A 223,379-nucleotide genomic window follows, 5' to 3' on the forward strand; every position below is an offset into this window, starting at 1 on the left:
AAAGCGTGCGCAGGCGCTGGGGGGCGCCAAGAACCACATGATCGTCATGCCCGACGCCGACATGGATCAGGCGGTGGACGCGCTGATGGGGGCGGCCTACGGCTCGGCCGGCGAGCGCTGCATGGCGATCTCGGTGGTCGTGCCGGTGGGCGAGGCCACCGCCGACGCCCTGGTCGCCAAGCTGATCCCGAAGGTGCGCGCCCTCAAGGTCGGCCCCGGCACCGACCCGGAGGCCGAGATGGGCCCCCTCGTCACCAAGGTCCACCGCGACAAGGTCAGCGGCTACATCGATGCGGGCGTGGCCGAGGGCGCCGCGTTGCTGGTGGACGGGCGCGGCCTCAAGCTCCAGGGCTACGAGAACGGCTACTTCCTCGGCGGCTCGCTGTTCGACCGGGTCACGCCGGAGATGTCGATCTACAAGGAGGAGATCTTCGGGCCCGTGCTCGCGGTCACGCGGGCGCCCGACTACGCCACGGCCGCCCGGCTCATCAACGCGCACGAGTTCGGCAACGGCACCGCGATCTTCACCCGCGACGGCGATGCGGCCCGCGAGTTCGCGCACGGGATCGAGGTCGGCATGGTGGGCATCAACGTGCCGATCCCGGTGCCGATGGCGTTCCACTCCTTCGGCGGCTGGAAGGCCTCGCTGTTCGGCGATCACCACATGCACGGCCCCGAGGGCGTGCGCTTCTACACCCGCCTCAAGACCATCACCACCCGCTGGCCCACCGGCATCCGCGCCGGCGCCGACTTCGTCATGCCGACCATGGAGTAAGCCTCCCTCAAGCCGCGCGGGCGCTCCCTTAACCGGAGCGTCTCGCGGCAGCGCCCCTCAGCCGGGCTGCGCGCGGCCCTGGGCGTCGCCCTCGAGGCGGGCGCGGCTGGACATGAAGGAGCCGACCGGCTTGCGGATCGGCGCGAAGGTGCCGAAGCCGGTGCGCTCCGGCAGCCCGACATAGATCGCCTCGAATCCGCCGCGGGCCCGGTAGGTCTCGTGCCAGAAGCCGCAATTGCGCGAGTCCTTGAGGAACGACGACCACCAGGCCGCATGCGGATTCTGGCGCGTGAATCCCTCGAGGCTGTCCAGATCGCGCCAGTACTGGCGGATGCCGACGTGATTCCAGCCGAACAGACAGGACTGGTTCGCCAGGAGACCGTCCGGCGGGTCGCGCTGGATCGCCGCCAGGCCGCGGCCGACGTCGCGCAGGGCCAGCAGGGCGCGCGGGCTCCTGACCTTGAACCCGAGGAGCACGACGATCAGGTCGGGGAAACCCGACAGGTCGACGGTCTCCCGCTCAGGCTTGCGTTGCATCGCATACTCCCAATGGCTTACAGTGTAAGCGTAGTTGCTTTTGTGTACGTTGTAAACGGAAAGTACGGCACGCATGGTGCGCGAACGGGCCGATCTTCGTGAGGCGCTGATCCGCGAAGCGATCGTCCTGCTCGGCGCGGGCGAGACGGACCTCAGCCTGCGCAGCGTCGCGCGGGCGGCCGGTGTCTCGGCGATGGCACCGTACCGGCATTTCTCCGACAAGGCCGCCTTGCTGGGCGCGGTGGCCGCGCAGGGTTTCGCCGAGTTGCGCCAGGACCTGGAACGCGCGGATGCGGGGGCGGACGCGGCTGACGCGCTCGTGGACCAGGGGCTCGCCTACATCGCATTCGCGCAGCGCCGGCCCAGCCTGTTCCGCCTGATGTTCGCAAGCGCGGACCTGGCCTGCATCCCCCACGAAGCGGGTCGCGGGGCTTACGAGATCCTGGCGCGGCGGGTCGCGGGCGTCGCGCCGCATCTCGGCGACCTCGGGTCGCTCGCCTGCTGGGGGATGGTGCACGGGCTCGCGACATTGCGGCTCGACCGGAGGATCGACGCCGAGCCCGAAGACCTCCGCGCCGCGCTGGTGCTTCTGACGCAGGCCTTTGCGAAGCGCTGATCCGGCCGGCTGCGATCTTTGAGGCTGCGATCCGGCTGCTCGCTTCGGGGCCGCGCCTCCAGCGCGGTGTCTCCGGATCCCGGGCTCCGCTGCGCGGCCCCGGAGTGACGGGGTGCTGCAAGTGGGTTTTCAACCAGCAGGTCCGTCTCGGCGATCGTCCTCGTCCGAACGAGAGGGAGCCCCGAATCCGTCGTCTCGGCCTTGCGATCCCGTCAAGCAGAAGCTGAACGAAGCGGCGATTCCTGTGTCTGGCCCAGCGCCCATGCGGCTTCCTCGACCGCCGCGGTGCGCATGGCGAAGCGAGCGTCATCCGCGCGCTGCCCGCTGGATCGATCGAGGCCCTTTGCAGCCTGGAGGCCCGATGCTTGGATGGAGCGGGGCGCGGAATCGGCGCCCGCGCGGACGCCGCCCGCTCGTCGGCGGCGTCGGAGGGAGAGACGCCATGGTCGCCAGGAACACCATCTGCCTCTGGTACGAGACGGACGCCGAGGCGGCCGCCCGCTTCTACGTCGCGACATTCCCCGACAGCGCGATGGGGGCCGTCCATCGGGCGCCGGCCGATTACCCGTCCGGAAAGGCGGGCGACGTGCTGACCGTCGCCTTCACGGTCGCGGGCATCCCCTGCATCGGCCTGAACGGCGGCCCCGCCTTCCGGCACAGCGAGGCCTTCTCGTTCCAGATCGCGACGGATGATCAGGCGGAGACGGACCGCCTGTGGGACGCGATCGTCGGCCATGGCGGGCAGGAAAGCGCCTGCGGCTGGTGCAAGGATCGCTGGGGCCTCTCGTGGCAGATCACGCCGCGGGCGCTCACCGACGCGCTGGCGGCCGGGGGCGCGGAGGCGCAACGCGCCTTCACGGCCATGATGACCATGCGCAAGATCGACATCGCAGCCATCGAGGCGGCCCGTCGCGGGTGATGCGCGGATGGGCCGGCGCCGGCTGAACCGCCCGTCCCTGCGAAAGGGAGGGCTGATGCCGGATTCGATCGCTTCGGGGCCGCGCCCGCAGCGCGCTCCCTCTGCTTCGGGAGACGCGTGAGGCGCGTGACCTCTCCGGAGATGGACCACACCTCACCCCAACCCTCTCCCGAAGGAGAGGGAGCGCGGTCGTGCTTCACGACCGAGCCGAGATGGTCGTCTCCCGGAAGGTTCTCGCCGCTCCACCTCTGGAGAAACCCGCGGGTCCCCTCTCCTTCGGGAGAGGGACAGGGTGAGGTGCGTGACCTCTCCGGAAATGGACCACACCTCACCCCAACCCTCTCCTTTCAGGAGAGGGAGCGCGGTCGTGCTTCACGACCGAGCCGAGATGGTCGTCTCCCGGAAGGTTCTCGTCGCCAGAGCTTTCGAGGAACCCGCGGGTCCCCTCTCCTGGCAGGAGAGGGACAGGGTGAGGTGCGTGACCTCCCCGGCGATGAACCGCACCTCAACCCAACGCACTTCCGAAGGAGACAGGCGTGCCGTCCTTCGACCGATCTCCGGCGACGCGACCGCCGGAGGGTTTCGCGTCAGTGCGATCAGATGTGGATCGCGCGCTTGCCCACCGCCAGCGCGGCTTCCTTGACCGCCTCGGTGAGCGTCGGGTGCGCATGGCAGGTGCGGGCGACGTCCTCGGCGCTGGCCCCGAACTCCATCGCCACCGCGACTTCGGCGATGAGGTTGCCCGCATCCGCCCCGACGATGTGCACGCCGAGGACCCGGTCGGTCTTGGCATCGGCCAGGATCTTCACGAAGCCGTCGGTGGTGTGGTTGACCTTGGCGCGGCCGTTGGCGGTGAAGGGGAATTTCCCGGAATTGTAGGTGATCCCGTCCTTCTTCAGCTCCTCCTCGGTCTTTCCGACCGAGGCGACCTCCGGGTAGGTGTAGACCACGTTCGGGATCACGCCGTAATTCACGTGGCCCGACTGGCCGGCCAGCAGTTCGGCCACCGCCACGCCCTCGTCCTCGGCCTTGTGGGCCAGCATCGGCCCGGCGATGACGTCGCCGATGGCGTAGATGCCGGTGACGTTGGTGGCGTAGTGGCTGTCCGTCTGGATGCGGCCCTTGTTGTCGAGGCCGACGCCCACCGTCTCAAGCCCGAGACCTTCGGTGTAGGGCACCCGGCCAATGGCCACGAGCACCACGTCGGCGGACAGCGTCTCGGCCTCGCCCCCGGCGGCGGGTTCGACCGTGACGGTGGCGGCGCCGTCCTTGACCTCGACGCCCGTGACCTTGGACGAGAGCTTGAACTGGACGCCCTGCTTGCCGAGGATGCGCTGGAACTGCTTACCGACCTCGCCGTCCATGCCCGGCAGGATCCGGTCGAGATACTCGACCACGGTGACCTCGGAGCCGAGGCGGCGCCAGACCGAGCCGAGTTCGAGGCCGATGACGCCGGCACCGATGATGAGGAGCTTGCCCGGCACCTTCTCCAATGCGAGGGCGCCCGTGGAGGAGACCACGATGGTCTCGTCGATGGTGACGCCGGGAAGCTTGGTGACGTCCGAGCCCGTGGCGATGACGACGTTCTTCGTCTCCAGGAGCTGGTTGCCGCCGTCCTCCGACAGCACCTCGACCCGGCCGGCGCCCGCCAGCCGCGCGGTGCCGCGATACGCGTCGATGCCGTTCTTCTTGAGCAGGAACTCGACGCCCTTGGTGTTGCCGTCGACGCCGTCCTGCTTGAACGTCATCATCTTCTTGAGGTCGAGTTCGGGCGCGTTCACGATCACGCCCATGTCGGCGAAGTGCTTGCCCGCCTCCTCGAAGGCCTCGGACGCGTGCAGCAGCGCCTTCGAGGGAATACAGCCGACATTGAGGCAGGTGCCCCCATGGGTCGCCCGCTTCTCCACCACGGCGGTCTTCAGGCCGAGCTGGGCGGCGCGGATGGCGCAGACATAGCCGCCGGGGCCGGTGCCGATGACGACGAGATCGTAGGACATGGAAATCTGACTCGCTGAATTGGGCGGCGGGTCATGCCCCACCATCGATGGACGAAGCGCGCGGAAGCGTCCGGCCGCGCGGGTCGCGGCCGGCGGACGGCAGCTGCCGGGCCTTAGAGGTCGAGCACGAGGCGTGCCGGATCCTCCAGCGCCTCCTTGACGCGCACCAGGAAGGTCACGGCCTCCTTCCCGTCGACGATGCGGTGATCGTAGGACAGGGCGAGGTACATCATCGGCCGCGCCTCGATCTTGCCGGCACGGACGACCGGGCGCTCCTCGATGCGGTGCATGCCGAGGATGCCCGATTGCGGCGCGTTGAGGATCGGGGTCGACATCAGCGACCCGTAGATGCCCCCGTTGGTGATGGTGAAGGTGCCGCCCTGCATCTCGTCGATGGAGAGCTTGCCGTCGCGCGCCTTCTTGCCGAAGCCCGCGATGGTCTTCTCGATGCCGGCGATCGAGAGGTCGTCGGCGTTGCGCACCACCGGGACCACGAGGCCCTTATCGGTCCCGACCGCGATGCCGATGTGGTAGTAGTTCTTGTAGACGAGGTCCTGCCCGTCGATCTCGGCGTTCACCGCCGGCACGTCCTTGAGGGCGCCGATCACCGCCTTGGTGAAGAAGCCCATGAAGCCGAGCTTGGTGCCGTGCTTCTTCTCGAAGATGTCCTTGTACTGGCTGCGCATCGCCATCACGGCCGACATGTCGACGTCGTTGAACGTCGTCAGCATCGCGGCGGTGTCCTGCGCGTCCTTGAGACGGCGGGCGATGGTCTGGCGCAGCTTGGTCATGCGCACGCGCTCCTCGCGCGCCGCGTCGTCGGGCTTCGAGGGCGCGCGCGGGGCGGCGGGCTTCGCCTCCTTCGCGGGGGCCGGCGCCGGGGCGGGCCCCTTGGCGGTCGCCTCCAGCATGTCGCCCTTAGTCACGCGGCCGTCCTTGCCGCTGCCGTTGAGGCTCGACGGATCGATGCCGGATTCCCGCGCCATCTTGGCGACCGCCGGGCCGTGATCGCCGGATTCGCGCGCCTGCGGGGGCGCGGCGTCGCCGTGGTTGCCGTAGCCGGCGGAGGATTCCTGGGCCGGCGCCTCGGCCGCTTTCCTGCTCTCCTCGGCGGGCGCCTCGGCCTTCTTCGGCGCCGCCTTGGCGCCCCCCGAGGCCTCGACGATCGAGCCCAGCAGCGCGCCGGGCTCCACGGTCTCGCCGTCCTTGGCCAGGATCTCGCCGAGCTCGCCCGCCGCCGGGGCGTTCACCTCGAGGGTGACCTTGTCGGTCTCGAGTTCCACCAGCGGCTCGTCGGCCGCCACGGTGTCACCCGGCTTCTTGAACCAGCGACCGATGGTGGCCTCGCTCACGGATTCGCCAAGGGTCGGGACGACGATATCGGTTGCCATGGTTCAGTGTCCGTCCGGGGGTTCGGGGCGCCGGTGCGCGGCGCCCTCGCGAGCGAGAAACGTGCGGAGGGTGCCGGCGGTCAGACCGCCAGCGCCTCGTTGAGGAAGGCCTGGAGCTGGGCCTGGTGCTTCGAGAGCATGCCCACCGCCGTGGAGGCGGAGGCGGGACGGCCGACGTAGCGGGCGCGCTTCACCGGGGACTGGGCCTGGCCCAGCACCCATTCGAGGTAAGGCTCGACGAAGGCCCAGGAGCCCATGTTCTTCGGCTCCTCCTGGCACCACACCACCTCGGCGTTGCGGAAGCGGCCCATCTCGTTGGCGAGCGCCTTGAGGGGGAAGGGATAGAGCTGCTCGACGCGCATCAGGTAGACGTCGTTGACGCCGCGCTTCTCGCGCTCGTCGTAGAGGTCGTAATAGACCTTGCCCGAGCACAGCACGACACGGCGGACCTTGTCGTCTTTTACGAGCTTGATGCCGTCCTCGTCGCGCTCGGCATCGTCCCAGAGCACGCGGTGGAAGCTCGAGCCCTCCGCCATCGCCTCGATGGGCGAGACCGCCTTCTTGTGGCGCAGGAGCGACTTCGGGGTCATCAGGATCAGCGGCTTGCGGAACTCGCGGTGCAGCTGGCGGCGCAGGATGTGGAAGTAGTTCGAGGGCGTGGTGCAGTTGGCGACCTGCATGTTGTCCTCGGCGCACATCTGCAGGAAGCGCTCCAGGCGGGCGGAGGAGTGCTCAGGCCCCTGGCCCTCGTAGCCGTGCGGCAGCAGCAGGGTCAGGCCCGACATGCGCAGCCACTTGCGCTCGCCCGACGAGATGAACTGGTCGATGACCACCTGGGCGCCGTTGGCGAAGTCGCCGAACTGCGCCTCCCACAGCACCAGGGCGTTCGGCTCGGCCGCCGAGTAGCCGTACTCGAAGCCGAGCACCGCCTCCTCGGAGAGCATCGAGTTGATGACCTCCAGGCTCGCCTGGCCCTCGCGGATCGAGTTGAGGGCGGTGTAGCGCTGCTCGTTCTCCTGGTCGATCACCACGGCGTGGCGCTGCGAGAAGGTGCCGCGCTCGACGTCCTGGCCCGAGAGGCGGACCCGGTGGCCCTCGATGAGCAGCGAGCCGAAGGCCAGGGCCTCGGCGGTCGCCCAATCGATGCCCTTGCCGGATTCGACCGCCTTGGCGCGGTTGTCGAAGAAGCGCTGGATCGTGCGGTGCAGGTGGAAGCCGGGCGGCGGCGTGGTGATCTTCTGGGCGATCTCGCGCAGGGTCTCGGCGGGCACGCCGGTCTTGCCGCGACGCGGATCGTCCACATCCTCGCGCACGGCCTTGAAGCCGGCCCAGCGGCCGTCGAGCCAGTCGGCCTTGTTGGCCTTGTAGTTGCCGGCGACCTCGAGCTCGGAATCCAGGATGGCGCGGAACTCGGCCTTGCGGGTGTCGAGCTGCTCCTGGGTCACGACGCCCTCGGCGACGAGCTTCTTGCCGTAGGTCTCCAGCGCGGTCGGGTGCTTGCGGATGCGCTGGTACATCTTCGGCTGGGTGAAGGCCGGCTCGTCGCCCTCGTTGTGGCCGAAGCGGCGGTAGCAGAGCATGTCGATGACGACGGGCTTGCCGAACTTCTGGCGGTACTCGATCGCGATCTTGGCCGCGAAGGTCACGACCTCCGGGTCGTCGCCGTTGCAGTGGAAGATCGGCGCCTCGACCATCTTCGCGACATCGGACGGGTAAGGCGAGGATCGCGAAAAACGCGGATCGGTGGTGAAGCCGATCTGGTTGTTGATGATGAAGTGGATCGAGCCGCCGGTGCGGTGGCCCTTCAGGCCGGACAGGCCGAGGCACTCGGCCACCACGCCCTGGCCGGCGAAGGCGGCGTCGCCGTGGATCAGCAGCGGCACCACGCGGGTGCGCTCCACCGTGGGCTTGGCCCGCTGGTCCTGCTTGGCGCGCACCTTACCCAGCACCACCGGATCGACGATCTCGAGGTGGGACGGATTTGCGGTGAGCGAGAGGTGGACGTTGTTGCCGTCGAAGGCGCGGTCCGACGAGGCACCGAGATGGTACTTCACGTCGCCGGAGCCCTCGACCTCGGCGGGGTTCGCCGAGCCGCCCTTGAACTCGTTGAAGACCGCCCGGAAGGGCTTGGCCATCACGTTGGTGAGCACGTTGAGGCGGCCGCGATGGGCCATGCCCACGACGATCTCCTCGGCGCCGAGCGCGCCGCCGCGCTTGATGATCTGCTCCAGGGCCGGGATCATCGCCTCGGAGCCGTCGAGGCCGAAGCGCTTGGTACCGGTGTACTTGAGGTCGAGGAACTTCTCGAAGCCCTCGGCCTCGATCAGCTTGTTGAGGATCGCGCGACGGCCCTCGGGCGTGAAGGTGATCTCCTTGCCCTTGCCCTCGATGCGCTCCTGGATCCACGCCTTCTCCTCCGGGTTGGAGATGTGCATGAACTCGACGCCGAGGGTGTTGCAGTAGGTGCGCTCCAGGATCTCGACGATCTCGCGGATGGTCGAGAATTCGAGGCCGAGCACGTTGTCGAGGAAGATCGGGCGGTCCCAATCCTTCTCCTCGAAGCCGTAATGCTGCGGGTGCAGTTCCTCGTGGTCGCCGCGCGGGGCGAGGCCGAGGGGGTCGAGCTTGGCGTGCAGGTGGCCGCGCATGCGGTAGGCGCGGATCAGCATGATCGCGCGGACCGAATCCTTCGTGGCCTGCTCCACCGAGATGCCGGGGGCGGAGGCGATGACGGCGCCCTTGGCGGGCTCCTTCGCCGTGTCGGACTTGGCGCGGATCTTCTCGCCCATCGCCTTCTCGACGGTGGCCCAGTTGCCGTCGAGTGCCGAGACGATCTCGCCGTTGGCATGGATCGGCCAGTTCGGGCGCTCCCAGGAGGCGCCGGCGGCGTTCTTCTCCGCCAGTCCCTTGTCCTCGTTCAGGGACTTGAAGAACGTCTGCCACTCGGGATCGACCGCGTTCGGATCGCGGGCATAGGCCGCCTGCAATTCCTCGATGTAGGCGGCGTTGCCGCCGTAGAGGAACGAGGTTTCGAGCGCGTCCTGGCGTGCCATCGTCTGGGTCATCCTGCCGCTTCGCGGGGCCCGCGCTTCCAGGGGGCCCTGCCCGATCGGTCCCGCGCGGGGCGCGGTCGCGGATCGGAGGTGTCGGGAAAGACGCGGGGCCCGGGCCGCGCGTCGCTCGTTGATAGATGGGGGCGCGGACCTGAACGTCGGGGCAACGCTGGCCTGCGCCCCCCGCGTGTCAGCCGCGCAGGACCTCGACCAGGGTGCTGCCGAGGCGCGCCGGCGAGGGCGAGACCCGGATGCCGGCCGCTTCCATGGCGGCGATCTTGTCCTCGGCGCCGCCCTTGCCGCCCGAGATGATGGCGCCCGCGTGGCCCATGCGGCGGCCCGGAGGCGCCGTGCGGCCGGCGATGAAGCCGACCATGGGCTTCTTGCGGCCGCGCTTGGCCTCGTCGGCGAGGAACTGCGCCGCTTCCTCTTCGGCCGAGCCGCCGATCTCGCCGATCATCACGATCGACGTGGTCTTCTCGTCGGCGAGGAACAGCTCGAGCATGGAGATGAACTCCGTGCCCTTCACCGGGTCGCCGCCGATGCCGACCGCCGTGGTCTGGCCGAGACCCGCGTTGGTGGTCTGGAACACGGCCTCGTAGGTCAGCGTGCCGGAGCGGGAGACGATGCCCACCGAGCCCGGCTTGAAGATGTTGGCCGGCATGATGCCGATCTTGCACTGGCCCGCCGTGACGATGCCGGGGCAGTTCGGGCCCACCAGCCGGGACTTCGAACCCTCGAGGGCGCGCTTGACCCGCACCATGTCGAGCACCGGAATGCCCTCGGTGATGCAGACGATGAGCGGGATCTCGGCCTGGATCGCCTCGCAGATCGCATCCGCCGCGCCCGGCGGCGGCACGTAGACCACGGAGGCGTCGGCGCCGGTGGCCTCGCGCGCCTCCGCCACCGTGTCGAAGACCGGCAGGTTGAGGTGCTTGGAGCCGCCCTTACCGGGCGAGGTGCCGCCGACCATCTTGGTGCCGTAGGCGATGGCCTGCTCGGAGTGGAAGGTCCCGTTCTTGCCGGTGAAGCCCTGGCAGATGACCTTGGTGTTCGCGTCGATCAGGATGGACATGGGTACTCTCAGCCCTTCTTCACGGCGGCGACGATCTTCTGCGCGGCATCATCGAGGTCATCGGCCGGGATCACGTTGAGACCGGAATTCCGGATGATCTCCTTGCCCTTCTCGACGTTGGTGCCCTCGAGGCGCACCACCAGCGGAACCTGCAGGCCCACCGCCTTCACCGCCGCGATCACGCCGTTGGCGATCACGTCGCACTTCATGATCCCGCCGAAGATGTTGACGAGGATGCCCTTCACCTGCGGATCGGCGGTGATGATCTTGAAGGCCGCGGTGACCTTCTCTTCCGAGGCGCCGCCGCCGACATCGAGGAAGTTCGCCGGCTCCTCGCCGTAGAGCTTGATGATGTCGAGGGTCGCCATGGCGAGGCCCGCGCCGTTGACCATGCAGCCGATCGTGCCGTCGAGCGCGATGTAGGCCAGGTCGTACTTGGAGGCCTCGATCTCCTTGGCGTCCTCCTCGGTCTCGTCGCGGAGCGCGACGATGTCGGGGTGGCGGTAGAGGGCGTTCGAGTCGAAGGAGATCTTGGCGTCGAGGCACTTGAGGTGGCCGTCGCCGGTGAGCACCAGCGGGTTGATCTCCAGCATGCTCATGTCCTTGGCGGTGAACGCCTCGTAGAGCTTGGTGGTGAGGTCGCCGGCTTCCTTGGCCTGGGCGCCCGAGAGGCCGAGCGTCTTGGCGACGAGGCGGCCGTGATGGGGCATCACGCCGGTGGCGGGATCCACCGAGAAGGTGACGATCTTCTCGGGCGTCTCGTGGGCCACCGTCTCGATGTCCATGCCGCCCTCGGTGGAGACCACGAACGCGACCCGGCCGGTCTCGCGGTCCACCAGCATCGAGAGGTAGAACTCCGCCTCGATCTGGGCGCCCTCCTCGATGTAGAGGCGGTTGACCTGCTTGCCGGCCTCGCCGGTCTGGATCGTCACCAGGGTCTGGCCGAGCATCTCGCCGGCGAACTGCTTGACCTCGTCGAGGGACTTCGTGACCCGCACGCCGCCCTTGGCGCCGGCGGGCGCGCCCTTGAAGGTGCCCTTGCCGCGGCCGCCCGCGTGGATCTGCGACTTCACCACCCAGACCGGGCCGCCGAGTTCCTTGGCGGCGGCCTCGGCCTCCTCGGGCTTGAAGATCGGCACGCCGCGCGAGACGGGCAGGCCGAACGCCTTCAGCACCGCCTTGGCCTGGTACTCGTGAATGTTCATGGACGTTTCTCCGCCTCATCCCGGCGCCGGGCGCGGGAGCTCAGGACACCGTCACCGTCGCACCGAGCCGCCGGGCGGCTCGGTGCGCGGCGCTTCTTGCGAGGGTTTTCAGGCCAGCGCGGGGTTCACGCCCTTGCAGGCCTCGATCAGGGTCTTCACGGCGCCGACCGACTTGTCGAACATCGCCTTCTCGTCGCCGTTGAACTCCACTTCGAGCACGCGTTCGACGCCGTTGGCGCCGATCACGATCGGCACGCCGACATACATGTCGGAGACGCCGTACTCGCCGTTGAGGTAGGCGGCGCAGGGGAGCACGCGGCGCTTGTCGCGCAAGTAGCTCTCGGCCATGGCGATGGCGGAGGCGGCGGGCGCGTAGAAGGCCGAGCCGGTCTTGAGCAGGTTGACGATCTCGCCGCCGCCCTTGCGGGTGCGCTCGACCATGGCGTCGAGCTTCTCCTGGGTGGTCCAGCCGAGCTTGACCAGATCGGTCAGCGGCACGCCGGCGACCGTGGAGTAGCGCACCAGCGGCACCATGTCGTCGCCGTGGCCGCCGAGCACGAAGGCGGTGACGTCCTCCACCGAGACCTTGAATTCGTCGGCCAGGAAGTGGCGGAAGCGGGCGGAATCGAGCACGCCGGCCATGCCGACCACCTTGTGGGTGGGCAGGCCCGAGAATTTCTGCAGGGCCCAGACCATCGCGTCGAGGGGGTTGGTGATGCAGATCACGAAGGCGTCCGGCGCGTGCTCCTTGATGCCGGTGCCGACGGCCTCCATCACCTTGAGGTTGATGCCGATGAGGTCGTCGCGGCTCATGCCGGGCTTGCGCGGCACGCCGGCGGTGACGATCACCACGTCGGCCCCGGCGATCGCGGCATAGTCGCTGGCGCCCGTATAGGTGGCGTCGAAGCCGTCGACGGGGGCGGATTCCGCGATGTCGAGGCCCTTGCCCTGGGGCACGCCGTCCGCGATGTCGAACAGCACGACGTCGCCGAGTTCCTTCAGGCCCGCCAGATGCGCGAGGGTTCCACCGATCTGTCCGGCGCCGATGAGCGCGATCTTGCTGCGTGCCATGGGGGAAACGAACCTCCGCTCTTGAATGGACCGGCCGCGACGCTCTGGGGGCTTTGGGCCGCCGCCGCGTGACTGCCGCGGTGTGTGGCGGAAAAGGCCCAGGGCTTCAACCGAGGCACGCAGGGCAATGCAGGGTTCGAGCCAAGCTTCCCGGAGGCACGGGCGCCCGGCGCTTCGAAAAAGCCAAGACTTGCAAACAGCTTACGGGAAACGGGCGCCGCGAAGTTCGGCGGCAAAGCTCAAGTGACAGACACAAAACTCTGTCACGGCGCCTTAGAGCGTGCCCGTCCGAAGCACCTTCTGGATGGCCAGGATCACGGCGCCGAGGCGCGCTTCCACGAGGTCGCGCGGCAGGTCCGCGTCGTGCTGGATCGCGAGCGGATGGGTGAAGCGGTAGCTCGCGTCGAAGATGTGGGCGATGGCCCGCTCGCGGTCGCGGGCGACGAAGGCGCCGGCCCCGATCCCCTCCTCCACCACGCGCTCCACCAGGCTGCGCAGGCGCACCCGGTGGCGGCGGGCGATCGGACGGGCGGCCACCGCCGCGTCGAGGTGGACCGCGAACAGGTTCGGCTCGTGGACCAGGGTCTCGCGCTGCACGCTGGCGAGCGCCGTGAGCAGGCGCTCGATCTTGTCGTCGGCCGGGTCGGGCGCATCGGCGATGCGGGCGAGCTCCGCCTCGACGTCGCGCAGCCAGCGCCCCGCCACCGCGTCGAGGAGCGCGTCCTTGGACGGGAAGTAGCGGTAGACGTTGGCGTGGGTCATGCCGGCCTCGGCGGCCACCGCCACCACCGTGACGCGCTTGGGGCCGAGGCGGCGCAGGTGCTCGGTGGCGACCGCGAGGAGGCGCGCGTCGACGGCGAGGGGCGCGGCCGCCCGGGGCGCCGGCCGGGCCACGCGCGGAACCGTGATGCGGACGGGGCTATCCCTCCCCATGGTTTCGTCAGAGGATTCGGACCCCTGGTTGTGGCTGAGGTCGATCTCGTGCCCGAAGGCGAAGGGCGGGCCGGGCGGCTGCATCGAAAGGGACACCGGGGCTCGTGGAGGGAAGGAACGACGGGCCTCCCGGACAGGTCCGCCTTGCCGAAGCGGACCTCAATGGCCGGGATATCCAGAATACGGGCGCCAATGACAGCACCCGCCACGCTGTAACGCCCCTTTAGCGGGTCATGACCGGTTCTTCCAGGCCCTCAATGCCGTAAAGACAACCGAGGCGTGGCTGCCGGGTGGGAGATTCACCGCCTGAGCGAGGTCCGGCTCGCCGGCGCGCAGGAACGGATTGGTCGCCCGCTCCGCCGCCATGGTGCTCGGAATCAGGAAGCGGCCCTCGGCCCGGGCGCGCTCGGCCTCCGCCGCGCGGGCGGCGAGCGCCGCGTTGCCGGGCTCGGCGGCCAGGGCGAAGCGGGCATTGCCCAGCACGTAGTCGTGGCCGCTATAGACCGCCGTCTCATCGGGCAGGGCCAGGAACCGCTCCAGCGAGGTCCAGAGGGTGGCGGGCTCGGCCTCCATCACCCGGCCGCAGCCGAGGGTGAACAGGGTGTCGCCGGCAAACACCACCCCGGCCTGCCGGAACCAGTAGGTGACGTGGTCGGCGCAGTGCCCCGGCGTCTCCCAGACCTGCGCGGCGAGATCGCCGACCCGGACCACGTCGCCCTCCGCGACCCAAACATCGACCTCGGGCACCGCGTCGCCCGCCTTGCGGGGGGCGGTGACCCGGGCGCCCGTGCGGGCCTTCACCGCTGGGATGCCCTCCACGTGGTCGGCGTGCCGGTGGGTGACGAGGATGTCGGTGAGCGTCCAGCCCGCCTCGTCGAGCGCCGCCAGGACGGGACCGGCTTCCGGCACGTCGATGGCCGCGCAGGCGCCGGTGGCGGGGTCGCGGATCAGCACGCCGATGTTGTCGCTGCGGCAGAGGAAGGTGCGGATCTCGGGCATCGGGGCTGCCGTGGGTGTTCCTTGCATGGGCGTTCCTCGCATGGGCGTTCCTTGCATGGGCATTCGTCGCATCGCTGGTCCTCGCGCGCTCGGCGGCCGTTGGGCGAGGGCATGGAACTGGGACCTGGGACAGGGAGATGGGGCGGCAGGCATGCGGGTCCAGGCATGCGGGTCCAGGCGGTTTCCCCCGCTCCGTGGCCGTGCCGGGCCGCTGCGGGCTTGTCGCGCGGGGCCCCTGCCCCCATTGATGCCCTGCACCCTTCCCCGTGCCCCGTGTCCCGTGGCCGCCTGAACCTCGCCCCATGCGCCTCGACGTCACCGACCTGCGCGCCTTCTACGCGAGCCCCCTCGGGGCCGTGACGCACCGCATCGTCGCGCGCACCCTCCACGGCTTCCTCGGCTCGGTCTCCGGCCTGCGGGTGCTCGGGCTCGGCTACGCCACGCCCTATCTCGGCCCCGTCCACGTCATCGCCGAGCGGACCCTGGCCTTCATGCCGGCCACCCAAGGGGTGGTGAACTGGCCCGGCAGCGGCCGCTCCTGCTCGGCGCTCGCGGACCCCACGATGATGCCCCTGCCCGAGGCGGCGGTGGACCGGGTGATCCTCGTCCACGCCCTCGAATCGGTGGAGAGCCCCACCGAGCTGCTGCAGGACGTCTGGCGGGTGCTGACCCCGGGGGGCCGCATGATCCTGGTGGTGCCGAACCGGCGCGGCGTCTGGGCCCGGCGCGACGCCACGCCCTTCGGCCACGGCCAGCCCTACAGCCGCTCGCAGCTCGCCCGGCTGATGCGCGCGACCCAGTTCTCTCCCGAGGGCTGGGCCGAGGCGCTCTACATGCCCCCGGTGGAGAACCGCCTGCTGCTGCAGACGGCGAGCGCCTGGGAGCGGATGGGCACCAGCCTGTCCCTGCCCTTCGCGGGGCTGCACGTGGTGGACGCCACCAAGCAGCTCTACCGTCCCGTCACCGTGCGCCGGGTGCGCCGGGTGACCCGCCTCGCCCCGGCCCGCGCGCTGGTGCCGGCCCCCTCCCCCGGTTGAGCGGATGCTGAGCCTCATCGCGCCGGAAGCGGCCCTGCAGAGCTTCGTGCTCGCTTTCTCGGCCCTGTTCTCCATCGTGAATCCGGTGGGTTCGTCGCTGATCTTCGCGCAGGTGGCGGCGATGCACTCGCATGCCGAGCGCCTGGAGCTGGCCCGACGCATCGGCTTCTACGCCGCCCTGATCATGCTCTCCGCCCTCTGGGCCGGGGCGCCGATCCTCAACTTCTTCGGCGTCTCCCTGGCCGCGCTGCGTATCGCCGGCGGCCTCGTGGTGGCGGCCTCGGCCTGGACGCTGCTGACGGCGCCGGAGGCGCGCGAGGCCCGCAAGCAGGCGGAGGCGACCCGCGAGCCCGCCGGCAACCTCGCCGAGATCGCCTTCTTTCCCCTCACCCTGCCCTTCACCACCGGCCCCGGCACCATCGCGGTGGCGATCGCGCTCGGCTCCAATCGGCCGGCCCCCGGCCCCGAGCGGATCGGCTTCTACGTGGGCATGTCGCTGGCGGCGCTCGCCATCGCCGTGCTGGTGCGCTTCACCTACGGCTCGGCGGACCGGGTGGTGACCTGGATCGGCCCCGTGGGCGCGCGGGTGCTGGGCCGCCTCTTCGCCTTCCTGCTCCTCTGCGTCGGCACCCAGATCACCGTCAACGGCATCACCGACGTGCTCGGGCCGCTCCTGGCGCAGGCGGGGCGCTGATCCTCGCTCCCGCGGACACCCGATCCGCGCGGAGGCGGCACCGCGGCGACCGGACCGTGCCGAACGGTCGTGCCCGCAGAACGGCAGGACTGGGCCCGTAAAACCGGGCCGCCAAGCTGATGGCGGCCGGACAACCATCCGCCGCGCAGGTCGGGCACGACGGGGCGCGATCGGCTCCTCCCAACCCTCTGGCGCCTTTTCGATCATCGCCACGTCTTCCCTGAAGCGATCATTCGGACGGCCGCAAGGAATTCCGCTTTTTCCACCTCCGTCTGGTCATTCCCGGGAAGGGAACTCGGGAACAGGTTCCGGGAATGGAACGGCCTCGAATCGGGCTGTTTCTGCCCGGATGTCACACTTGGCCAAGCGACCTTGTCATGCCTCCGACTGCATTCACAAACGAGGGCATGATGCACATCATTGAGGAAGACGGTCGTCGCAACACCCGGACGGAACACAGTATCCGCGTCGCGATCGTCTATCATAGCGGCTATGGACACACCGCCCGACAGGCCGAGGCTGTGGCGGACGGCGTGCGGCAGGTGGGCGGTTCCAGCCCTCTCCTCCTGGCCGTCGAAGAAGCGCAGCAGCGCTTGGATGACCTTCATGCCGCGCACGCGATCATTTTCGGTGCGCCGACGTACATGGGCGCGGCCTCGGCGTCGTTCAAAGCCTTCCAGGAAGCGACCTCACAAGTGATGATGGCTGGGGGGTATCAGTGGAGAGACAAAATCGCCGCCGGATTCACCAATTCCGGGGCACGGGCTGGCGACAAATTGTCGACGCTGCTCCAGATGGTTCTGTTCGCCGCGCAACACGGAATGCACTGGGTCAGTCTCGATCTGCCACCTGCCAATAACTCCAGGTCCGGCTCGGAATCAGACATGAACCGGCTGGGCTTCTGGATTGGCGCCGCTGCGCAATCGAACACCGACGAAGGCCCGGACACGGCGCCCCCAGAAGCCGACCTCGCCACCGCCCGGCATCTCGGAGCACGAGTCGCACGGGTCACTCGCGACTTCGTTCGCGGCCGGGACTTACCATGCGCGTAGTCCGCGAATGACCGCCGATTCAGATCCCCACCTGCAGGAACTTCGCCCGGGCCTGATCCGGCTTGCCTACCGAATGCTCGGGTCGGTCGCAGACGCGGAGGACATCGTGCAGGACGCCTATGCACGCTGGCTCGCGGTAGATCCCGCTTCGGTGCGTGGCCCGGCCGCGTTTCTGCGTGTCATTGTCACGCGCCTTTGCCTCAATCAGTTGAAGTCGGCCCGTCGCCGCCGCGAAACCTATGTCGGCCCATGGTTGCCGGAACCAGTCTTCGATCCCGAGGATGCCGATTCACCCGATGACATCACTCTGCCGCTGATGATCGCTCTGGAACGGCTGTCGCCGCTGGAGCGAGCCGCTTTCCTACTGCACGACGTGTTCGGCATGGATTTCCCGGACGTGGCACAAGCCATCGACCGGACTCCCGCCGCTTGTCGTCAACTCGCCAGCCGGGCACGGACTCATCTTCTGCAGAAGCGCCCGCGCTTTGTCGTGAGCAAAGAGCATGGTCTCAAGATTGCTTCGGCTTTCTTCGCGGCATCGCGCAACGGCGATATGAGTACTCTCCGCACCATGCTGGCGGAGGATGTGATCGCCTACGCTGACGGTGGCGGCAAGGTTCCGGCAACATTGACGCCACTTATCGGCATCGACGCAGTGCTGGGGCGCCATGCAGAAATGGCGAGCGATTTCGCGCGTTCTTCATCGCAACTCCTGCGATATGTGAGCATTGATGGCTTACCAGGCTTCCTTACTGTAGAGATGGGCGGCATCGTGCAGACGACAGCGCTGCACATTCAAGACAAAAAGATCAGAACCATCTATGTAACACGCAACCCAGATAAGCTGAAACGCGTTTCAAGAAATATATCTTCTTAAAAACCTAAAACATATTGTTCTTATTTGAAAAACTTTAATGCACATCGATTGAGCAGGAACGGAGTCAGCATCTACAAGCAGTCAGATTTCTGAAACTCGTCGCTTTTGGAAAGCCGCCAACGCACTGCCAAGGGCAAACTCTCTTGGATCGTGGCCGATCCGCGGGAGCCTTCGGACTATGGCTCGCCAGACGTAGTTCGGAAGAACGGTTGCGAGACTCGGCCCATTGCCTCTTACTCCCGACCTGCGAGTGAAGCAGACGACGTTGGGGTTCTCCCTGACGGCCGCGGGGCGGCACCGTCCCACGCACTCAGATCCTTGACGTGTTCGGGTTTCGTGGGGCTGTCCCATGCCCGTCACACGCTGGAGGCGTTCGCCTTGAAGTCCCTTCGGCTCCTTCTCGGATATCTCTGCTTTCACATCGGCAACGCCATTCCGGGCTTTGCCTTTCTCGGTCGTTCGAAGATCGTCTTCTACCGATTGTCGGGCATCAAAATCGGAGCGGATGCCCTCGTGGTCGGCCCGCTCAAGGTCGATTACAGCCTCTCCGACGACGTGCTTTCGTCGATCGAGATCGGCGCGGGGACGTATATCGGGAGGGATTTCCGCGTTTCGACGTTCAAGGGCACGGTGACGATCGGACAGAACTGCCAGATCGCCTCGGATGTGAGCCTGGAGACCAATACCCATCGGTTGAATGCGTGGACAGGCCCGTTCCGGATACGGTTCCAGAAGCCGATCATCATCCGCGATGGCGTCTGGATCGGCGCGAAGGCGCTCATCCTGCCGGGCGTGACGATCGGCGAGAACGCGGTCGTCGCTGGCGGCTCGGTGGTGACGAAGGATGTTCCGGCCAACACGCTGTGGGGCGGATCGCCCGCCAAGCTCATCCGGGACCTTCAGCCGGCCGTCACCAGCAGTTCCGTCTGGCTCGCCGGGCTCTGCGCGTAGACGGGGCGGCAAGCCCTGTCGGCACATCGCTGATCTAATACCAAATCTCAGTGAGCCTGACCCATAGGTCAGTCTCGCTGAGGTCCGGCGGACGACCGCCGCCGCGCCGTCGCGCGGGCAGATCTCGATGAGTCAAGCTCATCGAGATCTGGTATAAGCCTCGATCCGCGTCGCCCACCGAAAGGCCCGTGGGGTGCCCAGCGCCCGCTTCGGACACGGATCGCGAGCGGCCACGCCGAGCGCGCGCATGGGCCCTGTCCCGCGAGCGAGGCTGACCGCCGAACGCACGATCCGACGCACGCCGTGGGCCGACCCGATCCAACCGGTCGGACATCGGAGCATCGAGCCGCGCGCGCTTCGAAAGCCCGCCTCCGGAGGACCGGAGCGTGCACCGGGACGCGCCCCGCCCGGCCCGATCCTTGTCCCGCGCGGCCGGAGGCTGTACCGCAACCTCCGGATTCGACGGGCCAGCGGTGAGGCCGGACATGGTGAGGCCGGACATGGTGGGGCCAGACATGGTGAGGCCGGACATGCGGCTCGTGGTGGTCGGCGCCGACGGGCGCATGGGGCGGATGCTGATCCGCGCAGTGGCGGAGGCCGAGGGCTGCACCCTGTCGGGCGCCATCGAGCGCGAGGGCTCGCCGGCCCTGGGGCAGGATGCCGGCACGCTCGCGGGCCTCGGGGCGCTCGGCGTCACCGTGACGGACGATCCGCTCCCGGTCTTCGCGGCGGCGGAAGGCGTGCTCGACTTCACCGCGCCGGCCGCCACCACGTTCTTTGCCGAACTCGCGGCCCAGGCCCGGATCGTCCACGTGGTCGGCACCACGGGGATGCAGGAGGCGGACCTCGCCCGGCTCGCAGCAGCCGCCCACCACGCCCGCATCGTGCGCTCCGGCAACATGTCGCTCGGCGTCAACCTCGTCGCCGGCCTCGTGCGCCGGATGGCGGCGGCGCTCGGCGAGGATTTCGACATCGAGATCCTGGAGATGCATCACCGCATGAAGGTCGATGCGCCCTCCGGCACGGCCCTCCTCCTCGGCGAGGCGGCGGCGCAGGGGCGCGACGTGGCGCTCGCCGACGCCCGCGTCTCCACCCGCGACGGGCATACCGGCGCGCGCCGGCCCGGCGACATCGGCTTCGCCACCCTGCGGGGCGGCTCGGTGGTGGGCGACCACAGCGTGATCTTCGCCGGCCCCGGCGAGCGCATCACGGTCAGCCACCACGCCGAGGACCGGGCGGTCTTCGCGCGCGGCGCGGTGCGGGCCGCCCTCTGGGCCTTCGCCAAGCCGCCGGGGCTCTACGGGATGGACGACGTGCTCGGGCTCTGAAGCCGGGGCCCGTCATCCCCCGTTCACAGGCGCGGGCGCATGAGCCCGCGCGACGCGGTTTCGCTGCGTTGCAACATGTGGCAAAGACCAGCCGGTCTTCCGATCAACGTTCTTTTCCAAGACCAAGAGGATCGTCCCCCGATGGAGCGCCTTCTCGTCCTCGCTCGCCACGGCCAGAGCGAATGGAACCTTCAGAAGCTGTTCACGGGCTGGCGTGATCCCGAGCTCACGACGCTCGGCGTCGAGGAGGCGCGCAATGCCGGGCGCTGGCTCAAGGAGCAGGGCTACGGCTTCGACGTGGCCTTCACCTCGAACCTCAAGCGGGCCCAGCGCACCTGCGCGCTGATCCTGGAGGAGATGGGCCTGGAGGGGATCGAGACGATCCGCAACGAGGCCCTGAACGAGCGCGACTACGGCGACCTCTCCGGCCTCAACAAGGACGATGCCCGCGAGCGCTGGGGCGACGCCCAGGTGCACCAGTGGCGCCGCTCCTACGACGTGCCGCCCCCCGGCGGCGAGAGCCTGAAGGACACCGCCGCCCGGGTGCTGCCCTACTATATCCAGTTCATCCTGCCCCGCGTGATGGCGGGCGAGCGGGTGCTGGTGGCGGCTCACGGCAACTCGCTGCGCGCCCTCGTGATGGTGCTCGACGGCATGACCACGAAGACCATCGCCAGCCTCGAGATCGCCACCGGCATCCCCCTCGTCTACGCGCTCAAGGCCGACACCACGGTGGAGAGCAAGACGGTGCTGGAGCACGACATCGACCACAAGGCCTGAGCGGGGCCCCGTGTCGCCGGAACGTCCGGCCGGGATCGTCCTCGTTCCCGGCCTGATCCACGTGCCGGGCTACCTCGACGGTGCGGGCCGGGCCCGCCTCGCCGCCGAACTCGCGGCGGCGCTCGCCCTCGCCCCCGCCTATACCCCGCGCATGCCGCGCACCGACCGGCCCTTCTCGGTGCGGATGTCGAATTGCGGCGCCCTCGGCTGGGTCTCGGACCGGGCGGGCTACCGCTACCAGCCGCACCACCCCGAAACGGGCGCGCCCTGGCCGGCCATTCCCGTGACCGCGCTCGCCGCCTGGGCCGCGCTGTCGGGCTATCCCGCCCCGCCGGAGGCCTGCCTCGTCAACCTCTACGCGGCCGGGGCCCGGATGGGGCTGCACCAGGACCGGGACGAGGAAGCCCTCGACGCGCCGGTGGTCTCGCTGTCGCTCGGCGCCACCGCCCTGTTCCGCTACGGCGGCCTCGCGCGCTCGGACCCGACCCGCTCGCTGCGCCTGCGGGCCGGTGACGCCCTCGTGATCGGGGGTGCGGCCCGCCTGATCCACCACGGCATCGACCGGCTCATCCCCGAGGCGCCCAACCTGCTCGGGGGCCCCGACGCGCCGGTGCCGATGGATTTCCTGCCCCCCGACGGGCGCTGCAACCTGACCCTGCGCCGCGTGACGCGGCCGCCGGGCGCTTGACAGCGGCGGGGTGTTAAGCCGACCCATCGCCTCAGCATGAAACGACGCCCCGCCGGCCGAGCCTTCCGGCACGGGACCGGGGTCCCCGCGGAGAACCGATCCGATGCGTCTGCGTAACCTCGTCCGTCCCGCCCCGCTCCTCGCCCTCGTCTTCGGGCTGGGGCTGGCGGGTCAGGCCCTCGCGGCGGACCCGGTGTTTCCGCCGAGCTCGCGCTTCGGCTTCGACCCGCCCTCCGACATGGTCTCCTCGAAGCGCTTCTCCGGCCTGGAGCGGCTGGAGGGCGGGGCGACGGTCTCGGTGGTGGAACTGCCGGCCAACGCCTTCGCGGATCTGGAGACCAACTTCACCGACGAGAACCTGAAGGCGCAGGGCTTCATCGTCTCGAGCCGGCAGGCCATCAAGGTCGCGGGCGGCGTCGACGCGGTGCTGTTCACCGGCGACCAGCCGGCGGTGGAGGCCGCCGGCACCCCGGCGATCAAGAAGTGGATGCTGCTGGTGGGCGATCCCACCGTCACCGGCATCATCATCGCGCAGGCGACCCCGGACGCCGAGACCGAGGAGACCATGAAGCGCCTGCTGACCGGCATCCACATCCGGCCGGCCCTGAGCCTGGAGCAGCAGGTCGCCGCGCTGCCCTTCCGCATCGGCACCGACGCGGGCTTCCGTCCCGTGCGGGTGCTCGCCGGCAACTCGGTGCTGCTGACGCAGGGGCCCAAGGACGAGATGCTGGGCCTGGAGCAGCCGATCCTCGTGCTGGCGCAGGCCGTGCAGCCCCCGCCGGCCACGGAGCAGCGCGACGCCTTCGCCCGCGCGGCGCTCTACTCGAACCAGACCATGAAGGACTTCGTGATCGAGCGGTCCCAGAGCTACCGCCAGAACGGCGTCGACTGGCACGAGATCGTGGCCCGCGCCCTGGACACCGCCTCCGGCACGCCGGTGGTCATCTCGCAGACCATCCGCTTCGCGCCGGACGGCTACCTGCGCGCGGTGGGCGTGGTGAAGGCCGAGAAGCGCGAGGGCGTGCTCGCCCGCTTCCGCGAGGTCGTGGACAGCGTGCAGCTGCGCTAGGGCCTCGCGTCCCCACCCGCGCGCGGGTGGGGATGATCGCCTCTGCGAAGCGTCTCACTGGACGCCCACTCGCAGCACCGCCTCATCCCGGGCTCGCCGGCGGCATCCCGGAATGGCGGCGTGGTGACGTCCGCCGTCCCCCTCCCTGGACGGTTAGGGGTGGTGTCGCGCGTCGCGCCGCCGGCTCAGGCGGCGTCGGCCGGGGCGGCGGTCGGCTTCGGGCCGCCCTTGGCGACGCCAACGAGCGCCGGGCGTAGGACGCGGTCGCCGATGACGTAGCCGGCCTGCATGACCTGCACCACCGTGCCGGCGGGAACCTCCGGGTCGGGCACCTCGAACATCGCCTGGTGGCGGTTGGGGTCGAAGCGCTGGCCCTTGGGCTCGATCAGCTTGACGCCGTGGCGCTCCAGGGTCTTGGCGAGGTCCCGCTCGGTGAGTTCGATGCCGTCGATCAGCGCCTTGAAGGCGCCGTCGGCCGCCGTCCGGTCCGCGTCCGGGATGCTCTCCAGGGCGCGGCGGATGTTGTCGGCGGAGTTCAGGAGGTCGCGGGCGAAGTTCGTGACCGCGTAGGCGCGGGCATCGGCCACCTCGCGCTCGGTGCGCCGGCGCAGGTTCTCCATCTCGGCCAGCGTGCGCAGGACGCGGTCCTTCAGCTCGTCGCGCTCGGCCACCAGGGGGGCGAGGGCGTCGGCCTGGGCCTCGCCGGAATGGTCCGCCTGCGCGGCCCCTTCAGTCTCCTCGACCGCCTGGGCCGGGTCGCGCCGCTCGTCGTGCATGTCGTTCGCCATCTTGGATTTTCGTCGGGAAGGGGGTGTCGGGATTGGCGCTGATATCAGGCGGTGACGCCGTGAAATCAAGCGCGCGCGGCCTCGGACCCGCCGCGCGGGCTCAGGCCTCCCGGGGCGGCGGCGAGTCGATCAGCGCGTGGAGCCCCTCGGCGCGCAGGGCCGCCACGTCGCTGGCGAAGACCTCCATCACCGCCGCGCGGATCGCCACCTGGCGGTCGGGCTGCGTCACCCGGGTGCCGGTCAGGTCCGTCACGTAGAACACGTCCACCGCCCGCTCGCCGAAGGTCGCCACATGGGCCGAGGTGATGTTGAGGCTGAGCCGGCTCAGCGCCGTGGTCAGCTCGTAGAGCAGGCCGGGCCGGTCGAGGCCGGTGATCTCGATCACGGTCTCGCGGCTCGAGAGGGCGTTGTCGATGGCCATGTCGGGCGGCACCAGGAAGGTCGGCGCGCGCTCGCTCGGCGGATGCCGGTCGGCCACGAGGTCGGCGATGCGGATCTCGCCGCGCAGGGCCTTCTCGATGGCGGCGGTGATGCGCCCGGCCCGGCGCAGTTCGTCCTCGTCGCGCTCGAAGGCCCGCGAGACGAAGATCGAATCGAGGGCGAAGCCGTCCGTGGTGGTGAAGATCTGCGCGTCGACGATGTTGCCCCCCAGGGCCGCGCAGGCCCCGGTGACGATGGCGAGCAGGCGCGGATGGTCGGGCGAGTAGATCGTCAGTTCGGTGACGCCGCGCACGGGATCGGTCTCGGCGGCGGTGGCCACCGTGCGCCCCTCCGCCGTCAGTGTGCGGATGAAGCCGGCGTGCTTGAACTGGCGCGTGGTGTCCACCTTGAGCCAGTAGGCCTGGTTGTGGCGGGCCGCGTAGGCGTCGAAGGCGTCCGAGTCCCAGCCGGTGAGCTGCTCGCGCAGGGCCATCTGGATCAGCCGCACCCGGTCGGTGCGGGCGATTTCGGAATGGCCGCCGGAGAGCACCACCTCGGTCTCGTCGTAGAGGGTGCGGATCAGGGTGCCCTTCCAGGCGGTCCAGACGCCGGGCCCCACGGCCTTGATGTCGGCCACCGTCAGGATGGTGAGGAGCTTCAGGCGCTCCAGGGTCTGGACCACGCCGGCGAACTTCTCGATGGTTTTCGGGTCGGAGAGGTCGCGGCTCTGGGCCGTCATCGACATGAGCAGGTGGTGCTCCACCAGCCAGGCCACCATCTCGGTCTCGGCCGGGGTGAGGCCGAAGCGCGGCCCGAGCTTCTCGGCGATCGCCGCGCCCGCGATGGAATGGTCCTCCGGGCGCCCCTTGGCGATGTCGTGCAGGAGCACCGTGACGTAGAGCGCGCGCCGGTGGCTGATCGTGTCGATGAGCCGGCTCGCCAGCGGATGCTCCTCCTCCGTGCGGCCCGATTCGATGCTCGTGAGCACGCCGATGGCGCGCAGCAGGTGCTCGTCCACCGTGAAGTGGTGGTACATGTTGAACTGCATCATCGCGACGATGCGGCCGAAATCCGGGATGAAGCGGCCGAGCACCCCGGCCTCGTTCATCAGCCGCAGGATGGTCTCGGGCGAGTTCTTCGAGGTCAGGATGTCGAGGAAGAGCCGGTTGGCCTCCGCGTCCGCCCGCAGCGACGGGCCGACGAGGCGCAAGGACCGGTTGGCGGCCCGGGTGGCGTCGGGGTGGATCGGCAGGTTGTGGCGGTCGGCGAGCCAGAACAGCCGGATCAGGTTCACGGGGTCGCGGCTGAAGGCGTCGCTGCCGCGCAGGTTGATCCGGCCGTGGTCGTCCACGAAATCCTCCGCCTCGATGGCGGTGGCGCGGAAGCGGTCGCGAAAGCGCCCGATCCAGCGGTCGAGCACCGGCGTGCGCTTGGCGTGGCGGGCCTCCAGCGCCGCGCAGACGATGGCGGTGAGGTCGCCGACCTCCTTGGCGATGAGGAAGTACGCCTTCATGAAGCGCTCGACGCCCGACAGGCCCCCGCGCGGCTCGTAGCCGAAACGCTCGGCGATGCGCGGCTGCAGCCCGAAGGACAGGCGCTCCTCGGCCCGGCCAGTGACGAAGTGCATGTGGCAGCGCACCCGCCACAGGAGTTCGTCGCAGCGCTCGAACACCCGGTACTCCTCCGGGGTGAACAGGCCGGCGGCCACGAGTTCGGTCTGGTCGCGCACCCGGTAGGTGTATTTCGCGATCCAGAACAGGGTGTTGAGGTCGCGCAGCCCCCCCTTGCCGTCCTTGACGTTGGGCTCCACGAGGTAGCGCGAGGCCCCCGCCTTGGAGACCCGCGCGTCGCGCTCGCGCAGCTTCGCCTCCACGAATTCGGGCGCGGTCCACATCACGAGTTCGGTGTCGAAGCGGGTGACGAGCTCCTCGAACAGCGCGCGGGTGCCGAACAGGTAGCGCGCCTCGAGGAGCGAGGTGCGGATGGTCATGTCGGCGCGGCCCTCGCGCAGGCACTCCTCCACCGAGCGGGTGGCGTGGCCGACCTTCAGCTTGAGGTCCCACAGCACGTAGAGCATCGCCTCGACGACGCTCTCCGACCAGGCGGTCTGCTTGTAGGGCAGCAGGAACAGGAGATCGATGTCCGAGCCCGGCGCCATCGTGCCCCGGCCGTAGCCGCCGGTGGCCACCACGGCGAGCTGCTCGCCGGTGGAGGGATTGTCGTTGGGGTAGAGCCGCCAGACCACCGCGTCGTGGATGGCGCGGATCACCGCGTCGGTGAGCTCGCTCAGGCGCCGGGCGCAGGCGATGCCGTCGCGCTCCTCCAGCAGGCGCGCCTCCGCGTCGGCGCGCCCGAGTTCGATGACGCGCCTCAGTTCCGGCACCAGCACGGCCCGCAGCCGCGTCGCCTCCCGGGCGTCGCGATCGAGGTTCTTCAGGATGTCGTTCAGGGCGGCGACGGCGTCGAACATGATCCATCCCGTTAGCATGTTGGCGAGGCGACGCCAGCGGGATCACGGAACGCGGGGACGCAGGGCCGCCGGAACCGCTCCGGTTTCGCGCGCCCGCCCCTGGTCGTGCCGCGCGCGCTGGTGACGGGACGGCGGCGGATCCCGGAGTCCGGGCCACGGTTGCGCCGCAAGGGAGGGCTAGCCCTGCCCCGGGACCCCGTCGGTCCCGCCACACCCAGCCCCCGAGCGAAGGCCCGAGATGCGTCCGTCCCTGCGTTCCCTCCTGTCGAGATCCTCCCGCCCGAGCCGGGCCGCACTGGCGGCGGCGGGCTTCCTCGCGGCCCTCGGCGGGCCGGCGCTGTCGGCCGCCTTCGAGTTCGTGCCGGCGCCCCAGATCGACCTCAACCGGGTCTATCGGGTCGACACCGTGACGGGCGAGGTCACCTCCTGCCAGTACGGCCTGCGCGAGGGCGCGGTGGGCAGCGTCGGCCTCACCGTCTGCTACGGCGCGGGCGAGGGCGCGAGCGCCCAGGCGCCCTCCACCTACGGCCTCGTCGCCTCGCGCCACACCCGCGAGGCGGGCGTGTTCCGGGTCAATTACCGCACGGGCGAGATGAGCATCTGCTACGTCCAGCTCCAGAAGGAGGCGGTGGTCTGCACCGCGCAGGCGGGCCCGGGCGCCGAGGAGGCCGCCGCTCCGGGCCGCGCCGTGCCGAGCGCCACGCCGCCCCAGGGCGGGCGGCCCTGAGCGGGCCTCGCGGGAACGGTCGCCGCGCCCGGGACGAGGCGCTTCCCCCCTCGGGCTCCGGCGCCGGGCGGGGCTCCTTCAGTCCGCGTTGACGCCTCGGCGGTAGGATGGCGCGTCACCGGGGCCGTCCGCATGCCGCCAACCGAACTTACGCCGACCCGGCCGCCCGATCCCGATCGCCGCGTGATCGCCCTCGACGGCCTGCGCGGCCTGATGACGATCTTCGTCGTCATCTCGCATTACTTCGGCGAAGTGCCGAGCGGCCTGTCCGTCTTCATGGTCGGCTGGGTCGCCGTGGACATGTTCTTCGTGCTGAGCGGCTACCTCGTCGGCAAGCTGATCCTCGACAAGCGCCACGCCGCGAACTTCCTGACGGTCTTCTACGTGCGCCGGGCCTGCCGGACGCTGCCGATCTACGGGTTGTGCGTCCTCGCGATCTTCGGCCTCGTCGGCGCGATCGATCGGCCCTGGGCCCGCGCGGAGACGAACTTTCCGCTCTGGTCCTACCTCACCTTCAGCCAGAACGTCTTCATGGCGGCCCGGAATGCCGCCGGACATGCGTGGCTGAGCCCGACCTGGACCATGGGACTCGAGGAGCACTTCTACCTCGCGCTGCCGCTCCTGTTCCTGTTCGTCCCGCGTCGCCGCCTCGCCGCCACCCTCTGCGCCATCATGCTCGCGGCGGTATTCCTGCGGGCGGGAATCCTCCTCCTCGCGCCGGATTGGTGGATGACGACCCTCGTTTTCCTGCCCACCCGGGCGGATGTCCTCGTCTGCGGCGTACTCGGCGCGCTCCTGCTCGCGTCGCCACGGGCCGCGGGGCCGCGCCTGGACCTGTCCCTGCGGCTCGCCGCGCCGCTGCTGCTCGTGGCGACGTGCCTCCTGAAGCTGCTCGACGGCGAGCCGGGCATCGTCTTCCGCGCCCTCGGGCCGCTGGCCGTCTCGCTCGGATGCACGGCCTTCGTGCTGACGCTGGTGCGCGGCGCGCCCGAGGCGATCCGCTTTCGCGCGCCGAGCCTGCGCTTCTTCGGGACGACCTCCTACGCGGTCTACCTGACGCACATGCCCGTGCTCGGCCTGATGCACGGGCTCGTTCTCGGCACGAAACCCGATATCGGAACCCCGGCCCAATGGGGCGTCACCGTCGCGGCCCTGCCGGTCTGCGTCGCGGTGGGCTGGCTGCTGACGCGGCTCGTCGAGGCGCCGGTCAGCGCCTACGGGCGCACATGGCGGTGGCAAGACCCGCGGTGGCAAGATCGGGAGTGGGCCCCGGCGTCCGCGGCCCCGCGGCGGGCTTTCGAACCGGCCCCGGAGCCGGCTCGGGGGTGATGCGCGTTGGACGGACCGGCCCGGCGTGTTAGGGGCTCGGCCGGGCCTGCGGTCACTGCCGGCCACGTGTCCCGGTCCCTCCTTCCTCCGCCGAGCCGTCCCATGCCGAACGCCCTCTCCTCCCCGGCCCTCGGAGCCTCAGCGTGAGCGGGCCGGACCTGCGTCGGGCGGCGGCCGAGGTCGCCGTCGAGCTGGTGACGCCCGGCATGCGCCTCGGGATCGGCACCGGATCCACCGCCAACGTCTTCGTCGAATTGCTGGGCGCGCGCGTGCGGGCCGGGCTCGACGTCGTCGGCGTGCCGACCTCGGAGGCGACCCGGGTCGCGGCGGAGGCCGCCGGCATCCGCCTCGCCACGCTGGAGGCGATGCCCGAGCTCGACCTCACCATCGACGGGGCCGACGAGATCGACGGCAGCATGCGCCTCGTGAAGGGCGGCGGCGCCGCCCTGCTTCGTGAAAAGATCGTGGCCTTCGCCAGCCGGCGGATGGTGGTGATCGCGGATGCCGCCAAGCGGGTCGAGACCCTGGGCGCCTTTCCCCTGCCGATCGAGGTCAACGCCTTCGGGCTCGGCGCCACCCGGCGCGGCGTCGCGGCGGCCCTGAGCGCCAGCGGCTGCACGGGCGAACTCGTCCTGCGCCTGGCGGACGGCGCGCCCCTCGTCACCGATGGCGGCCACCACATCCTCGATGCCCGGCTCGGGCGAATCCCCGATCCGGAGGCGCTCTCGGCCGCCCTCTGGGCGGTGCCGGGGGTGGTGGAGCACGGCCTGTTCCTGGGCCTCGCCACCGGCGCCATCCTGGCCGAGGCGCGGGACGGCCGGGCGGTGGTGACCCGGCTCGGCACCGTCTGACAGCCTTCCTCGACGCCCCCTCGCGAACCCGCCCCCCGAACATTCCCGAACCTTTCGGAGCCTCCGCCATGTCACGCCGCTTCGTTGCCCCTCTGGCCGCCCTCGTCCTGATGGGCGCCGCCCCGGCCGCCCTGGCCCAGGCGCCCGCACAGAAGCCGCCCGCCGCCAAGCCCGGCGCCAAGCCGGTCACGCCCGCCGCCGGCCCCACCGCGACCGCGCCGGCCGCGCCCGCCTACACGGCCAACCACCTGTCCCTCGCCCGGGAGGTGATGCTGAGCTCGGGCATCGCCCGCTCGTTCGATTCGGTCATCCCGGCCTTCGGCGAGCGCATCCGCCAGGGCGCCGTGACCCGGCCGGAGCTGACCAAGGACCTCGAGACCGTGCTGACGGCCCTGGAGCCGGAGATGGAGCTGCAGAAGCAGTCGATGATCGACACCGCTTCGCGGATCTACGCCAGCCGCCTGAGCGAGGCCGAGCTCACCGAGATCGCGGCCTTCTTCCGCTCGCCGGCCGGCAAGCGCTACGTCGAGACCCAGCCGCAGGTGCTCGACGACCTCGTCGGGGCCATGCAGAACTGGACCCAGGAGGTCTCGGAATACGTCATGGTCCGCGTGCGCGCCGAGATGGCCAAGAAGGGCCACCAGCTCCAGTAGCGGATCCCGGGAGCCCGGCCGGGGCGCGCCCTCAGGCGGCGGCCGCCTCGACGCGGTTGCGGCCCGTGCTCTTGGCCCGGTAGAGGGCGAGGTCGGCCCGCTTGAGCATGTCGGCCGGCCCGAGATCGTCCGGGCGGCGCCAGGCGACGCCGATGGACACCGTCACGGCGACGGTGCCGGTGTCGCGATGGATCGCGAAGGGCACGGCCTCGATCCGCTCCCGGATGCGCTCGGCGATCCCGTAGGCGCCCTCCGCCTCGGCGTCGGGCAGGATGATGACGATCTCCTCGCCGCCGTAGCGGGCGACGATGTCGATGCCGCGCGTGTGCGTGCGGACGCGGTCGGCGAACGCCCTGAGCACCTCGTCGCCGGCCTCGTGGCCGTAGGTGTCGTTGATCGACTTGAACCGGTCGATGTCGAGCATCAGGGCGGCCACGGGACGGTTGCGCAGGGTCGCCTCGCCGAACAGCGCGCCGAGATGGCTGTCGAGGTAGCGCCGGTTGTGCAGCCCCGTGAGTCCGTCGGTGATCGCGAGCTCCATCGAGGCCTGCACGGCGCCGCGCAGGGTCTCGGAGAAGCGGCGGCGGCGCACCTGCGTGCGCACCCGCGCCACGAGCTCGTTCCGGTCGACGGGGCGCATCAGGTAGTCGTGCACGCCGAAATCGAGGCCCCGGATCACCCGGGCCCGGTCGTGGGCCTCGGCGATCATCATCACCGGCATGGACCGGGTGCGGTCGAGGGAGCGGAGCTGGCTGCACAGGCGCAGGCCGTCGAAGTCGGCCAGGTCGAGGCTGACGAGGGCGAGGTCGAACGCGCCCTCCGTGGCCAGCGTCAGGGCCCTGTGCGGGTCGGCCTCCACCGTGAGGACGTGGTGCTGGCCGAGCGCCGCCGCGAGGCGGTCGGCGGAGCCGGCGCGGTCCTCCACCAGGAGGATGGCGGCGTTCTGGCCGGTCTCCGCGGCGGCGAGCGCCAGGGGGTCGCCCATGCCGAAGCTGCGCGAGGCCATGGCGCGTGTGCGCAACTCGTCCGTCACCGCCTTGAGGCGCACGAGGCTGCGCACGCGGGTGAACAGGGCGGTGTCGTCGATGGGCTTCGTGAGGAAGTCGTCGGCGCCCGCGTCGAGGCCGCGCAGGCGGTCGGAGGGCTGGTCGAGGGCGGTGACCATCACCACCGGCAGGTGGGCGGTGTTCGGATTACTCTTGAGGCGCCGGCAGACCTCGAACCCGTCCATGCCCGGCATCATCACGTCCAGGAGGACGAGGTCGCAGAGGCCCTTCTCGCAGATCGCCAGGGCATCGGGCCCGTTCATCGCGGCGAGCACGTCGAAGTATTCGAGCGAGAGCTTCGTCTCCAGGAGCTTCACGTTCGGAAAGAGATCATCGACGATCAGGATGCGGGCCGACATCGTTCCTCGCGGGGGGTCGTTGAGAGGGCCACACGAAGCGCCCATCCGCCGGATGGTGTCGCCCTGACGCGGGCGGCGTGTCGTGGGAGGCCGGGCAGGTCGTCGGGTGACGCGGTTGTCGGATGACGAAGACGTGCGAGGGAGCCGGGCGGCCCTAGGCGGGGCGGCTGTCGCCGAGGTACTGCCGCACGGTGGCGAGGAACTTCGCCACCGAGATCGGTTTCGAGAGGTAGGCCTCGCAGCCGCCCTCGCGGATGCGCTCCTCGTCGCCCTTCATGGCGAAGGCCGTGATCGCGATGACGGGGATGTCCTTGAGGTCGTCGTCCTCCTTCAGCCACTTCGTGACCTCGAGGCCGGAGACCTCGGGAAGCTGGATGTCCATGAGGATGAGGTCGGGATGGTGGGCGCGGGCGAGCTCGATCGCCTCGATGCCGTTGGCCGTCTTCAGGGTCGCGTAGCCATGGCCCTCCAACAGGTCGTTGAAGAGCTTCATATTCAGCTCGTTATCCTCGACGATGAGCACGGTCTTCTTCATGGCCCGTTGTTCCCGGTGCGTGGACGGCCCATTGTCGTTCGACGCATGCCCCGCGAAGGAGAGTTAGCGGATACATGTTGACGAAACGCAAATCCGACGGAGCGAGCGCCTCCGCCGAGGGCCTCGCCCTGGCCGCGCTCGCCTGGATGGCCACCGACGACGAACGTCTGTTCCCCTTCCTCAACGCCACCGGCGCGACGCCCGAGACCCTGCGGGCGAGCGCCCAGGATCCCGGCTTCCTCGCCGGTATCCTCGATCATATCATGGGCGACGAGGCGACGCTGCTGGCCTGTGCCGAGGCCCTCGACGTGAAGCCGGAGCGCATCGCCGCAGCCTGGCGCACCCTCGGCCCGCCGGACTTCGACCCCGATCTGTAACAAACCGCACCCCGTTCCCGGGGGCGGGGCTCCCCGCGCACCACACGCCAGGGTATGCAAGCGGGGCACTTCACGACCCCCGGAGAACCGACCCCATGACCCTCGCCGCCGTCTCGACCGCCTGGGCGCCCCGCCTGCTCAGCGTCCTGCGCATCGTGTCGGGCCTGCTGTTCCTGGAGCACGGCACCCAGAAGCTGTTCAGCTTTCCCACGCGGATGGGTGGCGGCCCCGCCCCCGACCTGCTCTCGCTGCCGGGCATCGCCGGGTCCCTCGAACTGGTGGGCGGCACGCTGATCATCCTCGGGCTCTTCACCCGGCCCACCGCCTTCGTGCTGTCCGGCCAGATGGCCTTCGCCTACTTCCTGGCGCATGCCCCGAAGAGCCCGTTCCCGGCGCTCAACGGCGGCGATGCCGCGATCCTGTTCTGCTTCGTGTTCCTCTACCTCGCCGCCGCCGGCGCCGGCCCGTGGAGCCTCGACGCGCAGCGGCGCGGCCGGATCTGAGGGCGCCTCACCCCCTGAACCGCCAGACGCTGCTGCGCTTGATCTCAGCGTCCTCCAGGGCCCGGCTCACCGGCACGGTGTAGCTGGCGATCGGGTCGAGCCGGTCGCGGGGCAGGTAGGAGCGGCCGGGATCGCCCAGCAGCACCGTGGCGCCGCCCGCGTGCAGGCCGGAGAGCCAGTCGATGACGCGCCCGGCCAGGTCCCGCTCGTAGAAGATGTCGGCGGCGAGCACGACGGCGCTGCCGGGGTCGGTGCCGATGAGGTCGCGCGACACGGCCGTGATCCGGTCCGCGACGCCGTTGGCCGCCGCGTTGAGGCCGATGGCGGGGATCGCGAAGGGGTCGAGGTCGCTCGCCGTGACGTGGAGCGCCCCGGCCTTGGCCGCCGCGATGGCGACGAGGCCGGAGCCCGAGGCGAAGTCGAGCACCCGGCGCCCCGCCACCGCCTCCGGATGGTCGAGGATGTAGCGGGCCAGCGCCTGCCCGCCCGCCCAGGCGAAGGCCCAGAAGGGCGGCGGCAGGCCGATGGCCGCCAGCTCCTCCTCGGTCTTCTGCCAGAGCTCCGTCGCCTCGTCGGCGACGTGCAGGAGGATCTCGGGGGCGTACGGCACCGGGCGAAGCGCCGTGTTGGCCCGGATGAAGGGCACGGGCTCGAAGGCGGGCGGTTCGAAGGCGGGCGGTTCGGCGGAGACGCTCATGCCCGCGCCAGCTCCGCGTAGAGGGTTCCGGCGGCGGCCGCGAGCCCGTCCGCGCCCACCAGGGCGAGCCCGGTATCCGCCGGGTCGAGCCCGAGGGCGGCGGCGTCGGCGGGGGTCTCGCAGAGATAGCGCGTGGTCCGGGTGGCGAGCGCCCCCCGGATCACGCCGCGCAGCGCCAGGCGCGACAGGCGCCCGGCGGCATCCCCCCGCGCCGCCAGGGCCGCGAGGTCGTCCGGCTGATAGATCCGCGCCGCGACCCCCGCCATCGCGGCGGCGGTGCCGCCGACCACGATGGCGCGCAGGCCGAGGGCATGCAGGAGGTCGGCCTCCAGCGCCTTGAGGATGCCGGCGAGCTGGCCCGCCTCGTAGCCCGCCGCCATCGGATTGCGGTTCGAGGCTCCCAGCGCGAACGGCACCACCCGGGCCCCCGCCGCCTCGATCGCCGCGCGCTGGTCCGTGACCCGCGTCACCACGGTCACCGACAGCCCGGCGCCGAGGGCCGCCGGGACCAGGGGCAGGAAGCGGGCCGCGAAGGCCGCGTCGTCGGGGCTCAGGAGGACGAGGCGCCGGGGCGCGGGGGCGGGAGCGGAGGGATCCATCGCACGGGCTTTAGCACGCACCGCCCGGAACCCGGCATCCGGAACAGGCGAGCGCGCGGCCCCGTTGACGGCAAACCAGAAACGCCAGGGACGGAACCAGCATGGGCACGGCGCGCGAGGAAGAGGGCACGGTCGCCGACCCGCGCGACGCCGCCGAGGAGGCGGGCCTGCGCTACGTCGATGATACGATGCCGGGGCTCACCCGCCGGAAGAGCGGCACGGGCTTCGCCTATCGCGACGCGAAGGGCCAGCCCGTGCGGGACCCCAAGACCCTGGCGCGCATCCGGTCGCTCGCGATCCCGCCGGCCTACACGGATGTCTGGATCTGCCGCCACGCCAACGGCCACATCCAGGCCACGGGCCGCGACGCCAAGGGGCGCAAGCAGTACCGCTACCATCCCGATTTCCGCGCCGCCCGCGACCTGACGAAGTTCGAGCACGTCATGGCCTTCGCCGATGCGCTGCCGGCCATCCGCGCCCGGGTCGACGCCGATATGGGCCGCCCCGGCCTGCCCCGCGAAAAGGTGCTGGCCACCGTGGTCCACCTCCTGGAGACCACCCTGATCCGCGTCGGCAACGACGATTACGCCCGCACCAACAACAGCTTCGGCCTCACCACCCTGCGCGACCGGCACGCGCGCATCGCGGGTTCGGAGCTGACCTTCCGCTTCAAGGGCAAGAGCGGCAAGACCTGGGATCTCGGCCTCAAGGACCGGCGCGTGGCCAAGATCGTGAAGGCCTGCCAGGACCTGCCCGGCCAGGAGCTGTTCCAGTACCGCGACGGGGACGGCGCCGTGCGCGACGTGACCTCGGCGGACGTGAACGCGTACCTGCGCGAGATCACCGGCCAGGACATCACCGCCAAGGATTTCCGGACTTGGGCCGGCACGGTGCTGGCCGCCCTGGCGCTCCAGGAGTTCGAGGCCTTCGACAGCGAGGCCAAGGCCAAGAAGAACCTGCGCACCGCCATCGAGGGCGTCGCCGCGCGGCTCGGCAACACACCGACCATCTGCCGCAAGTGCTACATCCACCCCCAGGTGCTCGACTGCTACCTCGAGGGCGCCCTCCTCCTGCAGATCAAGGACGCGGTGGAGGACGAACTGCGCGAGGACCTCGACGGCCTGAAGCCCGAGGAGGCGGCGGTGCTCGGCCTGCTCCAGGCGCGGCTGGCAGAGGTGAAGGACGGCCGGGGCCGGGACCTCTCGGACCGGGGGGCTGGCAAGGCGACGCGCAAACGCGTCGGGAAAGTGGCGAAGGCGCGTGCGATGGCACCCAGTTCCCGCCAAGGCCAAGCCGCGTGATGCCAAGCCCGGGCGAGACACTCGGCAATTCCGAACATACCCAGGAGACGTCTCGGAACGCGCATAACCCTACCGCTTCTGGGGGCAGGGCGATCGCGTAGGCCGGCCTGCATGCCGAAAAGGCTCATGGAGCACACCCTCGTCCCGGGGCCGCACAGCGGAGCCCCGGTTCGCAGGCTCCCTCACTCGCAGCGGTTCTCGGATTCCCGAGGGAAATCGAGCCGGCCTCGGTCAGAAACCGTGTGACGAGGATCGGTCCACGGCGGACCTGAGGCACCAACCGGCTCCCTCTCCTGGAAGGAGAGGGAACCCGCGCAGTCCGCCAGATTTAGGGGGGACGTCAGCGTAGAAGGCACGGGAAGACGCTCAGGCGGCATCCGCGTCGAAACACGAGCCCCGTGTCGTTTGGGCACGCGCGTCCATCGGCAACGGCCTGCCCCCGAACCCGTTGGCGCAGGCTGTCGCTGAACGGGAATGTGAACATCATGAAGGTCGCGGTCGTCACCGGTGGAACCTCCGGAATCGGGCTCGCCACCGCCCACCTGTTCGCCCGGCGCGGATGGGCCGTGGCGGTGATCGCCCGCGATGCGGAGCGCCTGCGGGAGACGGAGGCCGAGCTCGTGGCCTATGGCCGTCCCGTCCTGGGGATCTCGGCCGACGTGGCCGATGCGCGGGCCGTGGATGCCGCCGCCGAGCGGATCGAGCGGACGTTCGGACCGATCCGGGCCTGGGTCAACAACGCGATGGCGACCATCGTGAACCCGGCCGACCAGATCACCCCGGACGAGTACCGGCGCGTCACCGAGGTCACCTATCTCAGCCAGGTCTACGGCACGCTGGCGGCCCTGCGCCACATGAAGCCGCGCAACCGGGGCGCCATCGTGCAGGTCTCGTCGGGGCTCGGCATCCGGGCCGCCCCCCTCCAGGCGCCCTATTGCGCGGCGAAGTTCGCCGTCTCCGGCTTCACCGACGCCCTGCGCTCCGAGCTGATCCACGACAAGGTCGACGTGTCCCTCAGCGTGGTCTACCTGCCCGCCGTCAACACCCCGCAGTTCAACTGGGCCCGCAACCGCACCGGCCACGGGCAATACGCCCCGGACCCGGTCTACGATCCGCGCCTGTGCGCGCAGGCCATCGTGGCGGCGGCCGAGACCCCGAGCCGCGAGGTCTGGGTCGGGCACAGCACCGTGATGATGGCGGCCGCCCAGGCGCTGATGCCGGGCTATGCCGACGCCAAGGCCGCCACGATGTGGTCGGCCCAGCTCACCGACGAACCCGCGCCCGACAAGGCCGGCAACCTGTTCGAGCCCGTGCCCGGCTGGGTCGGGATGGACGGGCGCTTCCGCGACCGCACCAAGGCCACGCGCAGCGCCTACTGGACGAGCCGCGACCGCGACCTGCTGGTGGCCGGGCTCACGGGCGTGGTGGCGCTCGGCCTGTTCGGGGTGGTGGCCCTGGCCCGCGCCCCGCGCCGCCTCCTGTCGCGGCGCTGAGCCCCGCCGCGCGGCCCGACCGGCAATAGGGCCGCATCCGGCGAACCGGATGCGGCTTTCGTGTCTTCACGCTATAGCTGTTCCAAGGTTTCCGCCTCCCGGAGACCGGACGTCGCCTGAGGATTCGCCATGGACGTCGACGCGCTGCTGCTCTCGCGCATCCAGTTCGGCTTCACCATGGCCTTCCACATCATCTTCCCCGCCTTCACCATCGGGCTCGCGAGCTTCCTCGCCCGGCTGGAGGGGCAGTGGCTCTGGACCGGCAACCCGATGTACCGGAACCTCTACCGGTTCTGGGTGAAGGTGTTCGCGGTCTCGTTCGGGCTCGGCGTCGTCTCCGGCATCGTGATGAGCTACCAGCTCGGCACCAACTGGTCGCGCTATTCCGACTTCACCGGCAACGTGCTGGGGCCGCTGATCCAGTACGAGGTCATCACCGCGTTCTTCCTGGAGGCGGGCTTCCTCGGGATCATGCTGTTCGGCTGGGACCGGGTCGGCGACCGGCTGCACTTCGTCTCCACCTGCATGGTGGCGATCGGCACGCTGATCTCGGCCTTCTGGATCCTGTCCGCCAATTCCTGGATGCAGACCCCGGACGGCTTCGTGGTCGAGAACGGGCGGGCGGTGGCCACCGATTGGTGGAAGGTGATCTTCAACCCGTCCTTCCCGATCCGCTACGCGCACATGGTGCTGGGCTGCTTCCTCACCACGGCCTTCGCGGTGGCGGGCATGTCCGCCTGGATGATCCTGCGCGGGCGCAAGGAGCCGCCGGCCAAGGTCGCGGGGGCCCGGATCTCGCTCTCGATGGCCCTGTGGTTCGCGGTGATCTTCACGCCGATCCAGATCTTCGTGGGCGACAGCCACGGCCTCGCGGTGCTCAAGCTGCAGCCGACCAAGCTCGCGGCGATCGAGGCGAACTGGGACCGGCAGGCCAACATGCCCCTGCTGCTCTTCGCGATCCCCAACATGGAAGCGGAGAAGAACGACTTCGAGATCGGCATCCCGCGGCTCGGCAGCTTCATCCTCACCCACGATTTCTCCGGGGTGGTTCCGGGCCTGAAGGACGTGCCGCGCGACCAGCGCCCGCCGGTCTGGCCGGTGTTCTATTCCTTCCGCATCATGGTCGCGATCGGCATGGCCATGCTGGGCCTGAGCCTGTGGAGCCTCGTCCTGCGCTGGCGCGGCACGCTCTACACCAACCGCTGGTTCCTCAACGCGGCGATGCTGATGACGCCCTCCGGCTTCGGCGCGGTGCTGTTCGGCTGGTTCACCGCCGAGATCGGACGCCAGCCCTACATCGTCTACGGGCAGCTGCGCACGGCGGACGCGCATTCGCCCCTGACGGTCAACGCGGTGACGACCTCGCTGATCGCCTTCCTGATCGCCTACGCGTTCATCTTCGGCTTCGGCAGCTACTACCTCGCCAAGCTCCTGCGCAAAGGCCCGGAACCCCTCGAGGAAGCCCTGCGCGGCGGCGGCGGTCAGCAGGGGGACGGCACGCAAGGCGGCGATTCACGGGGCGGCGATCTGGCTCAGCAGCCGAAGCGTCCCCTCTCGGCGGTCAAGGACGGTCTCAAGCCCGCCTGAGGACGGGACGGGCCCGCGTTCAGGGGAGCTTGCCGGCCCGGCTCAGTGCCGGGCCAGCATCTCGTTTCCCACCACGCGCCCGGCACGGGCACGCGGGCCGCCCTCGGCGCGGGCGGTCCCGGCATCGACCACGGGGCTGAGCCCGAGGTGGCGCGCCAGGGCGACGAGGTCCTTCAGACGTCCGGTCTGGGTCTTGCGGCGCAGGTTGAGCCTGTGGGTCTCGACGGTGCGCACGCTGAGGTTCAGGCGGCGGGCGACCTCCTTGTTGCTGAAGCCGGCGCTGAGGAAGCGCAGGATCTCGGCCTCGCGGGGGGTGAGGCCATCGGTGGCGGGAGCGTCGGCGACGGCGGGCTCCTGGGCCGGGCTGGCGGCCAGTCCCAGGATGGCGGCGCACACGTCGCGCGGGCTGGCGCTGCGGGCCACGAAGGCGTCGGCCCCCGCCTGGACCAGCCGGCTCAGCAGGTCGGCGCGCAGGCTCTCGAAGGCGACGAGGACGGCGAGACCGGGGTGACGCTCCTTGAGCGTCGCGAGGCGCGCGAGGCTCGCGGCGCCATCCGTCCCGAGGAAGACGAGGGCGACGCTGTTGGCCGGCGCGCCCTGCCCGCGCGAGACATCCGCCTCGCTCACGGTCTGCAGGCGCGGATCGTGTTCCAACTCGGCCCGAAAGGTCGCGTCGAGCCCGCACGGCTCATCGACGATCAAGACTCCGACGGCCTGGTCCATCCCGAAACTCCCCCAACTGTCCCGCCGCGAGACACCGCGCCGTTCTCTGGAGGGATCAGATCAAGTTTCGTTCCAAGGCTCAGCGCGCCGACATTCCGGCTGGATTGGGCTGGATTCAGGGTCTCAGTAGTCGAGCCGCGCCGGATCGCGCGATCATTTCACCGAACTTGCCGGATGTGGGACGAAGGCCCGTTCCACCACGGCACAGGTTGGCCGGCCGGTGAACCCTCGAATCGGGACGCCCCCGGACGCCGCGACCCCGTCGTCGCGCGCATCGGTCCGGGCTTCAGCCGGCGCGGGCCAGGACGAGGTCGGAGGCCGCGCTCACCACGCGGTTGCGCCCGGTGGTCTTGGCCTCGTAGAGGGCGATGTCGGCACGCTTGAGCAGGCCCTCGACGGTGTCGCCCTCCGTCCACTCGCTCACGCCGAAGCTGCAGGTGAGGCGGATCGGCACGCGGCCACCCCGGATGCGCAGGGCTTCCGTGGCGCGGCGCAGGCGGGTCGCCACCCCCTCGGCATCGGCGCCGGTCCGGTGCGGCAGCACGATCCCGAACTCCTCGCCCCCGAGGCGGCCGACGATGCCCTCCACGACGAGCTCGCGACAGACCGCCTGGATGGCGGCATCGCCAACATCGTGGCCGTACTCGTCGTTGATGCCCTTGAAGTGATCGATGTCGATGAGGATGGCCGACATGCGCCCGTGATCGCCGACGCGGTCGGCGGCGTCGCGGGATTTCTGGAGAAAGGCGCGCCGGTTGAGCAGCCCGGTGAGGGAATCCGTCTCGGCGAGGCGGATCAGTTCGCCCTGCATCGTGGTCAGGCGCTCGGCCGCCCGCAGGCGGGCATGCAGCTCCTCCGGTCCCGGCGGCTTCTCGATGAAGTCGTCGGCGCCGCTGTCGAGGGCCTCGGCGAGGTTTCGGGCATTGCGGGCGGAGGACATGGTGATGACGTAGAGGGGGCGGTTGGCTTCCGCCAGCAGCCGGGCCGACCAGCACAACTCGAGGCCGCCCAGGGGCCGGACCTCGAGGCTCGTGATCAGAACCCGGACCGAGGCGGTGTTCTCGACATAGTCGAGGGCCTCGGCCGAGTCGGTGAAGGCCGTCACCGTGTGACCGTTCGGCTCGAGCAGCGCCGCGATCATCTTGAGAACGACGCGGCTGGTGTCGACGAGAACGATATGCATGGACCGCCCGAGCAGTTTTAACCTTCACGTCGGACGAAAATCGCACCAACAGATTAAGGGCGTCTCAAGACGGCGCGGGCCGTGCCTCAGCGCAGGGTCGCCTGGCGCTGGGGAACCCCGACCCTGACGACGCGGGCGCCGCCGGCCTGCTCCGAGAGGACGCGGGCGCCGCCCGCCTGCGCCGGGGCCGCCGGGGCGGCCTCGCGTGCGCGCGACCAGCGCACGTCGCGGCTCCGGGACAGGATGCGTGGTCGCGCCAGACGACGTGCGGGAGCGAGCGTCCGGGTCGCGCGCGCCGGCGGGGTCTCGATGACGTAGACCGTCGGGATGCCGGCCGGGGCGCTGCGGATACCCGCCACCGTCGGGATGCCGTAGGTGCCGTAGCCCCAGGCGCTCGGAACCAGTTCGCTGGGCCGGGGCACGCGCGTGAAGGGCGCGCCGACATACGCGCCGTGGATCAGGGGGCCCGCATAGCCGTCGGCGTCGCCCTCGAAGACGGGCTGCGCCTGGGCCGCCCCGGCGAGGCCCGCGATCAGGGCGAGGCTCAGGGCGACGCAGCCGCGGAGCGGATGCGAGGCACGAAACGATCTTGTCGCGGGAAAGGCCATGCGGGGCTGAACTCCGGCTGGGGTCGAACCCTGTGAACCGGGGCTCGGCTCCGTCGTTCCAGAAACCGCGCCGGATTCCAGCGTCGAAGACTGCTTAGGGCCGTTCGGGCATCCACCTCGGCGGGCCCTGCGCCGCCTGCACTTGGCGGAAGCCACACATGACAAACCCTGCCTCGCGGCAGGGTCGGTCGACCTTGTTCGGGTCTTGAAGGTGCACCCGCGCCTCAGCGGCAGGTGGTGACCCGGCGCACGATCCAGCCTTCGCCCTCGACCCAGAGCCGCCGGCGCGCACGGCTGCAAGTGGTCGCGTCGTCCTCGGCTTCCGTCACCGCCGCCACCGGCGTCACCGCCGGGGTCGGCTCGGACACCTTGCCGGGAGCCGGAGCCGCCTCGGCGCCGCCGAGGCCGATCAGAAGAAAGGCGCCCGCGAGCGCGGACGCGTGACGTGCTTTCGCCATCTGAAACAAGTTCCCGCTCGCACATCCGTCGCCGGACGTGCCCTCAACGTTGTCTGGATTGCGCAACGGCGAGCGTTGCTGTCTGGACAGTTAAGTCGCGGGACGCGCGAAGGGTTGCAGGTCGGGTGCCCGCAACATCAGAAAACCTTGCACAAAACCTTGATGGTGGCGGGACCGCGCTGCGCCCCGACCTCAGGGGGTCGCGGTGACGCTGAGCATCGGCAGCGTCACCGCCATCTGCATCACCGCCGGCTGAGGCGCCGCACGGTCGGAGAACACGAAGGCCCCGAGCCCGAGGGCGAGGCTGAACGCGAGCAGGGACGTCTCGATGCCGCGATAGAACCCGTCCATCTCATCACTCCCGGCCCGGTGGACGCGGCCGGTCCTGCGGCGCGCGTCCTCATGATCCGCCCGGGAGTGTGAGGGAATCGTAACCGCCGGCGCGCGTTTCAGGCGCTGCCGAGGACCGCCATCCGGGCGAGGTCCGGCTCGGGCGGCTGCATCAGGGCGGCGGCCAGGTTGGCCTCCAGCACGATGAGGTCGCAATCGGGATCCGGCTCCCAGCCGCAGCGGCAGCCGTTGGGCCCCTCATGCGCCTGGGCCACCTGCCGGTAGAGGGACCCGACCACGCGGGCGGCCACCTCCAGCGCCGCCATGGCCGGCAGCGGCGCCCGGTTCAGGCTCTGCCAGAAGGCCCGGCGCAGGGCCTCGTCGAGCTGGCCCTCGGGGGAGGACGTCTCGTGGCAGGAGGGGGTGGAATGCGCGGCGGAAGCGTCGCGGCGGTCGTGGATGCTCATGCCCGCTCTCCAGCCCGGTCGCCCGGGCCCGCGCCCAGGCGCTCACGCCAATGGGCGGGAACGAGGGACGGTTCGGCCTCCGGCATGCCGGCCAGCGCGTCGATGAAATCCGTCAGCCGGTGCAGGCGCAGGTCGACGGCGGAGCCGTCCCACCATGCGATCCGCACGCAACCGCGCACCCAATCCAGCGTGCGTTCCATCATGCCGCCCTCCGAAAACCGTCCCTCGGCCCCGTGAGGAGAGTGTTTGAAAGGTTATCCCCTGCTTGGCAAGCAGTATCCGAAACATTGGAACAGATGTAATTTCGCGTTCTGGCAGAAACGCGCTGCATTCGATTTGGAAGAATTCCACTGTTGTCGAAAAAGACCAGGATCCGGGCCGGGTTATCGCCGGGCCTCAGCCCGCGGGCGGGCGCTCGGGCGCGATCGGGGTCGCCGAGAGGGCCGCGGTCAGGATCCCGAATCCCGGCCCTCCCCCGGCGGACGTCAGAGGACGATCCGCATCAGCATCAGACCCATGAGCAGGCCGGCGAGCCCCAGCACCACCGAGCCGAGGATGTAGATCAGCGCCGCTCCGACCTCGCCCCGCTCGAGGAGGAGGACGCCCTCGAGGGCGTAGGACGAGAAGGTGGTGAAGCCCCCGAGCAGGCCGGTGGCGAGGAACAGGCGCACGGGCTGGCTTCCGCCGCGCATGGCGTACCAGCCGGCGAGCACGCCCATCAGGATCGATCCGAGGATGTTGATGCCCATCGTGCCGTAGGGAAAGGTCGCGCCGTAGCGCAGGGCCGCGAGCCCGACGCCGTGCCGGGCCATGCCGCCGAGCCCGGCCCCGAGGAAGACGATGAGGAATCCCATCCCGCGACGTTCTCCCTGCCCCCGATACGGCGAGCGCTGACGCCCGAAACCCACAGGGGTTCGCCCGGCGGGAAAGACCATCCGCCGTGCCAGACCCCGGGGCCGTGGCAATCCGGGTATTACCGGGATGGTTGGAGGGTTTGTCAAAAAGATGCGGCGCGATTTAGCGGGAATTAACCAAGTTCAGGCTGAATCAGGGAAGTTAAGGTTGACGTTCTCTTAACGGGCACCTTCGGCCATTCGGAGCCTGCGCTTCACCTCTCCTTGAGGCGCGTGCAACCGGACCGGTGCCTGGGCGGGAACCGCGTATCCGAGTACCGCCCGCATGAACGACGCCGTGTTCCCATCCGGTCGCCGCCTCCGCCGCCGTCGCCCGCCGCGCGGGCAGGTTCTGCTCCGGACCTCCGCCGTGGCGCTCCTCTGCGCCGTCTTCCCGCAGCTGGCCGGGCCGGACGGGACCGTCCCCGGCGGACCGGGCCACGCCATCCGGGCTGCGGCCGTGCCCGGCCCCCAAGTTCCGGCCACGCCCGGCCCCCAGCTTCCGGCCGCGCCCGGCCCCCATGCCTGGATGCTCGACCCGACCCCGGCTCTCGGCACGGCGGCGCGCGGGCTCGGACAGGCCGTGCCGCTCAGCGCCGCCCTGGTACGTCCCCTGGCGCCCGCCATCACCCCGCCGACGACCCTGGCCGTCGTCACACCGCCGCGCGCCGAGCCGGGCCCGCGCATGACCGTCCCGGAGCGGGTCGCCCAGCGCATCCCCCTGCCCGTCCCGCGCCCGGCCGGCCTCGTGGCCCAGGCCGAGTCGCCGCGCCTCGCCCTGCGCGCGGCCCCGGCCCTGCGCTCGCTGGCGGCGCGGCGCACGCAGACGGCCCGGGTCGAGGCCGCGGCGGAGGCCGAGCGTTCCTTCTTCGACACGGTGTTCGGCGCACGCCCCGAGCCGGAGCCGGCGGCCCCGCGCACCACCCTCGCCTACGCCTCGGCGGATCCGAGCCTCGATCCGGGCCCGCGCCGGGCGCTGGAGCGCGCGCCGGCCGTGGGCGCCGGAACGGCCGTCTACGACATCACCGCCCAGACCGTGACCCTGCCGAGCGGCGAGCGCCTCGAAGCCCATTCCGGGCTCGGCGAGGCCCAGGACAATCCGCGCCACGTCCACCGCCGGATGCGCGGAGCGACGCCGCCGGGCACCTACGACCTGACCGAGCGCGAGGCCCTGTTCCACGGGGTGCGGGCGATCCGGCTCAACCCGGTGGGCGGCAGCGCCGCGATCCACGGCCGCGACGGCATCCTGGCGCACACCTACATGCTCGGCCCGAGCGGCGCCTCGAACGGCTGCGTGGTGTTCAGGGAGTATCCCCGCTTCCTGCAGGCGTTCCTGCGCGGGGAGGTCCGGCGCCTCGTCGTCGTGGCGGGCGGGCGCGGCGATGCCGGCCCGAGCTTCGCCGAGAACCTGTTCGGCCGCGCCACGCGCTGAGGGACGAACGCACGAGAGCCGCGCGCCCGGGGCGCGCGGCTCTCGCATGTCGAAGGTCAGAGCGTCGAACTCAGCCGATGATTTTGTCGATGGTGATCGGCAGGTCGCGGATGCGCTTGCCGGTGGCGTGGAAGACCGCGTTGGCCACCGCCGCCGCCGTGCCGACGATGCCGATCTCGCCCAGGCCCTTCACGCCCATCGGATTGGCCTTGTCCTCCTCGTCCACGAAGATCACCTCGATGTCGTGGATGTCGGCATGCACGGGCACGTGATACTCGCCGAGATTGTGGTTCATGAACCGGCCGATGGTGTGGTCGAGCATCGACTCCTCCTCCAGGGCCGAGCCGATGCCCATCACGACGCCGCCGAGGATCTGGCTGCGGGCCGTCTTGGTGTTGAGGATCTTGCCCGCCGCGATCGCCGAGACGATGCGGGTGACGCGCACCACCCCGAGTTCCTCGTCGACCTTCACCTCGGCGAAGATCGCCGAATGCGTGTAGCCGGCAAACTCCTGGGAGTGGTTGGAATCGGGTCCGGCCGAGCCCGTGGCCTCGATCCGGTCCATCCCGGCCTTCTGCATCACCTCGGAGATGGCGATGCTGCGGGCGGAGTCGCCCGCCACCGAGATGCGGCCTTGCCCGAACACCGCGCGCTCGAAATCCACGTTGGCGAGGGGCGAATCGTCGAGGCCGCGCGCCAGGGTGAAGACCTGCGCGGCGATCTCGCGGCACGCCTTCATCACCGCCGTGCCGGAGGAGGCCGCCGTCCACGAGCCGCCGGCGATGGGCGCGTCGGCGAGCTTCGAGTCGCCGAGCTTCGTCGTCACGTCCTCGATCCTGAGGCCCAGGGCATCCGCCGCGATCTGCGTCAGGATGGTGTAGGTGCCGGTGCCGATGTCGCCGGTCTGGTTGCCGACCAAGAGCTTGCCGTCGGCGGTGAGCGTCGCCTGGGCGCTCGACTGCTGCATCAGGGCCTCCCAGATGCCGGTGGCCATGCCCCAGCCGACGAGTTCGCGGCCTTGCCTCATGGAGCGCGGCTCCGGGTTGCGGGCCGACCAGCCGAAGCGCTCGGCCCCCTGCGAGTAGGCGGCCCGCAGGGACTTGGAGCTGAACGGCTTGTCCTGCGTCAGGTCCTTCTCGGCGTAGTTCTTCAGGCGCAGGTCGATCGGGTCCTGCCCGGTCGCGTGGGCGAGTTCGTCCATCGCGATCTCGAGGGCGAACACGCCCGTGACCGCGCCGGGGGCCCGCATGTCGGAGGGCGTGTAGGTGTCGATCTTGGCGAGCCGGTAATCGAGCGCGACGTTCGGGCAGTCGTAGAGGATGCCCGACCAGTTCACGACGACCTCCTGGTAATCCTCGAAATGCGAGGTTCCGGAGATCGCCTCGTGGCGGACGGAGTGCAGGTCGCCGTCCGGGCCGGCACCCAGCGCGATGGTCTGGTGCACGTCGGGGCGGTAGCCGAAGGTGAACATCTGGTCGCGGGTCAGGGTCACCCGCACCGAGCGCTCCAGCTCGCGCGCCGCCATCACGGCGAGGAAGAGCTGGTATTGCGGGCGCAGCCCCGAGCCGAAGCCGCCGCCGAGATACGGGTTGAGGACGTGGACGTCGTCTTTCTTCATCCCGAACACGCCGGTGATGTAGCCGAGGCTGTTCGAGACGCCCTGGATCTTGTCGTAGACCGTGAGCTTGCCGCCACCTTCCCAGACCACGGTCGAGGCGTGGGGCTCCATCGGGTTATGGTGCTCGGCCGCCATGTGGTAGCGGTTGGTGAGCTGGACCGGGGCGGCCGCGTAGGCGCCGGCGGCATCGCCCCAGGGCTCCGGCGGAGGCTTGATGCCGGCGCGCTTCTTCGGCGGCACGTATGCCGTGTCCTCCAGGGTCCGCACATCGGTGGTCGGCGCATCGGCCTCGTAGGTCAGCTTGACCAGGGAGGCGGCGTGGCGCGCCGTGTCGAAATCCTCCGCCACCACCAGGGCCACGGGCTGGCCGCTGTAATGGATCCGGTCGTCGTAGAGCGGCCGGAAGGGCGAGCCGGGGGGCGCGACCTGATCCTGGTAATTGTAGTCGAGCCAGGCCGTGCGCGGCCGGTTCTCGTGGGTGAAGACCTTGAGGACGCCCGGCACCGCCTCGGCGGCCGCCGTGTCGATCGACAGGATGCGCCCGCGCGCGATGCCGCTCGAGACCACGTAGCCGTGGGTCAGGTCGGGGGCGGCGAACTCGCCCGCGTACTTCGCCTGGCCCGTGACCTTGGCGGGGCCGTCGACGCGGCTCAGCGCCGTGCCCACGTAGGTGTCGGTGCCCGAGAGACTGATGGTGTTGGCCATGGGGGTTCCTTCAGGCGATGCGCTTGTCGGTCTGCGACTGGGGCGTGCCAGCGGCAGCCTGGGCGAGGCCGCGGATGATGGCGCGCCGCGCGAGCTCGATCTTGAAGCCGTTCTCGGACTGGGGTTGTGCCTCGGCCACGACGATATCGGCGGCCGCCGCGAAGGTCTCCCGCGTGGCGGGCTTGCCGACGAGGAAGGCCTCGGCCTGCGCATTGCGCCAGGGCTTGTGGGCGACGCCGCCGAGCGCGAAGCGGGCGGTCCGGATGGTGTCGCCGTCGAGCCGCATCACCGCCGCCACCGAGACCAGCGCGAAGGCATAGGAGAGCCGGTCGCGCAGCTTCAGGTAGGTGTTGTGCGCGCCGAAATCCTCGTCGGGCAGATCGACCGAGAGTACGATCTCGTCGGGGCTCAGGGTGGTGTCCCGCTCGGGCGCATCGCCCGGCAGCCGGTGGAAGTCGGCGAACGGGATGGCGCGCTCGCCCGCCGGACCCGTGACGCGGACCGTCGCCTCCAGGGCGGCGAGCGCCACGCACATGTCGGACGGGTGGGTGGCGATGCAGGACGGGCTCGTCCCGAAGATCGCGTGGATGCGGTTGACCCCGCCGATGGCGGCGCAGCCGGAGCCGGGCTCGCGCTTGTTGCAGGGCGTGGCGTCGTCGTAGAAATAGTAGCAGCGGGTGCGCTGGAGCAGGTTGCCGCCGGTGGTGGCGGCGTTGCGCAGTTGCCCCGAGGCCCCGGCCAGGATCGCACTCGACAGGAGCGGATAGCGCGCCGTCACCCGCGCGTCGTAGGCCACCGTGGAATTCGTCACCAGGGCGCCGAGGCTGAGGCCGCCGTCGCGTTCCTCGATCCGGTCGAGGGGCAGGCGGGTGATGTCGACGAGGCGCTCGGGGCGCTCGACATTGTACTTCATCAGGTCGACGAGGTTGGTGCCGCCCGCGATGAAGCGGGCGTTGGCGCCCGAGGCGACGGCGCGCACGGCCTCGTCCACGGTGGTCGGGCGGACGTAGTCGAAGCGGTTCATCGGCCGGCTCCCGCGTGCATCACGTCCTCGATGGCGTCGACGATGTTGGTGTAGGCGCCGCAGCGGCAGATGTTGCCGCTCATCGCCTCGCGGATCTCTTCCCGCGAATGGGCGTGGCCCTCGGACAGCATGCCGACCGCCGAGCAGATCTGGCCTGGGGTGCAGTAGCCGCACTGGAAGGCGTCGTGCTCCACGAAGGCGGCCTGGAGCGGGTGCATGCCATCCGCGCCGGCCAGCCCCTCGACGGTGGTGATGCTGGCCCCGTCCTTCATCACCGCGAGCGTCAGGCAGGAATTGATGCGGGTGCCGTTCACCAGCACCGTGCAGGCGCCGCACTGGCCGTGGTCGCAGCCCTTCTTGGTGCCGGTGAGGTCGAGGTCCTCACGCAGCAGGTCGAGGAGCGTGGTCCAGGGCGCGACCTGGAGCGCACGGGTCTCGCCATTGATGGTCAGGCTGATGCCGATGGTGTTCGCCGCATCCGGCGAACCGCTTTCGATGAGCATGGCGGTATCCGTGGCTTTCCGGGTCGCGCGCGGCGCGACGGCGTTGGTTTTCGAGGCGGGGCGCAAGGGGCGTGGCGGGGAAAAACTTCCGCCCCCGGCCGGTCCACTCGATAACAGTTCCAAAAAGCTGGTGTTCCCGCTGAGGGTGCAGGCACCGGAACACGAGGCCGTTCGCGGATGCACGCGGCGGGACCCGCGCGCCGTCCCGGTTCCTGGCCGGGCGATGCCTCTCGGGCAGGCGGTTGCTTGCCAACGCTGGCTTGCGGACGGTTGCTTGCCGCCCGGCGCTTGCGCTAACCCGATACGCCCGCCCTCACCCAGGACGCCCGATGACCGCGCTCGCCCCCGTTCTCAACGACATCGACCGCGACCTCGACAACGCCCTGGAGCGGCTCTTCGCCTTCCTGCGCATCCCCTCGATCTCGACCGATCCGGCCTTCGCGCCCCAGTGCCGCGTGGCCGCCGAATGGCTGGAGGGCACCCTGACGGCGCTCGGTTTCGAGACGGCGATCCACGAGACCTCGCTGCACCCGGTGGTGCTGGCCCATGCCCCCAAGCCCGGCACCCCGCACGTGCTGTTCTACGGGCATTACGACGTGCAGCCGGTGGACCCGCTGAATCTCTGGGAGACGCCGCCCTTCGAGCCGCGCCTCGCGCTGAACGCCAAGGGCGAGCGGAAGATTGTCGGGCGCGGCGCCTCGGACGACAAGGGCCAGGTGATGACCTTCATCGAGGCCTGCCGGGCCTTCAAGGCGATGGAGGGCGAATTGCCCTGCGGCGTCACCATCCTGATCGAGGGGGCGGAGGAGAACGGCTCGCAGGGGCTGCCCGAATGGGTCGCGGCCAACCGCGAGAAACTCGCCGCCAACATCGTGCTCGTCTGCGACACCAGCATGTGGAACCCGACCACCCCGGCGATCACCACCTCGCTGCGGGGGCTGGCCTATTTCGAGGTCAAGGTGACCTGCGCCGACCGCGACCTGCATTCGGGCTTCTTCGGCGGTGCCGCGCGCAACCCGATCCACGTCCTGTCGAAGATCATCGCCGACCTGCACGATGCCGACGGCCGGGTGGCGCTGCCGGGCTTCTACGAGGGCGTGCGCGAGACGCCGCCGGAGGTGCTGGAGCAGTGGCGCGGCCTCGACTTCACGGCGGAGACGTTCCTCGGTCCCATCGGCCTGTCGGAGCCGGCCGGCGAGCGCGGCCGCATGCTCATCGAGCTGATCCAGTCGCGCCCCGCCTGCGACGTCAACGGCATCATCGGCGGCTATACCGGCGAGGGCACCAAGACGGTGATCGCCGGCCAGGCCAGCGCCAAGGTCTCGTTCCGCCTCGTGGACGATCAGGACCCCGAGCAGCTCGCAAAGACCTTCGAGGCCTTCGTGCGCGAAAGAATCCCCGCCGACTGCTCGGTGGAGGTGATCTGCTACAAGGGCAGCCGCGCCATCAGCCTGCCCTTCGACATGCCGGAACTCGAGACCGCCCGCGCGGCGCTGGCCGAGGAATGGGGCGTGCCGGCCGTGACCATCGGGGCCGGTGGCTCGATCCCGATCGTCGGTGACTTCAAACGGCTCCTCGACCGCAACACGCTCCTCATCGGCTTCGGCCTCGACGATGACCGCATCCATTCGCCCAACGAGAAGTACGACCTCACGAGCTTCCACAAGGGCACCCGCTCCTGGGCCCGCATCCTGGCGGCGTTCGGGGCGCAGCGGGCCGGCTGACCGCCCCTCGTCCCACGCGGTCCCGTGAGCGGGGCCGCCCCGACCGCCCGTCCCCGCGCCAAGACAGTCCCCGCGCCAAGCTCGTCCCCGCGCAAAGGCCGTATGACAGACATCCCTGAAGCGCACGCTCCGATCGCGGCCCGCCTGTTCGCGGCCGGCCACGGCGTGCTGGTCTGCCGCTATCCGGTGGCCAGCGACCTGCCGATCCCCCTGGGGATCGCCGCGCCGGGCGGCGTGCGCCTGCTGACCTGGGCGTTCACCGGCTTCGGGGCGGCCGATCCCGACCCCGCCGGCCTCCTCGTCCTGCACGATCCCGAGGATCGCCTCGCGCAGGGCGGGACGCTGATCCTGGAGACGCATTTTCGCGATTCCGCCCTGGCCTGCCCCCGCCCCCGCCCCGTCGTAGACCTGACGGCGCCGGAGCGCGCCGCCCTCGGGGGCGCGGTGCTGGCGGCGGTGACGCCCGGCACCCTCGATGCCCTGGCGACGCTGTTCCCCCTGCTGGCCCCGCCGATCGCGGAGGCGCCGGTGCCGGACTCGGCCCCGCGCCTCACCCTGGCGCGGGACAGCGACGCCCAGGCCACCCTCACCGGATCCACGGTGCCGAACTACCTGCTGGTGCGGGCCGGGACCACCTGGAGCTGCACCCGCGTGGCGCGGGCCGAGCTGCGCTTCGGTCCGGCGCCGGAGATGACCCTCGCCCTGGCGCCCGCCTGGGGCCGCCCGCGCGACGGTGCCGTGCACGCCGCCCTCCTCCTCGAGACCGGCGGCCTTCGCGCTTCCGCCCTGCGCGCGGGGACCCGCCGATGAGCCGGCCCGCGATCCTCGTGGTCGCGCCGATGCCGGCCTTCCCCACCAGCGCCGGCAATCGCCGCCGGCTGCTCGCCACCTGCGCCGCCCTCCAGCGCGGGGGCTTCGCGGTCGATCTCGCCACCTACGCGCACGAGGACCAGATCTACCGGCGCCACGGCCAGCACCCGCCCGTTGACGAGGCCGCGGCGGCGGCCCTGTTCCGCCACACCTTCCGGATCGAGCCGCCCGCCGCCATCCCGCTCACCACCCCGGCCCGCTGCTTCGGCATCGACGACTGGTGCCCGGACGCGGTGGGGGATTTCGTCGCCTGGTACGGGCGCGCCTACCCCGAGACCCGCGCGATCCTGGTGAACTACGTGTTCCTGTCGCGCGCCCTCGACGCGGCGCCGCCCGGCACCCTGAAGCTCATCGACACCCACGACCGCTTCGCCGACCGGCAGCACCAGTACCGCCCGTTCCGGGCCGCGCCGAACTTCTTCTACACCGACCGGGCCGGCGAGGCGGCGGGTCTCGCCCGGGCCGACATCGTCCTGGCGATCCAGTCGGAGGAGGCGGCGTATTTCCGCGGCCTCACCGACCGACGCGTCCACCTGCTGCCGCCGCGCTTTCCCGCGCATCGCCCCTTCGCGGCCCCGGCGCGGCTCGCCCGCATCGGCTTCATCGGCCACGGCAACGACCCGAACCGGGTCTCGATCACCCGGTTCGCCGCCGCCTGGGCCGAGGACTGGACGCCGGACCGGCCCGAACTCGTGATCGCGGGCGAGCTCTGCGCCAGCCTCGGGAACGCGGCCGGCCCGGGCGTCAGGCTCGCCGGCTACCTGCCCCGGCTGGAGGACTTCTACGACGGGGTCGATCTCGTGGTCGCGCCGATGCTGATGGGCAGCGGCCTGAAGATGAAGGTCGCCGAGGCGCTGTCCTTCGGAAAGCCGGTGGTGGGCACGGCGCTGGGCTTCGAGGGGTTCGACCCCGTCGTCCCGGCCCATCGCGCCGCCACGGTCACGCAGGTGAAGGCGCAGGTGCTGGCCCTCGCGGCCGATCCCGAGGCCCTCGCGCGCCTGACCCGGGCCTGCGCCGACCTCTTCTCCGCCTACGACGCGCGGGCCGAGGCCGCGGATGCCGACCTGCTCGCGCTGATCCGCGCGCGGACCGGAGATCCCGCGTCCGCCGATCCCCGCGCCGAGGCGGCCCCGCCCGCCGAAATCTCCTCGGACACCATCACCCTCGCGGGCGGCACCCTGACCTGCGAGACCTCGCTGCTCTCGAACCTGAGCGCGGATCCCGATCTCGGCCGCCTCGTCGCGACGGAGCGCGGGCCACCGCCGGGCGCCGGACCCTATTCGCCCCTGCGGCGGCGCTGGTTCGCCAAGGCCGGTCGCGGCCGAAGCGGGACGCTCCCCGAGACGGGCCTGGCCGGGCTTGATCTGGCGCTCGCGCCCGAATGGGTGCGCGACCCGCGCCTGTCCGCCGCCTTCCGCGCCGAACTGGCGACGCACCTGTCCGGCATCGCGGCGGATTGGGAGGCGCGGGCGCACCGTGTCGGGTTCACCGGGACCGGGGCGATCCTCGCCCTGTCGCTGCCGCGCCATCTCGCGACGGGGCGGCATCCGTGCGCCGCCTTCCTCGCCGGGCCGCCGGGCCGGGCGCTCACCCTGGAGCGGGTCGCGCTCCTGAACGCCGCCCCGGCCCTGGCCTACGCGACCCGGCGTGCCGACCTGCCCGCCGCCCCGGCCTGCCTCACGCTCGCGGGCCTCGGCGCGCAGGACGGGCCGGCCACGATCCTGCTCCTGCACGACGACCTCGTCGGCCGGATCACGCTGGCCCCCGAGGCGCCGCCGTGGAAGGACCACCTGCCATGAACCGCCTGCCATGAACTACCTGCCATGAGCCAGCTGCCATGATGGCCGCCCCCGACATCCTCGACGCTCCCTCCGGCCGCAAAGCGGCCCTGGTCGAGGCTGCGCTGATCTGGAACGCGCTGTTCCTCAACGATGTCCGCATCGCGTTCCGCCCGGAGGCCGAGCCGGCGGTCTCCGTCGTGATGGTCGCGCGCGGCGCGCGCCACCTCCTCGCCTGGACCCTGACCAAGCTCGCCGCGCAGCAGGCCTTCGCGGGCGCGACCTTCGAGCTGATCCTGGTCGACAACGCCTCCGACCCGGAGACCGCGACGCTGTTCGACCGGATCGACGGGGCGCGCATCCTGCGCAACGCGGAGAATGCGGGCTTCGGCCCGGCCTGCAACCAGGGCGCGGCCGAGGCGCGCGGGCGCCACATCCTGTTCCTCAACCCCGACGTGGACCTGATGCCCGGGGCGCTCGGCGCCCTGGTGGCGCCCTTCGCGGAGGCGGATGTCGGGATCGCGGGCGCGCGCCTCGTGTTTCCCGGCGGCATCCTGCAGGAGGCGGGCGCCGGCTTCCAGGACGACCCGCAGCTCACCCATCCCCACGGCCGGGGCGGGCTCGACCCCTTCGCGCCGGAAGCCTCCTACGCCCGCGACGTCGGCTACGTCTCCGGGGCGGTGCTGATGATCGAGGCCGGGCTGTTCCGGGACCTCGGCGGCTTCGACGACCTCTTCGCGCCGGCCTATTTCGAGGATACCGACCTCTGCCTGCGCTGCCAGCAGGCCGGGCGGCGGGTGGTCTACCAGCCCCGCGCCCTCGCGATCCACGTGGAGAACGCCACCAGCGTCCGGCGCGCCGACGTGGAGGTGCTGCTCGACCGCAACCGGGCGCGCTTCCGCGAGCGGCACGGGGCGTGGCTGTTCGCGCAGGGGCCGGCGCGCACGGGGTTCGCCCCCCGCGACGACGCCCCCTTCGCGCTGCGGGTGCTCTACGTGGACGACCGCGCGCCGCACCAGGACCTCGGCGCGGGGCTGCCGCGCGCCAACACGATCCTCAACGCCATGGCGGAGCTCGGCTACGCGGTGACGCTCTGCTCCGTCTACGGCGAGCGCGAGGAGCCGGCGGCCACCTACCGCGACCTCTCGAGCCGGATCGAGGTGGTCGAACCCTGCGGGCGGGAGGGGTTCCGCCGCCTCGTCACCGAGCGGGCCGGGTTCTACGACGTGCTCTGGGTCAGCCGCCCGCCGCATATCCGCATGGTCTGCGAGGTGCTGCGCGACCTCGGCCTGAGCCCCCGCGACGTGGGCCGCTCCCGCGTGGTGTTCGATTCGGAATCCCTCTGGGGCCTGCGCGACTTCGTGGTCGACGCCCTGACGGGCCGGCCGGCGCCGGGGCCGGCCCTCGCCCGGGCGACCGCGCCGGAAGTGGAACTGGTGGCAGGAGCGGACCACGTGGTCTGCGTCTCGCAGGCCGATGCCCGCCTGCTGCGCCGGGCCGGGGTGGCGGACCCCGTGGTGCTCGGCCACGTCCAGGCCGTCCAGGCCGACCCGCCGGGCTTCCGGAGCCGCCGGGGCTTCGTCTTCATCGGCTCGCTCGCCCGCGAGGGGGAGCCCAACATCGATTCCCTCGACTGGTTCTTCGAGGAGGCCTGGGAGGCCTTGCGCGCCGCCCTGCCCGACGCGCACCTGACCGTGATCGGCACGGTCGCGCCCTCCATCGCCGAGCGGCTGGCCCGGCCCGGCGTCTCGGTGCTCGGCCGGGTGGACGACGTCGGGCCCGCCCTCGACGGCGCCCGCGTCGCCCTCGCCCCGACGCGCTTCGCCGCCGGCATCCCGCACAAGGTGCTCGAGACCGTCACGCGGGGCGTGCCGGGCGTGGTCACGCCGATCCTGGCCGGGCAGATGGGCTGGCCCGACGGCACCGGCTACCGGATCCATGATTGGCGCGACCCGCACGGCTTCGCGCAGGCCCTGGCAGGGCTCCACGCGGACGAGGCAGCCTGGACGCGGGTGCAGCGTGCCGGCCTCGCCGCGGTCGCCCGCGAATGCGACGCGGACGCCTACCGCGCGGTCCTGCGCGGGCTCTGCGAGGCCCCGATGTTCTCATGACGAACCCGCTCCTCACCCGGGCCGTGCGCCTGGCCAGCTCCGCCTATCGCCGGCTCACCCTCGGCCGCGTGCCCCGCCTGTTCGATGCCGCCTATTACGAGGCGGCCGAGCCGGAGGTGGCCCGCTCGGGGCTCGATCCGTTCCTGCACTATGTCCGGCGCGGGGCGGCGCAGGGCCGCGACCCGAGCGCCGATTTCGACACCGCCTTCTACCGGCGCCAGAGCGGCCCGACCCGCCTCGACCCGGTACGCCACTACCTGCGGGTGGGGGCCAGGGCCGGGCTCGACCCCCATCCCGGGTTCAGCACCCGGATGTATCTCGCCCGCTACCCGGATATCGGTGTCGCCGGGGTGAACCCGCTGCTGCATTACCGCGTGGACGGGCGGGCGGAGGGCCGGATCGCGGTTCCCTCCAGCGCCGAACCGGCGGAATGGGTGCCCCTGCAGGGGGTGCGCGAGGCCCATCGCTGGGCCTGCCCGGCGGAGGGCTCCACCCGCTTCGGCCTGACCCTGCGGCGCGACGTGTCCGTGGCCGCCTGCCCGACCCACGTGCCCCGGCTCTGTCTCCTCCTCGCCCTCGACGGCGGCGAGATCGAGGCCCTGGTCCGGGCCTTCGCGACCTTCCCCGAGATGGCCGCCGACGCCGTCACCCTGGCGATCGACGCGGGCCTTCGCCCGCACCCGCCCCGTCCGACCCTGGTGCTCGCCCTGGAGCAGTGCTTCCACGGGCCCGGCCCCGACGGCACGGTGCTGCTGCGCTACGCCGAGGCGCGGATCTGGGACGTGCTGCCCGAGCGCCCGCACGTGCTGCACATCGCTCCGGCGGGCGAACTCGCACTGCGGACGGCCTGAAGCGCCCTCACTCGATCCGCACCCGGACGCTGTCGCTGGCGCCCGTCGCGTCCATCACGGAGATGCGGGCGAAGCCGGCCCCTTCCGGCGCCCAGGCCGATTGCCGGCGGGGGCTGTCGGCCACCGGCAGGCCGTCCACCATCCAGGTCAGGGGCGGCACGCCGCCGAGCGCCTTGAGGGCGAGGCTCGCGGCGGGCACCGGCTCCGCGTCCGAGAGGCCGAGATCGATGCGGGCGCCGTCCGGCGGGTAGGCGATCCGCAGGGGGGCCCCGAGCGCCGCCGACAGGGTCTTCGGAATGTCGCGGCGGATGTGGCGCAAGGGGGGCGGCAGGCCGGCGGTGGTGGTCACCAGCGCCTCGCGGGGCATCGGCACGGGGTCGGGCTCGCCCCCGAAGCGCGCGAAGGCGTCGAACAGGATGGGGGCGGCGACCACCCGGCCGACGAGGCCCGGCACCGCGTTGCCGTCCGGCCGCCCGACCCAGACCGCGATTGTGACGCGCCGGTCGAACCCTACCGCCAGGGCGTCCCGGTAGCCGTAGGAGGTGCCGGTCTTGTAGGCGATCCGGCCGGCGAGGGCGTTGTCCGGCGGGGGCGCGCCCCGCAGGGTGTCGGCGACGTACCAGGCGGCGACGGCCTCCGTGACGCGGGCCTCCGGCGCGGCCCCGGGCTGCGGCCCGTCACCGATGCGACGCGTCAGGCTCGGCACGAGCCCCTGCCGGGCCAGCCCCGCGAACAGGCGGGCGAGGTCGGTGAGCGTGATGCCGAGGCCGCCGAGCGCCACCGGCAGGCCCGGGGCGGTGTCGCGGGGCAGGTCGATGCGCGCGCCCGCCGCCCGCAGGCGCGCGATGAAGCGGGCCGCTCCCACCGACTCCAGCAGGTCCACCGCCGGCACGTTGAGCGAGAGCTGCAGCGCGCGCCGCGCCGTCACCGTGCCCTGGTAGCCGAGGTCGAAGTTCTCGGGCGCGTAGCCGGGGAAGCGCACTGGCCGGTCGTCGAGCTGGGTCTCGGGATGGGCGAGCCCCGTCTCGAAGGCCAGCGCGTAGATGAAGGGCTTGAGCGCGGAGCCCGGCGAGCGGATCGCGCCGGTCATGTCGATGGCCCCCGCGCGGGTCGCATCGAGGTAGCCGGGGCTGCCGACCTGGGCCAGGACCGCGCCGGTGCGGTTGTCGAGCGCCAGGATCGCCGCCGAGATGCCGGGCCCCAGCGCGGCGGCGCGCTCCGTGGCCAGGGCCTCCAGGCTCGCCTGCAGGCGCCCGTCGAGGGTGAGGCGGATGACCTGCGCGGTCGGGTCGGCGGCGTGTGCGGCCTCGGCCGCATGGGCGGCCAGCATCGGGAAGGGCTTTCGCCGGGTCGGCACCGGCTCGGCGCGGGCGGCCTCGGCCTCCGCCGCCGTGATCACGCCCTGCGCCGCCGCGATGGCGAGGACCCGGTCGCGGGCGCGCCGTGCCGCCTGGGGGAAGCGGTCCGGACGCCGCGCCTCGGGCGCCTGCGGCAGGGCGACGAGGAGCGCGCTCTCGGCGAAGGAGAGCCGGGCGGGTTCGCGCCCGAAATAGGCGAGGCTCGCCGCCCGCACCCCCTCCACCGGGCCGCCATAGGGCGCGAGGGCGAGGTAGAGGTCGAGCACCCCGTCCTTGCCAAGGCGCCGCTCCAGCTGCACCGCCCGCACCATCTGGCGCAGCTTGGCGGCGAGCGAGCGCTCGGCCCGGGGCTCCACGAGGCGGGCCACCTGCATCGACAGGGTCGAGCCGCCCGACACGATGCGCCCGGCCGCCAGCCATTGCCCGGCGGCCCGCAGGCTGGCGGCCGGGTCGATGCCCGGATGATCGGCAAAGCGCCGGTCCTCGTAGGCCGTGAGCATGGCGCGGAAGCGCGGATCGACCTGGGCGCCCGCGACCGGCAGGCGCCAGCGCCCGTCGGCGGTGGCGAAGGGGCGCAGCAGCCGCGCCTCCCGGTCTAGCACCACGGTGGAGCGGAGCCCGGCCTGGGTCAGGTCGAGGGGCGGGAGGGTCGCGACGAAGCGCCAGAGGGCGAAGCCACCGAGACCGACGACCGCCAGCGCCACGAACGTGAGGCGCCGAAGACCGTCCCCGCCTCGGTGGCGTATCGGACGTCCCGTTTCCGGACCGGAGTGGTCTCGCGTGCAGGATCGCGTGCCGGCGGCATCCGAGCGTGGACGTGAAGCACCACCGAGCTCCCTTTCCTGCAAGGAGAGGGCTGGGGTGAGGTGTGGTCCATCTCCGGAGAAGCCACGCACCTCACCCTGTCCCTCTCCGTCCAGGCAGGGCGATGGCGGAGACGGATCCGCTGGTTGAAACCCGCCTTTCAGCACCCCGTCATCCCGGGGCCGCGCAGCGGCACCCGGGCATGACGGCGTGGTGATATCTGCGATCACCGTGCCTTCCGGGAGAGGGGACCCGCGGGTCCTGCGATGCGTGCGAAGCCGATACCTCACGGTGGAGGGCGGGGCGATGCGCACCTCAGCCACGGCCCACCGCCTCCGCACGGGCCTACTTCGCGCTCACCGTCATCGCGCCGAACCCCGTGCGCCCGAACCGCTCCGGCCGGTACATGTCCTCGATGGTGGCGGCCGGGTGGACGTAGGTGCCGGGCGAGACCGCTCGCACGGTGTAGGCCACCCGGAAGAAGGCCGATTGCTCGGGGCTGCGCTCGTAGGCCGCCACGAAGCGGTCGTCGCGGAACTCCGTATGGACCGGGGCCACGTCCGACTTGGCGAAGGCCAGCCCCGTGAGCGCGTCGGCGTCGAGGAGCTTCGGGTTGTCGATCTCCAGGCCGGCGGGCAGGCGGTCCACGAGGAGGAGACGGCCGGCGCTGGCCTTGGCTTCCGTCACGGTGAGCACCACCACGAGGCGGTCGTTCTGGCGGATCCCCTGCGCGAGGTCGACCGGCGAGCCGTCGAGGCGGTGATAGCGCCGCTCGATCGTGTAGCCCCGGGCCTCCGCCGGCTCCGGCGCGATGGGGTTGCCGCTCACGCTGACCACCGCCTGCACGGGCTGGGCGCCGGCATTCGCGAGCGTCACCGGCCGGTCCGCGAGGGCGGCGGCGCGGTAGCTGCGGGCCAGGGCGCCTTGCTCCGGCTTGCCGTCGAGGGTGAAGCGCAGGGCGTCGGATTCGGCGCTCAACCCCTCGGCGGCGAGCACCATCCAGGCGTCCTCCTGGGTGCTGGTCGGCCGTCCGGCGGCGCGCTCGGCCGCGATGAGGGCGGCGAGCGGCTGTACGCTGTCGCGGGCGAGCCCGGTCTCGGCGGCGAGGGCCAGGAGGCCGGCCCCGTCGCGCAGGCGCGAGCCGTAATCCGCCCGGTAGGCCGGCGTGGTGGAGGCCGCCTCCCGGAAGCCCGCCATCGCGGAGGCGAAGGCCTTCGCCGCCCGGCCCCGGTCGCCGAGCAGGGCGAGGGCCGCCGCGATCTGCCCGCGCGCCAGCGGGGTCGCGAAGGCCGCGAGCTTGGTGTCGGCGAGGTAGCGCAGGTCGCCCATCACCGGGCGGCCGTTGCGGGCCAGCACATAGGCCGCGTAGGCGATGTCCATGCCGCCCTCCCCGACCTCGGTGGTGTTGGCCACCGCGTTGCGCAGGCGGTCGAGGGCGCTGGCGAAGGCGGTCTGGGGCACGGCGAACCCGCGCTCGCGGGCGCGGGTGAGGAAATCGGCCACGTAGGCGTTGAGCCAGGTGTCGCTCTGCCCGTCCGTGGACCAGAGGCCGAAATCGCCGGCCGAATTCTGGCGGGCGAGCACGCGCTCGATGGCCTGGCGCACGCGCTCGTCGGGCTTCTCGTCGAGGCCGAGCGCGTCGAGCCCCGACTTACCGAATCCGGGCTGACCGCGCGCCGCGAGGCGGTCGACGTAGAGGAGCGGCAGCGCCCGGCTGACCGTCTGCTCGGTGCAGCCGTAGGGGTAGCGGTCCAGCGCCTGGAGCAGGGCCGGCACGTCGATGCCGGCCAGATTCGAGGCGGAGAGCGAGACCGTGCCGGTGCCGGGCAGGATGTCGGCCAGGAGTTCGCCCGACAGCGTCAGGCCGGCGCCGGGCTCGAGGGTCTGCACGGAGCGGCGCGCCAGAGCGCCGGTGCCGGGCGCGATGGTCAGGGCGAAGCTCTGGCCGACGCCCTCGGGCAGGCCGGGTCCGCTCAGGGTCAGGTCGATCCGCGTCGGGCCCGGCCCGGCGGCGGTGATGGGGATGACGAGGGAGCCCTTGGCGCCCGCCTCCAGCCGCAGGGTCCTGTGCACGGCCTCGGCGCCGACGAGGACCGGCCCCTTGAGGTCGAGGTCCACCGTGTAGTCGCCGGCCTGCCCCTCGACGTTGTCGATGGCGACGTGGAAGCGCGAGCGGTCCCCGACATTGAGGAAGCGCGGCAGGGTGCCGGTCAGCACCACGGGATCGCGGATGACCACGTCCGCCTGGGCCGCGCCCACCTTCGCCCGGCTCCAGGCGGTGACCATGACCCGCCCCGTGCCGTTGAAGGCCGGAAGCGGGAAGCTCACGCTGGCCCGGCCGTCCGGCCCGACCGTGACCGGTCCCGAATAGAGCGCCAGCGGCGCCTGGGTCGGGGGCGAATCGGCAAGCTCCGCCGCGCCCCCGTCGCCGCCGGAGCGGATGGCCCCGAGCGTGCCCTGCATCCCGTCGATGAGGTATCCGTAGAGGTCGCGGATCTCGGGGCCGAGCGCCTTCTGCCCGAAGAAGTAGCCGAAGGGGTTCGGCGCCTCGTAGCGGGTGAGATTGAGGATGCCGACATCCACCAGCGCCACGCTGACCCGCGCCTCCTCGCCGGAGGTCAGGCCGGCGAGGCGGATCGGCAGGGTCAGGGTCTCGCGCGGGCGGACCTTGGCCGGCGCCTCCAGCGTCACGCCGAGGGTGCGGCTGTCCCGGTCGATGCCGAACCAGGCGAGCCCGAGGGCGCGGCCGGGCAAGCGCTTGGCGGCCTGGTCGAGGGGCCGGTAGGCGGTGGCCACGAGGTAGGCGCCCGAGCCCCATTCCGCCTTGACGGGGATCTCCACGGTGGTGCCGGCCGCCGGCACGTCCACGGTGAGCAGGGTGTGCAGCTTGTCGCTGACCACGGCGAGCGTCGCCTGCCCCTTGAAGCGCGGTTGCAGGCGGGCCCGCAGGGTCTCGCCGGCGGCGTAGGCCCCCTTGTCGAGGCGCAGGTCCAGCAGGTCCGGCACGTCCGCCGTCTCGGCTCCGCCCCAGCCCACCGTGAAGGTCACGCTCGCGCTGGCGGCCGGGCGGCCGGGCAGGCTCGCCTCCAGCCGGTAGGTGCCGTAGCTCACCGTGGCGCTGACGCGGCCGGGGGCCTCGGGGGTGAGGTCGAGGCGGCCGTCGGCGACCCGGCGGGTGCTCGTCACCGGCTCGAAGGACCAGCGCCCGCCCTCGCGGTACCATTGATAGGTCTTCTCGACGCGCTGGAGCGTCCAGCCGACGCCCCCTTGCGCGAGGCGCTGCCCGTCGGGGGCCGCCATCACCACGTCGAAGCCGGCCACGCCGCCCTCCGTGAGGTCGCCGGCAAAGCCCTTGCGGATGGCGAGCACGGGGGCGTCCGGCAGGATCGGCAGGGTGAGGCTGCGGCTGAGCGCCCGCCCGCCGGGTTCGCCGACCTGCAGGGTGATCTTCGCTTCGGTGGGGCGCGGCGCGCTGAGGGCCTGAACCGGCACCACGAGCCTGGCCTTGCCGGCCGCATCGGTGGTGGCCCGGGCCTCGATCTCCGTCGAGGAGGCCTCCACGCGCTCGTCGTCGAGGCCGATGGAGAAGCCCTCCAGGCCCTTGATGCCGCTGCCGGCGGCCTGCTGCACCAGCACGGTCCCGGAGACCTCCAGCCCGGCGCCCGGCGCGCCGTAAAGGTAGCGCGCGGCGACGTCGATCGTGGCGGGCGCGCCCTTCGTCAGCGTCGGCGCGGCGCTCGACAGGGTGACGTCGAGGCGCTCGGGGACGTAATCCTCCACGAGGAAGCTCGCCTCGCCGATGGCGGGGGCCTTCGGGTCGGTATGGGCCGCGACGCGCCAGGTGCCGTGGGGGGCGCCCGGCATCAGGGGCAGCGCGAGGGCGCGCCCGCCGAGCCCCGCATCGGGGACCTGCGCCCGGCGGTACTCGACGCCGTCGGGGCGCCGGACCACGAGGGTGAGCGGCACATCCGGCACCGCGATCCCGGCCGCGTCGCGGACCAGACCCGTGAGGTTCACGGTCTCGCCCGAACGGTAGACCCCGCGCTCGGGGAACAGGTAGGCCTCCACGGCGCCGGGCTGGGGCCGGCCCTTCACGCCGCGATCGGTGAGGTCGAAGGCCGACTGGTTGAGGTCGAGGAAGCCGTAATCGTCGCCCGCCTGCGCCACCACGAGGCCGGGGGCCGCCCCGCCCTCCCCGCGCGCGAGGCCGGGCGCGAAGGCGACGTGACCCTGGCGGTCCGTCCTGGCGGTCGCCAGCACCTCGTTGTTGCGCGCCACCAGCCGGATCTCGGCGCCGCTCACCACCTCGGCCGAGGCGAGCGACCGGGCGAAGACGTGGACCCCGTCGCGGCCCTTGAAGGCGGTGAGCCCGAGGTCCGAGACCACGAACCATTGCGTGGCCCGGGCCTCGTAGCCGCCCTCCTCGTCCGGGGATGCGGGGGCGCCACCGGGCTGGGCCATCATGATGTAGAGGCCGGGCTCCAGCTTGCCCACGGCCTGGAGCACGGGGAAGGCGGTCACCGCCTCCTGGTTCAGCTCGGCCTTGGCCGTCTCGAGCACGCCCTTCCAGACGCGGATGCCCTTCTGGTCCGCGAGGGTGCGGGCGGTGGCGCCGTTGAGCTGGGACAGGAACTCCTCGCTGCGCAGGGCCGGCAGCAGCCCCCGGTCGCCGACGCGCAGGACCTCCACGTCGAGCTGGGCCGCGTTCACCGAGACGAGGGGCACGCCGGCCTGTCCGGTGCGGGGCAGGACGTAGTTGCGGCCCGTGAAGCGCACCTGGGGGGAGCGGTCGCGGACATAGACCTCGTAATCGGCGGCCTTGAGGAGGGTCTCCCCGGCGGCGGACGGCAGCCCGGAGCGCACCACGAAGGCGTAGCGCTCCCCGTGCTTCAGGCCGTCGACGCAGACCTGCTGGCCGCTGGCCGTGACGGCGGCGTTGGCCGCGCCCGAGACCGCGATGAAGGGCGTGAAGTCGGTCCGGGCCGCGACCCCTTCCGAGAACTGGAAGCAGAGGCGCGGCGCGGCGGCATCGGAATCGACGGTGTAGTTGAGGATGCGGAAGCCGTGCTCGGCGCGCAGGGACTCGTAGGTTTCGCGGACTTCCGCGTCGTCGGAGAGCGCGAGGCTGGCACGGTAGGCCTCCAGCGCCGGGCGCCATTCGGATTCGGCGGCGTAGACCGCGCCGAGGCCGGCGAGCGCCCCCGCCTCGGCGGCGGCCCCGCTCGCCCGCAGGTAGCCCTGGTAGGCGGCGGCCCGCGCGTTGCGGCGCAGGCGAAGGCGGCCCGCATAGTCACCCGCCTGGCCGTCGTTGCCGACCGCGCTCGCCGCGCGGGCATAGGCGAGCCAGTTCGCGGGCTCGGCGGGCTCGGCCGCCACCGCGAGGGCGAGGGGCTTGAGGGCCTCGGCCGGCTTCTCGGCCGCGATCAGGGCCTCGCCCTCGGCCCGCGCCTTGGCGGCGGGTCTGGTGGCGGCCGCACCCGCCTCGCCCTTCAGGGCGGCTTCGAGGCGCACGCCGTCGCTGGCGAGATCCTCGCGCTGGAAGCTCTTCGGGGCCACAGCCGGATTGGCCTTGAGGGCGGCCTTCTGCGCGGCACGCGGGGGCGGTGTCTGGGCCCCGGCCGGCAGCGCCAGCAGCGCCGTGACGGCGAGGGCGTGCAGCACGCCGGTCCAGCGCGCGGCCGATCGGGGCAGGCGCCCGTGTCCGGTCGATCCCGACATGCTGTTCCCCCCGGCCGTCGCGTCGATATCGGCGGGACCGTAGCACTTCGCGCCTGCGCCGCAACGGCCTGGAAATCGGGGGCGGCCTCTGCCACACCGGGGCGGTTCTCGCGGGGGAGACGCAACATGGCGCGCAACGGGCGGATCATCCGGGCCGTGTCCGGGTTCGTGATGCTGGCGACGGCCGGCACCGCCCTGGCGCAGGCGCCCCCCGCCCTCCCCCGACCCGCCCCGGCCAAGCCCCCCGCGCCCGCGAAACCCGTCGATCCCGCCTTCGAGGCGGCGCGGACGGCGTTCGAGGCCCTGCCCGAATCCGAGCGCAAGGCGCTCCAGGACGCCCTGGTCTGGACCGGCGACTACAACAGCGTGATCAGCGGCACCTTCGCACGGCGCAGCTACGAGGCGCTGCAGGCCTATGCCGGGCGCCGGGGCGGGAGCGGGCTGCCCGACGCGGCCGGCCGCGCCGCCCTTCTGCGGGAGGGTGCGGCGGCCCGCACGGCCGCCCGCTTCACCGTGAAGCCGGACCCCGCCAGCGGCGTGGTGCTCGGCGTGCCCGAGCAGGTGCTGCCGAAGCGCACGCCCCAGCCGGGCGGCACCCGCTGGCAGAGCGGGGACGGGCGCATCACCCTGGAGACGAAATCCTATCCGCCCGGCGAGACCGAGCTGGAGGCGGTCTTCGCCCGCATCACGGCGCCGACCCCGGAGCGGCGGGTGACCTACAAGCTCCTGCGGCCGGACTTCCTCGTGGTCACGGCGGAGACCCAGGCGGGCAAGTCCTACATCCGCTACGCGGCCGGCGAGGCGGGCCTGCGCGGCATCACCCTCGGCTACGACAAGGCGCTCGCCGGGGAGGTCGACCGCCTCGCCATCGCCATCGCCAACAGCTTCGTGCCCTTCCCCGACGCGACCCCGGCCCCGGTCGCCGCGGCGGCCTCGGCCCCGAGCGCGCAGCCCCCGGCCCCGGCCCTGCCGACGCGCAGACTTGCGCCCATCGCCACCGGCCTCCTGGTAGCGCCCGGACGGGTGCTCACGAGTGCGGCGGCGCTCGCCGGCTGCCGGACGCCCCTCATCGCCGGCACGCCGGCGCGGGTTGGAGCGGGGGCGCGGGCGGACCTCGTGCTCCTGGAGACCGGGGCGCTCGCAGGCCATGCCCCGGTCCAGCCGGCGATCCGGACGGATGCGCCCGTCGAGGACGCGGCGATGCTGGCCTTGAGTGCGGATGCGGAAGGCGGCGTCGTGGCGGCTCCCGGGCAATCCGGAGCGGCGGGGGCGCGGCTCACGGCGCCGCTCCAGCCCGGGGCGGGGGGCGCCCCGGTCCTCGACCGTTCAGGCGCGCTCGCCGGCCTCGTCACGCTGTTTCCGGCCGCTCCCCGCCTCGTGGCGGGGGTGGTGCCGCCGGCGAGCTACGGGCTCGTCCCGGCCGCCGCCATCGCGGCGATCCTGGCGGAGGCGGGCGTGCGCACGCCCCCGCCGCAGCGGGCCGGCACCCTCGGCGCGGCCGTCGCATCCCTGTCGGGCGCGGTCGTCGCCGTGACGTGCCAGCCCTGAGACCGTCAGATCCGCCCGGTGACGAGCAGCACGATCAGGATGATGACGAGGAGACCGCCCAGACCGAAGCTCGGACCCCGGTAGGCGCCGCCGCCGAGGAAGTTGCCGCCGCCGAGCACGGCCAGGATCAGGATGATGAGGAGGATGGTGGTCAGGGTCATGGGTGGGAACTCCGTCGGGCGCCCAACCAAGATTGCTTGAGCTTGACCGTACAAACGTCGCGCGGGCGATTCCGTTCAACGGGCCGTGCGGCATAATCCCGGTGAATCGTGCTTTTCGTCCGGGCGCCCGCGCTCGGGTCAAGCCCGCCAGTCGGGCAACGGATCGGACGCCGCCCCGAGCCAGTCGGGGACGGGCAGGCCGCGCTCCGTCAGGAAGCCGGGGTTGAACAGCTTCGAGGCGTAGCGGGCCGCGCCGTCGCACAGGATCGTCACGATGGTGTGGCCGGGTCCGAGGTCCCGGGCCAGCCGGATCGCCCCGGCGACGTTGATGCCGGACGAGCCGCCCAGGCTCAGGCCCTCCTCGCGCATCAGCCCGAAGACGATGGCGAGCGCCTCCGCGTCCGGGATGCGATAGGCGTGGTCCGGCGCGAACCCCTCGAGGTTGCGGGTGATCCGGCCCTGGCCGATCCCTTCCGTGATGGAGGAGCCCTCCGCCTTGAGGGTGCCGGTGGTGTAATGCGCGTAGAGGGCGGAGCCCTCCGGGTCCGCGAGCCCGATCCGCACCGTCGGGTTGGCCGCGCGCAGGGCCTGCGCGGTGCCGGCGAGCGTGCCGCCGGTACCGGCGGCGCAGATGAAGCCGTCGACCGCACCGCCCGTGTCCCGGAGGATCTCCGGCCCCGTGGTCTCCACGTGGGCCCGACGGTTGGCGACGTTGTCGAACTGGTCCGCGAAGAAGGCCCCGCCCGGCTCGGTCCCGGCGAGATGCGTCGCCAGGCGGCGGGCGGCGTGGACGTAGTTGTTCGGGTTCGCGAAGGGGACCGCCGGCACCTCCACGAGGCGGGCGCCCGCGAGCCGCAGGGTCTCCTTCTTCTCCGCCGACTGGGTCTCCGGGATGACGATGACCGTGCGGTAGCCCCGCACCGCCGCCACCAGGGCCAGCCCGATGCCCGTGTTGCCCGCCGTTCCCTCCACGATGGTGCCGCCGGGGCGGATGGCGCCGCGGGCTTCCGCGTCGCGCACGATGGAGAGGGCCGCCCGGTCCTTCACCGACAGGCCGGGATTGAGGAACTCCGCCTTGCCGAGGATGGTGCAGCCGGTCTCCTGCGAGGCGCGCGCCAGGCGGATCAGCGGCGTGCCGCCGACCGCCGAGAGGAGGTCGGTGTGGACATTCATGCGGCGGCTCCGGAATCGGTGCGGCGGATCGCGGACGGCTCAGGCAGCGAGCGCCCGGTTCACCGTGGACCGCAGGTCGGCCAGGGAGAAGGGTTTCGTCAGCACGTCGGTGACGATGGCATCGAGGCCGCGCGCGCGCTCGCGCTGATCGGCAAAGCCCGTCATCAGCAGGATGGTGAGATCGGGAAAGTCGCGCTTGGCCGCCAGCGCCAGGGCGATGCCGTCCATCAGCGGCATGCGGATGTCGGTCAGCATGAGGTCGAACGCCCCGTCCGCCTCGGTCAGCCGGTCGAGCCCGTCGCTGCCGTCGGTGGCGGTGACCACGGCGTGGCCGTCGATCTCGAGACCCCGCTTCAGGAAGCCCCGGACCGTCTCTTCGTCATCCACGAGGAGGATGCGGGCCATCGCGCGTCTGTGTCTCTCTCGGATCGGGTCGTCAGTCACGCAAGGGCCGGTGCGCCCTGTCAAGGCACCGCCGGTCCCGGCGGCCGCCTCGGCGCTCGTTTTGTGGTGGCGTGTTGCGCGTGCGACGCAACATGCGCCTCAGGTGCCGCCGAACAGGTCGGGCTCGCGGCTGTCGTAATCGACCAGCCCGACGAAGGGCAACTGCCGGTAGGCATGCGCCACGTCCATGCCGTAGCCCACCACGAACACGTCCGGACAGGTGAAGCCGACGAAATCCGCCTCGATGGTCACGGCGCGCTTACCGGGCTTCTCCAGGAGCACGGCGGTGAGGACCCGCTTGGCGCCGCGCGCCATCAGCAGGTCCTTGGCGAACACGATGGTGCGCCCGGATTCCAGGATGTCGTCGATGAGGAGCACGTCGCGCCCGCGCACCTCGCTCTCCACGTCGCGCAGGATCTCGACCTGCCCCGACGAGACCGTGGCGGTGCGGTAGCTCGACAGGTGGACGAACTCCGCCTGCGGCTCTAGCCCGACCCGGTGCAGGGCACGCAGGAGGTCGGCGGCGAACATGAAGCTGCCCTTGAGCACCGCGACGACGAGCAGGTTCTCGGGGTTGGCGGCGGCGATGGCGGAAGCCAACTCCTCGGTGCGCCGGGCGATCGCGGTTTCGTCGAAGAGGACGCGGACGCGTCGGGAAGGATTCGTCATGAGGGGAAGTATATCACGGGCGCCGCGCGCTGGCATCGTCCTTCGCGCCCGCCTCGGCGGTCGCGGCGGCGAAATGCACGCGCACGGAGCGCCCCTGCGCGGGCGGCGCCGACAGGCTGGCGCGGAAGCGCGCGGTCTCGCCCTTCTCCAGGGCGGGACGCGGGGGCGGGATATGCCAGCGGTAGAGCGGCTGGTCGCGCCCGTCGCGCACCTCGACCTCGATGGGCGGGACCTCGGCCCCGGCGGCCGCGACGCCGAGGAGGTCGCCCTCCACCACCAGCTGCCCCTGCGCGCCCTCGCCGGGGACCTGGAAGGCCACGACGTCGCGCAGGCTCAGGCCGCGCAGGTTCACCGGCAGGCCGATGCGGGCGTAGAGGTCGGCGCTCTGGGGCATCATCCGCACCACCGTGCTGCGCGCGAGAATCGCCAGACCGAGCCCGGCCACCAGGGCGAAGGCGACGAGCGCGGTGGGTGAGGCCAGGACGGAGGGCCGCCGCTTCGGCTTGGCGGGCCTTGCCTTCGGCCTCGCCTTCGGGCGCGGCTCCGCTTCCGGCTCCGCCTCGCCGGAGAGGGCCGCCTCCCAGGCGTCGAGATCCGCCTGGGCCGAGGCGCGGCTCTCCGCCGCGCCCGGCCCGGTCTCGGAGGCCGCCAGCATGGCGGCGGTCATCTCGGCCTCCATGGCGGCCGCGACCTCGTCGGGGGAGATGAACCAGGTCTCGCGGCAGGCGGCGCAGCGCACCGAGCGCCCCTCGGCCCCGACGCGATCCAGGTCGATCTGGTATTCGCTGGCGCAGGCGGGGCAGACGATCAGCATGGCGAATCGGCGCCTCGGGTCGCGATCGGCAGTTGCCGGTTCGGGGAAAAAGACTCACACGGTTCTCGGGCAAGGCGGTTAACCGTTCGTGAAGCGGACGTCCCCGACCGGGATGGCCCCTTGGGCAGGCAGTAGGAGGGAGTGTGGCGGACCGGGTGAACACGCAGTCGCTCCTCACCGGGGCCGAGGAGCCGGTGGTCCAGTTCGAGAGCGTCGGCATGCGCTACGGCCTCGGGCCGGAGGTGCTGAGCGACGTCAGCTTCCAGATCGCGCCGCGCTCCTTCCAGTTCCTCACCGGGCCGTCGGGGGCGGGCAAGACCACGCTCCTGCGCCTGATCCTGCTCTCGGTGCGGCCCACGCGCGGCCTCGTCTCGGTCTTCGGCGAGGAGGTGAGCGGCATCTCCAGCGAGGCCCTGACGAACCTGCGCCGGCGCATGGGCGTGGTCTTCCAGGATTTCCGCCTGCTCGACCACCTCACCACCTACGAGAACGTGGCGCTGCCCCTGCGCGTCCAGGGCCGCTCGGAGACGAGCTACCGGGCGGAGGTCGTGGAACTGCTGCGCTGGGTCGGTCTGGGCGAGCGCATGCACGTGCTGCCGCCCCTGCTGTCGGGCGGCGAGAAGCAGCGCGCGGCCATCGCCCGCGCCCTCATCGCGCGGCCCGAACTGCTGCTGGCCGACGAGCCCACCGGCAACGTCGATCCGGGCCTCGGCCGGCGCCTGCTGCGCCTGTTCATCGAGCTCAACCGGCTGGGCACCTCCGTGCTCATCGCCACCCACGATTTCGCCCTGATGGACCTGGTCGATGCCCGACGCTTCATCCTCGGCGACGGCCGCCTGACGGTCGAGGCGTGACGGTGGGCGAGACCCGCGCGCCGTCCGCCCCGCAGGCCGCCGCGACGGCGCAGGCCGGCGACCGGCCGCCGGTGAAGCCGCCGGCGCCCCCCGAATCGCGCGGGGCGCCGCTGCCCTCGACCCTGCGCCGCAACGCGCCCCTGGTGCCGACCGATTCGGCCGCGAGCCGGGCGCTCGCCGCCGTCATCGCGATCCTCACCTTCCTGGCCGCCCTCTGCGCGGGGGCGGCCGAGATCGTGGCCTCCAGCGCCGACCAGTGGCAGGGCACGGTGGCGCAGGAGGTGACGATCCAGGTGCGTCCGAGCCCCGGACGCGACATCGACGCGGACGTGGCCCGCGCCGAGGGGCTGGCCCGCGCCACCCCCGGGATCAGCGCCGTGCGGGTGTTCTCGAAAGCGGAAGCCGAGCGCCTGCTCGAACCCTGGCTCGGCAGCGGCCTCGACCTCTCGGACCTGCCGGTGCCGCGCCTCGTCACCCTGAAGCTCGCCGAGGCGACGCCGGACCTCAAGCCCCTGCGCGGTGCCCTCACCGAAGCCCTGCCGGGCGTCGCGAGCCTGGACGACCACGCCCTCTGGCTGCGCCGCCTCTCCACGGCGGCCAACACCTTCGTGGGCGTCGGCGTCGGCATCGTCCTGCTGGTGCTGGTGGCCACCGGCCTCGCGGTGGTGTTCGCCACGCGGGGCGCGATGGCGGGCAACCGGGAGGTGGTGGAGGTGCTGCATTTCGTGGGCGCCAACGACGACTTCATCGCCCGGGCCTTCCAACGAAGGTTCTTCGGCCTCGGCCTGCGCGGCGGCATCATCGGCTCGGGGGCCGCCATCGCGGCCTTCGCGCTGGCGGGGCTGGTGGCGCGCAACTGGCGCTCGGGGCCGGCGGGGGAGGAGATCGAGGCCCTGTTCGGCGCCTTCCACATCGGTTGGCGCGGCTATGCCGCCGTGCTCCTCATCGGCGTCATCGCCTCGGTGGTCACCGGCATCGTCTCGCGCCTCACCGTGCGGCGCTTCCTCGCCTGACCCGGACAGCGGCGCCCGATCCCGTCAAGCGTCGCGATCCCGTTAACGCTTCGTGAACCTTTCAGGGCCGAGATACTTGCCTCGCGAAGGCCCCAATCGGGGCTATCTTACGGGGGAATGACGAGGCGGATGTCAGCCAGCGGCACCATGAGGCCCTCCGAGGCTTTCGGATGGGCCTGGACCGACGCCGCCTCCCGCGTGGCCGCCGAGCCGCAGGAGCGGCACGCGTCCCACCCGGGTTCGCCCGAGACGGCGTCGCTCGGTCCGACGGCCAGGGCGACGCTCGGCCTCGCCGTGACCGGGGCCGCCGCCCTGTTCTGTGGCTTCCTCGCCTTCGTGGCCTGCCTGGAGCGGGACGAGCGCGTGCCGAGCGGCCGGGCCGACGGGATCGTCGCGCTCACCGGGGGCGCCCAGCGCATCGGCGACGCCATCGACCTCCTGGCCAACGGCTACGGTCGGCGCCTGCTCATCACCGGCGTCAACGAGCGCACCAGCCGCGACGAGATCGCCCGCCTCAACCCGACCCAGCGCCACTGGATCGCCTGCTGCGTCGACCTCGACTACCGGGCGCGCAACACGATCGGCAACGCCATCGAGACCCGGCGCTGGATGCGCCAGCACCGCTTCAGCACGGTCACGGTGGTGACCTCGAACTATCACATGCCGCGCACCCTGGTGGAGCTCGACCACGCGCTGATGGGGGATGACCGCATCGTGCCCCATCCGGTGATCGCCGAGGGGTTCGATCCGGACGGCTGGTGGCACCACCCGGCCTCAGCCCGGCTGCTCGCCTCCGAGTACCTGAAGTTCCTGGTGGCCTGGCTGCGCACCCGCTTCGAGAGCGATCCCGAGCGCTCCCGCGCGGCGATCCTCATCGGGCGCGGCAAGCCGATCAAGATGGTGGCCGAGCCGCTGCTGCTGCGCGGGCAGGAATAGGGCCCCACAAGGAATAGGGCCCCGCGAGGAATCGGACCTCGAGGCCCGTCCGGCGGACCTGATCCGGCCTTGGGCTACAGCCCCTTGCACTGCTTCCGGATCATCCCCGAAAAATCCCGCTCGGAGGTCTGCACCTGCGCGAGGCGCTCGGTGCGCTCGGCGCCCGACAGGCAGCGGCCGTAGACGCTCGCCACCCGACGCATGGTCTCCACGTGGCGGCGCCAGACGCGGCACTGGTCGGCCGCCTCGTTGCCGGCCTGTTCGAGCTGGTCGATGGCCTGGCGCTGCATCGAACTCGCCACCAGGACGTCGCGGGCACAGGCCGTGTCCCCGACGCCGCGGGGTTCGGCGCGGGCGGGGCCGGCGGCGAGCAGGCAGCCGGCCACCAGAAGTGCGAAGCGATGCGAGACGCGCATGATCAGGCGGCCTGCGAAGCCGAGGTGTGGGTGAGGAGCGCGTAGAGGGCGCTGGCGTCGCGGGCGGCGCGGATGCGCTCCAGGATGCCGGGCTCGCGCAGGAGGCGGGCCACCTGGGCGAGCGCCTTGAGGTGGTCGGCCCCGGCGCCCTCGGGGGCGAGGAGCAGGAAGGCGATGTCCACGGGCTGGCCGTCCAGGGCGTCGAAATCCACCGGCTTCTCGAGGCGGGCCACGAGGCCGAACAGCCGGTCGAGGCCCGGCAGCTTGCCGTGGGGGATCGCGACGCCGTCGCCGATGCCCGTGGAGCCGAGGCGCTCGCGCTGCAACAGGGTCTCGAAGACCTCGCGCTCGTCCAAGGCCGGCAGTTGGCGCGCCGCGTAGCCGCTCAGTTCCTGCAGCATCGTCTTCTTGGCGCGGGCGCGCAGCGACGGCACCACGGAATCCGGAGACAGGAATTCCAGCACTGGCATGAAGGACCGTCGCCCCGTCGGCGGCGGCCCATCGGGCCACCGCTCCATGAAAGGTCGGGTCACCCGCGCGACCCGTGGAAATCAATCGACCGGGTTCAGGTTCTGTTCCCGACCGGTACTAGGGGGCCGCCTCCGCCGGATCGACCCAGCCGATTGCCCCATCCGTGCGGCGGTATACGACGTTGATGCGTCCGGTGCCAGCGTGAACGAACACGAGGACCGGGGCGCCGGTGAGGTCGAGGGCGGTCACTGCCTCGCTGACCGAGTGGCGCTTGAGGGTCTTGGTGCTCTCGGCCACGACCGGCGGATGGGAGGCCTCCCCGTCGACGGGCTCGTCGTCGAGATCGAAATCGCCGGCCTCCGCCTCGCTCGGCGCCGCGAACACCGCGTAGGCCGCCTGGACCGTCGCGCCCTCGTGTCCGGCCGCGCCGTGGTCCTTCAGCTTGTGCTTGTAGCGGCGCAGGCGCTTCTCCAGGCGATCGGCGGTCTGCTCGAAGCTCGCATGGGCGTCGTGGGCGGCGCCGGAGGCCTCCAGGGTCAGGCCGGAGACGAGGTGGAGCACGCAATCGGTGCGGTAGGCCGTCCCGTCCCGCCGCAGGGTGACATGGCCGGAGCAGGTTCCGCTCATGTGGCTGTCGAGGTACTTCGCGAGGGTGGCCGCCATTCGCTCCTCGACGCGTCCCCGCAGGGCTTCGCCCAGGTCCAGGCCGTGGCCCGTCACGCGCAATGACCCCATGATCCCTCCGATTTTCGTTGTGGTCGGCCCGTGAGTTAAGGAGCCTCATCGGGAGAAGTCAACGCGCGGGCCGGGCCCGCCCTGACACCCGGACCGAATCCCCGCAGGCCGGGATCGGATCGCTCGGTCCCCGCCGTCACCACCGTCGAGGGCCCGATCGGGATGCGCGAAGGAATGCGCTCCGGTGCGGCGCCGAAGTCCTCCGTCGTCACACCGACCGGCGCCGGGCGACCGTGAAGGCGGGGTCAGGTCAAGGAGACGGGCGTGCGACGGCCGCCGGCGTCCTCACCGTCCGGCATAGGCGAAGCGCTCGCGCCGCCGTTCGATCGAGGACGGGATGCGCAGGGATTCCCGGTACTTCGCGACGGTGCGGCGGGCGATGTCGATGCCCTCGTCGCGCAGGCGCTGCACCAGGGCGTCGTCGGAGAGCACGTCGCTGGGGGCTTCGCCATCCACGAGCTGCTTGATGCGGTGGCGCACCGCCTCGGAGGAATGCGCGGCGGTGCCGGCGGCCCCCGGGATCGCGGCGGTGAAGAAGTACTTCATCTCCAGCGTGCCCCGGCTGGTCCCGATCGACTTGTTGGAGGTCACCCGCGAGACGGTGGATTCGTGCATGCCGATGGCTTCCGCCACCGTTTTCAGGTTGAGGGGGCGCAGGTGCGCGACCCCGTGCAGGAAGAACGCGTCCTGCTGGCGCACGATCTCGGAGGCCACTTTCAGGATGGTGCGGGCGCGCTGCTCGAGGCTGCGGGTGAGCCAGTTCGCCGTCTGCAGGCATTCCGACAGGAAGGCCTTGTCGCCCTCGGCCGCCGCGCCCCGCGAGACGCGGGCATAGTAGCTCTGGTTCACCAGCACCCGCGGCAGGGCCTCGGCGTTGAGTTCCACCAGCCAGGAGCCGTCGGGGGCGGCGCGCACGAACACGTCGGGGATCAGCACCTCGACGGCGCGGGCCCCGAAGGCGCGGCCGGGCTTCGGGTCGAGCCGGCGCAGTTCGGCCAGCATCTCGATCAGGTCCTCGTCGTCGACCCCGCAGAGGCGACGCAGGGCCGCGAGGTCACGCTTGGCCACGAGGTCGAGGCGCGAGACGAGGGCCTGCATGGCGGGGTCGAAGCGGTCGCGGTCGCGCAGCTGGAGGGCGAGGCACTCGGCGAGATCCCGGGCGGCGATGCCGGCGGGCTCGAAACCCTGCACGAGCTTCAGCACGCGGGCGACCCGGTCCAGGGAGGCGCCGAGGCGCTCGGCCACCGCGTCGATGGACTCGCGCAGGTAGCCGGCATCGTCCACGGCATCGATGAGGAAGCTGCCGATCAGGCGGTCCATGGGATCGCGGGTGGCGAGATCGAGCTGGGCGCCGAGGTGCTCGCGCAGGGAGACCTCGGAGGTCAGGGTCGCCTCGAAGTCCGGGGCCTCGCCGTCGAAGCTGCCGCCCGTGTTGCCGTAGGGCGCCGGCGTCAGGGAGAGCATGTCGCCGCAGGCCGCCTCCCGGGCATGGGTGGGGTTCTCGTCGGCGAAGACGTTGTCGAGGCGGGTATCGAGGGCGCTCTCCATGTCGGCGCCGCTGGCGGTGAGGGTGGTGGCGATCCAGGGCTCGTCGCCGCCGTCGTAATCACCGCCCTCGCCGTCCCCCTCGCGGTCGACGGCGGATTCGGAGGGCACCTCGGCGAGCGGGCGCTCGCCCTCGGCCTCGCCCTCGACCCGCTCCAGCAGGGGGTTGCGCTCCAGCTCGGCGTCGACGTAGGCGGCGAGATCGAGCTGGGAGAGCTGCAGGAGCTTGATCGCCTGGAGGAGCTGAGGCGTCATCACCAGGGCTTGCCCCTGGCGCATTTCCAGCCGTTGCAGCAGACTCATGGTGTCGCCCCGATGCCGAGTCCCGCCTCGGCCCGGCAGCGCACGTCGCCGTGGGCCGGACTTCGGCACAAATCTTGCTTCTCTTTTGCTGTTCCCAGGTCTAGCGCCATCCGGAGCGCGCGTCAAAGCGTGTGGACGGTCGCTTGCACAAAAATCAGGCACGTCACGCGCCTGTCGCCGTCGCGGACGACCTCCCGCGTGAGAGAGTCTCCCACGTGGCGTCCTAACAAAAGCCTGTGCGATCAGGGAATTCGGTGCGCGGCCACCACCACAGGCTGTGCGCGGCGGCGTTCCGGTGCAACCGAAATTTTTCTGCGGATCGGGGTCCGGGGGCCGGCTACAGCCGGAAATCCTCGCCGAGATAGAGGCGCCGCGCCTCCGGATCGGCCACGATCTCCTCCGGCGTCCCCTCGGTGAGGATGCGTCCCGAATGGGCGATGTAGGCGCGGTCGATCAGCCCGAGGGTCTCGCGCACGTTGTGATCGGTGATGAGCACCCCGATCCCGCGCTGCTTGAGGTGCTTCACGAGATCCTGGATGTCCCCCACCGCGATGGGGTCGATGCCCGCGAAGGGCTCGTCGAGGAGCATGAAGCTCGGCGAGGAGGCCAGCGCCCGGGCGATCTCGCAGCGCCGCCGCTCGCCGCCCGACAGGGCGATGGACGGCGACTTGCGCAGGCGGGCGATGTCGAATTCCTCGAGCAGGGATTCGAGCTTGTGCGCCCGCGCCTTGCGGTCGGGCTCGGCCACCTCGAGCACCGCCCGGATGTTGTCCTCCACCGTGAGGCCCCGGAAGATCGAGGCCTCCTGGGGCAGGTAGCCGATGCCGAGGCGGGCGCGCTGGTACATCGGCAGCCGGGTGATCGGCAGGCCGTCGAGGGTGATGGTCCCGCGATCCGCCGTGACGAGGCCGGTGATCATGTAGAAGATCGTGGTCTTGCCGGCGCCGTTGGGACCGAGCAGGCCCACCGCCTCGCCGTTGCGCACGGTGAGGCCAGCCTCATGCACGACGGTCCGGGCGCCGTAGCTCTTGCGCAGGCCGCGCACGCAGAGGATGCCGGGGCCGCCCCCCGCCTCCGCGACGGCGGCCGCCTCGGCCTCGCGCCGTCGGCGGGCACCCCCGAACAGGCGCCCCAGGAGGGAGGGCGCCCGCGCGGGACCGGCACTGTCGGAGGAGCGCTCCGCCAGGGCGGGCGCCAGGGGCGCGGCGCTCAATTCGCCTGGGCCCGGCTCTTGGCTTCCGCAGGCTTGTCGGAGGCCGGCCGCACGGCGGCGGGCGGCGGCGCGCAGCCCTTGCCCTTGGCCCCGTCCTCCTTCTGCGGCACGAACAGGGCCGAGACGCGCCCGCCCGCCACCGGGTCCATGTTCGCCCGGCCGCTGTTCATGTCGTAGACGAGGCGCGACCCGCGCGTCACGTTCTGGCACTGGCTCAGCACCACGTTGCCGGTGACCACGATGCGCTTGGCCTCCTGGTCGAACACGGCGTTGTCGCCGGTGGCGACCTGGTCCTTCTGCACCACGGTGACGGGGCCGGCGCATTCGACGCGCTGGATGCCGTTCTCGCTCAGGCCGGCGGCGCGCTCGGCCTGGCTGGCGGATTCGGCGCCGCCCTCCCCGGGCTCCTTCTTCTCCTTGCCGCGCTTGTAGCGCACGGTCATGCTGGAACAGCGGATGGTGCTGTCGCCCTGCACGGCCACGACGTTGCCGGCGAAGATCGCCTTGTTCTCGCGGTCGAACACATCGAGCCGGTCGGCGTCGATCTTGATCGGCTCCTTGCCGCCGCCGCCGAGATTGCCGAGGGCCGAGGCCGCCTTCTCCTTGCGCGGCGCGGCGGTCTGGGCCTCGGCCACGGGATTCAGGGCGGTCAGCGCGAGGGCGGCGAGGCCCCAGCGCGCACGCGTCGCGAAACGGCTCACCGACGGCGCTCCCCGTCATCCGGTTCGGCGGAGGTGGTGCGGATGCGGGCCGGCCTGTCGGCGAGGGCCGCGGCCGGCTGCGCCTCTCCCCCGATCTCCGACTTGTCCTGCTGGTGCAGGACCGTGTGGACGTTGCCGACGAAGGAGATGACGTGGCCGCTGTCGACCACCTCGAGGGTGTCGGCCACGATGGTGCCGCTCGGGACCGTGACGGTGACGGTTTCGCTCGACCGGACGCTGCCGGCCTTGAAATCGACCGCCGCCGATTTCAGGCGGATCTCCTCGTCCTTGTCGGTCCAGAGTCGGATATCGCGCTCCAGGGTCAGGGATTCGCGGCTCGAATCGAACACGCCGGCCGCGGCTTCGAGGTGGATGAGGCCGCCCTTGTCGTCGGTGTTCAGGTGGCCCTTCATGGCCTGCAATTCGATCACGCTCGGCTTGCGCACGTCCTGGAAGGCGGCGTTGGCGGTGACCTCGTAGCCCCGGTCGCCCTTGCGGAAGCCGGACAGGCGCGGATTCTCCATCTTCACCTTGCTGCCCGACAGGCTCACGGGCCCCATCGACACGTCCGGAATACTGGCCGCGAACGGGTTGAACAGGGTGACGGCGAGGAGCGCCAGCACCGCCGAGCCGGCGGCGACGGGAATCACGCGGCGCAGGGTGCGGACATGGGCGCTGTGGCTGCGCGCCCGCGCATGCGCCCGGGCCCGGGTCGCGTCGACGCGGCCTTCGCTCATCTGCCCCGTCCCGACGGCCGCGCCCACGTGCATGACATTCCCAACACCGCGTCCCGTCCGCGGCAGGCACGCCACGGCAGGGTCGACCGCCGGATGCCCGGGGGCAATGGCGAAGTTATGACGGCAAGCCCGGGACCGCAGCAAGCGTTGGGTTCCATCGCCGGCCTCGATGATCCCTCCGGCGCGGGCGCGATGTGCGCCGGCACACGACCGCATCCGCGACGCGACGTCCTCAGGAATGCGAAAAGATGTCGGTCTCGGGCCAGCCCGCGAGGTCGAGGCGGGCCCGGGTCGGCAGGAAGTCGAAGCAGGCCTGCGCGATCTCGGTGCGGCCCTCCCGCGCCAGCATGGCGTCGAGGCGATCGCGCGCCGCGTGCAGGTAGAGGACGTCGGAGGCCGCGTAATCGACCTGGGCCTGACTCAGGGAGGTGGCCCCCCAGTCGGAGGATTGCTGCTGCTTGGACAGGTCGACGCCCACGAGCTCGCGCACCACGTCCTTGAGGCCGTGGCGGTCGGTGTAGGTGCGGGCCAGCTTCGAGGCGACCTTGGTGCAGTAGACCGGCGCGGGCATGACCCCGAGGCCGTGGAACAGCACCGCGAGATCGAAGCGCGCGAAGTGGAAGATCTTCAGGGTGGCGGGATCGGCCAGCACCCGCATCAGCGTCTTGGGCGCGGGCCCGCCGGGCACGATCTGCACCACGTCGGCGCTACCGTCGCCGCGCGAGATCTGCACCACGCAGAGCCGGTCCCGGTGCGGGTTCAGCCCCAGGGTCTCGGTGTCGATGGCGAGGGCGGGGCCGGCGACGTAATCGGCCGGCAGGTCGCCGCGATGCAGGCGGATGGCGGGATGGGGTGGCATGGACGGGGTTCTGCGCTGTGGTCCCCGGCGCCTAGCACCCGTCCCGCGCCGCCACAAGAGAAGCGATGCCGCCCGCCGGCGCGCGGCATACGCTGCGACACGGGAGGCGCTGCCGCGCGCCGGGGCGCGGCATACGTTGCGACAAGGGAAGCGCTGCCGCGCGCTGGGGCGCGGCAGCCGGGGGCTATTTCTGCTTGGCGATCACCTTGTCCTTGATGCCGTCATAGGCATTCTGCGGGATGATCTTCTTCGCGATCAGCTCGTCCTTGCCCCGGTAGGGACGGCCCTTGATGATGGCGGCGGCCCGGGCCGCGCCGATGCCCGGCAGCGCGTCGAGTTCGGCGGCGGTGGCACTGTTGATGTCGATCAGGGCGCCCTTGTGCGCGGCGGGCGCTTCGACGGTGGGCGCCGTCACGGTGGGGGCCTTGGGCGGCGTCGGGCTGCTCGGGGCCGGCGTCGCGGGGGTGGGCGCGGGAACCGGCTTGGTGGTGGGCGTCGCGGGGCTCGGGGCCTGGGCCAGGGCGGGGACGGCCGCGAGGCAGGTCAGCACGGCCATCGTGCGCATCAGGGAAGACATCATGGGAAACTCCCGGGGTCGATGACAGGGCGGTGGCACCGCGCCAGCCGTCGAAACCTGGAGCACAACGCTTGAACCGCTGCTTAACATCGCGTTGTGCTGTCGATCATCCGGCCGAGGACCTCAGGGGCGGGCCGCAGCGCGGCGAATGCCCCGGCGACCCCGCCCCCCTTGGACCCCTCCGGGAAGCCGGCGGCATTTTTCGGCGGCCCCTAGCCAGGGCAGCGTCGCGGGGCTATAAGGCCGGCCTCGAATCTCCGTTTGAACACGGTGCCGAGGCGATCCCTCCGAGAGGGGGGAGCCGCCCAGGCGCCCTTTTTGCCATCGACAGGATCCTCCCATGGCCGTTCCGAAGCGAAAGACCTCCCCCTCGCGTCGCGGCATGCGCCGCTCCGCCGACGCCCTCAAGGCCCCGACCTACGTCACCGACAAGGATTCGGGCGAGCTCCGCCGTCCCCACCACATCGATCTGAAGACCGGCATGTACCGCGGTCGCCAGGTCCTGAAGGTGAAGTCGGCCGAGGCCTGAGCCTCACGGGGTGCGGCACGCCCGCCCCTGCGACGACCCGTCGATGCAATCGAGCCGAGGCCCGCACCCGCGAGCCCGGCTTTTTTCTTGCGCGGATGCCCTCGTGCCTCACCGAGGCCGGCCGAATCAGGCGCGGCGGCCCGCTTCGGCGTAGCGTGCGGCGGCCGAGCGCGTGCGCTCGTGGCGCGACGGCCGGAGCGCCGGCTCGGCACTGACGATCAGCTGCGCGAGGAAGCCCGCCAGGGGACGCCGCGGCACGGCGCGCAGGCCGTCGGAGCGGGTCTCGGCGCCGCCGGCGATCACGACGAGAGCCCGGGTAGGGTCCTGCCGCGCAGGACCCGCGAGATTCGCAGGATCCGTCTCATCCGTCCGGTCCGCCTCGGGGCGCCCCATCGCATCCATCCCGGCGCCCGTGATGGCGCATGGGGACAGAATTGGCTCGCGTTAACGGAACGTCAACCTTTCGTCCGGAGTGCCCACCGGAGAGATCGCGGCGAGCGGCTTATTTCTTCGCGAGATCTTCCAGCCGCGACTGCATCTCCGCCATCTGCCGCTTGAGGTCGTCGAGGTCGCTGCCGGCCTGCGGCGCCGGGGACGGGACCGGAAGGCCCGCGCCGGACTTTCCGGCGGAGGAGGGATGGGTTCCCATGGCGGAGAGCGGGCCGGTGCCGAAGGTGGTGAACATCTTCATGGCGTCGCCGAAGAAGCTCATGTTGGCGCGGACCTGCTCTTCCATCGCGCTCTGGAAGGCGGTGGGCGCGAAGCTCTGGGTCATCTTCTCGCGCAGGCCCTCCTGGTCGCGGGCGAAGTTCGCCATCGAGAATTCCAGGAAACTCGGGACCATGGTGCGCATGCTGTCGCCGTAGAAGCGAATCAACTGGCGCAGGAAGGCCACCGGGAGCAAGTTGTCGTCGCCGGCCTTGTTCTCCTGCTCGAAGATGATCTGCGTCAGCACCGAGCGGGTGATGTCGTCGCCCGAGCGTGCATCGTAGACGAGGAAATCCTCGCCGTTCTGCACCATCGTCGCCAAGTCCTCGAGGGTGACGTAGGTCGACGTCCCGGTGTGATAGAGGCGCCGGTTGGCGTATTTCTTGATGACGGTGTGATTGGACTTACCGTTATCCGCCATCTCTGGAGGCCTCTCCCGACACGTTTCCACGCACGCGCAATCTCTTCCCAGACATCCGAGACCATTGCCCGATCTCGCGGCGCACAAGTTCATCTTAAGGCGTTCGCGTGCCGACGAAAACAGCAATTTATCGCCCATCCCGTAGAATACCACGCACGGACGTGGCCGCTGTCACGGGAGGAGCCTCGAACAACCGCAGGATGCCTTGACTTCGCAGGGGTGACGGCTTTCATCCGGAGGAACGGCACAAAGGCGCCCACGCTCGTCGATCCGATGAGCGTCAACGGAGCGCCATGCCGCCTTGAGGAGAACGTCACCATGGCAGCAGAAGACATCGTCATCGTTGGTGCGGCGCGCACCGCCGTGGGCTCGTTCGGCGGAGCGTTCAACACCGTCCCCGCGCACGAACTCGGTGCCGTGGCGATCAAGGCCGCCCTCGAGCGGGCCGGCGTGTCCGCCGACGACGTGGACGAGGTGATCTTCGGCCAGGTGCTCACCGCCGGCGCCGGCCAGAACCCCGCCCGCCAGGCCGCGATCAAGGCCGGCATCCCGGAGAAGGCCACGGCCTGGGGCGTCAACCAGGTCTGCGGCTCGGGCCTGCGCACGGTCGCCCTCGGCATGCAGCAGATCGCCAACGGCGACGCCACCGTCATCGTGGCCGGCGGCCAGGAATCCATGTCGCTGAGCCCGCACGCGCAGTACCTGCGCGGCGGCCAGAAGATGGGCGACGTGCAGCTCGTCGACACCATGATCAAGGACGGCCTCTGGGACGCCTTCAACGGCTACCACATGGGCACCACCGCCGAGAACGTGGCCCAGGCCTTCCAGCTCACCCGCGAGGAGCAGGACGCGTTCGCCACGAAGTCCCAGAACAAGGCCGAGGCCGCCCGCAAGGAAGGCCGCTTCAAGGACGAGATCGTCCCCGTCACCGTGTCGAGCCGCAAGGGCGACACCATCGTCGACACCGACGAGTACATCCGCGACGGCGCCACCGTGGAGGCGATGGCCAAGCTCAGGCCCGCCTTCTCGAAGGACGGCACCGTGACGGCCGCCAACGCCTCGGGCCTCAATGACGGCGCCGCCGCCCTCGTGCTGATGTCGGCCTCGGAAGCCGAGCGCCGGGGCATCAAGCCGCTCGCCCGGATCGTGTCCTGGGCCACCGCCGGCGTCGACCCGAAGGTGATGGGCACCGGCCCGATCCCGGCCTCGCGCAAGGCCCTCGACAAGGCCGGCTGGAAGCCCTCCGACCTCGACCTGATCGAGGCCAACGAGGCCTTCGCCGCCCAGGCGCTGGCGGTGAACAAGGACATGGGCTGGGACACCGATAAGGTGAACGTCAATGGCGGCGCCATCGCCATCGGCCACCCCATCGGGGCCTCCGGCGCCCGCGTCCTCGTCACCCTGCTGCACGAGCTGAAGCGCCGCGACGCCAAGAAGGGTCTGGCCACCCTCTGCATCGGCGGCGGCATGGGCGTCGCCCTCTGCGTCGAGCGCGTCTGAGCCAGACTTGAGCGGCGCTCCATGAATTGTTGAGGGCGCCGCAAATTTAAATCGGTCGCGCGGAGGCGGGGACGCCCCTAAAGCCGCGCGACCCACAACAATCACAAGAAACCAGACTTTCGGAGGAAATCATGGCTCAGGAACGCGTCGCACTCGTCACCGGCGGCACCCGCGGCATCGGCGCCGCCATCTCGCAGGGCCTCAAGGCCAAGGGCTACAAGGTCGCGGCCAATTACGGCGGCAACGACGAGGCCGCCAGCGCCTTCAAGGCCGAGACCGGCATCCCGGTCTTCAAGTTCGATGTGGGCGACTACGCCGCCTGCGAGGCCGGCATCAAGGCCGTGGAGGCCGAGGTCGGTCCCGTCGACGTGCTGGTCAACAACGCCGGCATCACCCGCGACGGCCTGTTCCACAAGATGAGCTTCGAGAAGTGGCAGGCGGTCATCAAGACCAACCTCGACTCGGCCTTCACGGTCACGCGCCCCGTCATCGAGGGCATGCGCAACCGGGGCTTCGGCCGCATCATCCTGATCTCGTCGATCAACGGCCAGAAGGGCCAGATCGGCCAGACCAACTACTCGGCCGCCAAGGCCGGCGTGATCGGCTTCGCCAAGGCGCTCGCCCAGGAGAGCGCCTCGAAGGGCATCACCGTCAACGTGATCGCGCCGGGCTACATCGCCACCGACATGGTCATGGCGGTGCCGGAGGACGTGCGCAACAAGATCATCTCCACGATCCCGGTCGGCCGCCTCGGCGAGGCCGAGGAGATCGCCCGCGCGGTGGAGTACCTCGCGGCCGAGGATTCGGGCTTCATCACCGGCTCGACCCTGACGATCAACGGCGCCCAGTACATCGCCTGATCCGATGCCCGCGCGGCCCCGTCCGGGGGCCGCGCGGACCGATGCGCCGCTCTCCGGTCCGGTCGACCGGCGCCCGACCCAGTCGATCCCCGTCCGTCAGTCGATCCCCATCCGTCATTCGATCGCCATGCAATTGGCGTAGAACGTCGTGGTCGCGGGCCAGTCCGAGAACACGCCCGCCACGCCGACATCCCGGTACAGCACGTCGAGGAGGGTGAGCACGTCGCCGTCCCGATCGATCAGCGGCCGGATCGACTTGTAGTAATATCCGCCCCCAGTCTTCAGCGGCCCCGAGCGCTCCAGCGACCAGGCCACGAGGTCGAGGCCGGCGGCCCGCGCCGCGCGCGCATAGGCCGAGGGCTCGATCGTCCCGTTCGCCCCGACCCGGACCAGCATCCAGAGTGGCGGCGCCAGGGTGCGCAGGCCGAGCGCCGACAACTCCGCCATGCCCGGCGTCCAGCTCCCGGGCTTCTCCGGGTCGAAGCCCGGGTCGGTCTCGTCGCGGTTGTCGAGCCAGAGCGCCTGCCGGCCGAACTCCGGCTCCGCCTTCAGCCAGTACAGGATGTCCCGGAGCTGGAAGCTCTGCGGCCGCACCTCGGAGGCCGGGATCCCCGCCTGCTTGTAGGCGTCGATCATCGCCTGGGCGTACTGGTCCTGGGTGTAGCCCGCGAAGGGCATGGCCACCTCGGGCGCCTTGAGTTCGGGCGTGAACCGGCGGCCCAGGGACTTCACCAGGGCGATATACGCGTCATGCGTCATCAGGGTGCCGGTGGTGGCGTAGAGGTCCGTGCGCCAGCGCGGCGTCGCGTTCATGTAGGCGGCCCGCGTGGTGGCGTCCGGGTCGCCGGCATCCATCTTGCCGTTCAGGGTCTCGAACTCGGCGCGCGTCAGGTCGCTGGTGCAGCAGCGCGCGCTGGCCTTGCGCCCCGTGGCGGGGTCGGCCGGCTGGAAATCCTGGGTGCATTTGGCCGCAAGGTCGGGCCGGGCCAGGATGTCGGTGGTGGTGTGGAGGTCGCACTGGGCGTGCCGGCAGACGAGCTGCCGGTCCCGCGTGAAGGCGACGTCGCACTCGATCACCCCGGCCCCCATGCGGGCGGCTGCGAGCACGCCCTCCCGCGTGTGCTCGGGAAACTGCAGGGGCGCGCCCCGGTGCGCGATCGAGAACCGGCGCGCCGTGTAGGCCCGGTCGGTGCCGCAGGCCTGGAGCCGGTCCTTCAGGGGGCCGGGCTTCAGGCTGTCCACGAGGTAGAACGGGCGCGGCCCGATCTGCGCGGCCTCGCCGGCCCGAAGGGGCGCCGCGCACAGCCCGGTCAGGAGGGCGGCCGCCACGATGATCGCACGCATGGGCCTGATCCTCCCGACCGTCTCGCATTCCCGGTCGAGGGTTAGCGCCGCCGCATGACCGGCCCGTGAAGGCCAAGGGCTCCGTTGCAACCGGAGGCCCGCGCATGGGACATAGGCGGGCCTTCCCCTCTCTCCCCCCTCCCCCCGCTCCGGTCCCCCATGTCCCGCGCGACCCTGCTCGGCTTCGGCGCGATCCTGCTGTGGTCGCTGCTGGCGCTGCTCACTGCCCTCTCCGGCGCGGTGCCGCCGTTCCAGCTCGCCGCGATGACCTTCGCCATCGGGGGGCTGGTCGGCTGCGCCAGCTGGATCGCGCGGCCGGCGGGATTGCGGGCCCTGCGCCAGCCCTGGCCGGTCTGGCTCCTCGGGGTCGGCGGCCTGTTCGGCTATCACGCCCTCTACTTCGCGGCGCTCCGCCTCGCACCGCCGGCCGAGGCCGGCCTCATCAACTATCTCTGGCCGCTGCTCATCGTGCTCCTGTCGGCGCAGCTTCCGGGGGCCGCCGGCCTGCGCGCCGGGCATCTCGGCGGCGCGGCCCTCGGCCTGGCGGGGGTGGCCGCCCTGTTTGCCGGGCGCAGCGGGCTCGACCTGCAGCCCGGGGCGCTGCCCGGCTACCTCGCGGCCCTGGCCGCCGCCTTCGTCTGGTCGGGCTATTCCGTCCTCTCGGCCCGGGTCGGCGCGGTGCCGACCGATGCGGTGGCGGGCTTCTGCCTCGTCACCGCCGCCCTGAGCCTCGCCTGCCACCGCGCCTTCGAGGCGACCCTGTGGCCGGAGGGCGCCGTGCAATGGGGCGCGATCCTCGCCCTCGGCCTCGGCCCGGTGGGCGCCGCCTTCTACCTCTGGGACATCGGCGTGAAGCGGGGCGACCTGCGGCTCCTCGGGGTCGCCGCCTATGCCGCCCCCGTCCTCTCGACCCTGACCCTGGTGGCGACGGGCCATGCCCGCCCCAGCCCGGCCCTCGGCCTCGCCTGCGTGCTCATCGTCCTCGGCGCCGGAGTGGCGGTCCGCGCCTCGCGCGCCGGGACGCCCTCGCGGCCGAAACCCGGGGCTTGATGCTGGGGCCGGACATCCGTGAGGGGTGGATTTTTGCCGCTCCGCTTCCGGGAAGAGGCCAGTAGATCAGACGTCGTCGACCATAGATTTGGCAATTCGGGCGTCCCAGCCAGCCATCGCGATATCGGCGACCGCGTCCAACTCTTCCCGGCTCGCGCCATCACGGGCCAGGATCGACATGCCGTTCTGAACGGTCTGCACGAAGCGGGAAAGAGCGCGAACGTTGGTGGAGGCCGGGAGCTCGCCCGCACCCATAGCCCTCTCCAGGCACGCCTGCAGGCTCTCAAGCGTACCGGCGCGTGCCGAGCGCACGAGATCCCCGAGTTCGGCGTGGCCCTCATTACCGACCGAGGACAGCGTCACCATGCAGCCGCGCGGAATGTCGGTGACCGACCCCGTCAAGGCCGTGGCGGAGTCCTTCAGAAAAGCCTCGACAGCCTCGCGGGCCGTCCTCGCCGTCCGGAACCGACCCCATACGAGCGCCTCGTAGGTGTGGACGTAGTGGCTTAGCGCCTCGGCATAGAGCGCTTCCTTCGAACCAAAGGCGGCGTAGAGGCTCGGCGATCCGATCCCCATCGCCTCCGTGAGTTCGGTGATGGACGTTGCTTCGTAGCCCTTGCACCAGAACAGACGCGTCGCCTGGGTCAACGCCGCCTCACGGTCGAACGCACGAGGGCGTCCGCGACCTCGTACCTGTTGTGCTCCGGGGGTCGCTGGTTTCTGATCCGGTTTTTGCATCGTTCGTTATATAAAACGCTTGACCCCAATCGCCAACATGCCTAGCCATTTATGTGTCGAACGATACAGAAAGGTTCAGCGATGCAGGAACTGGTTGGGAAGCGCGCCCTCGTCACGGGTGCCTCGCGCGGGATAGGCGCTGCCATTGCGGTCGCGCTCGCCGAGAAGGGCGCAGACGTGGCGATCACCTACGAGCGTTCGGCAGACCGTGCCGCGGAAGTCGTCAAATCGATCGAAAGCAAGGGCCGCAGGGCGGCTGCCATTCAAGCGGATTTTGCAGATCCTTCGGCGGTCAAACGGGCGGTGGCGGAAGCTGTCCAGGCGCTGGGAGGCTTGGACATTCTCGTCAACAATGCTGGGATCGCTCTCTACTCGACGTTCGCGGATGTCAGCGTCGAGACGATCGATGCCCTGTTCGACGTCAACGTGCGGGGGCCCCTACTCGCGGCGCAGGCCGCCATTCCTCATCTCCCCGCAGGTGGGCGCATCGTGACGATCGGCTCCGCGGGTGCCGAACGCATCGTCGGCGACACGGGTGCGATCTACTTCATGACGAAATCCGCCCTGCACTCCTTCACGCGCGGCCTCGCGCGCGAACTTGGATCGCGCGACATCACGGTCAATCTGGTCCAACCCGGATCCACCGATACAGACATGAACCCGGCAAACGGCGAGTTCTCCGACTTTCAGCGTAGCCTCAGTCCGCTCGGCCGGTATGGAACGCCAGAGGACGTCGCCGCCGCCGTCACCTTCCTGGCGAGTCCTTCAGCCCGACATGTCACCGGGGCCATCCTGAATGTGGACGGTGGACAGACGACGTAAGAGCGGGATTTCGGCGTAATCCTGAGGTGGAGTGCCGTCGGTGTCGATCGCTCCACCTCATCGACCACCAACCTGCCAACAACGGCCGCTTTCGGAATGTCCCGGCAATTCTCTGTACGGCTCGTATGAGTCGAAACCAGCCGGCACCCGGCGTCGGATCGCGGCCGCTAGACCCGCGGCGTCGGGCGCCAGTCCGGCGGGGCCATCTCGAAGCCGGCGAAGTCGAAGGCGGGTGAGACCGTGCAGCCCACCAGGGTCCAGGCGCCCAGGCTGGTGGCGGTCTGCCAATGGCCGGCCGGGACGACGATCTGCGGCTGCTGTCCCCGCATCAGGTCGGGGCCGAGATAGGCCGCGCTCGCGTCGTGGCCGTTTGGACTGACGGTGAGAACCAGGGGCGCGCCCGCGTGCCAGTGCCAGATCTCGGCGGCATCCACCCGGTGCCATTCGGAGACCTCGCCGAGGTCGAGCAGGTAGTAGATCGCGCTGCCCACCGAGCGCCCGTCCACGGTCCGGGGATCGCGAAACGTCTCGCGGTAATGGCCGCCCTCCGGGTGCGGCGCCAGCCCCAGGCGCGCGATCACCTCGGCGGCACTCGGGCCCTGTCCCTGGAATCCGGCCCCCGCGAATCCGGCACTCATCGGCAAACTCCCTTGCACCGCGTCACTCGATGGCCCCCTGCGGCAGGTTGAGGCCCGGCGGTGTCCTGACGCTGGAATCCCGGGTGCCCGGGGCGGCCCCGGCGCGGGCCTTGGTCCGCTCCTTGGCCCGCTCCTTGGACTTCGCCTTGTCCTTGGCGGCGACCGGCGGGGCTTTCACGGCCGGCGCCTCGCCGCATTCCCGGAACCCGAGCTGGGCCAGGCTCTGGCCCGTCTCGGAAACGATGTTGAGGGTGTCCGGCAGGGCGGTCGGCGTGCCGTCCCAGCGGATCGGCGCGCCGAGCATCGCCTCGAGGCCGCCCGGGCTGCCGCCCCGGCGCAGGGCGTACAGGTCCGGCCCGTAGGCGGTGGCAGCCTTGCCGGCGATGACGACCTGGAGCACCCGCGTCGTCTCCGGGGTGAGCGGGCGCAGCGGGTTCTCGACGACGATGAGGCCCGTGCGCGTGACCCAGAGCGTGAAATCCTTCGGCCCCTCGTAGAGCGCGGCCCGGGCCTCGCACTGCACCGTCAGGCCCGGCAGGTTGGCGGCCGGCATCGGCGCGGGGGCCGGGGCGGGGGGGACGGCCGCCGGAGCGGGGGCCGGGGGCACGGGCGCCGCCTCCGCCGCGGGCGCCGGCTTCGGCTTCGGCTTGCGCGGCGGCGGGGGGCGCTTCTTGGGCGGGGCGGCGGCGGGCGCCTCGGCCGGGGGCGGTTCCGGGGCCGGCTCGGAGGTCTGGCCGAAGCCAGACGCGGTCGGGAGCAGCAGGGCAGCCGGAATCAGGATGGACCACAGGCGCGTGCGCAGGCGCACCATCAGCGCGTCTCCTCGTCGGGGTTCCGGCCGTCGGGGGCGTGCCCACGGGGCAGGCGCCGGGGCTCCGGGATGGTTGCGGGCTGGATCTCGAGGATCGGCGCCGACCGGTCGATGGGGCTGGCCTGCGGCGGCTGCACGCTGCGGATCAGGGCCTCCTCGTCGTCGGCCTCGTCGATGAGATCCGTCTCGCGCGACATGCGCAGCTCGGGCCGCTGCCCCCGCGCCAGCACCGAGGCGACGAGGAGGCCGCAGAACAGGAGAGCCCCCACGGCGCTCAGGATCAGAATGGTTTCCATGCCGCGCCCAGCGTTAGCCCAGGACGGGCCGCGTTGCATCCTCCCCGGCGGAGGGACCGCACCGGCGGATAACCCGGAACGGTCCTTGCGTCTTCGTCGGCGGATGTCAGAAGCAGGTGTGCCGGACCGGCGCGACGACGGCGGTGGGACACGCGCGGCGCTGACGCCCAAACGTCGTCCCCGTCGGGTATCACACGGCCATCCGCCTTCCGCCCACGAACTTCAAGGTCGATCCATGCGCCTGCATGACCTCACGCCAGCCGATGCCTCTTCGGATGCGGATCGCCGGCCCGGCGGGGCGGCGGGGCTGGAACAGGACCTCCTGCGCCTCATCGAGGAATCCCGCGAGCAGGCGGCGGAGGACCCGTTCCGCAACCCCGTCCTCGCGGTGACGCTGGCGATCACCCGGCGCTTCGACCGGGGGGAGATCGGCGAGGACGACCTCGATGCCCTGTTCCCCCGCCTGCGCGCGCAGTCCCTGGCCACCCGCGCCGAGCGCCTGCGCGCCTATGTGGGGCTCGACCGGGACGCGAAGGCGGCGCCCGACACCCGGATGGCGGCCCGCCTCGTCGCCGCGGTTCCGGAGCGCCAGGGCGATTTCGAGACGTTTCGCGATCTCGTGGGCCGCACGGGCTTCGCGGTGGTGTTCACGGCGCATCCGACCTTCGGCATGCCGCGCGCCGTCGCCGCCCTGATCGCCGAGGCCGCGAGCACGGCGGAGGGCGCCGCCCGCGAGCCGCTGATCGCGCGGGCCGCCGGCCTCTCCACCCGGCCCGACCCGAAGATCAGCCTCGACGACGAGTTCGACCAGGCCTGCGTCGCAGCCAATCACGGCCGCACGGCGCTCGATGCCTTCAATGCCGCCCTGCTCGATGCCGCCCGCGCGCGCTGGCCCGACCGCTGGACCGAACTGGTGCCCAAGCCCTTCGCCATCGCGAGCTGGGTCGGCTGCGACACCGACGGGCGCACCGATATCGGCTGGTGGGACACCCTGCGCTACCGCCTCGAATCGAAGCGGATGCAGCTCGACCGGGTGATGCGCGAGTTGCCCCAGGTGCCCGCCACGCAGGTGGTGCGCGACCTGACGGGCAACGCGCTCGCCGCGGTGAACCGCCAGCTCGCGGTGGCGCCCCGCCTCGGCACCAAGCCGTCCCTGGAGGCGGTGCACCGCTTCGCCCTGGCCCTCATCATCGAGCGCGAGCGCGCGCAGACCGATTCCAGCGCGATCCTGGCCGGGCTCGCCGGCGCCCTCGGGGGGCTCGAGACGGACGCGGACCGGCGCGGGGTGGCGCTGCTGCGCTCGGGCATCGCCACCCACGGCCTCTCGAACGCCCTGCCGCATTTCCGGCTCAACGCCAGCCAGATCCACAACGCGGTGCGCCGCGTGACCGACCTCGAGGGGGAGCCCACCGACGCCGCGCAGCGCCGCTCGCACCTCGCCACCATCCACGCCCTCCTCAACGACGTGCAGGCGGTGGACGTGGATTTCGGAGCGCTCGCCGCCGAGCGCGCCTCGGCCGCCCGGCTGATGATGACGATCACCCAGATCCTCAAGCACGTGGACGGCACGCATCCCGTGCGCTTTCTCATCGCCGAGACCGAGACCGGCTACACCCTGCTCGCCGCCCTCTGGCTGGCGCGGCATTACGGGATCAGCGACAAGGTCGAGATCACGCCCCTGTTCGAGACCGCGAGCGCCCTCGAACAGGGCGTACGCGTCCTCGACGATGCCCTGCGCAACCCGCACTGGCGCGCCTACCTCAAGCGCATCGGCCGCCTGACGGTGCAGTTCGGCTACTCGGATTCCGGGCGCTATGTCGGCCAGCTCGCCGCGAGCTTCTGGATCGAGCGCCTGCGCCTGCGCATCACCGAACTCATGGTGCAGAACGACCTGACCGGGGTCGAACTCGCGATCTTCGACACCCACGGCGAATCCATCGGCCGGGGCGCGCACCCGACCTCCCTGCGCGACCGCCTCGCCTACCTCGCTCCCGAGGATGCACGCCGCCGCAACCGGGCGGCGGGCCTTCGGGTCCGGCTCGAATCGAGCTTCCAGGGCTCGGACGGCTACCTGATGTTCGGCACCCTGCCGCTGGCGCAGGCGACGGTGGAGCGCATCGCCGAGCACGTCTTCGCCCTCGACGTCGCCGACGACGATTCATTTGCCGACTACGTCCTGTCCGATCCGGCGAGCGGGGCCGACGAGGCCGACGACCCGATCTACGCCGAGCCCGATTTCGCCGCCGAGTTCTTCACGGTGGTGCGCCAGGACATGGAATCCCTGGTGGACGACCCGGGCTACGCCGCCCTGCTCGGCACCTTCGGCCCGAGCCTCCTCGACCGCACCGGCTCGCGCCCCGTGGCCCGCCAGACCGATGGCGGCGGCCCCAGCATGATCACCCATCCGCGCCAGATGCGGGCGATCCCCAACAACGCGATCCTGCAGCAGCTCGGCTTCCTCGCGAACTCGCTGCACGGCGTGGGCCGCGCCGCCGGGCGGGCGCCGGACCTGTTCCGGGACATGCGCCGGGATTCCGTGCGCTTCTCCCGCTCCTTCCGCCTCGCCCAGCACGCCGCCGCCGTCAGCGACCTCGACGTGCTGCGGGCCTATATCGACACCCTCGACCCGGCGGTGTGGCTGGAGCGGGCCCGGCGCACGCAGCGCGACGGCCGGCGCGACGAACTCGTGGTCATCGCCAACGCCCTCGACCGCCTGCGGCTCGCACCCGATCTCCGCCACCTGTTCGGCCGCCTCACCTGCGACTGGCTGAGCCTGCAGGCGGCCGCCCCAGACCTCGGGCGGATGTCGGTGCGCCTGACCCTGCTGCACGCGATCCGCCTCGCCCTGATCCACCGGATCTGGTTCCTGGCCGTGCACATCCCGGGCTTCCGCCCGCAATCGGGGGTGAGCCGCGAGGCCCTGATCGAGCGCTTCCTGCGCCTCGACATCGACGGCTGCCTCACGCTGCTGGAGGACATCTTCCCCATCACGCCGGACCCGACGCTCGGCCTGAACTTCGGCGAGCCCGCAGGCCCGCGCGACGTCGGCACCTACGAGGCCGAGCACCGGACGCTGTTCGAGCCGATCCGGCGCAGCTTCCAGCGCGTGCGCGAGATCTCGGGCATGATCCAGCACGAGGTCGGGGCGTTCGGGTAGGGCTCGGGGCTTCGCGGCACGGTTTTCAGGGCTCGCGGCGCGGTTTTAAGGCTCGCGGCGCGGTTTCAGGGCTCGCGGCGCGTGACCGCCGCCTCGGGCCGCGCGGCCAGTTCGGCGAACAGGGCCGCGAGCAGCGCGAGTGGGATGGACCGGACGGTGTGGCTCCGCCCCGTCACGTCGTTCCACATGAGCCAAGCGCTGGGAGGGGCGCCCAACTGGGCGGTGATGCGATATCCGGCCGCCGGCAGCACGCTCCCGATGAGCCGCACGGCGTCATCGATCGATTCGGTGTAGCGCCGGCAATGGATGAAGCTCGTCGACACGTAGAACCGCTTCGGTCCGACCGGGCGGTGCGCCCGGTCATAATCCTGGACGTCGTCCCAGCAGGGCACGCCGATCGTGCGGTCCTTGATCCGGGCGCAGAACAGGGCGCGCAAGATCGCCAGGTCAGCGCCTTCCCCGGACCAGCCGCTCTGCCCGAACAGGTCGCGCAGCTGGGCCGCCTTGACGGGATCGATCACGCGCGGGTCGGGCGGCGGCTCCGCATGGTGCGGCCCGGCCCGCCCGGTCGACGGCCACCACGTCTCGTGTGCATCGACGGCCAACGGGGTCCTCCTCGCAAGCGGTTGGCGTTGGAGATGATCTGGCGGGCGATGCGGTCGTTCAGGCCGGCGTCGGGGGCCTCTCAGACATCACCACGGTGAGCAGCGTGCCCTCCACCCCCGTCACCCGCACCCGCGCGCCCAGCGGCGCATCCGGTCCGGTGACGCGCCAGACCGTGTCGTTGACGCGGATGTGACCCTCGCCGGCCACGATGGGGGCCGAGAGGGGGTAGTCGCGACCCACCAGCCCCTGAGCGCCCTGGTTCAGGGTGTTCGCCGCCCGGGTCCGGCGGCTCGCCACCACCGCGAAGGCGACCGACAGGCCGCCGAACAGCAGGACCTGTCCCTGCCAGGGCATCGGCACGAGGAGGAGTTGGAGCCCCGTGAACAGCGCGGCGAGGCCGAGCCAGAGCAGGAACACCCCCGAGGCGACGAGTTCGGTTCCCATCAGCACGAGGCCGATCAGGACCCAGGTCCAGGCGGGGCCGATCGCCTCGACGAACGACGCGATCACCGGGTGCCTCCGCCGACATTCGGCGGCAGGCCGCCACTCTTGCGGGCCTGGGCCCCTTCGCCGAAGACGCTGCGGGTGATCTCGGCGATGCCGCCGAGCGTACCGGCGAGCGCGGCCGCCTCGATCGGCACCACCACCACGCGCTGGTTCGGCGCCGTGGCGATGGCCTTGATCGCCTCCACGTACTTCTCGGCGACCAGGAAATTCGCCGCCGCGAGGTCGCCCTGGGCGATGGCCTCGCTGACGAGCCGGGTCGCCTGCGCCTCGGCCTCCGCCCCGCGCTCGCGGGCCTCCGCATCGCGGAAGGCGGCTTCCTTGCGCCCCTCGGCCTCCAGGATGGCCGATTGCTTGCGCCCTTCCGCGCGCAGGATCTCCGCCTGCCGGTGGCCTTCCGCCTCCAGGACCGAGGCACGCTTCTCGCGCTCGGCCTTCATCTGCCGGGCCATCGCACCGGCGAGATCGGCGGGGGGCACGATGTCCTTGATCTCGATGCGGGTCATCTTCACGCCCCAGGGCGAGGCCGCCGCATCCATCACCCGCAGCAGGCGCTCGTTGATCTCGTCGCGGTGTGAGAGGAGCTGGTCGAGATCCATGGAGCCGACCACGGTGCGGATGTTCGTCATGGTCAGGGTCATCACCGCGACCTCGAGATTCGAGACCTCGTAGGAGGCGCGGGCCGCATCGAGCACCTGATAGAACACCACCGCGTCGATCCGCACCCCGGCATTGTCGCGGGTGAAGGCCTCCTGGCTCGGCACGTCGATGACCTGCTCCATCACGTTCACGCGCCGGCCGATGCGCTCGATATAGGGCGCGATCAGCCCCAGCCCGGACTCCAGGCTGCGATGGTACTTGCCGAACCGCTCCACGGTGTAGACGTGGCCCTGGGGCACGATGTTGATGCCGATGCCCAGCGTCACCACCACGAGCACCACCAGCACCACTGCTGCGATGCTCACACCTGCGGAAAAGTCCATGCCTGCCCCCGACATCCCGCGGCATTGAGACCGGCGGAATGGGGTGATGCAAGTCCTGTCGGTGCAAGTCCTGTCGACGCGAGTCCTGTCGACGCGAGTCCTGTCGACGCGAGTCCTGTCGACGCGAGTCCTGTCGACGCGAGTCCTGTCGACGCGAGTCCTGTCGACGCGAGTCCTGTCGAGGAATTTCGTCCGAGCGGTCCTTCGACCTCAGCGCGCCCAGACGCCGAGGCGCTCGGCGCGCGCGCGGTCCTCGGCCGCGACGAGGTCGGGTGTCGCCTCCGGCGAGGCGCGGCCGCCGCCGTTGAACAGCACCACCTCCGACAGGTCCCGCCCGTCCACCGAGCAGAGCCGGGCCTCGCTGCCCGCGACGGGCTGGCAGGTGACGTTGCGCCCGGAGAGATACCGGGTGAGTTCGTCGGCCTGTCCGCCGCGCACCCACTCCACCCCGAACAAGCGCACGAGCTTGCCGCCCACCCGCAGGGTGGCGGTGTCGATGACCTCCACGGGTCCGCTGATCTCGTTGGCCCGGGCGGGCTTGGGCGGGCTCTCATCGGGGGGCGCCGGGCTCATGTCCGGCGCGCTCGGCGGGGCTGTCGCGGCGGGCGGCTGAGCCTGGGCCTGGCTTCGGGTCTCGGCCGGCGCCGGCTCCTCCTCGTTGCCGCTCCGACCGGTGAGGATCGCCAGCAGGGCGACGAGGGCCACGGCTCCGAGCCCCAGCGTCACGGCGGGGCGGGAGATGGCGTCGCGCAGGGTGTTGCGGTCGCGGGTGACCTCGCGCAGGCGGGACACGGTGTCGGCGATCCGGCCCCGGGCGTAGCCGGTGGCGCCGCGCGCGCCTTCGCGCAGGCGGCCGGGGACGCCCCGGGACGGTCCCGCCCCGTCCCCCGGAGCCGGCTCGGTGGCGGCCGGGCGCGGGCGCAGGGCGGCCGCGCGCTCGGAGATCGTGGCGGCGAAGGCGCGTCCGCGCTCGGTCGTGCGTGACACCAGGGAGCGGGCCAGGACCGACTGCGCCCCGACGAAGCGGGCGGTGGCGGCCCGGAAATCCTCGGTCGGTTCGGGCGGTGGCTCGGGCACCGGCTCCGGCTCGGGAGGCGGCGGCAGGAACAGGGCGGGGTGCCGCGCGCGCAGTTCGGCGAACAGGGCCGCGAGGTCCATCGGCACCGGTCCGCCCTCGGCTCCGGTCACGAAGCGCAGAGATCCCGCCCGGTCGACCACGCGGTAACCTGGTTCCCCCGGGGTGGGGACGAGTGCCGCCTCCGCCAACAGGGCGAGCGTCCGTTGAGCGACGGGGTAGACGCCCTGGCGCCCGACTTCCTCGGCGACGCGCGCGCGGAGGGCTTCCTGGTCCGGTGTCGGCGCGGCCCGTCGCGCCTCGGCGGGCGGGGGTGGATTCCGTTCATCCAAGACGCAGGCTACTCCGGACAGGACGCGAGGCGCGGGGGGCGGGCTTTCAGGCGCCGCGTCGGCCACCCGCTATAGCGCTCAGCGGCCCGGCGCCATAGCGGCGCAGGACGCGGCTCGATTCGGAGACGATGAGCGGACGGGGACCGGCGAAGCTGATGGTGAGGCTGAGTTCGGAGACACCCTGCGAGCGGGCGCCATGGGCCGGGTTGTCGGCCCGGAAATCGAACGTCGTGCGGACGATGCAGGTGGCGGTGGCCGCGTTGCAGGCGGTGCGGGTGGCGCCGCCCTGGGCCTCGTAGCGCCGCTCCGGCCAGCGCCGGACGAAGCGGCGCTTCTCGGCGACGAGGGCGGCCAGCGAGAGCGTGCGTCCGTGGAACTGGACCCGCTCGGCGTAGAAGCGGGGCGTCGCCGCCACCATGGCCTCGCCCGAACCCGAGACGCTGTCGAGGTACTGGTCCGTCAGGCGCTCGGAGGCGATCGCCCATTCTTGAAAGCGTGCCTCGCTCGGAGCGGCGGACGGCGGGGCCAGCATCGCGGGCGTCCGCGCGATGCGCGGGCGGACCCGCAGGCGCTCGGAGGCGGCCTCCTCGCGCGGGGCGGCGCGACGGGTCTCGCGGACCGGCTCGGCCGTGCGCCGGCGGTGCGCGGCCGGCGAGGGGCGCTCGGGCGTGGCCGGCGGCGTCTCCGCGAGCGACTTCGGGGGAGCCGGATTGCCAGCGGCCGGAGCCTCGGCGGCCGGTGCTTCCACGGTGGGCCGTGCGGATGCCGGCGACTCGGCCTGGCCCGGCTGGCGGGCCGGAGGATCGACCCAGCCCGGGCGGGTCTGAGCCTGCGCCGCACCCGCCATCAGCGCCGCTGCGACCAGGGCGGTCGAGCACAGGAGGCGGACACCGTCGAAGGTCGAGCCGTGGCGCATGGCACATCACCGGGGTCGCGGCCGTGGTTGCGGAGAAGGCGGGATGTCGGACCGAACGACCGAGGGAAACGTCGCCTGGGCCCGCTAAGTTTCCCTGAATCCGTGCCGAAGGCGCGCGGATGTGGATGGCAGCGGGAATAGCGGGCGGTGTGGCCCGTATGGCCTCGCCCACGCGGCCGCACGCGTCTCGGCATACGCGGCCCGGCTCTCGTCCGAGGCGAAGCCCGGCCCTTGTCTCGCGCGAAGCCCGGCCCTTGTCTCACGCGAAGCCCGGCCCTTGTCTCACGCGAAGCCCGGCCCTTGTCTCACGCGAAGCCCGGCCCTTGTCTCACGCGAAGCCCGGCCCTTGTCTCACGCGAAGCCCTTGTCATTGCCAAGCCTGAGCCCACCTTGTGCTTCGGGTCCGGGCCCCTCTGGCGGTCGAGGCGTTGACCGTGATGTCGGACCCTTCCTTGCCTTTGCGCTGACGCGGCGCGAACGCACCGGAGGGCTACGACCCCATGGTTTCCCCTTGCATCCCGCTCCGCCCGGCTCCGTCCGGGGCACCACGATGAGCGCCTCGTCCCAGCAGGGGCCGCGCAAGGCGCTGCTCCTCGTCAACCCGAACGCCCGGAACGGGAGCTTCTCCCTGGATGAGGTCCGCGACGTCTTGCGCCAGGGCGGCATCGAGCCCTTCGAGCCGAAGGGCGAGGCCGACTGCACCGCCGTGATCAAGCGCCACGCCGAGGGATGCGACCTCGTCATCCTGGGTGGGGGCGACGGCACCCTGAACGCGGCGGCGCCCGCCCTCGTCGAGACGGGCCTGCCCCTCGGCATCCTGCCGCTCGGCACCGCCAACGACCTCGCCCGCTCGCTGGGCCTGCCCGTGGACCCGGTCGAGGCCGCCCGCCTCATCACCACCGAGGAGGCGCGGCCCGCCGACCTCGGCTGCGTCAACGGACACTTCTACTTCAACGTCGCCAGCATCGGCTTCTCGGCGGATCTGGCCGGCGACCTCACCGCCGAATCGAAGAAGACCTGGGGCACCCTCGGCTACGGCATCGCGGCGATCCGGGTGCTGCGGCGGATGCGGCCCTTCACCGTCTATATCGAGCATGACGGGCAGACCGAGACGGTGCGCACCATCCAGGTCTCGGTGGGCAACGGACGGCACTACGGCGGCGGCATGACGGTGGAGGAGACCGCCACGGTCGATGACGGCAAGCTCGATTTCTACAGCCTGGAGGTTGCCCACTGGTGGCGCCTGCTGATGCTGCTGCCGGCCCTGCGCCGGGGCACCCAGGGCAAGGCGGCGGATGTGCGGGCCTTCAGCACCACCGAGATCGTTGTGAAGACGAAGAAGCCGCGCCCGGTGAACACCGATGGGGAACTCTCCACCTACACCCCGGCGCACTTCAAGGTGCTGCCCAAGGCGGTGCGGATCTTCAGCCCCGCCCCCGGCGATCGACCCGGCGTCGCGGCCGGCGTTCAGGCGCCGGCAGCCTGAGCACCCAGCGCCGCCCCCCTCGGGGCGGCACCTCCTCCTGATCCCTCCCGGACCTGTGCACGCCGCCGAACGCGCGGGGCGCGGGTCCCGATTTCTCGAACGAGGCCCACGTGGACAGCCTGATTCAACTCGCTAGCGACCCGACAGCCTGGGTGGCCCTCGCCACCCTGGTGGTGATGGAGGTCGTGCTCGGCATCGACAACCTCATCTTCATCTCGATCCTCACCAACAAGCTGCCGCCCGAGCACCAGCAGAAGGCCCGCCGCATCGGCATCGGCCTCGCCCTCGTCCTGCGCCTCGGGCTGCTCGCCACCATCGCGTACATCGTCGCCCTGACGCAGCCGGTCTTCGAGGTCTTCGGCAAGGGCTTCTCCTGGCGCGACCTCATCCTCATCGCCGGTGGCCTCTTCCTGCTGTGGAAGGCCACCAAGGAGATCCACCACAGCGTCGACCCCGACCCGCAGGACACGGTTCCGGGGAGCGGCAAGGTCAGCCTCGGCTTCGCCGCGGCGATCGGTCAGATCCTCGTCCTCGACCTCGTGTTCTCCATCGACAGCATCATCACCGCGGTGGGCATGACGGAACACGTGCCGATCATGGTCATCGCCGTGATCGCGGCGGTCTCCGTGATGCTGCTGGCCGCCGACCCGCTCTCGCGCTTCATCGCCGCCAACCCGACCGTGGTGATGCTGGCGCTCGGCTTTCTCATCATGATCGGCATGACGCTGATCGCGGAGGGCTTCGGGGCGCATGTGCCGAAGGGCTACATCTACACCGCCATGGCCTTCTCGGCGGGCGTCGAGGGGCTGAACATGGTGGCTCGTCGGCGCAAGCGAGCCCAGTCTGGGACGATGACCAAACCGTGAAACGACGTGGTTAATGTTTCACGGGAAAACCGGGGTGCGGCTGGGAGACCGGCCGCACCTTGAGCTTTCGCAGGTTACGGGGACGGCATGTCGGTTCGAGCTGCTCCCAACGCCGAGTTCGGCAACCGGCGCGACAACCCAAACCCCCTCGTTCGGCGAGCGGGAACAGCCAGCGCTTCATCGGACGCGCGGAAACCCCGAGCCACAGAGTGGGATGGTGCGCTCCTGCCTTGAGGACGGGGGCGCCCCCGTCCACCGGTTGACGGAAACCGGAACCTACAGGATCGGCTCGCGGGCCGCGGCCTCCTCGCGTGCGCAGACGGCGCGGTCGGGCTGCGCACCGCCGGCGGAGATCAGCTTGCCGAGTTCGGTGCGGGCCTTCTCCAGATCGCTTCGAAATCCCGGATCGCCCTGGAGGGTGGCGTAGACCGCGCTCGCCGTGGTGCGCCCGGCCTCGATGTCGCTCAGCCAGTGGAGGCCGCAGACGACGCGGCTCTCGCCATAGGAGCGGGCTCGGACGAAGAACTGCGTCGCCTTCTCGGGCATCAGCGTGGCCATGATCGAAGCGTAGGTCCAGGCCTGGGTCGCGTGGCTGGAGGGGAAGCTGAAGGCGTTGCTGAGTTCCGAGGTGCGGATCACGCAGATCTCCGCCTCGTTGCCCACGAAGGGACGCAGGCGGCGGTAATGCAGCTTCGGCGCGCGGGTCGCCCGGGCGATGTCGAGGCGCGTGCGCTCCAGCAGCGTCATCAGCGCCGGCGCCCGGGACTGGTCGATGCGCTGACCGATCACGCAGGCGAAATCATCGAGGATCGCCGAGGCCCCGTCCGCCACGTCCGTGGTGGCCAGCGCCCAGCGGGGGCTGCCCTTGAGCGATCGGGTGGCGTTGAAGGCGGCCTTGTCGGCAGCCTCGGAGGCCGAGTGCCCACGCGGCGGGGCTGCGAGGATCGCCACGGTATCGGGGGCCTGCGCGTCGGTGAGGTAGGGCGCGCGCGCGGGCTTGTCCGGCGTCAGGGGCGCCGTGCCCACGGAGGGGGCGGAGGCCGGTTTCTGCGGCGCGTCCTGGGCCTGTGCCGCCGAGGGCAAGGCCAGCAGAGGCGCGGCGGCGGCGAGGAGGGTCAGGACGAAGGGCAGGCGGGCCATCGGCGTCTCGGGATCAGAAGTGACAAAGAGCAAGTGTCTCGGGAGATTAGGGTTCCCATGCAACAGGCATATGGCATTCCTAACCTGAACGCCGCCCGTTCCGACCTCGCACTTGCCTGAACCATCCCCTCGATCCGGTGCCGACCCGGCGCCTCGTGTCAGAGCTTCTCGGCCTCGTGCCCCGCGAGACGGCGCGCCGCGTTCGTGAGTCCGACCTGATCGCGGCCGCCGCTGAGCGCGTAGGCCGTGCGGGCGGCGGTCCAGTAGGCGGTCTCCCCGTCGCCGGGGCTCGCGATCACGCTCGGCGCCACGTTGGCGTCGGGCCCGCGCGTGGCGAAGAGCGAGACCTCGCCGAGCGTGCCGGCATCGATCATCACCTCGACACCCGTTCCGGTGCGGGCGGGCACGATCTGCACGTCACGCACGGTCCACTCCGCCGGCAGGTCTGGCAGGGCGATGCCGGTGGCCGCCCGGATTCCGTCGCGATCGTAGGAGCCCGCCAGGGCACGCTGCGAGGCGATCCGGAAGCGCACCTGCGCCGCCTCGCGGGCGTGGCGGGCATCGGCCACCAGGGCGGGGTCGACGGGCGAGGCGAAGGTGTCGGGCACGCCGAAGAAGGGACCGTCCGAATGTGCGAGCCATCCCGTCCCGACCAGCAGGGCGATGACGGCGGCGCGGCGCAGGCGGTCGCCGAACCGGCGCCAGGCCAGGGTGCGGTCGAGACGCCGGGCGGCGGCCCGGTTGCGCTCGGGGCCGGCGCCCGGCAGGGCGGCGAAGGCCTGACACAGGGCGTCGCGATCGTGCAGATCGGCCATGATCAGCGCGGCGGTCTCGGGATTGCGCGCGAGGTAGGCTTCGACATCGAGGCGGCGCAGCCCGTCGAGCTGCCCGTCCACGTAGGCGGTGAGGTCGTTCTCGGTGATCGGGTCGATCATCGCGGTCGGTTCCATGGCGTCGGCTCCGGTCGAATACAGGGTGCGCGTCCCCGGACAAGGAGTCCCGGCCACGCTTCGGGAGAGACCGGCCCCTCGGCGCCGATCCTCCCCGGGGTCATGAAAATCAGGTGTCGCCGACGGCCCGGCCGGGCCGTGACGGAAACGCGCTTTCGGCGTCGTCCTGCGCCACGAGACGCAGGCGGGGACGCTCGGTGGCGAGGCGCTGGCGGCGCTCGGCGACGCTGCCGCCCGGTCGCTCGGGGGTGCGCTCGCCCTCCTCGAAGGCCCGCAACGCGGCGCGGCCCCGGCCGAGGCGCGACATCAGCGTGCCGATGGGAATGCCGAGCACGGCCGCCGCATCCGCGTAGGCCATGCCCTCGAGAGTCACGAGGTGAAGGGCGGCGCGCTGCTCCTCCGGCAGGGTAAGGAAGGCGCGGCGGATCTGGCCGAGGCGGACCTGCGCCTCCTGCGAGGGCGGCGTCACCTCGTCGCTCATCTGGACCAGCGTGTCGGCGTGGCGGGCCTCGACCCGCTTGCGGCGCTGCTCGTCGATGAAGACGTTGTGCAGGACCGTCATCATCCAGGTGCGCAGGTTGGTGTTCGGCCGTGCCGCCTGCCCCGACTCGAGGGCCCGCACCAGGGCGTCGTGGACGAGGTCGTCGGCTCGGAGGGTGTCGCGGGTCAGCGCGCGGGCGTAGCGCCGCAGCGGCACGAGCAGGTCGACGATGGAGGTGGGGCCGGGCCGGCTGGGTTCTGTCGTCATAGGAACATCAACGCTTCACCCGCATGGTTTAATCCGCCGCCGGGGCGGCGGACCCGTCCGTCGGGTCATGCCTTTGGGTCATGTCGTCGGACCCTGCCGGATCAGCGGTCGGTGGCCTCCCTCAACGATAGGTCGCTTCGAGGTCGAGGGTACAGGCGCGGCCGATCCCCTCATAGTTGTCCGCGAGCCAGGCCCGGGCGGCGCCGCGCCCCTTGTCGCGCAGGCGCTCGAACACCCGCCAGCGGGCGTCGAGGCGCGAGGAGGCCTGGTAGTCGTCGAGGGCGCCGGTCCCGTCGATCCGGTGGACGTATTGCGACTTGTATTCGCCCCGTCCCAGCACCCCCTCCTCGATGAGGTGATCGACGAAGTCGATGGCGCGCAATTCGCGCATGAGGTTGGCGTTGAAGGTGATTTCGTTGAGGCGGTCCTGGATCTCCTGCGGGGTGCGCGGCGTCTCGCGGCGCTCCACCGGGTTGATCTGAACGAGGACGATGTCGCGGGTCTCGGCGCCGCGATAGAGCGGGTAGAGGGGCGGGTTGCCGAGGTAGCCGCCATCCCAGTACGGCACGCCGTCGATCTCCACCGCCTGGAACACGGTGGGCAGGCAGGCCGAGGCCATGAGGTGGTCGACGTTGAGCGCCTCGCGCTCGAACACCGCGAGCTTGCCCGTCCACACATTGGTGGCGGAGACGAACACGCCCGCCGTGTCGGCCGCGCGCAGGCGCTCGAAATCCACCTGCGCGGCCAGGACCTTGCGCAGGGGATTGTAGTTCAGCGGGTTCGACGCGTAGGGGCTGGTCCGGAACGCCCGGCTCCAGAACTCCACCACGGGATTGTTCGCCCAGAACTCGAACACGCCGCTCAGGGCCTTGCGTTGCGAGGGCCAGAGGTCGCCGTCGAGGCTGACCTCGCGCCAGAACCGCCCGAGGGCCCGGCGCGCGCCCTCGGGACCGTCCTCCAGCCAGCCATCCACCATCACGACGGCGTTCATGGCGCCCGCACTCGCCCCCGTGATCGCCTCGAAGCCGAGGCGCCCGTCCTCGATCAGCGCGTCGAGGACGCCCCAGGTGAAGGCGCCGTGCGCGCCGCCGCCCTGGAGGGCCAGCGCCACCGTCTTCTCCGCGCGCGGCCCCGCCATGACGCGCGTGTTGGCGGAGGGGCGCATCGGCAGGTCGTGCTCGACCGGAACGTCGATGAGGGAATCGACCGGCGGTTCCTGATCCGGATCGAGCATGCTGGTCTCCTGGGCTCTATGCTGCACCGCAATATATGGTGCCGCAAGGCCACAAACAGGCGGGAAGATGCAGCGGTTCCCTGCCCCCTGCGCAGCCCTGCCCCCCGGAGGCCCCCGGAAACTCGACATCGCGGCTGAGATGGGACATGGGAGGAGCCGAATACGATCCCGGCACTCGCTGCGCCCTCCGGCCCGTCCGGTGACGCAGCGGGCTTGACGCCCGCCCGCCGTCATCTCAGCTAAATGATCGAGGGCGTATTGTTTGCGGCATCGGAACGCCGCCACCCGGCCCGGACCGGCCGGGGCGCTGGCATCCGGTCGCCGATGGACGTTCCTCGGAGCGCACGGTCAACGATGGACATCATGGACGCCACTCCCGTCAACCCGATCGCCGGCACCGGACCCGAGATCGCAGGCCCGAGCCCCCGGCACCGCACCGTCGGCGTCACCATCGGGTCGGGCGAGGGTGCCGTGACCGTGGGCGGCGGCGCGCCGATCGTCGTCCAGTCGATGACCAACACCGACACCGCCGACATCGACGGCACGGTGGCGCAGGTGGCCCAGCTCGCCCGCGCCGGCTCCGAGCTCGTGCGCATCACCGTCGACCGCGACGAGGCGGCGGCCGCCGTCCCCAAGATCCGCGAGCGCCTGGACCGCATCGGCGTGCACGTGCCGCTGGTGGGCGACTTCCACTACATCGGCCACAAGCTCCTTTCCGACCATCCGGCCTGCGCCGAGGCGCTGGCCAAGTACCGGATCAACCCGGGCAACGTCGGCTTCAAGGAGAAGAAGGACACCCAGTTCTCCACCATCATCGAGCAGGCGGTCCGCTACGGGAAGACCGTGCGCATCGGGGCGAACTGGGGTTCGCTGGACGAGGCGCTCCTCACCCACCTCATGGACGAGAACGCCCGCTCGCCCCGGCCCATCGATGCCCGCGCGGTGATGCGCGAGGCCATGGTGCAGTCGGCCCTGACCTCGGCCGAGCGCGCCGTGGAACTCGGCCTGCCGAAGGACCGGATCATCCTCTCCGCCAAGGTCTCGGCGGTGCAGGACCTCATCGCGGTCTATCGCGAGGTGGCGCGCCGCTCGGACTTCGCCATCCACCTCGGCCTCACGGAAGCCGGCATGGGTTCGAAGGGCCTGGTGGCGGCATCGGCCGCCATCGGCGTGCTGCTGCAGGAAGGCATCGGCGACACGATCCGCTACTCGCTCACCCCCGAGCCCGGCGGCGACCGCACCGTCGAGGTGAAGGCGAGCCAGGAACTCCTCCAGACCATGGGGTTCCGGACCTTCGTGCCCCTCGTCGCCGCCTGCCCGGGCTGCGGCCGCACCACCTCGACCACGTTCCAGGAACTCGCCCGCGACATCCAGAACTGGATCGTCAACTCGATGCCCGAGTGGAAGAAGGCCTATCCCGGCGTCGAGGGCCTCAATGTCGCGGTGATGGGCTGCATCGTGAACGGCCCCGGCGAATCGAAGCATGCCGATATCGGCATCTCCCTTCCCGGCACGGGTGAGACCCCGACCGCCCCGGTCTTCATCGACGGCAAGAAGGCCATGACCCTGCGCGGGCCGACGCTGGCCAAGGATTTCGAGACCGTGGTGACCGACTACATCGAGCGTCGCTTCGGCTCGGGTGCCCGCACCGCCGCCGAATAAGCAGCGACGACCGGCGCACCACCTGTGATGGAACGGCGGCCCCGGCGGGGTTGCCGTTCTCGCATGCTGCGCCGCATGATAGCGTGAACGCAACCGTCCCCCGCCGCCCGACACCGTCGGGACCGGCCCCGGCGTTCCCGCGCGCGGTCTGACACCGCGCCGCGAGGCGTTGGGCTCGCTAAGAGCCTCGATCGAGCCGAATGACGCAAACCGCCACTTCGAGCGCGCAACCCCCCAAATCCGAGGGTGCCGGCGCGCCACCGCCGGTCGAGGGCCAGGGCGAGACCGCCCGCGCCCACGCGCCCGCGAGCCTGTGGACCCTGGTTCTCGGCTCCATCGGCGTCGTCTACGGCGATATCGGGACGAGCCCCCTCTACGCCTTCCGCGAGGCCCTGGTCTCGGCCCGGGCCGACGGCATCCTGCTGCGCGAGGAGGTGCTCGGCGTCGCCTCGCTGATCCTGTGGGCCCTCGTCCTCATCGTCACCATCAAGTACGTCGTCATCCTGATGCGGATGGACAACAACGGCGAGGGCGGCATCCTCTCGCTGATGGCGCTCGCCCGCTCAGCGCTCGGCGGCTCGCGCATCGTGTTCATGTTCGGGCTCGTCGGCGCCTCGCTGTTCTACGGCGACGCCATCATCACCCCGGCGATCTCGGTGCTCTCGGCCGTGGAGGGCCTGAAGCTCGTCACGCCGGCCCTCGAATCCTACGTGCTGCCGATCACCATCGCGATCATCGTGCCGCTGTTCCTGATCCAGAACCGGGGCACCGGGAAGGTCGCGACCTTCTTCGGGCCGATCATGGCGGCCTGGTTCGGCGCGATGGCGCTCGCCGCCCTGCCCCACATCGCCGCCAACACCGACGTCTTCTGGGCCCTGAACCCCTATTACGCCGTCCATTACCTCCTGGGGCACGGTACCGGCGCCCTGGTGGCGCTGGGCGCGGTCTTCCTGGCGGTGACGGGCGCCGAGGCCCTGTTCGCCGATCTCGGGCATTTCGGCCGCCGGCCGATCCAGATCGCCTGGCTCTGCCTCGCCGGCCCCTGCCTCGTCCTGAACTATTTCGGGCAGGCGGCCCTCGTCCTGTCGAAACCCGACACCACCGATCCGTTCTTCCAGCTCGTGCCCGAATGGGGCCTGCTGCCCATGGTGTTGCTCGCCACCGCCGCCACCGTCACGGCGAGCCAGGCCGTGATCACGGGGGCCTTCTCGCTGTCGCGCCAAGCGATCCAGCTCGGCCTGCTGCCGCGCCTGGAGATCCGCCACACCTCGGAATCCCATTCGGGGCAGATCTACCTGCCGCAGATCAACGCGCTGCTCCTGGTCGGCGTGGTGATCCTGGCGGTGCTGTTCCGCTCGTCCGGCGCCCTCGCCTCGGCCTACGGCATCGCCGTCACCGGCACGATGCTGATCACCGCGAGCCTCGCCTTCCTGGTGCTGTGGAAGACCTGGAAGTGGTCGCCCTGGGCCGCCGGCCTCGCGATCCTGCCCTTCGCGGCGGTCGAGTTCCTGTTCCTGCTCTCGAACATGCTCAAGGTGTTCGAGGGCGGCTACGTGCCCCTGCTGTTCGCGGGCGCCCTGGTCGTGATGATGTGGACCTGGGTCCGCGGCGTCGGCATCCTCATCAATAAGACCCGCAAGACCGACGTGCCGCTGATCGAACTCGTCGGCATGCTGGAGAAGAGCCCGCCCCACCACGTACGCGGCACGGCGGTGTTCCTGACGAGCGACCCCACCATCGCCCCCGCCGCCCTGCTGCACAACCTCAAGCACAACAAGGTGCTGCACGAGAAGAACGTGGTGCTCACCGTGGAGACGGTGGACACCCCCCGCGCCGCCGAGGCCGACCGCATCCGCATCGAGCCCATCGGCCCGCATTTCCACAAGGTGGTGATGAAGTTCGGCTACATGGAGACGCCGAACATCCCCAAGACCCTGACCCTCCTGCGGAAACAGGGCTTCAAGTTCGACATCATGGCGACCTCGTTCTTCCTGTCGCGCCGCTCGATCCGCCCCGCCGCCCATTCGGGCATGCCGCTCTGGCAGGACCGGATCTTCATCACGCTCGCCAAGAACGCCAACGACGCCACGGACTTCTTCCAGATCCCGACCGGGCGGGTCGTGGAGGTGGGCACGCAGGTGACGGTCTGAGGGGGCGTCTGCTTGATCAAAGCGGACGCCGTATCGGATCAGCCCGCGCGGCGCCTGAGCGAAGCCCAAATCCGTCATCCCGAAGGGATCAATCGGATTTGGTCTGAGGGGCGGACCTCGGAGACGGCTGATACCGGCCCCGACCCAGGGCCGGGGAAGCCAGATCCTACAGGCCGAACTCGGTCTTCAGCGTCCGGAGATCGTCGAGGAACTGCCCGCGCATCTCGGTGGTGTAGACGCGCGTGATCCGGCCGTCGTTCTGCCGCTCGACGATGCGGGCCATGTCCGATTGCCGGGCCTTCCAGGTGATGCCGTCGGTGACGACGAGCAGGGCGGCGTCGCGTCTCTTGGCCTCGATGATATGGTCCAGGTCTCCGATGACGTCGCTCATCTTGGAGCCGGTCGCGCCATAGGCCTTGCTCTCGATCAGAATGCGCGGCTCGCCTTTGTCGGGGATGGCCACGTCGCATTTCGCGATCCGGCCGGACACGCCCGTGAAGGTGACGCGCATCTCGTACCCGCCCTCGCCGAACACCTCCCGCACCACGGCTTCGACGACGTTCTCGAGACCGAGCCCTCTCTTCTGACCCGAGATCGCGCTTCCGCGGCCGGACCTCAGCCGCTCGACCAGCACATCGCTCCAGACCGCCCGGTGGTTCACCGCCACGCTCATGGCATCGAGGAGGCCGAGCCCTTCCAGCGCGGCCAGGAAGTTCTCGCCATCCCGGACGTAGCGGGTCACGCCGATCCCGCCCGGCCCGAGCGCGGCCCTCAGGGCGGCCTCGCACTGGTCCTTGGACAGGGCTAGGAACAGGCGGCAACAGAGCAGGCCGGTCTGGAAGTCCGCATCGAGGAGCGCGGCGACGTCCGCCCGCGCGTAAGCGTCCTTGGCCGGCAGCGCGGTGAGGGCCGCGATGGCGTCGGCGGCCTGCTCGTCCATCCAGTCGACCGGCAACGGGCTCAGCGCCGCGACGAGTTCGCCGACCGTCTGCCTCAGGACGCGCATCCGGAGCCTCTCACCGCCCGACGATCAGATATTCTTCGACCACCGCGCGCTTGACCGTCCCGTGCGTGCCGAAGTGATAGCGGTGGGGACGCGTGAAGGTCTCCACCCGGCGTTTGTGCTTCTGCATCAGGCCGAGGAGAACATCCAGGTCCGGATAGCCGTTCGAGGAATAGCTCAGCACGATCGTCTGCTTGCGAAACCGCTCGAACATGCGCGCGAACGCCTCGGTCGCTTCAGAGCGATAGCTGAAGGGCGTATAGCGCTTGGCGAACTTCTTGACCTTCGTTCGCTCCATGATCTCGAGGTCGCGCCAATAGCACGAGAGCCCCTCGATAAAGTGATACCGCTTCACGTAGCAGTTGTCGTCCGCGCGGGGAACATAGGGCGGATCCAGGTAGACCAGATCGATGCCACGCAGATCTCCCTCGAAGACGTCGCGCTTGTAGGCCTTGTTCTTGCGGCCGTTCGAAAAGACGGCCTTGTTCATCACCGCGACCTGCTCGTGGAAATGCTCTTCGATCGACAGCCGGAGGTCGCGCCGGCCGTCGTCGTAATGGGAGACATCCCCCGCGATGGTGAATACGCCCCGAGGCTGCCGCTTCAGGCAGGAGCGGGCGAGCGCCGCCGTGGCGAGGGCGCGCTGGTGAGCGTCGTCGAGCCGTGCCAGGTTCGCGCTGACGCGATCGAGGAAGACGAGGTCCTCGGGGGTGTAGAAGACGCCCGTGAAGGTTCGCGCGATGAAGTCGGGCGCCCCGGGCGCCTCCGCGACCAGCGTCCCGACCGCCGCCTCGTCGAGCACGGCCGAATCGTTCTCGATCAGGGCACTGGCGATGGTGGCCGAGACGTTCAGGAAGTCGGTGGCGGTCACCCGACGTCCCATGGTCTTCATCAGGTAGCCGACCGCGCCGCTGCCGCTGAAGGGATCGAGGGCGGTCTCGAAATCGAGGTCCTGGAGCACCCCGTGAATCCACGGCAACAGCCGCTTCTTCGAGCCCATGTAGCGCCATTCGGGGAACCGCGCGGCCGCCTCCGGAAGCGCCTCGTCCGTCCGGACGGAAGGGGCGGCACGCCTCGGAGCCGGGATGACGACGTTCATGGGGCTCACATATCCGGCAACGAACCGACACCCTAATACCCTGTCGGACAGGATGTCGTTAATGCGCTCCCGCGGCGCACAGCGACCTGCGGCCCCGCGACCCGACTCGTGCCGCGCTCCGGAGCGGAACCGCGTTCGATCAGGGGCGCGGCAGGTTGAGGACCGGCGGCGGGGGCGGCTCGGGGGCCAGGGCGGCGGGCGTCAGGGCGAGACGGCTCCGCGAGGGCTTCGCCGGCGCGGTGGCGACGGGCTTCGGCTCGGCGGGGGCCCGCGCGAGGCGAACGGGTGCCGTGGCGCGGACCGGTGCCGATGCGGCCGGCGTCGCAGCAACGGGCGCGGCCGCCTGCGGGGTCGAAGCCGCCGGAATCGCGGACGCCGCCGGCATCACGGGCGGAGGGACGGCGGCGAAGGCGAGCGCGGTCGGCGGAGGTGCGGCCGGTTCCCCGGCGCCGGGCTTGCGCTTCTCGTAGAAGGCGTTGCCGCCGGCCACCGCCACGTAGTGCATGTTGTTGTAGGGGAAGCGCAGGCCGGCGGTGTGGAAGTGCATCGTCCGGCCGAGCTTGGGATGGCGCTGACCGTCGAGCACCGCGTCGGTCACCTCGGCGACCTTCTCGAGTTCCTTGCCCTCCATCTTGCGCGTCAGCACGCCGGGCGCGAACTGGCGGGGCTGCCCGACCACGGCGCAGATCCCGCCGTTGGGGAAGGCGGCGGCCTCCAGGCGGTTCATCACCACCGTTCCCACGGCGAGCAGCCCTTCGGGGTCGCTGCGGTTGGATTCGAAGTACATCGCCCGGCCGAGACAGTCGCGCTCCTCGTCGGTGACGGAGATCGGCTTCGCGGCGAGCGTCGAGCCCGTACCCCCGGTCGTCGGCGCATAGGTGTTGCACCCGCCCAGGCCGGGAAGCCCCAGGATGAGGCCGAGAAGAGGCAGCGTCGTCGCCGATCGGAATTCCTGCATGCCGTTCCGCTCATCCCTCAAGCTTGTCCATGAGGCTTGGCGGCGAAATGGGTTCGTTTTCGGGCAGGCGGGAAACTTCGGCGCGGCCGGATCAGGTCTCGCGGTCGTAGCGGAAGGCGTCCGCCACGCGGGGCATGCCGATATGGTCGTAGAAGGTGATGGCATCGGGAGCCGCGGTCAGCAGCAGCGAAGCCTGGGGGCCGACCGCCGCGCGGGTGGCGGCGATCAGGCCCTGGCCGACTTTCAACCCCTGCGCCGAGCGGCAGACCGCGAGGTCCGAGAGGTAGGCGCAGAACACGAAGTCGGTGAGCGTGCGCGCCACCCCCACCAGCTCGCCGTCGCGGCGGGCCGTCACCACGAGGTCGGCTTGCCGCAGCATCCGATCGAGGCGAGGCAGGTCGTCGGCGGGCCGGCGCGGGGCGAGACCCGACTCGACCAGCACGCGGCGGAACTCCGCCGCGTCGAGGTCCGGCTCGATGCCGTAGACGACGGAAGGCATCAGGCCGTCAGCGTGCCGTGGCAGTGCTTGTACTTCTTGCCCGAGCCGCAGGGGCACGGCTCGTTGCGCCCGACCCGGCCCCAGGTGCTCGCATCCCGGGGATCGCGCTCCAGCACGGCGGTGTCGCTGGCCACCTCGCGGGCGGCATAGCCGTAGGCGGGGCCGGCGCCCCCGTCGCTGCCGGTGCCGAACCCGCCCATCTCGTTCTCGCCGGTGACGGGATCGAGGTGCTGGGCGAACATCGGGGGCAGGCCGGGTTGCGCGAAGGGATCGCTCGGCCCCTCGGTAGCCGGCTCGTCGTACATGATCTCGATGCGCGAGAGCTGCTGCGTCACCTGCTCGCGCAGGGACGCCACGAGGCTGTTGAAGAGGTCGAAGGCCTCCGACTTGTACTCGTTGAGGGGGTCGCGCTGGGCGACGCCGCGCCAGCCCACCACCTGCCGGAGGTGGTCGAGGGTGACGAGGTGCTCGCGCCAGAGATGGTCGAGGGTCTGCAGGAGCACCTGCTTCTCCACGTAGGTCATCACCTCGGGCGTGTTCTTCTCGACCCGGCCGGCATAGGCCTCGTCGGCGGCGTTGCGCAGGCGGTCGCGCATCTCCTCGTCGGCGATGCCCTCCTCCTTGGCCCAATCCTCCACCGGCACGTCGAGGTTGAGCACGGTCTGCACCCGCTCGCGCAGGCCCTCGATGTCCCACTGCTCGGCATAGGCGTTCTCGGGCACGTGCACCGCCACGAGGTCGTCGACCACGCCGTGGCGCATCTCGTCGACGGTCTCGCGCACGCTCTCCTGGCCCATGAAGTCGCGGCGCTGCTCGAACACGACCTTGCGCTGGTCGTTCATGACGTTGTCGTACTTGAGCACGTTCTTGCGCATGTCGAAGTTGCGCGCCTCGACCTTCTGCTGCGCCTTCTCGATGGCCTTGTTGATCCAGGGGTGGATGATCGCCTCGCCCTGCTCCAGGCCCAGGCGGGTCAGCATGCCGTCCATGCGGTCGGAGCCGAAGATCCGCATCAGGTCGTCCTGGAGCGACAGGTAGAACTTCGAGCGGCCAGGATCGCCCTGGCGGCCGGAGCGACCGCGCAGCTGGTTGTCGATGCGGCGCGACTCGTGGCGCTCGGTGCCGATGATGTAGAGACCGCCCGGCAGGGCCTTCTTGCGGCCGGCGGCCGGGTCGGCCGGCTCGCCCGACGCCAGCACCTTGGCGCGGTTCTCCTCGATCTCGGCCTTGATCGCCGCGATGGCCGCCTCGCGCTCGGGCCCCTCGGGGACGCCCGCGAGCTCCTTCTCCACGCGCATCTCGACGTTGCCGCCGAGCTTGATGTCGGTGCCGCGCCCGGCCATGTTCGTCGCGATGGTGATGGCGCCGGGCACGCCGGCTTCGGCCACGATGTAGGCCTCCTGCTCGTGGAAGCGGGCATTGAGCACGGCGAAGCGCTTGGTCACCCGGCCCTCGCGGGCCGCGGCGTAGACGTCGGTGAGCGCGTTGGGATCCGAGTAGTCGAGCTGCTTGAAGCCGGACTTCACCAGCATTTCGGCCAGGTGCTGCGACTTCTCGATGGAGCCGGTGCCGACGAGGATCGGCTGGTGGCGGGCATGCGCCTTCTCGAGTTCGGCGATGATGCCGACGTACTTCTCGTCCACCGTGCGGTAGACCTCGTCGTCCTCGTCGACGCGCTCGACCTCCTTGTTGGTGGGGATGTCCACCACTTCGAGCTTGTAGATCTCGGCGAACTCGTCGGCTTCCGTCGAGGCCGTGCCGGTCATGCCGGCGAGCTTGGTGTAGAGGCGGAAGTAGTTCTGGAAGGTGATCGAGGCCAGCGTCTGGTTCTCGGGCTGGATGGTGACCCGCTCCTTGGCCTCGAGCGCCTGGTGGAGCCCTTCCGAGTAGCGCCGGCCCTGCATCATGCGGCCGGTGAACTCGTCGATGATCACCACCTCGTCGTTCTTGACGATGTAGTCCTTGTCCAGGGTGAACAGCGTGTGGGCGCGCAGCGCCAGGTTCACGTGGTGGACGAGGCTGACGTTGTGGGCGTCGTAGAGGTCGCCCTCCTTCAAGAGGTCCGCGCCGCGCAGGAGGTCCTCGACGAACTCGTTGCCGCTCTCGGTGAGCGAGACCGTGCGCTGCTTCTCGTCGAGGTCGTAATGCTCGCGCTCCAGATGCGGCATCAGGGCGTCGACGGAGACGTAGAGCTCGGAGCGGTCGTCCACCGGGCCGGAGATGATGAGCGGGGTGCGGGCCTCGTCGATGAGGATCGAGTCGACCTCGTCGACGATCGCGTAGTTGTGGCCCCGCTGGGAGAGCTGGCCGAGCTCGTACTTCATGTTGTCGCGAAGGTAGTCGAAGCCGAACTCGTTGTTGGTGCCGTAGGTGATGTCGCAGGCGTAGGCGTCCTTGCGCTGCCCGTCGTCGAGGCCGTGCACGATGGTGCCCACGGTCAGCCCGAGGAAGCGGTAGACCCGGCCCATCCACTCCGCGTCGCGGGCGGCGAGGTAGTCGTTCACCGTGACCACGTGGACGCCGAGGCCCGAGAGCGCGTTCAGGTAGACCGGCAGGGTCGCCACCAGGGTCTTGCCCTCGCCGGTGCGCATCTCGGCGATGCCGCTCTCGTGCAGCACCATGCCGCCGATCATCTGCACGTCGAAGTGGCGCTGCCCGAGCACGCGCTTGGCCGCCTCGCGCACGGTGGCGAAGGCGGGCACCAGGATGTCGTCGAGGGTCTTGCCCGCGGCGAGCTCGGCCTTCAGCATCTCGGTGCGGGCCCGCAGGTCCGTGTCCGAGAGCGCGGCGATCTGCGGCTCCAGGGCGTTGATCTCGGCCACACGGGGACGATAGCCCTTCACGCGCCGGTCGTTGGACGAACCGAAAATCTTCTTGGCGAGGGCACCGAGCATCGTGAACCTACGGTCGATCGAATAAGGCTGAAGGCGAATGTTGGCCGGGCTTATAGAGGTAAATATCCGGATACGCATCAGACAAGGGGCGCCGCCGCCGGTGCTCGGCGTACCGTGCCCGCGCCCATCACGTTTCGGCGCGATGGCCCTTATACCGGACGGTGCGGGCCCTAGAGCGCCAGCGACGACCGCCGGTTCTCGATGATGCGGACCAGGGCGAGAGCCGTCAGTTCCGAGGATTTCGGGTTCTCGGCCAGGGGCCGGTTCTCGATGCTCACGTCGAGCGTCCCGAAGGCGCCAACCGCCCGCAGCCGATGTCCGTTGCCCGTCGCGGCCGGGTCGGCCACGAGTTCGATCCGGGTCCGGTCGAGGCCGATGCCCGCCAGCGCCGTGATCACGGCGACGTTGGCATTCGCCGGGAAGCGCCGCGCCGCCTCCCGCGCCGACCCCTCGAAGAACACCGTGGGCTGGGTCAGCGCATCGAGATCGATCAGCGTCTCGGCCGGCGTATCGACCCATGCGACCGGTGGCTTGACGATGCGGTGCGTGACCGTCTCGAGCGGCAGGACGGCCGCCGCAGCCAGGGCATCGACGGCCGCGAGCGCACCGGTCGGAACCAGGATCTGACTTCCGTGCGTGTCGGCGACCGATACGAGCCGATCGAGCAGACCGGGCTCGCAGAAGGCGCTCGTCGACGACACCGCGAAGCTCTGCGCCTGCCGAAGCGCGACGGTCCCCCAGGGCTCGACGGCCGCGCGGCTGGCGGCCTCGACCACCATGTCCAATCCCAGGTCCGTCAAAGCCCGGGGCTCGGGCATCCAGACGGTTCCGGCGGGAAGCGCAGCGCCTCCGGTCGGCTTCTCCCGTGTCCCGACACCGACGAGGACGACGTCGCTCGCCCGCGCCGCGAGTAGCTGGATCGTCCGCCGCGCGATGGCGCCCCAGCCCACGAAAGCGAGGCGCAGAGGAGGCCTGGACCCCGATTGCGTCCTCGGCGTCCCCCGGGGTTCCTGCATGACCGATGCGTGTCCCGAACGATGAGCCGAAATCGGGTCCTGCGTACAGAATCCGAGGGCGGCCGGCACCATCACGGTCACGCTTTCGGCGACCTTTCCCAAGAAAGCTCACCGTAGAAAGCGCACCGTGCCGTCGCCGCGCCGGATTCGGCGGAGGGGCTCGGAACCGGCCGCTCAGTTGATGACGCAGAACCCGGTGCCGGTGCCGACCACACGCCGGTTGGAGCACCACGGCTCGGCGGCCCGGACCTCGCGCTGGAGCGGGGCCGGCGCGGTCACGGGACCGACGGGGCGCAGGCGGGGCTCGCGCGCGGCCTGATCCGAGCCGGAACGGGGGGAGGCCGCCACGGCGGCGGCACTTCCCGTGGAGACCAGCACGACGCCGCCCCGCGATCCTCCGCGTCCGCCCCGTCCCCGCGCCTCGGCATCGTCGGCCGCGCCGAGCGCCAGGACGAGCAGGGCCGCGCCGATGACCTGACCCCTCCGCATCGCTACCTCCCGAGAATGAGCGCCTCGAGCCTAGTCGCGGGGGCGTTAACGGCCCCTGCGGGGAACGGATCGCAATTGCGCGAAATCGGTGATCCGGCCGGATGGCCGCGCTTGCCTTCGCCACGCCCGCACGCCACCTGATGTCGCGGCCGGACCAGCGACGGCTGCCGGCCGCGCATCCCTCTCGACCGCCCCATGCGAACACCTTCGGCCGGGCCGACGGGCGGCGCTCCCAAGGACGCCTCGATGACGATGACCAAGCTTCCCTCGCGTTCAGGTCTCCTGCGCTCACATCTCCTGCGCTCACGTCTGCTGCGCACGGGCGCCGTCGCCCTGGCCCTGGGGCTGCCCCTGGCCTCCGCCGCACGCGCCCAGGCGCCCGCCGCGACGCCGGCGGCCCCCGCCGCCGCGCCCGTGGCGCCCGAGACCGTGGTCGCGAAGGTGAACGGTGCGGCGATCACCGCCGGCGACCTCGCCATCGCGGGTGAGGATCCCGCCCTCTCGCTGCCGGGGGTGGACGACGCGCAGAAGAAGAACCTGCTCGTCGACTACATGATCGACCTCAAGGTCGGGGCCCAGGCGGCGGACGCGGCCAAGATCGGCGATTCGCCCGACTTCCAGCGCAAGCTCGCCTACTTCAAGGACAAGCTCCTCCTCGACGAGTACCTGGAGCGCGAGGCCAAGAAGGCCGCGACCCCGGAGGCGGCCAAGGCCCTCTACGAACAGACCGTCAAGGCGATGAAGCCCGAGGAGGAGGTGCATGCCCGCCACATCCTCGTGGAGAGCGAGGACGAGGCCCGGAAGATCGCGGCGCGCATCAAGGACGGCGAGGATTTCGCCAAGGTCGCGGCCGAGGTCTCGAAGGATCCGGGCTCGAAGACCGAGGGCGGCGACCTCGGCTGGTTCACCAAGGAGCGCATGGTCGCCCCCTTCGCCGAGGCCGCCTTCAAGATGAATGCCGGCCAGGTCTCGGATCCGGTCAAGACCCAGTTCGGCTGGCACGTGATCAAGCTCGAGGAGAAGCGCACCAAGCCGGTGCCGACCTTCGACGAGATGCGGGAGCAGGTGGACCAGTACATCACCCGCAAGGCGCAGCAGGACCTGATCCTGAAGCTGCGCGAGGGCGCCAAGATCGAGCGCACGGCCGCGGCGCCCGCCGTGGCTCCGGCCCCCAAGGCCCCGTAAGCGCGCCCCGGGCGGGGTACGGGCCGGGGTGAAGGGTCGGCGCCCTCACGCCACCCGGCGCACCGGCGGGGCGGACTCGCTGCGTCCCCGCCCGGTCCGCTTGGCGCGGTAGAGCGCGGCATCGGCGAGGCTGAGCAGCGCATCGAGGCTGCGGGCCGCCGGCGCCAGCCGGCCCTCGGTGCTCGCCAGCCCGATGCTGACACTCACGGTGAGGCGCGACAGTTCCGGCACGGCGATCCGCGCCACGGCCCGGCGCAGGAACTCCGCCTGGGCCAGGGCTTCGTCCGGAGTCGGACCCTCCAGGAGACAGGCGAACTCCTCGCCGCCCATCCGGCCGAAGACCGCCCCCTCCGGCAGCAGATGCGCCACCGTGTGGCAGAACCCGACGAGGACGCCGTCGCCCACGGCATGGCCGTGCACGTCGTTGATGCGCTTGAAATGGTCGAGGTCGAACAGCAGCAGGGTGACGGCCGATCCCCCGTGCGCGAGGACGGCCTCCGCCCGGGACACGAAGGCCCGGCGGCTGAGGACGCCGGTGAGCGCGTCGGTGTCGGCGGCTCGCCGCTGCAGGTGCTCCGCGCGCTCCTTCGTCAGCGACATGAACACGAAGGCGATGGCCAGGGTGAACAGCATGCCGACGAGGCACAGGATCGTCAGCCAGGGGCTCTGGAGCGAGTTCGGCCCGGTTTGCGGCGGCGATACGAGGGCGAGGGGCACGCGGATCCAGTAGGCGGCCGCGTAGAGGAGCAGCAGGGCGATCCCGGGATAACGCGACATCAGCGGTTCGGCCCGCGCGCGCCAGAACTCCCGCGCGGCCAGGAGGCAGAAGCCCCCGGCGAGCCCGGAGGCCAGGATCACCCGGGCGGGCAGCGACGCGTAGAAAGCGGGGATGAAGCAGGCGACGCACCAGAGCGCGACCGCCACCGCCACCACGGCGGGACGCGCCCCACGGCCCTCGAAGGCCCGGGTGCCCGCCCAGATCAAGCCGTAGGCGCCGATCATCACGCCGTTGGCGACGCCGATCGAGACCCAGTCGGGGATGACGCCGCGCAGGGCGAGCAGGGCGGAGGCCAGGGCGCCCGTGATGTGGGCGACGCCCCAGATCGCCAGGGCATGGACGTGCCGCGCCTGACTCCAGGACAGCAGGAACAGGCTCCCGACCATGAAGGTCAGCAGCATCGTCACCAGCAGCAGGGTCGAGGCGTCAAGCAGCATCGATCGGTTCCGCTCCCCCGCCCGCAGGTTGATCGAGGGGCAGCCCACCGCTCGGGCCGGCACCCGACGCCTGCGGTTCTACACCGGCGAGGCGACCGGGGTCGAGGCGGCTCGGGGCTCGACCCCGGTCGCCCGTCGCCTGCGCAGGCCTGGCGCCGCCGCGGACCCTGCGCCGGCGCCCGGATGCGGAGGCGCGGACGCTTCCTCAGCTGTCCGCGATCAGCTCCCGGATCCGCGACGCCAGCGCCTCCATCACGAAGGGCTTCGTGAGCACCTGCATGCCGGGCTCCAGGTAGCCGTTGCCCAGCACCGCGTTCTCGGCATAGCCCGTGATGAACAGCACCTTCAGGCCCGGCCGGAGGACGCGGCCGGCATCCGCCATCTGGCGGCCGTTCATGCCGCCGGGCAGGCCCACATCGGTGACGAGGAGGTCGAGGCGCACGTCCGACTCCATCACCTTGAGGCCGGCCGGCCCGTCGGCGGCCTCGATGGCGGTGTAGCCGAGGTCCTCCAGCACCTCCGTCACCAGCATGCGCACGGTGGGCTCGTCGTCGACGATGAGCACCGTCTGGCCCTGCTCGGCGCGGGGTGCGCGGCCGAGGTCCGCCTGCCCCTCCCGTTCCTCCGCCTGCCCGTAATGGCGCGGCAGGTAGAGGCAGACCGTCGTGCCCTGGCCGACCTCGGAGTAGATCCGCACCTGACCGCCGGACTGGCGCGCGAAGCCGTAGATCATGGACAGGCCCAGGCCCGTGCCCTCCCCCATGGGCTTCGTGGTGAAGAACGGATCGAAGGCGCGGGCGATCACCTCCGGGGTCATGCCGGTGCCGGTGTCGGTGACGCAGAGCGAGAGGTACTGGCCGGGCTCCAGGTCGCGCTCCCGGGCGGCACGGGCATCGAGCCACTTGTTGGCGGTCTCGATGGTGATGCGGCCGCCCTCCGGCATGGCGTCGCGGGCATTGATGCAGAGGTTCAGGAGGGCGTTCTCGAGCTGGTTGGGGTCGACCAGGGCGGACCACAGGCCGGCCGCCCCCACCACCTCGATGGCGATGGCGGGGCCCACCGTCCGGCGCACCAGCTCCTCCATGCCGCCGATGAGGCCGTTCACGTTGGTGGGCTTCGGGTCGAGGGTCTGGCGCCGGGAGAAGGCGAGCAGGCGGTGGGTGAGCGCGGCGGCGCGCTTGGCCGCGCCCTGGGCCGCGTTGATGTAGCGGTCGAGGTCGGTCAGCCGGCCCTGCGCCATCCGGGTCTGGAGCAGTTCGAGGCCGCCCGAGATGCCGGTGAGCAGGTTGTTGAAGTCGTGGGCGAGGCCGCCGGTGAGCTGGCCCACCGCCTCCATCTTCTGGGATTGCCGCAGGGCTTCCTCGGTGCGGCGCTGCTCGGTGATGTCGCGCCCGATGATGGTGAAGATCTCGCCGTCGGGCTCGGCCGTCCACATCACGATGCGCTGGCTGCCATCCCGGGCGAGGAGGCGGTCGACGAACCCGGTCACGGTCTCGCCCCGCCCCAGGCGCGCGACCACCTCCGCCGTCTCGGCGTGATCGCCCGGGTCGATCAGCACGGCGAAGGGCTGGCCGAGCAGGGTGTCCTCGTCCCAGCCCAGGGTCCGCGTCCAGGCCGGGTTGATGGCCTTCAGGTAGCCGTCGAGCCCGGCGGTGCCCATCAGATCGGTGGTGGTCTCCCAGATCCGGTCGCGCTCGCGGGTGCGGTGCGCGACCTGTCGCGCCAGGCCCGCGTTGAGGCGCGCGAGTTCGGTGGCCGCCGCCTTGCGGTCCTCGATGTCGGTGTTCGTGCCGACCCAGCGCAGGATGGCGCCGTCATCGGCCCGGATCGGCTCGGCCCGGACCAGGAACCAGCGGTGGTCGCCATCGCCGCGCCGGATGCGAATCTCGACCTCGTAGGAATGTCCGCCGGCCAGCGCCTCGCCCCAACTCCGGATCACCGTCGCGCGGTCGTCGGGGTGGACGAGATCGGCCCAGGCCGCGCCGTCGAGGGTGCCCGGCGCGGCGCCGCTATAGGCGTAGACCTGCTCGTTGAACCAATCGAGGGCGCCCTCCGCCGAGGCGGCCCAGACATGGATGGGGATCGCCTGCGCGAAGGCGTGGAACTGCGCTTCGCTGGCCCTGCGCGCGGCCGTGGCGCGGCTGCGCTCGGTGGCCGCGCGCACGCGCTCGGCGACGTTGCGCATGAAAGCGAGTTCCTCCGACGACCAGGACCGCGCGGTGGCGTGGTTGAGGTACAGGAGGGCCACGAAGCCGCCATGCTCGGTGAGCGGCATGTTGACGAAGGATTGCGCGCTGATCGCCTTCAGGGCCTCGGCGCCGGAGGCGGTACGCGCATCTTCGGTCGCATCGGCGCAGATCACGGTCTCGCCGCGCTTCAGATCCTCGATATACGAGCCGTAATCGCGGAAATGCAGGGTTCCGGCGAGACTCCGGATGCCGGGCGCGTTCCAGTCGCGCTCGATCAGGATCGTCTCGGCCACGGGATCAATGGTGCCGTAGCCGGCCCGGCTGACCCCGAGGGTGGTGCCGAGGATCTCGGAGGCCGCGAAGGCGATCTCGGCGGTGTCGTCGAGGTCGCGCAGGCGGTCGCCGAGCTCGGCCACCGCGATCCGACGGCTTTCCGCCGCCCGGCGCTCGTCCACGTCGATGGCGAGCACGAAGAAGCCCTCCACCGTCCCGGCCGCGTCCCGGCGCGGGATGTACTGGATGGCGCAGGCCCGCAGCCGGCCGTCGCGGTCCGGCAGGACGCCGTCGACGGCGACGGTCTCGCCGGCCAGGGCCTGCTCCATGAAGGGCTGGCGCTGCGCGAAGACATCGGGGCCGAGCACCGCGCGCACGTGGAGGCCGGTCAGGGCCTCGACGCCCTGCCCGAACCAGGTCTCGTAGTGGCGATTGTTGAAGCGGTAGCGATAGTCCCGGTCGACATAGGCCACGAGGATGGGCAGCGCGTCGGTGATGAGGCGCAGCTCCGCCTCGCGCGTTCCCTGCCCCGCCGGCTGCGCGCGCAGGTGCGCGACCTCGGCCTCCAGCGCGGCCACGCGGCGGCGCAGGGTCTCGATCTCGGATTCGCTCACGGATACCTTCGATCCCGGCAAGGATGCCGCGCCTGGGAAGCCTGCCGATTCCGGGAGATCTGCGGGCCGACGCTCACGCGGCGCTCAGTTCATCGTTCAGGAAGGCACGGACCTCCGCCCGATCGATGCCGGGGGCGATGAAGCTCAGCCCGATGCCGCGGGCCAGGATGAAGGTGAGCGCGCCGTCGCGGACCTTCTTGTCCTGGGCCATGGCCTCCACCAGGGCCTCGGCGTCGCCGCAGCCGCCCGGCACCGCCTGGAGCCGGGTCGGCAGGCCGGCCAGCGCGAGGTGGTTGGCGACGCGGCCCGCATCCTGGCCCGGGCAGAGGCCGAGGCGGGCGGAGAAGCGGAAGGCGAGCGCCAGCCCGATCGCCACCGCCTCGCCGTGAACGAGGCGCGCGGACTCGTAGGCCGTCAGGCGCTCCAGGGCATGGGCGAAGGTGTGGCCGAGGTTGAGGAGGGCCCGCTCGCCGTCCTCGCGCTCGTCGCGCACGACCACCCCGGCCTTGGCGCGGCAGCAGATCGCCACCGCCTCGTCGCGCTCGGGCCCGCCGGCGAAGATGCCGGCCCAGTGGGCCTCGCACCAGTCGAAGAAGGCCGCATCGTTGATGAGGCCGTACTTGGCCACCTCCGCGTAGCCCGCGCGCATCTCGCGCTCCGACAGGGTGTCGAGGGTGGCCGTGTCGGCGAGCACGAGCCGGGGCTGGTGGAAGGCGCCGATGAGGTTCTTGCCGTGGGGCGAGTTGATGCCGGTCTTGCCGCCCACCGAGGAATCGACCTGGGCCAGCAGACTCGTCGGCGCCTGCACGAAGCGCACCCCGCGCCGCAGGGTGGCGGCCGCGAAGCCGGCGAGATCGCCGACGACGCCGCCGCCGAGCGCCACCACGAGGTCGTTGCGCTCGACCTTCTGGGCGAGGAGCCCGTCGCAGACCTGCGCGTAGGTGGCGTAGGCCTTCGAGGCCTCGCCCGGCGCCACGGTGACGAGGCCCGAGCGCAGGCCCGCCGCCTCCAGGCTCGCGCGCAGGCGGTCGGCATAGAGCGCGGCCACGTTGGTGTCCGAGACGATGACCGCCGCCCTGGCCCCGAGGGCGGCGACGTGCCGGCCGGCCTCGTCGAGGAGGCCGCGTCCGATCAGGATGTCGTAGGCGCGCCCCTGGTCGAGGGGCACGGCCACGGTGAGGCGGTCGGTCACTGGGCGGCGATTCCTGGCTTCAGGGCATTCAGGTAGGCGTCGAGGGCTTCCATGACGTCCTGCACCACCCGGTCATGGGCGACGTCGCGGGAGATCACCTCCACGTCGGCGGTGGCGTAGACGGGATGGCGCTGGGCCATGAGCTGGCGCAGGGTCTCCTCCGGATCCTCGGTCTGGAGGAGCGGGCGCCCGCCGCGCTTGCGCACCCGGCGCATCAGCACGTCGAGCTCGGCCTTGAGCCAGATCGAGACGCCGCCCTCGGCGATGCGCGCGCGCGTGGTCTCGCGCATGAAGGCGCCGCCGCCGGTGGCGAGCACCAGGGGCCCCTCGCGCATCAGCCGGGCGATCACCCGCTCCTCGCCATCGCGAAAACTCGGCTCGCCGTAGATCGCGAAGATGTCGGGGATCGTGAGCTTGGCCGCCGTCTCGATCTCGTTGTCGGCATCCTTGAACATGAGGCCGAGGCGCGTGGCGAGGCGCTTGCCCACGGTGCTCTTGCCCGCGCCCATGAGGCCGACGAGCACGATCGAGCGGTGCCCGAGGGCACGGCGCAGTCGCAATTCGATCGGCGGGTCACCGGGGGGCGGGTCGCCGCCCGCAGGAGGGACTACGGTCATCACGGGCATCTACACATTGTCGGGCGGGTCTTAGCGCGTTTTCCGGTGCGGGCGAAGCGTCCGGACGGCCACCCGCGCCGGAATGCGGCGGCGCCTGTGGCCATGAAGTCATTGCCATTCATGCCCGCGCGTGATGCAACCCCAAGCTTGCCGTCAGCCCCGCTGTCCCTGAAGCCATCTGGCCCCCGAGGCGCACTCCGTCACCAGCGCCGCACGATCGAGGTTCGTCCGAGTGCCGACCCTGTTCCGTTTCCTCGCCACCCTCGCCATCCTGGGCGGCCTCGCCTTCGCGGGGATGTTCGCGCTGGCGACCCTGGTGGTGCCGACCCCGCGCGAGATGAGCGTGACCATTCCCGCCGCGAAGCTCCAGCCGCAGAACCGGTGACGGAGGCCGGCGCACCGCCCGCCCCGACGCCCCCCCTCGAACCGGGCGAGGCGCTGATCCGGGACTACCTCGACATGCTCGCCGCCGAGCGGGGCGCGGCCCTCAACACCCTGGCCGCCTACCGGCGCGACCTCGCGGATTACCTCGGCGCCCTGGCGCGGGGCGGGCACGACCCCGTGGCGATGGAGGCGGCCCCCTTGCGCGCCTACCTCGCCGACCTCGAGACGCGCGGCCTCTCGGCGGCCTCCGCGGCGCGGCGGCTCTCCTGCATCCGGGGCTTCCACCGCTTCCTCTACGCGGAAGGACTCGCCGAGGACGACCCGAGCGCGCCGATCGGGGGCCCGCGCCGGGTGCGGGCGCTGCCCAAGGTGCTCTCGGTGGCCGAGGTCGACCGGCTGCTGGCCACGGCGCGCGACAGGGCGGCGGGAAACGGCGCGGCCAGAGATGGCGCGGCAAGGGACGGCGAGAGCGGGAACGCGGCAAAGGTCGACGCGCGGGGCACGCGCATGCTCTGCCTGATCGAACTCCTCTACGCGACGGGCCTGCGCGTCTCCGAACTCATCGCCCTGCCCCGCGCGGCGGCCTCCACGCGGGAGCGCTACCTCGTGGTCAAGGGCAAGGGCGGGCGCGAGCGGCTGGTGCCCCTCACCGAGGTGGCGCGGGGCGCCATGCGCGACCACCTCGCCAACCTGACCACGGATGGCCCCTGGCTGTTTCCGGCCGACAGCGAGAGCGGGCATCTGACCCGGCAATCCTTCGCCCGCGACCTCAAGGGCATGGCAGCGGCCGCGGGCCTCAGGGCCGACCGGGTGAGCCCGCACGTGCTGCGCCACGCCTTCGCCAGCCACCTCCTGCAGAACGGCGCGGACCTGCGCATCGTCCAGGAACTGCTCGGCCACGCGGACATCTCGACGACGCAGATCTACACCCACGTCCTCGACGAGCGCCTCAAGACCATGGTCCGCGACCTGCACCCGCTGATGGACGAGTGAGGGGCGGCCTTCACCCCTCCGCCTCCTCGTGCAGGGTGTCCTCGATGTAGAGCTGGGCCAGCAGCACCTTCGCCACCGCCATCAGCGGCAGGGCGAGCGCGATGCCCCAGAGCCCGAAGATCACGCCGAGCACGAGCTGGCCCGCGAAGATCGTGGCCGGGGGAATGTCGAGGGCCCGCTTCTGGATGAAGGGCGTCAGCCCGTAGCTCTCGAGGGTCTGCACCGCGAGATAGACGCCGAGTGCCCCGAGGAGCGCCGTGGTGCCGGAGGCGAGGGACGCCAGCACGATCACCACGCCGGCGATCAGGGGGCCGATGGTGGGAATGAAGGCGAGGAGCCCGGCCTGGAGCCCGAGAATGAGGGCGCCGCCGATCCCCAGGAAGGCGAGGCCGGCCCAGGTGCACAGGAAGATCACCGCCATGGTGATGAGCTGGCCGAACAGCCAGTGCCGCAGGGTCTCGCCCATGCCGTCCAGAAGGGCCGTGGCGCGGTCCCGGTGCTTCGGGGGCACGAAGCGCACGAGGCCGTCGCGGTAGGCGCCCGGGTCGGCGGCCACCGACAGCCCCAGGAAGACGATGACGAGGGTGTTGCCGAGCGCGTTGAACAGGCCGATGACCACGGTGGCCGCGGGTCCGAGCACGCTGCCGGCATCCGAGAGGAGCGAGCCCGGGCTCTTCATCGCGCCGGAGGCGAGGCCCGCGAGGCCGCCGCGCTTCTGGTCGGACGCACCGGACGCGTCGGCCGGTTTGTCGCCCGAATCCGTGTCCCCGTGGGCTTTGGGTTCGGCATCCTGCCCCTCGCCGCCCTTCGGCGCCGCGATCTCGGGCACGTCGATGCCGTAAGCCTTGAGCTTGTCGCGCACGGTGCCGGCCTGGGCCGCCACCGTCTGCCCGAGGTCGCGCCCCTGCTGCACGATCGTGGCGCCCCCGAAGGCGATGAGGCCGAGGGTGAGGCCGGCGAGCACGAGGCTGACGAGGCTGAGCCGCAGGCCCCGGCTCGCGGGCATCACCTGGCCGAGCAGCCGGGTCAGCCCGTCGAGGAAGACCCCGAGCAGGATGCCGGCGAAGACGAGGAGCAGGGTCGAGGCTGCCATCCAGGCCATGGCCAGCAGAGCGATGAAGGCCACGACGGCGATGCCGGAGACGGCGTGCGACCAGCCGCGCGGGCGCGGGCCGGCGGCGTCGGGGCTCTGGAAGGGGGCGGGCATGGGCGGATTCGGCTCCTGGCGGCGTCCCGCGCATGCGGGAGCCTGTCCCTCGTGCGCGGCGTCTTGAAGGGGTCTGGAGCGCGGCGCAGCCGGCTCGTCCCGGGTGGGGGATGTCTCCAGCCACGCTTGGGTTCCCATGTCGGTCCGGCGGCCCGCGCCGAGGGTGAAGATTCGGTCGCGCCCGCCATGGTCTCCGTTGGTGTTCGGACCCGGACCGGGACCACGGTGTCCGAGCTGGGCAAGATGATCGACGTGCATTCGATCGTGGTCGCCTCCACCGCGACGCAATGGTATGGCGGCGCGGCGAAGGTCCTGCGCTATGTCTTCTTCCACGCGATCGTGCTCGGCCGGCCTCGTCGGCATGCGGGTGATGCTCCAGGCCCAGGTGCCGCTCTTCGCGGCCATGGTCCCGGCGCTCACCCGCGAGGGCGTCGCCCACCGAAGCGGATGCCGGTTCGGTGTGAGCGCGCGCGTCAGGACACCGGTTCGGAGCCGCTTCCCGTCGCGATGCGACGGGGAACGATTGCCGCCCGGCAAGCCGGGGGCGCTTCGGCGTCCCCGTTCCCCCCTTCATTCGGCGATGGCGCCACGCGCCCGCGGAGACGCACGATGCGCCTGAGGAACTGCCACAGCTTTCACGATTTCCGCCGCATGGCGCAGTCCCGCCTGCCGGGGCCGATCTTCGATTACATCGACGGCGCCGCCGATGACGAGGTGACCTACCGGCGCAACACCACCGCCTTCGAGACCTGCCAGCTCGTGCCGAACGTCCTGCGGGGCGTACGCGAGATCGACATGTCGGTGACGGTGATGGGCCAGAGGCTCGCCATGCCGGTCTACTGCTCGCCGACCGCCCTGCAGCGGCTGTTCCACCACCAGGGCGAGCGGGCCGTCGCCGCTGCGGCCGGCAAGTTCGGAACGATGTTCGGCGTCTCGTCCCTCGGGACGGTGAGCCTCGAGGAGGCGCGCCGGATCAGCAGCGGTCCGCAGGTCTACCAGTTCTACTTCCACAAGGACCGCGGCCTGAACCGCGCGATGATGGCGCGCGCCAAGCAGGCCGGCATCCAGGTGATGATGCTGACGGTCGACAGCATCACGGGCGGCAACCGCGAGCGCGACAAGCGGACGGGCTTCTCCATCCCGTTCCGCCTGACCATGGCGGGCATGCTGCAATTCGCGATGAAGCCCGCCTGGGCGATCAACTACCTCACCCACGAGGGATTCAAGCTGCCGCAGCTCGACGGTCACGTCGACATGGGCGGCGGCGCCCTCTCGATCAGCCGCTACTTCACCGAGATGCTCGATCCCAGCATGTCCTGGGACGACGTGGCCGCCATGGTCCGGGAATGGGGCGGCCAGTTCTGCCTGAAGGGCGTGATGTCGGTGGAGGATGCCAAGCGCGCGGTCGAGATCGGCTGCACCGGCATCGTGCTGTCGAACCACGGCGGACGCCAGCTCGACGGCTCGCGCACGGGCTTCGACCAGCTCGCGGAGATCGTGGATGCGGTCGGAGACCGGATCGACGTAATCATGGATGGGGGCGTTCAGCGCGGCACGCACGTCCTGAAGGCGCTGTCGCTCGGGGCGAAGGCGGTCGGCCTGGGTCGCTACTACCTGTTCCCCCTCGCCGCCGCCGGGCAACCCGGCGTCGAGCGTGCGCTCGACCTGATGCGATCCGAAATCGAGCGCGACATGCGGTTGATGGGCTGCGCGTCCGTCAGCCAGCTGACGCGCAGCAACCTGCGATACGTCTGACGCGGCGTCCGGATGAGTGACTCACGCGGTCGAGACGACTGACGCGGGTTCTTGGGGAGAGGGGGCGGCGGAAGCCTCCCGCAAGAACGAGGGGGGGCCGACCGACAACCCCGGTTCGATCGTGGAGCGCGTTGCGGGCGCGGCCCCGCAGCGATCAACCGGATCCGGTCTGCTCCACGAACCCTCGATCCCGCTCACCCCGTGGCGACGGCCATCCGGTTCGCGCAGGCGCCCGGCGCGTCGGGCCGGCCTTCGCGAACGTCGCGTCTCAGGCCCAGCGCGCGGCGGCCGCGTCGTCGGCCTCCGTCGCCTCGACCCAGCCGCCGGTGGTGCCGTCGGCGAGGTGCTCGCGCTTCCAGAAGGGCGCCCGCGTCTTCAGGTAGTCCATGAGGAAGCTCGCGGCCTCGAAGGCCGCGACCCGGTGGCTCGACGCGGTGACCACGAGGACGATGCCGTCGCCCGGCGCCACGAGTCCGTGGCGGTGGATCACGCGCACCCCCTGGAGCGGCCAGCGCGCCCGCGCCGTCTCGACCACGCGCGCGATCTCGGCCTCCGCCATCCCGGGGTAATGCTCGAGTTCGAGGCCGTTGAGCCGTCCGCCCTCGTCGCGGCACAGGCCCGTGAAGGTGACGATGGCCCCCGCCCGGCCCCCGAGTTCGCGGGTGAGGGCGGCGATCTCGGCGCTCGCGTCGAAGGGGGCGCTCTGGATGCGGATATCGGGCATGCTCTCCCCCTTCGAACCGGCGCCCGCGCGGCTCCGCGCCCGGGCGATAAACGCTTGACCGGGCCGGAAAACCTTGACGGGGTTCCCCGAACCTGCCCACTCGGGCGCTCTATGCCCCCGAACGCCCGGCGACGCCACCGGGCTGCGAAGGACGTGTCCGCCGTGACGCCAGAGCTGATCCTGCCCCATGACGGCGTCCTGCCCGTCTTCTCGGCCCGCCCGGTCTGGTGCGGTCGCGCGAGCACGGTGATCGGCGACGCCACCCTCGGGGCGCAGGCCTGGCTCGGCGACCACAGCGTGATCCGCGCCGACGGGAACCGCGTGACCATCGGCGAGCGCTTCTGGCTCGGGCACCGCTCCACCGTGCACATCGCCACCCACACCTACCCCACGGAGGTCGGCGACCGGGTGACGGTGGGCCGCAACGCCGTGGTGCATGCCTGCACCGTCGGCTCGGACGTGGTGATCGAGGACGACGTCATCGTGCTCGACGGCGCGCGCGTGGAGGACGGCGTGCTGATCGAGGCCGGCGCCACGGTGTTTCCCCGGGCGCATCTGGCCACCGGCTTCGCCTATGCGGGGAGCCCCGCCAAACCCGTGCGCCCGGTCTCCGGGCCGGAGATCGCCGAGCGGGCCGAACGCCTGCGGGAGGCCTCCGGCGACCTGCCGCCCGCACCGCCCGCCGACGAACCGCTGCCGGAGCCGAGCGTCTTCGTCGCCCGCACCGCGCGCCTGCGCGGCCGCATCGCCCTCGGGGCCGGGTCGACGATCCTGTTCTCCTGCGACCTGCAGGCGGAGGTCGGCCCCATCGTGGTCGGCGCCAACACCAACATCCAGGACAACAGCGTCATCCGCACGCGGGGCGAGGGCGTCGTCCTCGGGCGCGACACCACCATCGGGCACAATGTCCGGCTCTCCGATTGCCGCATCGGCGCCCGCAGCCTCATCGGGATCGGCTGCGTCGTCGCCCCCGGCACCGTGGTGGCCGACGACGTGCTGCTCGCGGCCGGCGCCACCACCGATCCGGGTCAGCTCCTGGAGGGGGGCCATCTCTGGGGCGGGCGCCCCGCCCGCATCCTCGGGCCCCTCGACGCGGACAAGCGCACGATGATGGCCCGGGTGGTCGAGGGCTACGTGGCGCATGGCCGTGCCTACCGAGAGGCGCAGGACGCCGCGCCGTAATTCCTGCCGAAAGTCGTTCCTTCTGGGATGTCATTACTGCCGGGATCAGGTGGCGCGGCGCGAAGCAACCACCCGGCGAACGACGCTTGTTCGCCACCGGCCGAAAGATCGTCCCGGTCTCGTCGCACTGCGATCCCGCGTGCTTTCAGACCACGCAGCCATCCCGCCGCGCGCATCCGGCCGGGAACGCTTGCCGCCGGGCGCACGTTGTTGGGCCCCGCATGCCGTGGTGCAAGGAGTTCTTCATGAAAGCCGTCACACTCGCCGTCGCCGCTACGCTCGCCCTCAGCACGGCCGCCCTCGCCGCCGGCGCGGGACCGGGCTCGGCCAACAACGCGCCGGTCCAGGAGACGCAGCAGAACGGGTCTCAGTACGGCACCACCGGTGCCTCCGGACACGCACCGGGCCACGAGATGGGCGCCACGACGGGCTCGACCGGCCGCTCCGGCACCGCGAACAGCACGGGCGCGAACGATGCCGGTTCGGGCTCCTCGCCGGGCGCGGCCGGCATGAAGTCCGGCGCCGGCAGCCGCTGATCGCCGGGGGCCGACCCCGATCCGCAGGCTCGGCCTATCCTGAAACGAGAGGGCCCGGTGATCCGGGCCCCGTCTCGCGGTTCGGGCGGACCCGTCGCCGCGCGACTCCGACGCCGGAGGGGATCGGCGCAGTTGCGCACATGGTGTTCACGGGTTCGTGAGGGCCCCGGGGCCATGATTGTGCGATGCACACCGATCCGCTCTCAGTCCGGAATGTCGCTTGTGCCTTCGCCCTCTACGGCCTCGGCACGTTGATGCTCGCGCCCGAGCCGAGTTGGCACACGGTCGGGATCGGGCTCGCCTGCCTCGTGGCCTTCGGCATCCTGGCGCTCGTTCCCTCCCGTAAGCCGGCGGCGCGACGCGCGAGGCCCGGACAGGCCGCGCGCAAGATCGCGCGGGTGGCCGAGATCCCGCCGCCCCCTTCCTTCCCGGCCCTCGAAGCCCCCGTTCCGCAGGGGCTCAACGACCCCCATCCCGCCGTCTTCCGCGGCCTGCGCACCCGGCGGAGCGCGCCCCCCGGCTGATCAGTCCGGCTCCCCCGCTCCGAGGAACCGGCCCACAAGGAGTCGCGCGAGGTCGCGGGGCGATTCCGGCGTCAGCACGGCGAGCTTGCGCGAGGTGGAGAGGGAGGCGAGCCCGTGCAGGCCCGCCCACAGGGTCGCCACCGCCTGCCGGCGCTCGTCGGGATCCGGGATCATCGGCCGGAGCACCGCGTCGACGAGGTCGGTGGCGCGGGCCAGGGCGCCCGCATACCAGTCCGGGAAGACCGCGTCGGGCGCGATCTGGTGCTCGAAGACGAGGCTCCAAACCTGCGGATCCGCCGCGACGAAGGCGAGGTAGGCATCGGCCACGGCGAGCGCGTTGGCCCGGGGCGATGCCTCCGGCCGCACCGCCGCCGTGAGGGTCGCGTGCAGCCGCTCCAGAGTACGGGCATTGACCCGCAGGACCACCGCGTCGAGATCCCCCACCGCGTTGTAGATCGAGTTCGGCGCGTAGCCGATCGTGCTGGCGAGCCGGCGCATGCCGAGGCCCCGCAGGCCCTCGTGCCGGACCAAGCCCTCGGCCGCGCGGGTCACCAGGGCCAGGAACTCGTCCCGGTTGTGCTCGCTGCGCGGGCCGGTACCCCGCTTTTCGGTCCGCGCCATCGTTCCCGATCCTTCCCCCGTGCGGCCCCGCACGCTCGATTGCACGCTGTGCAATAGCACTGTTGCGGCCGCTCCGCTCCAGGCCTAGATTTTGAACAACGTACAAATGACGGGTGCTTCAGCATTTGACGCTATCGCGTCGGGCGGGCAGTCATGCGTCGTGCGAGGAGATCCCCATGTTTCGGACCTTGATGACGACCCGCCGGTTCGCCCCCCTGTTCTGGTGCCAGTTCTTCTCCGCCTTCAACGACAATTTCCTCAAGAACGCCCTGGTGTTCCTGATCCTGTTCAAGGTCGGCGGTGAGGGCGGCGGCTCGCCGATGCTGGTGACGCTGGCGGGCGCCGTGTTCATCGGCCCGTTCTTCATCCTCTCCGGCCTCGGCGGCCAGATGGCCGACCGCTACGACAAGGCCCTCATCGCCAAGCGGCTGAAATTCGCCGAGATCTTCGGCGCGGCCGCGGCGGCAATCGGCTTCTGGATGCATTCCGTGCCGGTGCTGTTCGTGGCGCTCGGCCTGTTCGGCACCATCGCGGCCCTGTTCGGGCCGATCAAGTACGGCATCTTGCCCGACCACCTGCGCCGGGACGAACTCACCGCCGGCAACGCGCTCGTCGAGGCCGCGACCTTCCTCGCCATCCTGCTCGGCACCATCGTGGCGGGCCTGGCCACGGCGATGGGCGGCGGCGCGCTGGCCTTCAGCACGATGATCATGGCGTTCGCCGTGCTGTGCTGGCTCTCGGCCCGGGCGATCCCCGCCACCGGCGAGGCCGCGCCGACGCTGCGCATCGACCCGAACGTCGCCCGCTCCACGGGCGCCCTCCTGCGCGACCTCTGGCGCGATACGCGCCTGTGGCGCGGCTCGCTCATCGTGAGCTGGTTCTGGCTGGTCGGCGCCGTGATCCTGTCGCTGCTCCCCGTCCTCGTGCGCCAGAGCCTCAACGGCTCCGAGACCGTGGTGACCACCCTGCTCGCGGTGTTCTCCATCGGGATCGCGGTGGGCTCGGGGCTGGCCTCCTGGCTCGCCAGCGGCCGCATCGTGCTGCTGCCCACCCCCATCGGCGCCCTGCTCATGGGTGCTTTCGGCCTCGACCTGGCCTGGACCGTGGCGCATCTGCCGCCCGTCTCCGGCGAGCCCCTCGGGGCCTTCGACTTCCTGACCACCGGCACGGGCCTGCGCGTCACCTTCGACCTGTTCGCCCTCGCGGTGGCGGGGGGGCTCTACATCGTGCCGCCCTTCGCCGCCGTGCAGGCCTGGACCGACAAGGACAAGCGCGCCCGCGTCATCGGCGCCGTCAACGTGCTCACCGCCGCCTTCATGGTGACGGGCGCCCTCGGGCTGGCCGTGCTGCAGGGCGCCGGCTGGTCGATGGCCGCCCTCCTCGCCTTGCTGGGGGTGCTCAACCTCGTGGCGGGCGTCGTCATCCTGGCCGTGCTGCCCACGAGCCCGTTCCGCGACTTCCTCTCGATCCTGTTCCGGGCCTTCTACCGCCTGGAGGTGCGCGGTCTGGAGAACGTCGAGAAGGCCGGCCCGAACGCCATCATCGCCCTCAACCACGTCTCCTTCCTCGATGCGCCCCTGGCCCTCTCGCTCCTCGACCAGGAGCCCGTCTTCGCCGTCGATCACGGCATCGCGCAGCGCTGGTGGGTGAAGCCGTTCCTGGCGATGACGAAGGCGATGCCGCTGGACCCGACCCGGCCGCTCGCCACCCGCACGCTGATCAACGCGGTGAAGAGCGGCGAGACCCTGATCATCTTCCCCGAGGGGCGCCTCACCGTCACGGGGAGCCTGATGAAGGTCTATGACGGGGCCGGCCTCATCGCCGACAAGTCCGGCGCCATGGTGGTACCGGTGAAGATCGAGGGCCTGGAGAAGACGGTGTTCTCGCGCCTCTCGAAGGCCCAGGTGAAGCGGCGCTGGTGGCCCAAGGTCACCGTCACGATCCTGTCTCCGGTGGCGCTTAACGTCGATCAGGCCCTCCGGGGCAAGGCCCGCCGGCAGGCGGCGGGCGCCGCGCTGTACGGGATCATGTCCGACCTCGTCTTCCGCACCTCCGGAATCGACCGCGGCCTGATGCAGGCCCTCATCGACGCGGGCGACCGCCATGGCTGGCGCCGCACGGCGGTCGAGGACCCCACCGGCACCCTGAGCTATTCCCGGCTCGTCATGGGCGCCAACATCCTGGGGCGAAAGCTCCAGGGGCTGGGCGCCCCGGGCAAGCCCCTCGGCGTGATGCTGCCCAACGCCAACGGCGCGGCCGTGACCCTGTTCGCCCTGGCCTCGGCCGGACGGGTGCCGGCGATGATCAACTTCTCGGCGGGCGCCGCCAACATCCTGTCCGCCTGCAGGACGGCGCAAGTCGACACCATCCTGACCTCCCGCGCCTTCATCGAGAAGGGCCGCCTCGGACTCCTGGTCGAGACGATCGGGGAGGCCGTCACCCTCGTCTACCTCGAGGACATCCGCGCCGGCATCACGACGGGCGACAAGCTGCGCGGCTTCCTGAGCCGACGCGCGCCCCTGGTCACCCGCGGCGGCGACGACCCGGCCGCGATCCTGTTCACCTCCGGCTCGGAGGGCACGCCGAAGGGCGTGGTGCTCGCCAGCCGCAACATGCTCGCCAACACCGCGCAGGTCGCCGCCCGGATCGACTTCGGGCCGAGCGACAAGGTCTTCAACGTGCTCCCCGTCTTCCACGCCTTCGGGCTGACGGCGGGGCTGGTGCTGCCCCTGGTCTCGGGCGTTCCGGTCTACCTCTATCCATCGCCGCTGCATTACCGGATCGTGCCGGAGCTCATCTACGGCTCCAACGCCACCGTCCTGTTCGGCACCGACACCTTCCTCGCCGGCTACGCCAAGACCGCGCATTCCTACGACCTGCGTTCGCTGCGCTACGTCGTGGCCGGGGCCGAGGCGGTGAAGGAGGCCACCCGCAAGACCTGGGGCGAGAAGTTCGGCCTGCGCATCCTGGAGGGCTACGGCGTCACCGAGTGCGGCCCGGTGGTCGCCCTGAACACGCCGATGTTCAACCGCTTCGGCACGGTGGGACGCCTGCTGCCCGGCCAGGAGTGGCGCCTGGAACCCGTGCCCGGCATCGAGGAGGGCGGGCGCTTGGTCCTGCGCGGCCCCAACATCATGCTGGGCTACCTGCGGCCCGAGCGGCCCGGCAGCATCGAGGCACCCCCGGAAGGCTGGCACGACACCGGCGACATCGTCGTCATCGACGCCCAGGGCTTCGTCACCATCAAGGGCCGGGCCAAGCGCTTCGCCAAGATCGCCGGCGAGATGGTGTCGCTGGCCAGCGTCGAGGCCCTCGCGGCCGAGCTCTGGCCGGATACCCCGAGCGCGGTCGCCGCCGTACCGGATGCCCGCAAGGGCGAGCGGCTGGTGCTGTTCACGGAGCGCACGGACGCGACGCGATCCGCCTACCAGACCTTCGCCAAGGGCAAGGGCGCCCCGGACATCGCGATCCCCGCCGAGGTGGTGGTGCTCGACCGGGTGCCCATGCTCGGGACCGGCAAGGTCGACCAGGTCAGCGTGGTCAAGCTGGCCCGCGAGCGCGCGGCGGGCGAGGCGCACGCCGCGTGACGGCCGCGCCCCCGCTCGAAATTCGGGCGGGACGCGCGGGTTTGGGACACCAGGACAAGAGTTCTGGACTCACGGACCAAGCCTCGGCCTCACTCGGCTGAGGTAATCCTTTATGGTGGCGCACGAATCCAGGGCTTTGCGAAAAGCTCGGGTGGGGGCGAGGTCGCCTGTCCGCGTCGCGGGCAGCGCTGGATCTCGACAACCAGCGATGTGCATGATGACCGCGGAAACACGCAAGATCCGACTCTACGACGTCGTCGCCGACGACGAAGCAACCGATATGGGTAAAACCGATACCGGGTCGGCGTCCCTCGGCGGCGCGGCCACGCCCTTCAACGACAATGCGCGGGGGATCTCGGCGCGGCCGCTTCCGCAGGAGGGGGAATCCGACGGCGAGGGGTTCACCGCCTCCGCGCCCGAGGGCACCGGCCCGGCGGCCGATGGCTCTGTCCACGTCCGGCGGCGCGGCCCCCTCGTCACGCGCTGGATCGGTTTCGCCGCCCAGCGCCGGCGGGCACAGGCCCGGGTGAGCCGCATGCGGGACCGGCAAGCCTGATCCCGCACCGGCCGGACGGTCCGTCGCGACGTCGGACCGGGCGCGGCCTCACGGCTCGACCCGCAGTGCCTCCCCGATCCCGAGACTGACGAGGGCCTCGGCGAGGGCATCGACCTGGTCCACCGAATGGGCCGCCGAGAACGCCACCCGCAGCCGCGCGGTCCCGGCCGGGACCGTGGGCGGGCGGATCGCCACGACGAGGAAGCCGCGCGCTTCCAGGGCGGCCGAGAGCGCCAGGGCCGTCTCCGCCTCCCCCACCAGCACGGGTACGATCGGACTCGCGGCCTCGGGCAGGCCGAGGCGGGCGGCGAAGCGGCGCGCCAGGGCCAGGGGCCGGGCCGCCCGCTCGGGCTCCGCCTCGACGATCTCCAGGGCCCGCAGCGCCGCCGCCGCCGAGGCCGGCGGCAGGCCGGTGGTGTAGACGAAGCTCCGCGCCCGGCTCGTCATCAGGTCGATCACGGCCCGCGAGGCGCAGAGATAGCCGCCATAGGATCCCAGGGTCTTCGAGAGCGTGCCCATCTCGAGGGGTGCGCGCACGCCCGCCTCCACCACGCCGAGGCCGTGGGCATCGTCCACCAGCGTCCAGGCATCGTGTTCGGCCGCGACGCGGAGGATCGCCTCGACGGGGGCCCGGTCCCCGTCCATGCTGAACACCCGCTCGGTGAGGATCAGCGCCCGTTCGTGCCGGCCGCGCCGGGCGCTCAGGAGCGCGCGCAGGTGCGCGACGTCGTTGTGGCGGAACCGCAGCATCGTCGCGCCCGCGACCTGCGCGCCCGCGAACAGGCAGGAATGTCCGAGCGCATCGACGAGGACGAGGTCCTTCGGCCCCGCCAGCGCCGAAACGATGCCGAGATTCGCCATGTACCCGCTGCCGAAGACGAGGGCCGCTTCCGTGCCCTTGTGTGCGGCCAGCCGCGCCTCCAGGGCCGCCAGCACCGGGTGGTTGCCGGTGACCAGGCGCGAGGCGCCCGCCCCCGCGCCGTAGCGCGCCAGCGCCTCCTGGCCCGCCGCGACGACGCGCGGATCGTCGGAGAGGCCGAGATAGTCGTTGCAGGAGAACGACACCAGGCTGCGCCCCCCCCGCCGGGCCGCCGGGCCGGGCCCCCGCGCGGTTTCGACGAGCCGCCTGCGCAGGGCGCGGGCATCGAGGTCGGCCAGGGTCGCGCGGGCGAAGGCGTCGAGGCTCGACGCCCCGGGGGCGGTCTCGGACGGGCGTTCGGGCGTTGCGGTCACGGAAGACATGCCGTCCGAAGGGGGCGACCGGTCCCGGCTTGTCAAGGCGCGGACGCCGTATCGGTCCCGCCGGACCCCGCCGGCGCGCAGTTAACTGCTTCGCAATGCAATGCGGCGTAGTTTCAATTGCAAGGGGCGCACGAAACCTTGGCGCTCCGGCCCTTTTCCAGGGGCGCCGTGCCCGAGGCATCGGCCCTCACCCGACGGAGCTCACCGACTCATGGCCCTCGATCTCGGCATGCCGATCCTCGTCGTCGACGATTATCAGACGATGGTCCGTATCATCCGCAACCTCCTGAAGCAGCTCGGCTTCGAGGAGGTCGACGACGCCTCCGACGGCACCGCCGCCCTGGCACGCCTGAAGAACCGCAAGTACGGCCTCGTCATCTCCGATTGGAACATGGAGCCGATGACGGGCTACGAGCTGCTGCGCCACGTGCGCGCCGACGAAGCCCTGCGCACCACCCCGTTCATCATGGTCACCGCCGAGTCGAAGACCGAGAACGTCATCGCGGCCAAGAAGGCCGGCGTGAACAACTACATCGTCAAGCCCTTCAACGCCGCCACGCTGAAGAGCAAGATCGAAGCCGTCTGCGGCGCCTGAGCGGGCCCGTTTCGGCCGCTGTGAAAGAACGAGATCGGGGAGCCGGAACCGATGCACATGGCCAAGCAGGCGCGGAAGTCCAGCCCCGCGCCGGAACAGCCTTCGTTGATCCGTGAACTGGTGGAGATCGCGGACTACATCGCTCACCTGCGCAACGAGATCGCCGCGCTGCGCGCCAACGAGCTCACCCGCGATCGCCTGCCGATGGCCCACGAGGAACTCGGCAGCGTGGTGGCCGCCACCGCCGGCGCCACCAACGCCATCATGAACACGGCCGAGGAGATTCTCGGCCTGCCGAACGACAAGAACTACCGCGCCGCCGTCGAGGCGCGGATGAACGACATCTTCGAGGCCTGCACCTTCCAGGACATCACCGGCCAGCGCATCGCCAAGGTGGTGGAGGCCCTGCGCCAGCTCGAGAGTCGGCTCTCGCGTTTCGCCAGCGCCGTGAAGGCCCGCGACGAAGGTGGGATCGACCCGGAGGAGGTGGAGCGCCGGGTCCGCAAGGAACTCCTCATCCTCAACGGCCCGCAGCTCAACGGCCCGGCCGTCGCCCAGGACGAGATCGACGCGCTGTTCGCCTGATTACCAGGTGAGGCGCTCGATCACCGCATCCGGCCGCACCGCCTGGGCGTCGAGCCATCCGGCGATGTCGCCGAGGGTCGCGTGCGCGGCCGAGACCCCGAGCTCCTCGGCATGGATGCCGCGCGCCACCAGCAGGCTGGGAATGCCGAAGGCCGACGCGCCCGCGATGTCGGTGCGCAGGGCGTCACCCACCGCGAGGGTTCGGGCGGGATCCGGCGCCTCGCGCCCGTCGAGGGTGCCCGCCAGGGCGAGGGCGGCCTCGTAGACCGGACGGTGCGGCTTGCCCGCATAGGTCACGCCGCCGCCGAGGGCCTCATAGGCCTCGGCGACGAGCCCGGCGCAGGGGATCAGCAGACCGGCGCGCTCCACCACGAGGTCGGGATTGGCGCAGAGCATGGGCACGTCGCGCGCCCGCAGGCCCTCCAGCGTCGCGCGGTAATCCTCGGCCGTCTCGCGTGTGTCGTCGAACAGCCCCGTGCAGACCACGCGGTCCGCCGCCTCGGCCGGGACCAGCGTCACGTCGAGGCCCGCGAAGATCGTGGCGTCGCGCTCCGGGCCGAGATGGTGGATGCGCTCCCCGGGATGCGCCGAGATCAGCTTGCGGGTGAGGTCGCCCGAGGTCAGGATCGCGTCGTAGGCCTCGCGCGGGATGCCGAACCCGTCGAGGATCGTCTGCACCCCGGCCCAGGGGCGGGGCGCGTTGGAGACCAGCACCACCCGGCGCGGGCGGCCCGCCCCCGGCAGGGCGCGAAAGCGCATCAGCGCGTCGCTGGCGCCCCGGTGCGCGGCGGTGCCGTCGTGCAGGACGCCCCAGACATCGCACAGGATGAGGTCGTAGCCCTCGGCGATCCCGGAAATTCCCCCGAGGGTCGGGACGTGGGCCCGCGCGGGCAGGCCCGGCACGGGGGAGCGATCGGACGTTTGGGTCATGCGGCGGCCCTGAACCTGGAAGCGGAGGGGATCGGCGTCCGGTTAGGCGGGGCGTCCGCGAAAATCAAACGCCTTCCCCGCCTCAGCCGGCGCGGCGCAGGAAATCCCGGAAGGGACGGCGCTGCGGCGGCTCGGGAGCCTCGTTCGGCGTCGGGACGGGCTCCGGCGCCTCGGGCGGCGGGGCGTTCAGCACCTCGGAGCGCACCACGCGGGCCGGCGCGAAGACGCTGCCCTGCGCCAGGGGGACGTCGAGTTCGATGAGGTCGGGCACGTCGGTCTCGCGCTCGACCCCGTCCGCCACGAGGCGGATGCCGGCCCGCGCGAACGCCGCCACGAGGTCCTCGAGGGCGATGTCGGACAGGGTCTGATACGAGCCGGGACGCAGCAGGAGGTCGGCGGGCACCTTCACCTGCGCCACGCCACGGTCGGCGAGCGCCAGGGGATCGAGGCGCAGGTCGAGGGGCCGGTCGAGGATGAACCCGATGCGCCCCCGCAGGTCGGCCAGGGCCCCGGCCTGCTCGGCGTCGAGGCTGCGCCAGCTCGCCTGCGGCAGGGCGAGCATCACCCGTCCCGACAGGTCCGGCTCACCCTCCACGAGGCGCCCGAGCGAGCGCAGGAAGCCCGGCTCGAACAGGGAGCGCGGCGACAGGCCGTAGGCCACCGCCGCCTGGCTGCCGCGCCCGGCGAGATGGCGCGCGATGGTGGCGACGCGCTGAAGCATGCGCCGGTCGAGGTCGGTGGTCCGTCCGTGGCGCTCCAGCACGGGGACGAAGATTTCCGGCGACAGGATCTCGCCCGCCACGCGCAGGCGCGCCAGGGCCTCATAGGAAACCACCTTGCGCTGGGGCAGCGACACGACGGGCTGCAGGTGGACCTCCAGCCCTTGTTCGTCGAAGGCCTCGAGCAGCGCCGCGTCGCGCTCCGGATCGCGGATCGCGGGCGTGGACCGGCCCGGGGCGCGGGGTGTCCAGGGCGGGATGGGGGGAGCCGTGGGCTCCGGACGCCGGGGCGGCGCGACCTGGAGGGAGCGCGGCTCCGGTCGCGCCTCGGCACGGACCACCGCGCGGGCGGGCGGCGGCGGGGGCGCGGCCTTCAGTCCGGCGATCTCGCCGTCCTGCGCCGCGACTACGGCGGCGAGTTCGCGCACGATGCCGCTGAGAAGGCCGATCTCGGCCGTGACCTCCTCGATCCCGGCGCTCAAGCTGCTGGTGTCCGGCGCGGCCTCCGGGCGATCCGCCGGGAGGCCGGCATCGGCGGCCCGCACCTGCTGCTCGGCGATGGCCCGCGCCACCGTCTCGATGCGCAGGAGGCGCTGCGACAGCACGTCGACCTCGCCCGACAGCTTGTCGCAGCGCGCCGCGAGGCGGTTCGCCCGCAATTGGGCGACGAGCCCCAGGATCAGGCCGGCGGCGGCCAGCGCGAGGCTCGCCCCGAGGGGCGTGAAGACCGCCAGGGGCCCGATGAGGCAGAGTCCAAGAAGGCTCGTGGCCCAGAGACTCGTACGCCGGCCGACGATCCGGGCCATCGAAATACGCGATCCTCGCACGCGGGAAACCAGGGACGGGCGCAGACCGCACCGATCCCGTCTTTTGTTACCGAGACGTTTCCCGCCCACAAGGGAGCGGGAGACACGGTGAACGGATTTTCGCGACCTGTGTCCCGCGCCGCGCGCCGCTTCGGCCACGCCGGATGGGCCCTGGTCGGACGGCTCCGCTTGCATCCCGGGGACCCGACGCCAAGATGGAGCGCTGGAACGAGAGCCCGGAGCGGACCTCATGGACGCGATGCCATCGGACCTCCTCATGCAGGTGGAGGGCATGACCTGCGACGGCTGCGCGGCGGCGGTACGCCGGGCGATCCAGCGCGTCGACCCCGAAGCCCGGGTCGCGGTGGACCTCGACCATGGCCGCGTCGCCGTGACCACCACCGCCCAGGCCCTGACCATCGCGGAGGCCCTGAACGATGCCGGATACACGGCCAGCGCCATGACGGGGTGACAGGCGTCTGATCCCGAACAAAATTTTGCTTGCGAATTCAAAATTTCCGACGCGCTTTTGCTTGTTCGTTCGCGCAAACTGGTGTGATCGATAGCGCGTGGCCGTTCGGCCGGTCCGCACGGCCCAACGCCGGCGGATCCGGAACCGGCGGCCGCCGACAAACGCCAGCGGATGTGTTCGGCCCCGCGCCGGGCGCCGCCGCATAAGAAATATCCGGGAGAGACGAAGAATGCCGTCAGATATCGAGATCGCGCGCGCGGCGACACTTCAGCCGATCACCGAGGTTGCCGCCCGCATCGGCATCCCGGACGACGCGTTGCATCATTACGGCCGGCACATCGCCAAGATCGACCACGGCTTCATCAAGGGCCTGGAGGGCAGGCCCGAGGGCAAGCTCGTCCTCGTGACCGCGATCAGCCCGACCCCGGCCGGCGAGGGCAAGACCACCACGACGGTCGGCCTCGGCGACGCGCTCAACCGCATCGGCCAGAAGACCGTGATGTGCCTGCGCGAGCCCTCGCTCGGCCCCTGCTTCGGCATGAAGGGCGGGGCGGCCGGCGGCGGCAAGGCCCAGGTCGTGCCGATGGAGCAGATCAACCTGCACTTCACCGGCGACTTCCACGCCATCACCTCGGCGCACTCGCTCGCGGCGGCGCTGATCGACAATCACGTCTACTGGGCCAACGAGCTCAACATCGACGTGCGCCGCATCCACTGGCGCCGGGTGGTCGACATGAACGACCGGGCGCTGCGCGCCATCACCCAGTCGCTGGGCGGCGTCGCCAACGGCTTCCCGCGCGAGGACGGCTTCGACATCACCGTGGCCTCCGAGGTTATGGCGGTGTTCTGCCTCGCGCGTGACCTCGACGACCTCGAGGCGCGGCTGGGCCGCATCGTCATCGCCGAGACCCGCGACCGCAAGCCGGTGACGCTCAAGGACGTCAAGGCCACGGGCGCCATGACGGTGCTCCTGAAGGACGCGCTGCAGCCCAACCTGGTGCAGACCCTGGAGGGCAACCCCGCCCTCATCCATGGCGGCCCCTTCGCCAACATCGCGCATGGCTGCAACTCGGTGATCGCCACCCGCGCGGGCCTCAAGCTCGGCGACTTCGTGGTCACCGAAGCGGGCTTCGGCGCCGATCTCGGCGCGGAGAAGTTCATCGACATCAAGTGCCGGCAGGCCGGGCTGAAGCCCTCCGCGGTGGTCATCGTCGCCACCGTGCGCGCCCTCAAGATGCATGGCGGCGTCTCGAAGAAGGAACTCGGCAGCGAGAACCTCGACGCCCTCGAGAAGGGCTTCGCGAATCTGGCCCGCCACGTCGCCAACGTGCGCAGCTTCGGCCTGCCGGTGGTGGTCGGCGTCAACCACTTCTACGCGGACACCGATGCCGAGCACGCCCGGCTGAAGGAACTCTGCCGGGACAAGCTCCAGGTCGAAGCGATCACCTGCAAGCACTGGGCGGACGGCGGCGCGGGCGCCGAGGACCTCGCGCATGCGGTGGTCAAGCTCGCGAACGGCGAGCAGAAGCCCCTCAGCTTCGCCTACGAGACCGAGACCAAGCTCACGGACAAGATCCTCGCCATCGCGACCAAGCTCTACGGCGCCGGCGACATCCAGGTGGAATCGAAGGCCGCCACCAAGCTCGCCCAGTTCGAGAAGGACGGCTACGGCCACCTGCCCGTCTGCATGGCCAAGACGCAGTACTCGTTCTCCACCGACCCGAACCTGATGGGCGCGCCCTCGGGCCACCTCATCGCGGTGCGCGACGTGCGCCTGTCGGCGGGCGCGGGCTTCGTCGTGGTGATCTGCGGTGAGATCATGACCATGCCGGGTCTGCCCAAGGTCCCGGCCTCGGAGGGCATCCACCTCGACGCCAACGGGCAGATCGAGGGGCTGTTCTAGCCTGCGCCAAGCGTCGATACAGCCGGCGCGTTTCCCTCTCCCCTCTGGGGGATAGGGTCGATCCCGCGCATCCCAGCGTGATCCGGCACGCGAGCCGTGCTAGCCCGGGCCCATGATCGTCCCGCGTCCCGAGCCCCGACCGTGATCCCCTGGGTCGTCCTCGACACAGCCCCGATTCCGGGCGGGTCCGAATCCCTGCGTCTCCTTCAGCGCGGCACCGAGTTCTCGATCCAGCTCGGGCACAACGAGCTGATGAACAGCCGGCTCAGCGGTTCGGAGGAGGCGCTGGCGACGCTGAGCGCCGCCCGCGTCGGGGCGCGGCGGAACGCGTGCTGGCTGATCGGCGGCTACGGCATGGGCTTCACCCTGCGGGCGGCCCTCGATGCGCTCGCGGACGATGCCCGCATCGTGCTGGCCGAACTCGTGCCGGCGGTGCTGGATTGGGGGCGCGGCCCCCTCGCGGGAATCGCGTCGGATGCGCTCCTCGATCCCCGGGTCGCGGCACGGGTGGCCGATGTCGCGGAGGTGATCCGCGCCGGGCGCAGCACCTACGATGCCATTCTGCTCGACGTGGACAACGGCCCCGACGGGCTCACGCGCAGCGCCAACGACCGGCTCTACGACCCGGCGGGCCTCGCGGCGGCCCGCGCGGCCCTGCGCCCCGGCGGGGTGCTCGCGGTGTGGTCGGCCCATCCCGACGCGGCCTTCACCCAGCGCCTGTCGCGCAGCGGCTTCCGGGTGGAGGAAGTGGGCGTCAGGGCCGGCCGGTCTCGGGGGGCGCGCCACACCATCTGGCTCGCCGCGCGGCCGGATCGGTGAGCCGTCAGGCGCCGGCGCCGCTGCGCTCGCGCCGACGGCTGAGGCGGGTGGCGCCGTAGATTTCGGCGAGCTGGCGCCGGGCAGCCTTGACCGGCGGTTCGTTCCGCTCCGCGCAGGCCGCCGCGATGATGCGCAGGGCGTCCTCCACCGAGCGCTCGAGGCGCACCGCGTCGGCGGGACTCAGGGCCCGTGCGCACGCGTCCGCCGCGCGATCCTGAAACGTGCCGGTCCTGTCCATGCCTCGATCCCTCGTGCGCTCGGATCGTCCTCTGACGGGACGGTTCCAGGCCGGCAGCATCGGGACGGGTCGGGGCGGCAACAAGGCAGCTTGGCCGTGCGGGCTCCGACCATCGCGGACCTTGGCAGAGCGGACCTTGGCAGGGCGGACCTTGGCAGGAACGGGCGGACGCCGCGGTCGCGTCCGCCAGGCTCAGTCGCGCCCCTGGCCCTCGTTGAACTTGTCCCGGCACGTGTACCCGACGAAGCAGGTCGGGTCGTCGCGGGTGCGTTCCCAGGCCGGCTGCGTCGTCTCCGGCAACGGGCAGAAGCCGCCGTCGCGGACGAAGCGCGCGTAGGTCGTCGGCCCGGTGCTCATCACGATGGCGCCGGCCTGCGTCACCAGGGCCGAGGCTTCGGCGCAGGTCAGGGACGGGGTCGCGGGACGCGCCTGCGCGGAGACGGGAAGCAGGGCGGCGCAGACGAGGAAGGTGGGCAGGCTCCACCGGGAAGCGTCCGTCATCTTGCGAGATCTCCACAAGCATCCGGTGCAGGGCACCCGCACCCACGCCCGTCGCGGACGTTCGCGGTCACCATAGCGCCGAGCTCAGGTCCGGCAAAGCCGGCCTCACGCCGCCGTCAGCGCCAGGGTGAAGTCGACGGCCTCGGTGACGCCCTCCTGCCACAGGGAGACCGGGGTGGGGCGGGGGAGATGGACCGCGCCGTCCGCTTCGCCGCCGACGATGCGCAGGTCCGCCCCGACCTTGACCGCCAGTTCGCGCATCGGCCGGTTCCAGGGCAGGCAGCGCACGTGCAGGTCGCGCACGCCGCGATTGCGCGCGGCGGCGGCTATGCGGCGGAACAGGGCCTGGCCGAGCCCCTTGCGGCGATACGCCTTCTCCACGGCGAAGGCCGCTTCGGCCTGCACGCCGAGACGGAAGCCGGTCAGCGGCGCGCTCGCGGGGCGCAACTCGCCGAGCCCCCGCAGGACGCCGTCCACGAAACCACCGAACATCAGGCCCTCCGCGCGCATCGCGCCGTGGGCATAGGTCAGGGCGGCGGCATCGCTCAGGGCGCCCATGAAGCGGTTGGCCCGCGTCTCCGGGTCGAGGCGCAGGAAATAGGCCTCCACCGCCGGACCATCGTTGGGCCACAGGCGACGGATGACGGGATGCAGGGTCGGATGCGTGTCGGGCATCGGGTGCCGGTCTCCGGAAAAAGGGGCGCGCAGGGCGCGCCGGGTCCGGGCGTAGCCTCCCTCAAGGCCCGCATGATGTGGCATCCCTCGAACGCTTGTGCAATGCAGCATGCCGATTCTCGCCGCTCCGCCTGTGCCGGTGTGCGGGTCGTCCGGGGTTGATCCGGGGCGGCGCCCGCGTCAGACCGGGAAGGCCGGCGCGCCCCATCCGGCTCGTTTCCGCCCACCACAGGTCGCCCCGCCGTGAACGCCCCCTCCCCTCAGGGTTCCGCATCCCAGGGTGCCGCACCGTCGAGCCATGCGGTGGCCGGGGCGGTGTCCCCCGGTCCGGTCTTCGAGCGCTACGAGGCCCTCGTCGGGTCCGGCGCCATCGAGCGCGATCCGGCGCAGGTTCTCCTCGTGCGCGCCCTCGACCGGCTGGTGCAGGAGCTCGGCCGGCGCAAGCGTGCCCGCAAGGGCAGCGCGCTCGGCTGGCTGTTCGGTCGCCGGGACGACGCGGCGACACCGCCGAAGGGGCTCTACATCTGGGGGTCGGTGGGGCGTGGCAAGACCATGCTGATGGACCTGTTCCACGAGGCCGCCCCCGAGCCGAAGCGACGGGTGCACTTCCACGGCTTCCTCGCCGACGCGCACGAGCGCATCCATGCCCACCGCCAGGCCCTCAAGGCCGGCACCGCCAAGGGGGACGATCCCATCCCGGTGGTGGCGGACGCGCTGGCCGACGAGGCGACCCTGCTCTGCTTCGACGAATTCACCGTCACCGACATCGCCGACGCGATGATTCTCGGGCGCCTGTTCGCGGCGTTGTTCAAGCGCGGCGTCATCGTGGTGGCGACCTCGAACGTCGAGCCCGCCCGGCTCTACGAGGGCGGGTTGAACCGCGCCCTGTTCCTGCCCTTCGTCGCCGAGCTCCAGGAGCGCGTCGAGGTGCTGCGCCTCGATTCGCGGACGGATTTCCGCCTGGAGAAGCTCGGCGGCGCCTCGGTCTACCACGTGCCGGCGGATCCGGACGCGGACGCGGCGCTCGCCCGCGCCTTCAAGGCACTGACCGGAAAGGCGAAGGGCCGGCCGGCCGTCCTCCGGGTGAAGGGCCGCGACGTCGCCGTGCCGGAGGAGACCGGCGGCGTGGCCCACTTCAGCTTCGCGGATCTCTGCGCCCAGCCGCTCGGCGCCTCCGACTACATGGCGGTGGCCCGCGCCTTCCACACCGTGATCGTCGCCGACATTCCGGTGATGGGGCCCGACAACCGCAACGAGGCCAAGCGCTTCATCACCCTGGTGGACACCCTCTACGACGCCCACGTGAAGCTCATCGCCTCGGCGGCGGCCGAGCCGCAGGGCCTCTACACCGCCACCGAGGGGCGCGAGGCCTTCGAGTTCGACCGCACGGTCTCGCGCCTGATCGAGATGCGCTCGTCGGAATACCTCGCCCTGCCGCACGGTGCCGGGGATTCCGAAGCAAGCGGATCGAGCAGCGGCCTCGTCGAGACGTAGAACCTCCGGTAGCCGCGCCTGCTGCCGGGAATCGCGAAGATCTTCTCTCCCCCGGGAAGAGCCGGGAATAGCAACGCGCGAGCGAGCCCTTCGGATCGGCGGTTTTCATCCACCTCGTGCGCAACGGCACATCGAGGCCGGATCGGCGAAACCGTGACGGATGACGGCACCGGTGTCCGGTTGCGCTGCAGCGGCGCCAGCGTTATAAGTGTATTCATTCCGAGGTACGGGGCGTGGGGGCTTCGTGCGCTGCGACGGCACTCCTCTGCGAGATGCCGGATCCGCCGCCGTGCTTCAGGACATCCCAACGCGGCACGGCGATCCCCGTCGCGCGCGCCCGACGCCCGACATGTGACCCCGACGGCCCGATCGCCGGTTGATGGATTGGCGTGATGCCGATCCCGACCGGCCCGTGGCCTGATCCATGACAGGATACACCGATGATCAAACTGACCGTGAACGGAGCTGAACGCAGCTTCGACGGCGACCCCGACATGCCGCTGCTCTGGTACCTGCGCGACGAGGTCGGACTCACCGGAACCAAGTTCGGATGCGGGCAGGCGCTGTGCGGCGCCTGTACCATCCATGTGGGCGGCTCGGCCGTGCGCGGCTGCGTCACCCCCGTCTCGGCGGCCGAGGGGCAGGCCGTCGTCACCATCGAGGGCCTGTCCCCCGACGGCAACCATCCGGTCCAGGTGGCCTGGCGCGACCTCAACGTGTCGCAATGCGGCTACTGCCAGTGCGGGCAGATGATGCAGGCCGCTTCCCTCCTCACCGACACCCCGAAGCCCACCGACGCGCAGATCGACGAGGCGATGAGCGGGAACCTGTGCCGCTGCGGCACCTACCCGCGCATCCGCGCCGCGATCCACCAGGCCGCGGGTCAAGCACCTGCCGCGAATAAGGGAGAGCGCCTGTGATCCACGAAGCTCAGACCATGGCGGACCGCGCCACCGCGCCGGCCGTCGCCGACGTCACCCCCACCGAGGCGACCGCCTCCAGCGCCCTCGCCAATGTCAGCCGCCGCGCCATGCTCGGCGGCATGGGCGCCCTGGTGCTGGCCCTGTCCTGGCGTGACCCGGCCCGGGCCGAGGACAAGAAGGACGAGCCGAAGAAGTACGGCGCCGATGCCATGCCGCATGGCTGGCAGGACGACCCGAAGGTGTTCGTCGCGATTCAGCCCGACGGCACCGTGACGGTGACCTGCCACCGCTCCGAGATGGGCCAGGGTGTGCGCACCTCCGTCGCCCTGGTGGTCGCCGACGAGCTCGAGGCCGACTGGTCCAAGGTGAAGGTCGCCCAGGCCTGGGGAGACGAAGCCCGCTTCGGCAACCAGGACACCGACGGCTCGCGCTCGCTCCGCCACTTCTTCCCGCACCTGCGCCACGCGGGCGCCGCCGCCCGGGCCATGCTGGTCCAGGCCGCCGCCAAGCAGTGGGGCGTGCCGGTCGGCGAGGTGAAGGCCGAGAACCACGTGCTCACCCACGCCAAGTCGAAGCGGACCCTCGGCTACGGCGAGATCGCGGCGGCCGCCGCCGAATTGCCGGTGCCGGCCCGCGAGAGCGTGGTGCTCAAGAAGCAGGAGGCCTTCCGCTACATCGGCAAGGGCAAGATCGGCCTCATCGACAACCACGACTTCACCACCGGCCGCGCGATGTACGGCATCGACACCCGTCTCGACGGGATGCTGTACGCCCTGGTCGCCCGCCCGCCGGTCTACGGCGGCAAGGTGGTGAGCTTCGACGATTCCGAGGCCAAGAAGGTCGCCGGCGTCGTGAAGATCTTCAAGATCGACACGCCCGAGATCCCTTCCGAGTTCCAGCCGGTCGGCGGCGTCGCCGTGGTGGCCAAGAACACCTGGGCGGCGATGAAGGCCCGCGACGCCCTGAAGATCACCTGGGACGACGGCCCGAACGCCGGCTACGATTCCGTCGCCTTCCGGGGCGAACTGGAGAAGGCGGCCCGCGCCCCCGGCAAGGTCGTGCGCGACCAGGGCGACGTCGCCGGTGCGATGGCCAAGGCCAAGAAGAGGGTCGAGGCCGAGTACTTCGTGCCCCATCTCGTCCAGGCCCCGCTCGAGCCGCCGGCCGCCACCGTGCGGATCAAGGACGGGTTCTGCGAAGCCTGGGCCTGCACGCAGGCTCCCCAGGCCACGCATGACCGGCTCGCCAAGAAGCTGAACCTGCCCGCCGACAAGGTGCGGGTGAACGTGACGCTGCTCGGCGGCGGCTTCGGCCGCAAGTCGAAGCCCGACTACGTGCTGGAGGCGGCCCTCTGCAGCCAGGCCGTGGACGGCGCCCCGGTCAAGCTGATCTGGACCCGCGAGGACGACCTCCATCACGGCTACTACCACACCATCTCGGTGGAGCGGCTGGAGGCCGGGCTCGACGACAAGGGCATGCCGGTCGCCTGGCTGCACCGCTCGGCGGCGCCCACCATCGGCTCGATCTTCGCGCCCGACCCCAAGCACGAGCTGCCCTTCGAGCTCGGCATGGGCCTGACCAACACGCCGCTCAACATCCCCAACATCCGCCTCGAGAACCCGGGCGCGGATGCCCATGTGCGCATCGGCTGGTTCCGCTCGGTCTCGAACATCCCGCACGCCTTCGCGATCCAGTCCTTCGTGGCGGAACTCGCGCATGCGGCGGGAAAGGACCCGAAGGACTACCTGCTCGCGCTCCTCGGCCCCGACCGGGTCATCGACCCGACCAGCATCAGCGACGTCTGGAACTACGGCGAGGATCCGGCCCGCTACCCGATCGACACGGGGCGCCTGCGCCGGACCATCGAGGCGGCGGCCAAGGGCATCGGCTGGGGCCGCAAGATGGAGAAGGGCACCGGCCTCGGCATCGCCGGCCACTACAGCTTCGTCACCCACACGGCGGTGGCGGCGGAGGTGGCGGTCGGCCCGAAGGGCGAGGTGCAGGTCAAGCGCGTCGACATCGCCGTCGATTGCGGGCCGCAGGTCAACCCGGAGCGGATCCGTTCGCAGATGGAGGGCGCGGTGGTCATGGGCATGGGCCTCGCGCTCTCGGCCGAGATCACCTTCAAGGACGGGCGTGCGCAGCAGAACAACTTCGACGGCTACGAGATCACCCGCATCGACGCGGCGCCGAAGGAGATCCACGTCCACCTGCTGCCGAACCCGAACTTCGACGCTCCGCTGGGTGGCGTCGGTGAGCCCGGCGTGCCGCCCGTGGCCCCGGCGATCGCCAACGCGATCTTCGCCGCCACCGGTCGCCGCATCCGGCAATTGCCGATCCGCGATCAGCTGAGCGCCTGATCCCGAATCGCATCGCGACGACGGCACGGCCCCGGGCCTCTAGCCCGGGTCCGTGTCCGTGCATCCTCGGCCCTGCCGGGTCGGGTGAGCGAATCGGATGCACGGACGGGTTTTCCGGAACCCGGGGGGAGCCACGCCCCGATTCGCACGGTTGACCTTCGATCGGGGACGGCCCGGTTCGGGCCGTCCCCTCCCGACACATTCAAGGACAGTGATCGATGACGCGTTTCGTGTGGCCAGTCGCCGGGTTTCTCGCCGCCGGTCTCCTCGCCGCGAGCACGGCTTCCGCCCTCGCCTCCCCGTGCGGGGATCGAATCGCCAAGCTCGAAGGACCGGTGAAGGATCTGGCCAAGGAGGCGATCTCGGCCAACACCAGCGGCAAGGCCGCGGCCAGTGCCCGCGGCGGTCAGGGCATCACGGGAAGCGGCGGCGGCGCGTCGGCGGAGGCGGCGCCCCCCGAGAAATCGGCGGAGGCCGGACAGGGCGGCGACAAGGCGTTGCAGGCGAAGGTGGCCCTCGACGAGGCGCGTACGGCGGACCAGAAGGGTGACGCCAAGGCCTGCGGCGAAGCGGTCGACCGGGCACAGAAGCAGGTCGACAGCGCGCCCTGAGTCGCGCGGGACCCTGGCGGTCCGAGGGGCGGGGACGGAGATGTCCCCGCGTCCCGGCGTGGACCGGGCTTGAGGATCGTCCGGGCAGCGCTCCGTCCGGCCGTCGCGAGGGAGCACCCGCGAACGCCCATCGGATCGCTGCACGAGGCGGCTTCGCGGAGCGGCGTTCCGTCTTCCGCGTGCGCCGCGCGGGCTTCTCGATCTCGTCCCCGGCCGGATCGACCGGAGCCGGTCTCAGGCCGTGGCGACCGCCGACAGGGCGTGATTGTTGCCGTTCAGGCCGGCACAGAGATCGTCGATCTCTGCAATATCCAGAGCCTCGCCGGACTCGCTGGCGATAGCGTCGATCAGGTGATCCTGATGCGGGCTAAAAGGATGTCCCTGCAGCCGGTAAAATTGGTAGTAGCGCAGTGCAGCCAATACAGCATCGCGCTCCCGGTCGGTGATGGTAATATTCTGCATGCCGGTGATATGTCCCGTAATTGGTTGCGGGAGGCTGGAAAACAACCACTCTGTGGCGCCGTGAGCTTGTGCTTTGTAAGCGCGTTCGGACGGATTCGTCCACAACCGGAAACGCTTCGTTAGCCCTTCCAGTGCAAGCGGAACGCCATCGCGCCGCCCCAAGTCGTTGGCCGGACGCCTTTTCCGGATCGGGGCCGGTCCGAGGTTTTTTTTAATCGCCTGCGGGCATGAAATCGGATTGACAACGTTTGATAGTCGGCAACCGGGCGGGCCCCAGTCCACCCGCCCGGGGCCGTTTGCATCAAATTGTTCTTAACCTCCCCGTGGCATCCTGAGTCCCTCAGTCGGTCGCCCTGCCCTGGCAGCACGCGATCCGGCGCGGCCGGGGTCCGCTTCATGTCCAAGACCCGCAGCTCCAACATCTGCAGCGATGGCGCATCCGTCCCGAGTGGCCCCCGTCCGGGGCCGCCGCCCCTCAATGCGGGTATCCGGCGTCACCTGGGCCTCAGCCTCCGGAGCTTCTACGCCGCGTTCCTGACCGAGCCGCCCGGCACGCGCATCGAGGCTCTGTTGAGCCGCCTGGGCAAATCCAAGCCGTAGGGGGTTCGCCTTCGCTCGGTGGCAGATCACCCGGCTGTGATCCGTTTACCGCGTTGCCGAAGGTTCGGCGGGAGGGCGCCGGAATTCACTGACGATTCAGGCTGGAAACGCTACGAGACAGGCCTGCCTTCGGCGTGCATCCCGCCGCGCCCCCTCGCGAAGAACCCCATGCTCGTGCTCGCCCTCGTCGTCGCCGGCAACATCCTGCTGGCGTCTCTGTTCTCGCTCATCGCCGTCGCGGCGGACTGAGCGGACGGCCCCCTCGCGCCGTCCATCCGGGCGGAACGCGCACGCGTCGCGGGAACGGACCCGCTCCCGCGGTCACAACCGAATCACCCCTGTCGCGGCGGGTGCCCAGCGTGGCCGGAACGTGTCACCGACCTGATTCGGCGGGCGCGCGGCATATCCACAGCACCCGTCCGACCGCCCCGCCCGTACCAGGGCCTGACCGTGCGTCACCGGACCTCCCGATCAGCCCTCGATCCCGCCTCAGCGTCCCCTCCGTGCTGGAGACCGCAGCGGCCTGACGGACCCGGCGATTCCGGCCGCGCGTCGTGCCGGCCGAACCCATCTCCATCCGTCCGCCGAGATCCGACGCGCGAAGACCGCAGCCGCTGGGAATGTTCTTTCTAAAGAACCGGGTCCCACGCATGTTTTGTTCTCTCACCGCACCACTCGGGAGCATTGCGTTCTCCCTCGGAGCAGATCCGCCCTGTGGTTCGCGTGCCAGGAGGAACAAAGCTCCTGCCTGACGGTCGGGGCAGCGCAGCCCGTGCTTGACAATGTTCTTTAAAAAGAACGAAACCCGGGCATCGATCGGGGCGCGGAGCCCCCGGTCGCGACGTGCCAACAGATGCTCGGAGACGCTCGTGAGCGAGAACTCATCCAGGACCACCGGACGCACCCGCACGCGCCGCCACGCGGTGCTGCTCGGGGCGACGCTTGCCGTCTCGCTCCTCGCTCCATCCCTCGCCTGCGCCCAGACCGAGCTCCTGAACGTCTCCTACGATCCGACGCGTGAACTCTATCGCGAGATCAACGCGGCCTTCACCGAGGAGTGGAAGGCCAAGACCGGCGAGACCGTCACCGTGCGCGTCGCCCATGGCGGCTCCGGCTCGCAGGCGCGGACCGTGATCGACGGCATTCCGGCCGACGTGGTGACCCTCGGCATCCCCTCCGACATCGACGCGATCAGCCGCATCTCGAAGAAGATCGTGCCGGACTGGCGCACCAAGCTGCCGAACGAGGGCCTGCCCTACACCTCCACGGTGGTCTTCCTCGTGCGCAAGGGCAACCCGAAGGGCGTGAAGGACTGGGGCGACCTCGTCAAACCCGACATCAAGGTCATCACCCCGAACCCGAAGACCTCGGCCGGCGGGCGCTGGAACTTCCTCGCCGCCTGGGGCTACGCCTACGAGCAGCAGGGCAAGGACGCCGAGAAGGCCAATGCCTTCGTGGGCGAGGTCTACAAGAACGTGCCCGTGCTCGACACCGGCGCGCGCGGCTCCACCGTGACCTTCGCGCAGAGGGGCCTGGGCGACGTGCTGCCCACCTGGGAGAACGAGGCCTACCTCACCCTCGAGGAGTTCGGTCGCGACAAGTTCGACGTGGTGGTGCCGCCGACCTCGATCTACGCCGAGCCCCCCGTCGCCCTCGTCGACGCCAACGTCGACAAGAAGGGAACCCGCAAGCAGGCCGAGGCTTATCTTCAGTTCCTCTATTCGGACCGGGCGCAGGCCATCTTCGCCAAGCACCATTACCGCCCGATCAAGCGCGCGGCGGCCAAGCCCGAGGATCTGGCGCAGATCCCCGAGCTGAAGCTGTTCAAGATCGAGGACCTGCAGGGCGACTGGGACGCGATCCAGAAGAAGAACTTCGACAACGGGGGCCTGTTCGACCAGCTGAGCAAGGCGGGACGCTGAGTCCACGCCCCCGTCTCCCCCGCCCCGCCTCGGGATGGGGGACCGCGACCTGAGCAGGATACCACCATGGCCCCGCCCGCCCGCGCCAGACGGCGCTTTCGCCAACCGAGCGTGATCCCGGGTTTCGGGCTCACCTTCGGCTACACCCTGACCTGCCTCGGGCTGATCGTGCTGCTGCCGCTCGCAGCCCTGGTCACCCGCGCCTCGGGACTCGGGCTCTCGGGGATCTGGGAGGTCGCCACCGATCCGCGCGTGGCGAGCGCCCTGCGCGTCAGCTTCGGCGTGTCCCTCCTCGCGGCGCTCACGGCCTCGGTGTTCGGCTTCCTCATCGCCTGGGTGCTGACGCGCTACACCTTCCCGGGACGCAAGATCGTCGATGCGGTGGTCGACCTGCCCTTCGCGCTGCCGACCGCCGTCGCCGGCATCGCCCTGGCCTCGCTCTACGCCCCCAACGGCCTCGTCGGCGCGCAGCTCGCCCGCCTCGGAATCCAGGCGGCCTACACGCCGGTGGGCATCTACATCGCCATGGTGTTCATCGGCCTGCCCTTCGCGGTGCGGACCGTGCAGCCGCTCATCGCCGAGATCGACAAGGAGGTCGAGGAGGCCTCCGCCACCCTGGGTGCGGGCCGCGCCCACACCCTGGTGCGGGTGGTGCTGCCGCCGCTGATCCCGGCGGTGCTGACCGGCTTCGCCCTCGCCTTCGCGCGTGGGGTCGGCGAGTACGGCTCGATCATCTTCATCGCGGGCAACCTGCCCTACGTCTCCGAGATCGCGCCGCTCCTCATCGTCATCAAGCTGTCCGAGTTCGATTACGGCGGCGCCTGCGCCATCGCCACGATCATGCTCGGCATCTCCTTCCTCACCCTGCTCGCCATCAACCTGATCCAGGCCTGGAGCCGGCGGAGATTCGGCTATGTCTGAGACCTTCGCACCCGTCGCCCTGAGCGAGGCGCGCCCCGCGAGCGTCGTCACCGAGGGACGCTGGATCCGCGTGGTGCTGATCGCGACCGCGATCGTGTTCCTCGCGCTGTTCCTGGTCCTGCCGCTGCTCACCGTGTTCGCCCAGGCCTTCGCCAAGGGGGTCGACGCGTATCTGGCCGCCTTCACGGAGACCGACGCCCACGCGGCGATCCGGCTGACCCTGCTGACCGCGGCCATCGCGGTGCCGTTCAACCTCGTCTTCGGGATCATGGCCTCCTGGGCCATCGCCAAGTTCGAGTTCTGGGGCAAGAACCTGCTCGTCACCCTGATCGACCTGCCGTTCTCGGTCTCGCCGGTTGTCTCGGGGCTGATCTACGTGCTGGTCTTCGGGGCACAGGGACTGCTCGGGCCCTGGCTCCTGTCCCACGACGTCCAGGTCATCTTCGCGGTGCCGGGCATCGTGCTCGCCACCATCTTCGTGACCTTCCCGTTCGTCGCCCGCCAGCTCATCCCGCTGATGCAGGAGCAGGGCACGGCGGAAGAGGAGGCGGCCCTGACGCTCGGCGCCTCCGGCTGGCACGCCTTCCGAACGGTGACGCTGCCCAACATCCGCTGGGGCCTCCTCTACAGCGTGCTCCTCTGCAATGCCCGCGCGATGGGCGAGTTCGGCGCGGTCTCGGTGGTCTCCGGCCATATCCGGGGGCTCACCAACACCCTGCCGCTCCACGTGGAGATCCTCTACAATGAGTACAACTTCGTTGCCTCTTTCGCCGTCGCCAGCCTCCTTGCCGGGCTCGCCCTCGTCACCCTCCTCGTCAAGTCGCTCCTCGAATGGCGCTACGCCGACGAGATCGCGGCCGGTGCACGCCGCCACTGACGGGGCCGCCGGCTCCACCGCCATCCGCGTCGAGAACCTGTCGAAGACCTTCGACACGGCGGCCGTGCTGCACGACTTCTCCCTGGACGTGCGGGCGGGCGAGCTGCTGGCGCTGCTCGGGCCCTCGGGTTCGGGCAAGACCACGCTGCTGCGCATCATCGCCGGCCTCGATTTTCCCGATGACGGCCGCATCGTGTTCGGGGCCGAGGACGCGACGAAACTCCCCGTGCAGCAGCGCGCGGTGGGCTTCGTGTTCCAGCACTACGCCCTGTTCAAGCACATGAGCGTGGCCGACAACATTGCCTACGGCCTCAACGCCCGGAAGCGCTCCGAGCGCCCGGCCAAGGCCGAGATCAAGCGCCGGGTCGGCGACCTCCTCGACCTCATCAAGCTGTCGGGCTTCGCCGACCGCTACCCGAGCCAGCTCTCCGGAGGCCAGCGCCAGCGCATCGCGCTCGCCCGCGCGCTGGCGGTGGAACCCCGCGTCCTGCTGCTGGACGAGCCCTTCGGCGCCCTCGACGCCCAGGTCCGGAAAGACCTGCGCCGCTGGCTGCGCGAGATCCACGACCGCACCGGCCAGACCACGATCTTCGTCACCCACGACCAGGACGAGGCCCTGGAACTCTCCGACCGCGTCGCGGTGCTCGACAAGGGCCGCCTCGAGCAGGTCGGTACGCCGGACGAGGTGCAGGAAGCCCCGGTCTCCGCCACCGTGCTGAAGTTCCTCGGCGACACCATCGAGGTCGAGGCGATCGCGCAGGGCCGTGAGGTCCGCGTCGACGGCCGCCTGACCCCCGTGCGGGCGCCGGACGGCCTCGTGGGCCCGGTCAAGCTCTACGCCCGGCCCTGGCAGCTCCAGTTCGCCGACGGCGATCAGGCCCATCTCCGGGGCGTCGTGCGCTCCTCCTACCGGACGCAGGGGCGCCAGCGCATCGAGGTCGACCGGCCCGAGGGCAGGACCGTGGTGGTGGAGGCCGCCGACACCAACCGCTTCGCCGCCGGCAGCCCCGTCGGCCTGCGGATCATCGGCGGTCACGTCTTCCCGAACTGACGGGAATCACCTTGCACTCGCCCACGTGATCGGGTGTGACTGCCGCCGTCGAATCAGTCAGGGGGCAGCATGTCGGGTGGTCACGGGGCGGGCGGAAGTTCGAACAAGCGCGTCGCGCTGCTGATCTCGGTGCTGGCGCTGTTCCTGGCCCTGGCCGAGACCCTGGCCAAGGGCGCGCAGACGGACGCGCTCGGCGCCAACGTCGAGGCCTCCAACCAATGGGCCTATTTCCAGGCTCGCACCATCCGGGGCACGATCCTCAAGACCGCCGACGAGACGCTGGCCCTGCTGCCGGCGGACGCCGCCAATGCCGAAGCGGTGAAGGCCAAGCGCGCCGAATGGGCCAAGACCATGGCCCGCTGGGACAGCGAGCCCGCCACCGGCGAGGGCCGCAAGGAACTGGCGGAGAAGGCGCGCCGCTCCGGGGAGGTGCGCGACCTCGCCCTCCACCGCTACCATCACTACGAGATCGCCTCGGCGGCCTTCCAGATCGGCATCGTGCTGGCCTCGGCCGAGGTCATCACGGGCATCTTCGCGCTGGTGGTCGGGGGCGGGCTGCTTGGGGTGGCCGGGTTGGCGCTGCTGGCCTTCGGACATTACGCGCCGCACGCGCTGCCGTTCTTTCATTAAGGCGCTATCAATCACACAAATTACGCATCAAGTTTAGGTCCGGATTGGTTTCTGACCCTGAGCCCCGCCGAACCTGTTCAAGACGATATTCAGAGAAAATTTCATGATTATTGATAGAATACTATCTTGCGAGGAAATTATTTCCGGTGACTCTGCAGAGAATTCGGCGAGTGTAGTATCTGAACTATTACCGGAACATCAATATACCAGGGAACAACCATTTTACATTGATATTACAAAAGTAAATTCAGAAGTTCGCGCTAGTCTTGAACAAACATTTTCTCAAAAAGTATCAGCGTTGAGGAAAATTCACCTTTTTAGCTTCCGTCAGGGAGTTGTGTTTGGACAAGGTTCAGTCGTAACAGCAAACTCCGCGCTGATCAGGGACAGCGTCGCAGAATTCATCAATCATAACCTAGCTCCAGAGGGAAGTACTGCATCAGGCACATCCTTCAAGATCGACAATTTTGACAACCTGCGCTGCCTCCATGGCACTTCTGTTTTGGTGAAGAGGCCGTGGTATCGGAATTATGGTCATTGGCTGGTCGATCTGATGCCTATCCTTCCATTACTGGAAAAAGGAAATTTCGTCGTCAACAACATCATCTTCGGGGATGTGCCGGAGGGTAATCTTAAGTTGATGATGGAGAAGTCTGCAGCCTTACTGTATCCTACCGCAAATGTCGTCTTTGCCGGCGACCATGAAGTCCTCAAATGCGAGCAGCTTTATTACGTCAGGCCGGTACATGTCCCGCCCCTTTTCAAACACCCCGATGCGATAACACAGAGCGTCGAACTTTCACGGAAACTCTTCCCGTCGAGCTCATCAATCAAACATAAGAGAGTATACATCAGCCGAAACAAAACGAACACACGTCGCATTGTGAATGAAGAAGAATTAACCAGCGTCTTATCTGCGAACGGATTTGTGACAATCTACCCAGAATCAATGAACATTTCCGAGCAAATCGCTATCTTTGAGAATTCTGAGGTGACTATTGGAGTAAAAGGAGCCGCATTTACAAATTCTATATTTTGCAACAAAAATTGCCATATTGTCCTGTTGAGTCCCCCAAGATTTACTGACCCCTTTTTCTGGGATCTTATTTCCCAGAGAGGTATAAAGTTTTCCGAAATCTATTGCAGGGAACCAGATAATCAGACAAGTACTGATATATCCAATACCGATCTCCATGTAAACATGGAGAGCATTAGCGCATTGATGAAGTTGCTATAGGACATCAAGTGGGGCAGGAGACAAATGACAGGCTTCCTGCCCCTGTCAGACCTTGTATTACTTAGGGACCAACAAACAAGGAAGCATCAAATCCGTACAATATCGCTTCTGCTGAAGTAATTTTGTACTCTTTATAGAATTTCTGGAAAGACTCATCATTCATATCAATATTTATATATTCATCGACAATTTTGTAGTAATTGTCGGACAATACATCCGACCCGGGATCAAGATTTGTGATACATATATTACCGGTCGGGCTGGTATCAACCGGCGTAACGCGTAAATCAGGCCGATATTCTTTCAATATTGGAAGTAGTTTCCAAACATCTCCAGTCCACCATGTTGCCAAGTCGCGATCTACGCGTGCATCCACTTGATGATACCGCTCTGTCATCTCTGCATTGGCTGGCAAACAATCATCCAGCATGATCAACCCATTACGATGACTGATTTTTTCACTGTTGATAAAATCCCGCAAAAGAAATTCGAACTGGTGAAGACCATCCAGAAAGACAACATCAATCATACTATTCAGAATTTTTGACAGATCGTGTTCACGGAAAAACTGGTCACTCGTCATCTGAAATAGGTGTAATTTTGACTTATTACCGATTACATTTGTATTGATCTGAAAGTTTGGATCGACTCCAATACTCGGACAATCTATCATTGCTAATGTTGCGCCATCTCGCACCCCGACTTCAAGATACCCTCTCGCACTCTTCTTTTTTATTATGCCGCTGATAAAGTCACGGAACAAAGGACCAGAGTGCATATGCCTGGACGTCATCTGGTTTAACTCCATTACCACAGTACCAAAATGAATTTGTGATATACCGGCCTGGTTTTTTGTTCAAGAGATCGATTAAATATTGTTTATTAAATCGCTTATGCTTGTGTTTTTATTTTTTCTCACCGCAGAATTGAAGGCCTCGGGCGTAGAGCTATTCGGAACAGGGATATTTCTATCCCGACCGCTTTTTGTTGAGAGTAACGTTTTTCGAAGTGCGACACTGTCGCCCCCCCCCCGACTTCATGTTCCGCGCGATGCGCTTGCGCCCCGCATCCACCTCCACCACGCGCACCTGCACCACGTCCCCCGGCTTCACCACGTCGCGCGGGTCCTTCACGAAGCGGTTCCGTGACGGTGGGCAGGCCGAAGGTGTCGTCGGTGAAGCGCGCTTCGGGTCGAGGCCGCGCAGGGCCCCCGTATTGCCGATCAGCGCCAGCTTACCGGGCGGTCACGGACTTGATCGTCGCAATGACCTTGTCGACTGGAATTTCCCACTGCTGAGCGTGGAAATCCCCGCCCGGCAATCTCCATTCGCCGATTGCTTGACCCAGCACGCAATCGTATCGAAGTTTCCGAACCGTCGCGATCCGGCGATAGCACCAGTTCAGATAAGCATCCATCATCAGTTCAATGATGACGGTGCCCGGCGTCGAAAAGCAGAGATTCGTCAACCCGGCTCCATGTGGTGAGACAACCAGTTGGGCGTTCTGGAAAAGCGTGATCTGTTCCAACTGGCTTAAATTCTCTAGCCGGACGATGACAAACCCCAATTGCTCCACAGCGGACACAACGGCGTCCTCATTCACCAACTTCCTCAGGCTCGATCCCCGCCGATCGACATAGACATGCGTCGGGCTGCCGGAAACGGCCGGCGTCCGCGCCAGAATCCGATCGAAAAAAGCATTCATCTGCGGATGGAAGTCGAACACGCCGTGGAGCGTCCAGGGAAAAACCAGTTCGTCGACCAGAAACGTATCACGCGACGTGACGTAGCGGACCGAGACCGTTGCCGGCAGGCCATGAAGGCGGATCAACTCCGACTGCCCGACTCCGCCTTCCGGCAGAAGAAGGTGATTGATGCCGTCGAGGGAGGCTTCAGGAAGGAGCGCGAGGCGTGCGACGCCATCGATGACGGAATGAAAATAATTCTTCGCGATGCCAAGCAATGATAAAGTCCGGCCCTGCAAACGGTACGGAATCCTATCGGGTATCGTAATGCAGTCATCGACCCACAAATAATTGTGAACTTCCGGTATGGTGTGCCACAATGTTTCAGATACGACGCAGCCTGAGAAGCAAATAATTCCGACTTGACTATGTAAAATCACGTCGCGTAATTTATAAATCCCGGCTGGAAAAGCTCTGTACTCTCTCTGATCCCATGCGATGTGACTTTCAAGCTCGCGTGTCTTTTGGTTTTTGAATTCACCTTGCGCGATCTCACCAAGGGGATCGATGGTCACAACGCTTTGGGGCAGATCTGTCATGCCAAATACCTGACCCTTCACGGACAGGTGCGGCCAATAGACGGATTCTTTGACATGGCCTGTTCCATGACGATTCTCGTTCAAGATATCGCCGAGGCTTGCTGGGCGGAAGGTGTTTGAGTTGACCATCAGATGAACGCCCTTTAGCCCCGCTCAACTAAAAAAATAGCTTGTTCGTATCTGGGTTCCTAGCGTTTCCCAGTTACAGGATGTGGAATTGTGGCGTCCCAGGCCTTTGGTCCTGATCAACAGCTTACGTCGTTGTCCCGAGCCCTCAGCGCTTCAGGACCGTTTCGATGCCGCAGCGCGCAGCAGTGCATCGGCCAGAGCACCTTGAGGTGACGCGTCCGTCGCCGGCAGCGGGTGTGATGGCGACAGTCTCGAAATCGGAGGCTTCGGCATTTCCCGGCCCGGTGCACGCCCAGCCTCCCCCGACTTCATGCTCAGCGCGATGCGCTTGCGCCCCGCATCCACCTCCACCACGCGCACCTGCACGACGTCCCCCGGCTTCACCACGTCCCGCGGGTCCTTCACGAAGCGGTCGGCCAGCATCGAGATGTGCACCAGGCCGTCCTGGTGGACGCCGATGTCGACGAAGGCGCCGAAGGCCGCGACGTTGGTGACGACGCCCTCCAGGCGCATGCCCGGCTTGAGGTCGGTGATCTTCTCGACGCCCTCCTGGAAGGTCGCGGTCCGGAAGGCCGGGCGCGGGTCGCGGCCGGGCTTTTCCAGCTCGGCGAGGATGTCGGTGACGGTGGGCAGGCCGAAGGTGTCGTCGGTGAAGCGCTTCGGGTCGAGGCCGCGCAGGGCCCCCGTATTGCCGATCAGCGCCTGGATCGGCTGGCCCGTGGCGGCGAGAATGCGGCGCACCACCGGGTAGGCCTCCGGGTGCACCCCCGAGGCGTCGAGGGGGTCGGCCCCGTCGCGGATGCGCAGGAAGCCGGCGGCGAGTTCGTAGGCCTTGGGGCCCAGCCCCGCCACCTTCTTGAGGCTGGCCCGGCTGCGGAACGGGCCGTGGGCATCGCGGTGGACGACGATGTTGCCGGCGACCCGGGCGGTGAGGCCCGAGACCCGGGCCAGGAGCGGGACCGACGCCATGTTCACGTCGACGCCGACGCCGTTCACGCAATCCTCCACCACCGCGTCGAGGGAGCGCGAGAGCTTCCCCTCGGCCAGATCGTGCTGGTACTGCCCGACGCCGATGGCCTTGGGCTCGATCTTCACGAGTTCGGCCAGCGGGTCCTGCAGGCGCCGGGCGATGGAGACGGCGCCGCGGATCGAGACGTCGAGGTCGGGTAGCTCCGCGCTGGCATAGGCCGAGGCCGAGTAGACCGAGGCGCCGGCCTCCGAGACCATGACCTTGGTCAGCGTCAGCTCCGGCTGCTTGGCGATGAGCTCGGCCGCCAGCCGGTCGGTCTCGCGCGACGCCGTGCCGTTGCCGATGGCGACGAGTTCGACCCCGTGCGCCCGGCAGAGCCTGGCCAGCGCGATCAGGGCCCCGTTCCAGTCCCGGCGCGGCTCGTGCGGATAGATCGTGTCGGTCGCCACCACCTTGCCGGTGGCATCCACCACCGCGACCTTCACGCCGGTGCGGAAGCCCGGATCGAGCCCGAGGGTCGGCCGCGCCCCGGCCGGTGCGGCGAGGAGCAGGTCGCGCAGGTTGCCGGCGAACACCGTGACCGCGCCGGCCTCGGCCACCGCCCAAAGGCGCGCGCGCAGGTCCGTGTCGGTGGCGGGTTTCAGGCGCGTGCGCCAGGCGCGGCGCACCGTCTCCAGGAGGAAGCCGTCGCCCGGCCGACCCTGGTCGCGGATGCCGAAGGTTTTCGCGATGCGCAGTTCCTGCGATCCGGGCTGGCCCTTGGCCGGCTCGTCCGCCACCGCGTCGGCGATGGAGAGATCCAGCACCTCCTCCTTCTCGCCCCGGAACAGCGCCAGGATGCGGTGCGAGGGCAGCTTCACCAGGGCTTCCGAGAAGTCGAAGTAGTCCGAGAACTTCTCGCCGGAGGCCGCCTTGCCGGCCTTCACCGTGGCGACCATGCGGCCGCGCTGCCAGCCGGTCTCGCGCAGGGATCCCACCAGTTCCGGGTCCTCGCTGAAGCGCTCGATGAGGATCGCGCGGGCGCCCTCCAGGGCGGCCTCGGCGTCGGCGACGCCCTTGCCGGCATCGACGTAGGCTCCGGCCGCCGCCTCCGGCCGCTGGTCCGGCCGGGCGAGCAGGGCCTCGGCCAGCGGCGCGAGTCCGGCTTCGCGGGCCACCTGCGCCTTCGTCCGGCGCTTGACCTTGAAGGGGAGATAGAGGTCCTCCAGCCGGGCCTTGGTGTCGGCCGCCAGGATACGCGCCTTCAGTCCGGCCTCGAGCTTGCCCTGCGCCTCGATCGCCTCCAGCACCGCCGCCCGGCGCGCCTCGAGGTCCCGCAGGTACGCGAGGCGCTCCTCCAGGGTGCGCAACTGGGTGTCGTCGAGGGTGCCGGTGACCTCCTTGCGGTAGCGCGCGATGAACGGCACCGTCGCGCCCCCGTCGAGCAGGTCGATGGCGGCTCTCACCTGCCAATCCGCCACGCCGAGTTCGGCGGCGAGCTTCGTGTCGATGGCGGCCATGCGGCGTCTCCCGGTGGGGCGGGGGTGTCTACAGGGCCGGGCGCCGGATGGTCAAACCGGAGAATCGGGTGCGCGGCTCCGAACGCGTCGGGCCCGGCCAATATTCGATCAATTATCAAGATCGTCTGTAATTGTTCGACTTGATGATTTGCGATATATATTGATTCGCTCGATTACATCGAAGTGCTCGCCGTAAAATCACCAATGGAGCCGGAAATGCGTACATTGTCGACGCTGGCGATCGCTTTTGCCCTGGCCACGGCCGCCTTCGCCATCACGATGCTGGCGAAACCACCCGTCTCGGAAGCGCGGGTCAGCGCGACGATCGACACCTACGCGCTGACGCTCAGCGCCAACCCGGCCGACGCGTCTCCCTACGAATGCCAGTAGGGCCGTCACGGCCCGCGCGGGTCGTCCCTCACGCCACCATGTCCCAGGTCTCGGTCAGCGCCAGACCGCCCCGCGTGAGGCGGGCGCGCAGGATCACGTCGCCCGCCGGCATCGGCGCGGGCGGCCGCCACTCCACGTAGAGCCGCCAGCCCCCGGTCTGGGGCACGAACTCCACCACCGGATCGACCATCGTGCCGGCGCTCGCCGAAACATCGGCGGCGAGCGTCGCGTTCCGGTCGGTGGGTAGCCCCGTCCCCTCGAAATCCACGACGTAGAGGCGCCGACCCGGGCTCGGCGGGTTGGTCGGGCGCAGGCGCTCGGCCGAGCCGACGCGGGTGGAGACCACGCGGGCCAGGGTGCCGGGCACCGCCGCCACGGGCTCCGCATCCACCGTGGTCAGCGTGTAGGACACGGGGTGTTCGGCCCCGGCGGTCACAGGGTCGCCGGGCACGAAGGCCGCCACGATGTTGTCCATGTACTCCTCGCGGGACGGGATCTCGAAGAGCTGGACCGCGCCGCGCCCGAACCCGGTTTCCGGCGTCACCCAGAGGCCGGGCCGGGCCTCGTGCCGGGCCTGCACGTCGAGATAGGCGGGAAAGTCCCGCTCGCGCTGGAGCAGGCCGAACCCCTCCAGCGGGTCGACCCCGAAGGCCGAGATCTGCGGCTGCGCCCGACCGTTGGTGAGGGGCCGCCAGAGCCGCTCCCCGCGCGTGAGCACGGCGAGGCCGTCGGAATCATGGACCTGGGGCCGCGCGTCGTCGAAGGGTTCGGCCCCCCGCGCGCCGGGCCCGTTCGCCCCGTGCAGGAACATGCTGGTGAGCGGCGCCAGCCCGAGCCGGTCGAGGGCGACGCGGGGATGGAGGGAGGCCTCCACCCGCATCACCGAGGGGTCGCCCGGCGCGACCTGGAAGCGGTAGGCGCCCGCCAGACTCGGCGAATCGAGGAGAGCCCAGATCTCGATCGTGCGCGCCTCCGCCGCCGGCTCGCAGATCCAGAAAGCGGTGAAATCCGGAAACTCTTCCGCACCCGGCCCGCCGGTGCGAATCGCGGCGCCCCGGGCTGAGAGGCCGTATTCCTGGCCGAAGCCCCGCAGCCGGAAATACGAGGCGCCGAGGAAGACCAGGACTTCCTCCTGGTTGCCCGGGGCCTTGGCGTCGAAGGCATAGTGCAGCCGGAAGCCCGCGAAGCCGAGGTCCGGGGCGAAGCCCTGACCCGTCAGGTCGGGTCCGAGGTCGAACAGGTCCGAGGTGTAGGGGATCGGCCGGGCCGGGCCTTCGCGCGGCTGCAGAGACAGCGCGACGCGCTTGCGCTGCAGGAAGCCGCGATGGAACAGCTGCGCCGAGAACGAGCGCCCGAGGCGCGGGGCCGCCTCCGGGCGGAAGGTGATGGCCCGGTAGCCGTCATAGGAGAGCCCGGCCAGCGCCGGGGGCAGGTCGTCCGGTGCCGCCTGGTAGGGGCTCGCCGCCAGGGCCCGCGCTTTCGCCTTCACACCCTCGAATGTTAAGGCATCGGCGGCCTCCGCATGCGTTCGGCCAGCATTCAGATCGTACGCACTAGGAAGGACCATCCCCACGGCCACGCTGAGCGTGGTTCGCAGGGCCCGCCGCCGCGAGACGAATTCGGCCTGCCCGGGTTCCTCGAGACCCTCGCCATCGCCCATCTGTTCCCTTTCGCCGGTCGGTTCCGGTGATGGGTCACGGTGTGCCCCACCTTCGAGTTCGCCGCGCCCATGTCCCAGAGACTTGAGTCCCCAAGGTTGTCGCACGGCGCCCCGGCGGCTGGAATCCCGGGCCCGGCGGAAATCGCGGGCCCGCGCACCTTCCTGGCGCGGCGGCTGCTCCTGGCCCTGCCGCCGCTCGCCCTGGGGGCCATCGTCACCGCCCTGGCGCTGGCCGCCTACGGAACACCGGCCGGCCTCCTCGACGGGGCCGTGCTCGCCCTGTTCGCCCTGGTCATGACCTGGCAGGCCTTCGTCGCCTGGCAGTACGTCTACGGCCTCGTCGCCACGGCGTTCGGGGACCGGGCCAAGTCCGAGCTGGAGCGCCGCTCGCTCACCGTACCGGCGGAGGCCTCGGGCCTGAGCCGCACGGCCGCCGTGGTGGCGATCCACGCGGAGGACGCGGTGGCGGTGTTCGCGGCCCTGCGCGTCATGGCCCGCTCGCTCCAGCGCGCCGGGGGAGACGGCGGCGACATCGACATCTTCGTCCTCTCCGACACCCGCGACGGGGCGATCGCGGCGGTGGAGGAGCACGAGTTCGCGCGCATCGAGGCCTGGACCCGCCAGAACGGCCCCGGCCTGCCGCGCATCCGCTACCGCCGGCGCCGGGACAATGCGGGCCGCAAGGCCGGCAACATCGCGGAGTTCTGCCGGACCTACGGGCCCGAATACGATTTCATGATCGTGCTCGACGCCGACAGCCTGATGACCGGCACGGCCATGCGCCGCCTCGCCCGGCTGATGGAGGAGAGTCCCCGCGTCGGCCTGATCCAGACCGTGTCCTACGCCACCGGGCGCGACACCCTGTTCGCCCGCATCCAGCAATTCGCCGTGCGCCTCTACGCGCCCCTCGCCATTCGCTGCCTGGAGACCTGGCAGGGGCCGGACGGGAGCTACTGGGGCCACAACGCGATCGTGCGGGTCGCCGCCTTCGCCGACAACGCCGAGCTCCCGGTGCTGCCGGGCAAGGCCCCCTTGGGCGGCGAGATCCTCTGCCACGACATCGTGGAAGGGGCGCTCCTGCGCCGGGCCGGCTGGGAGGTCTGCCTGTTGCCGGAGATGGGCGGCACCTGGGAGGAGATGCCGACGAACCTCGTCGACCTCCTCGGGCGCGAGCGCCGCTGGTGCCAGGGCAACATGCAGCACCTGCGCGTCACCGCCATGCCGGACCTGCGCCCCGCCAGCCGCTGGCACCTCATCGTGGGTATCCTCTCCTACATGGCCTGTCCGCTCTGGGTGGCGTTCCTGACGCTCGGCACCATCCAGGCGGCGCGGACCGGCGAGCTCGGCCTCCTCGGCTATGGCCTCACCGGCACGGGCGCCGCCGCCCACGCGCTGGCGGCCCTCGTGGTCACGATCCTGGCCCTGCCGAAACTGCTCAGCCTCGGCCATGTCCTGGCCTCGGCCGAGCGCCGGGCGGCCTTCGGCGGCACCGCCTCGCTCCTCAGGAGCGCGGTCCTGGAACAGGCGATCTGGGTCCTGCTCTGGCCGGTGATGACGCTGTTCGCGGCGGGCGCCGTCGCCACCACCTTCGTCGGCCGCGTGGTGCGCTGGGACGCGCAGATCCGCGACGACCGCCGGGTGCCGTGGCGGGAGGCCTGCCGGCTCCAGGTCGATACCCTCGTGGCGGGCGCCCTGCTCACGGCGGGCCTGCTCTATGCCGGCGATCCCTGGCTCGCCCTGTGGATGGCGCCGGTGGCGCTCGGCCTGCTCTCCAGCCCCGCCCAGAGCGTGCTGACCAGCAGCGCGCGGCTGGGCCGGCGCTCGCAGGCGCGGCGCCTGTTCCTCACCGTGGACGACACCGCCCGCGCGGCCGAACTCACCGCCCTGGCGCAGAGCAGGGGCGGCGTGGAGGAGCCGGGCCGCGAGCGACAGCCGCCGGCCTGGATCGCCGACGAGGTTCCGGCCTCCTCCAGCTGATCCGGCGCGCTACTGGTTGTTGAGGACCTTGATCGGGTCCGTGCGCTGGGCCGGGCTCGGCTCCTGGGTGACGCTGCTGGCGCCCTTGCCCGCGCCGGAATCCCCGGCCTGCTTCGGCAGGCCGGTGCCGCTGGCGAGTTCGAGGCAGGTCACCATCTCGACGTAGGAGGGGAAGCCGCCCGCCTGGAACTGCTTCTCGCACTGGTTCTTGGCGGCCGGCGTGAACTCGTTCCAGCGGCGCTTGACCTCCGCGTGGGAGGCGCGCTCGGAGCGCAGGCATCCTTCCTGGCTGGCATTGTCGCTGACGCTCGCCGAGGCCGCCGACCGGCAGGTCTGCTCGATGTTCAGGTCCGGCGGGCCACTCTCGGCACGGGCGGAGGCGCCGAGGAGCAGGAGGGCGAGGGCTCCGGTGCAGGGGACGAGCGTTCTCATGGTCGGGGGTCTTTCGCATGAGGGCCTGCGCGTGGAGGCCCGGTCGTCGCGTCAACGCGCGAGCCCCCGCCCCCGCACCACCAAAAGATTCATACGCTCCGCAAGGCCGCGTCGAGGTCGGCGAACAGGTCCTCGACCGCCTCGATGCCGGTGGAAAGGCGCAGGAGGTCCGGCGGGCACGGGGAATCCGGTCCCTCCACCGAGGCGCGATGCTCGATCAGGCTCTCGACGCCCCCGAGCGAGGTCGCCCGCTTCCACAGCCGCACCCGCGCGGCCGTGCGAATCGCCGCCGCCTCTCCGGCCGCCACCCGGATCGACAGCATGAAGCCGAAGCCGTCCTCCATCTGCCGGGCCGCCACCGCGTGGCCGGGATCGTCGGCCAGCCCGGGATAGAGCACGTGCGAAACGCAAGGGTGTCCCTGGAACCGGTGGGCGAGCTCGGCGGCCCCCGCCGATTGCGCCGCCACGCGCAGGGGCAGGGTCCGCAGCGATCGCATCAGCAGGTAGGCCTCGAAGGGCCCGAGGATGGCGCCCCCGCTCGCGCGGATCGCGGCGAGGCGCTCCCAGAACGCGTCCACCCGGGCCCCGGCGAGCACGCCCGCCACCACGTCGGAATGGCCGTTCAGGATCTTGGTGGCGGAGTGCATCACGATGTCGGCGCCGAGCGTCAGCGGCCGGGTGTGGATCGGCGAGGCGGCGGTGGAATCCACCGCCAGCCGCGCGCCCGCCGCGTGGGCGATGCGGGCGGCCTGCGCGATGTCGGTGATCGTCCAGAGCGGGTTGCCCGGCGTCTCGATCCAGACGAGCTTCGTCGTGCCGGGGCGGATCGCCCGTTCCAGGGCGGCGAGGTCGTCCATGTCGACGAAGTCCACCGCGATGCCCCGGCGCGGCATCTCGGCGCTGAGCCAGTGCTTCAGGCCCCAGTACATCACCCGGGGCGCCAGGACGTGGTCGCCGGGTTCGAGAGCCGTGAACACCGTCGTGGCCGCCGCCATGCCGGAGCCGAACAGCAGGGCGCCGGCCTGCGCCTCCTCCAGCATCGCCAGCACGGCCTCCGCTTCCCGCACCGTGGCGTTGTCGGGCCGGGCATAGGAGAAGCCCGAGCTGTAGCCGTTGTCCGGATCGCGCAGGAAGGTGGTGGCGACATGCAGCGGCGTCACCACGCCCCGGGTCACCGGGTCGACATGGCCGAGCGCCTGAGCGGCGAGGCTGCGCTTCGCGAACGGAGCATCCGGAGGGGGCGGCGCGTTCGGTTCCGACATGGGGCGTGTTCCTGTGAGGTCCGCGTTCGATGTGATCCGAGCCTGCAGGCAGGCCAAGCGACCACAACCGGGGGTTTCGACGGGTGCTTCGCGCCCCATCTCATACCAAATCCGGTTGATCCCTTCGGGATGACGGATTCGGGCCTCGCTCAGGCGCCGCGCCGGCTGCTCCGATACGGCGTCCGCTTCGATGACGCGAATGCCGTATCGGATCGACTCTCTGACCAAGGAATCCCGTTCGTCATGTCCCGCGCCTCATCCCCGACCCACGTTCCCACGCAGCCCGCCCTGTCCCTGCCGCTTCGGCTGGCGGCGGCGATCCTGCCCGTGGCGTTGACGGCCGTGCTGGGCTCCGCCGCCACGGGGCCGAACATCGAGGGCTGGTACGCGGGCCTGACGAAGCCGTCCTTCAACCCGCCGAACTGGGCCTTCCCCGTCGCCTGGACGATCCTCTACGCGATGATCGCCCTCTCGGCTTTCCGGCTCCTGGGCGCCCGGCCCCGCACGGGGCCGACCGTCGGAGCCTGGCGGCTGGCGCTCCTCGCCTTCGCGGTGCAGCTCGCCCTCAACGCCGCCTGGACGCCGACCTTCTTCGCCGCCCACGCCCTCGGGGCCGCCCTGGTGGTCTCGGGCGCGATGTGGGTGATGATCCTCTGGACGATCCGCCTGTCCTGGCGCTTCGACCGGGCGGCGGCGTGGCTGCTGGTGCCCTACGCCGCCTGGGTCGGCTTCGCGACCGTGCTCACCGGCGCGATCTGGCGCCTCAACTGAGGGAAACTTACTCCGCCGCCTCGACGAACACCGTGCCGGCGCGGGGCAGGTCGAGGGTGTCCCAGGTCTCGGTCAACGCCGCCGTCAGCTTGGCGATGCGGGCATCGTCGTGGAAGGGCGAGGGTGTGATCCGCAGGCGCTCGGTGCCGCGCGGCACGGTCGGGTAGTTGATCGGCTGGATGTAGATGCCGTGGTGCTCGAGCAGGTGGTCGGCCGCCGCCTTGCACAGCTCGGCGTCGCCCACCATCACGGGCACGATGTGGGTGTCGGTGTGCAGCACCGGCAGGCCGGCGGCCTCCAGGGCGGCCTTGGTCCGCGCGGCCTGGCGCTGATGCGCCTCGCGCTCGGCATTCGAGCGCTTGAGGTAGCGCACCGAGGCGATGGCGGCGGCCGCGATGGCCGGCGGCAGGGCGGTGGTGAAGATGAAGCCCGGGGCGTGGCTGCGGACCGCGTCGCAGAGGACGGCCGAGCCGGTGATGTAGCCGCCCACGCAGCCGTACCCCTTGGCGAGCGTACCCTCGATCACGTCGACCCGGTGCATCACGCCGTCGCGCTCGGAGATGCCGCCGCCGCGCGCGCCGTAGAGGCCGACCGCGTGGACCTCGTCGAGGTAGGTCATGGCGCCGTACCGGTCCGCCAGATCGCAGATCGCGCCGATGTCGGAGACGTCGCCGTCCATGGAATAGACGCTCTCGAAGGCGATCAGCTTCGGGCGGTCGCCCGCCGCGATCAGCAGTTCCTCGAGATGGGCGAGGTCGTTGTGGCGGAAGACGCGCTTCTCGCAGCCGGAATGGCGCACGCCCTCGATCATCGAGTTGTGGTTGAAGGCGTCCGACAGGATCAGGCAGTTCGGGATCAGCTTGGCGATGGTCGAGATGCCGGCCTGGTTCGAGACGTAGCCCGAGGTGAAGACGAGGCCCGCCTCCTTGCCGTGCAGGTCGGCGAGCTCGCGCTCCAGGTCCACCAGCGGCGAGTTGTTGCCCGCGATGTTGCGGGTGCCGCCGGCGCCCACGCCGCAGCGGGCGGCCGTGCGGGTCATGGCGCCGACCACGTCCGGGTGCTGACCCATGCCGAGGTAGTCGTTCGAGCACCATACGGTGATCTCGGAGGTGCCGCCGTCGGGCTTGCGCCAATGCGCGGTCGGGAAGCGGCCGGCGATGCGCTCGATATCGGCGAAGACGCGGTAGCGGCGCTCGCCGTGCAGGCGGTCCAGGGCGGTGCGGAAGTGGGACTCGTAATCGGTTCGGCCGCGCTGGGCGGAGCCTCGGTCGCAGCCCGTGCTGGATTCCTGGCCCGCTCCCTGCTTCGTGTCGCTGATCTTGATCGTCGCGGACATGCGGTTCACGGGCATCCGTCCTTCACGCTTGGGCTGGTGGCCGGCGGTGGGATCGCGGCCTTTGGCGGGGATCTTTCCCACACGGACCCTCGTGCGGGGGGCCCTTGATGCGATCGGTCGTCCGGGACGAGCCTGACGCAGACTCTTGAAGGAGTTGCTGACGAAGCCCGTCCGGTGGCACGGGTTTCCCCGACGCGATGGCGACGATACAGGTGAACTTGGAATTGGTTCAAGTCGACATCCGCATTCCTGCTTTGCATTGACCGGGCGGCCCCTGCAAAGCCGACGCGGCGTCGTGGGACGAAGCGTCGCGTCGCCCCTTCCTCGATCCGCAACCGGACCCGCGCAGCATGGCCGACGAGTTCCAGGACCAGCCCCAGGACGAGACGAAAGCGCCGAAGAGCGCGGCCGAGCAGCGGGCCGAGCGCCTGAAGGCGGCCCTGCGCGACAACCTGCGGCGGCGCAAGGCGCAGGTGCGTGGCCGCGCGACGGCCGAGCCCGGGCCGGACGAAACGCCCGGATCGGACAGCCGGGCATAATCGGGCCGCGCGATCCTCCTTTTCGCCAAAACCTGACTATAAGGTGGACGTTTCCACGGGGGCGGCGCGCGTCCCGCCGGATTCGACGTTCGGATGTCTCCCGCCGGCGGCATCGCGCGCGCCCATCGAAAGCGCCACCTCGAAAGCGCCCCTGGCGAGCAAGGTTTTAGGAACAATGGACCGCATCAACATCATCGGCGGCCGGCCGCTGCACGGGGTGATCCCGATCTCCGGCGCCAAGAACGCCGCGCTGCCCCTGATGATCGCCAGCCTGATGACCGGCGAGACCCTGGAACTCGGCAACGTGCCGCGCCTCGCCGACATCAACGCCCTCCTGCGCATCCTCGGCAACCACGGCGTCGATCACATGGTGGTGGGCAAGCGCCCCGGCCAGACCACGGAGACCGGCCAGACCATCCGGCTCACCGCCTCGAACGTCATCGACACCACGGCGCCCTACGAACTCGTCTCGACCATGCGGGCGAGCTTCTGGGTGATCGCGCCGCTGCTCGCCCGCTTCGGCGAGGCCCGCGTCTCCATGCCCGGCGGCTGCGCCATCGGCACCCGCCCCGTCGATCTCCTGCTGATGGCACTGGAGCGCCTCGGCGCCACGATCGAGGTCGATGGCGGCTACGTGGTGGCGCGCGCCAAGAACGGCCTGCGCGGCGGTGAGATCCACTTCCCCAAGGTGACCGTGGGCGGCACCCACGTGGCGCTGATGGCGGCGGCCCTGGCCAACGGCTCCACCCTGATCGAGAACGCGGCGCGCGAGCCCGAGGTCGTGGATCTGGCCGCCTGCCTGACCAAGATGGGCGCCCGCATCGAGGGCGCCGGCACGCCGCGCATCACGATCGAGGGCGTCTCGCGCCTGCACGGCGCCCGCCACGCCGTGCTGCCCGACCGGATCGAGACCGGTACCTACGCCATGGCGGTGGCGATGACCGGGGGCGACGTCACCCTGGGGAACACCCGCGCCGACCTTCTGCATTCGGCCCTCGACGTGCTCGGGACCACGGGCGCCGAGATCACCACCGGCACCGACACGATCCGCATCCGCCGCAACGGCGGCGGCATCGCGGCGGTCGACGTGACCACCGATCCGTTCCCGGGATTCCCCACCGACCTGCAGGCGCAGTTCATGGCGCTGATGACGCTGGCCAAGGGCCAGTCGAACATCCGCGAGACGATCTTCGAGAACCGCTTCATGCACGTGCAGGAACTGGCCCGCCTCGGCGCCAAGATCCGTCTCGAGGGAGATCTCGCGATCGTAGAGGGCGTCGAGCGCCTGAAGGGGGCCCCGGTGATGGCGACCGACCTGCGCGCGTCCGTGTCCCTCGTGATCGCGGGTCTGGCGGCGGAGGGCGAGACCAGCATCAACCGGGTCTACCACCTCGATCGCGGCTTCGAGGCCCTGGAGGCCAAGCTCGCCCGCTGCGGCGCCGAGATCACCCGCGTGCGCGCCTGAGGCAGGGTCCGGCCCGGACGCGCCCGGGACCGGACGGGGTTTCTTTGCGTTGGGTCAGATGCGCCGGCGCATCTGACCCGCTCGGGTCCGGCTTTCCGATGCCGCCGGTCACGCCGAACTGCCGGCTTCGTGCCGTGCCGACACCCAGGGGTCCGAACACCATGGCAACCCAGAAGAACGCGCTCATCGTCGGGGCCTCGCGCGGCCTCGGCCTCGGCCTCGTCGAGACCTTCCTGCAACGGGGCTGGCGGGTGACCGCGACGCAGCGCTCCGCCTCGCCGGGCCTCGCCGGTCTGTCCTGCGATGCCCTCCGGGTGGAGACCGCCGACATCGACGACGATGCCGCCGTGGCGGCCCTGCACGGGCGCCTCGCCGGCCAGAGCTTCGACCTGATCTTCGTGGTGGCCGGCGTCGCCACCCAGGCCCACGACCCGCTCCACGAAGTCCCGCGCGACGTGGCGGCCCGGGTCTATCTCACCAACGCGGTGAGCCCGGTGCGCTTCGCGGAAGCCTTCCTCGACCGGCTCGCGCCGCAGGGCCTCGTCGCCTTCATGAGCTCGATCCTCGGCAGCGTCGCCCTCAACGAATCCGGCGGCTGGGAGACGTACCGGGCGAGCAAGGCCGCCCTCAACACCCTCGCGCGCAGCTTCGAGATCCGCCACCGCGAGAAGGGCCTCGGCGTGCTGCTGCTGCATCCGGGCTGGGTCCGCACCGAGATGGGCGGGGCGGAGGCCGACATCGACGTGGCCACCAGCGTCACCGGCACGGCCGACGTGATCGAGGGATACCTCGGACAGACCGGAACGGCCTACCGGGACTACACGGGTCAGACGCTGGACTGGTGAGCCGGGCCGTTCAGGGCCGCCCGATCGGCGGGCGGCCACGACGCTCGACCACCACGGGCGGCCGGGTGCGGCGCTCGACGATGACCGTGCGCGGCGCCCGGCTCGGGCTCGCGGCGGTGAGGATGCGCTCCGGCATCCGCTCCGTCGCCGGCTTGGCCTTGGCGGCGGCGACCACGTGCTCGCGCACGGCGTCGAGGGGCAGGCCGATCAGGCCGGCGGCGATCTCGACCTGCTGCTCGAGGTCGTCGGCGAGGTCCTGCGCGGCGGCGACCGCCTCGGGAATCGTCGGCGGCTCGCGGCGCACGCGGATCGGCGGCAGATCCTGGAAGGATTTCGAGGTCTTCTTCACGGCGCGACTCGCATTCGGCATCCCCTGACCATACCCGCGATACGGCCGTTTGTGCAGCGCACAAAGTCGCGGGCGACCCGTGCGCGCCGCGCATCGCGGCGCGGTCTCCGAAATCCCGTGGTCGGGCCGACCCCGGCCCGAGGAGCAGTCCCTCCTCCGAGAAGCGTTCCACCCCCGGATCCGCATCCTTCAGCGTCGAAATGCCGCGTCGTCCGAGAACCCCTGCCGGCGGTTGCGGTGCCCTCCGGCAGGGCCGATAATCCTCCCATGCCGATCGCTTCGTTCGACCTGTCAGACCCTCGCCTCGTCCCGGCCCGGCCCGAGATCGCCGATGCGCGCCTGCGCGGCCATGTCGAGGCGGACCGCTACGTGGCGGGCGAGCCGCGCGGCGTGGTGGTGCCCTCCGCGCCCTTACGGCGGACGCCGCGCTTCGATGCCGGCCTGGAGACGGAGGCGGTGCTGGGCGACACCGTGACGTTCTACGGCGCGGACGAAGGCTTCGCCTTCGTCCAGTTCCACCACGACGGCTATGTCGGCTACCTGCCGGAGGCGGCCCTCGGCCCCCCCACCGCCGCGACCCACCGGGTCACGGCCCTGCGCAGCTTCCTCTATCCCGGTCCGGACCTGAAGCAGCCGGTGGGCGGCCACCTGACGCTCGGCGCCTACCTCCGCGTGGCGGAGACGGTCGGCGACTATCACCGGCTGGCGACCGGCGGCTACGTCTTCGCCGGCCATTGCGCGCCGCTCGACAGGCACGAGCCGGACTACGCCGCCACGGCCGAGCGCCTCGCCGGCACGCCCTACCTCTGGGGCGGGCGCACCAGCCTCGGCCTCGACTGCTCCGGACTCGTCCAGCTCTGCCTCGCACAGGCCGGGATCCCGGCGCCCCGCGACGCCGACCAGCAGGAACGCGGGCTGGGAGACGCGCTGCCCCTCGACTTCGACGGTCTGCGACGCGGCGACTTCGTGTTCTGGCGCGGCCATGTCGGACTGATGCTCGACGCCACTCGGCTCATCCACGCCAACGGCCATCACATGGCGGTGGCGGTGGAACCGCTGGCCGCGGCGGTGGCCCGCATCCGGGAGAAGAGCTTCGGCCCGGTGACTGCGATCCGGCGGCTCTCGCAGGCCGTCGAAAACGTCGAACAGCCGTTCAGGACGGTGAGGTGACTGAGCGCTGGTGGGGGCACCGGACGTGCGTGCCCGATTTGCCCGAGTGGACTTTTTCAACACCTTGCGAATGGGTCAAATCCGAGGCCCTGCACGCGTTGCGAGAGTCCGGTTGCGAATCGCCCATGCTCTGAAAGGCAATTTCATCGAATCCCGAAAGCGGTCGGCCGTTTTGGTGCGCTGTTTGTTGGAAAACATCGGGAATCTCGCGCGGTGATCATTTAAGATTACTCAAATATTTAGGCAGCTATCGACGTCCGATACCTGTCCATGAAACCGGATGGAATCAAGAGCCGGATCAAATCCATTCATTTTTCATGCTGCCGGGCGCAACTGGCCTGTTTTTACTTCGCCAAAGCGGCTTTGAATTGGTCCGGCCTCCACAACGGCCACGCTTTTTCACTCCCTATTTCGGAGGCGATGCACTAGCGTGCCGGCCGGTTGCGGAATGCAGGCGACGGGGGTGCCGGCCTCAAAGGAGCGGATGCTCCGGCGAGTGCCACGGCCCCTGAGCCGCACCGGTTGATCCTGATCCCCATTGGGCGAGAACATCGATGATTGAGGCTCCTGTCCGCTCGCACCGCCGGTCGGCAGTGCTGAGGGTTCTCGCGGCGGCGATCGTCGTTTCCGGCCCCGCTCTGATCTGTACGATCTCGCGCGCCGCCGCACAGGGGTCGGGAACCACCGCATCCGAGTTCCGCGAGCCGGTGACGTTGGCGACCAAGGACGGCGTCCTGGAAGTCCGGCTCACGGCCCGCCAGGGACGCGTCAGCCTCGATACGGCGACAAAGCCGGTCGAGAACTTCCTGCTGTTCGACTACGAAATCATCCGCGGAACCGCCTCGAACGGCGTGCGCGACGGCAAGGGACTGTTTCCGGCGCCGACCCTGCAGGTGTATCCTGGCGAGCGGTTAATCGTCCATCTCGACAATGCGCTGAGCGGCCTCACGATTGCAGACTATTTCAGTCCGCAATACACGTCGAAAGGTGGCAATGTCCCGCTCTACCCAATCCAGCTGAAGGACTCACCGCTGAACCTTCACGTTCACGGTGTGCATATCTCGCCGAAGGGTAATTCTGACAACGTCATGCTCTACATCCCGGCAGGGATGTCGAACACCTACACGTACGATGTGCCTCGGGACATGCCGCAGGGTGCCTACTGGTACCATAGCCACCTGCACAGCCTGACTGCGCCGCATGCCTATATGGGCCTCGCGGGCCTGCTCGCGATCGGACGGACCGACGGCAATCTGCCGGCTGTGACGCGCGAACGGCTTCCGATCCGCAACATGCTGCTGCAATACAATTTCGTCTTCGACCGAAAGGGTGCCGCGCCGCAGCTCAACAACGCCAACTGGCCGCAATACGTCAGCACCATCGTGCCGCCCAAGGGCGACGAACTGGCGAGGGGCACCTATCGCCCGCTTCTCGCGCCCGTGAATTTCGCCTCCTCGCCGGCAGGCACGAAATTTCCCACCGGCTGGTATTCCGGGCCCCTATCGATCCGCAACGATCGCGGTCTTCTGCAGACGATCCCGAGCAACCTGCAGCGCTTCACCGCCAGCGATGGGCGGTCCGCCCTCGACCTGCCGGCGAATCCCGCCCTGCCGGACGCCGAGCGCGACGTACAGTTCACGGTCAACGGCCAATTCCAGCCGGTGATCCGAAGCAAGGCTGGCCAGACCGAGATCTGGGTTCTCGCGAATGTCAGCGATTTTGCCTACATCAACGTGCAGTTGACCGAGACGGCGACCGGGCGGCATCCACGGATCGCGATCGTCGGTCAGGACGGCAACCCGGCCGGAGAGGTGCATTATCCGCCGACCGAGGACGGCACGCGGCTGCTGATCCCGCCGGCGAGCCGCTTTGCCATCGCGGTGACGATGCCCGCCGAGGGCGACCTCGTGCTGGAAATGCCCCCGCGCGGCGGCGGCGGCAAGACCATCACCCAGCCCGGCATCCTCTACACCAGCAATGGCACCCCGAACCCGACGGCCGTACTCGGCAGCGTGAGCGTGCAGCCTTCGGCAGTGAGCTATGTCGACGGCTTTTTCGCCTTCCCGACCCAGAAGCTGGCGACCGCCGTCTCGGCAGGGTCCGGCGGGACCACCGTCGCCTTCCCCGGCGGTGAGAAGCTCGGCGCCTACACCTCGTTCGTGGACCTCACCGACGCCAAGCCCGACGTGACGCGCAAGATCCTGATCTCCGGTGGTTTCCTCAACGACAAGGCGACGACCAGCGACCCCAAGGCGTTCGTCTACGCCTTCGATGCCGCGGCCTTTCCCAACATGCCGCTGCTCCAGCCCCGGCTCGGCTCGGTGGAGGAATGGCGCTTCATCAATCACAACAACGACGAGCACCCGATCCACGTCCACGTGAATGATTTCCAGGTGATCGACTATTACGACCCGACCACGGGCCTGCGCACCGGACCCGACCGGTTCGGCGTCGACAACGCCAACGCGCCGGCGCCGACGATGCAGATCGACGAGAGCGTGATCGAGCCGGGGCTCCTCACCATCCGCACCCGATTCGATACCTATGACGGCCTGTTCGTCATGCATTGCCACCGCCTCAACCACGAGGACAATGGCCTGATGGCGCTGATCAACGTCATCCCGGCCATCTCCAGCTACGCACTCGTCGTACCCGGAGCTCCGGGCAGGGCGACGCAGGTGCGCGTCCTCGACGGTGCCGATCACCGCCTCATCGCCACGCTCACCCCGTTCCCCGGCTACGAGGGAAGCCTGAGCGTCGCCATGGGCGATGTCGACGGAAACGGCGTGCTCGACCTCGTGGTGGGGTCGGGTCAGGGCCTGGCTCCGGAAGTGATCGTGTTCTCGGGCGTAGCGGGCCCCGGCAAGACCGCCTTCGCGACGGAACTGGCGCGCTTTCCGGTCTTCGAGCCCGCCGCACGGGGTGGCATCAGCGTGGCGGCGACGCAGATCGACGGCACCACCGCCGACAACATCGTGGTCGGCTCCGGCCCCGGTGCGCAGAGCGCCGTACGCGTTTACGGCACGGCGCTGCCTGCGCCGGGGACCGCCCCGAAACTGTTCGCGAGCTTCAGTCCCTATCCGGGCGAGACCACGGGCGTCAGCCTTGCAACCGGCTTCGTGGATTTCTCCACGGGTCGCAACAGCATCGTCACCGCGCCCGGCGCCGGCACGCAGACAGACGTCAAAGTGTTCGCCTTCCCGCTCCTCAAGCCGATCGCCGGAGCCAAACCGACAGCCGGAGACAAGTCGGCGGACCATGCCGGCCTGCACGGCACCCGCATCGACACGCCGGTGAACACCGCGCGGTTCAGCCCCTTCGGACCCGCCTACACGGGCGGTGTGTCGCTCGCGACCGGGTGGCTCGCCGGCGCGCTCGGCGGCGCGAAGCGTATCGTCGTCGGTCAACTCGCCGGCGAGGGGATCGTCAAAGTGTTCTCGAGTGGCTCGGCGCTGGACGGAGGGCCGGACATGTACCTTCATAGCCCGACCGAACACGGCCACGGCGCCCATTTCCGCGAGATTGCCAGCCTGAACCCGTTCGGTCAGGGGGGCAGCGTTCACGTGGCGACCACGAGCACGACGATGGGTGCGAATCTGCTGGTGGGTGGCGCTGCCGGTCCGGGGACCGATGCGCGTGTCCTCGCGTTCGATTTTGCCCGCTCCCGCAGCGATGCATCCCGGCTGGAGGCGCGCGCGCTGGGAGAGGCGGCACACCTTGCCGGGGCACCTGTTGCCGTCCTCGGTGGAGACTGACGGGCCGGTCCGTGCCTGTTCAGGGTGTCGACGGACCGGCGTCGTCGGCGTCAGGTTCGGCCATGACGCGCCGTGACCTGACGCGTCGGTCAGCGGACACCGCGCCTCGATGAGCCCCACGCATCGAGGCGCATCACCCGGCAGGCCTCGTATCGGCCCGGTCATTCTCGTGGCGAACAGGGCCTGCTCGTGGCGAACAGGGCCTGCTCGCAGCGGACAGGGCCCGTCACATGCTTGAGCGCGAGCGGAGGAGTCGTGCCGGTCACGACTCGAGCGTCTGCGGCTTACGGTTCAGGGCTCGGAAGTAGACCGGCGCCCATCCACCCTCGGCAGACATCACCGGGAGGCAAACCTGGACAACGCGGAGGGTCGCGCGATCGGGTTGGAGCCCGCTACCCCTTCAGCCGCATCTTGATGCGGTAGACCAGCCCGTCGCGGACGTCGCGGTAGGCGTCGAGGCGCTGCTCGCGGGTGCCGTCCTGGATGTGGGTGGGGTCCGGCGTCGGCCAGTACTCCACGTCGACCGCGTTGGTGCGGGTCAGTTCCAGGGCGGCGTGGTGGGCTTCGGGCGCCAGGGTGATGATGAGGTCGAAATTCAGCCCCTCCCACTCTTCCAGCTGGGCGAGGGTGCGCGGCTTGTGGCGCGCCGCATCGATGCCGATCTCGTCCAGCGCCGCCACCATGAAGGGATCGGCGGGCTCGCCGGAGCGCACGCCGGCCGATTGCACGTAGATCGATCGGCCGAAGTAGTGGCGCGCGATCGCCTCCGCCGCGAGCGAACGCACGGCGTTGAAGTTGCACATGAACAGGGCCGATTGCACACGCGTCTTCTTCGGGCCGGTCGCGTCCGCCATCCGGTCTTCTCAGCCTCGCGCGTTAGAGAGAGGTCGCGCCTCAGGCCTTCCAGTGCAAGGCGAAGACCAGGGTGAAGAGGCGCCGCGCGGTGTCGTGGTCGAGGTCGACCTTGCCTTCGAGGCGCTGGCGCAGCAGCTCCGAGGCCTCGTTGTGGAGGCCGCGCCGGCCCATGTCGATCGCCTCGATCTGGGTCGGCGAGGCGGTGCGGATGGCGTTGTAATAGCTCTCGCAGATCATCTCGTAGTCGCGGATCACCCGCCGGAACGGGGTCAGCGACAGGAGGTGGGTCATCACCGGCTCGCCTTCCTCGCGCCGGATCACGAGGGCGAGCTTGCTCTCGACGAGGCCGAGGGTGAGGGCATAGGGGCCCTCGCGGCCCGGCACCGTGAAGCTGTTGTCCTCCAGGATGTCGAAGATCGCGATGGCGCGCTCGTGCTCCTGGTCGGGGTTGCCCCGCCCGATCGACTCCTCGTCGAGGGTCACCGCCGCGAGCCGGTGGGGCGACTTCGGTTCGCGGGACTTGAGGTCGCTGGATTTGGCCGTGCCGGACATCAGGCCCTCACAGGTTCAGGCGGATGGCCACCGAACGGGCATGGCCCTCGAGGCCCTCCGAGCGGCCGAGGGCGATGGCCGCGGGCCCGAGCGCCCGCAGGGCCGCCGGGTCGCAGCGCAGGATCGTGGTGCGCTTCATGAAGTCGAGGACGCCGAGCCCCGAGGAGAACCGCGCCGAGCGGGCGGTGGGCAGGACGTGGTTGGGCCCGCCGACGTAGTCGCCGATGGCCTCCGGCGTGTGCGCGCCGAGGAAGATCGCGCCGGCATTGCGCACCTTGGCCCCGAGGGCCTCGGCATCCGCCGTCTCGATCTCGAGGTGCTCGGGGGCGAGGCGGTCGACCAGGGGCACGGCCTCGTCGAAGTCCCGCACCACGATGATGGCGCCGTAATCGCGCCAGCTCGCCCGGGCGATCTCGGCGCGCGGCAGGGTGGCGAGGGCCCGCTCGACGGCCTCGGCCACGTCCCCGGCGAGGCGCTCGGAATCGGTGATCAGGATCGATTGGGCCGCCGCGTCGTGCTCCGCCTGGGCCAGGAGGTCGGCCGCCACCCAGTCGGGGTTGGCCTGCGCATCGGCGAGGATCAGCACCTCGGACGGGCCCGCGATCATGTCGATGCCGACCTGACCGAACACCCGGCGCTTGGCCGCCGCCACCCAGGCATTGCCCGGGCCGACGATCTTGGCCACGGGGGCGATCGTGTCCGTGCCGTAGGCGAGGGCCGCCACCGCCTGCGCGCCGCCGACCCGGTAGACCTCGTCGACGCCGGCGAGATGCGCGGCGGCGAGCACCAGGGGGTTCAGGGTGCCTTCGGGCATCGGCACCACCATGACGACGCGGGGCACCCCGGCGACGCGGGCGGGAATCGCGTTCATCAGCACCGAGGAGGGATAGCTCGCGGTGCCGCCGGGGACGTAGAGGCCCACCGATTCCAGCGCCGTCCAGCGCCAGCCGGCCGTGACCCCGAGGCTGTCCGTGGCCATGTGGTCGCCGGGAACCTGCGCGGCGTGGAACGCATCGATGCGCGCGGCCGCGAAGCGCAGGGCTTCCAGGGCGTCCGCCGGGCAGGCCGCGATGGCAGCCTCGATCTCGGCCGGGGTGACCCGGAGGGACGCCACGGTGAAGTCCTCGCCGAAGCGGTCGAAGCGGCGGGTGTAGTCGACGAGCGCCGCGTCGCCGCCCGAGACCACGCCCGCGATGATGCCGCGCACGGTCTCGTCCACATCCTCCGAGATCTCGCGCTTGACGCTGAGCAGGCGGGTGAAGGCGGCGGCGAAGTCGCCCTCGCGGGAATCCAGGCGGATCATCGGTCGTGTCCTTCGATCGCGGCGCGTCCGGCGGCGGCGGCCTCGTGGTCGGGCCGCCCCTCCACCTCCCAGACCGGACCGAGGTCCTTCAGCTGCACCTCGATGCATTCGAGCTCGAGCTGGATCGCGGGCCCCCCGGCGAAGACCAGGGTGGCGATGCCCGAGGGTGCCTCGGTGGGCGCGAAGGTGATGGCGAGGAGTTCGAGGGGCGCCTCGGACGCGGCCCCGGGCGTGATGCCGCGCGTGCGGACCTTCAGCACCCGCTCGAAATGCACCCCCGTGAGGCGGCGGCGCGGCGGCGCGTCGTCCTCGGCCGACCAGTCGAAGCGCCGTGCCACCAGGACGAAGCGGTGCTGGGCGCTGAGATAGGCGAGGTCGCCCGCCCGCAGGATGGCGTCCTGGAGATGCGCGGAGATCACGCCCAGGTCTTCGGTATCGAGGGCGGCGAGCTTGAGAAGCTCCATGGCGGGGTGTCGCGCTCCTGTCGGTCCCGAGCCTTCGCCGGCGAAGCGGGCTCGGCGGTTCGAGGCTTTTACCGAGCCGTAGGTAGCGAGGCGACCCGCCCACGGCAACCGGCGCCATCGCCGATGCGCGCGTGCCGGGGAGCTCCGCCATTGTTCCGGTTGCCGAACCTGCTAGGGACGCGTCGCTGCGCCGCCTGTCCCCGGGGCCGGCGGGACGGAGTTCGTAACGTGTCGGCCGCATCCCTCTCATCCCTCGGCGACGCCGCCGGCACGCTGGCGGCGCCCGGCGCGGTCATCGCGATTCCCGTGCGCAACGAGGCCGAACGCATCGAGGCCTGCCTGCGCGCCATCGACGCCCAGACCGGCCTCCCCGCCGGCAGCCTCGGCGTGGTGCTGTTCCTCAACAACTGCACCGATGCCACGGAGGCGATCGTCGCCGATCTCGTGCCCCGGATGTCGGTGCCGGTGCGCGTCAGCCATGTGGTCTATGCCGGCGCGCATGCGGGCTGGGCCCGGCGCGAGGCCATGGACCGGGCCGCCGACTGGCTGGGCGGGGCCGGCATGATCCTCTCCACCGATGCCGACAGCCGGGTGCCGCCGGACTGGGTCGCACGCAACCGGGCCGCCCTGGACCGGGGCGCCGACGCGGTCGCGGGCCGGATCGAACTCGATCCGGCGGAGCGGGCGCTGCTGCCGCCCTCCCTGCACTGGCGCGGGGAGCGGGAGGACACCTACAGCGACCTCCTCACCGAGTTCGAGGCGCGCATCGACCCCGATCCGCACGATCCCTGGCCCTGCCACCGCACCACCATCGGCGCGACCTTGAGCGTCAGCGTCGCGGCCTACCGGGCGGTGGGCGGCATGCCCGCCATCGCGCTCGGCGAGGACGGCGCCTTCGTGGCGCTGCTGCTCGCGCAGGGACTGCACGTCCGGCACGACCCTTCGATCCTCGTCACGGTCTCGGGGCGGCTCGTGGGCCGCGCGCCGGGCGGGGTCGCCGATACCATCCGGGCGCGCTGCGAGAAGCCCGACAGCCTGTGCGACGCCCGCCTCGAAGCGGTGCCCCGCGCGCTCTACCGCTACGCCTGGAGACGCCGCCTGCGCCGGCTGCACGCGGCGGGCCGGCTCGGCACGGAGACGGGCTGGGCACGGACCCTGGGGATCCCGCCGGACGAGGCCGCCCGCGTTGCCGCCCACCCGCTCGCCGGCCATGCGGTGGCGGCGGCCGAACGGGCCAGTCCGCGCCTCGTCCACCGACCCCTGGGCCCGCGCCAGCTCCCCGGCCAGATCCGCCTCGCCCGCCTCGTGCTCCCGCTGGTGCGCCTCGTCACCGGATGGCGCGATGGCCGTGTGCCGGGGGCATCGCGCCTCAGCCACCGTTCAGGCCCGGAGCTCTAGGAAGACCCAAGGCGCCCGTTGGCGGCACGAGGCCGGCCCGGGCCATTCGCGGGGGAGACGTCTATGAGGCACACGACCATCAAGACCACGATTCTGGCCCTCGCGACGGCGGCGACCCTCGGCACCGGGTTCGGCGCGTTCGAGGCCCGCGCCCAGTATTACGAGGACGATCGCCCCCGCCGCGTCGAGCGTCGCTACGAGGAGGATCGCTACGAGCGCCGCCGCTTCGACGAAGACCGCTACGACCGTCGTCCGCGCCGCTACGAGGAGCGCTTCGGCCGCCTCTGCCTGACCCAGCGCGGCAACTGCGTCACCGAGCCCCAGCCCTGGGGCTCGCAGTGCCGCTGCATGATCCCGGGTTTCGGCCCCAAGCGCGGCGAGATCCGCGGCTGAGCGCATCAGCGGCCTCGCCGTCCCGGATCGACGGGGGCGGGGCCCGGCTCAATCCGCGGTCTGGATCGACCAGGTGGCGTGCTCGATGCTCGGCATCCGTTCGAGGGCCGCGACCACGGCGTCGAGTTCGGCGGCCGCCACCGCCGTCGCCACCAGGGTCGCCACCACCTCGACGGTGTCCTCGCCGCGCTCCACCACCTCGATGCCGCCGACGGGGTATTTCGCCGCCTCCAGGCGCTCCACCAGAAGGTCGCGGGCGGGGCCGGCGGCGTCCGCCTGCACGGTGACCTGGACCTCGTAGGTCGCCTCGGTCTGGCTCTCGTCGATGGGCGCGCGGTTGATGGCGTTGACCAGGGGCCGCAGCAGGGTGTTGCCCGCGAGCACGGCCGCCGTGACGAAGGCCGCCTCCAGGGGGAAGTCGGCCCCCGCGAAGGCGCCGACGGCCGCCGAGCACCAGAGGGTCGCGGCGGTGTTGAGCCCGCGCACGTTCATCCCCTCCTTCATGATCACGCCGGCTCCGAGGAAGCCGACGCCCGAGATCACGTAGGCCACGGTGCTCACCGCCCCGCGCGAGGCTTCCAGCCGCATGCCGAGATCGACGAAGGCGGCCGCCCCCACCGCCACGAGGACGTTGGTGCGCAGGCCCGCCGTGCGCTGACGGTACTGGCGCTCGGCCCCGATCAGGGTGCCGAGGCCGAAGGCGACGATGAGGCTGACCGCCGAGTTGACGGCTTCGGGCACCGGCCCTGACAGGAAGGGGATCATCGCCCTGCCCTGACGGCGTCCCGTGACGGAACCATGACAGGGCGCGCCGGATCAGGCCTGCGGGTAATCCGCGATGCCGCCATGCGCCGCCGACCACTTCGCCGGCTCGTGCAGGAAGCTCTCGACCTCGGCCAGCACCTTCGGGTCGAAGTGGCCGCTCTCCTTGGCCACCGCCAGCACGTCCCACCAGGTGGTGAGGTAGTGCAGCTGGACCCCGAGGTCGGCCATGAGTTCACGGCTGTTGGGGAAGATGTCGTAGAAGAACATCACGAAGCAATGGTCCACCTGCGCACCCGCATCGCGCAGCGCCTTGCAGAACATCGCCTTGCTGCGCCCGTCGGTGGCCAGATCCTCCACCAGCAGGGTTCTCGCGCCCTCCACCACCTCGCCCTCGATCTGGGCGTTGCGGCCGAAGCCCTTGGCCTTCTTGCGCACGTACTGCATCGGCAGCATCAGCCGGTCGGAGATCCAGGCCGCGAAGGGGATGCCCGCCGTCTCGCCGCCGGCCACGTGGGTGATCGATTCGTAGCCGATGTCACGCACGATGGTGGCGGCGGCGAAGTCGTTGAGCGTCGAGCGCAGGCGCGGATACGAGATGATCTTGCGGCAGTCGATGTAGACCGGGCTCGCCCAGCCGGACGTGAAGGTGAACGGCGTGTCCTGGTAGAAGTGCACCGCCTTGATCTCGAGCAGCATCTTGGCCGCCTCGCGGGCGATCACGGCGCGGTCGATCGGCAGGAAGGAGGTCGTCATGCGCGGGTTCGCTCTCGTGCGGGCGGCGGGCGCGGGGTCTCCCGCCGGGAGACACCCCCGGGAGAACCCCGCATCCGTTTGAAAAGGCGGGCCGGTTCTCCTTCCCGCCAACCGCGCGAAGCGTCAACCCTGCGGTTCGCCCCGACCCCGGGACCGGATCACGCCGCCTTCACGTCGGCGAGGAAGCCGCCGACCTCGCGGGTCAGGCTCTCGGAATGGCGCGCCAGTTCCTGCGCGGCGCTGAGGACCTGGGAGGCCGCCGCCCCGGTCTGTCCGGCGCCCTCGCGCACCCCGGAGATGTTCGTGGTCACCTCCTCGGTGCCGCGCGCCGCCTCCTGGACATTGCGGGTGATCTCCTGGGTCGCGGCGCCCTGCTCCTCCATGGCGGCCGCGATCGAGGCGGCGTAGCTCGACATCTCGGCGATGATCCGGCCGATGGCCTCGATGTCGACGACGGCCTCCTGGGTCGCGGTACGGATCTCGGTGATGCGCTCGCCGATCTCGCTCGTCGCCTTGGTGGTCTGCCCGGCAAGTTCCTTGACCTCGGAGGCGACGACCGCGAAGCCGCGGCCCGCCTCGCCGGCGCGCGCCGCCTCGATGGTGGCGTTGAGCGCCAGCAGGTTGGTCTGCGCGGCGATGCTGGAGATCACCTCGACGAAGGCGCCGATCCGCTCCGTCGTCCCCGCCAGGCGCCGCACCGTCGCGTCGGTGCGATGGGCGTTCTCCACCGCCCGGTCGGCGATCTGCGCGGACTGGCTGACCTGGCTGACGATCTCCTGCACCGAGGCCGACATCTCCTCGCTGGCGGCGGCCACCGTCTGGACGTTGGCGGAGGTCTGCTCGGCGGCGCCGGCCACGATCACGGTCTGCTGGTTGGTCTGGGCCGCGACGCTGCTCATCGACTGGGCGGTGGCCTCCATCTCGGTGGCGGCCCCCGCCAGCCCCTGCGTCAGGGCCGAGACGTTGGATTCGAAGGCCTTCGTCAGGGCGTCGAGGCGCTGGGCCCGGCGCATCTTGGCCTCGTCCTCCACCGCCTGGGCGGCGGCGAGGCGGCGGGCCTCGACGGCGTTGTCCTTGAAGACCTGGAGCGAGCGGGCGAGCTGGCCGACCTCGTCCCGCCGCCCGGTCCCCGCCACCGCCACCGTGAGGTCGCCGTCCGCGAGCCGTCCCATGGCCGCCGTCATCCCGGCCAGCGGACGGGTGACGCCGTAGAGGACGATGAGGGTGAGCAGGCCGATCGCGCAGGTGAGGCCGATGCCGGCGGTGACGATCAGGGTGCGGGTGGCGCCCTCGGCGATGTCGGTCGCGTTCCGCTTGGCGGATTCCAGGTCGCGGAGGTTGGCGGCGACCCGGGCGGCCACGCCCTGGGTCAGCTTGATCCGGGCAGGACGGACCTCCTGCTTCGAGATGCGCCCGGCCGTGTCGTTCTCGTTGCGCAGGGCGTGGCTGATCGAGCGCTCGGCGGCGGTGAAGAACGCCTGCAGGTCCGCGCGGATGTCCGTGAGGATGGCCCGACGCTCCGGCGTATCGGCCAGGGCGAGAAGGCGCTCGACGGCTTCGGAGGCAGATGTCCGGTTCGACTGATAGTGTGCGGACTCGGTCTTCATCAGCGCCTCATCGGTCTCGATGATGGCGTTCTTCTCGGCGATCACCGCCTCGTCGATGGCCAGTGCCAGTTTCTGAGCCAGGAAGAGCCGTGCGGCGCGGACCTCGATGATCTCGGTGGTGTTCTGCTCCAGGGTGGCGAGGCTGGACCGCGCCATCGCGACGAGCCCCACCGCCACGAGGATGAGGATCAGGCTTGGAATCGCGAGCTTGCCCAGCAGCTTGAGATTGTTGAACGCACGCATCGCAGCTCCCCGTGGATCACCCCGGGGCGGGACCCTGATCGGCCTCTCGGGCACCCGGCGGTTCGCTCACGGTTCTGTGATAATTCGTTGAAACAAGAGTTAAGACGGCTGCGATTCATCGCATTTGATGCATTTTGGACAGTCCGGCGTTGCCACGCCGCAAAGTTCGGACCGCCTTCGGTCACATTTCGTACCAACGCGTTCGTCCGAACCTTCGCGATCCTGGACCCGGTCGTCACCAAGGCGAGCGGATCATCGACCGTATTCGCCGGATACTTGGTCCGGCCGCCGAGGGCGCGCGACTCAAGCAAGGAAGCGTTGCAGCGCCACCAGGGTCTCGGACGGATTCTCCTCGGCGAGGAAGTGGCCGGACTTGATCTCGGCGGCGACGGCCTCCGGCGCGAAGGTGCGCTGCCAGGCGGCGAGCGGCATCTCGGCGCTGCGGTCGAGGTAGCCGTCGCCCGTGAGGATCAGGGTCGGGCAGGTCAGTCTGCGCCCGGCGGCCAGATCCGCGAGGTCGGCCTCGCGGTCGCGGGTGGCGCCGGCCCGGTAATCCTCGCAGAAGGCCTGGATGCGCTCGGGCACGCCCCAGGCCTGCCGGTAGAGGTGCAGGGCGGGCGGCGCGAAGGCCTTGAGGGATTTGTCCCCGCTCCAGTCGCGCAGGAGGCCTTCGAAATAGGCGTCCGCATCCCGGCCGATGGCCCGTTCCGGCCCGGGCGCGGCCTCGGCCAGGAAGTGCCAGTGCGAGGGTTTGCGCGGGGCCGCCTCGATCCGCTCCCACTGGACGAGGGTCGGCAGGATATCCAGCAGCGCCAGCCGGGCGATCCGGCCCGGCTCGTCGAGGGCGAGGCGGTAGCTGATCCGGGCGCCCCGGTCGTGCCCGACCAGGGCGAAGTGCACGTGGCCGAGCGCCTCCATCACCGCCACCGCCTCGGCCGCCAGCGTCCGCTTGGCGTAGGCCTCGTGGCGCGGGTCGCCCTCGGGTGCCGCCGACCAGCCATAGCCCTTGAGGTCGAGGCAGACCACGCGGTGGCGCTCGGCCAGCGCCGGCGCGATCCGGTGCCAGCAGGCGTGGCTCTGCGGAAAGCCGTGCAGGAGCAGCACCGGCGTCCCCTCCTCCGGCCCGCCGATGCGCGCGAAGAAGCGCCCGGCCGGGATGTCGATCCAGCGGGCGGCGAAGTCGGGGAAGAGATCGGTGGTCACGGGCGCCTCCGGCAGGGGCCGGGGAAACGCGTGGGCCGGGCCGCCGGTTCGGAGGCCCGGCCGCACCACCGCCGTTTCCCCCGACCGGGCCGGTCCTGGTCCGGCCCGGCGCCCGCCCTCACCCTGCGGCTTCACGAAGCGAAGGCCGGGATTGACGCCCGGCCCACGCAGCGGGCACACCCAACCTCTGTGGATCGCTTAAGAATCCACTGCCAAGAATCCACTGCCAAAAATACACGGCGAGGAGACGTGCATGGACCGGCCCACCGTTCCTGCCTCAGAGACGGCCCGGGCGATCCGCCCGTGCATCGCGAGCCTGTCCGCAGTGAGCCCGTTTGCAGCGAGCTTCCCCGCATGAGCGGCGCAACCCTCGCCGAGCGTCCGGCGTCCGGCGCCCCGCCCGTGGACGCCGCCCTGCGGGCGCGCGTGCTCGCGTTGCGCGACGGCCTGCTGCACGGGCTCATCGGCGCCGACGCGATGGTGGAGCGCCTGCTGATCGGCCTGCTCACCGGTGGGCACCTCCTCATCGAGGGCGCGCCGGGGCTCGCCAAGACCCGCGCGGTCAAGCGTCTCTCGGACGGGCTCGACGGCAGCTTCGCGCGCATCCAGTGCACCCCCGACCTGATGCCGGCGGACCTCACCGGCACCACGGTGTGGCGCCAGGATGCGGGCGATTTCGAATTCCTGCCCGGCCCCCTGTTCCACTCTCTCATCCTCGTGGACGAGGTGAACCGCGCGCCGCCGAAGGTGCAGTCCGCCCTCCTCGAGGCGATGGCGGAGGGGCAGATCACCGTGTCGGGCCACACCCACGCCCTGCCCGACCCCTTCATGGTGGTGGCGACCCAGAACCCGATCGAGCACGCGGGCACCTTCCCCCTGCCCGAGGCGCAGCTCGACCGCTTCCTCCTCCACGTCCTGGTGGAGATGCCGGACGAGGCCGCCGAGCGCCGCATCCTCGACCTCGTCGAGGGCGAGCTGAACCACCACGCCGAGGCGATGCCGGTGCGGCTCTCCGTGGCGGAGGTCCGCGCCGCCCGCGAGGCCGCCCTCAACGTCTACGTCTCGCCCGCCCTCAAGGACTATCTCGTGCGTCTGGTGGCCGGCACCCGCACCGACGCCGCCGCCCCGGACCTGCGCGCGGCCATCGAGCATCCGGCCTCGCCGCGCGGCACCCTGGCGCTGATGCTCGCCGGCAAGGCGCGGGCCTACCTGCGCGGCCGCGACCACGTCGTCCCCGAGGACGTGGCGGACCTCGCCGCCGACGCGCTGGCCCATCGCATCGGCCTGACCTGGCGCGCCGCCGCCGAAGGCCAGACCGCGCGCGGCGTCATCCGGGGCCTCGTGCAGCGGGTGCGGGCGCTCTGAGCGCGACCATGGCCCCGGCATCCGCGCCCGTTCCGGCCGGCGACCCGCTGCTGGCCCCCGGCATCCACCTGTCCGGCGAGGCGCTGATGGGCCTGCGCCACCTCGCCCGGCGTGGGTTCGGCCCGGCGACGCGGACGCTGGCGGGCCTGCCCGGCGGGATCGTGACCCGGCGGCGCGGGCGCGGCTCGGAGCCCGACGACGTGCGCCTCTGGTCCGAGGGCGACGACCGCCGGCACATCGACCGCAACGCCACCGCCCGCACCGGCATCCTGCACGTGCGCACCCACCACGACGAGCGCGACCGTGCCGTGGTGCTCCTCGTGGACCTGCGGCCCTCGATGCTGTTCGGCACGCGGCGCGCCCTGCGCTCCGTGGCGGCGGCGGAAGCCCTGGTGCTGCTCGGCTGGCGCATCGTCGGCGACGGCGGCCGCATCGGCCTCGTGGCCGCGGGCGCCGGCGAGCCCGTCGTGGTGCGCCCCGCCAACGGCGAGCGGGCGATGACGGCGGTGACGGGCGCCCTGGCGCTGGCGCATGCCCGCGCCCTGGCGGAGGCCGCGACCGGGGACCCGCCCCTCGCCCCCGCCCTGACCCTCGCCCAGAGCCTGCTGCCCTCGGGCGGGCACCTCGTCATCGGCAGCGCCCTCGACGCGCCCGGCGAGGACTTCGACCCCCTTCTCACGATCATGGCCGAGCGCCTCTCGATCCGCCTCGTCCTCGTCAGCGACGCCTTCGAGCGCGACCGCCCCCCGGGCTTCTACCCCTTCGCGACGCCGGACGGGCGGCGCGGCACCGTGCAGGCGCGCCGGGGCGATTCGCCCCCTCCGAGCGCAGACGCCCGCCTCGTGGACTACGCCCGCCGGGGCATCGAGGGCCTGCGCCTCGACGTGGAGGCGGGCCCGGAGGCCTACGCCCCCCTGATGGAGCGCCTCGATGCGGTGCTCTGACGGACCCGGCCTCGGGGGCGCCCGGTGAACCCCGACCTTCCCCCCAGCCTCGACCAGCTGCGCGGCCTGCATCTGCCCGCCGAGGCGGGCGGCACGCAGGGCGCGGTGATGCTCGCCATCGCCCTCGGGTTCACGGCGGCCCTGGCGCTGGGCCTGCTGCGCCATCTCGCCACCCGCCGCCGCGCCTCGGTCCGACGCGCGGCCCTGGCCGAACTCGCCGCCGCCGGTGCCCTGCCTCCGGAGCAGCGCCGCGTGGCACAGGCCCGGCTCCTGCGCCGGCTGGCCCGCACCCTCCAGGGCGACGCGGTGGCGGATCGGCAGGGCGCGGCGTGGGGCGTGGCCCTCGACCGGCTCTTCGCCACGAGCTTCTTCACGACCGGCCCGGGCCGGACCTTCACGGAGGGGCTCTACCAGCGGGGGACGCCCGATCCCGGCCCGGTCGATGCCGAGCTCGCCCGGCTGTTCGCGCGGATCGGGGCCTGATCCATGCTGAACGGGATGCTGCCGAACTGGCTCTCCGCCCTCGCGTCGGCCTTCGATCTGGCAAGCCCCGCCGCGCTGGTGCTCCTGCCCCTGCCGCTCCTCGCCGCGCGGTTGATGCCACCCGAGCGCGCCGGGGCGAGTGGCGCCCTGCGCGTGCCCACCTCCCTGGTGGCGCGGGCCACGCGCGGCGACGGCGTGGCGGCGCGGGGGCGCGGACGCGCGCTCCTGGTCTGGACCCTGTGGGCGGCGCTGGTGGCCGCGCTCTCCGGCCCCCGCCTCGTCCTGCCCGCGACCGCGTTGCCGGCGTCGGGCCGCGAGATCATGCTGGTGATGGACCTGTCCGGCTCGATGGAGCGGCGCGACTTCGCCCTCGACGGCCAGACCGTGACCCGGCTCGCCGCCGTGAAGCGGGTCGGCACCGACTTCATCCGGCGCCGGGCCGGGGACCGCATCGGCCTCGTCATCTTCGCCAACGAATCCTACGTCGCCGCGAGCCCGAGCTTCGACACCGCCACCGTCGCCCGCGCCCTGGACGAGGCCAATATCGGTCTGGTCGGACGCTCCACCGGCATCGGCGACGGCCTCGGCCTCGCCCTCAAGCGCCTGAACCCGGCCGGGATCGCGGCGGAGGGCGCGGCGCCCGCCAGCGCCAAGGTGGTGATCCTGATGACGGACGGCGCCAACAATGCCGGCCAGACCACGCCCCGCGACGTGGCCGGCCTCGCCAAGGAGCTGGGGGTCCGCGTCCACACCATCGCGCTCGGCCCCCGCGACCTCTCCAACGCCGAGGGCGAGCAGGACGTCGTCGACACCGAGACCCTGCGCGAGATCGCCGACCTGACCGGCGGCCGGATGTTTCGCGTGAAAACCACCGACGACCTCGTCGCCATGGCAAACGCCATCGACGCGATCGAGGGCGGACGCGCCCAGGCGCCGCCGGTGCCTCTGCGAAAAGACCTCTGGCCCTGGCCCGCCACCCTCGCCTTCCTGGCGGCCATCGGGCTCCTCGCGGCGAGGCGTCAGGCATGAGCCTCCTCGACACCCTGGCGGTGCTGCGGCCCTGGTGGCTCGCAGCGATTCCCCTGGTCGCGATCCTCGCCCTGCGGGCCGCCTGGCGCTCGGCGCCGCTCGGCGACTGGACGAAGGCCGTGGATCCCGCCCTGATGGCATTGCTCGCACGACGCGGCGCCGTGCTCGGCGGACGCCGGCAGGCGAACCTCGCCGCGGCGCTCGCCGCCGGTCTCGTCGCCCTGGCGCTGACCGGACCGGCGGTGGAGCGCCCGGACGCCGCCACCTTCCGCAACCTCGACGCCACCGTGGTGGTGATCGACCTGTCGCGTTCCGTCGCCGAGGGCGGCCACCTCAAGGACGTGCGCCAGATCGCGCAAGGGGTCGCGGAGGCCGCCGGCACCCGCAGCGTCGCCGTGGTGGTCTATGCCGGCGACGCCTACCTCGCCGCCCCGCCCACCACCGACCGGGACACCCTCGCCTCCACCCTGTTCGCACTCGACGGCGACACCGTGCCCGACCGGGGCACGCACCCGGAACGCGGCCTCGCCCTCGCCCGGCGCACCCTGGCCGAGGCGGGGGTGATCGCGGGCGACGTGGTCCTCGTCACCGACGGCGACGGCATCGGCGAGGCGGCCTCGCGCGAAGCCGACGCGATCCGGGCGAAGGGCTGGCACCTGCACGGACTCTTCGTGCCCGCCGGTCCCGGCCTGCCGGCGGGCTCGCCGAAGCCCGACCCGGGCGCCCTCGAACGCCTGACCGAGGCGGGCGCCGGCCGCTTCGCCCGCCTCGACGGCCCCGCCCCGGTGCTCGACGCGGTGGGCGCCAGCACGGCGCAGCACCTCGCGGCCGGCGGCTACACCGTGCTCGCCTTCGCCGATCTCGGGCGCTGGCTCGTGCTGCTGGCCCTGCTGCCGGCCCTCGTCCTGTTCCGCAGGAGCGCCTGATGGCCGTCCGCGCCCTCGCCGCCCGCCTGCCTCCCCTCCCCCCGCACTGGACCCGCTGGGCCCGCCTGACCGCCCTCGGGCTCGCGGGCGTCGGCATCCTCGGCCTGACCGCGACGGCGCAGCCGCGCACCAGCCTCGGCCGCACCCTGATGGGCCTCGGCCTGCCCGCCGCCGCCGCCTTCGTGCTGGACGATCCCGCCTGGCGCGGGCCCGCGCTCTACCAGGCCGGGCGCTACGAGGAGGCCGCCGCCCTGTTCCGCAACGGCGGCCGGCGCAACGCCTACAACCTCGGCAACGCCCTCGCGAAATCCGGCGACCTGCAGGGGGCGCTGGACGCCTACGACGCCGCGCTCCAGTACAATCCGCGCGATGCCGACGCGCAGGCCAACCGCTCGCTGATCGCCCGCCTCGTCGACGAGGGCGCCGGCGATCCGGGCAAGGGCGGGGGGGTGGCCAACGCCACCGCGACGGTGGGCGCGCGCTACAACAAGACCTCGAACCAGGATCCGAACGACGACACCCAGGCCACCTCCAGCGGCGAGGGGCTCGCCGGCAACAAGGAGGGGGGGACCACCTCCTCGACCCCCGGCAACAGCAAGGTCGCCCGGCGCGGCAAGGCCGAGCAGGTCTCGGTGGATTCCGGCAAGGGCGAGGCCCGGGGCTCGGCCAGCGACGCGGCGGGGCGCGGGCGCACCGGCGCCGGCTCGGCAATGGTGGCCGCGGCCCCCGAGCGCGAGGTGCGCCGGGTCACGAAGAGCTTCGAGGCCCACGAGATCCGCCCCGACCGCCTCTGGCTCCAGACCCTGCCGGACGATCCCGGGCGCTATCTGAAGCTGCGTCTCAAGGCGGAGCAGGCGGCGCGGGTGGAGGCCGGCACCGCCGTGCCGGGGGGGAGCAACCCATGGTGAGCGTTCCACCGTTCGGCGTCTCCGCCCTGCGTTTCGTCGGCAGGCTTCACTCGAGTCGGAAGAATCCGGCCGCCCGTCACAGGGGACGTGTCGGCGCCTGGTGCCTCGCCCTCATCCTCTTCGCGCCCCTCCCCGCCCGCGCCGAGATCGGCCCCGGCGACCTCACCCTCACGGTGACCCCGGAGCGCAACGGCAATGCCGACCCGTTCTCGCGGGAGATGGTGCTGCTGCGCATCCGCGGGGTCTATCGCCAGGCGATCCTGCTGGAGGAGGTGATCCAGCCCTCGCTCGCCAATTTCAGCTGGACGCAGCTCGGCCGCGACGCCTGGTCGAAGACCCGCCTGCCCGACGGTCAGGTCGCCATCGCCTTCGACCGGGTGGTGGCGATCTTCCCGCACCATCCGGGCGACTTCACCATCGACCCCTTCATCCACCGCCTCACGGTGAACGAGGGCGGCAAGCGCGTGGTGGTCGACGTGCCCTCGGCGCCCGTCACGCTCCCCGTGGCGACCTGGACCAAGCCGGTGGGCGGCCCCGACGCCAAGGATCCGTGGTGGCTGCCGGCCAAGGACGTCACGATCACGGATTCCTGGAGTCCCGACCCGGAAACGGTGAAGATCGGCGAGACCACCCGGCGCATCGTCACCCTGGAGGCGCAGGGCATGGTCGCCGAGGGATTGCCGCCCCGCCCCGTGATGCGCACGCGCGGCATCCTCACCTTCGCCGGGCCCGTCACCCGCGAGACCCTGATCACGCCCTCGGGACCGATCGCGCGGGCCACCTACCAGTGGGACGTGCGCCCGGCCATCGAGGAGGTCATCCCCCTCGATGCGATCAGCATCCCGTGGTTCGACACGGTCTCGCGGACCCTGCGGGAGGCCGAGATCCCCGCCCGCCAGATCGGCGGCGGCCTTCCCGACCGGGCCGACGAGGCGGGGCCGGCCCTGGCGGCCTCGCCCCTCCTCGTCGCCTGCGCCGCCCTCGTCGCCTTCGGCCTCGGCCTGGTGCTCCTCGGTTTCGGCCCGGGCGCCGCGCCGCGCCGGCGCCTCGATGCCCGCGCCCGCAGGGCCCTGCGCCGGGCCGCCGCCGCCCGCGACCGGCGGGCGTTCCGGGCCGCGCTGGCGCCCGCCCTCCAGGGAGAGCCGGAGCTGGCGGCCGCCTGGCGCGAACGTCCCGAGATCGCTGCCGGCCTCGAGGCCCTGGAGCGCGGGCTCTACGCGCCGGAGCCGTCGGGCGCGGACGTCGACCTGACCGCCCTCGCGGCCAGGCTGTCGCGGCCGGTTCCGGTCCCGCGCGCGGCGGCCGGGCCGGGCCGCCTCGCGCCCCTCGACGGCCCGTCCGCCGCGCGCTGACCGCCGCTATTCCCGGCGCAGGACGCGGTCGACGAGGAGGTCGAAGCCGCGCCGCCGCGTCATCGACGCTTCGAGGGCGGCGGGATCGTAGCGCTCCCGCACCCATGCCTCGAAGCCGATGGGGTTCTGCGCGGCGTCATCGAGATAGGCCGCGAAGAAGCGCCCCAGGATACCCGTCTTGGCCTGCCGGACATGGCCGTAGCGCAGGGAGAGCTGGCGCATCGCCCGGGCGGGCGGCACCCCTTCCTGGAAGATGAGGTACAGGGCCGCCGCCAGCCCCGCCCGGTCGGCGCCGGACTTGCAGTGGATCAGGGCGGGATACGGGATCGTCTCGAAGATCGCCTTCAGGGCGAGGATCGCCTCGCGCTCCGGTGCCGCGCGGGAGCGCAGGGTGATGTCCCGGAAATCGAGGCCGAGCGCCTGGCAGCGCTCGCGCTCGAGGGACCAGGATCCGTATTCCGGTTGCCCGCGCAGCCACACGACGCTCCGGATCCCGGCGCGGGCGAACCGGTCGATCTGGTGCGGGGCGGGCTGCGCCGAGCGCCACAGCCGCCCGGTGCCGACCCGGTGCCGGTTGAGGTAGACGAGGCGGAACAGGCCGTGATCGGCCACCAGCATGTTGACCCAGGCCAGCACGCGCTCGGTCCGGTTCGCGATCGGGCGATCCCAGCGGGCGATCCGCGCCAGGCGCTGCTCGTTGCGGCGGACGTAGTCCCGGCCCCGCTTGAACCTCAACGCGTCCGTTCCTTGGGGAAGTAGAGGATCGCGAGGCGATAGGTTCGCAGCATGGCGATGGTGATGGCTACGATGAAACCGTACACCCCGCCCGTGACGTGCATCTTCATGATGTAGTACTTGAAGAAGACCAGCATCGGCTCGAAGCCGATTCGAACCAGCGTCAGGGGAGATTTTTTCTTCACCTCTCCGGTCTGCAGCTTGTAGTAAGCGATGTTCTTCTCCACCAGATGCGCGATCGAGCGGATCGACTGGTGGAAGATCGGGGCCCGGATATGCCCCTTGTGCGCGCTCGGGACCTTGACCTCGTCGAAGACGGCACTGTCGGGAAACCGGCAGCGGGTCCGGTCGTAGAGGCGCACGTAGCTGTGGTAATCGGCAAACGGCCTCGGCCGGTCGTCACCGGGATAGACCTGGGTGATCCGGAACTCGTAGCCGTGGATCGCGTCCGGGATCGGCGCCCGCAACAGGGCGAACAGTTCCGCCCGGGTGGCCTCCGTCAGCCACTCGTCCGCGTCGAGGTTCAGGATCCAGTCGTGGCTGGCCTGCGACTCGGCGAAACGCTTCTGCTGGCCGTAGCCTTCCCAGTCACGGTGGAAGCAGGTCGCCCCGAAATCCCGGCAGATCCGCAGGGTCTCGTCCGTGCTCCCCGAGTCGATCACGATGATCTCGGAGACGAGGCCCCGGACGCTCTCGAGACAGCGCAGGATGCGGTCCGCCTCGTTCTTCGTGATGATCGTGCACGAGAGGGCGGTTCTTAAGGCCGGATCAGGCGTCACCTGGGAAATCCCGTGGCTGGTCCGGGGCTTCGTAGCGGCGGGACCGGCGTTTCACAACTCGCGCGCCTGCGTGGAGGCCGTCCACCCGACCGTGCAGGCCCCGACCCTCGGTAGAGGTCCGTGAGACCGCGCCTTAACCGTCCCTTTACCATGATCGGCCACGGCTCGGGACGGAGGGTCCGACGATGCGGCGAGGGATGAAGGCGGGGCCGGGGCTGGCGGCCTTGACGCTGCTCGCGGGTCTGGTGCCCGCCGGCGCGGCCGATTTCGCGGAGCCGTTCGCGCCCGGCGGCGCGCGCGGGCAGGGCCCAGGCCCGATGCCGCGCTACTTTCCGCGGGCGGAAGGGGACGATTCCAGCGGGAGCCGCGCGGTCCCGTTGCGGCGCCAGGCGCTCCGCTGCCGGGCGCGGCGGGTTCCGATCCCCACCGACGCCCCCGACGATCCGAGCTATGTCGGGTCCGCCTACGGCCTCGGCAAGCCGAGCTACTACGGCTTCACGCCGCCGCTCGGGGTGGACGATCCCTACGGACGGCCCCTGCTGCCCTATTGTCCCTGACGGCTGGCGCCGCCGCACGCGGGGGATTAGGTCTGGCGCCATCCGTCCGGCACGTTCGCGAGGTTCCTTGCCCCACGCCCCCCTCCTCCGATTCACGGACGTGGTCCCCTTGCGGACCGAGGTCGCCGGCTGGCGCCGGGCCGGCGCGCGTGTGGTGCTGGTGCCCACCATGGGCGCCCTCCATGCGGGCCATCTCGCCCTGATGGCGCGGGCGCGCGCCCTCGGGCAGCGGGTGGTGGCGAGCGTCTTCGTCAACCCGACCCAGTTCGGCCCCCACGAGGATTTTTCGCGTTACCCGCGCGACACGGAGACGGACCTCGCCCTGCTCGCGGAGGCCGGCGTCGATGCGGCCTACCTGCCGGAGGTCTCAGGGATGTATCCGGAGCACTTCTCCACCCGGATCGAGGTCGAGGGGCTCACGGAGGGCCTGTGCGGCGCGTTTCGGCCGGGGCACTTCTCGGGTGTCGCCACGGTGGTGACGAAGCTCCTCAACCGGGTCCAGCCGGACCTCGCCCTGTTCGGCGAGAAGGATTTCCAGCAGCTCCTCGTGATCCGTCGCGCGGTGCGCGACCTCGACCTGCCCGTGGAGATCCAGGGCGTGCCGACCCTGCGGGAGACGGACGGACTCGCCCTGTCCTCGCGCAACCGCTACCTGGACGCCGACGAGCGGGCGCGGGCGCCACGCCTCCATGCCGTCCTGTCGCGCATCGCCGAGGGGCTCGCGGCGGGCGGGAACGCGGTCCCGCTCCTCGCCGAGGGGCACGCCGCCCTGACGGCGGCGGGCTTCGGCCCGGTCCAGTACCTCGAGGTCCGCGACGCCGAGACCCTGGCGCCCCTGGAGCGGGCCACGCGGCCCGCCCGGGTGCTGGCGGCGGCCTATCTCGGCCGCACGCGCCTCATCGACAACGTGCCCGTCGGTTAGCCCCGGCCGGCGCCGAGCGGGTTCGCCCGGAAGAAGTCGATCATCGCCCGCGAGGCGTCCGGCCCGCGCGGGTCGGTGTAGCTCCCCGCCGCGTTGCCGCCCGACCAGGCATGGCCGAGGCCGCGCACGATCCAGCCCTCCACCGCGACCCGGCCGTTGCCGTCCGCATAGCGGGTGCGGGTGTAGGGCAGGCCCCCCGGGCTCACCGCCTCGGCGGCCTCCGGGACCAGACCGTCGATGCCGGCCTGAGCCAGGGCCTGCTCGCCGTTGCGCAGGTTGACCGTGCCGTCGCTCTCGCCATGGAACACGATCGTGGGCACGCGGACCTCGGCGGCCGCGCAATCGCCGGCCGCCACCGGGCCGAGGCGCATGACGGTGAGGGCCGTCGAGACGTCGCGGGCGCAGCCGGCCGCGAGCCCGGAATGAATGCCCACCGCCGCGTAGAGATCGGGATAGGCCCGCGCGATGTTGACCGCCGCCGCCCCGCCCGCCGAGAGGCCGGCGATGTAGACCCGCGCGGGATCGACGCGGTGCTCGGCGATGATCGCGCGCGTCAGCCCGGCGATGATGCCGGCCTCGCCGGAATCGCGGCCCTGGTCGTTGGGCTGGAACCAGTTCCAGCAACGCTGGCCGTTGGCGCGGCCGGATTGGGCCGGGTAGGCCACGAGGAAGCCCTCGGCTTCGGCCAGGGCGTTCATGCCGGTGCCGGCGGCGAAATCGTCCGGCGACTGGGTGCAGCCATGCAGCAGCACCACGAGGGGCAGGTTCGGCCGGGCATCGCTGGGCACGAAGAGCTTGTAGTCCCGGCCGCCCGCCGCGTTGGAGAAGCTGTGCTCGGTGAAGTTGCCGCCCTCGGTGAGGGGGGCCCGCGCCTGGCTGAAGCCCGAGCCGGCCCCACCGAACGCTGCGCCGAGACCTGAACCGACACCCGCACCAAGGCCTTTCTGGAAGCCCGGCGCGAGTCCGCCGGCGCCGCCGCCGAGGCCCGGCACCGTGAGGCCGGCCTTGCCGAGAACGGGCGCGATGCCCCGCGTCACCGTCTCGACGACCTTGCGCAGCTTCTCGGGCAGGATCGCGGCGATGCCCGTCTCGTCGGCGTCACCCCTGGGCGAAGCCGTGCCACCGGGAGAGACCTTGGGGCCCGAGGAAACACGATCGCCCGAAGAGACCTTGTCCGCCGGGCGCTCGGGGGCCGGGCCGGTCTCGACCCGCTCGGCGACGAGGTCGATGGTGTTCGGGGCCTGCGCCGCGACGTCCCGGCCGCCGGCGGGCGCGGCCGCGTGCCCGCCGGTCAATCCGCGCTGGAGCAGGACCGTGGCGTCCTGCAGGCGCCCGGCCGCCGTGAGGCGGGTGGCCTCCATCATGTCGGCGAGGCGGTCCTGCATCCGGTTCTGGGAATCGGTCATGGCATTCGCTTTCGGGTTCGGCGCGAGGCCGATCCATGCGAGGTCGGGAACGCGGGGAGAAACGCTGTCAGAGAAGACGGTCGGCAAGGGCCGCCTTCACGGCGGGGGTCGCCTGGAGGCTGCCCATCACCTCGATGGACGCGATGGCGTCGCGGGCGAGTTCCGGGGTGACGTCGGGGGCGATGCTCGCGAGCCCCAGCACCCGGATGTCGAGGCGGATGCCGCTGGCGCGCGCCGCCTCGAGTTCCGCCCTGTCGTAGCGGCGCAACCCGAGTTCGACGCCCTTGCGGGCCACGGATTGACGCGTGACGTCGCCGTGGCGGGCGATCTGGTTGCGCACGGCGGTGCGGATGAAGTCGCTCCGGTTCGCGTAGACGCTCTCGGAGACGAGAAGATCGATATGGCCGAGATCCACGAAACCGAGGTTGATCGTCACCTTCTCGGTGTCACCGACCCGGATCGCTGCCTTCGGCTTGTCCACGAGATCGAACATCGGACCTTCCCACCACCATCCACCGGGATGGTATATGGGAGGCTTGCGCTGCGATGCAATATGAACTGAGTTGCATTGCAATATCGCACCCGGTCCCGCCGGGACGACCAACCGCGCGGCCGCCCGATGGTTCGGTGGTCACGATGCCGCCCCCTCCTCCCCGAGGTAATCCCGCCAGACGGGACTGGCCCCGAGCGTGCCGATGAAGGCCGCGTGCCGCGTCCGCTCGGCGTCCGTCAGGCGATGGCGCGCCGGTCGGGGTCCGGAGGCCCGGTTCTCCACGCCGCCCGCGACGGGGGCGAGCGGATCCTGGGCCTCGGCCATGGCGAGACCGAGGCTGGTCTGCTTGCCGCCGAGCAGTTCGACATAGACCTCCGCCAGGATCTGGGCGTCGAGCAGCGCCCCGTGCTTGGTGCGGCGGGTGGTGTCGATGCCGTAGCGCGAGCAGAGGGCGTCGAGGTTGTTGGCCGCGCCCGTGTGCTTGCGCCGGGCCAGTTGCAGGGTGTCGACCACGTCGGCGAGGTCGATGGGCGGCGGGGCGGCGGCGCCGAGCCGCGCATATTCCATGTTGAGGAAGCCGACGTCGAAGGGCGCGTTGTGGATCACCAGGGGTGCGTCGCCGCAGAAGTCGCGGAACGCATCCACGATGTCGGCAAAGAGCGGCTTGTCGGCCAGGAAGGCATCGGAGATGCCGTGCACCGCGAAGGCGCCCTGCGAGACCGGACGCGTCGGGTTGACGAACTGGTGGTAGGACCGGCCGGTCTGCACGTGGTTGATGAGTTCGACGCAGCCGATCTCGATCAGGCGGTCGCCGTTCTTGGCGTCGGTACCGGTGGTCTCGGTGTCGAGGACGATCTCGCGCAGCATCGATGCGGTCCTGGCGGGTTGGGTTCGCGCCACCGGACCATGCGCGCTCCTAAGATCGCGTCAAGGCGCGCCACCGGTCAGGGTCCGGACGATCGCCGCCACCTCCGCCTCCGCATGGGCGAAGCCGAGGCTGGTATCGAGCACGAAATCCGCCCGTGCCCGCTTCTCGGCGTCCGGCATCTGCTTGGCCCGGATCGCCTCGAAGGCCGCCGCATCCATGCCCGGTCGGGCCAGCACGCGGGCGCGCTGCACGTCCTCGGGCGCCGTGACCACCAGGACCCGGTCGCAGCGCGCCTGCGCGCCGGTCTCGAACAGCAGCGGGATGTCGAGGAGCACCAGGGCCGCGTCGGCGTGGCGGGCCAGGAAGTCACGCGCGGCCGCCTGCGCCAGGGGATGGACGAGGGCTTCCAGGGCCGCGAGGCGCTCGGGCGACCCGAGGACCGCGTCCCGCAGGCGCCCCCGGTCCACCGCGCCGTCCGGCGCCAGGGTTCCGGGAAAGGCCGATCCGATCCGGGGGGCGGCCGCGCCGCCGGCGGCGTAGAGGGCGTGCACGGCCGCATCCGCGTCGTGCACCGGCACGCCGTGGCGCGCGAACATCGCGGCCGTGGCGGATTTGCCCATGCCGATCGAGCCGGTGAGACCGAGGATGCGGGGGCGGCTCATGCCGTCAGATCCGCGACGATGCGGGCGCGCAGTTCCGGGGTGACGCGGGGGGTCACGCGGAACCAGCGGGCGAAGCCCGGCACCGCCTGGTGCAGCAGCATGCCGAGGCCGTCCACCGTTCTGAGGCCGCATGCCCGCGCGGCGGCGAGGAGCGGCGTCTCCAGGGGCGCGTAGACGATGTCGGCCACCGCCGCGTCGTCCGCCAGATCGAAGAGGTCGAGGTCGAGGGGCGGGTGCCCGACCATGCCGAGCGAGGTGGTGTTCACCAGCAGCCCCGTGCGGGCCATGGCGGCGGGCAGGTCGAGCCAGGTCACCGCCTCGACGCGGGCGGGATCGAGGGCCACCAGGGCCTCGGCGCGGGCGGGCGTGCGGTTGGCGACCCAGACCCGCGAGAGCCCGCGCTCCAGCAGGCCGACCACGATGGCGCGGGCAGCCCCCCCGGCCCCGAGCACCAGGGCGGTGCCGGCCCCCCGCTCGGTCCAGTCGAGGCCCAGGCTCTGGTCGAGATGGGCGATGAAACCCGGCGCGTCGGTGTTGTCGCCGCAGAGGCGCTCGGCGCCGTCGAAGAACAGGGTGTTGACCGCCCCGATCTTCTCCGCGCGCGGGGTGAGCGACTCGACCAGCCCGAACGCCGCCTCCTTGTGCGGGATCGTGACGTTGCCGCCGGCAAAGCCGTTCCTGCGCAGCTCGGCCAGAAATCCCGGAAACGCTTCGGGCGCCACGTCGACCCGCTCGTAGGTTCCTTCGATCCCGTGCTCGGCCAGCCAGTGGCCGTGGATCAGGGGCGAGCGGGAATGCGCGATGGGGTGTCCGACGACGAAGGCGCGAATCATGCCCGTGGCCCTCGCGGCCGGCGCCCCGAGGGGGATCCGCCGTACGGGGGGCGACGTGAAGGCGGGTGGAGACGGGGGCCGGCCGGCCGGGGCGTCGGGATCATACGGTGCAGTCTCCGGCGAGCGCGCAGGCGGGGCCGCCCGCCTCCTCCACCTGCAGGGTGGCGTGGCCGATGCCGAAGCGGGTCCGCAGCTCGTCGGCGGTGGCGATGAGGAAGCCGTTGCCCGGATGCCCCTGTCCCATCACCAGATGCGCGGTCAGGGCACTGTCGGTGGTGCTCATCGGCCAGATGTGGAGGTCGTGCAGGTCGCTCACGCCGGGCCGGCTCCGGAGATAGGCTCCCACCGCCGCCGGATCGATGCCGGGGGGCACCGCCGAGAGGGACATCACCACGCTGTCGCGCAGGAGCCCCCAGGTCGCCCAGACGATGAGGCCCGCGATGACCAGGCTGACCACGGGATCGATCCAGGCGACCCCCGTCAGCACGATGATCAGGCCCGTGACCACGACGCCCGCCGAGACGGCGGCATCGGCCAGCATGTGCAGGTAGGCGCCCCGGATGTTGATGTCGCTGCTGCCCGAGGCGAAGAGCCAGGCGGTGACGCCGTTGATGAGGATGCCGATGCCGGCCACCACCATCACGGTCAGGCCCGCCACCGGCTGCGGTTCGGGGGCGATCAGGCGGGCGACGGCCTCCCAGGCGATGGCGCCGGTGGCGAGCAGCAGGAACACCGCGTTGAACAGGGCGGCGAGGATCGAGGAGCCGCGCAGGCCGTAGGTGAAGCGCGGGGTCGGCGCGCGCTTGACCAGCACCGAGGCGATCCAGGCGACCATGAGGCCGAGCACGTCCGAGAGGTTGTGGCCGGCATCGGCCACCAGGGCCATGGAGTCGCTGGCGAAACCGTAGACCGCCTCGAGGATCACGAAGGCGATGTTGAGGGCGATGCCGATGGCGAAGGCGCGCCCGAAGGTGGCGGGCGCGTGGGAATGGCCGCCCCCGTGGCTGTGCCCGTGATGATCGTGGTGGTGATCGTGCGCGTGCTCATCCATTCCATCCGCCTCGGGTTCGACCCCCTCCCGCCCCCTTGCAGGGAGGGATCGAGGGTGGGGGTGGTTCCGCCGGCCTCCGAACGGTGAGGGTCACCCGACCCCCCCGACCTCCGCCAGGGGGAGGAGAGGCGCGCCAGGTTCGAAGGCCGCGGTGCCGGTATCCGGACGTCGAAGATAATTACCAGAAACTCGGCTTCACCGCGGCCAGGATCACGATCAGGATCATGAGGAGCGTCGGCACCTCGTTGATCACCCGGTAGAATTTATGGCCGCGCGTGTTCCGGTCGGCGGCGAAGTCCCGGACCATCCGGGCGAGCCAGCCGTGGATGCCGCTCATGGCCAGCACCAGGACGAACTTCGCCTGGAGCCAGCCGGCGGCGTAGTACCCGCTCATCCAGGCCAGGATCAGCCCGAACACCCAGGTGGCGATCATCGCAGGCGTCATGATCGCCTTGAGCAGGCGCCGCTCCATGACCTTGAAGGTCTCGGACTGGGCCGCCGCGTGCGGACCCGGCACCAGGGAGGCGTGATAGACGAACAGGCGGGGCAGGTAGAGCATCGCCGCCATCCAGGAGATGAGGGCGACGAGATGCCCGGCCTTGAGCCAGGGGTAGAGGCTGTCCAAGGGGTCAGCCCCGCAGGCGCGCGAGCATGCGCTCGACATGGGCGATCGGCGTCTGTGGGGTGATGCCGTGGCCGAGGTTGAAGATGTGCGGCAGGCCCTCGGTGGCCGCGAGCACCCCGTCGACCGCCGCGTCGAGGGCGGCGCCCCCCGCGATCAGGGTCTCGGGATGGACGTTGCCCTGCGTCACCGTGGTGGCGGGCACCCGGTCGCGCAGGGCTTTCAGATCCACCGACCAGTCGACGCCGACCGCGTCGGCCGCCGTCTCCGGCACCACGCGGGCATGGCCGTCGAGGCCCGAACCCCGCGCGAACACGATGATCCGCGCCCCCGGCACGCGGGCGCGCACCCCGGCGATCATCCGGGCAATGGGCTGGAGCGACCAGCGGGTCAGGGCGTCGCGCTCCGCGGGTTCAGGCAGCGCGCTCTCGGCGACCTCGTTGACGGCCTGCTCGGAGGGCTCGTCGGCGCCGCGCGCGTCGGGGAGCGAGCCCGCATGGGACTCGAAGATCTGCACCGCGTCCGCCCCGGCCTCGAGCTGGCGCACGAGGTACTCGGTCTGCACCGTGACGAGGCGGTCGATCAGCGCCTCCACCAGGGCGGTGTCCTGCCGGGCCAGGGCGCGGGAGGGTGCGAGGTCGGGCGTGCCGCGCCCGCCGATCATGTAGCTCGCCACCGTCCAGGGCGCGCCGCAGAAGCCGAGCAGCGTGGTCTCGTGGGGGAGTTCTGCCCGCAGGCGCCGCACCGTCTCGAAGACGGGCTCCAGGTGCGTGAAGATCGCCGGATCGCCGGCCTCGCGCAGGCGCTCGAATTCCGCCCGGCCCGCCATCGGGTTGAGGCGCGGCCCCTCCCCTTCCACGAAGCGCACGTCCTGGCCCAGCGCGTCCGGGATCACGAGGATGTCGGAGAACAGGATCGAGGCCTCGAAGCCGAAGCGCCGGATCGGCTGAAGCGTCACCTCGGTGGCGAAGTCCGGGTTGTAGCAGAGGTCGAGGAAGGAGCCCGCCTTGGCGCGGACCTCCCGGTACTCGGGAAGGTAGCGCCCGGCCTGCCGCATCATCCAGGCGGGGGGACGGGCTTGCGCCTCGCCCGCGAGAACCCGCAGGACCGTACGGTCCCGTGAAGGATCCCGGCTCGCAACACCCTGGCTCATCCGATCTCCCGACGTCCCGTTCCCTGAGGCCGGTATGTAGCACCGAAGCCCCGGATGTCTGCCTCCCGAAACAGGTCCGCCGTTCGAAAACCCTTCGTCCGGTCCGGTGCCGGATCGGCGCGCGGCCTTCATCCCCACACCGGCCTTCTAAAAGGAAAGAAAGATTCTAGGACTCTGTTTTTTCTTTTTAGGGGGGTCCGATGCGGGAGCAAAAAACCGTCCACAGGGCGTCCCCGCCGCCACGACGTTAAGCAGGCTTTAATGGATTGGGTCCAATGTCCCCGATAGGCGATGGGATACAGTGCCTTGCGTGCGCCTGCCGGGCTCGGCGCGCCCATCGGTCCCGGATTCTCCCAAAACCGCGCCGGAACGGCGCCGGTCGGCGCGCGTGTTGACGCCAGAGTCGACAAGTCGGGGCGGACATCCGCTGGACCCTCAAGCGAAGCCGGCTTATCCACCCTTATCGACTCCCCTGACCGTGCCCCGGTGGACAAGGCCGCGACCGGTCTGGCCCGCGAGGCCGGAGGAGACTGCCTCTCGATGAGCCGTAGCTATTTCCATCTGCACCTCGTCTCGGATTCCACCGGCGAGACGCTCATCAACGTCGGCCGCGCGGCCGCCGCCCAGTACGAGGGGGTCTCGGCCATCGAGCACGTCTATCCCCTGGTGCGCTCCGGGCCGCAGCTGGAGCGGGTGATCTCCGAGATCGAGGCGGCGCCCGGCCTCGTGCTCTACACCCTGGTGGGGCACGACCTCACCGAGCGGCTGGAGGCGGCCTGCCGGGAGACCGGCTCGCCCTGCCTCTCGGTGCTCCAGCCCGTGCACGCCCTGCTGCAATCCTATCTCGGCGCGGATTCGACCGCCCGGCCGGGCGCGCAGCACATGCTCAACGCGGAGTACTTCAAGCGCATCGACGCGATGAACTTCACGCTGCTGCACGACGACGGCAACCTGCCGCCCGACGTGAACGAGGCCGACGTCATCCTCATCGGCGTCAGTCGCACCTCGAAGACGCCCACCGCGATCTATCTCGCCAATCGCGGCCTGAAGACCGCGAACTTTCCCCTGGTGCCCGGCATGCCGCTGCCGGAAAGCCTGGAGACCGCGCGAAAGCCCCTCCTCGTCGGCCTGCTCGCCAGCCCCGAGCGCATCGTGCAGATCCGCCAGAACCGGCTCCTCAGCCTGAAGGCGGACGATTCCTCCCTTTATGTCGATCGCAGCGCGGTGGCCGACGAGATCGCCGCCTGCCGACGGCTCTGCGCCAAGCACCGCTGGCCGACCATCGACGTCACCCGCCGCTCCATCGAGGAGACGGCGGCCGCCATCGTCGACCTGCATCGCGAGCACCGCCTCAAGTTCATCGCCTCCTGAAAACCGGGGCTCCCCATGACCACCATTCTCTGGCGCGGGGCCCGGCCCCTCCTCCTCGCCTCCACCAGCCCGACCCGGCGCGGCCTCCTCGAAGGGGCGGGGTTCTCGGTCGAGACCGCGGCGCCGGGGGTGGACGAGCGCGCGGTGGAGGCGGCCTGCGCCGGGCTGGTGCCCGAAGCCCTGGCCGAACGCCTGGCGGAGGCGAAGGCCGGTGCCGTCGCCGCGCGGCATTCCGATCGCGTCGTCATCGGCGCGGATCAGGTGCTCGCCTGCGAGGGCACGCTGTTCCACAAGCCGGCGGACCTCGCCTCGGCCCGCGACCAGATCGCCGCCCTCGCCGGGCGCACCCACGCCCTGCATGCGGCGGTTTCCCTCGCCATCGACGGCAGCATCGTCGAGACCTTCGTGGAGACGGCGCACCTCACGATGCGGCGGCTCGATGCGCGCCAGATCGCGGCCTACGTGGCGCTCGCGGGTGCCGACAAGGTCCGGGCCAGCGTCGGCGGCTATCAGCTCGAAGGCCTCGGCATCCACCTGTTCTCGGAGATCGCGGGCGACCATTCGACCATCCTCGGCCTGCCGCTGCTGCCGCTCCTGGCCCGGCTGCGGGACCGGGGGCTCCTCGGCTTCTGACGCTCCACCGACCCCGCGAGGCCCGCCATGACCGTCACCGTCCGCCCGCTCCTCGGTGCCCTGCTTGCGGGCGCCGTCCTCCTGGCGGCGGCTCCGGCCTCGGCCGCGAGCTTTGCCTGCGACAAGGCCGAGACCCCCGACGAGAAGGCGATCTGCGCGCATCTCCCTCTCAACGACCTCGACGTGGAGATGGCGACCCGCTTCGAGATCCTGCGCGCGATGCTGCCGATGGGCGGCAACGCCAAGCTGCGGGAGGACCAGGAGACCTGGCTGACCGAGCGCCGCGCCTGCGGTGCGGAGGTCGCCTGCCTGAAGCAATCCTACGAGGCGCGGCTCAAGGTCCTGCGGGCGGTGTTTTCGGAGTTCGCCAAGCAGGGGCCGCTTTAGTCGCAGCCTCCCCGGCGCGGGGAAAGGGACGCGCCCTCGTTCGTTGGAAAGGGTTCCCCCCTACCCCAGCCGGCTCAGCAACCGGTCCATCAGCGGGTTGTCCGGCGTGAAGGCGTAATCGAGCTTGCGCACGTTCACCGCGCCCGCCCCGGCCTTCACCAGCGCGTCGGCGAGATCGAAGACCGCGTCGACGGGGCAGTGCAGCACCATCTCGCCGCCGCGGGCCTCGGGGGCGCCGTAGGGCAGCTCGGCATCGTGCAGGGCGGCGATGCCGGCGAGATCGATGTCGCCGTCATCCGGCATGGCGGCGCGGATCTCGCGGGTGGTGCGGGCGCGCTCCTCCGCCTGGATGCGGCCGAGCACGGCGCGCAGGGCCCGGCGCGGCGCCTCGCCCCAGGGCGCGTTCAGGGAGGCGACGAGGTTCGCCTCCGAGCGCAGGATGACCCCGTCCTCCAGGATCTTCAGGGCGTTGGCGGCGAGCGTCGCCCCCGTGGTGGTGATGTCCACGATGATCTCGGCCGAGCCCGCCGCCGGCGCGCCCTCGGTGGCCCCGAGACTCTCCACGATGCGGTAATCCGCGACCCCGTGCTCGGCGAAGAACCGGCGGGTGAGGTTGATGTACTTCGTGGCGATGCGCAGGCGCTGGCCGTGGCGCACCCGCATCTCGGCGGCGACCTCGTCGAGGTCGCTCATGGCGCGCACATCGATCCAGGCCTGGGGCACGGCCACCACCACCGTCGCCTGGCCGAAGCCGAGCGCCGTGAGCAGTTCCACCTGCCCGCGCGCGTCGGGCAGCGACTCGCGGATCAGGTCCTCGCCGGTGATGCCGAGATGGGCCGCCCCGCTCGCGAGCTGTGCCGCGATCTCGGAGGCCGAGAGGTAGCGCACCTCGACGCCGGGCACGCCCACGAGCTTTCCGCGATAGTCGCGCGCTCCGGTGTTCTGCGCGAGCTTGAGGCCGGCGCGGGCGAAGAAGGCCGCCGCGTTCTCCTGCAGCCGCCCCTTGGAGGGGACCGCGAGGACGAGGGATTCCGGTTCAGCCATGGGCCGCGTCCTTCGGGTTCAGGGCATCCGGGTTCAGGGCATCCGGGTTCGAGGCCTCCGGGTTCGGGGTCTCCACCCGCGAGGCGAGCCGCGAGAGCCAGACGGCGCAGCCGACGGCGGGCACCGGCACGGGGCTCCCGAGGTGCTGGAGCAGGCCGTCGTAGCGCCCTCCCCCCACCAGGGGGAGCGTCGCCCCCGGCGCCGTGCCCTCGAAGATGAAGCCGGTGTAGTAGTCGAGGTTGCGCGCGAGGCCGCCCGAGAAGCGGAAGCGCTCCACGGGCAGGCCCCGCGCGGCCATGAAGCCGGTGCGCTCCTCGAACAGGTCGAGGGCCGCATCGAGGGGCGGGTGGTCGAGGCCGGCGTCGCGGGCGAGATCCCGCACGGCGGCGGCGGCCGCGTCCGGATCGCCCGCGATGGCCCGGTAGCGTTCGATCACCGCCCGGTTCTCGGGGTTGAGCCCGGATCCGCCGCTCGCCTGCGCGGCGGCCTTGGCGAGGAAGCGCTCGGCGATCTCGCCGGCACTCCGGCCGCCGACGCGGGAGATCCCAGCGATGGAGAGCACGTCCTCCACGAAGGCGCGCACGCCCTGTGGATCCTGGCCCTGGATCGCGGCGAGCAGCCCCGCATGCGGGTCCTCCGTGCGCAGCCCGTTGGTGACCGCGTCGAGGGAGCGTCCGGCCGCCAGCGCCCGCAGGGTCCGGCGCTTGGCGGTGGGCGGCACGGCCAGCGCGTCGAGCAGCGTGTCGATGAGGCCCATATCCCCGAGCCGGACCGCCACCTCGCCGACGCCCATCAGGGCGAGGCCGTCGAGGGCGAGCCCGATCACCTCCGCGTCAGCGGCGGGCGTGTCGGTGCGCCCGATCGACTCGATGCCGGCCTGCAGGAACTCGTCCGGCTCGTCGGCGGCGAGCCGGAAGACGGGTCCGAGATAGCTGTAATCGGCGGTCCGCGGCGCGGCCTTGGAGGCGTGCGCGAGATGGTGGCGGCAGACGGGGATCGTGAATTCCGGGCGCAGGCAGAGTTCGCTGCCCGAGGCGTCCTGCGTCACGAAGATGCGCCGGCGGATGTCCTCGCCCGACAATTCGAGGAACGGCTCCACCGGCTGCAGCACCGGCGGCGTCACGAGGCCGTAGCCGGCGCCCTGGAAATGGTCGAGCAGGCGCAGGTGATCCTGCGATCGTTCGCCCGCGGTGCCCCCGCCTGCCTCCGGTCTCGTCATGGTCTCGCCTGCCGCCTCGTCGGGGTGTTTCGAGCCGCGCCCGATCGCGGGGCGATCCGGGGCGGCTCTAAGTCTCTGTTATCACGCGCGCTCTCGCGCCGAACCGGCAGCCACCTCGGCGCAGTGCGCTCTAGTACCAACAGGCCCCGCGCTTGGCGATGGCTCAGGCCCCGGGGGCCGGGACCCAACCCTGCAATTCGCGCCGGACGACGTTCTCGATCACCCGCATGCCGAGGTCGCTGTCGTTGAGGCAGGGAATGTAGGCGAAGTGCTCGCCGCCATTGTCCTCGAAGTAGTGGCGGTTCTCGCCGTCGAGCTCCTCCAGGGTTTCGAGGCAGTCGGCGGTGAAGCCCGGGGCCACGATCGCCATGCGCTTGACGCCGCTTTTGGCCAGTTCCTGCACGGTCTCGTCGGTGTAGGGGCGCAGCCATTCCTCGTTGCCGAAGCGCGACTGGAAGGTGGTGCGCATCTTGTCCGTCGAGAAGCCGAGCGCCTCGCGGATCAGGCGCCCGGTCTTCACGCACTGGCAGTGATAGGGGTCGCCCTTGAGGAGGTAGCTCTTGGGCACCCCGTGGAACGAGGTCAGGATCACCTCCGGCTCGAAGTCGAGCTTGGCCAGCCCCTCGCGGATCGAGGTCGCCATCGCCTCGATGTAGACGGGATCGTCGTGGTAGGGGGCCGAGACGCGCACGGTGGGCTGCCAGCGCATCTGCATCAGGGCCTTGAAGGCCTGGTCGCAGGCGGTGGCCGAGGTCGCGGCGGCGTATTGCGGATAGAGCGGCACCAGCAGGATGCGGTCGCAGCCCTGGTCGAGGAGCGCCTGGAGGCGCAGGGCGACCTCCGGCTTGCCGTAGCGCATGGCCCAGTCGACCACCACGGAATCGCCCATCGCCGCCTGCAGCCGCTCGGCCTGGCCCCGGGTGATGGTCTTCAGCGGGCCCTCGTCGCGCTCGTTGTTCCAGACGCTCGCATAGTCGCGGCCCTTCGGCCCCGGGCGCTTGGTCAGGATGACGAGGTTGAGCAGCGGCCACCAGATCAGGCGCGGCACCTCGATGACCCGGCGGTCGGAGAGGAATTCCTTGAGGTAGCGGCGCATCGGCCAGTAGCTCGTGCCCTCCGGCGTGCCGAGGTTCATCAGGAGCACGCCGACGCGGCCCCAGCGCACGGGCGGGTGTTCGGCCGGGAGAGGGCCGTGTCCGGGGGCCTTGAGCGACAGGCCACCCTGCGGGGACGGCGGTGCGACGCGTTCGTTCATCGGGTTTCCGTATCGCTCCCGTGAGGGAGCGCCTGAGGTCGGCGGGCCAGAAGCGGGTTCGGGACAGGTTGTGTCCCGGGGGATATCTATCTAGAGCACGGAGCCTTCCAGCGACCTCGCGATGGATGAAGGCGCGACATGCCGTCTCCCCGGTACTTCTTCAACCACTTCATGCCCTTCACGGGGTATCCCTATACGGGGGCGCCGACCTCCTGCAATCTCTGCGGATCGTCGGATTCCGTGACGATCGCCGAGAGCGACCGTCGCCTGAAGCGGCTCAAATCCATCGCCTGCACCCAGTGCGGACTGATTCGCACCGACCCGATGCCGACCCCGGCGGAACTGGCGGATTACTATGCCACGGCCTACCGGGCCGATTACCAGCTCGCCTTCGCGGGCGGTCCGCCCCGCGTCCACCTCAAGCGCTCGGCCCGCGAGGCCGCCGGCCGCGCCGAATTGCTGGCGCCCAAGCTGAAGCCCGGCGCCCGCGTCCTCGATTTCGGCTCGGGGTCCGGCGAGTTCCTGGCCGAGGCCCGCGCCCGGGGCTGCGAGGCCATCGGCGTCGAGCCGGGGCGGGACTACGCCAGCTACGCCCGTACGCATCACGGCGTCGAGGTGCTGGACGATGCCGACGACGAGCGCTTCCCGAAGGCGCATTTCGACGTCATCACCACCCGCCACGTGCTGGAGCACCTGCGCGACCCGGCCGACGTGATGGAGCGCCTGTCCCGCTGGCTCAAGCCCGACGGCGTGCTCTTCGCCGCCGTGCCCGACATGGCCACCACCGGAAAGCCGCCGCACGAGCGCTTCCACTTCGCCCATGTCCACGGCTTCGTGCGCGAGACCTTCGACCTCACCGCCCGCCGGGCCGGCCTCGTGCCCCACCCGGATTACCCGCGCGAGAACACCACGGTGGTCTATGCCAAGACCGACGCGCCGCCGGTGGCGCTCGCCTGCCCCGGCCTCGCCGCACGCCTGGCCGTGGACCTGAAGCCGATGCCACCGGCGGTCTTCCTCGCCTCCGGCGCCTGGCTCTGGCCCATGGTCCGTCGCAACGCCAAGGCCGTGCGCGACACCTTCGTGTCGCGCTGACGGTGCCGGTCGACCCGGCCGGCGCTCCCCGGAGCGTCGGGAACATGACCCTGGCGTGACAGCCGGACGCGAGCTTCGCGCGCCCCGTCCCGGCTGTCGTAGCGCCTTCGTGAACCACACCTTAGAACAGCCTGAGCGTAGGGGCGGCACCCGGCCGCCCGGCCCCCGTCGAGACCGCTTCCATGTCGCGCCCCAACCGCCGTCAGACCCTCGGTTTCGGTCTTGGAGCGGGGCTCGCCCTCGGCGCGGGCGGCGCCGAGGCCGCGCCGGCCCCGACGCCCGATCCCACCTTCACCCTGCTCCTCGTCAACGACCTCTACCAGATGTCCGAGGTCGACGGCCGGGGCGGCTTCGCGCGGCTGGCCGCCATCGTGAAGGCCGAACGGGCGCGCGGCGTGCCGATGCTCTACGCCCATGCGGGCGACACGCTCTCGCCCTCGCTGATGTCGGGGTTCGATCGCGGCGCGCACATCGTCGAACTCCTCAACATCGCGCCCCCGGACGTGTTCGTGCCGGGCAACCACGAGTTCGACTTCGGGCCCGCGATCTTCCTGCGGCGCATGGACGAGGCGACGTTCCCGGTGCTCGCCGCCAACCTGCGCGACGGGCGGGGTCAGCTCCTCCCGGGCCTGCGCGACCGCATGGTGGTGACGCTCGGCGGCCTGCGCGTCGGCGTGGTGGGGATCGCGCTCGCGAGCACGCCGGAGAAGTCGCAGGCCGGCGACCTGCGCTTCGGACCCGAGATCGAGGCGCTGTCCCGCGAGGTGCAGGCCCTGCGCGCCGAGGGCGTCGACCTCGTGGTGGGGGTCTGCCACACCGACCGGGCCACCGACGACGCCATCGTGGCCGCGCGCCTCGTGGACATCCTGCTCTCGGGCCACGACCACGACCTCGTGCTGCGCTACGACGGCCAGACCGCCATGGTCGAATCGAGCTTCGACGCCCATTACGTCACGGCGATCGACATCACCGCGAGCGTCGGTGGCACCGGCAAGGACCGCCGCGTGGCCTGGCGCCCGAGCTTCCGGGTGCACGACTCGGCGACGGTCACCCCGGACCCGGAGACCCTGGCGCTGGTGCGGCGCTTCGAGACCCGTCTGTCGAGCGAACTCGACGTGCCGGTGGGGACGATCCGCGCGCCGCTGGACAGCCGGATCGCCTCGGTGCGGGTCCGGGAAGCGAGCTTCGGCAGCCTCGTCGCCGATGCGATGCGGGCCGCGACGGGCGCCGAGATCGCCCTGATGAATGGCGGCGGCATCCGGGGCAACCGGTTCTATCCGGCCGAGACCACCCTGACCCGCCGCGATGTCCTCACCGAACTGCCCTTCGGCAACTCCCTGGTGACGGTCTCGCTGACGGGTGCGCAGATCCGGCGCCTGCTCGAAGGGACGCTCGCCGATTGGGGCCGCCCGGCCGGACGCTTTCCCCATGTCTCCGGCCTCGTCCTCACCGTCGATCCCGGCGCGCCGGTGGGTTCGCGGATCGTCGCCATGACGGTGGCGGGGGCAGCGCTGGAGCCGGACCGGACCTACACCGTGGCGGCGAACAACTTCCTCTACGATGGCGGCAACGGCTACGGCGAACTCGCCCGGGGCCGGACCCTGGTGGGCCGCACCGACGGACAACTCGTGGCCAACGCGGTCATGGCCTATATCCAGGCCCACGCGCCGCTCCCGGCCCCCGCCGAAGGGCGCATCCTGGTCCGCTGATGCCCGACGCCCCCGTCGCCGACGCCCTCGCCCGGTTCAAACGCTCCGGTTCGCCCTGGCTCGTCCTGCCGTTCTTCGCGGACGGCGCCGCCGAGGCGGTGGCCGCCAAGGTGGATGCCCGTATCGCGGCGGGGGCCACCGTGCTGCCGGCGCCCGCCGACATCTTCAACGCCCTCACCCTGACTCCGCTCGATCGCGTGAAGGTCGTCATCCTCGGCCAAGATCCCTACCCGACCCCCGGCGACGCCAACGGCCTCGCCTTCTCGTATGTCGGCCCGCGCCGGCTGCCCGCCTCCCTCAAGGTGATCCTGGCCGAGCTGACCGAGCCCGCCGCGAAGCCCGCCTCGGGCGACCTGACCCCCTGGGCCCGGCAGGGCGTCCTCCTCCTCAACGCCGCCCTCACGGTGGAGGCCGGCAAGGCCGGCGCGCACCTGCGCCTCGGCTGGTCGGCCCTCACGGATCAGGCGGTGGCGGCGGTCTCCGCCCGTGCCGAGCCCGCGGTCTTCCTGCTCTGGGGGGCGCAGGCGCGGTCCCGCGCCGCCCTCGTCGACACCGGGCGGCACGGCGTGATCGAGACGGGCCATCCCTCTCCCCTCAATCGCGCCCGGGACTTTCCGGGCTCGCGCCCCTTCGACGCCGCCAATGCCTGGCTGGAGGCGCGGGGCCTCACCCCCATCGACTGGCGCCTCGGCTGATCCCGTCGCGCGGTGCCGGGCGGAAGCCCCGATGCGCCCTCAGCGGGGAAATCGACCGATCTGGGATGAGGCGATCGGTTTGACGACGCGTCGCCTCGATCTATGTCAGGCCTCGAAGCGGAGCCTAAGAATCCGCGACCGAGGAAACACCAACCATGTCTCTGCGTCTCATGCTGGCCGCGTGCCTCCTGTTGCCGGTCTCGGCCCAGGCCCAGATCCGCAACGCGCCCTCGCCCCGCGCCCTGGAATTCTCCGCCTACATCTTCGCGGCCTCCAACGTGTGCGGATACCGCATCGGCACCGAGGAGTTCGACGGGCTGCTGGAGAAGCAGAACGTGCGCGCCGCCGATGTCGGACCGCGCGGTCCGTTCGGGGGCCGCGTGCAGACCATGTTCGCGCTGATGTCCAACCAGATGCAGCTCAACCGCGAGAAGGCCTGTCTGGCGGTCGCCGGCGAGTACGGCCCCGAGGGTACCATTCACAAGAACGTCCTGTTGCCGGCGCCCGGCATCGATGCCCCGGCCCCGGGTGATGTAAAGCCGGCGCAATAAATTACTTTCCATTTGAAATGAAACGGGTGTGCGGGGCTGTAGGGCGCGACGGGGTGACGGAGAAGGAGCCTGTCGTCCCATGATCCAGGGACAGCCCCGCCCCGCAGTCGCGTTTCCGCCCCGGATCCCCTATATCGGAGCCATTCCGGTCCGAAGGTTATCCCCGATCATGGCGACGGCGTCGTTCGACACCGCCCGGCGCGACACGAGCGCCGTTCCCGCAATTGAGAAGCTGCCCGAGTTCGAGCCGCAGACGCCGCCGCTCGGGCGCGCTTCCCTCGTGGGGCTCACCCGTGAGCAGTTGAAAGCCCGGCTCGGCGCTATCGGCGTCTCCGAGCGCGAGCAGCGCATGCGCTCCGGCCAGATCTGGCACTGGCTCAACGTGCGCGGCGCCAAGGCCTTCGACGAGATGACCAATGTCGGCAAGGGCCTGAAGGCCCAGCTGGCGGACGCCTACACCCTCGACCGGCCGGAGGTGATCACCGAGCAGGTCTCGCGGGACGGCACCCGCAAGTGGCTGATGCGCATGGCCCCCACGGGCAAGCACGACCACAATCGCGGCGCCGAGATCGAGTGCGTCTACATTCCGGGGCGCGGGCGCGGCACCCTCTGCGTCTCGAGCCAGGTCGGCTGCACCCTGACCTGCTCGTTCTGCCACACCGGCACCCAGCGCCTCGTGCGCAACCTGACGGCGGCCGAAATCACCGCGCAGGTCGTGGTGGCCCGCGACCATCTCAACGACTGGGCCGGGCAGAACCCCACCGCCCCGGGCGAGGACGAGACCCGGCGCAAGGTCACCAACATCGTGTTCATGGGCATGGGTGAGCCTCTCTACAATCTCGACAACGTCGTGGACGCGGTCGGGGTGATGGCCGACCAGGAGGGGCTGGGCCTCTCCCGCCGCCGGATCACGGTCTCGACCTCCGGCGTCGTGCCGCAGATGCAGCGCCTCGGCGACGAGGCCCACGCCATGCTGGCGATCTCGCTCCACGCGGTGCGCGACGACCTGCGCGACACCCTCGTGCCCCTGAACCGGAAGTATCCGCTCGCCGAACTGCTCGCGGCCTGCCGCGCCTATCCGGGCCTCAACAACGCCCGGCGCATCACCTTCGAGTACGTGATGCTGAAGGGCATCAACGACACGGACGCGGATGCCCGCGAACTCGTGCGCCTGCTCAAGGGGATCCCGGCCAAGATCAACCTGATCCCGTTCAACCCCTGGCCGGGCAGCGTCTACGAATGCTCGGATTGGGAGCGGATCGAACGCTTCTCGGAGATTGTCTACGAGGCCGGCTACGCCTCGCCGGTGCGCACCCCGCGCGGGCGCGACATCCTGGCGGCCTGCGGCCAGCTCAAGAGCGAGACCGAGAAGCTGCGCGCCCGCGCCCGGATGATGCTGGAGGACGGCATCGGCGCCGAGGGCGTCTATGCGGGTGCCGACGACGGCGACGAAGACTGACGGGCGGGTGCGCTTCCTCGGGCACCTCTTCGTCGCGGGCCTCGCGCTGATCCTGGCGATCCCGTGCGGGGCCGCCGTGCTCGCCTTCGGGGCGATGCTCGATCCGGCCACCAGCGAGACCCTCTCGCGCCTCGGCCTCGTCGGGCTGTTCTCGGGGCTCGAGGACCTCGCCTCGGGGATCGGTCCCGAGACCCTGCTCTTCGCGCTGGCCGCTCTCGCCCGCGCGCTGTTCGTGCTCCTCGTGGTGCCGCCCGTCCTCGTGGCGGTCCTCGGCGGCGCCCTGAACTGGCGCGCCGCCACCTGGTACGGGGCCGGCACCGGACTCCTCACCGCCGGGGTGCCCTGGTTCGCGCGGGGTCTGGCGCGGACCGGGCCGAGCCCCGACGCCCTGATGCTGGAGGGCCGCATCACCGCCGTGCTGTTCCTCACCGGCGCGGCTTCGGGCCTCGTCTACTGGCTGATCGCCGGCCGGCATTCCGGCGCCCCGTCCCCCCCCGATACCGGACGCGCCTGATCCCATGCGGCTCACCCTCCTGCGCACCCTCGCCCTGGTTCTGGCCGCCACGGGGCCGGGCCTCGCGCAGGGGGTGCCCGAGCCGCCCCCGATCCAGTCCGACGATGCACGCCTGCTCCCGGTGCTGGGCGCCCACGGCATGGTCTCCTCGCAGGAGGCGCAGGCCACCCGGGTCGGCGTCGAGATCCTGAAGGCGGGCGGAAACGCCATCGACGCCGCCGTGGCGGTGGGCTTCGCGCTGGCCGTGACGTTGCCGCGCGCGGGCAACCTCGGCGGCGGCGGCTTCATGATGATCCACCGCGCGGGCGGCGACGAGACCATCGCCCTCGATTACCGCGAGACCGCCCCGGCCGCCGCCCGCTCGGACATGTTCCTCGACGCGAAGGGCGAGCCCGACCGCGCCGCCTCCACCCGCACCGGCAAGGCGGTGGGCGTACCCGGCACCGTGCGGGGTCTCGCCGAGGCGCACCGCCTCTACGGCTCGGGCCGCTTCGCGCTCGCCGACCTGATCGCCCCGGCGGAGAAACTCGCCCGCACGGGCATCCCGGTGGAATCGGGTCTGGCCGACTCGCTGCCCCGCGCCGCCGGCCTGCTCGGCCGCTGGCCCGCCTCGCGAAAGATCTTCTTTGCCGGTGAGCGACCCCTGCAGCGCGGCGAGCGGCTGGTCCAGGCGGATCTGGCCGAGACGCTGGCGGCCATCGCCAAATCCGGCCCCGACGCCTTCCACACCGGGCCCATCGCCGAGCGCATCGCCGCCGCCGTGCGCGAGGCCGGCGGCGTGATGACGGCCGAGGATCTCGCCGCCTACCGCCCGGTGATCCGCGAGCCCGTGCGGGGCAACTACCGGGGTTACGCCATCGCCTCGATGCCGCCCCCGAGCTCGGGCGGCATCCACCTCCTCGAGATCCTCAACGTGCTGGAAGGCTTCGACCTCGCCCGCATGGGCGCCGGCAGCGCGGAGGCGCTCCATATCCTGGCCGAGGCGATGAAGCCGGCCTATGCCGACCGTGCGACCTGGCTCGGCGACCCGGCCCGCACGCAGGTACCGGTGGAGGGGCTGATCGCCAAGCCCTATGCCGAGACCCTGCGCGCCGCCATCGATCCCGCCCGCGCCCGGCCCGCCGCCGAGGTCAAGGCCGGCGATCCCCTGCCCTTCGAATCCGACCAGACCACGCATTTCTCCGTGGTGGACGCGGAGGGCAACGCGGTGGCGAACACCACCACCCTGAACTTCTCCTACGGGCTCGGCCTCGTGGCCGAGGGCACCGGCGTGCTCCTGAACAACGAGATGGACGATTTCTCGGCCAAGCCCGGCGCCCTCAACGCCTACGGCCTCGTCGGCAGCGTGGCGAATGCGGTGGCGCCCGGCGCCCGGCCGCTCTCCTCCATGACCCCCGCCTTCGTGTTCCGGGACGGCCGGCTCGTGCTGGTGACGGGCAGCCCGGGCGGCAGCCGCATCATCTCGACGGTGCTGCAGGTCATCGTCAACCTCATCGATTTCCGCATGAACCTCGCCGAGGCGGTGGCCGCGCCGCGCATCCACCACCAGTGGCAACCGGACGTGCTGATGGCCGAAGAGGGCCTTTCGCCCGACACCCTGGCGCTGCTCCGGGCGCGCGGCCACCGGATCAAGGTGGGGGCGACCTCCGGCTCGGCCAATTCGATCCAGGCCGCCGACGGCCTGCTCGCCGGGGCGGCCGACCCACGCCAGCGCGGGACGCTGGCCGACGGTTACTGAGCGAAGCGGATCGACCGGAGCGCTGACGAGACCTGGGCGATCCGCCGGCTCGGATGGCCTGCGGCGGCGGCCCGCGCTACAGGGGAAACGGGTCGCGCCCCGTTCCGGGCTGTCTCCTCCGGGTTCCCGATGCTCATCGTTCGTTCGCTCGCGTTCAATCTCGCTTTCTATGTCGCCACCACGATCATCGCGATCGGCGGCCTGCCGACCCTGCTGTCCCGGCGGGCGGTGATCCGCCTCGCGCAGCTCTGGGGCGGCGTCACCCTGTGGCTCCTGCGGGTGGTGGGCGGCATCACCGTGGAGTTCCGGGGCGTGGAGAACATTCCCCCCGGCCCCCTCCTGGTGGCGGCCAAGCACCAGTCGGCGCTGGAGACCCTCGCCCTCGTCACGGCCTTCCCGGATTTCGCCTACATCCTGAAGCGCGAACTCCTCTGGATCCCGCTGATCGGCTGGTATCTCTCCCGCTCCGGCATGGTGGCCATCGACCGGAGCAAGGGCGCCCGGGCGATGAGCGCCATGAACGAGGCCGCCGCCGATGCGATCCGCGACGGCCGCCAGCTCATCATCTTCCCCGAAGGCACCCGTCGTGCGCCCTGGGCGCCCCCCGCCTACAAACTCGGCATCACCCACCTCTACGCCGCCCTCGGCGTGCCCTGCCTGCCGGTCGCCCTCAACACCGGCCTGCACTGGCCGCGCCGCCGGCTGGTGCGCCGCCCCGGGACCTCGGTGATCGAGTTCCTGGCCCCGATCGCTCCGGGCCTGGAGCGGGCCCGCTTCCTCGAAGTGGTGCAGGAGCGGATCGAGACCGCCTCGAACAGCCTCCTGGCCGCCGGACGCGCCGAACTCGCCGCAGGGGGACACGCCGTTCCGGACGCCGCTCCGGGGGCGGAGCGCAGCGGCTCGCGCGTCGTCTGAGCGCGCCGCGGCGGGACGCGAACGAAGCCGTGGACCCCCAATGGGACGCCACCCCCGCAGGCCGTCCGCGACGCGCCCGGCGCAGGTGTCGCGCGGCTGTCCGGCTTGTGGATAACTCCGTTCATCCCCATCTATCGGAGACGCGGGGCGTCGTCCTTGACGCCAACGAAACGTTAAGATTAATGTGGAACAAATGGCGAACAAGAGAGCCCTGTCCTGGTCGGCCGCGCTTCGCGACCTGAAGGACGATCGAGCACGGAGACAGGAAGTGCGCGAGGAACGCCTGAGGACGACGGCCGGGCTGCGCGGTACCCCAGCCCTGGTGCTGAGTGCCTGGCGCGGCCGCTCCGGCCGCCGCTACGTGGTCGGCATTCACGAACTCGCCGAGCCCGAGCTCGACGACATGGGCGAGGCCGTGGTGATGGCGGTGCGCCGCGACGCCTCGGGCGTGGGTGAGCTGATTTCGGTGGCCTCCGCCGGGCAGAGCCCGCGCGAGCGCCTGCACCGCAACTGGATCGCCCGTGCCCGTCACAAGGGCGCCACCGAGATGCACGTCCACCGCCTGGCCGAGGACGAGGCCGAGCGCGAGGCGATCGTCGCCGATCTCGGTTCCGAGCAGAAGGCCGACGCCGCGAACTGATCGCGGCGTCTCGAACGCCCGACCGCCCTCGCCTCACGATCCCGCCGTGAGGATCCCGGAAGCGCCCGAATCGCGGCTCGCCATCCTTTCGCCGTCGAGACCCTGCCAAGCCTGTGATCGGGACGCCCTTCCCCGGGCTGCCATGCCCCGTCACGAGCGCAGGATACGAACACCCGATGGCGCAGAGCCCGACCCCGGCCCGTTCCCCTTCGCGCAAGGGGTTGTTCCTCCCCTACATCCTGCTCGGCACTCTGGTGGTCGCGTGGTCCGCCGGGTGGTTCTACATCCGTCATCGGGCCGCCTCCGAGATGGATGCCTGGCTCGCGCGGGAGCAGGCCGCCGGGCGGACCTGGACCTGCGCCGACCGCTCCATCACCGGCTATCCCTTCCGGATCGAGCTGCGCTGCGCCGCCCTAGCCTTCGCGCGCACCGACAGCCGCTTCACCCTCGGGCCGGTGACGGCGGTGGTGCAGGTCTATCAGCCGCGCCAGGGCATCCTGGAAGTCGGCGGCCCGTTCCACGTGGAACAGGGCGACCTCACGGCGGATGCGGACTGGACCGCCCTGAAGGGAAGCTTCCACGGCGCGTCGGACGGTTTCGTCCGGGCCTCCCTGGTGGCCGACGGTGCAAAGGGCAGCGTGCACGGCGCGGGCGAGGCGCCGATCGCGTTCGCGACCCAGCACCTCGAACTTCATGCCCGTCCGACGCCGGGCCGCTTCGAATCGGACGGCGCCGTCGATACCAGCCTCCGGGTGACCCGGATCCAGCTCCCGCTGGCCGATGCGGCGCTCGGCAACACCGATCCGGCCGATCTCGCACTGGACACCACGATCAATCGCGCCACCACCCTGCAGACCGGTCCGGTGGCCCAGGAACTCGACGCGTGGCGCCAGGCGGGCGGAAGCCTCAACCTCACGCTCCTGTCGTTGGCCAAGGGTGAGCGCCGATTGCAGGCGAAGGGCTCCCTCGACCTCGACGCCGCGCATCGGCCCCAGGGTCAGCTCGAACTGCGCGCGGCCGGCGTCGAGGCCCTGGTCGCCCAGGTGATGGGCCAGCGCTTCGGGGCCGAGAAGGGGGCGCTCCTCGGCAATCTCGTCGGGCAGTTGCTGAACCGGCGCAACCCGGCCGGCGCCGAGGGGAGCGCGCCGGCGCAGGGCGACGCCGCCCTGAAGGCGCTGCCGCCGCTGCGCCTCGCCGAGGGACGCCTGATGCTCGGCCCGTTCCCGATCCCGAGCGTGCAACTCCCCCCGCTCTACTGAGCGCGGTGTCCCGTCAGGGCGTCGGCTCGCTCGGGCGACCGCGCCCGAAATCGGCCTCCGCCGTCTCCTGGCCCATGGCCACGATGCCCCGGCGGATGGCGCGGGTGCGGGTGAAGAGCTCGTGGAGCGCGTCGCCGTCGTCCCAGCGGATCGCGCGGGCGAGGGCCGCGAGATCCTCGTTGAAGCGCCCCAGCATCTCCAGCACCGCGTCCTTGTTGGTCAGGAACACGTCCCGCCACATGGTCGGGTCGGAGGCCGCGATGCGGGTGAAATCGCGAAAGCCGCCGGCGGAGAACTTGATCACCTCGGATTGCGTCACCGCCTCCAGGTCGGCGGCGGTGCCGACGATGTTGTAGGCGATGAGGTGCGGCACGTGGCTGGTGATCGCCAGGACGAGGTCGTGATGCTCCGGCGTCATCGTCTCGACGATGGCGTTGAGGCCCTCCCAGAAACGCTGGACCCGGGCGGTCGCCTCCGGGTCCGTGCCTTCGGTGGGCGTGAGGATGCACCAGCGCCCCGAGAACAGGGTCGAGAACCCGGCATCCGGCCCGGAATACTCGGTGCCCGCCACGGGGTGCGCGGGCACGAAGGCCACGCCCTCGGGGAGGTGCGGCGCCACCGCCGCGACCACCGAGGCCTTGACCGAGCCGACATCGGACACGATGGCGCCGGCCTTCAGGTGCGGGCCCATCAGTGCCGCGACCGCGCCCACCGTCCCCACCGGCACGCACAGGATGACGAGGTCGGCCCCGCCCACGCCCGTCGCGATGTCGTCGGTGACCGTGTCGGCGAGGTTGAGGGCGCGCACCCGCTCCAGCACGCCGGCATCCCGGTCGATGGCGACGATGTGCCGGGCAAGCCCGTAATGCCGGGCGCCGCGCGCGATCGAGGATCCGATCAGCCCGAGGCCGACGATGGCGAGGGTGTCGAGGTCAGGCACCGGGCGCGTCCTGCACGAAAGCGGTGAGCGCGTCGAGGAAGGCGGTGTTCGCCGCCTCCCCACCGACGGTGACGCGCAGGGCGTCGGGCAGCCCGTAGGACGAGACCCGCCGGGTGATGACGCCCCGCGCCGTGAGGAAGGCGTCGGCTTCGGCGGCCGAGCGGCCGGGCGCGTCGGGGAAGTGCACGAGGAGGAAGTTCGCCACGCTCGGCGTCACGGTCAGGCCGAGGCCGCGCACGGCCTCCGTCATCGCGGCGAGCCAGGTGTCGTTGTGGGCGACCGCCGCCGCCACGTGCGCGTCGTCCGCGATGGCGGCCGCCCCCGCCGCGATCCCGGCGCCCGACAGGTTGAACGGCCCCCGGATGCGGTTGACCGCATCCGCCACTTCCAAGGGCGCCACCATCCAGCCGATGCGCAGGGCGGCGAGACCGTGGATCTTCGAGAAGGTGCGGGTCATCACGACGTTGTTGGCCTCGAGCACGAGGTCGAGGCCCGAGGCGTAGTCGTTCGCCCGCACGTACTCGGCGTAAGCGCCGTCGAGGACGAGGAGCACGTGCGGCGGCAGGCCCGCATGCAGGCGCCGCACCTCGTCGAAGGGCAGGTAGGTGCCGGTCGGGTTGTTGGGATTGGCGAGGTAGACGATCTTGGTGCGCGGCGTGACGGCGGCGAGCAGGGCATCGACGTCGGCGCGCAGGTCCCGCTCCTTCACCACCACGGGCGTACCCCCGGCGGCCAGGATCGCGATCCGGTAGACCAGGAATCCGTGTTCGGTGAAGATGCCCTCGTCGCCGGCGCCGAGATACGCGTAGGCGAGGAAGGACAGGAGCTCGTCCGAGCCCGCGCCGCAGACGATGCGCGCCGGATCGAGGCCGTAGCGGGCCGCGATGGCCTCGCGCAGGCGCGCCGAGGTGCCGTCCGGATAGAGTTCGAGCTTGGCGGCCTCCGCCTTCATCGCCGCCACCGCCTTCGGACTCGGACCCAGGGGCGTCTCGTTCGAGGAGAGCTTGTGCACCTTCAGGCCCGGGGCGCCGCTCTTGCCGGGCACGTAGGCCTCGATGGCGAGAACGCCGGGGCGGGGCACCGGGCGTGAGGGAGCGAGGGGGGCAGAGGACATGGGAACGGGCCAATCGAGGTGCGAAGCGCCCGTCTAACAAAGCTCGCCCGGCTTTGCGAGCAGGCGCGCCTCAGGCCGCCGCGATCTCGGCGAGCAGGATTTCCGGAATCGTCAGCCCCTCCGCCTCGGCGCGGGCCCGGAGCGCGAGGCGTCGGCTGCCCGGCAGGCGGGCGCCCGGCTGCGCTTCGATGGATCCGGCGAGCACCGCGAACCGCTCCAGCGCGTCCGTGGCCAGCGCCGTGGCGTCGAGGGCGAGGATGAGCTGCCCGGTGCCCGGCGGATCGCCGGCGGCGTCGAGGAACGAGGAGGCCTCCCCGGCAAAGCGCGCGCCCACCAGCCCGGCGGCCAGGATCTCCACCATCAGCGCCAGGGCGATGCCCTTGGCGTCGCCCAGCGGCAGCATCGTGCCCGCCAGCGCCGCGCTCGGGTCGGTGGTGGGCCGGCCCTCGGCGTCGAGCGCCCAGCCCTCGGGGATCGCCTCCCCGCGCTGGCGGGCGCTCACGATGGCGCCGCGCGCCACCTTCGAGAGGGAGAGGTCGATGACCACCGGCGCGCGGCCGGGCAGCGGGGCGGCAAAGGCGACGGGGTTGGTGCCGAGCACGGCGCGGGCGCCGCCCCAGGGCGCCATCGCGGCGGGGGTGTTGGCGAACAGGATCGCCACGAGGCCCTGCTCGGCCAGGGCTTCCACCGGACGGCCCGCCGCGCCGCAATGGTGCGAGCGCCGGATGCCGGCCGCCGCCACGCCCTGGACCCGTGCGATTGCGGGCAGGTCGGCCACGACCCGGTCCAGGGCCGGATAGGCGAAACCGTGCGCGGCATCCACGGCGAGCAGTCCCGGCCGGGGCTGCGTGACGGACGGCACGGCGTC

At 70.9% G+C, this 223,379-nt stretch carries 209 protein-coding genes and 1 pseudogene (2 of these 210 running past the window's edge); 98 read left to right on the forward strand and 112 right to left on the reverse strand.

Going from position 1 to position 223,379, the window contains the following annotated elements; genetic code table 11:
- Positions 1-775: the 3' portion of a CoA-acylating methylmalonate-semialdehyde dehydrogenase gene (locus OF380_RS07080; RefSeq protein WP_264050067.1), read on the forward strand. Its footprint begins 725 nt before the window's first position; only the last 775 of its 1,500 coding nucleotides appear in the window; its start codon lies off the left edge, out of view; the stop codon is at positions 773-775.
- A 57-nt stretch (positions 776-832) separates the two neighbouring features.
- Here the strand turns inward: OF380_RS07080 and OF380_RS07085 are convergent, their stop codons facing one another.
- Positions 833-1,312 (reverse strand): DUF4188 domain-containing protein, encoded by a 480-nt coding sequence (locus OF380_RS07085; RefSeq protein WP_264050068.1) that lies wholly within the window; start codon positions 1,310-1,312, stop codon positions 833-835.
- A gap of 73 nt (positions 1,313-1,385) precedes the next feature.
- Between OF380_RS07085 and OF380_RS07090 the strand changes: the two genes are divergently transcribed.
- Positions 1,386-1,928, forward strand: a complete 543-nt coding sequence (locus OF380_RS07090; RefSeq protein ID WP_264050069.1) for a TetR/AcrR family transcriptional regulator — start codon at positions 1,386-1,388, stop codon at positions 1,926-1,928.
- 442 nt (positions 1,929-2,370) lie between these two features.
- A complete protein-coding gene (locus OF380_RS07095) occupies positions 2,371-2,847 on the forward strand; it encodes a VOC family protein (protein WP_264050070.1) in 477 nt (158 codons plus the stop codon).
- Between the two features lie 596 nt (positions 2,848-3,443).
- Here the strand turns inward: OF380_RS07095 and lpdA are convergent.
- The 8 genes from lpdA to gloB all read right to left on the reverse strand — a co-directional run bounded on the left by lpdA (position 3,444) and on the right by gloB (position 14,571).
- On the reverse strand, positions 3,444-4,844 hold the full coding sequence (lpdA, locus tag OF380_RS07100) for a dihydrolipoyl dehydrogenase (RefSeq protein WP_264050071.1): 1,401 nt from the start codon (positions 4,842-4,844) through the stop codon (positions 3,444-3,446).
- Between the two features lie 113 nt (positions 4,845-4,957).
- Positions 4,958-6,235 carry a 2-oxoglutarate dehydrogenase complex dihydrolipoyllysine-residue succinyltransferase gene (gene odhB, locus OF380_RS07105; RefSeq protein WP_264050072.1) on the reverse strand — a complete coding sequence of 426 codons (1,278 nt, stop codon included), beginning with the start codon at positions 6,233-6,235 and terminating at the stop codon, positions 4,958-4,960.
- An 80-nt stretch (positions 6,236-6,315) separates the two neighbouring features.
- On the reverse strand, positions 6,316-9,288 hold the full coding sequence (locus tag OF380_RS07110) for a 2-oxoglutarate dehydrogenase E1 component (protein WP_264050073.1): 2,973 nt from the start codon (positions 9,286-9,288) through the stop codon (positions 6,316-6,318).
- A 190-nt stretch (positions 9,289-9,478) separates the two neighbouring features.
- Positions 9,479-10,363, reverse strand: coding sequence for a succinate--CoA ligase subunit alpha (gene sucD / locus OF380_RS07115; protein WP_264050074.1), 885 nt, complete (start codon positions 10,361-10,363; stop codon positions 9,479-9,481).
- Between the two features lie 8 nt (positions 10,364-10,371).
- Positions 10,372-11,568: an ADP-forming succinate--CoA ligase subunit beta gene (sucC, locus tag OF380_RS07120; protein WP_264050075.1), complete on the reverse strand. Its 1,197-nt coding sequence runs from the start codon at positions 11,566-11,568 to the stop codon at positions 10,372-10,374.
- Between the two features lie 108 nt (positions 11,569-11,676).
- Positions 11,677-12,639 (reverse strand): malate dehydrogenase, encoded by a 963-nt coding sequence (gene mdh, locus OF380_RS07125; RefSeq protein WP_264050076.1) that lies wholly within the window; start codon positions 12,637-12,639, stop codon positions 11,677-11,679.
- A 273-nt stretch (positions 12,640-12,912) separates the two neighbouring features.
- Positions 12,913-13,572 carry a TetR family transcriptional regulator gene (locus tag OF380_RS07130; protein WP_318784665.1) on the reverse strand — a complete coding sequence of 220 codons (660 nt, stop codon included), beginning with the start codon at positions 13,570-13,572 and terminating at the stop codon, positions 12,913-12,915.
- Positions 13,573-13,803: 231 nt separating this feature from the next.
- Positions 13,804-14,571 carry a hydroxyacylglutathione hydrolase gene (gene gloB, locus OF380_RS07135; RefSeq protein WP_264051222.1) on the reverse strand — a complete coding sequence of 256 codons (768 nt, stop codon included), beginning with the start codon at positions 14,569-14,571 and terminating at the stop codon, positions 13,804-13,806.
- Positions 14,572-14,873: 302 nt separating this feature from the next.
- Between gloB and OF380_RS07140 the strand changes: the two genes are divergently transcribed.
- The 9 genes from OF380_RS07140 (at position 14,874) to OF380_RS07180 (ending at position 23,047) form a co-directional block, all read left to right on the forward strand.
- Entirely contained in the window at positions 14,874-15,608 is a 735-nt protein-coding gene (locus OF380_RS07140; RefSeq protein ID WP_264050078.1) for a class I SAM-dependent methyltransferase, read from the forward strand.
- Positions 15,609-15,612: 4 nt separating this feature from the next.
- Positions 15,613-16,302, forward strand: a complete 690-nt coding sequence (locus OF380_RS07145; protein ID WP_264050079.1) for a MarC family protein — start codon at positions 15,613-15,615, stop codon at positions 16,300-16,302.
- Positions 16,303-16,712: 410 nt separating this feature from the next.
- On the forward strand, positions 16,713-17,354 hold the full coding sequence (locus OF380_RS07150; RefSeq protein ID WP_404810603.1) for a flavodoxin family protein: 642 nt from the start codon (positions 16,713-16,715) through the stop codon (positions 17,352-17,354).
- Positions 17,355-17,361: 7 nt separating this feature from the next.
- Positions 17,362-18,231, forward strand: a complete 870-nt coding sequence (locus OF380_RS07155) for a sigma-70 family RNA polymerase sigma factor (RefSeq protein WP_264050082.1) — start codon at positions 17,362-17,364, stop codon at positions 18,229-18,231.
- A 150-nt stretch (positions 18,232-18,381) separates the two neighbouring features.
- A complete protein-coding gene (locus OF380_RS07160) occupies positions 18,382-19,182 on the forward strand; it encodes an acyltransferase (RefSeq protein ID WP_264050083.1) in 801 nt (266 codons plus the stop codon).
- Positions 19,183-19,712: 530 nt separating this feature from the next.
- Positions 19,713-20,510: a 4-hydroxy-tetrahydrodipicolinate reductase gene (gene dapB, locus OF380_RS07165; protein WP_264051223.1), complete on the forward strand. Its 798-nt coding sequence runs from the start codon at positions 19,713-19,715 to the stop codon at positions 20,508-20,510.
- Positions 20,511-20,651: 141 nt separating this feature from the next.
- Positions 20,652-21,290: a 2,3-bisphosphoglycerate-dependent phosphoglycerate mutase gene (locus tag OF380_RS07170; protein ID WP_264050084.1), complete on the forward strand. Its 639-nt coding sequence runs from the start codon at positions 20,652-20,654 to the stop codon at positions 21,288-21,290.
- A 10-nt stretch (positions 21,291-21,300) separates the two neighbouring features.
- Positions 21,301-21,978, forward strand: a complete 678-nt coding sequence (locus OF380_RS07175) for an alpha-ketoglutarate-dependent dioxygenase AlkB (RefSeq protein ID WP_264050085.1) — start codon at positions 21,301-21,303, stop codon at positions 21,976-21,978.
- A gap of 103 nt (positions 21,979-22,081) precedes the next feature.
- Positions 22,082-23,047, forward strand: a complete 966-nt coding sequence (locus OF380_RS07180) for a hypothetical protein (protein ID WP_264050086.1) — start codon at positions 22,082-22,084, stop codon at positions 23,045-23,047.
- A gap of 185 nt (positions 23,048-23,232) precedes the next feature.
- Here OF380_RS07180 and grpE read toward each other — a convergent pair whose 3' ends face one another.
- Together grpE and OF380_RS07190 are read right to left on the reverse strand one after the other, a co-directional pair.
- Positions 23,233-23,835, reverse strand: coding sequence for a nucleotide exchange factor GrpE (gene grpE, locus OF380_RS07185; RefSeq protein ID WP_264050087.1), 603 nt, complete (start codon positions 23,833-23,835; stop codon positions 23,233-23,235).
- A 100-nt stretch (positions 23,836-23,935) separates the two neighbouring features.
- Entirely contained in the window at positions 23,936-26,725 is a 2,790-nt protein-coding gene (locus OF380_RS07190) for a [protein-PII] uridylyltransferase (RefSeq protein WP_264050088.1), read from the reverse strand.
- Between the two features lie 238 nt (positions 26,726-26,963).
- Between OF380_RS07190 and OF380_RS07195 the strand changes: the two genes are divergently transcribed.
- From OF380_RS07195 to OF380_RS07210, 4 genes are all read left to right on the forward strand, one after another.
- Positions 26,964-27,452 (forward strand): hypothetical protein, encoded by a 489-nt coding sequence (locus tag OF380_RS07195; RefSeq protein ID WP_264050089.1) that lies wholly within the window; start codon positions 26,964-26,966, stop codon positions 27,450-27,452.
- Between the two features lie 183 nt (positions 27,453-27,635).
- Complete coding sequence (locus OF380_RS07200) at positions 27,636-28,781, forward strand: acyltransferase family protein (RefSeq protein ID WP_264050090.1); 1,146 nt, start codon at positions 27,636-27,638, stop codon at positions 28,779-28,781.
- A gap of 143 nt (positions 28,782-28,924) precedes the next feature.
- Positions 28,925-29,632: a ribose-5-phosphate isomerase RpiA gene (gene rpiA / locus OF380_RS07205; RefSeq protein ID WP_264050091.1), complete on the forward strand. Its 708-nt coding sequence runs from the start codon at positions 28,925-28,927 to the stop codon at positions 29,630-29,632.
- Between the two features lie 68 nt (positions 29,633-29,700).
- Positions 29,701-30,285, forward strand: coding sequence for a DUF2059 domain-containing protein (locus OF380_RS07210; protein WP_264050092.1), 585 nt, complete (start codon positions 29,701-29,703; stop codon positions 30,283-30,285).
- A gap of 31 nt (positions 30,286-30,316) precedes the next feature.
- On the opposite strand, the gene OF380_RS07215 is transcribed toward OF380_RS07210, so the two are convergent.
- Both OF380_RS07215 and OF380_RS07220 read right to left on the reverse strand, forming a co-directional pair.
- Positions 30,317-31,690 (reverse strand): PleD family two-component system response regulator, encoded by a 1,374-nt coding sequence (locus OF380_RS07215; protein ID WP_264050093.1) that lies wholly within the window; start codon positions 31,688-31,690, stop codon positions 30,317-30,319.
- A gap of 154 nt (positions 31,691-31,844) precedes the next feature.
- The gene (locus tag OF380_RS07220) at positions 31,845-32,225 is read right to left on the reverse strand and encodes a response regulator (protein ID WP_264050094.1); all 381 of its coding nucleotides are present in this window, start codon (positions 32,223-32,225) and stop codon (positions 31,845-31,847) included.
- A gap of 74 nt (positions 32,226-32,299) precedes the next feature.
- Between OF380_RS07220 and OF380_RS07225 the strand changes: the two genes are divergently transcribed.
- Together OF380_RS07225 and OF380_RS07230 are read left to right on the forward strand one after the other, a co-directional pair.
- Entirely contained in the window at positions 32,300-32,602 is a 303-nt protein-coding gene (locus tag OF380_RS07225) for a DUF3572 domain-containing protein (protein WP_264050095.1), read from the forward strand.
- Between the two features lie 95 nt (positions 32,603-32,697).
- The gene (locus OF380_RS07230; RefSeq protein WP_264050096.1) at positions 32,698-33,105 is read left to right on the forward strand and encodes a DoxX family protein; all 408 of its coding nucleotides are present in this window, start codon (positions 32,698-32,700) and stop codon (positions 33,103-33,105) included.
- Between the two features lie 7 nt (positions 33,106-33,112).
- On the opposite strand, the gene OF380_RS07235 is transcribed toward OF380_RS07230, so the two are convergent.
- Positions 33,113-33,802 (reverse strand): class I SAM-dependent methyltransferase, encoded by a 690-nt coding sequence (locus OF380_RS07235; protein WP_264050097.1) that lies wholly within the window; start codon positions 33,800-33,802, stop codon positions 33,113-33,115.
- Complete coding sequence (locus OF380_RS07240; RefSeq protein ID WP_264050098.1) at positions 33,799-34,401, reverse strand: hypothetical protein; 603 nt, start codon at positions 34,399-34,401, stop codon at positions 33,799-33,801. Before OF380_RS07240 ends, OF380_RS07235 begins: the two co-directional genes overlap by 4 nt.
- A gap of 101 nt (positions 34,402-34,502) precedes the next feature.
- Here OF380_RS07240 and OF380_RS07245 point away from each other — a divergent pair, with 101 nt between their 5' ends.
- The 3 genes from OF380_RS07245 to OF380_RS07255 all read left to right on the forward strand — a co-directional run bounded on the left by OF380_RS07245 (position 34,503) and on the right by OF380_RS07255 (position 38,782).
- On the forward strand, positions 34,503-35,702 hold the full coding sequence (locus tag OF380_RS07245) for a DNA topoisomerase IB (RefSeq protein ID WP_264050099.1): 1,200 nt from the start codon (positions 34,503-34,505) through the stop codon (positions 35,700-35,702).
- A gap of 485 nt (positions 35,703-36,187) precedes the next feature.
- Positions 36,188-37,195 carry an SDR family oxidoreductase gene (locus OF380_RS07250; RefSeq protein WP_264050100.1) on the forward strand — a complete coding sequence of 336 codons (1,008 nt, stop codon included), beginning with the start codon at positions 36,188-36,190 and terminating at the stop codon, positions 37,193-37,195.
- 129 nt (positions 37,196-37,324) lie between these two features.
- Positions 37,325-38,782 carry a cytochrome ubiquinol oxidase subunit I gene (locus tag OF380_RS07255; protein WP_264050102.1) on the forward strand — a complete coding sequence of 486 codons (1,458 nt, stop codon included), beginning with the start codon at positions 37,325-37,327 and terminating at the stop codon, positions 38,780-38,782.
- A 42-nt stretch (positions 38,783-38,824) separates the two neighbouring features.
- Here the strand turns inward: OF380_RS07255 and OF380_RS07260 are convergent, their stop codons facing one another.
- The 8 genes from OF380_RS07260 to crcB all read right to left on the reverse strand — a co-directional run bounded on the left by OF380_RS07260 (position 38,825) and on the right by crcB (position 43,405).
- Positions 38,825-39,505 (reverse strand): LuxR C-terminal-related transcriptional regulator, encoded by a 681-nt coding sequence (locus tag OF380_RS07260; protein WP_264050103.1) that lies wholly within the window; start codon positions 39,503-39,505, stop codon positions 38,825-38,827.
- A 286-nt stretch (positions 39,506-39,791) separates the two neighbouring features.
- Complete coding sequence (locus OF380_RS07265; protein WP_264050104.1) at positions 39,792-40,688, reverse strand: diguanylate cyclase domain-containing protein; 897 nt, start codon at positions 40,686-40,688, stop codon at positions 39,792-39,794.
- Positions 40,689-40,774: 86 nt separating this feature from the next.
- Entirely contained in the window at positions 40,775-41,296 is a 522-nt protein-coding gene (locus OF380_RS07270; RefSeq protein WP_264050105.1) for a hypothetical protein, read from the reverse strand.
- Between the two features lie 224 nt (positions 41,297-41,520).
- On the reverse strand, positions 41,521-41,754 hold the full coding sequence (locus tag OF380_RS07275; protein ID WP_264050107.1) for a hypothetical protein: 234 nt from the start codon (positions 41,752-41,754) through the stop codon (positions 41,521-41,523).
- Positions 41,755-41,946: 192 nt separating this feature from the next.
- Positions 41,947-42,105 carry a hypothetical protein gene (locus OF380_RS07280; RefSeq protein WP_264050108.1) on the reverse strand — a complete coding sequence of 53 codons (159 nt, stop codon included), beginning with the start codon at positions 42,103-42,105 and terminating at the stop codon, positions 41,947-41,949.
- Positions 42,106-42,203: 98 nt separating this feature from the next.
- Positions 42,204-42,551, reverse strand: a complete 348-nt coding sequence (locus OF380_RS07285; protein WP_264050109.1) for a hypothetical protein — start codon at positions 42,549-42,551, stop codon at positions 42,204-42,206.
- Positions 42,548-42,754, reverse strand: a complete 207-nt coding sequence (locus tag OF380_RS07290) for a hypothetical protein (RefSeq protein ID WP_264050110.1) — start codon at positions 42,752-42,754, stop codon at positions 42,548-42,550. The genes OF380_RS07285 and OF380_RS07290 overlap by 4 nt, the downstream gene beginning before the upstream one ends.
- 282 nt (positions 42,755-43,036) lie before the next feature.
- Positions 43,037-43,405 (reverse strand): fluoride efflux transporter CrcB, encoded by a 369-nt coding sequence (crcB, locus tag OF380_RS07295; protein WP_264050111.1) that lies wholly within the window; start codon positions 43,403-43,405, stop codon positions 43,037-43,039.
- 325 nt (positions 43,406-43,730) lie between these two features.
- Here crcB and OF380_RS07300 point away from each other — a divergent pair, with 325 nt between their 5' ends.
- Positions 43,731-44,876 carry a tlde1 domain-containing protein gene (locus OF380_RS07300; RefSeq protein WP_264050112.1) on the forward strand — a complete coding sequence of 382 codons (1,146 nt, stop codon included), beginning with the start codon at positions 43,731-43,733 and terminating at the stop codon, positions 44,874-44,876.
- A gap of 70 nt (positions 44,877-44,946) precedes the next feature.
- Here the strand turns inward: OF380_RS07300 and OF380_RS07305 are convergent, their stop codons facing one another.
- Genes OF380_RS07305 through OF380_RS07315 form a run of 3 tightly spaced genes read right to left on the reverse strand, consistent with a single transcriptional unit; the run spans position 44,947 to position 48,726 of the window.
- On the reverse strand, positions 44,947-47,199 hold the full coding sequence (locus OF380_RS07305; protein WP_264050113.1) for a xanthine dehydrogenase family protein molybdopterin-binding subunit: 2,253 nt from the start codon (positions 47,197-47,199) through the stop codon (positions 44,947-44,949).
- A 10-nt stretch (positions 47,200-47,209) separates the two neighbouring features.
- Positions 47,210-48,223 (reverse strand): FAD binding domain-containing protein, encoded by a 1,014-nt coding sequence (locus OF380_RS07310; protein WP_264050114.1) that lies wholly within the window; start codon positions 48,221-48,223, stop codon positions 47,210-47,212.
- A complete protein-coding gene (locus OF380_RS07315; protein ID WP_264050115.1) occupies positions 48,220-48,726 on the reverse strand; it encodes a (2Fe-2S)-binding protein in 507 nt (168 codons plus the stop codon). The genes OF380_RS07310 and OF380_RS07315 overlap by 4 nt, the downstream gene beginning before the upstream one ends.
- A 329-nt stretch (positions 48,727-49,055) precedes the next feature.
- Here OF380_RS07315 and OF380_RS07320 point away from each other — a divergent pair, with 329 nt between their 5' ends.
- The 5 genes from OF380_RS07320 to OF380_RS07340 all read left to right on the forward strand — a co-directional run bounded on the left by OF380_RS07320 (position 49,056) and on the right by OF380_RS07340 (position 56,060).
- A complete protein-coding gene (locus tag OF380_RS07320) occupies positions 49,056-50,450 on the forward strand; it encodes a M20/M25/M40 family metallo-hydrolase (protein WP_264050117.1) in 1,395 nt (464 codons plus the stop codon).
- A 102-nt stretch (positions 50,451-50,552) separates the two neighbouring features.
- On the forward strand, positions 50,553-51,260 hold the full coding sequence (locus tag OF380_RS07325) for a hypothetical protein (RefSeq protein ID WP_264050119.1): 708 nt from the start codon (positions 50,553-50,555) through the stop codon (positions 51,258-51,260).
- Positions 51,257-53,119 (forward strand): glycosyltransferase, encoded by a 1,863-nt coding sequence (locus OF380_RS07330; protein WP_264050120.1) that lies wholly within the window; start codon positions 51,257-51,259, stop codon positions 53,117-53,119. The genes OF380_RS07325 and OF380_RS07330 overlap by 4 nt, the downstream gene beginning before the upstream one ends.
- A gap of 38 nt (positions 53,120-53,157) precedes the next feature.
- Positions 53,158-55,209: a glycosyltransferase gene (locus OF380_RS07335; RefSeq protein ID WP_264050121.1), complete on the forward strand. Its 2,052-nt coding sequence runs from the start codon at positions 53,158-53,160 to the stop codon at positions 55,207-55,209.
- On the forward strand, positions 55,206-56,060 hold the full coding sequence (locus OF380_RS07340; protein ID WP_264050122.1) for a hypothetical protein: 855 nt from the start codon (positions 55,206-55,208) through the stop codon (positions 56,058-56,060). The genes OF380_RS07335 and OF380_RS07340 overlap by 4 nt, the downstream gene beginning before the upstream one ends.
- 7 nt (positions 56,061-56,067) lie before the next feature.
- On the opposite strand, the gene pbpC is transcribed toward OF380_RS07340, so the two are convergent.
- Positions 56,068-58,122, reverse strand: coding sequence for a penicillin-binding protein 1C (gene pbpC, locus OF380_RS07345; protein ID WP_264050123.1), 2,055 nt, complete (start codon positions 58,120-58,122; stop codon positions 56,068-56,070).
- A 445-nt stretch (positions 58,123-58,567) separates the two neighbouring features.
- Complete coding sequence (locus OF380_RS07350; RefSeq protein WP_264050124.1) at positions 58,568-63,940, reverse strand: alpha-2-macroglobulin family protein; 5,373 nt, start codon at positions 63,938-63,940, stop codon at positions 58,568-58,570.
- A gap of 126 nt (positions 63,941-64,066) precedes the next feature.
- Between OF380_RS07350 and OF380_RS07355 the strand changes: the two genes are divergently transcribed.
- On the forward strand, positions 64,067-65,488 hold the full coding sequence (locus OF380_RS07355; protein WP_318784525.1) for a serine protease: 1,422 nt from the start codon (positions 64,067-64,069) through the stop codon (positions 65,486-65,488).
- Positions 65,489-65,493: 5 nt separating this feature from the next.
- Here the strand turns inward: OF380_RS07355 and OF380_RS07360 are convergent, their stop codons facing one another.
- From OF380_RS07360 to OF380_RS07380, 5 genes are all read right to left on the reverse strand, one after another.
- Positions 65,494-65,649: a DUF3309 domain-containing protein gene (locus tag OF380_RS07360; protein WP_264050125.1), complete on the reverse strand. Its 156-nt coding sequence runs from the start codon at positions 65,647-65,649 to the stop codon at positions 65,494-65,496.
- 138 nt (positions 65,650-65,787) lie between these two features.
- Positions 65,788-66,822 (reverse strand): cysteine synthase A, encoded by a 1,035-nt coding sequence (locus OF380_RS07365; protein ID WP_264050126.1) that lies wholly within the window; start codon positions 66,820-66,822, stop codon positions 65,788-65,790.
- Between the two features lie 39 nt (positions 66,823-66,861).
- Entirely contained in the window at positions 66,862-67,227 is a 366-nt protein-coding gene (locus OF380_RS07370; protein ID WP_244010206.1) for a response regulator, read from the reverse strand.
- 138 nt (positions 67,228-67,365) lie between these two features.
- Positions 67,366-67,935 (reverse strand): hypoxanthine phosphoribosyltransferase, encoded by a 570-nt coding sequence (gene hpt / locus OF380_RS07375; protein ID WP_264050127.1) that lies wholly within the window; start codon positions 67,933-67,935, stop codon positions 67,366-67,368.
- A gap of 13 nt (positions 67,936-67,948) precedes the next feature.
- Positions 67,949-68,749 (reverse strand): zinc-ribbon domain-containing protein, encoded by an 801-nt coding sequence (locus OF380_RS07380; RefSeq protein WP_264050128.1) that lies wholly within the window; start codon positions 68,747-68,749, stop codon positions 67,949-67,951.
- 155 nt (positions 68,750-68,904) lie between these two features.
- On the opposite strand from OF380_RS07380, the gene ftsE reads away from it, so the two are divergent.
- From ftsE to OF380_RS07395, 3 genes are all read left to right on the forward strand, one after another.
- Complete coding sequence (gene ftsE, locus OF380_RS07385; protein WP_264051225.1) at positions 68,905-69,603, forward strand: cell division ATP-binding protein FtsE; 699 nt, start codon at positions 68,905-68,907, stop codon at positions 69,601-69,603.
- Positions 69,604-69,605: 2 nt separating this feature from the next.
- Complete coding sequence (locus OF380_RS07390; RefSeq protein WP_404810549.1) at positions 69,606-70,616, forward strand: cell division protein FtsX; 1,011 nt, start codon at positions 69,606-69,608, stop codon at positions 70,614-70,616.
- Positions 70,617-70,745: 129 nt separating this feature from the next.
- Positions 70,746-71,552, forward strand: a complete 807-nt coding sequence (locus tag OF380_RS07395; RefSeq protein ID WP_264050129.1) for a YdcF family protein — start codon at positions 70,746-70,748, stop codon at positions 71,550-71,552.
- A gap of 74 nt (positions 71,553-71,626) precedes the next feature.
- Here OF380_RS07395 and OF380_RS07400 read toward each other — a convergent pair whose 3' ends face one another.
- From OF380_RS07400 to OF380_RS07440, 9 genes are all read right to left on the reverse strand, one after another.
- Positions 71,627-71,968: a hypothetical protein gene (locus tag OF380_RS07400; protein WP_264050130.1), complete on the reverse strand. Its 342-nt coding sequence runs from the start codon at positions 71,966-71,968 to the stop codon at positions 71,627-71,629.
- Positions 71,969-71,970: 2 nt separating this feature from the next.
- On the reverse strand, positions 71,971-72,438 hold the full coding sequence (gene ptsN, locus OF380_RS07405) for a PTS IIA-like nitrogen regulatory protein PtsN (protein ID WP_264050131.1): 468 nt from the start codon (positions 72,436-72,438) through the stop codon (positions 71,971-71,973).
- A 118-nt stretch (positions 72,439-72,556) separates the two neighbouring features.
- Positions 72,557-73,174, reverse strand: coding sequence for a ribosome hibernation-promoting factor, HPF/YfiA family (gene hpf / locus OF380_RS07410; protein ID WP_264050132.1), 618 nt, complete (start codon positions 73,172-73,174; stop codon positions 72,557-72,559).
- 285 nt (positions 73,175-73,459) lie between these two features.
- Positions 73,460-75,022 (reverse strand): RNA polymerase factor sigma-54, encoded by a 1,563-nt coding sequence (gene rpoN, locus OF380_RS07415; RefSeq protein ID WP_264050133.1) that lies wholly within the window; start codon positions 75,020-75,022, stop codon positions 73,460-73,462.
- A gap of 337 nt (positions 75,023-75,359) precedes the next feature.
- Positions 75,360-76,235: an LPS export ABC transporter ATP-binding protein gene (gene lptB, locus OF380_RS07420; protein ID WP_404810550.1), complete on the reverse strand. Its 876-nt coding sequence runs from the start codon at positions 76,233-76,235 to the stop codon at positions 75,360-75,362.
- Positions 76,232-76,936 carry an LptA/OstA family protein gene (locus OF380_RS07425; protein WP_404810551.1) on the reverse strand — a complete coding sequence of 235 codons (705 nt, stop codon included), beginning with the start codon at positions 76,934-76,936 and terminating at the stop codon, positions 76,232-76,234. Before OF380_RS07425 ends, lptB begins: the two co-directional genes overlap by 4 nt.
- A complete protein-coding gene (locus OF380_RS07430) occupies positions 76,933-77,673 on the reverse strand; it encodes a lipopolysaccharide-assembly, LptC-related protein (protein ID WP_318784527.1) in 741 nt (246 codons plus the stop codon). Before OF380_RS07430 ends, OF380_RS07425 begins: the two co-directional genes overlap by 4 nt.
- A gap of 232 nt (positions 77,674-77,905) precedes the next feature.
- Entirely contained in the window at positions 77,906-78,532 is a 627-nt protein-coding gene (locus tag OF380_RS07435) for a ribonuclease D (RefSeq protein WP_264050135.1), read from the reverse strand.
- Positions 78,533-78,716: 184 nt separating this feature from the next.
- Complete coding sequence (locus tag OF380_RS07440; protein ID WP_264050136.1) at positions 78,717-79,112, reverse strand: helix-hairpin-helix domain-containing protein; 396 nt, start codon at positions 79,110-79,112, stop codon at positions 78,717-78,719.
- Between the two features lie 337 nt (positions 79,113-79,449).
- Between OF380_RS07440 and rpmF the strand changes: the two genes are divergently transcribed.
- On the forward strand, positions 79,450-79,638 hold the full coding sequence (gene rpmF, locus OF380_RS07445) for a 50S ribosomal protein L32 (RefSeq protein WP_056187853.1): 189 nt from the start codon (positions 79,450-79,452) through the stop codon (positions 79,636-79,638).
- A gap of 126 nt (positions 79,639-79,764) precedes the next feature.
- Here the strand turns inward: rpmF and OF380_RS07450 are convergent, their stop codons facing one another.
- Both OF380_RS07450 and phaR read right to left on the reverse strand, forming a co-directional pair.
- Positions 79,765-80,031 (reverse strand): hypothetical protein, encoded by a 267-nt coding sequence (locus OF380_RS07450; RefSeq protein ID WP_264050137.1) that lies wholly within the window; start codon positions 80,029-80,031, stop codon positions 79,765-79,767.
- A gap of 109 nt (positions 80,032-80,140) precedes the next feature.
- The gene (gene phaR, locus OF380_RS07455) at positions 80,141-80,767 is read right to left on the reverse strand and encodes a polyhydroxyalkanoate synthesis repressor PhaR (RefSeq protein ID WP_264050138.1); all 627 of its coding nucleotides are present in this window, start codon (positions 80,765-80,767) and stop codon (positions 80,141-80,143) included.
- A 318-nt stretch (positions 80,768-81,085) separates the two neighbouring features.
- Here phaR and OF380_RS07460 point away from each other — a divergent pair, with 318 nt between their 5' ends.
- Together OF380_RS07460 and phbB are read left to right on the forward strand one after the other, a co-directional pair.
- Positions 81,086-82,267, forward strand: a complete 1,182-nt coding sequence (locus OF380_RS07460; protein ID WP_264050139.1) for an acetyl-CoA C-acetyltransferase — start codon at positions 81,086-81,088, stop codon at positions 82,265-82,267.
- Between the two features lie 131 nt (positions 82,268-82,398).
- Positions 82,399-83,127, forward strand: a complete 729-nt coding sequence (gene phbB / locus OF380_RS07465; protein WP_264050140.1) for an acetoacetyl-CoA reductase — start codon at positions 82,399-82,401, stop codon at positions 83,125-83,127.
- A 114-nt stretch (positions 83,128-83,241) separates the two neighbouring features.
- Here phbB and OF380_RS07470 read toward each other — a convergent pair whose 3' ends face one another.
- Positions 83,242-84,471 (reverse strand): glycerophosphodiester phosphodiesterase family protein, encoded by a 1,230-nt coding sequence (locus OF380_RS07470; protein ID WP_264050141.1) that lies wholly within the window; start codon positions 84,469-84,471, stop codon positions 83,242-83,244.
- 159 nt (positions 84,472-84,630) lie between these two features.
- On the opposite strand from OF380_RS07470, the gene yddG reads away from it, so the two are divergent.
- Positions 84,631-85,521 (forward strand): aromatic amino acid exporter YddG, encoded by an 891-nt coding sequence (yddG, locus tag OF380_RS07475; protein ID WP_264050142.1) that lies wholly within the window; start codon positions 84,631-84,633, stop codon positions 85,519-85,521.
- Between the two features lie 66 nt (positions 85,522-85,587).
- Here the strand turns inward: yddG and OF380_RS07480 are convergent, their stop codons facing one another.
- Complete coding sequence (locus OF380_RS07480; protein WP_264050143.1) at positions 85,588-86,259, reverse strand: TetR/AcrR family transcriptional regulator; 672 nt, start codon at positions 86,257-86,259, stop codon at positions 85,588-85,590.
- A gap of 81 nt (positions 86,260-86,340) precedes the next feature.
- Here OF380_RS07480 and OF380_RS07485 point away from each other — a divergent pair, with 81 nt between their 5' ends.
- On the forward strand, positions 86,341-87,081 hold the full coding sequence (locus OF380_RS07485) for an SDR family NAD(P)-dependent oxidoreductase (protein WP_264050144.1): 741 nt from the start codon (positions 86,341-86,343) through the stop codon (positions 87,079-87,081).
- Between the two features lie 167 nt (positions 87,082-87,248).
- Here OF380_RS07485 and OF380_RS07490 read toward each other — a convergent pair whose 3' ends face one another.
- From OF380_RS07490 to OF380_RS07500, 3 genes are read right to left on the reverse strand one after another with little or no spacing between them, the layout of a single operon-like run.
- Positions 87,249-87,719 carry a cupin domain-containing protein gene (locus OF380_RS07490; RefSeq protein WP_264050145.1) on the reverse strand — a complete coding sequence of 157 codons (471 nt, stop codon included), beginning with the start codon at positions 87,717-87,719 and terminating at the stop codon, positions 87,249-87,251.
- A 22-nt stretch (positions 87,720-87,741) separates the two neighbouring features.
- On the reverse strand, positions 87,742-88,530 hold the full coding sequence (locus tag OF380_RS07495) for a hypothetical protein (RefSeq protein WP_264050146.1): 789 nt from the start codon (positions 88,528-88,530) through the stop codon (positions 87,742-87,744).
- Positions 88,530-88,826, reverse strand: coding sequence for a hypothetical protein (locus tag OF380_RS07500; RefSeq protein WP_264050147.1), 297 nt, complete (start codon positions 88,824-88,826; stop codon positions 88,530-88,532). Before OF380_RS07500 ends, OF380_RS07495 begins: the two co-directional genes overlap by 1 nt.
- Before the next feature lie 235 nt (positions 88,827-89,061).
- On the opposite strand from OF380_RS07500, the gene OF380_RS07505 reads away from it, so the two are divergent.
- The gene (locus OF380_RS07505; RefSeq protein WP_264050148.1) at positions 89,062-91,983 is read left to right on the forward strand and encodes a phosphoenolpyruvate carboxylase; all 2,922 of its coding nucleotides are present in this window, start codon (positions 89,062-89,064) and stop codon (positions 91,981-91,983) included.
- Between the two features lie 65 nt (positions 91,984-92,048).
- On the opposite strand, the gene OF380_RS07510 is transcribed toward OF380_RS07505, so the two are convergent.
- The 5 genes from OF380_RS07510 to OF380_RS07530 all read right to left on the reverse strand — a co-directional run bounded on the left by OF380_RS07510 (position 92,049) and on the right by OF380_RS07530 (position 96,399).
- The gene (locus OF380_RS07510) at positions 92,049-92,588 is read right to left on the reverse strand and encodes a nucleoside/nucleotide kinase family protein (RefSeq protein WP_264050149.1); all 540 of its coding nucleotides are present in this window, start codon (positions 92,586-92,588) and stop codon (positions 92,049-92,051) included.
- A gap of 58 nt (positions 92,589-92,646) precedes the next feature.
- Entirely contained in the window at positions 92,647-93,099 is a 453-nt protein-coding gene (locus tag OF380_RS07515; protein WP_264050150.1) for an NfeD family protein, read from the reverse strand.
- Positions 93,096-94,076 (reverse strand): SPFH domain-containing protein, encoded by a 981-nt coding sequence (locus OF380_RS07520; RefSeq protein WP_264050151.1) that lies wholly within the window; start codon positions 94,074-94,076, stop codon positions 93,096-93,098. The genes OF380_RS07515 and OF380_RS07520 overlap by 4 nt, the downstream gene beginning before the upstream one ends.
- A 210-nt stretch (positions 94,077-94,286) precedes the next feature.
- Complete coding sequence (locus tag OF380_RS07525) at positions 94,287-95,483, reverse strand: thermonuclease family protein (RefSeq protein WP_264050152.1); 1,197 nt, start codon at positions 95,481-95,483, stop codon at positions 94,287-94,289.
- Positions 95,484-95,529: 46 nt separating this feature from the next.
- Positions 95,530-96,399 (reverse strand): hypothetical protein, encoded by an 870-nt coding sequence (locus OF380_RS07530; protein WP_264050153.1) that lies wholly within the window; start codon positions 96,397-96,399, stop codon positions 95,530-95,532.
- 550 nt (positions 96,400-96,949) lie between these two features.
- On the opposite strand from OF380_RS07530, the gene OF380_RS07535 reads away from it, so the two are divergent.
- Together OF380_RS07535 and OF380_RS07540 are read left to right on the forward strand one after the other, a co-directional pair.
- Positions 96,950-97,885, forward strand: coding sequence for a lipid kinase (locus OF380_RS07535; RefSeq protein WP_264050154.1), 936 nt, complete (start codon positions 96,950-96,952; stop codon positions 97,883-97,885).
- A gap of 110 nt (positions 97,886-97,995) precedes the next feature.
- Positions 97,996-98,751, forward strand: coding sequence for a TerC family protein (locus tag OF380_RS07540; protein ID WP_264050155.1), 756 nt, complete (start codon positions 97,996-97,998; stop codon positions 98,749-98,751).
- Between the two features lie 276 nt (positions 98,752-99,027).
- On the opposite strand, the gene OF380_RS07545 is transcribed toward OF380_RS07540, so the two are convergent.
- From OF380_RS07545 to OF380_RS07560, 4 genes are all read right to left on the reverse strand, one after another.
- Complete coding sequence (locus tag OF380_RS07545) at positions 99,028-99,891, reverse strand: acid phosphatase (RefSeq protein ID WP_264050156.1); 864 nt, start codon at positions 99,889-99,891, stop codon at positions 99,028-99,030.
- Between the two features lie 158 nt (positions 99,892-100,049).
- Positions 100,050-100,841 carry an anti-sigma factor family protein gene (locus OF380_RS07550; protein ID WP_264050157.1) on the reverse strand — a complete coding sequence of 264 codons (792 nt, stop codon included), beginning with the start codon at positions 100,839-100,841 and terminating at the stop codon, positions 100,050-100,052.
- 109 nt (positions 100,842-100,950) lie between these two features.
- A complete protein-coding gene (locus tag OF380_RS07555; protein ID WP_264050158.1) occupies positions 100,951-101,589 on the reverse strand; it encodes a sigma-70 family RNA polymerase sigma factor in 639 nt (212 codons plus the stop codon).
- 121 nt (positions 101,590-101,710) lie between these two features.
- Positions 101,711-102,823, reverse strand: coding sequence for a patatin-like phospholipase family protein (locus tag OF380_RS07560; protein WP_264050159.1), 1,113 nt, complete (start codon positions 102,821-102,823; stop codon positions 101,711-101,713).
- A gap of 354 nt (positions 102,824-103,177) precedes the next feature.
- Here OF380_RS07560 and ispG point away from each other — a divergent pair, with 354 nt between their 5' ends.
- Both ispG and OF380_RS07570 read left to right on the forward strand, forming a co-directional pair.
- Positions 103,178-104,485 carry a flavodoxin-dependent (E)-4-hydroxy-3-methylbut-2-enyl-diphosphate synthase gene (ispG, locus tag OF380_RS07565; RefSeq protein ID WP_264050160.1) on the forward strand — a complete coding sequence of 436 codons (1,308 nt, stop codon included), beginning with the start codon at positions 103,178-103,180 and terminating at the stop codon, positions 104,483-104,485.
- A gap of 200 nt (positions 104,486-104,685) precedes the next feature.
- Positions 104,686-106,635, forward strand: coding sequence for a potassium transporter Kup (locus OF380_RS07570; RefSeq protein WP_264050161.1), 1,950 nt, complete (start codon positions 104,686-104,688; stop codon positions 106,633-106,635).
- Positions 106,636-106,801: 166 nt separating this feature from the next.
- Here the strand turns inward: OF380_RS07570 and OF380_RS07575 are convergent, their stop codons facing one another.
- From OF380_RS07575 to OF380_RS07605, 7 genes are all read right to left on the reverse strand, one after another.
- Positions 106,802-107,641 carry a DpnII family type II restriction endonuclease gene (locus OF380_RS07575; RefSeq protein ID WP_264050162.1) on the reverse strand — a complete coding sequence of 280 codons (840 nt, stop codon included), beginning with the start codon at positions 107,639-107,641 and terminating at the stop codon, positions 106,802-106,804.
- A gap of 10 nt (positions 107,642-107,651) precedes the next feature.
- Positions 107,652-108,737, reverse strand: a complete 1,086-nt coding sequence (locus tag OF380_RS07580; protein WP_264050163.1) for a DNA adenine methylase — start codon at positions 108,735-108,737, stop codon at positions 107,652-107,654.
- Between the two features lie 139 nt (positions 108,738-108,876).
- Positions 108,877-109,695: a cell wall hydrolase gene (locus OF380_RS07585; RefSeq protein ID WP_264050164.1), complete on the reverse strand. Its 819-nt coding sequence runs from the start codon at positions 109,693-109,695 to the stop codon at positions 108,877-108,879.
- A 91-nt stretch (positions 109,696-109,786) separates the two neighbouring features.
- The gene (locus OF380_RS07590; RefSeq protein ID WP_264050165.1) at positions 109,787-110,194 is read right to left on the reverse strand and encodes a GNAT family N-acetyltransferase; all 408 of its coding nucleotides are present in this window, start codon (positions 110,192-110,194) and stop codon (positions 109,787-109,789) included.
- Positions 110,194-113,088 carry a preprotein translocase subunit SecA gene (gene secA, locus OF380_RS07595; protein ID WP_264050166.1) on the reverse strand — a complete coding sequence of 965 codons (2,895 nt, stop codon included), beginning with the start codon at positions 113,086-113,088 and terminating at the stop codon, positions 110,194-110,196. Before secA ends, OF380_RS07590 begins: the two co-directional genes overlap by 1 nt.
- Before the next feature lie 170 nt (positions 113,089-113,258).
- The gene (locus OF380_RS07600) at positions 113,259-114,104 is read right to left on the reverse strand and encodes an aspartate dehydrogenase (protein WP_264050167.1); all 846 of its coding nucleotides are present in this window, start codon (positions 114,102-114,104) and stop codon (positions 113,259-113,261) included.
- A 174-nt stretch (positions 114,105-114,278) separates the two neighbouring features.
- Positions 114,279-114,593, reverse strand: a complete 315-nt coding sequence (locus OF380_RS07605; protein WP_264050169.1) for a hypothetical protein — start codon at positions 114,591-114,593, stop codon at positions 114,279-114,281.
- A 252-nt stretch (positions 114,594-114,845) separates the two neighbouring features.
- Here OF380_RS07605 and OF380_RS07610 point away from each other — a divergent pair, with 252 nt between their 5' ends.
- A complete protein-coding gene (locus OF380_RS07610; protein ID WP_264051229.1) occupies positions 114,846-115,778 on the forward strand; it encodes a peptidylprolyl isomerase in 933 nt (310 codons plus the stop codon).
- A gap of 45 nt (positions 115,779-115,823) precedes the next feature.
- Here OF380_RS07610 and OF380_RS07615 read toward each other — a convergent pair whose 3' ends face one another.
- The 4 genes from OF380_RS07615 to OF380_RS07630 all read right to left on the reverse strand — a co-directional run bounded on the left by OF380_RS07615 (position 115,824) and on the right by OF380_RS07630 (position 121,878).
- Entirely contained in the window at positions 115,824-116,993 is a 1,170-nt protein-coding gene (locus OF380_RS07615; protein WP_264050170.1) for a GGDEF domain-containing protein, read from the reverse strand.
- Positions 116,994-117,198: 205 nt separating this feature from the next.
- Positions 117,199-120,069, reverse strand: a complete 2,871-nt coding sequence (locus OF380_RS07620) for a PAS domain-containing protein (protein ID WP_264050171.1) — start codon at positions 120,067-120,069, stop codon at positions 117,199-117,201.
- Between the two features lie 73 nt (positions 120,070-120,142).
- The gene (gene aroB, locus OF380_RS07625; protein ID WP_264050172.1) at positions 120,143-121,261 is read right to left on the reverse strand and encodes a 3-dehydroquinate synthase; all 1,119 of its coding nucleotides are present in this window, start codon (positions 121,259-121,261) and stop codon (positions 120,143-120,145) included.
- On the reverse strand, positions 121,258-121,878 hold the full coding sequence (locus OF380_RS07630; RefSeq protein WP_264050174.1) for a shikimate kinase: 621 nt from the start codon (positions 121,876-121,878) through the stop codon (positions 121,258-121,260). Before OF380_RS07630 ends, aroB begins: the two co-directional genes overlap by 4 nt.
- A gap of 232 nt (positions 121,879-122,110) precedes the next feature.
- Between OF380_RS07630 and OF380_RS07635 the strand changes: the two genes are divergently transcribed.
- Both OF380_RS07635 and OF380_RS07640 read left to right on the forward strand, forming a co-directional pair.
- On the forward strand, positions 122,111-122,263 hold the full coding sequence (locus tag OF380_RS07635; RefSeq protein WP_264050175.1) for a histidine kinase: 153 nt from the start codon (positions 122,111-122,113) through the stop codon (positions 122,261-122,263).
- A 74-nt stretch (positions 122,264-122,337) separates the two neighbouring features.
- Entirely contained in the window at positions 122,338-123,255 is a 918-nt protein-coding gene (locus OF380_RS07640; protein WP_264051230.1) for a site-specific tyrosine recombinase XerD, read from the forward strand.
- A 10-nt stretch (positions 123,256-123,265) separates the two neighbouring features.
- Here OF380_RS07640 and OF380_RS07645 read toward each other — a convergent pair whose 3' ends face one another.
- A complete protein-coding gene (locus tag OF380_RS07645) occupies positions 123,266-124,462 on the reverse strand; it encodes an AI-2E family transporter (RefSeq protein WP_264050176.1) in 1,197 nt (398 codons plus the stop codon).
- A gap of 609 nt (positions 124,463-125,071) precedes the next feature.
- Between OF380_RS07645 and OF380_RS07650 the strand changes: the two genes are divergently transcribed.
- A complete protein-coding gene (locus tag OF380_RS07650) occupies positions 125,072-126,217 on the forward strand; it encodes an alpha-hydroxy acid oxidase (protein ID WP_264050177.1) in 1,146 nt (381 codons plus the stop codon).
- 268 nt (positions 126,218-126,485) lie between these two features.
- On the opposite strand, the gene OF380_RS07655 is transcribed toward OF380_RS07650, so the two are convergent.
- The gene (locus OF380_RS07655) at positions 126,486-126,941 is read right to left on the reverse strand and encodes a molybdenum cofactor biosynthesis protein MoaE (RefSeq protein ID WP_264050178.1); all 456 of its coding nucleotides are present in this window, start codon (positions 126,939-126,941) and stop codon (positions 126,486-126,488) included.
- Positions 126,942-127,103: 162 nt separating this feature from the next.
- Between OF380_RS07655 and OF380_RS07660 the strand changes: the two genes are divergently transcribed.
- From OF380_RS07660 to OF380_RS07670, 3 genes are all read left to right on the forward strand, one after another.
- Positions 127,104-128,123: a gamma carbonic anhydrase family protein gene (locus OF380_RS07660; RefSeq protein WP_264050180.1), complete on the forward strand. Its 1,020-nt coding sequence runs from the start codon at positions 127,104-127,106 to the stop codon at positions 128,121-128,123.
- Positions 128,124-128,368: 245 nt separating this feature from the next.
- A complete protein-coding gene (locus OF380_RS07665; RefSeq protein ID WP_264050181.1) occupies positions 128,369-128,659 on the forward strand; it encodes a hypothetical protein in 291 nt (96 codons plus the stop codon).
- A 185-nt stretch (positions 128,660-128,844) separates the two neighbouring features.
- Positions 128,845-129,183, forward strand: a complete 339-nt coding sequence (locus tag OF380_RS07670; protein ID WP_264050182.1) for a hypothetical protein — start codon at positions 128,845-128,847, stop codon at positions 129,181-129,183.
- On the opposite strand, the gene OF380_RS07675 is transcribed toward OF380_RS07670, so the two are convergent.
- Positions 129,184-129,804: a TetR/AcrR family transcriptional regulator gene (locus tag OF380_RS07675; protein WP_264050183.1), complete on the reverse strand. Its 621-nt coding sequence runs from the start codon at positions 129,802-129,804 to the stop codon at positions 129,184-129,186.
- Between the two features lie 176 nt (positions 129,805-129,980).
- On the opposite strand from OF380_RS07675, the gene OF380_RS07680 reads away from it, so the two are divergent.
- The gene (locus tag OF380_RS07680) at positions 129,981-133,391 is read left to right on the forward strand and encodes an acyl-[ACP]--phospholipid O-acyltransferase (protein ID WP_264050184.1); all 3,411 of its coding nucleotides are present in this window, start codon (positions 129,981-129,983) and stop codon (positions 133,389-133,391) included.
- Between the two features lie 214 nt (positions 133,392-133,605).
- On the forward strand, positions 133,606-133,947 hold the full coding sequence (locus OF380_RS07685; protein WP_264050185.1) for a hypothetical protein: 342 nt from the start codon (positions 133,606-133,608) through the stop codon (positions 133,945-133,947).
- 48 nt (positions 133,948-133,995) lie between these two features.
- Here the strand turns inward: OF380_RS07685 and OF380_RS07690 are convergent, their stop codons facing one another.
- The gene (locus OF380_RS07690; protein WP_264050186.1) at positions 133,996-135,180 is read right to left on the reverse strand and encodes an aminotransferase class I/II-fold pyridoxal phosphate-dependent enzyme; all 1,185 of its coding nucleotides are present in this window, start codon (positions 135,178-135,180) and stop codon (positions 133,996-133,998) included.
- Positions 135,181-135,400: 220 nt separating this feature from the next.
- On the opposite strand from OF380_RS07690, the gene OF380_RS07695 reads away from it, so the two are divergent.
- Both OF380_RS07695 and OF380_RS07700 read left to right on the forward strand, forming a co-directional pair.
- Positions 135,401-135,784 carry a response regulator gene (locus OF380_RS07695; RefSeq protein ID WP_018046001.1) on the forward strand — a complete coding sequence of 128 codons (384 nt, stop codon included), beginning with the start codon at positions 135,401-135,403 and terminating at the stop codon, positions 135,782-135,784.
- A gap of 51 nt (positions 135,785-135,835) precedes the next feature.
- Positions 135,836-136,369 (forward strand): protein phosphatase CheZ, encoded by a 534-nt coding sequence (locus OF380_RS07700; RefSeq protein ID WP_264050188.1) that lies wholly within the window; start codon positions 135,836-135,838, stop codon positions 136,367-136,369.
- On the opposite strand, the gene OF380_RS07705 is transcribed toward OF380_RS07700, so the two are convergent.
- Together OF380_RS07705 and OF380_RS07710 are read right to left on the reverse strand one after the other, a co-directional pair.
- On the reverse strand, positions 136,370-137,299 hold the full coding sequence (locus OF380_RS07705; protein ID WP_264050189.1) for a TIGR01459 family HAD-type hydrolase: 930 nt from the start codon (positions 137,297-137,299) through the stop codon (positions 136,370-136,372).
- An 82-nt stretch (positions 137,300-137,381) separates the two neighbouring features.
- Complete coding sequence (locus OF380_RS07710) at positions 137,382-138,824, reverse strand: EAL domain-containing protein (protein ID WP_264050190.1); 1,443 nt, start codon at positions 138,822-138,824, stop codon at positions 137,382-137,384.
- A 250-nt stretch (positions 138,825-139,074) separates the two neighbouring features.
- On the opposite strand from OF380_RS07710, the gene OF380_RS07715 reads away from it, so the two are divergent.
- From OF380_RS07715 to OF380_RS07725, 3 genes are all read left to right on the forward strand, one after another.
- The gene (locus OF380_RS07715) at positions 139,075-139,296 is read left to right on the forward strand and encodes a heavy-metal-associated domain-containing protein (protein ID WP_264050191.1); all 222 of its coding nucleotides are present in this window, start codon (positions 139,075-139,077) and stop codon (positions 139,294-139,296) included.
- Between the two features lie 229 nt (positions 139,297-139,525).
- The gene (locus tag OF380_RS07720; protein ID WP_264050192.1) at positions 139,526-141,199 is read left to right on the forward strand and encodes a formate--tetrahydrofolate ligase; all 1,674 of its coding nucleotides are present in this window, start codon (positions 139,526-139,528) and stop codon (positions 141,197-141,199) included.
- A gap of 141 nt (positions 141,200-141,340) precedes the next feature.
- Positions 141,341-142,018 carry a spermidine synthase gene (locus tag OF380_RS07725; RefSeq protein ID WP_264050193.1) on the forward strand — a complete coding sequence of 226 codons (678 nt, stop codon included), beginning with the start codon at positions 141,341-141,343 and terminating at the stop codon, positions 142,016-142,018.
- A 4-nt stretch (positions 142,019-142,022) separates the two neighbouring features.
- Here the strand turns inward: OF380_RS07725 and OF380_RS07730 are convergent, their stop codons facing one another.
- From OF380_RS07730 to OF380_RS07740, 3 genes are all read right to left on the reverse strand, one after another.
- Positions 142,023-142,256, reverse strand: a complete 234-nt coding sequence (locus tag OF380_RS07730; RefSeq protein ID WP_264050194.1) for a hypothetical protein — start codon at positions 142,254-142,256, stop codon at positions 142,023-142,025.
- A gap of 192 nt (positions 142,257-142,448) precedes the next feature.
- Positions 142,449-142,757, reverse strand: coding sequence for a hypothetical protein (locus OF380_RS07735; RefSeq protein WP_264050195.1), 309 nt, complete (start codon positions 142,755-142,757; stop codon positions 142,449-142,451).
- Between the two features lie 105 nt (positions 142,758-142,862).
- Complete coding sequence (locus OF380_RS07740; RefSeq protein ID WP_264050196.1) at positions 142,863-143,432, reverse strand: GNAT family N-acetyltransferase; 570 nt, start codon at positions 143,430-143,432, stop codon at positions 142,863-142,865.
- Positions 143,433-143,735: 303 nt separating this feature from the next.
- Between OF380_RS07740 and zapE the strand changes: the two genes are divergently transcribed.
- The 4 genes from zapE to OF380_RS07760 all read left to right on the forward strand — a co-directional run bounded on the left by zapE (position 143,736) and on the right by OF380_RS07760 (position 148,820).
- Positions 143,736-144,926, forward strand: coding sequence for a cell division protein ZapE (gene zapE, locus OF380_RS07745; protein ID WP_264051231.1), 1,191 nt, complete (start codon positions 143,736-143,738; stop codon positions 144,924-144,926).
- 440 nt (positions 144,927-145,366) lie between these two features.
- Complete coding sequence (locus OF380_RS07750; protein ID WP_264050197.1) at positions 145,367-145,846, forward strand: (2Fe-2S)-binding protein; 480 nt, start codon at positions 145,367-145,369, stop codon at positions 145,844-145,846.
- Positions 145,843-148,209, forward strand: a complete 2,367-nt coding sequence (locus OF380_RS07755) for a xanthine dehydrogenase family protein molybdopterin-binding subunit (protein ID WP_264050198.1) — start codon at positions 145,843-145,845, stop codon at positions 148,207-148,209. The genes OF380_RS07750 and OF380_RS07755 overlap by 4 nt, the downstream gene beginning before the upstream one ends.
- Before the next feature lie 218 nt (positions 148,210-148,427).
- Positions 148,428-148,820, forward strand: a complete 393-nt coding sequence (locus tag OF380_RS07760; RefSeq protein WP_264050199.1) for a hypothetical protein — start codon at positions 148,428-148,430, stop codon at positions 148,818-148,820.
- 234 nt (positions 148,821-149,054) lie between these two features.
- Here OF380_RS07760 and OF380_RS07765 read toward each other — a convergent pair whose 3' ends face one another.
- The gene (locus tag OF380_RS07765; RefSeq protein WP_264050200.1) at positions 149,055-149,282 is read right to left on the reverse strand and encodes a hypothetical protein; all 228 of its coding nucleotides are present in this window, start codon (positions 149,280-149,282) and stop codon (positions 149,055-149,057) included.
- A gap of 618 nt (positions 149,283-149,900) precedes the next feature.
- Here OF380_RS07765 and OF380_RS07770 point away from each other — a divergent pair.
- The 7 genes from OF380_RS07770 to OF380_RS07800 all read left to right on the forward strand — a co-directional run bounded on the left by OF380_RS07770 (position 149,901) and on the right by OF380_RS07800 (position 156,520).
- Positions 149,901-150,131 (forward strand): hypothetical protein, encoded by a 231-nt coding sequence (locus OF380_RS07770; protein WP_264050201.1) that lies wholly within the window; start codon positions 149,901-149,903, stop codon positions 150,129-150,131.
- 674 nt (positions 150,132-150,805) lie between these two features.
- A complete protein-coding gene (locus OF380_RS07775) occupies positions 150,806-151,804 on the forward strand; it encodes a sulfate ABC transporter substrate-binding protein (protein WP_264051232.1) in 999 nt (332 codons plus the stop codon).
- Between the two features lie 66 nt (positions 151,805-151,870).
- On the forward strand, positions 151,871-152,725 hold the full coding sequence (gene cysT / locus OF380_RS07780; RefSeq protein ID WP_264050202.1) for a sulfate ABC transporter permease subunit CysT: 855 nt from the start codon (positions 151,871-151,873) through the stop codon (positions 152,723-152,725).
- On the forward strand, positions 152,718-153,602 hold the full coding sequence (gene cysW, locus OF380_RS07785) for a sulfate ABC transporter permease subunit CysW (RefSeq protein ID WP_264050203.1): 885 nt from the start codon (positions 152,718-152,720) through the stop codon (positions 153,600-153,602). The genes cysT and cysW overlap by 8 nt, the downstream gene beginning before the upstream one ends.
- A complete protein-coding gene (locus tag OF380_RS07790) occupies positions 153,586-154,653 on the forward strand; it encodes a sulfate/molybdate ABC transporter ATP-binding protein (protein WP_404810552.1) in 1,068 nt (355 codons plus the stop codon). Before cysW ends, OF380_RS07790 begins: the two co-directional genes overlap by 17 nt.
- A gap of 69 nt (positions 154,654-154,722) precedes the next feature.
- Positions 154,723-155,283 (forward strand): DUF4337 domain-containing protein, encoded by a 561-nt coding sequence (locus OF380_RS07795; RefSeq protein ID WP_264050204.1) that lies wholly within the window; start codon positions 154,723-154,725, stop codon positions 155,281-155,283.
- Positions 155,284-155,386: 103 nt separating this feature from the next.
- A complete protein-coding gene (locus tag OF380_RS07800; RefSeq protein WP_264050205.1) occupies positions 155,387-156,520 on the forward strand; it encodes a glycosyltransferase family 61 protein in 1,134 nt (377 codons plus the stop codon).
- 61 nt (positions 156,521-156,581) lie between these two features.
- On the opposite strand, the gene OF380_RS07805 is transcribed toward OF380_RS07800, so the two are convergent.
- The 4 genes and pseudogenes from OF380_RS07805 to OF380_RS07820 all read right to left on the reverse strand — a co-directional run bounded on the left by OF380_RS07805 (position 156,582) and on the right by OF380_RS07820 (position 161,401).
- A complete protein-coding gene (locus tag OF380_RS07805) occupies positions 156,582-157,313 on the reverse strand; it encodes a class I SAM-dependent methyltransferase (protein WP_264050206.1) in 732 nt (243 codons plus the stop codon).
- 229 nt (positions 157,314-157,542) lie between these two features.
- A pseudogene (locus tag OF380_RS07810) lies at positions 157,543-157,662 on the reverse strand (S1 RNA-binding domain-containing protein); the annotation flags it as partial.
- A gap of 91 nt (positions 157,663-157,753) precedes the next feature.
- Positions 157,754-158,932 carry a glycosyltransferase family 61 protein gene (locus tag OF380_RS07815; protein ID WP_264050208.1) on the reverse strand — a complete coding sequence of 393 codons (1,179 nt, stop codon included), beginning with the start codon at positions 158,930-158,932 and terminating at the stop codon, positions 157,754-157,756.
- A 153-nt stretch (positions 158,933-159,085) separates the two neighbouring features.
- Complete coding sequence (locus OF380_RS07820) at positions 159,086-161,401, reverse strand: Tex family protein (RefSeq protein WP_264050209.1); 2,316 nt, start codon at positions 161,399-161,401, stop codon at positions 159,086-159,088.
- Between the two features lie 216 nt (positions 161,402-161,617).
- Here OF380_RS07820 and OF380_RS07825 point away from each other — a divergent pair, with 216 nt between their 5' ends.
- Positions 161,618-161,791 (forward strand): hypothetical protein, encoded by a 174-nt coding sequence (locus OF380_RS07825; protein ID WP_264050210.1) that lies wholly within the window; start codon positions 161,618-161,620, stop codon positions 161,789-161,791.
- A gap of 28 nt (positions 161,792-161,819) precedes the next feature.
- Here the strand turns inward: OF380_RS07825 and OF380_RS07830 are convergent, their stop codons facing one another.
- Positions 161,820-163,451, reverse strand: coding sequence for a glucan biosynthesis protein (locus tag OF380_RS07830; protein WP_264050211.1), 1,632 nt, complete (start codon positions 163,449-163,451; stop codon positions 161,820-161,822).
- A gap of 69 nt (positions 163,452-163,520) precedes the next feature.
- Between OF380_RS07830 and mdoH the strand changes: the two genes are divergently transcribed.
- Positions 163,521-165,428 carry a glucans biosynthesis glucosyltransferase MdoH gene (gene mdoH, locus OF380_RS07835; RefSeq protein ID WP_264050212.1) on the forward strand — a complete coding sequence of 636 codons (1,908 nt, stop codon included), beginning with the start codon at positions 163,521-163,523 and terminating at the stop codon, positions 165,426-165,428.
- Positions 165,429-165,437: 9 nt separating this feature from the next.
- Here the strand turns inward: mdoH and OF380_RS07840 are convergent, their stop codons facing one another.
- On the reverse strand, positions 165,438-165,860 hold the full coding sequence (locus OF380_RS07840; RefSeq protein WP_264050213.1) for a hypothetical protein: 423 nt from the start codon (positions 165,858-165,860) through the stop codon (positions 165,438-165,440).
- 89 nt (positions 165,861-165,949) lie between these two features.
- On the reverse strand, positions 165,950-167,122 hold the full coding sequence (locus OF380_RS07845; protein ID WP_264050214.1) for a trans-sulfuration enzyme family protein: 1,173 nt from the start codon (positions 167,120-167,122) through the stop codon (positions 165,950-165,952).
- 243 nt (positions 167,123-167,365) lie between these two features.
- On the opposite strand from OF380_RS07845, the gene OF380_RS07850 reads away from it, so the two are divergent.
- Complete coding sequence (locus OF380_RS07850) at positions 167,366-167,893, forward strand: TspO/MBR family protein (protein WP_264050215.1); 528 nt, start codon at positions 167,366-167,368, stop codon at positions 167,891-167,893.
- Positions 167,894-167,900: 7 nt separating this feature from the next.
- Here the strand turns inward: OF380_RS07850 and hemA are convergent, their stop codons facing one another.
- Positions 167,901-169,244: a 5-aminolevulinate synthase gene (hemA, locus tag OF380_RS07855; protein WP_264051234.1), complete on the reverse strand. Its 1,344-nt coding sequence runs from the start codon at positions 169,242-169,244 to the stop codon at positions 167,901-167,903.
- 335 nt (positions 169,245-169,579) lie between these two features.
- On the opposite strand from hemA, the gene OF380_RS07860 reads away from it, so the two are divergent.
- The 3 genes from OF380_RS07860 (at position 169,580) to OF380_RS07870 (ending at position 172,078) form a co-directional block, all read left to right on the forward strand.
- The gene (locus OF380_RS07860) at positions 169,580-169,768 is read left to right on the forward strand and encodes a hypothetical protein (RefSeq protein ID WP_264050216.1); all 189 of its coding nucleotides are present in this window, start codon (positions 169,580-169,582) and stop codon (positions 169,766-169,768) included.
- Between the two features lie 175 nt (positions 169,769-169,943).
- Complete coding sequence (gene murA, locus OF380_RS07865) at positions 169,944-171,233, forward strand: UDP-N-acetylglucosamine 1-carboxyvinyltransferase (RefSeq protein ID WP_264050217.1); 1,290 nt, start codon at positions 169,944-169,946, stop codon at positions 171,231-171,233.
- A gap of 161 nt (positions 171,234-171,394) precedes the next feature.
- The gene (locus OF380_RS07870) at positions 171,395-172,078 is read left to right on the forward strand and encodes an SDR family oxidoreductase (protein ID WP_264050218.1); all 684 of its coding nucleotides are present in this window, start codon (positions 171,395-171,397) and stop codon (positions 172,076-172,078) included.
- A gap of 10 nt (positions 172,079-172,088) precedes the next feature.
- On the opposite strand, the gene OF380_RS07875 is transcribed toward OF380_RS07870, so the two are convergent.
- The gene (locus OF380_RS07875; RefSeq protein WP_264050219.1) at positions 172,089-172,427 is read right to left on the reverse strand and encodes a hypothetical protein; all 339 of its coding nucleotides are present in this window, start codon (positions 172,425-172,427) and stop codon (positions 172,089-172,091) included.
- A 267-nt stretch (positions 172,428-172,694) separates the two neighbouring features.
- Between OF380_RS07875 and OF380_RS07880 the strand changes: the two genes are divergently transcribed.
- Complete coding sequence (locus OF380_RS07880) at positions 172,695-173,597, forward strand: C40 family peptidase (protein WP_264050220.1); 903 nt, start codon at positions 172,695-172,697, stop codon at positions 173,595-173,597.
- A gap of 554 nt (positions 173,598-174,151) precedes the next feature.
- Positions 174,152-177,352: a multicopper oxidase domain-containing protein gene (locus OF380_RS07885; protein ID WP_264050221.1), complete on the forward strand. Its 3,201-nt coding sequence runs from the start codon at positions 174,152-174,154 to the stop codon at positions 177,350-177,352.
- A 392-nt stretch (positions 177,353-177,744) separates the two neighbouring features.
- Here the strand turns inward: OF380_RS07885 and OF380_RS07890 are convergent, their stop codons facing one another.
- The 4 genes from OF380_RS07890 to OF380_RS07905 are packed head-to-tail and all read right to left on the reverse strand — an operon-like array spanning position 177,745 to position 180,526.
- Positions 177,745-178,206 (reverse strand): arsenate-mycothiol transferase ArsC, encoded by a 462-nt coding sequence (locus OF380_RS07890; protein WP_264050222.1) that lies wholly within the window; start codon positions 178,204-178,206, stop codon positions 177,745-177,747.
- A 40-nt stretch (positions 178,207-178,246) separates the two neighbouring features.
- Entirely contained in the window at positions 178,247-178,759 is a 513-nt protein-coding gene (locus OF380_RS07895) for a UPF0262 family protein (protein ID WP_264050223.1), read from the reverse strand.
- Positions 178,760-178,766: 7 nt separating this feature from the next.
- Positions 178,767-180,062: a histidinol dehydrogenase gene (gene hisD, locus OF380_RS07900; protein ID WP_264050224.1), complete on the reverse strand. Its 1,296-nt coding sequence runs from the start codon at positions 180,060-180,062 to the stop codon at positions 178,767-178,769.
- A complete protein-coding gene (locus OF380_RS07905) occupies positions 180,059-180,526 on the reverse strand; it encodes a DUF2948 family protein (protein WP_264050225.1) in 468 nt (155 codons plus the stop codon). Before OF380_RS07905 ends, hisD begins: the two co-directional genes overlap by 4 nt.
- A 273-nt stretch (positions 180,527-180,799) precedes the next feature.
- Between OF380_RS07905 and OF380_RS07910 the strand changes: the two genes are divergently transcribed.
- Both OF380_RS07910 and OF380_RS07915 read left to right on the forward strand, forming a co-directional pair.
- Positions 180,800-181,924, forward strand: a complete 1,125-nt coding sequence (locus tag OF380_RS07910; protein WP_264051235.1) for a glycosyltransferase — start codon at positions 180,800-180,802, stop codon at positions 181,922-181,924.
- A 63-nt stretch (positions 181,925-181,987) separates the two neighbouring features.
- Positions 181,988-182,317 (forward strand): hypothetical protein, encoded by a 330-nt coding sequence (locus OF380_RS07915; protein WP_264050226.1) that lies wholly within the window; start codon positions 181,988-181,990, stop codon positions 182,315-182,317.
- Between the two features lie 48 nt (positions 182,318-182,365).
- Here OF380_RS07915 and OF380_RS07920 read toward each other — a convergent pair whose 3' ends face one another.
- The 4 genes from OF380_RS07920 to OF380_RS07935 all read right to left on the reverse strand — a co-directional run bounded on the left by OF380_RS07920 (position 182,366) and on the right by OF380_RS07935 (position 186,888).
- Entirely contained in the window at positions 182,366-183,082 is a 717-nt protein-coding gene (locus tag OF380_RS07920) for an MgtC/SapB family protein (protein WP_264050227.1), read from the reverse strand.
- A 51-nt stretch (positions 183,083-183,133) separates the two neighbouring features.
- Positions 183,134-183,835, reverse strand: coding sequence for an orotate phosphoribosyltransferase (locus OF380_RS07925; protein WP_264050228.1), 702 nt, complete (start codon positions 183,833-183,835; stop codon positions 183,134-183,136).
- 158 nt (positions 183,836-183,993) lie between these two features.
- The gene (locus OF380_RS07930; protein ID WP_264050229.1) at positions 183,994-185,685 is read right to left on the reverse strand and encodes a methyl-accepting chemotaxis protein; all 1,692 of its coding nucleotides are present in this window, start codon (positions 185,683-185,685) and stop codon (positions 183,994-183,996) included.
- 303 nt (positions 185,686-185,988) lie between these two features.
- Positions 185,989-186,888, reverse strand: a complete 900-nt coding sequence (locus tag OF380_RS07935; RefSeq protein WP_264050230.1) for an alpha/beta fold hydrolase — start codon at positions 186,886-186,888, stop codon at positions 185,989-185,991.
- A gap of 354 nt (positions 186,889-187,242) precedes the next feature.
- On the opposite strand from OF380_RS07935, the gene OF380_RS07940 reads away from it, so the two are divergent.
- From OF380_RS07940 to OF380_RS07970, 7 genes are read left to right on the forward strand one after another with little or no spacing between them, the layout of a single operon-like run.
- Positions 187,243-188,253 (forward strand): AAA family ATPase, encoded by a 1,011-nt coding sequence (locus tag OF380_RS07940; protein WP_264050231.1) that lies wholly within the window; start codon positions 187,243-187,245, stop codon positions 188,251-188,253.
- Complete coding sequence (locus OF380_RS07945; protein ID WP_264051236.1) at positions 188,250-189,197, forward strand: DUF58 domain-containing protein; 948 nt, start codon at positions 188,250-188,252, stop codon at positions 189,195-189,197. The genes OF380_RS07940 and OF380_RS07945 overlap by 4 nt, the downstream gene beginning before the upstream one ends.
- A 24-nt stretch (positions 189,198-189,221) precedes the next feature.
- A complete protein-coding gene (locus OF380_RS07950) occupies positions 189,222-189,680 on the forward strand; it encodes a DUF4381 family protein (protein ID WP_264050232.1) in 459 nt (152 codons plus the stop codon).
- Between the two features lie 3 nt (positions 189,681-189,683).
- Positions 189,684-190,709, forward strand: a complete 1,026-nt coding sequence (locus OF380_RS07955; protein WP_404810553.1) for a VWA domain-containing protein — start codon at positions 189,684-189,686, stop codon at positions 190,707-190,709.
- On the forward strand, positions 190,706-191,635 hold the full coding sequence (locus tag OF380_RS07960; RefSeq protein WP_264050233.1) for a vWA domain-containing protein: 930 nt from the start codon (positions 190,706-190,708) through the stop codon (positions 191,633-191,635). The genes OF380_RS07955 and OF380_RS07960 overlap by 4 nt, the downstream gene beginning before the upstream one ends.
- The gene (locus OF380_RS07965) at positions 191,635-192,543 is read left to right on the forward strand and encodes a tetratricopeptide repeat protein (RefSeq protein WP_264050234.1); all 909 of its coding nucleotides are present in this window, start codon (positions 191,635-191,637) and stop codon (positions 192,541-192,543) included. Before OF380_RS07960 ends, OF380_RS07965 begins: the two co-directional genes overlap by 1 nt.
- Entirely contained in the window at positions 192,537-193,895 is a 1,359-nt protein-coding gene (locus OF380_RS07970; protein WP_264050235.1) for a hypothetical protein, read from the forward strand. The genes OF380_RS07965 and OF380_RS07970 overlap by 7 nt, the downstream gene beginning before the upstream one ends.
- Positions 193,896-193,901: 6 nt before the next feature.
- Here the strand turns inward: OF380_RS07970 and OF380_RS07975 are convergent, their stop codons facing one another.
- Both OF380_RS07975 and OF380_RS07980 read right to left on the reverse strand, forming a co-directional pair.
- Complete coding sequence (locus tag OF380_RS07975) at positions 193,902-194,630, reverse strand: tyrosine-protein phosphatase (protein ID WP_264050236.1); 729 nt, start codon at positions 194,628-194,630, stop codon at positions 193,902-193,904.
- Positions 194,627-195,409, reverse strand: coding sequence for a glycosyltransferase family 2 protein (locus tag OF380_RS07980; protein ID WP_264050237.1), 783 nt, complete (start codon positions 195,407-195,409; stop codon positions 194,627-194,629). The genes OF380_RS07975 and OF380_RS07980 overlap by 4 nt, the downstream gene beginning before the upstream one ends.
- Before the next feature lie 185 nt (positions 195,410-195,594).
- Between OF380_RS07980 and OF380_RS07985 the strand changes: the two genes are divergently transcribed.
- The gene (locus tag OF380_RS07985) at positions 195,595-195,966 is read left to right on the forward strand and encodes a hypothetical protein (RefSeq protein WP_264050238.1); all 372 of its coding nucleotides are present in this window, start codon (positions 195,595-195,597) and stop codon (positions 195,964-195,966) included.
- Positions 195,967-196,033: 67 nt separating this feature from the next.
- On the forward strand, positions 196,034-196,888 hold the full coding sequence (panC, locus tag OF380_RS07990; RefSeq protein WP_264050239.1) for a pantoate--beta-alanine ligase: 855 nt from the start codon (positions 196,034-196,036) through the stop codon (positions 196,886-196,888).
- Here panC and OF380_RS07995 read toward each other — a convergent pair.
- The 8 genes from OF380_RS07995 to OF380_RS08030 all read right to left on the reverse strand — a co-directional run bounded on the left by OF380_RS07995 (position 196,885) and on the right by OF380_RS08030 (position 203,976).
- Entirely contained in the window at positions 196,885-198,294 is a 1,410-nt protein-coding gene (locus tag OF380_RS07995; protein WP_264050240.1) for an extracellular catalytic domain type 1 short-chain-length polyhydroxyalkanoate depolymerase, read from the reverse strand. The genes panC and OF380_RS07995 overlap by 4 nt on opposite strands.
- Before the next feature lie 67 nt (positions 198,295-198,361).
- Positions 198,362-198,787, reverse strand: coding sequence for a CopG family transcriptional regulator (locus tag OF380_RS08000; protein WP_264050241.1), 426 nt, complete (start codon positions 198,785-198,787; stop codon positions 198,362-198,364).
- A 138-nt stretch (positions 198,788-198,925) separates the two neighbouring features.
- On the reverse strand, positions 198,926-199,654 hold the full coding sequence (dnaQ, locus tag OF380_RS08005) for a DNA polymerase III subunit epsilon (RefSeq protein WP_264050242.1): 729 nt from the start codon (positions 199,652-199,654) through the stop codon (positions 198,926-198,928).
- 60 nt (positions 199,655-199,714) lie between these two features.
- Positions 199,715-200,317 (reverse strand): dephospho-CoA kinase, encoded by a 603-nt coding sequence (gene coaE / locus OF380_RS08010; RefSeq protein WP_264050243.1) that lies wholly within the window; start codon positions 200,315-200,317, stop codon positions 199,715-199,717.
- On the reverse strand, positions 200,314-201,150 hold the full coding sequence (locus tag OF380_RS08015) for a shikimate dehydrogenase (RefSeq protein WP_264050245.1): 837 nt from the start codon (positions 201,148-201,150) through the stop codon (positions 200,314-200,316). The genes coaE and OF380_RS08015 overlap by 4 nt, the downstream gene beginning before the upstream one ends.
- 100 nt (positions 201,151-201,250) lie before the next feature.
- A complete protein-coding gene (locus OF380_RS08020; RefSeq protein ID WP_264050247.1) occupies positions 201,251-202,201 on the reverse strand; it encodes a cation diffusion facilitator family transporter in 951 nt (316 codons plus the stop codon).
- Between the two features lie 178 nt (positions 202,202-202,379).
- The gene (locus tag OF380_RS08025; RefSeq protein WP_404810604.1) at positions 202,380-202,769 is read right to left on the reverse strand and encodes a CopD family protein; all 390 of its coding nucleotides are present in this window, start codon (positions 202,767-202,769) and stop codon (positions 202,380-202,382) included.
- Between the two features lie 61 nt (positions 202,770-202,830).
- On the reverse strand, positions 202,831-203,976 hold the full coding sequence (locus OF380_RS08030; protein ID WP_264050249.1) for a uroporphyrinogen decarboxylase: 1,146 nt from the start codon (positions 203,974-203,976) through the stop codon (positions 202,831-202,833).
- 540 nt (positions 203,977-204,516) lie between these two features.
- Between OF380_RS08030 and OF380_RS08035 the strand changes: the two genes are divergently transcribed.
- The 3 genes from OF380_RS08035 to OF380_RS08045 are packed head-to-tail and all read left to right on the forward strand — an operon-like array spanning position 204,517 to position 206,367.
- The gene (locus OF380_RS08035; RefSeq protein WP_264050250.1) at positions 204,517-205,347 is read left to right on the forward strand and encodes a pyruvate, water dikinase regulatory protein; all 831 of its coding nucleotides are present in this window, start codon (positions 204,517-204,519) and stop codon (positions 205,345-205,347) included.
- Positions 205,348-205,362: 15 nt separating this feature from the next.
- Positions 205,363-205,980, forward strand: coding sequence for a Maf family protein (locus OF380_RS08040; RefSeq protein WP_264050251.1), 618 nt, complete (start codon positions 205,363-205,365; stop codon positions 205,978-205,980).
- Between the two features lie 27 nt (positions 205,981-206,007).
- Entirely contained in the window at positions 206,008-206,367 is a 360-nt protein-coding gene (locus tag OF380_RS08045; RefSeq protein ID WP_264050252.1) for a lysozyme inhibitor LprI family protein, read from the forward strand.
- Positions 206,368-206,427: 60 nt separating this feature from the next.
- On the opposite strand, the gene hisG is transcribed toward OF380_RS08045, so the two are convergent.
- From hisG to hemH, 3 genes are all read right to left on the reverse strand, one after another.
- Positions 206,428-207,411 carry an ATP phosphoribosyltransferase gene (hisG, locus tag OF380_RS08050; RefSeq protein ID WP_264050253.1) on the reverse strand — a complete coding sequence of 328 codons (984 nt, stop codon included), beginning with the start codon at positions 207,409-207,411 and terminating at the stop codon, positions 206,428-206,430.
- Positions 207,404-208,630, reverse strand: coding sequence for an ATP phosphoribosyltransferase regulatory subunit (locus OF380_RS08055; protein WP_264050254.1), 1,227 nt, complete (start codon positions 208,628-208,630; stop codon positions 207,404-207,406). Before OF380_RS08055 ends, hisG begins: the two co-directional genes overlap by 8 nt.
- 163 nt (positions 208,631-208,793) lie before the next feature.
- Positions 208,794-209,885, reverse strand: coding sequence for a ferrochelatase (hemH, locus tag OF380_RS08060; RefSeq protein WP_264050255.1), 1,092 nt, complete (start codon positions 209,883-209,885; stop codon positions 208,794-208,796).
- Positions 209,886-210,023: 138 nt separating this feature from the next.
- Here hemH and OF380_RS08065 point away from each other — a divergent pair, with 138 nt between their 5' ends.
- The 10 genes from OF380_RS08065 to OF380_RS08110 all read left to right on the forward strand — a co-directional run bounded on the left by OF380_RS08065 (position 210,024) and on the right by OF380_RS08110 (position 220,457).
- Complete coding sequence (locus tag OF380_RS08065; RefSeq protein ID WP_264050256.1) at positions 210,024-210,977, forward strand: class I SAM-dependent methyltransferase; 954 nt, start codon at positions 210,024-210,026, stop codon at positions 210,975-210,977.
- Positions 210,978-211,159: 182 nt separating this feature from the next.
- Entirely contained in the window at positions 211,160-212,686 is a 1,527-nt protein-coding gene (locus tag OF380_RS08070; RefSeq protein WP_264050257.1) for a bifunctional metallophosphatase/5'-nucleotidase, read from the forward strand.
- On the forward strand, positions 212,686-213,381 hold the full coding sequence (locus OF380_RS08075) for a uracil-DNA glycosylase (RefSeq protein ID WP_264050258.1): 696 nt from the start codon (positions 212,686-212,688) through the stop codon (positions 213,379-213,381). Before OF380_RS08070 ends, OF380_RS08075 begins: the two co-directional genes overlap by 1 nt.
- Positions 213,382-213,536: 155 nt before the next feature.
- Complete coding sequence (locus OF380_RS08080; RefSeq protein WP_264050259.1) at positions 213,537-213,932, forward strand: hypothetical protein; 396 nt, start codon at positions 213,537-213,539, stop codon at positions 213,930-213,932.
- A 169-nt stretch (positions 213,933-214,101) separates the two neighbouring features.
- Positions 214,102-215,391 (forward strand): 23S rRNA (adenine(2503)-C(2))-methyltransferase RlmN, encoded by a 1,290-nt coding sequence (rlmN, locus tag OF380_RS08085; RefSeq protein ID WP_264050260.1) that lies wholly within the window; start codon positions 214,102-214,104, stop codon positions 215,389-215,391.
- Complete coding sequence (locus tag OF380_RS08090) at positions 215,360-215,905, forward strand: hypothetical protein (protein WP_264050261.1); 546 nt, start codon at positions 215,360-215,362, stop codon at positions 215,903-215,905. The genes rlmN and OF380_RS08090 overlap by 32 nt, the downstream gene beginning before the upstream one ends.
- Before the next feature lie 4 nt (positions 215,906-215,909).
- Positions 215,910-217,643, forward strand: a complete 1,734-nt coding sequence (gene ggt, locus OF380_RS08095) for a gamma-glutamyltransferase (protein ID WP_264050262.1) — start codon at positions 215,910-215,912, stop codon at positions 217,641-217,643.
- 129 nt (positions 217,644-217,772) lie between these two features.
- Positions 217,773-218,558 carry a lysophospholipid acyltransferase family protein gene (locus OF380_RS08100; RefSeq protein WP_264050263.1) on the forward strand — a complete coding sequence of 262 codons (786 nt, stop codon included), beginning with the start codon at positions 217,773-217,775 and terminating at the stop codon, positions 218,556-218,558.
- A gap of 193 nt (positions 218,559-218,751) precedes the next feature.
- On the forward strand, positions 218,752-219,198 hold the full coding sequence (locus OF380_RS08105; protein WP_264050264.1) for a hypothetical protein: 447 nt from the start codon (positions 218,752-218,754) through the stop codon (positions 219,196-219,198).
- 176 nt (positions 219,199-219,374) lie between these two features.
- On the forward strand, positions 219,375-220,457 hold the full coding sequence (locus OF380_RS08110; RefSeq protein WP_264050265.1) for a DUF2125 domain-containing protein: 1,083 nt from the start codon (positions 219,375-219,377) through the stop codon (positions 220,455-220,457).
- 13 nt (positions 220,458-220,470) lie between these two features.
- On the opposite strand, the gene OF380_RS08115 is transcribed toward OF380_RS08110, so the two are convergent.
- From OF380_RS08115 to OF380_RS08125, 3 genes are all read right to left on the reverse strand, one after another.
- Positions 220,471-221,397, reverse strand: a complete 927-nt coding sequence (locus OF380_RS08115; RefSeq protein WP_264050266.1) for a prephenate/arogenate dehydrogenase family protein — start codon at positions 221,395-221,397, stop codon at positions 220,471-220,473.
- A complete protein-coding gene (locus tag OF380_RS08120; RefSeq protein ID WP_264050267.1) occupies positions 221,390-222,511 on the reverse strand; it encodes a pyridoxal phosphate-dependent aminotransferase in 1,122 nt (373 codons plus the stop codon). Before OF380_RS08120 ends, OF380_RS08115 begins: the two co-directional genes overlap by 8 nt.
- Positions 222,512-222,581: 70 nt before the next feature.
- Positions 222,582-223,379: the 3' portion of an Ldh family oxidoreductase gene (locus OF380_RS08125; protein ID WP_264050268.1), read on the reverse strand. Its footprint extends 192 nt past the window's final position; only the last 798 of its 990 coding nucleotides appear in the window; its start codon lies beyond the right edge, outside the window — the gene reads right to left on this strand; it ends in the stop codon at positions 222,582-222,584.

Source organism: Methylobacterium sp. FF17, assembly GCF_025813715.1.
Lineage (GTDB): Bacteria > Pseudomonadota > Alphaproteobacteria > Rhizobiales > Beijerinckiaceae > Methylobacterium > Methylobacterium flocculans.

Excerpts from the sequence above, each read along its gene's own strand:
- OF380_RS07085 (WP_264050068.1), bottom strand. The coding sequence starts at position 1,312 with ATGCAACGCAAGCCTGAGCGGGAGACCGTCGACCTGTCGGGTTTCCCC.
- OF380_RS07090 (WP_264050069.1), top strand. The coding sequence starts at position 1,386 with ATGGTGCGCGAACGGGCCGATCTTCGTGAGGCGCTGATCCGCGAAGCG.
- OF380_RS07095 (WP_264050070.1), top strand. The coding sequence starts at position 2,371 with ATGGTCGCCAGGAACACCATCTGCCTCTGGTACGAGACGGACGCCGAG.
- lpdA (WP_264050071.1), bottom strand. The coding sequence starts at position 4,844 with ATGTCCTACGATCTCGTCGTCATCGGCACCGGCCCCGGCGGCTATGTC.
- odhB (WP_264050072.1), bottom strand. The coding sequence starts at position 6,235 with ATGGCAACCGATATCGTCGTCCCGACCCTTGGCGAATCCGTGAGCGAG.
- OF380_RS07110 (WP_264050073.1), bottom strand. The coding sequence starts at position 9,288 with ATGGCACGCCAGGACGCGCTCGAAACCTCGTTCCTCTACGGCGGCAAC.
- sucD (WP_264050074.1), bottom strand. The coding sequence starts at position 10,363 with ATGTCCATCCTGATCGACGCGAACACCAAGGTCATCTGCCAGGGCTTC.
- sucC (WP_264050075.1), bottom strand. The coding sequence starts at position 11,568 with ATGAACATTCACGAGTACCAGGCCAAGGCGGTGCTGAAGGCGTTCGGC.
- mdh (WP_264050076.1), bottom strand. The coding sequence starts at position 12,639 with ATGGCACGCAGCAAGATCGCGCTCATCGGCGCCGGACAGATCGGTGGA.
- OF380_RS07130 (WP_318784665.1), bottom strand. The coding sequence starts at position 13,572 with ATGGGGAGGGATAGCCCCGTCCGCATCACGGTTCCGCGCGTGGCCCGG.
- gloB (WP_264051222.1), bottom strand. The coding sequence starts at position 14,571 with ATGCCCGAGATCCGCACCTTCCTCTGCCGCAGCGACAACATCGGCGTG.
- OF380_RS07140 (WP_264050078.1), top strand. The coding sequence starts at position 14,874 with ATGCGCCTCGACGTCACCGACCTGCGCGCCTTCTACGCGAGCCCCCTC.
- OF380_RS07145 (WP_264050079.1), top strand. The coding sequence starts at position 15,613 with ATGCTGAGCCTCATCGCGCCGGAAGCGGCCCTGCAGAGCTTCGTGCTC.
- OF380_RS07150 (WP_404810603.1), top strand. The coding sequence starts at position 16,713 with ATGCACATCATTGAGGAAGACGGTCGTCGCAACACCCGGACGGAACAC.
- OF380_RS07155 (WP_264050082.1), top strand. The coding sequence starts at position 17,362 with ATGACCGCCGATTCAGATCCCCACCTGCAGGAACTTCGCCCGGGCCTG.
- dapB (WP_264051223.1), top strand. The coding sequence starts at position 19,713 with ATGCGGCTCGTGGTGGTCGGCGCCGACGGGCGCATGGGGCGGATGCTG.
- OF380_RS07170 (WP_264050084.1), top strand. The coding sequence starts at position 20,652 with ATGGAGCGCCTTCTCGTCCTCGCTCGCCACGGCCAGAGCGAATGGAAC.
- OF380_RS07180 (WP_264050086.1), top strand. The coding sequence starts at position 22,082 with ATGCGTCTGCGTAACCTCGTCCGTCCCGCCCCGCTCCTCGCCCTCGTC.
- grpE (WP_264050087.1), bottom strand. The coding sequence starts at position 23,835 with ATGGCGAACGACATGCACGACGAGCGGCGCGACCCGGCCCAGGCGGTC.
- OF380_RS07190 (WP_264050088.1), bottom strand. The coding sequence starts at position 26,725 with ATGTTCGACGCCGTCGCCGCCCTGAACGACATCCTGAAGAACCTCGAT.
- OF380_RS07195 (WP_264050089.1), top strand. The coding sequence starts at position 26,964 with ATGCGTCCGTCCCTGCGTTCCCTCCTGTCGAGATCCTCCCGCCCGAGC.
- OF380_RS07210 (WP_264050092.1), top strand. The coding sequence starts at position 29,701 with ATGTCACGCCGCTTCGTTGCCCCTCTGGCCGCCCTCGTCCTGATGGGC.
- OF380_RS07215 (WP_264050093.1), bottom strand. The coding sequence starts at position 31,690 with ATGTCGGCCCGCATCCTGATCGTCGATGATCTCTTTCCGAACGTGAAG.
- OF380_RS07220 (WP_264050094.1), bottom strand. The coding sequence starts at position 32,225 with ATGAAGAAGACCGTGCTCATCGTCGAGGATAACGAGCTGAATATGAAG.
- OF380_RS07225 (WP_264050095.1), top strand. The coding sequence starts at position 32,300 with ATGTTGACGAAACGCAAATCCGACGGAGCGAGCGCCTCCGCCGAGGGC.
- OF380_RS07230 (WP_264050096.1), top strand. The coding sequence starts at position 32,698 with ATGACCCTCGCCGCCGTCTCGACCGCCTGGGCGCCCCGCCTGCTCAGC.
- OF380_RS07235 (WP_264050097.1), bottom strand. The coding sequence starts at position 33,802 with ATGAGCGTCTCCGCCGAACCGCCCGCCTTCGAACCGCCCGCCTTCGAG.
- OF380_RS07240 (WP_264050098.1), bottom strand. The coding sequence starts at position 34,401 with ATGGATCCCTCCGCTCCCGCCCCCGCGCCCCGGCGCCTCGTCCTCCTG.
- OF380_RS07245 (WP_264050099.1), top strand. The coding sequence starts at position 34,503 with ATGGGCACGGCGCGCGAGGAAGAGGGCACGGTCGCCGACCCGCGCGAC.
- OF380_RS07250 (WP_264050100.1), top strand. The coding sequence starts at position 36,188 with ATGAAGGTCGCGGTCGTCACCGGTGGAACCTCCGGAATCGGGCTCGCC.
- OF380_RS07255 (WP_264050102.1), top strand. The coding sequence starts at position 37,325 with ATGGACGTCGACGCGCTGCTGCTCTCGCGCATCCAGTTCGGCTTCACC.
- OF380_RS07260 (WP_264050103.1), bottom strand. The coding sequence starts at position 39,505 with ATGGACCAGGCCGTCGGAGTCTTGATCGTCGATGAGCCGTGCGGGCTC.
- OF380_RS07265 (WP_264050104.1), bottom strand. The coding sequence starts at position 40,688 with ATGCATATCGTTCTCGTCGACACCAGCCGCGTCGTTCTCAAGATGATC.
- OF380_RS07270 (WP_264050105.1), bottom strand. The coding sequence starts at position 41,296 with ATGGCCTTTCCCGCGACAAGATCGTTTCGTGCCTCGCATCCGCTCCGC.
- OF380_RS07275 (WP_264050107.1), bottom strand. The coding sequence starts at position 41,754 with ATGGCGAAAGCACGTCACGCGTCCGCGCTCGCGGGCGCCTTTCTTCTG.
- OF380_RS07280 (WP_264050108.1), bottom strand. The coding sequence starts at position 42,105 with ATGGACGGGTTCTATCGCGGCATCGAGACGTCCCTGCTCGCGTTCAGC.
- OF380_RS07285 (WP_264050109.1), bottom strand. The coding sequence starts at position 42,551 with ATGAGCATCCACGACCGCCGCGACGCTTCCGCCGCGCATTCCACCCCC.
- OF380_RS07290 (WP_264050110.1), bottom strand. The coding sequence starts at position 42,754 with ATGATGGAACGCACGCTGGATTGGGTGCGCGGTTGCGTGCGGATCGCA.
- crcB (WP_264050111.1), bottom strand. The coding sequence starts at position 43,405 with ATGGGATTCCTCATCGTCTTCCTCGGGGCCGGGCTCGGCGGCATGGCC.
- OF380_RS07300 (WP_264050112.1), top strand. The coding sequence starts at position 43,731 with ATGAACGACGCCGTGTTCCCATCCGGTCGCCGCCTCCGCCGCCGTCGC.
- OF380_RS07305 (WP_264050113.1), bottom strand. The coding sequence starts at position 47,199 with ATGGCCAACACCATCAGTCTCTCGGGCACCGACACCTACGTGGGCACG.
- OF380_RS07310 (WP_264050114.1), bottom strand. The coding sequence starts at position 48,223 with ATGAACCGCTTCGACTACGTCCGCCCGACCACCGTGGACGAGGCCGTG.
- OF380_RS07315 (WP_264050115.1), bottom strand. The coding sequence starts at position 48,726 with ATGCTCATCGAAAGCGGTTCGCCGGATGCGGCGAACACCATCGGCATC.
- OF380_RS07320 (WP_264050117.1), top strand. The coding sequence starts at position 49,056 with ATGACCGCGCTCGCCCCCGTTCTCAACGACATCGACCGCGACCTCGAC.
- OF380_RS07325 (WP_264050119.1), top strand. The coding sequence starts at position 50,553 with ATGACAGACATCCCTGAAGCGCACGCTCCGATCGCGGCCCGCCTGTTC.
- OF380_RS07330 (WP_264050120.1), top strand. The coding sequence starts at position 51,257 with ATGAGCCGGCCCGCGATCCTCGTGGTCGCGCCGATGCCGGCCTTCCCC.
- OF380_RS07335 (WP_264050121.1), top strand. The coding sequence starts at position 53,158 with ATGATGGCCGCCCCCGACATCCTCGACGCTCCCTCCGGCCGCAAAGCG.
- OF380_RS07340 (WP_264050122.1), top strand. The coding sequence starts at position 55,206 with ATGACGAACCCGCTCCTCACCCGGGCCGTGCGCCTGGCCAGCTCCGCC.
- OF380_RS07350 (WP_264050124.1), bottom strand. The coding sequence starts at position 63,940 with ATGTCGGGATCGACCGGACACGGGCGCCTGCCCCGATCGGCCGCGCGC.
- OF380_RS07355 (WP_318784525.1), top strand. The coding sequence starts at position 64,067 with ATGGCGCGCAACGGGCGGATCATCCGGGCCGTGTCCGGGTTCGTGATG.
- OF380_RS07360 (WP_264050125.1), bottom strand. The coding sequence starts at position 65,649 with ATGACCCTGACCACCATCCTCCTCATCATCCTGATCCTGGCCGTGCTC.
- OF380_RS07365 (WP_264050126.1), bottom strand. The coding sequence starts at position 66,822 with ATGAATGTCCACACCGACCTCCTCTCGGCGGTCGGCGGCACGCCGCTG.
- OF380_RS07370 (WP_244010206.1), bottom strand. The coding sequence starts at position 67,227 with ATGGCCCGCATCCTCCTCGTGGATGACGAAGAGACGGTCCGGGGCTTC.
- hpt (WP_264050127.1), bottom strand. The coding sequence starts at position 67,935 with ATGACGAATCCTTCCCGACGCGTCCGCGTCCTCTTCGACGAAACCGCG.
- OF380_RS07380 (WP_264050128.1), bottom strand. The coding sequence starts at position 68,749 with ATGCTGATCGTCTGCCCCGCCTGCGCCAGCGAATACCAGATCGACCTG.
- OF380_RS07395 (WP_264050129.1), top strand. The coding sequence starts at position 70,746 with ATGTCAGCCAGCGGCACCATGAGGCCCTCCGAGGCTTTCGGATGGGCC.
- OF380_RS07400 (WP_264050130.1), bottom strand. The coding sequence starts at position 71,968 with ATGCGCGTCTCGCATCGCTTCGCACTTCTGGTGGCCGGCTGCCTGCTC.
- ptsN (WP_264050131.1), bottom strand. The coding sequence starts at position 72,438 with ATGCCAGTGCTGGAATTCCTGTCTCCGGATTCCGTGGTGCCGTCGCTG.
- hpf (WP_264050132.1), bottom strand. The coding sequence starts at position 73,174 with ATGGGGTCATTGCGCGTGACGGGCCACGGCCTGGACCTGGGCGAAGCC.
- rpoN (WP_264050133.1), bottom strand. The coding sequence starts at position 75,022 with ATGAGTCTGCTGCAACGGCTGGAAATGCGCCAGGGGCAAGCCCTGGTG.
- OF380_RS07430 (WP_318784527.1), bottom strand. The coding sequence starts at position 77,673 with ATGAGCGAAGGCCGCGTCGACGCGACCCGGGCCCGGGCGCATGCGCGG.
- OF380_RS07435 (WP_264050135.1), bottom strand. The coding sequence starts at position 78,532 with ATGCCACCCCATCCCGCCATCCGCCTGCATCGCGGCGACCTGCCGGCC.
- OF380_RS07440 (WP_264050136.1), bottom strand. The coding sequence starts at position 79,112 with ATGATGTCTTCCCTGATGCGCACGATGGCCGTGCTGACCTGCCTCGCG.
- rpmF (WP_056187853.1), top strand. The coding sequence starts at position 79,450 with ATGGCCGTTCCGAAGCGAAAGACCTCCCCCTCGCGTCGCGGCATGCGC.
- OF380_RS07450 (WP_264050137.1), bottom strand. The coding sequence starts at position 80,031 with ATGGGGCGCCCCGAGGCGGACCGGACGGATGAGACGGATCCTGCGAAT.
- phaR (WP_264050138.1), bottom strand. The coding sequence starts at position 80,767 with ATGGCGGATAACGGTAAGTCCAATCACACCGTCATCAAGAAATACGCC.
- OF380_RS07460 (WP_264050139.1), top strand. The coding sequence starts at position 81,086 with ATGGCAGCAGAAGACATCGTCATCGTTGGTGCGGCGCGCACCGCCGTG.
- phbB (WP_264050140.1), top strand. The coding sequence starts at position 82,399 with ATGGCTCAGGAACGCGTCGCACTCGTCACCGGCGGCACCCGCGGCATC.
- OF380_RS07470 (WP_264050141.1), bottom strand. The coding sequence starts at position 84,471 with ATGCGTGCGATCATCGTGGCGGCCGCCCTCCTGACCGGGCTGTGCGCG.
- yddG (WP_264050142.1), top strand. The coding sequence starts at position 84,631 with ATGTCCCGCGCGACCCTGCTCGGCTTCGGCGCGATCCTGCTGTGGTCG.
- OF380_RS07480 (WP_264050143.1), bottom strand. The coding sequence starts at position 86,259 with ATGCAAAAACCGGATCAGAAACCAGCGACCCCCGGAGCACAACAGGTA.
- OF380_RS07485 (WP_264050144.1), top strand. The coding sequence starts at position 86,341 with ATGCAGGAACTGGTTGGGAAGCGCGCCCTCGTCACGGGTGCCTCGCGC.
- OF380_RS07490 (WP_264050145.1), bottom strand. The coding sequence starts at position 87,719 with ATGAGTGCCGGATTCGCGGGGGCCGGATTCCAGGGACAGGGCCCGAGT.
- OF380_RS07495 (WP_264050146.1), bottom strand. The coding sequence starts at position 88,530 with ATGGTGCGCCTGCGCACGCGCCTGTGGTCCATCCTGATTCCGGCTGCC.
- OF380_RS07500 (WP_264050147.1), bottom strand. The coding sequence starts at position 88,826 with ATGGAAACCATTCTGATCCTGAGCGCCGTGGGGGCTCTCCTGTTCTGC.
- OF380_RS07505 (WP_264050148.1), top strand. The coding sequence starts at position 89,062 with ATGCGCCTGCATGACCTCACGCCAGCCGATGCCTCTTCGGATGCGGAT.
- OF380_RS07520 (WP_264050151.1), bottom strand. The coding sequence starts at position 94,076 with ATGGACTTTTCCGCAGGTGTGAGCATCGCAGCAGTGGTGCTGGTGGTG.
- OF380_RS07530 (WP_264050153.1), bottom strand. The coding sequence starts at position 96,399 with ATGCGCCACGGCTCGACCTTCGACGGTGTCCGCCTCCTGTGCTCGACC.
- OF380_RS07535 (WP_264050154.1), top strand. The coding sequence starts at position 96,950 with ATGAGCGCCTCGTCCCAGCAGGGGCCGCGCAAGGCGCTGCTCCTCGTC.
- OF380_RS07545 (WP_264050156.1), bottom strand. The coding sequence starts at position 99,891 with ATGGCCCGCCTGCCCTTCGTCCTGACCCTCCTCGCCGCCGCCGCGCCT.
- OF380_RS07550 (WP_264050157.1), bottom strand. The coding sequence starts at position 100,841 with ATGGAACCGACCGCGATGATCGACCCGATCACCGAGAACGACCTCACC.
- OF380_RS07555 (WP_264050158.1), bottom strand. The coding sequence starts at position 101,589 with ATGACGACAGAACCCAGCCGGCCCGGCCCCACCTCCATCGTCGACCTG.
- OF380_RS07560 (WP_264050159.1), bottom strand. The coding sequence starts at position 102,823 with ATGCTCGATCCGGATCAGGAACCGCCGGTCGATTCCCTCATCGACGTT.
- ispG (WP_264050160.1), top strand. The coding sequence starts at position 103,178 with ATGGACATCATGGACGCCACTCCCGTCAACCCGATCGCCGGCACCGGA.
- OF380_RS07570 (WP_264050161.1), top strand. The coding sequence starts at position 104,686 with ATGACGCAAACCGCCACTTCGAGCGCGCAACCCCCCAAATCCGAGGGT.
- OF380_RS07575 (WP_264050162.1), bottom strand. The coding sequence starts at position 107,641 with ATGCGCGTCCTGAGGCAGACGGTCGGCGAACTCGTCGCGGCGCTGAGC.
- OF380_RS07580 (WP_264050163.1), bottom strand. The coding sequence starts at position 108,737 with ATGAACGTCGTCATCCCGGCTCCGAGGCGTGCCGCCCCTTCCGTCCGG.
- OF380_RS07585 (WP_264050164.1), bottom strand. The coding sequence starts at position 109,695 with ATGCAGGAATTCCGATCGGCGACGACGCTGCCTCTTCTCGGCCTCATC.
- OF380_RS07590 (WP_264050165.1), bottom strand. The coding sequence starts at position 110,194 with ATGCCTTCCGTCGTCTACGGCATCGAGCCGGACCTCGACGCGGCGGAG.
- secA (WP_264050166.1), bottom strand. The coding sequence starts at position 113,088 with ATGCTCGGTGCCCTCGCCAAGAAGATTTTCGGTTCGTCCAACGACCGG.
- OF380_RS07600 (WP_264050167.1), bottom strand. The coding sequence starts at position 114,104 with ATGCAGGAACCCCGGGGGACGCCGAGGACGCAATCGGGGTCCAGGCCT.
- OF380_RS07605 (WP_264050169.1), bottom strand. The coding sequence starts at position 114,593 with ATGCGGAGGGGTCAGGTCATCGGCGCGGCCCTGCTCGTCCTGGCGCTC.
- OF380_RS07610 (WP_264051229.1), top strand. The coding sequence starts at position 114,846 with ATGACCAAGCTTCCCTCGCGTTCAGGTCTCCTGCGCTCACATCTCCTG.
- OF380_RS07615 (WP_264050170.1), bottom strand. The coding sequence starts at position 116,993 with ATGCTGCTTGACGCCTCGACCCTGCTGCTGGTGACGATGCTGCTGACC.
- OF380_RS07630 (WP_264050174.1), bottom strand. The coding sequence starts at position 121,878 with ATGACCGTAGTCCCTCCTGCGGGCGGCGACCCGCCCCCCGGTGACCCG.
- OF380_RS07640 (WP_264051230.1), top strand. The coding sequence starts at position 122,338 with ATGCTCGCCGCCGAGCGGGGCGCGGCCCTCAACACCCTGGCCGCCTAC.
- OF380_RS07645 (WP_264050176.1), bottom strand. The coding sequence starts at position 124,462 with ATGCCCGCCCCCTTCCAGAGCCCCGACGCCGCCGGCCCGCGCCCGCGC.
- OF380_RS07650 (WP_264050177.1), top strand. The coding sequence starts at position 125,072 with ATGCGCCTGAGGAACTGCCACAGCTTTCACGATTTCCGCCGCATGGCG.
- OF380_RS07655 (WP_264050178.1), bottom strand. The coding sequence starts at position 126,941 with ATGCCCGATATCCGCATCCAGAGCGCCCCCTTCGACGCGAGCGCCGAG.
- OF380_RS07665 (WP_264050181.1), top strand. The coding sequence starts at position 128,369 with ATGAAAGCCGTCACACTCGCCGTCGCCGCTACGCTCGCCCTCAGCACG.
- OF380_RS07670 (WP_264050182.1), top strand. The coding sequence starts at position 128,845 with ATGCACACCGATCCGCTCTCAGTCCGGAATGTCGCTTGTGCCTTCGCC.
- OF380_RS07675 (WP_264050183.1), bottom strand. The coding sequence starts at position 129,804 with ATGGCGCGGACCGAAAAGCGGGGTACCGGCCCGCGCAGCGAGCACAAC.
- OF380_RS07680 (WP_264050184.1), top strand. The coding sequence starts at position 129,981 with ATGTTTCGGACCTTGATGACGACCCGCCGGTTCGCCCCCCTGTTCTGG.
- OF380_RS07685 (WP_264050185.1), top strand. The coding sequence starts at position 133,606 with ATGATGACCGCGGAAACACGCAAGATCCGACTCTACGACGTCGTCGCC.
- OF380_RS07695 (WP_018046001.1), top strand. The coding sequence starts at position 135,401 with ATGGCCCTCGATCTCGGCATGCCGATCCTCGTCGTCGACGATTATCAG.
- OF380_RS07700 (WP_264050188.1), top strand. The coding sequence starts at position 135,836 with ATGCACATGGCCAAGCAGGCGCGGAAGTCCAGCCCCGCGCCGGAACAG.
- OF380_RS07705 (WP_264050189.1), bottom strand. The coding sequence starts at position 137,299 with ATGACCCAAACGTCCGATCGCTCCCCCGTGCCGGGCCTGCCCGCGCGG.
- OF380_RS07710 (WP_264050190.1), bottom strand. The coding sequence starts at position 138,824 with ATGGCCCGGATCGTCGGCCGGCGTACGAGTCTCTGGGCCACGAGCCTT.
- OF380_RS07715 (WP_264050191.1), top strand. The coding sequence starts at position 139,075 with ATGGACGCGATGCCATCGGACCTCCTCATGCAGGTGGAGGGCATGACC.
- OF380_RS07720 (WP_264050192.1), top strand. The coding sequence starts at position 139,526 with ATGCCGTCAGATATCGAGATCGCGCGCGCGGCGACACTTCAGCCGATC.
- OF380_RS07730 (WP_264050194.1), bottom strand. The coding sequence starts at position 142,256 with ATGGACAGGACCGGCACGTTTCAGGATCGCGCGGCGGACGCGTGCGCA.
- OF380_RS07735 (WP_264050195.1), bottom strand. The coding sequence starts at position 142,757 with ATGACGGACGCTTCCCGGTGGAGCCTGCCCACCTTCCTCGTCTGCGCC.
- OF380_RS07740 (WP_264050196.1), bottom strand. The coding sequence starts at position 143,432 with ATGCCCGACACGCATCCGACCCTGCATCCCGTCATCCGTCGCCTGTGG.
- OF380_RS07750 (WP_264050197.1), top strand. The coding sequence starts at position 145,367 with ATGATCAAACTGACCGTGAACGGAGCTGAACGCAGCTTCGACGGCGAC.
- OF380_RS07760 (WP_264050199.1), top strand. The coding sequence starts at position 148,428 with ATGACGCGTTTCGTGTGGCCAGTCGCCGGGTTTCTCGCCGCCGGTCTC.
- OF380_RS07765 (WP_264050200.1), bottom strand. The coding sequence starts at position 149,282 with ATGCAGAATATTACCATCACCGACCGGGAGCGCGATGCTGTATTGGCT.
- cysT (WP_264050202.1), top strand. The coding sequence starts at position 151,871 with ATGGCCCCGCCCGCCCGCGCCAGACGGCGCTTTCGCCAACCGAGCGTG.
- cysW (WP_264050203.1), top strand. The coding sequence starts at position 152,718 with ATGTCTGAGACCTTCGCACCCGTCGCCCTGAGCGAGGCGCGCCCCGCG.
- OF380_RS07795 (WP_264050204.1), top strand. The coding sequence starts at position 154,723 with ATGTCGGGTGGTCACGGGGCGGGCGGAAGTTCGAACAAGCGCGTCGCG.
- OF380_RS07800 (WP_264050205.1), top strand. The coding sequence starts at position 155,387 with ATGATTATTGATAGAATACTATCTTGCGAGGAAATTATTTCCGGTGAC.
- OF380_RS07805 (WP_264050206.1), bottom strand. The coding sequence starts at position 157,313 with ATGACGTCCAGGCATATGCACTCTGGTCCTTTGTTCCGTGACTTTATC.
- OF380_RS07815 (WP_264050208.1), bottom strand. The coding sequence starts at position 158,932 with ATGGTCAACTCAAACACCTTCCGCCCAGCAAGCCTCGGCGATATCTTG.
- OF380_RS07820 (WP_264050209.1), bottom strand. The coding sequence starts at position 161,401 with ATGGCCGCCATCGACACGAAGCTCGCCGCCGAACTCGGCGTGGCGGAT.
- OF380_RS07825 (WP_264050210.1), top strand. The coding sequence starts at position 161,618 with ATGCGTACATTGTCGACGCTGGCGATCGCTTTTGCCCTGGCCACGGCC.
- OF380_RS07830 (WP_264050211.1), bottom strand. The coding sequence starts at position 163,451 with ATGGGCGATGGCGAGGGTCTCGAGGAACCCGGGCAGGCCGAATTCGTC.
- mdoH (WP_264050212.1), top strand. The coding sequence starts at position 163,521 with ATGTCCCAGAGACTTGAGTCCCCAAGGTTGTCGCACGGCGCCCCGGCG.
- OF380_RS07840 (WP_264050213.1), bottom strand. The coding sequence starts at position 165,860 with ATGAGAACGCTCGTCCCCTGCACCGGAGCCCTCGCCCTCCTGCTCCTC.
- OF380_RS07845 (WP_264050214.1), bottom strand. The coding sequence starts at position 167,122 with ATGTCGGAACCGAACGCGCCGCCCCCTCCGGATGCTCCGTTCGCGAAG.
- OF380_RS07850 (WP_264050215.1), top strand. The coding sequence starts at position 167,366 with ATGTCCCGCGCCTCATCCCCGACCCACGTTCCCACGCAGCCCGCCCTG.
- hemA (WP_264051234.1), bottom strand. The coding sequence starts at position 169,244 with ATGCCCGTGAACCGCATGTCCGCGACGATCAAGATCAGCGACACGAAG.
- OF380_RS07860 (WP_264050216.1), top strand. The coding sequence starts at position 169,580 with ATGGCCGACGAGTTCCAGGACCAGCCCCAGGACGAGACGAAAGCGCCG.
- murA (WP_264050217.1), top strand. The coding sequence starts at position 169,944 with ATGGACCGCATCAACATCATCGGCGGCCGGCCGCTGCACGGGGTGATC.
- OF380_RS07870 (WP_264050218.1), top strand. The coding sequence starts at position 171,395 with ATGGCAACCCAGAAGAACGCGCTCATCGTCGGGGCCTCGCGCGGCCTC.
- OF380_RS07880 (WP_264050220.1), top strand. The coding sequence starts at position 172,695 with ATGCCGATCGCTTCGTTCGACCTGTCAGACCCTCGCCTCGTCCCGGCC.
- OF380_RS07885 (WP_264050221.1), top strand. The coding sequence starts at position 174,152 with ATGATTGAGGCTCCTGTCCGCTCGCACCGCCGGTCGGCAGTGCTGAGG.
- OF380_RS07890 (WP_264050222.1), bottom strand. The coding sequence starts at position 178,206 with ATGGCGGACGCGACCGGCCCGAAGAAGACGCGTGTGCAATCGGCCCTG.
- OF380_RS07895 (WP_264050223.1), bottom strand. The coding sequence starts at position 178,759 with ATGTCCGGCACGGCCAAATCCAGCGACCTCAAGTCCCGCGAACCGAAG.
- hisD (WP_264050224.1), bottom strand. The coding sequence starts at position 180,062 with ATGATCCGCCTGGATTCCCGCGAGGGCGACTTCGCCGCCGCCTTCACC.
- OF380_RS07905 (WP_264050225.1), bottom strand. The coding sequence starts at position 180,526 with ATGGAGCTTCTCAAGCTCGCCGCCCTCGATACCGAAGACCTGGGCGTG.
- OF380_RS07915 (WP_264050226.1), top strand. The coding sequence starts at position 181,988 with ATGAGGCACACGACCATCAAGACCACGATTCTGGCCCTCGCGACGGCG.
- OF380_RS07920 (WP_264050227.1), bottom strand. The coding sequence starts at position 183,082 with ATGATCCCCTTCCTGTCAGGGCCGGTGCCCGAAGCCGTCAACTCGGCG.
- OF380_RS07925 (WP_264050228.1), bottom strand. The coding sequence starts at position 183,835 with ATGACGACCTCCTTCCTGCCGATCGACCGCGCCGTGATCGCCCGCGAG.
- OF380_RS07930 (WP_264050229.1), bottom strand. The coding sequence starts at position 185,685 with ATGCGTGCGTTCAACAATCTCAAGCTGCTGGGCAAGCTCGCGATTCCA.
- OF380_RS07940 (WP_264050231.1), top strand. The coding sequence starts at position 187,243 with ATGAGCGGCGCAACCCTCGCCGAGCGTCCGGCGTCCGGCGCCCCGCCC.
- OF380_RS07955 (WP_404810553.1), top strand. The coding sequence starts at position 189,684 with ATGCTGAACGGGATGCTGCCGAACTGGCTCTCCGCCCTCGCGTCGGCC.
- OF380_RS07960 (WP_264050233.1), top strand. The coding sequence starts at position 190,706 with ATGAGCCTCCTCGACACCCTGGCGGTGCTGCGGCCCTGGTGGCTCGCA.
- OF380_RS07965 (WP_264050234.1), top strand. The coding sequence starts at position 191,635 with ATGGCCGTCCGCGCCCTCGCCGCCCGCCTGCCTCCCCTCCCCCCGCAC.
- OF380_RS07970 (WP_264050235.1), top strand. The coding sequence starts at position 192,537 with ATGGTGAGCGTTCCACCGTTCGGCGTCTCCGCCCTGCGTTTCGTCGGC.
- OF380_RS07985 (WP_264050238.1), top strand. The coding sequence starts at position 195,595 with ATGCGGCGAGGGATGAAGGCGGGGCCGGGGCTGGCGGCCTTGACGCTG.
- OF380_RS07995 (WP_264050240.1), bottom strand. The coding sequence starts at position 198,294 with ATGACCGATTCCCAGAACCGGATGCAGGACCGCCTCGCCGACATGATG.
- OF380_RS08000 (WP_264050241.1), bottom strand. The coding sequence starts at position 198,787 with ATGTTCGATCTCGTGGACAAGCCGAAGGCAGCGATCCGGGTCGGTGAC.
- dnaQ (WP_264050242.1), bottom strand. The coding sequence starts at position 199,654 with ATGCTGCGCGAGATCGTCCTCGACACCGAGACCACCGGTACCGACGCC.
- coaE (WP_264050243.1), bottom strand. The coding sequence starts at position 200,317 with ATGAGCCGCCCCCGCATCCTCGGTCTCACCGGCTCGATCGGCATGGGC.
- OF380_RS08015 (WP_264050245.1), bottom strand. The coding sequence starts at position 201,150 with ATGATTCGCGCCTTCGTCGTCGGACACCCCATCGCGCATTCCCGCTCG.
- OF380_RS08020 (WP_264050247.1), bottom strand. The coding sequence starts at position 202,201 with ATGGATGAGCACGCGCACGATCACCACCACGATCATCACGGGCACAGC.
- OF380_RS08025 (WP_404810604.1), bottom strand. The coding sequence starts at position 202,769 with ATGGCGGCGATGCTCTACCTGCCCCGCCTGTTCGTCTATCACGCCTCC.
- OF380_RS08030 (WP_264050249.1), bottom strand. The coding sequence starts at position 203,976 with ATGAGCCAGGGTGTTGCGAGCCGGGATCCTTCACGGGACCGTACGGTC.
- OF380_RS08035 (WP_264050250.1), top strand. The coding sequence starts at position 204,517 with ATGAGCCGTAGCTATTTCCATCTGCACCTCGTCTCGGATTCCACCGGC.
- OF380_RS08040 (WP_264050251.1), top strand. The coding sequence starts at position 205,363 with ATGACCACCATTCTCTGGCGCGGGGCCCGGCCCCTCCTCCTCGCCTCC.
- OF380_RS08045 (WP_264050252.1), top strand. The coding sequence starts at position 206,008 with ATGACCGTCACCGTCCGCCCGCTCCTCGGTGCCCTGCTTGCGGGCGCC.
- hisG (WP_264050253.1), bottom strand. The coding sequence starts at position 207,411 with ATGGCTGAACCGGAATCCCTCGTCCTCGCGGTCCCCTCCAAGGGGCGG.
- OF380_RS08055 (WP_264050254.1), bottom strand. The coding sequence starts at position 208,630 with ATGACGAGACCGGAGGCAGGCGGGGGCACCGCGGGCGAACGATCGCAG.
- hemH (WP_264050255.1), bottom strand. The coding sequence starts at position 209,885 with ATGAACGAACGCGTCGCACCGCCGTCCCCGCAGGGTGGCCTGTCGCTC.
- OF380_RS08065 (WP_264050256.1), top strand. The coding sequence starts at position 210,024 with ATGCCGTCTCCCCGGTACTTCTTCAACCACTTCATGCCCTTCACGGGG.
- OF380_RS08070 (WP_264050257.1), top strand. The coding sequence starts at position 211,160 with ATGTCGCGCCCCAACCGCCGTCAGACCCTCGGTTTCGGTCTTGGAGCG.
- OF380_RS08075 (WP_264050258.1), top strand. The coding sequence starts at position 212,686 with ATGCCCGACGCCCCCGTCGCCGACGCCCTCGCCCGGTTCAAACGCTCC.
- OF380_RS08080 (WP_264050259.1), top strand. The coding sequence starts at position 213,537 with ATGTCTCTGCGTCTCATGCTGGCCGCGTGCCTCCTGTTGCCGGTCTCG.
- rlmN (WP_264050260.1), top strand. The coding sequence starts at position 214,102 with ATGGCGACGGCGTCGTTCGACACCGCCCGGCGCGACACGAGCGCCGTT.
- OF380_RS08090 (WP_264050261.1), top strand. The coding sequence starts at position 215,360 with ATGCGGGTGCCGACGACGGCGACGAAGACTGACGGGCGGGTGCGCTTC.
- ggt (WP_264050262.1), top strand. The coding sequence starts at position 215,910 with ATGCGGCTCACCCTCCTGCGCACCCTCGCCCTGGTTCTGGCCGCCACG.
- OF380_RS08100 (WP_264050263.1), top strand. The coding sequence starts at position 217,773 with ATGCTCATCGTTCGTTCGCTCGCGTTCAATCTCGCTTTCTATGTCGCC.
- OF380_RS08105 (WP_264050264.1), top strand. The coding sequence starts at position 218,752 with ATGGCGAACAAGAGAGCCCTGTCCTGGTCGGCCGCGCTTCGCGACCTG.
- OF380_RS08110 (WP_264050265.1), top strand. The coding sequence starts at position 219,375 with ATGGCGCAGAGCCCGACCCCGGCCCGTTCCCCTTCGCGCAAGGGGTTG.
- OF380_RS08120 (WP_264050267.1), bottom strand. The coding sequence starts at position 222,511 with ATGTCCTCTGCCCCCCTCGCTCCCTCACGCCCGGTGCCCCGCCCCGGC.